Origin of the sequence: Paractinoplanes ferrugineus (assembly GCF_016862195.1) — a bacterium.
GTDB classification, from domain to species: Bacteria; Actinomycetota; Actinomycetes; order Mycobacteriales; family Micromonosporaceae; genus Actinoplanes; species Actinoplanes ferrugineus.
In genome coordinates, this window is record NZ_BOMM01000016.1 from 110,914 (window position 1) to 335,510 (window position 224,597).

Annotated in this window: 214 protein-coding genes, 1 pseudogene and 1 riboswitch (1 of these 216 running past the window's edge); of the genes and pseudogenes, 107 read left to right on the forward strand and 108 right to left on the reverse strand. The window is 72.4% G+C overall.

What is annotated here, in order from left to right; translation table 11 throughout:
- From Afe05nite_RS11295 to Afe05nite_RS11305, 3 genes are read right to left on the reverse strand one after another with little or no spacing between them, the layout of a single operon-like run.
- The gene (locus tag Afe05nite_RS11295; protein WP_203816969.1) at positions 1-675 is read right to left on the reverse strand and encodes an alpha/beta fold hydrolase; all 675 of its coding nucleotides are present in this window, start codon (positions 673-675) and stop codon (positions 1-3) included.
- Positions 672-878 (reverse strand): 2Fe-2S iron-sulfur cluster-binding protein, encoded by a 207-nt coding sequence (locus Afe05nite_RS11300; RefSeq protein WP_203816970.1) that lies wholly within the window; start codon positions 876-878, stop codon positions 672-674. Before Afe05nite_RS11300 ends, Afe05nite_RS11295 begins: the two co-directional genes overlap by 4 nt.
- 3 nt (positions 879-881) lie before the next feature.
- Positions 882-1,724, reverse strand: a complete 843-nt coding sequence (locus Afe05nite_RS11305; RefSeq protein ID WP_239117730.1) for an FAD binding domain-containing protein — start codon at positions 1,722-1,724, stop codon at positions 882-884.
- A gap of 386 nt (positions 1,725-2,110) precedes the next feature.
- Here Afe05nite_RS11305 and Afe05nite_RS11310 point away from each other — a divergent pair, with 386 nt between their 5' ends.
- The 3 genes from Afe05nite_RS11310 (at position 2,111) to katG (ending at position 5,658) form a co-directional block, all read left to right on the forward strand.
- Entirely contained in the window at positions 2,111-2,935 is an 825-nt protein-coding gene (locus Afe05nite_RS11310; protein ID WP_203816971.1) for an SDR family oxidoreductase, read from the forward strand.
- A 66-nt stretch (positions 2,936-3,001) separates the two neighbouring features.
- Positions 3,002-3,421: a Fur family transcriptional regulator gene (locus Afe05nite_RS11315; RefSeq protein ID WP_203816972.1), complete on the forward strand. Its 420-nt coding sequence runs from the start codon at positions 3,002-3,004 to the stop codon at positions 3,419-3,421.
- Entirely contained in the window at positions 3,421-5,658 is a 2,238-nt protein-coding gene (katG, locus tag Afe05nite_RS11320) for a catalase/peroxidase HPI (RefSeq protein WP_203816973.1), read from the forward strand. The genes Afe05nite_RS11315 and katG overlap by 1 nt, the downstream gene beginning before the upstream one ends.
- Here katG and Afe05nite_RS11325 read toward each other — a convergent pair.
- Positions 5,655-6,374 carry a hypothetical protein gene (locus Afe05nite_RS11325; protein WP_203816974.1) on the reverse strand — a complete coding sequence of 240 codons (720 nt, stop codon included), beginning with the start codon at positions 6,372-6,374 and terminating at the stop codon, positions 5,655-5,657. The genes katG and Afe05nite_RS11325 overlap by 4 nt on opposite strands.
- Positions 6,375-6,441: 67 nt before the next feature.
- Here Afe05nite_RS11325 and Afe05nite_RS11330 point away from each other — a divergent pair, with 67 nt between their 5' ends.
- A complete protein-coding gene (locus Afe05nite_RS11330; RefSeq protein ID WP_203816975.1) occupies positions 6,442-6,945 on the forward strand; it encodes a hypothetical protein in 504 nt (167 codons plus the stop codon).
- Between the two features lie 23 nt (positions 6,946-6,968).
- Here the strand turns inward: Afe05nite_RS11330 and Afe05nite_RS11335 are convergent, their stop codons facing one another.
- Positions 6,969-7,361, reverse strand: a complete 393-nt coding sequence (locus Afe05nite_RS11335) for a DUF6188 family protein (protein ID WP_203816976.1) — start codon at positions 7,359-7,361, stop codon at positions 6,969-6,971.
- A 156-nt stretch (positions 7,362-7,517) separates the two neighbouring features.
- On the opposite strand from Afe05nite_RS11335, the gene Afe05nite_RS11340 reads away from it, so the two are divergent.
- From Afe05nite_RS11340 to Afe05nite_RS11370, 7 genes are all read left to right on the forward strand, one after another.
- Positions 7,518-9,158, forward strand: a complete 1,641-nt coding sequence (locus Afe05nite_RS11340) for an alpha/beta hydrolase (protein WP_203816977.1) — start codon at positions 7,518-7,520, stop codon at positions 9,156-9,158.
- A gap of 45 nt (positions 9,159-9,203) precedes the next feature.
- Complete coding sequence (locus Afe05nite_RS11345) at positions 9,204-9,785, forward strand: hypothetical protein (protein WP_203816978.1); 582 nt, start codon at positions 9,204-9,206, stop codon at positions 9,783-9,785.
- Positions 9,786-9,832: 47 nt separating this feature from the next.
- On the forward strand, positions 9,833-11,236 hold the full coding sequence (locus tag Afe05nite_RS11350; RefSeq protein WP_203816979.1) for a glycoside hydrolase family 76 protein: 1,404 nt from the start codon (positions 9,833-9,835) through the stop codon (positions 11,234-11,236).
- A gap of 9 nt (positions 11,237-11,245) precedes the next feature.
- Positions 11,246-11,860, forward strand: a complete 615-nt coding sequence (locus tag Afe05nite_RS11355) for a DUF2461 domain-containing protein (protein ID WP_203816980.1) — start codon at positions 11,246-11,248, stop codon at positions 11,858-11,860.
- Between the two features lie 69 nt (positions 11,861-11,929).
- Positions 11,930-13,303, forward strand: a complete 1,374-nt coding sequence (locus Afe05nite_RS11360; protein ID WP_203816981.1) for a GGDEF domain-containing protein — start codon at positions 11,930-11,932, stop codon at positions 13,301-13,303.
- A gap of 46 nt (positions 13,304-13,349) precedes the next feature.
- A complete protein-coding gene (locus Afe05nite_RS11365; RefSeq protein ID WP_203816982.1) occupies positions 13,350-14,078 on the forward strand; it encodes a 2,3-bisphosphoglycerate-dependent phosphoglycerate mutase in 729 nt (242 codons plus the stop codon).
- 6 nt (positions 14,079-14,084) lie between these two features.
- A complete protein-coding gene (locus tag Afe05nite_RS11370) occupies positions 14,085-15,662 on the forward strand; it encodes a Na+/H+ antiporter (RefSeq protein WP_203816983.1) in 1,578 nt (525 codons plus the stop codon).
- 25 nt (positions 15,663-15,687) lie between these two features.
- On the opposite strand, the gene ctaD is transcribed toward Afe05nite_RS11370, so the two are convergent.
- Positions 15,688-17,445 (reverse strand): aa3-type cytochrome oxidase subunit I, encoded by a 1,758-nt coding sequence (gene ctaD, locus Afe05nite_RS11375; RefSeq protein ID WP_203816984.1) that lies wholly within the window; start codon positions 17,443-17,445, stop codon positions 15,688-15,690.
- Between the two features lie 721 nt (positions 17,446-18,166).
- Between ctaD and Afe05nite_RS11380 the strand changes: the two genes are divergently transcribed.
- The 3 genes from Afe05nite_RS11380 to Afe05nite_RS11390 all read left to right on the forward strand — a co-directional run bounded on the left by Afe05nite_RS11380 (position 18,167) and on the right by Afe05nite_RS11390 (position 21,447).
- Complete coding sequence (locus tag Afe05nite_RS11380; protein WP_203816985.1) at positions 18,167-19,066, forward strand: putative bifunctional diguanylate cyclase/phosphodiesterase; 900 nt, start codon at positions 18,167-18,169, stop codon at positions 19,064-19,066.
- A gap of 222 nt (positions 19,067-19,288) precedes the next feature.
- Positions 19,289-20,377, forward strand: a complete 1,089-nt coding sequence (locus tag Afe05nite_RS11385) for an SPFH domain-containing protein (protein ID WP_203816986.1) — start codon at positions 19,289-19,291, stop codon at positions 20,375-20,377.
- A complete protein-coding gene (locus Afe05nite_RS11390; protein ID WP_203816987.1) occupies positions 20,374-21,447 on the forward strand; it encodes a TFIIB-type zinc ribbon-containing protein in 1,074 nt (357 codons plus the stop codon). The genes Afe05nite_RS11385 and Afe05nite_RS11390 overlap by 4 nt, the downstream gene beginning before the upstream one ends.
- 110 nt (positions 21,448-21,557) lie before the next feature.
- On the opposite strand, the gene Afe05nite_RS11395 is transcribed toward Afe05nite_RS11390, so the two are convergent.
- The 3 genes from Afe05nite_RS11395 to Afe05nite_RS11405 all read right to left on the reverse strand — a co-directional run bounded on the left by Afe05nite_RS11395 (position 21,558) and on the right by Afe05nite_RS11405 (position 30,425).
- Entirely contained in the window at positions 21,558-22,238 is a 681-nt protein-coding gene (locus tag Afe05nite_RS11395) for an SDR family NAD(P)-dependent oxidoreductase (protein ID WP_203816988.1), read from the reverse strand.
- Between the two features lie 29 nt (positions 22,239-22,267).
- Entirely contained in the window at positions 22,268-24,538 is a 2,271-nt protein-coding gene (locus Afe05nite_RS11400) for a putative bifunctional diguanylate cyclase/phosphodiesterase (RefSeq protein WP_203816989.1), read from the reverse strand.
- Positions 24,539-25,166: 628 nt separating this feature from the next.
- Positions 25,167-30,425, reverse strand: coding sequence for a diguanylate cyclase (locus Afe05nite_RS11405; RefSeq protein ID WP_203816990.1), 5,259 nt, complete (start codon positions 30,423-30,425; stop codon positions 25,167-25,169).
- A 141-nt stretch (positions 30,426-30,566) separates the two neighbouring features.
- Between Afe05nite_RS11405 and nadE the strand changes: the two genes are divergently transcribed.
- Entirely contained in the window at positions 30,567-31,391 is an 825-nt protein-coding gene (nadE, locus tag Afe05nite_RS11410; protein ID WP_239117731.1) for an NAD(+) synthase, read from the forward strand.
- A gap of 73 nt (positions 31,392-31,464) precedes the next feature.
- Here nadE and Afe05nite_RS11415 read toward each other — a convergent pair whose 3' ends face one another.
- From Afe05nite_RS11415 to Afe05nite_RS11440, 6 genes are all read right to left on the reverse strand, one after another.
- Positions 31,465-33,204: a potassium channel family protein gene (locus Afe05nite_RS11415; RefSeq protein WP_203816992.1), complete on the reverse strand. Its 1,740-nt coding sequence runs from the start codon at positions 33,202-33,204 to the stop codon at positions 31,465-31,467.
- On the reverse strand, positions 33,201-33,587 hold the full coding sequence (locus Afe05nite_RS11420; protein WP_203816993.1) for a DUF6394 family protein: 387 nt from the start codon (positions 33,585-33,587) through the stop codon (positions 33,201-33,203). Before Afe05nite_RS11420 ends, Afe05nite_RS11415 begins: the two co-directional genes overlap by 4 nt.
- Before the next feature lie 299 nt (positions 33,588-33,886).
- Positions 33,887-34,195 carry a hypothetical protein gene (locus tag Afe05nite_RS11425; RefSeq protein WP_203816994.1) on the reverse strand — a complete coding sequence of 103 codons (309 nt, stop codon included), beginning with the start codon at positions 34,193-34,195 and terminating at the stop codon, positions 33,887-33,889.
- A gap of 53 nt (positions 34,196-34,248) precedes the next feature.
- Positions 34,249-35,667: a hypothetical protein gene (locus Afe05nite_RS11430; protein WP_203816995.1), complete on the reverse strand. Its 1,419-nt coding sequence runs from the start codon at positions 35,665-35,667 to the stop codon at positions 34,249-34,251.
- 20 nt (positions 35,668-35,687) lie between these two features.
- Entirely contained in the window at positions 35,688-36,155 is a 468-nt protein-coding gene (locus Afe05nite_RS11435) for a DUF4352 domain-containing protein (RefSeq protein ID WP_203816996.1), read from the reverse strand.
- A gap of 127 nt (positions 36,156-36,282) precedes the next feature.
- Positions 36,283-38,790, reverse strand: a complete 2,508-nt coding sequence (locus Afe05nite_RS11440) for an ATP-binding protein (protein WP_203816997.1) — start codon at positions 38,788-38,790, stop codon at positions 36,283-36,285.
- A 234-nt stretch (positions 38,791-39,024) separates the two neighbouring features.
- On the opposite strand from Afe05nite_RS11440, the gene Afe05nite_RS11445 reads away from it, so the two are divergent.
- A complete protein-coding gene (locus Afe05nite_RS11445; protein ID WP_203816998.1) occupies positions 39,025-39,942 on the forward strand; it encodes an NAD(+)/NADH kinase in 918 nt (305 codons plus the stop codon).
- Here Afe05nite_RS11445 and Afe05nite_RS11450 read toward each other — a convergent pair.
- The gene (locus tag Afe05nite_RS11450; RefSeq protein WP_203816999.1) at positions 39,929-42,973 is read right to left on the reverse strand and encodes a TIM-barrel domain-containing protein; all 3,045 of its coding nucleotides are present in this window, start codon (positions 42,971-42,973) and stop codon (positions 39,929-39,931) included. The two genes, Afe05nite_RS11445 and Afe05nite_RS11450, sit on opposite strands and share 14 nt — an antisense overlap.
- A gap of 225 nt (positions 42,974-43,198) precedes the next feature.
- Between Afe05nite_RS11450 and Afe05nite_RS11455 the strand changes: the two genes are divergently transcribed.
- The 4 genes from Afe05nite_RS11455 to Afe05nite_RS11470 all read left to right on the forward strand — a co-directional run bounded on the left by Afe05nite_RS11455 (position 43,199) and on the right by Afe05nite_RS11470 (position 47,394).
- Positions 43,199-43,630 (forward strand): YciI family protein, encoded by a 432-nt coding sequence (locus Afe05nite_RS11455; RefSeq protein ID WP_203817000.1) that lies wholly within the window; start codon positions 43,199-43,201, stop codon positions 43,628-43,630.
- A 45-nt stretch (positions 43,631-43,675) separates the two neighbouring features.
- Entirely contained in the window at positions 43,676-45,058 is a 1,383-nt protein-coding gene (locus tag Afe05nite_RS11460) for an RNA polymerase sigma factor (protein WP_203817001.1), read from the forward strand.
- 226 nt (positions 45,059-45,284) lie between these two features.
- On the forward strand, positions 45,285-45,887 hold the full coding sequence (locus Afe05nite_RS11465; protein ID WP_203817002.1) for a hypothetical protein: 603 nt from the start codon (positions 45,285-45,287) through the stop codon (positions 45,885-45,887).
- Between the two features lie 82 nt (positions 45,888-45,969).
- Positions 45,970-47,394 carry an AI-2E family transporter gene (locus tag Afe05nite_RS11470; protein ID WP_203817003.1) on the forward strand — a complete coding sequence of 475 codons (1,425 nt, stop codon included), beginning with the start codon at positions 45,970-45,972 and terminating at the stop codon, positions 47,392-47,394.
- Here Afe05nite_RS11470 and Afe05nite_RS11475 read toward each other — a convergent pair.
- From Afe05nite_RS11475 to Afe05nite_RS11490, 4 genes are all read right to left on the reverse strand, one after another.
- On the reverse strand, positions 47,370-47,735 hold the full coding sequence (locus Afe05nite_RS11475; protein ID WP_203817004.1) for an STAS domain-containing protein: 366 nt from the start codon (positions 47,733-47,735) through the stop codon (positions 47,370-47,372). The genes Afe05nite_RS11470 and Afe05nite_RS11475 overlap by 25 nt on opposite strands.
- Positions 47,732-48,946 carry a PP2C family protein-serine/threonine phosphatase gene (locus Afe05nite_RS11480; protein ID WP_203817005.1) on the reverse strand — a complete coding sequence of 405 codons (1,215 nt, stop codon included), beginning with the start codon at positions 48,944-48,946 and terminating at the stop codon, positions 47,732-47,734. The genes Afe05nite_RS11475 and Afe05nite_RS11480 overlap by 4 nt, the downstream gene beginning before the upstream one ends.
- 51 nt (positions 48,947-48,997) lie before the next feature.
- Entirely contained in the window at positions 48,998-49,132 is a 135-nt protein-coding gene (locus Afe05nite_RS44510) for a hypothetical protein (RefSeq protein ID WP_275407462.1), read from the reverse strand.
- A 153-nt stretch (positions 49,133-49,285) separates the two neighbouring features.
- Positions 49,286-49,747: a hypothetical protein gene (locus tag Afe05nite_RS11490; protein ID WP_203817006.1), complete on the reverse strand. Its 462-nt coding sequence runs from the start codon at positions 49,745-49,747 to the stop codon at positions 49,286-49,288.
- Positions 49,748-49,806: 59 nt separating this feature from the next.
- Here Afe05nite_RS11490 and Afe05nite_RS11495 point away from each other — a divergent pair, with 59 nt between their 5' ends.
- Complete coding sequence (locus Afe05nite_RS11495) at positions 49,807-50,268, forward strand: winged helix-turn-helix transcriptional regulator (RefSeq protein ID WP_203817007.1); 462 nt, start codon at positions 49,807-49,809, stop codon at positions 50,266-50,268.
- Here the strand turns inward: Afe05nite_RS11495 and gap are convergent.
- Positions 50,261-51,253: a type I glyceraldehyde-3-phosphate dehydrogenase gene (gene gap, locus Afe05nite_RS11500; RefSeq protein ID WP_203817008.1), complete on the reverse strand. Its 993-nt coding sequence runs from the start codon at positions 51,251-51,253 to the stop codon at positions 50,261-50,263. The genes Afe05nite_RS11495 and gap overlap by 8 nt on opposite strands.
- Before the next feature lie 102 nt (positions 51,254-51,355).
- The gene (locus Afe05nite_RS11505; RefSeq protein ID WP_239117732.1) at positions 51,356-52,306 is read right to left on the reverse strand and encodes a GlxA family transcriptional regulator; all 951 of its coding nucleotides are present in this window, start codon (positions 52,304-52,306) and stop codon (positions 51,356-51,358) included.
- A gap of 87 nt (positions 52,307-52,393) precedes the next feature.
- On the opposite strand from Afe05nite_RS11505, the gene Afe05nite_RS11510 reads away from it, so the two are divergent.
- The 3 genes from Afe05nite_RS11510 (at position 52,394) to Afe05nite_RS11520 (ending at position 55,633) form a co-directional block, all read left to right on the forward strand.
- Complete coding sequence (locus Afe05nite_RS11510) at positions 52,394-53,221, forward strand: sugar phosphate isomerase/epimerase family protein (protein ID WP_203817009.1); 828 nt, start codon at positions 52,394-52,396, stop codon at positions 53,219-53,221.
- The gene (locus Afe05nite_RS11515; protein ID WP_239117733.1) at positions 53,218-54,285 is read left to right on the forward strand and encodes a Gfo/Idh/MocA family protein; all 1,068 of its coding nucleotides are present in this window, start codon (positions 53,218-53,220) and stop codon (positions 54,283-54,285) included. Before Afe05nite_RS11510 ends, Afe05nite_RS11515 begins: the two co-directional genes overlap by 4 nt.
- 76 nt (positions 54,286-54,361) lie before the next feature.
- On the forward strand, positions 54,362-55,633 hold the full coding sequence (locus tag Afe05nite_RS11520; RefSeq protein WP_203817010.1) for a lactate racemase domain-containing protein: 1,272 nt from the start codon (positions 54,362-54,364) through the stop codon (positions 55,631-55,633).
- 330 nt (positions 55,634-55,963) lie between these two features.
- On the opposite strand, the gene Afe05nite_RS11525 is transcribed toward Afe05nite_RS11520, so the two are convergent.
- On the reverse strand, positions 55,964-56,482 hold the full coding sequence (locus Afe05nite_RS11525) for a hypothetical protein (RefSeq protein WP_203817011.1): 519 nt from the start codon (positions 56,480-56,482) through the stop codon (positions 55,964-55,966).
- A gap of 231 nt (positions 56,483-56,713) precedes the next feature.
- Between Afe05nite_RS11525 and Afe05nite_RS11530 the strand changes: the two genes are divergently transcribed.
- Complete coding sequence (locus tag Afe05nite_RS11530; RefSeq protein WP_203817012.1) at positions 56,714-58,003, forward strand: hemolysin family protein; 1,290 nt, start codon at positions 56,714-56,716, stop codon at positions 58,001-58,003.
- A 64-nt stretch (positions 58,004-58,067) separates the two neighbouring features.
- On the opposite strand, the gene Afe05nite_RS11535 is transcribed toward Afe05nite_RS11530, so the two are convergent.
- Positions 58,068-59,648 (reverse strand): methyl-accepting chemotaxis protein, encoded by a 1,581-nt coding sequence (locus tag Afe05nite_RS11535; RefSeq protein ID WP_203817013.1) that lies wholly within the window; start codon positions 59,646-59,648, stop codon positions 58,068-58,070.
- A 209-nt stretch (positions 59,649-59,857) separates the two neighbouring features.
- On the opposite strand from Afe05nite_RS11535, the gene Afe05nite_RS11540 reads away from it, so the two are divergent.
- On the forward strand, positions 59,858-60,076 hold the full coding sequence (locus tag Afe05nite_RS11540; RefSeq protein WP_203817014.1) for a hypothetical protein: 219 nt from the start codon (positions 59,858-59,860) through the stop codon (positions 60,074-60,076).
- On the opposite strand, the gene Afe05nite_RS11545 is transcribed toward Afe05nite_RS11540, so the two are convergent.
- Positions 60,073-60,516 (reverse strand): TIGR03618 family F420-dependent PPOX class oxidoreductase, encoded by a 444-nt coding sequence (locus tag Afe05nite_RS11545; protein WP_203817015.1) that lies wholly within the window; start codon positions 60,514-60,516, stop codon positions 60,073-60,075. The two genes, Afe05nite_RS11540 and Afe05nite_RS11545, sit on opposite strands and share 4 nt — an antisense overlap.
- Positions 60,517-60,550: 34 nt before the next feature.
- Positions 60,551-61,789, reverse strand: coding sequence for an MFS transporter (locus Afe05nite_RS11550; RefSeq protein WP_239117769.1), 1,239 nt, complete (start codon positions 61,787-61,789; stop codon positions 60,551-60,553).
- 300 nt (positions 61,790-62,089) lie between these two features.
- Between Afe05nite_RS11550 and Afe05nite_RS11555 the strand changes: the two genes are divergently transcribed.
- Entirely contained in the window at positions 62,090-62,851 is a 762-nt protein-coding gene (locus Afe05nite_RS11555) for a hypothetical protein (protein WP_203817016.1), read from the forward strand.
- Here Afe05nite_RS11555 and Afe05nite_RS11560 read toward each other — a convergent pair.
- Positions 62,838-63,092, reverse strand: a complete 255-nt coding sequence (locus tag Afe05nite_RS11560) for a hypothetical protein (RefSeq protein WP_203817017.1) — start codon at positions 63,090-63,092, stop codon at positions 62,838-62,840. The genes Afe05nite_RS11555 and Afe05nite_RS11560 overlap by 14 nt on opposite strands.
- 20 nt (positions 63,093-63,112) lie before the next feature.
- On the opposite strand from Afe05nite_RS11560, the gene Afe05nite_RS11565 reads away from it, so the two are divergent.
- Positions 63,113-63,325 carry a hypothetical protein gene (locus Afe05nite_RS11565; protein ID WP_203817018.1) on the forward strand — a complete coding sequence of 71 codons (213 nt, stop codon included), beginning with the start codon at positions 63,113-63,115 and terminating at the stop codon, positions 63,323-63,325.
- Here the strand turns inward: Afe05nite_RS11565 and Afe05nite_RS11570 are convergent.
- Positions 63,296-64,057, reverse strand: coding sequence for an SDR family NAD(P)-dependent oxidoreductase (locus tag Afe05nite_RS11570; protein ID WP_203817019.1), 762 nt, complete (start codon positions 64,055-64,057; stop codon positions 63,296-63,298). The genes Afe05nite_RS11565 and Afe05nite_RS11570 overlap by 30 nt on opposite strands.
- Before the next feature lie 85 nt (positions 64,058-64,142).
- Between Afe05nite_RS11570 and Afe05nite_RS11575 the strand changes: the two genes are divergently transcribed.
- Both Afe05nite_RS11575 and Afe05nite_RS11580 read left to right on the forward strand, forming a co-directional pair.
- On the forward strand, positions 64,143-65,042 hold the full coding sequence (locus Afe05nite_RS11575) for a helix-turn-helix transcriptional regulator (RefSeq protein WP_203817020.1): 900 nt from the start codon (positions 64,143-64,145) through the stop codon (positions 65,040-65,042).
- A 75-nt stretch (positions 65,043-65,117) separates the two neighbouring features.
- Positions 65,118-65,721: pseudogene (locus Afe05nite_RS11580) on the forward strand (DUF429 domain-containing protein).
- Positions 65,722-66,015: 294 nt separating this feature from the next.
- Here the strand turns inward: Afe05nite_RS11580 and Afe05nite_RS11585 are convergent.
- Positions 66,016-68,037 (reverse strand): S9 family peptidase, encoded by a 2,022-nt coding sequence (locus Afe05nite_RS11585; protein ID WP_203817021.1) that lies wholly within the window; start codon positions 68,035-68,037, stop codon positions 66,016-66,018.
- Between the two features lie 103 nt (positions 68,038-68,140).
- Here Afe05nite_RS11585 and Afe05nite_RS11590 point away from each other — a divergent pair, with 103 nt between their 5' ends.
- Together Afe05nite_RS11590 and Afe05nite_RS11595 are read left to right on the forward strand one after the other, a co-directional pair.
- Positions 68,141-68,356: a CDGSH iron-sulfur domain-containing protein gene (locus tag Afe05nite_RS11590; protein ID WP_203817022.1), complete on the forward strand. Its 216-nt coding sequence runs from the start codon at positions 68,141-68,143 to the stop codon at positions 68,354-68,356.
- Between the two features lie 42 nt (positions 68,357-68,398).
- Positions 68,399-69,358 carry an iron-containing redox enzyme family protein gene (locus Afe05nite_RS11595; protein WP_203817023.1) on the forward strand — a complete coding sequence of 320 codons (960 nt, stop codon included), beginning with the start codon at positions 68,399-68,401 and terminating at the stop codon, positions 69,356-69,358.
- A gap of 262 nt (positions 69,359-69,620) precedes the next feature.
- On the opposite strand, the gene Afe05nite_RS11600 is transcribed toward Afe05nite_RS11595, so the two are convergent.
- From Afe05nite_RS11600 to Afe05nite_RS11670, 15 genes are all read right to left on the reverse strand, one after another.
- Positions 69,621-69,785, reverse strand: coding sequence for a hypothetical protein (locus Afe05nite_RS11600; protein WP_203817024.1), 165 nt, complete (start codon positions 69,783-69,785; stop codon positions 69,621-69,623).
- Entirely contained in the window at positions 69,782-71,302 is a 1,521-nt protein-coding gene (locus tag Afe05nite_RS11605; protein ID WP_203817025.1) for an amidase family protein, read from the reverse strand. The genes Afe05nite_RS11600 and Afe05nite_RS11605 overlap by 4 nt, the downstream gene beginning before the upstream one ends.
- The gene (locus Afe05nite_RS11610; protein ID WP_239117734.1) at positions 71,299-72,675 is read right to left on the reverse strand and encodes an MFS transporter; all 1,377 of its coding nucleotides are present in this window, start codon (positions 72,673-72,675) and stop codon (positions 71,299-71,301) included. Before Afe05nite_RS11610 ends, Afe05nite_RS11605 begins: the two co-directional genes overlap by 4 nt.
- Positions 72,672-72,851 (reverse strand): hypothetical protein, encoded by a 180-nt coding sequence (locus Afe05nite_RS11615; protein WP_203817026.1) that lies wholly within the window; start codon positions 72,849-72,851, stop codon positions 72,672-72,674. The genes Afe05nite_RS11610 and Afe05nite_RS11615 overlap by 4 nt, the downstream gene beginning before the upstream one ends.
- On the reverse strand, positions 72,848-74,299 hold the full coding sequence (locus tag Afe05nite_RS11620; protein WP_203817027.1) for an amidase: 1,452 nt from the start codon (positions 74,297-74,299) through the stop codon (positions 72,848-72,850). Before Afe05nite_RS11620 ends, Afe05nite_RS11615 begins: the two co-directional genes overlap by 4 nt.
- A gap of 12 nt (positions 74,300-74,311) precedes the next feature.
- Entirely contained in the window at positions 74,312-75,712 is a 1,401-nt protein-coding gene (locus Afe05nite_RS11625) for an amidase (RefSeq protein ID WP_203817028.1), read from the reverse strand.
- Positions 75,709-75,909: a hypothetical protein gene (locus Afe05nite_RS11630; protein ID WP_203817029.1), complete on the reverse strand. Its 201-nt coding sequence runs from the start codon at positions 75,907-75,909 to the stop codon at positions 75,709-75,711. Before Afe05nite_RS11630 ends, Afe05nite_RS11625 begins: the two co-directional genes overlap by 4 nt.
- A gap of 10 nt (positions 75,910-75,919) precedes the next feature.
- Positions 75,920-77,512 (reverse strand): ABC transporter substrate-binding protein, encoded by a 1,593-nt coding sequence (locus Afe05nite_RS11635; RefSeq protein ID WP_203817030.1) that lies wholly within the window; start codon positions 77,510-77,512, stop codon positions 75,920-75,922.
- 88 nt (positions 77,513-77,600) lie between these two features.
- Positions 77,601-78,563 (reverse strand): ABC transporter ATP-binding protein, encoded by a 963-nt coding sequence (locus Afe05nite_RS11640; protein ID WP_203817031.1) that lies wholly within the window; start codon positions 78,561-78,563, stop codon positions 77,601-77,603.
- Positions 78,564-78,591: 28 nt separating this feature from the next.
- On the reverse strand, positions 78,592-79,608 hold the full coding sequence (locus Afe05nite_RS11645) for an ABC transporter ATP-binding protein (RefSeq protein ID WP_203817032.1): 1,017 nt from the start codon (positions 79,606-79,608) through the stop codon (positions 78,592-78,594).
- A complete protein-coding gene (locus tag Afe05nite_RS11650) occupies positions 79,605-80,468 on the reverse strand; it encodes an ABC transporter permease (RefSeq protein WP_203817033.1) in 864 nt (287 codons plus the stop codon). Before Afe05nite_RS11650 ends, Afe05nite_RS11645 begins: the two co-directional genes overlap by 4 nt.
- Before the next feature lie 16 nt (positions 80,469-80,484).
- Positions 80,485-81,429, reverse strand: coding sequence for an ABC transporter permease (locus tag Afe05nite_RS11655; RefSeq protein ID WP_203817034.1), 945 nt, complete (start codon positions 81,427-81,429; stop codon positions 80,485-80,487).
- Positions 81,426-82,190, reverse strand: coding sequence for a GntR family transcriptional regulator (locus Afe05nite_RS11660; RefSeq protein WP_203817035.1), 765 nt, complete (start codon positions 82,188-82,190; stop codon positions 81,426-81,428). Before Afe05nite_RS11660 ends, Afe05nite_RS11655 begins: the two co-directional genes overlap by 4 nt.
- Before the next feature lie 950 nt (positions 82,191-83,140).
- Complete coding sequence (locus tag Afe05nite_RS11665; RefSeq protein WP_203817036.1) at positions 83,141-83,530, reverse strand: hypothetical protein; 390 nt, start codon at positions 83,528-83,530, stop codon at positions 83,141-83,143.
- Positions 83,531-83,597: 67 nt separating this feature from the next.
- A complete protein-coding gene (locus tag Afe05nite_RS11670; RefSeq protein WP_203817037.1) occupies positions 83,598-84,119 on the reverse strand; it encodes a DUF1360 domain-containing protein in 522 nt (173 codons plus the stop codon).
- Between the two features lie 124 nt (positions 84,120-84,243).
- Between Afe05nite_RS11670 and Afe05nite_RS11675 the strand changes: the two genes are divergently transcribed.
- Positions 84,244-84,417 (forward strand): hypothetical protein, encoded by a 174-nt coding sequence (locus Afe05nite_RS11675; protein WP_203817038.1) that lies wholly within the window; start codon positions 84,244-84,246, stop codon positions 84,415-84,417.
- Between the two features lie 62 nt (positions 84,418-84,479).
- On the forward strand, positions 84,480-85,259 hold the full coding sequence (locus Afe05nite_RS11680; protein WP_203817039.1) for an SDR family NAD(P)-dependent oxidoreductase: 780 nt from the start codon (positions 84,480-84,482) through the stop codon (positions 85,257-85,259).
- An 85-nt stretch (positions 85,260-85,344) separates the two neighbouring features.
- Here Afe05nite_RS11680 and Afe05nite_RS11685 read toward each other — a convergent pair whose 3' ends face one another.
- Both Afe05nite_RS11685 and Afe05nite_RS11690 read right to left on the reverse strand, forming a co-directional pair.
- A complete protein-coding gene (locus tag Afe05nite_RS11685) occupies positions 85,345-85,911 on the reverse strand; it encodes a DNA polymerase ligase N-terminal domain-containing protein (protein ID WP_203817040.1) in 567 nt (188 codons plus the stop codon).
- A gap of 217 nt (positions 85,912-86,128) precedes the next feature.
- The gene (locus tag Afe05nite_RS11690; RefSeq protein ID WP_344224837.1) at positions 86,129-86,539 is read right to left on the reverse strand and encodes a winged helix-turn-helix transcriptional regulator; all 411 of its coding nucleotides are present in this window, start codon (positions 86,537-86,539) and stop codon (positions 86,129-86,131) included.
- An 80-nt stretch (positions 86,540-86,619) separates the two neighbouring features.
- Here Afe05nite_RS11690 and Afe05nite_RS11695 point away from each other — a divergent pair, with 80 nt between their 5' ends.
- Together Afe05nite_RS11695 and Afe05nite_RS11700 are read left to right on the forward strand one after the other, a co-directional pair.
- Positions 86,620-87,477 carry an aldo/keto reductase family oxidoreductase gene (locus Afe05nite_RS11695; RefSeq protein WP_203817042.1) on the forward strand — a complete coding sequence of 286 codons (858 nt, stop codon included), beginning with the start codon at positions 86,620-86,622 and terminating at the stop codon, positions 87,475-87,477.
- A gap of 89 nt (positions 87,478-87,566) precedes the next feature.
- The gene (locus Afe05nite_RS11700; RefSeq protein ID WP_203817043.1) at positions 87,567-90,611 is read left to right on the forward strand and encodes an ATP-binding protein; all 3,045 of its coding nucleotides are present in this window, start codon (positions 87,567-87,569) and stop codon (positions 90,609-90,611) included.
- Here the strand turns inward: Afe05nite_RS11700 and Afe05nite_RS11705 are convergent.
- Complete coding sequence (locus tag Afe05nite_RS11705) at positions 90,595-91,341, reverse strand: ABC transporter permease (protein WP_203817044.1); 747 nt, start codon at positions 91,339-91,341, stop codon at positions 90,595-90,597. The genes Afe05nite_RS11700 and Afe05nite_RS11705 overlap by 17 nt on opposite strands.
- Positions 91,338-92,270 (reverse strand): ATP-binding cassette domain-containing protein, encoded by a 933-nt coding sequence (locus Afe05nite_RS11710; protein ID WP_203817045.1) that lies wholly within the window; start codon positions 92,268-92,270, stop codon positions 91,338-91,340. Before Afe05nite_RS11710 ends, Afe05nite_RS11705 begins: the two co-directional genes overlap by 4 nt.
- A gap of 81 nt (positions 92,271-92,351) precedes the next feature.
- Between Afe05nite_RS11710 and Afe05nite_RS11715 the strand changes: the two genes are divergently transcribed.
- The 5 genes from Afe05nite_RS11715 (at position 92,352) to Afe05nite_RS11735 (ending at position 97,241) form a co-directional block, all read left to right on the forward strand.
- Entirely contained in the window at positions 92,352-93,854 is a 1,503-nt protein-coding gene (locus Afe05nite_RS11715; protein ID WP_239117735.1) for a dolichyl-phosphate-mannose--protein mannosyltransferase, read from the forward strand.
- 28 nt (positions 93,855-93,882) lie between these two features.
- The gene (locus Afe05nite_RS11720; RefSeq protein WP_203817046.1) at positions 93,883-94,722 is read left to right on the forward strand and encodes a TolB family protein; all 840 of its coding nucleotides are present in this window, start codon (positions 93,883-93,885) and stop codon (positions 94,720-94,722) included.
- 185 nt (positions 94,723-94,907) lie between these two features.
- Positions 94,908-95,528, forward strand: a complete 621-nt coding sequence (locus tag Afe05nite_RS11725; protein ID WP_203817047.1) for a copper resistance CopC family protein — start codon at positions 94,908-94,910, stop codon at positions 95,526-95,528.
- A 142-nt stretch (positions 95,529-95,670) separates the two neighbouring features.
- The gene (locus Afe05nite_RS11730; RefSeq protein ID WP_239117736.1) at positions 95,671-96,510 is read left to right on the forward strand and encodes an alpha/beta hydrolase; all 840 of its coding nucleotides are present in this window, start codon (positions 95,671-95,673) and stop codon (positions 96,508-96,510) included.
- A complete protein-coding gene (locus Afe05nite_RS11735; RefSeq protein WP_203817048.1) occupies positions 96,507-97,241 on the forward strand; it encodes an SGNH/GDSL hydrolase family protein in 735 nt (244 codons plus the stop codon). Before Afe05nite_RS11730 ends, Afe05nite_RS11735 begins: the two co-directional genes overlap by 4 nt.
- Here the strand turns inward: Afe05nite_RS11735 and Afe05nite_RS11740 are convergent.
- Positions 97,238-98,998: a hypothetical protein gene (locus tag Afe05nite_RS11740; protein WP_203817049.1), complete on the reverse strand. Its 1,761-nt coding sequence runs from the start codon at positions 98,996-98,998 to the stop codon at positions 97,238-97,240. The two genes, Afe05nite_RS11735 and Afe05nite_RS11740, sit on opposite strands and share 4 nt — an antisense overlap.
- A gap of 135 nt (positions 98,999-99,133) precedes the next feature.
- Between Afe05nite_RS11740 and Afe05nite_RS11745 the strand changes: the two genes are divergently transcribed.
- The 4 genes from Afe05nite_RS11745 to Afe05nite_RS11760 all read left to right on the forward strand — a co-directional run bounded on the left by Afe05nite_RS11745 (position 99,134) and on the right by Afe05nite_RS11760 (position 102,662).
- On the forward strand, positions 99,134-100,300 hold the full coding sequence (locus Afe05nite_RS11745) for a PP2C family protein-serine/threonine phosphatase (protein WP_203817050.1): 1,167 nt from the start codon (positions 99,134-99,136) through the stop codon (positions 100,298-100,300).
- 61 nt (positions 100,301-100,361) lie between these two features.
- Positions 100,362-100,844: a hypothetical protein gene (locus Afe05nite_RS11750; RefSeq protein WP_203817051.1), complete on the forward strand. Its 483-nt coding sequence runs from the start codon at positions 100,362-100,364 to the stop codon at positions 100,842-100,844.
- 4 nt (positions 100,845-100,848) lie between these two features.
- Positions 100,849-101,979, forward strand: a complete 1,131-nt coding sequence (locus Afe05nite_RS11755) for a sensor histidine kinase (RefSeq protein ID WP_203817052.1) — start codon at positions 100,849-100,851, stop codon at positions 101,977-101,979.
- Positions 101,976-102,662: a response regulator transcription factor gene (locus tag Afe05nite_RS11760; protein WP_203817053.1), complete on the forward strand. Its 687-nt coding sequence runs from the start codon at positions 101,976-101,978 to the stop codon at positions 102,660-102,662. The genes Afe05nite_RS11755 and Afe05nite_RS11760 overlap by 4 nt, the downstream gene beginning before the upstream one ends.
- Here Afe05nite_RS11760 and Afe05nite_RS11765 read toward each other — a convergent pair.
- Positions 102,641-103,261: a TetR/AcrR family transcriptional regulator gene (locus Afe05nite_RS11765; protein WP_203817054.1), complete on the reverse strand. Its 621-nt coding sequence runs from the start codon at positions 103,259-103,261 to the stop codon at positions 102,641-102,643. The genes Afe05nite_RS11760 and Afe05nite_RS11765 overlap by 22 nt on opposite strands.
- Positions 103,262-103,328: 67 nt before the next feature.
- Between Afe05nite_RS11765 and Afe05nite_RS11770 the strand changes: the two genes are divergently transcribed.
- From Afe05nite_RS11770 to Afe05nite_RS11785, 4 genes are all read left to right on the forward strand, one after another.
- Positions 103,329-104,495, forward strand: coding sequence for a pyridoxamine 5'-phosphate oxidase family protein (locus tag Afe05nite_RS11770; RefSeq protein ID WP_239117737.1), 1,167 nt, complete (start codon positions 103,329-103,331; stop codon positions 104,493-104,495).
- 109 nt (positions 104,496-104,604) lie between these two features.
- The gene (locus Afe05nite_RS11775) at positions 104,605-106,587 is read left to right on the forward strand and encodes an MMPL family transporter (RefSeq protein WP_203817055.1); all 1,983 of its coding nucleotides are present in this window, start codon (positions 104,605-104,607) and stop codon (positions 106,585-106,587) included.
- A 58-nt stretch (positions 106,588-106,645) separates the two neighbouring features.
- The gene (locus tag Afe05nite_RS11780) at positions 106,646-107,269 is read left to right on the forward strand and encodes a ClpP family protease (protein WP_203817056.1); all 624 of its coding nucleotides are present in this window, start codon (positions 106,646-106,648) and stop codon (positions 107,267-107,269) included.
- The gene (locus Afe05nite_RS11785; RefSeq protein ID WP_203817057.1) at positions 107,266-107,886 is read left to right on the forward strand and encodes a ClpP family protease; all 621 of its coding nucleotides are present in this window, start codon (positions 107,266-107,268) and stop codon (positions 107,884-107,886) included. The genes Afe05nite_RS11780 and Afe05nite_RS11785 overlap by 4 nt, the downstream gene beginning before the upstream one ends.
- A 72-nt stretch (positions 107,887-107,958) precedes the next feature.
- Here the strand turns inward: Afe05nite_RS11785 and Afe05nite_RS11790 are convergent, their stop codons facing one another.
- Both Afe05nite_RS11790 and Afe05nite_RS11795 read right to left on the reverse strand, forming a co-directional pair.
- Positions 107,959-108,324 carry a helix-turn-helix domain-containing protein gene (locus tag Afe05nite_RS11790; protein ID WP_203817058.1) on the reverse strand — a complete coding sequence of 122 codons (366 nt, stop codon included), beginning with the start codon at positions 108,322-108,324 and terminating at the stop codon, positions 107,959-107,961.
- Between the two features lie 51 nt (positions 108,325-108,375).
- Positions 108,376-109,194 carry a M23 family metallopeptidase gene (locus Afe05nite_RS11795; protein ID WP_239117738.1) on the reverse strand — a complete coding sequence of 273 codons (819 nt, stop codon included), beginning with the start codon at positions 109,192-109,194 and terminating at the stop codon, positions 108,376-108,378.
- A gap of 50 nt (positions 109,195-109,244) precedes the next feature.
- Between Afe05nite_RS11795 and Afe05nite_RS11800 the strand changes: the two genes are divergently transcribed.
- Together Afe05nite_RS11800 and Afe05nite_RS11805 are read left to right on the forward strand one after the other, a co-directional pair.
- Complete coding sequence (locus Afe05nite_RS11800) at positions 109,245-109,739, forward strand: ArsR/SmtB family transcription factor (protein ID WP_203817059.1); 495 nt, start codon at positions 109,245-109,247, stop codon at positions 109,737-109,739.
- 46 nt (positions 109,740-109,785) lie between these two features.
- The gene (locus Afe05nite_RS11805; RefSeq protein WP_203817060.1) at positions 109,786-110,151 is read left to right on the forward strand and encodes a PRC-barrel domain-containing protein; all 366 of its coding nucleotides are present in this window, start codon (positions 109,786-109,788) and stop codon (positions 110,149-110,151) included.
- Here Afe05nite_RS11805 and Afe05nite_RS11810 read toward each other — a convergent pair.
- On the reverse strand, positions 110,136-110,795 hold the full coding sequence (locus Afe05nite_RS11810; RefSeq protein ID WP_203817061.1) for a glycerophosphodiester phosphodiesterase: 660 nt from the start codon (positions 110,793-110,795) through the stop codon (positions 110,136-110,138). The genes Afe05nite_RS11805 and Afe05nite_RS11810 overlap by 16 nt on opposite strands.
- Positions 110,796-110,840: 45 nt before the next feature.
- Positions 110,841-111,998, reverse strand: a complete 1,158-nt coding sequence (locus Afe05nite_RS11815; RefSeq protein ID WP_203817062.1) for a saccharopine dehydrogenase NADP-binding domain-containing protein — start codon at positions 111,996-111,998, stop codon at positions 110,841-110,843.
- Positions 111,999-112,081: 83 nt separating this feature from the next.
- Between Afe05nite_RS11815 and Afe05nite_RS11820 the strand changes: the two genes are divergently transcribed.
- Positions 112,082-112,648 carry a TetR/AcrR family transcriptional regulator gene (locus tag Afe05nite_RS11820; protein WP_203817063.1) on the forward strand — a complete coding sequence of 189 codons (567 nt, stop codon included), beginning with the start codon at positions 112,082-112,084 and terminating at the stop codon, positions 112,646-112,648.
- Positions 112,649-112,797: 149 nt separating this feature from the next.
- Here Afe05nite_RS11820 and Afe05nite_RS11825 read toward each other — a convergent pair whose 3' ends face one another.
- Positions 112,798-113,667 carry a Sco1979 family transcriptional regulator gene (locus tag Afe05nite_RS11825; RefSeq protein ID WP_498371339.1) on the reverse strand — a complete coding sequence of 290 codons (870 nt, stop codon included), beginning with the start codon at positions 113,665-113,667 and terminating at the stop codon, positions 112,798-112,800.
- Positions 113,668-113,887: 220 nt separating this feature from the next.
- Here Afe05nite_RS11825 and Afe05nite_RS11830 point away from each other — a divergent pair, with 220 nt between their 5' ends.
- A complete protein-coding gene (locus Afe05nite_RS11830; RefSeq protein WP_203817065.1) occupies positions 113,888-114,697 on the forward strand; it encodes an SAM-dependent methyltransferase in 810 nt (269 codons plus the stop codon).
- On the opposite strand, the gene Afe05nite_RS11835 is transcribed toward Afe05nite_RS11830, so the two are convergent.
- Positions 114,698-116,335, reverse strand: coding sequence for an ABC transporter family substrate-binding protein (locus Afe05nite_RS11835; RefSeq protein WP_239117739.1), 1,638 nt, complete (start codon positions 116,333-116,335; stop codon positions 114,698-114,700).
- A 120-nt stretch (positions 116,336-116,455) separates the two neighbouring features.
- On the opposite strand from Afe05nite_RS11835, the gene Afe05nite_RS11840 reads away from it, so the two are divergent.
- Genes Afe05nite_RS11840 through Afe05nite_RS11850 form a run of 3 tightly spaced genes read left to right on the forward strand, consistent with a single transcriptional unit; the run spans position 116,456 to position 120,949 of the window.
- Positions 116,456-117,436: an ABC transporter permease gene (locus tag Afe05nite_RS11840; RefSeq protein WP_203817066.1), complete on the forward strand. Its 981-nt coding sequence runs from the start codon at positions 116,456-116,458 to the stop codon at positions 117,434-117,436.
- Between the two features lie 5 nt (positions 117,437-117,441).
- Positions 117,442-120,360 carry a dipeptide ABC transporter ATP-binding protein gene (locus Afe05nite_RS11845; RefSeq protein ID WP_203817234.1) on the forward strand — a complete coding sequence of 973 codons (2,919 nt, stop codon included), beginning with the start codon at positions 117,442-117,444 and terminating at the stop codon, positions 120,358-120,360.
- Positions 120,361-120,388: 28 nt separating this feature from the next.
- On the forward strand, positions 120,389-120,949 hold the full coding sequence (locus Afe05nite_RS11850; RefSeq protein ID WP_203817067.1) for a GNAT family N-acetyltransferase: 561 nt from the start codon (positions 120,389-120,391) through the stop codon (positions 120,947-120,949).
- On the opposite strand, the gene Afe05nite_RS11855 is transcribed toward Afe05nite_RS11850, so the two are convergent.
- The 4 genes from Afe05nite_RS11855 to Afe05nite_RS11870 form a co-directional block, all read right to left on the reverse strand.
- A complete protein-coding gene (locus Afe05nite_RS11855; RefSeq protein ID WP_203817068.1) occupies positions 120,891-121,634 on the reverse strand; it encodes an alpha/beta fold hydrolase in 744 nt (247 codons plus the stop codon). The genes Afe05nite_RS11850 and Afe05nite_RS11855 overlap by 59 nt on opposite strands.
- Positions 121,635-121,724: 90 nt before the next feature.
- Positions 121,725-122,402 (reverse strand): class I SAM-dependent DNA methyltransferase, encoded by a 678-nt coding sequence (locus Afe05nite_RS11860; protein WP_203817069.1) that lies wholly within the window; start codon positions 122,400-122,402, stop codon positions 121,725-121,727.
- Between the two features lie 17 nt (positions 122,403-122,419).
- On the reverse strand, positions 122,420-123,355 hold the full coding sequence (locus tag Afe05nite_RS11865; protein ID WP_239117740.1) for an SDR family NAD(P)-dependent oxidoreductase: 936 nt from the start codon (positions 123,353-123,355) through the stop codon (positions 122,420-122,422).
- 9 nt (positions 123,356-123,364) lie between these two features.
- A complete protein-coding gene (locus tag Afe05nite_RS11870; RefSeq protein ID WP_239117741.1) occupies positions 123,365-124,240 on the reverse strand; it encodes an alpha/beta hydrolase in 876 nt (291 codons plus the stop codon).
- 92 nt (positions 124,241-124,332) lie between these two features.
- On the opposite strand from Afe05nite_RS11870, the gene Afe05nite_RS11875 reads away from it, so the two are divergent.
- On the forward strand, positions 124,333-124,758 hold the full coding sequence (locus Afe05nite_RS11875) for a MarR family winged helix-turn-helix transcriptional regulator (protein WP_203817071.1): 426 nt from the start codon (positions 124,333-124,335) through the stop codon (positions 124,756-124,758).
- A 49-nt stretch (positions 124,759-124,807) separates the two neighbouring features.
- On the opposite strand, the gene Afe05nite_RS11880 is transcribed toward Afe05nite_RS11875, so the two are convergent.
- Positions 124,808-125,530: a CPBP family intramembrane glutamic endopeptidase gene (locus Afe05nite_RS11880; RefSeq protein WP_203817072.1), complete on the reverse strand. Its 723-nt coding sequence runs from the start codon at positions 125,528-125,530 to the stop codon at positions 124,808-124,810.
- Positions 125,531-125,656: 126 nt separating this feature from the next.
- Between Afe05nite_RS11880 and Afe05nite_RS11885 the strand changes: the two genes are divergently transcribed.
- A complete protein-coding gene (locus Afe05nite_RS11885) occupies positions 125,657-126,526 on the forward strand; it encodes a CAP domain-containing protein (protein ID WP_239117742.1) in 870 nt (289 codons plus the stop codon).
- Between the two features lie 22 nt (positions 126,527-126,548).
- Here the strand turns inward: Afe05nite_RS11885 and Afe05nite_RS11890 are convergent, their stop codons facing one another.
- The 4 genes from Afe05nite_RS11890 to Afe05nite_RS11905 form a co-directional block, all read right to left on the reverse strand.
- Positions 126,549-127,880 carry a PQQ-dependent sugar dehydrogenase gene (locus tag Afe05nite_RS11890; protein WP_203817073.1) on the reverse strand — a complete coding sequence of 444 codons (1,332 nt, stop codon included), beginning with the start codon at positions 127,878-127,880 and terminating at the stop codon, positions 126,549-126,551.
- Positions 127,881-127,960: 80 nt separating this feature from the next.
- Positions 127,961-130,369, reverse strand: a complete 2,409-nt coding sequence (locus tag Afe05nite_RS11895; RefSeq protein ID WP_203817074.1) for a transglycosylase domain-containing protein — start codon at positions 130,367-130,369, stop codon at positions 127,961-127,963.
- A 173-nt stretch (positions 130,370-130,542) separates the two neighbouring features.
- The gene (locus tag Afe05nite_RS11900; protein ID WP_203817075.1) at positions 130,543-130,743 is read right to left on the reverse strand and encodes a DUF3072 domain-containing protein; all 201 of its coding nucleotides are present in this window, start codon (positions 130,741-130,743) and stop codon (positions 130,543-130,545) included.
- 46 nt (positions 130,744-130,789) lie between these two features.
- A complete protein-coding gene (locus Afe05nite_RS11905; RefSeq protein WP_239117743.1) occupies positions 130,790-132,049 on the reverse strand; it encodes a sensor histidine kinase in 1,260 nt (419 codons plus the stop codon).
- Between the two features lie 25 nt (positions 132,050-132,074).
- On the opposite strand from Afe05nite_RS11905, the gene Afe05nite_RS11910 reads away from it, so the two are divergent.
- The 6 genes from Afe05nite_RS11910 to Afe05nite_RS11935 all read left to right on the forward strand — a co-directional run bounded on the left by Afe05nite_RS11910 (position 132,075) and on the right by Afe05nite_RS11935 (position 136,780).
- Complete coding sequence (locus tag Afe05nite_RS11910; protein ID WP_203817076.1) at positions 132,075-132,257, forward strand: antitoxin; 183 nt, start codon at positions 132,075-132,077, stop codon at positions 132,255-132,257.
- Positions 132,258-132,325: 68 nt separating this feature from the next.
- Positions 132,326-133,354 (forward strand): alpha/beta hydrolase, encoded by a 1,029-nt coding sequence (locus Afe05nite_RS11915; RefSeq protein WP_239117744.1) that lies wholly within the window; start codon positions 132,326-132,328, stop codon positions 133,352-133,354.
- Between the two features lie 57 nt (positions 133,355-133,411).
- A complete protein-coding gene (locus Afe05nite_RS11920; RefSeq protein ID WP_203817077.1) occupies positions 133,412-134,251 on the forward strand; it encodes an MBL fold metallo-hydrolase in 840 nt (279 codons plus the stop codon).
- 54 nt (positions 134,252-134,305) lie between these two features.
- Positions 134,306-134,626, forward strand: coding sequence for a hypothetical protein (locus tag Afe05nite_RS11925; protein ID WP_203817078.1), 321 nt, complete (start codon positions 134,306-134,308; stop codon positions 134,624-134,626).
- Positions 134,627-134,706: 80 nt separating this feature from the next.
- The gene (locus Afe05nite_RS11930) at positions 134,707-135,168 is read left to right on the forward strand and encodes a hypothetical protein (protein WP_203817079.1); all 462 of its coding nucleotides are present in this window, start codon (positions 134,707-134,709) and stop codon (positions 135,166-135,168) included.
- 106 nt (positions 135,169-135,274) lie between these two features.
- Positions 135,275-136,780 (forward strand): GGDEF domain-containing protein, encoded by a 1,506-nt coding sequence (locus Afe05nite_RS11935; RefSeq protein WP_203817080.1) that lies wholly within the window; start codon positions 135,275-135,277, stop codon positions 136,778-136,780.
- A gap of 71 nt (positions 136,781-136,851) precedes the next feature.
- On the opposite strand, the gene Afe05nite_RS44515 is transcribed toward Afe05nite_RS11935, so the two are convergent.
- The gene (locus Afe05nite_RS44515) at positions 136,852-137,973 is read right to left on the reverse strand and encodes a TetR/AcrR family transcriptional regulator (RefSeq protein ID WP_203817081.1); all 1,122 of its coding nucleotides are present in this window, start codon (positions 137,971-137,973) and stop codon (positions 136,852-136,854) included.
- A 170-nt stretch (positions 137,974-138,143) separates the two neighbouring features.
- Between Afe05nite_RS44515 and Afe05nite_RS11945 the strand changes: the two genes are divergently transcribed.
- The 8 genes from Afe05nite_RS11945 to Afe05nite_RS11980 all read left to right on the forward strand — a co-directional run bounded on the left by Afe05nite_RS11945 (position 138,144) and on the right by Afe05nite_RS11980 (position 146,805).
- Positions 138,144-138,944 carry a DUF4142 domain-containing protein gene (locus Afe05nite_RS11945; protein ID WP_239117745.1) on the forward strand — a complete coding sequence of 267 codons (801 nt, stop codon included), beginning with the start codon at positions 138,144-138,146 and terminating at the stop codon, positions 138,942-138,944.
- 37 nt (positions 138,945-138,981) lie between these two features.
- Complete coding sequence (locus Afe05nite_RS11950; RefSeq protein WP_203817082.1) at positions 138,982-140,658, forward strand: aminotransferase class V-fold PLP-dependent enzyme; 1,677 nt, start codon at positions 138,982-138,984, stop codon at positions 140,656-140,658.
- A gap of 64 nt (positions 140,659-140,722) precedes the next feature.
- Positions 140,723-141,799: a M15 family metallopeptidase gene (locus Afe05nite_RS11955; RefSeq protein ID WP_239117746.1), complete on the forward strand. Its 1,077-nt coding sequence runs from the start codon at positions 140,723-140,725 to the stop codon at positions 141,797-141,799.
- 460 nt (positions 141,800-142,259) lie between these two features.
- Positions 142,260-142,679 carry a hypothetical protein gene (locus tag Afe05nite_RS11960; protein ID WP_203817083.1) on the forward strand — a complete coding sequence of 140 codons (420 nt, stop codon included), beginning with the start codon at positions 142,260-142,262 and terminating at the stop codon, positions 142,677-142,679.
- A gap of 73 nt (positions 142,680-142,752) precedes the next feature.
- A complete protein-coding gene (locus Afe05nite_RS11965) occupies positions 142,753-143,649 on the forward strand; it encodes a hypothetical protein (RefSeq protein WP_203817084.1) in 897 nt (298 codons plus the stop codon).
- Positions 143,646-144,914, forward strand: a complete 1,269-nt coding sequence (locus Afe05nite_RS11970; protein WP_203817085.1) for a peptidoglycan-binding domain-containing protein — start codon at positions 143,646-143,648, stop codon at positions 144,912-144,914. Before Afe05nite_RS11965 ends, Afe05nite_RS11970 begins: the two co-directional genes overlap by 4 nt.
- Positions 144,911-145,585: an ABC transporter ATP-binding protein gene (locus Afe05nite_RS11975; protein WP_203817086.1), complete on the forward strand. Its 675-nt coding sequence runs from the start codon at positions 144,911-144,913 to the stop codon at positions 145,583-145,585. The genes Afe05nite_RS11970 and Afe05nite_RS11975 overlap by 4 nt, the downstream gene beginning before the upstream one ends.
- On the forward strand, positions 145,582-146,805 hold the full coding sequence (locus Afe05nite_RS11980) for an ABC transporter permease (protein WP_203817087.1): 1,224 nt from the start codon (positions 145,582-145,584) through the stop codon (positions 146,803-146,805). The genes Afe05nite_RS11975 and Afe05nite_RS11980 overlap by 4 nt, the downstream gene beginning before the upstream one ends.
- A gap of 20 nt (positions 146,806-146,825) precedes the next feature.
- Here Afe05nite_RS11980 and Afe05nite_RS11985 read toward each other — a convergent pair whose 3' ends face one another.
- Positions 146,826-147,521: a glycosyltransferase family 2 protein gene (locus Afe05nite_RS11985; protein ID WP_203817088.1), complete on the reverse strand. Its 696-nt coding sequence runs from the start codon at positions 147,519-147,521 to the stop codon at positions 146,826-146,828.
- Positions 147,522-147,531: 10 nt separating this feature from the next.
- Positions 147,532-148,128, reverse strand: a complete 597-nt coding sequence (locus Afe05nite_RS11990; protein ID WP_239117747.1) for an ElyC/SanA/YdcF family protein — start codon at positions 148,126-148,128, stop codon at positions 147,532-147,534.
- 73 nt (positions 148,129-148,201) lie between these two features.
- Between Afe05nite_RS11990 and Afe05nite_RS11995 the strand changes: the two genes are divergently transcribed.
- The 3 genes from Afe05nite_RS11995 to Afe05nite_RS12005 all read left to right on the forward strand — a co-directional run bounded on the left by Afe05nite_RS11995 (position 148,202) and on the right by Afe05nite_RS12005 (position 150,619).
- The gene (locus Afe05nite_RS11995; protein WP_203817090.1) at positions 148,202-148,747 is read left to right on the forward strand and encodes an alpha/beta fold hydrolase; all 546 of its coding nucleotides are present in this window, start codon (positions 148,202-148,204) and stop codon (positions 148,745-148,747) included.
- A 70-nt stretch (positions 148,748-148,817) separates the two neighbouring features.
- Positions 148,818-149,792 (forward strand): ATP-binding cassette domain-containing protein, encoded by a 975-nt coding sequence (locus tag Afe05nite_RS12000; RefSeq protein ID WP_203817091.1) that lies wholly within the window; start codon positions 148,818-148,820, stop codon positions 149,790-149,792.
- The gene (locus Afe05nite_RS12005) at positions 149,789-150,619 is read left to right on the forward strand and encodes an ABC transporter permease (RefSeq protein WP_203817092.1); all 831 of its coding nucleotides are present in this window, start codon (positions 149,789-149,791) and stop codon (positions 150,617-150,619) included. The genes Afe05nite_RS12000 and Afe05nite_RS12005 overlap by 4 nt, the downstream gene beginning before the upstream one ends.
- Here the strand turns inward: Afe05nite_RS12005 and Afe05nite_RS12010 are convergent.
- Complete coding sequence (locus Afe05nite_RS12010; protein WP_239117748.1) at positions 150,601-153,918, reverse strand: ATP-binding protein; 3,318 nt, start codon at positions 153,916-153,918, stop codon at positions 150,601-150,603. The genes Afe05nite_RS12005 and Afe05nite_RS12010 overlap by 19 nt on opposite strands.
- A 91-nt stretch (positions 153,919-154,009) precedes the next feature.
- Here Afe05nite_RS12010 and codA point away from each other — a divergent pair, with 91 nt between their 5' ends.
- On the forward strand, positions 154,010-155,248 hold the full coding sequence (codA, locus tag Afe05nite_RS12015) for a cytosine deaminase (protein WP_203817093.1): 1,239 nt from the start codon (positions 154,010-154,012) through the stop codon (positions 155,246-155,248).
- On the opposite strand, the gene Afe05nite_RS12020 is transcribed toward codA, so the two are convergent.
- Positions 155,220-156,641 carry a purine-cytosine permease family protein gene (locus Afe05nite_RS12020; RefSeq protein WP_239117749.1) on the reverse strand — a complete coding sequence of 474 codons (1,422 nt, stop codon included), beginning with the start codon at positions 156,639-156,641 and terminating at the stop codon, positions 155,220-155,222. The genes codA and Afe05nite_RS12020 overlap by 29 nt on opposite strands.
- Before the next feature lie 58 nt (positions 156,642-156,699).
- Entirely contained in the window at positions 156,700-158,058 is a 1,359-nt protein-coding gene (locus Afe05nite_RS12025) for an LLM class flavin-dependent oxidoreductase (protein ID WP_203817095.1), read from the reverse strand.
- 97 nt (positions 158,059-158,155) lie between these two features.
- Here Afe05nite_RS12025 and Afe05nite_RS12030 point away from each other — a divergent pair, with 97 nt between their 5' ends.
- The 3 genes from Afe05nite_RS12030 to Afe05nite_RS12040 are packed head-to-tail and all read left to right on the forward strand — an operon-like array spanning position 158,156 to position 160,481.
- Positions 158,156-159,148, forward strand: a complete 993-nt coding sequence (locus tag Afe05nite_RS12030) for a LysR family transcriptional regulator (protein ID WP_203817096.1) — start codon at positions 158,156-158,158, stop codon at positions 159,146-159,148.
- Positions 159,148-159,987: a Rieske (2Fe-2S) protein gene (locus Afe05nite_RS12035; RefSeq protein ID WP_307835630.1), complete on the forward strand. Its 840-nt coding sequence runs from the start codon at positions 159,148-159,150 to the stop codon at positions 159,985-159,987. Before Afe05nite_RS12030 ends, Afe05nite_RS12035 begins: the two co-directional genes overlap by 1 nt.
- Before the next feature lie 47 nt (positions 159,988-160,034).
- Positions 160,035-160,481 (forward strand): SRPBCC family protein, encoded by a 447-nt coding sequence (locus Afe05nite_RS12040; RefSeq protein ID WP_307835631.1) that lies wholly within the window; start codon positions 160,035-160,037, stop codon positions 160,479-160,481.
- Here the strand turns inward: Afe05nite_RS12040 and Afe05nite_RS12045 are convergent.
- The 5 genes from Afe05nite_RS12045 to Afe05nite_RS12065 all read right to left on the reverse strand — a co-directional run bounded on the left by Afe05nite_RS12045 (position 160,426) and on the right by Afe05nite_RS12065 (position 164,253).
- On the reverse strand, positions 160,426-160,983 hold the full coding sequence (locus Afe05nite_RS12045) for a DUF6328 family protein (protein ID WP_203817099.1): 558 nt from the start codon (positions 160,981-160,983) through the stop codon (positions 160,426-160,428). The genes Afe05nite_RS12040 and Afe05nite_RS12045 overlap by 56 nt on opposite strands.
- A 504-nt stretch (positions 160,984-161,487) precedes the next feature.
- On the reverse strand, positions 161,488-162,426 hold the full coding sequence (locus tag Afe05nite_RS12050) for a TIGR03557 family F420-dependent LLM class oxidoreductase (RefSeq protein WP_203817100.1): 939 nt from the start codon (positions 162,424-162,426) through the stop codon (positions 161,488-161,490).
- A gap of 192 nt (positions 162,427-162,618) precedes the next feature.
- On the reverse strand, positions 162,619-163,131 hold the full coding sequence (locus tag Afe05nite_RS12055) for a hypothetical protein (protein ID WP_203817101.1): 513 nt from the start codon (positions 163,129-163,131) through the stop codon (positions 162,619-162,621).
- Entirely contained in the window at positions 163,128-163,628 is a 501-nt protein-coding gene (locus tag Afe05nite_RS12060) for an RNA polymerase sigma factor (RefSeq protein WP_239117750.1), read from the reverse strand. Before Afe05nite_RS12060 ends, Afe05nite_RS12055 begins: the two co-directional genes overlap by 4 nt.
- Positions 163,629-163,803: 175 nt before the next feature.
- Positions 163,804-164,253 (reverse strand): hypothetical protein, encoded by a 450-nt coding sequence (locus Afe05nite_RS12065; protein ID WP_203817103.1) that lies wholly within the window; start codon positions 164,251-164,253, stop codon positions 163,804-163,806.
- A gap of 138 nt (positions 164,254-164,391) precedes the next feature.
- Here Afe05nite_RS12065 and Afe05nite_RS12070 point away from each other — a divergent pair, with 138 nt between their 5' ends.
- Together Afe05nite_RS12070 and Afe05nite_RS12075 are read left to right on the forward strand one after the other, a co-directional pair.
- Positions 164,392-164,859, forward strand: a complete 468-nt coding sequence (locus Afe05nite_RS12070) for an OsmC family protein (protein ID WP_203817104.1) — start codon at positions 164,392-164,394, stop codon at positions 164,857-164,859.
- Positions 164,860-164,906: 47 nt separating this feature from the next.
- Positions 164,907-165,128 (forward strand): hypothetical protein, encoded by a 222-nt coding sequence (locus tag Afe05nite_RS12075; RefSeq protein ID WP_203817105.1) that lies wholly within the window; start codon positions 164,907-164,909, stop codon positions 165,126-165,128.
- A gap of 38 nt (positions 165,129-165,166) precedes the next feature.
- On the opposite strand, the gene Afe05nite_RS12080 is transcribed toward Afe05nite_RS12075, so the two are convergent.
- A complete protein-coding gene (locus tag Afe05nite_RS12080) occupies positions 165,167-165,934 on the reverse strand; it encodes a maleylpyruvate isomerase family mycothiol-dependent enzyme (RefSeq protein WP_203817106.1) in 768 nt (255 codons plus the stop codon).
- A gap of 320 nt (positions 165,935-166,254) precedes the next feature.
- On the opposite strand from Afe05nite_RS12080, the gene Afe05nite_RS12085 reads away from it, so the two are divergent.
- The gene (locus Afe05nite_RS12085; RefSeq protein ID WP_239117751.1) at positions 166,255-167,373 is read left to right on the forward strand and encodes a SigB/SigF/SigG family RNA polymerase sigma factor; all 1,119 of its coding nucleotides are present in this window, start codon (positions 166,255-166,257) and stop codon (positions 167,371-167,373) included.
- A gap of 20 nt (positions 167,374-167,393) precedes the next feature.
- Here Afe05nite_RS12085 and Afe05nite_RS12090 read toward each other — a convergent pair whose 3' ends face one another.
- The 4 genes from Afe05nite_RS12090 to Afe05nite_RS12105 form a co-directional block, all read right to left on the reverse strand.
- Positions 167,394-168,125: an STAS domain-containing protein gene (locus Afe05nite_RS12090; protein WP_203817107.1), complete on the reverse strand. Its 732-nt coding sequence runs from the start codon at positions 168,123-168,125 to the stop codon at positions 167,394-167,396.
- 1 nt (position 168,126) lies between these two features.
- Positions 168,127-168,372 (reverse strand): hypothetical protein, encoded by a 246-nt coding sequence (locus Afe05nite_RS12095; RefSeq protein ID WP_203817108.1) that lies wholly within the window; start codon positions 168,370-168,372, stop codon positions 168,127-168,129.
- Positions 168,373-168,438: 66 nt separating this feature from the next.
- Positions 168,439-169,428 carry an SDR family oxidoreductase gene (locus tag Afe05nite_RS12100; protein WP_239117752.1) on the reverse strand — a complete coding sequence of 330 codons (990 nt, stop codon included), beginning with the start codon at positions 169,426-169,428 and terminating at the stop codon, positions 168,439-168,441.
- Positions 169,429-169,475: 47 nt separating this feature from the next.
- Complete coding sequence (locus tag Afe05nite_RS12105; protein WP_203817110.1) at positions 169,476-170,747, reverse strand: vWA domain-containing protein; 1,272 nt, start codon at positions 170,745-170,747, stop codon at positions 169,476-169,478.
- Positions 170,748-170,892: 145 nt separating this feature from the next.
- On the opposite strand from Afe05nite_RS12105, the gene wrbA reads away from it, so the two are divergent.
- Positions 170,893-171,498 (forward strand): NAD(P)H:quinone oxidoreductase, encoded by a 606-nt coding sequence (gene wrbA, locus Afe05nite_RS12110; RefSeq protein ID WP_203817111.1) that lies wholly within the window; start codon positions 170,893-170,895, stop codon positions 171,496-171,498.
- Here the strand turns inward: wrbA and Afe05nite_RS12115 are convergent.
- Positions 171,470-172,366: a LysR substrate-binding domain-containing protein gene (locus Afe05nite_RS12115; RefSeq protein ID WP_203817112.1), complete on the reverse strand. Its 897-nt coding sequence runs from the start codon at positions 172,364-172,366 to the stop codon at positions 171,470-171,472. The two genes, wrbA and Afe05nite_RS12115, sit on opposite strands and share 29 nt — an antisense overlap.
- 70 nt (positions 172,367-172,436) lie before the next feature.
- Between Afe05nite_RS12115 and Afe05nite_RS12120 the strand changes: the two genes are divergently transcribed.
- The 4 genes from Afe05nite_RS12120 (at position 172,437) to Afe05nite_RS12135 (ending at position 175,329) form a co-directional block, all read left to right on the forward strand.
- Positions 172,437-173,612, forward strand: coding sequence for a thiolase family protein (locus Afe05nite_RS12120; RefSeq protein WP_203817113.1), 1,176 nt, complete (start codon positions 172,437-172,439; stop codon positions 173,610-173,612).
- Positions 173,613-173,708: 96 nt separating this feature from the next.
- Positions 173,709-174,368 (forward strand): 3-oxoacid CoA-transferase subunit A, encoded by a 660-nt coding sequence (locus tag Afe05nite_RS12125; RefSeq protein ID WP_203817114.1) that lies wholly within the window; start codon positions 173,709-173,711, stop codon positions 174,366-174,368.
- Complete coding sequence (locus Afe05nite_RS12130; protein WP_203817115.1) at positions 174,365-174,997, forward strand: 3-oxoacid CoA-transferase subunit B; 633 nt, start codon at positions 174,365-174,367, stop codon at positions 174,995-174,997. Before Afe05nite_RS12125 ends, Afe05nite_RS12130 begins: the two co-directional genes overlap by 4 nt.
- Before the next feature lie 65 nt (positions 174,998-175,062).
- Positions 175,063-175,329: a GlsB/YeaQ/YmgE family stress response membrane protein gene (locus tag Afe05nite_RS12135; RefSeq protein WP_203817116.1), complete on the forward strand. Its 267-nt coding sequence runs from the start codon at positions 175,063-175,065 to the stop codon at positions 175,327-175,329.
- A 147-nt stretch (positions 175,330-175,476) separates the two neighbouring features.
- Here the strand turns inward: Afe05nite_RS12135 and Afe05nite_RS12140 are convergent, their stop codons facing one another.
- From Afe05nite_RS12140 to Afe05nite_RS12160, 5 genes are all read right to left on the reverse strand, one after another.
- On the reverse strand, positions 175,477-176,475 hold the full coding sequence (locus Afe05nite_RS12140) for a ribonucleotide-diphosphate reductase subunit beta (protein WP_203817117.1): 999 nt from the start codon (positions 176,473-176,475) through the stop codon (positions 175,477-175,479).
- Positions 176,472-178,817, reverse strand: a complete 2,346-nt coding sequence (locus Afe05nite_RS12145; RefSeq protein ID WP_203817118.1) for a ribonucleoside-diphosphate reductase subunit alpha — start codon at positions 178,815-178,817, stop codon at positions 176,472-176,474. The genes Afe05nite_RS12140 and Afe05nite_RS12145 overlap by 4 nt, the downstream gene beginning before the upstream one ends.
- Positions 178,818-178,921: 104 nt before the next feature.
- A riboswitch (cobalamin riboswitch) is annotated at positions 178,922-179,121 on the reverse strand.
- 91 nt (positions 179,122-179,212) lie between these two features.
- The gene (locus tag Afe05nite_RS12150; RefSeq protein WP_203817119.1) at positions 179,213-180,166 is read right to left on the reverse strand and encodes an alpha/beta fold hydrolase; all 954 of its coding nucleotides are present in this window, start codon (positions 180,164-180,166) and stop codon (positions 179,213-179,215) included.
- A complete protein-coding gene (locus Afe05nite_RS12155) occupies positions 180,109-180,678 on the reverse strand; it encodes a TetR/AcrR family transcriptional regulator (protein ID WP_203817120.1) in 570 nt (189 codons plus the stop codon). Before Afe05nite_RS12155 ends, Afe05nite_RS12150 begins: the two co-directional genes overlap by 58 nt.
- 84 nt (positions 180,679-180,762) lie before the next feature.
- Complete coding sequence (locus Afe05nite_RS12160) at positions 180,763-181,029, reverse strand: GlsB/YeaQ/YmgE family stress response membrane protein (RefSeq protein WP_203817121.1); 267 nt, start codon at positions 181,027-181,029, stop codon at positions 180,763-180,765.
- A 315-nt stretch (positions 181,030-181,344) separates the two neighbouring features.
- Between Afe05nite_RS12160 and Afe05nite_RS12165 the strand changes: the two genes are divergently transcribed.
- Positions 181,345-182,934 carry a serine/threonine protein kinase gene (locus tag Afe05nite_RS12165; protein WP_239117753.1) on the forward strand — a complete coding sequence of 530 codons (1,590 nt, stop codon included), beginning with the start codon at positions 181,345-181,347 and terminating at the stop codon, positions 182,932-182,934.
- A gap of 23 nt (positions 182,935-182,957) precedes the next feature.
- Here Afe05nite_RS12165 and Afe05nite_RS12170 read toward each other — a convergent pair whose 3' ends face one another.
- Entirely contained in the window at positions 182,958-183,527 is a 570-nt protein-coding gene (locus tag Afe05nite_RS12170; RefSeq protein WP_203817122.1) for a DM13 domain-containing protein, read from the reverse strand.
- A gap of 116 nt (positions 183,528-183,643) precedes the next feature.
- Here Afe05nite_RS12170 and Afe05nite_RS12175 point away from each other — a divergent pair, with 116 nt between their 5' ends.
- The 7 genes from Afe05nite_RS12175 to Afe05nite_RS12205 all read left to right on the forward strand — a co-directional run bounded on the left by Afe05nite_RS12175 (position 183,644) and on the right by Afe05nite_RS12205 (position 190,888).
- A complete protein-coding gene (locus Afe05nite_RS12175) occupies positions 183,644-184,039 on the forward strand; it encodes a fluoride efflux transporter FluC (RefSeq protein WP_203817123.1) in 396 nt (131 codons plus the stop codon).
- Positions 184,036-184,395, forward strand: coding sequence for a fluoride efflux transporter CrcB (gene crcB / locus Afe05nite_RS12180; protein WP_203817124.1), 360 nt, complete (start codon positions 184,036-184,038; stop codon positions 184,393-184,395). The genes Afe05nite_RS12175 and crcB overlap by 4 nt, the downstream gene beginning before the upstream one ends.
- Before the next feature lie 180 nt (positions 184,396-184,575).
- On the forward strand, positions 184,576-185,052 hold the full coding sequence (locus tag Afe05nite_RS12185) for a Crp/Fnr family transcriptional regulator (protein ID WP_203817125.1): 477 nt from the start codon (positions 184,576-184,578) through the stop codon (positions 185,050-185,052).
- 154 nt (positions 185,053-185,206) lie between these two features.
- Positions 185,207-186,667, forward strand: a complete 1,461-nt coding sequence (locus tag Afe05nite_RS12190) for an ATP-binding cassette domain-containing protein (protein ID WP_203817126.1) — start codon at positions 185,207-185,209, stop codon at positions 186,665-186,667.
- Between the two features lie 41 nt (positions 186,668-186,708).
- Positions 186,709-187,017, forward strand: a complete 309-nt coding sequence (locus Afe05nite_RS12195) for a helix-turn-helix domain-containing protein (RefSeq protein WP_203817127.1) — start codon at positions 186,709-186,711, stop codon at positions 187,015-187,017.
- A 377-nt stretch (positions 187,018-187,394) separates the two neighbouring features.
- Positions 187,395-189,125: an ABC transporter ATP-binding protein gene (locus tag Afe05nite_RS12200; RefSeq protein WP_203817128.1), complete on the forward strand. Its 1,731-nt coding sequence runs from the start codon at positions 187,395-187,397 to the stop codon at positions 189,123-189,125.
- Positions 189,122-190,888 carry an ABC transporter ATP-binding protein gene (locus Afe05nite_RS12205; RefSeq protein WP_203817129.1) on the forward strand — a complete coding sequence of 589 codons (1,767 nt, stop codon included), beginning with the start codon at positions 189,122-189,124 and terminating at the stop codon, positions 190,886-190,888. Before Afe05nite_RS12200 ends, Afe05nite_RS12205 begins: the two co-directional genes overlap by 4 nt.
- A gap of 70 nt (positions 190,889-190,958) precedes the next feature.
- Here the strand turns inward: Afe05nite_RS12205 and Afe05nite_RS12210 are convergent, their stop codons facing one another.
- Both Afe05nite_RS12210 and Afe05nite_RS12215 read right to left on the reverse strand, forming a co-directional pair.
- Positions 190,959-192,050 (reverse strand): acyltransferase family protein, encoded by a 1,092-nt coding sequence (locus Afe05nite_RS12210; protein WP_239117754.1) that lies wholly within the window; start codon positions 192,048-192,050, stop codon positions 190,959-190,961.
- Positions 192,051-192,496: 446 nt separating this feature from the next.
- The gene (locus tag Afe05nite_RS12215) at positions 192,497-196,060 is read right to left on the reverse strand and encodes a hypothetical protein (RefSeq protein ID WP_203817131.1); all 3,564 of its coding nucleotides are present in this window, start codon (positions 196,058-196,060) and stop codon (positions 192,497-192,499) included.
- 305 nt (positions 196,061-196,365) lie between these two features.
- Here Afe05nite_RS12215 and Afe05nite_RS12220 point away from each other — a divergent pair, with 305 nt between their 5' ends.
- On the forward strand, positions 196,366-197,730 hold the full coding sequence (locus Afe05nite_RS12220; protein WP_203817132.1) for a TrpB-like pyridoxal phosphate-dependent enzyme: 1,365 nt from the start codon (positions 196,366-196,368) through the stop codon (positions 197,728-197,730).
- Positions 197,731-197,796: 66 nt separating this feature from the next.
- Here Afe05nite_RS12220 and Afe05nite_RS12225 read toward each other — a convergent pair whose 3' ends face one another.
- Entirely contained in the window at positions 197,797-199,416 is a 1,620-nt protein-coding gene (locus Afe05nite_RS12225) for a fatty acyl-AMP ligase (protein ID WP_203817133.1), read from the reverse strand.
- A gap of 108 nt (positions 199,417-199,524) precedes the next feature.
- Here Afe05nite_RS12225 and Afe05nite_RS12230 point away from each other — a divergent pair, with 108 nt between their 5' ends.
- Positions 199,525-201,174: a DHA2 family efflux MFS transporter permease subunit gene (locus tag Afe05nite_RS12230; protein WP_203817134.1), complete on the forward strand. Its 1,650-nt coding sequence runs from the start codon at positions 199,525-199,527 to the stop codon at positions 201,172-201,174.
- A 50-nt stretch (positions 201,175-201,224) separates the two neighbouring features.
- On the opposite strand, the gene Afe05nite_RS12235 is transcribed toward Afe05nite_RS12230, so the two are convergent.
- Positions 201,225-201,953 (reverse strand): copper homeostasis protein CutC, encoded by a 729-nt coding sequence (locus Afe05nite_RS12235; protein WP_203817135.1) that lies wholly within the window; start codon positions 201,951-201,953, stop codon positions 201,225-201,227.
- 151 nt (positions 201,954-202,104) lie between these two features.
- On the opposite strand from Afe05nite_RS12235, the gene Afe05nite_RS12240 reads away from it, so the two are divergent.
- Positions 202,105-202,677, forward strand: a complete 573-nt coding sequence (locus tag Afe05nite_RS12240; protein ID WP_203817136.1) for a DUF4352 domain-containing protein — start codon at positions 202,105-202,107, stop codon at positions 202,675-202,677.
- Here the strand turns inward: Afe05nite_RS12240 and Afe05nite_RS12245 are convergent.
- Complete coding sequence (locus Afe05nite_RS12245; RefSeq protein WP_203817137.1) at positions 202,664-203,314, reverse strand: formylglycine-generating enzyme family protein; 651 nt, start codon at positions 203,312-203,314, stop codon at positions 202,664-202,666. The genes Afe05nite_RS12240 and Afe05nite_RS12245 overlap by 14 nt on opposite strands.
- A gap of 107 nt (positions 203,315-203,421) precedes the next feature.
- Between Afe05nite_RS12245 and Afe05nite_RS12250 the strand changes: the two genes are divergently transcribed.
- The 4 genes from Afe05nite_RS12250 to Afe05nite_RS12265 are packed head-to-tail and all read left to right on the forward strand — an operon-like array spanning position 203,422 to position 207,345.
- A complete protein-coding gene (locus tag Afe05nite_RS12250) occupies positions 203,422-204,141 on the forward strand; it encodes an ABC transporter ATP-binding protein (protein WP_203817138.1) in 720 nt (239 codons plus the stop codon).
- The gene (locus tag Afe05nite_RS12255; protein WP_203817139.1) at positions 204,138-205,466 is read left to right on the forward strand and encodes an FtsX-like permease family protein; all 1,329 of its coding nucleotides are present in this window, start codon (positions 204,138-204,140) and stop codon (positions 205,464-205,466) included. Before Afe05nite_RS12250 ends, Afe05nite_RS12255 begins: the two co-directional genes overlap by 4 nt.
- Complete coding sequence (locus Afe05nite_RS12260) at positions 205,463-206,695, forward strand: sensor histidine kinase (RefSeq protein ID WP_203817140.1); 1,233 nt, start codon at positions 205,463-205,465, stop codon at positions 206,693-206,695. The genes Afe05nite_RS12255 and Afe05nite_RS12260 overlap by 4 nt, the downstream gene beginning before the upstream one ends.
- Before the next feature lie 5 nt (positions 206,696-206,700).
- Positions 206,701-207,345, forward strand: coding sequence for a response regulator transcription factor (locus Afe05nite_RS12265; RefSeq protein WP_203817141.1), 645 nt, complete (start codon positions 206,701-206,703; stop codon positions 207,343-207,345).
- Positions 207,346-207,385: 40 nt separating this feature from the next.
- Here Afe05nite_RS12265 and Afe05nite_RS12270 read toward each other — a convergent pair whose 3' ends face one another.
- The gene (locus Afe05nite_RS12270) at positions 207,386-207,898 is read right to left on the reverse strand and encodes a GNAT family N-acetyltransferase (RefSeq protein WP_203817142.1); all 513 of its coding nucleotides are present in this window, start codon (positions 207,896-207,898) and stop codon (positions 207,386-207,388) included.
- A 16-nt stretch (positions 207,899-207,914) separates the two neighbouring features.
- Positions 207,915-208,766 (reverse strand): hypothetical protein, encoded by an 852-nt coding sequence (locus Afe05nite_RS12275; RefSeq protein ID WP_203817143.1) that lies wholly within the window; start codon positions 208,764-208,766, stop codon positions 207,915-207,917.
- A gap of 25 nt (positions 208,767-208,791) precedes the next feature.
- Here Afe05nite_RS12275 and Afe05nite_RS12280 point away from each other — a divergent pair, with 25 nt between their 5' ends.
- The 4 genes from Afe05nite_RS12280 (at position 208,792) to Afe05nite_RS12295 (ending at position 212,208) form a co-directional block, all read left to right on the forward strand.
- The gene (locus Afe05nite_RS12280) at positions 208,792-209,694 is read left to right on the forward strand and encodes an aldo/keto reductase (protein ID WP_203817144.1); all 903 of its coding nucleotides are present in this window, start codon (positions 208,792-208,794) and stop codon (positions 209,692-209,694) included.
- The gene (locus Afe05nite_RS12285; RefSeq protein WP_203817145.1) at positions 209,691-210,479 is read left to right on the forward strand and encodes an SDR family NAD(P)-dependent oxidoreductase; all 789 of its coding nucleotides are present in this window, start codon (positions 209,691-209,693) and stop codon (positions 210,477-210,479) included. Before Afe05nite_RS12280 ends, Afe05nite_RS12285 begins: the two co-directional genes overlap by 4 nt.
- A gap of 102 nt (positions 210,480-210,581) precedes the next feature.
- Positions 210,582-211,799: an acyltransferase family protein gene (locus tag Afe05nite_RS12290; RefSeq protein ID WP_203817146.1), complete on the forward strand. Its 1,218-nt coding sequence runs from the start codon at positions 210,582-210,584 to the stop codon at positions 211,797-211,799.
- A gap of 109 nt (positions 211,800-211,908) precedes the next feature.
- Positions 211,909-212,208, forward strand: a complete 300-nt coding sequence (locus Afe05nite_RS12295) for a helix-turn-helix domain-containing protein (protein WP_203817147.1) — start codon at positions 211,909-211,911, stop codon at positions 212,206-212,208.
- A gap of 459 nt (positions 212,209-212,667) precedes the next feature.
- On the opposite strand, the gene Afe05nite_RS12300 is transcribed toward Afe05nite_RS12295, so the two are convergent.
- The 13 genes from Afe05nite_RS12300 to Afe05nite_RS12360 form a co-directional block, all read right to left on the reverse strand.
- Positions 212,668-213,720, reverse strand: coding sequence for an MSMEG_0565 family glycosyltransferase (locus tag Afe05nite_RS12300; RefSeq protein ID WP_203817148.1), 1,053 nt, complete (start codon positions 213,718-213,720; stop codon positions 212,668-212,670).
- Positions 213,717-214,541, reverse strand: a complete 825-nt coding sequence (locus Afe05nite_RS12305) for a carbon-nitrogen hydrolase family protein (protein WP_239117756.1) — start codon at positions 214,539-214,541, stop codon at positions 213,717-213,719. The genes Afe05nite_RS12300 and Afe05nite_RS12305 overlap by 4 nt, the downstream gene beginning before the upstream one ends.
- A complete protein-coding gene (locus Afe05nite_RS12310; protein WP_203817149.1) occupies positions 214,538-215,362 on the reverse strand; it encodes a carbon-nitrogen hydrolase family protein in 825 nt (274 codons plus the stop codon). Before Afe05nite_RS12310 ends, Afe05nite_RS12305 begins: the two co-directional genes overlap by 4 nt.
- Positions 215,359-216,786, reverse strand: coding sequence for an MSMEG_0567/sll0787 family protein (locus Afe05nite_RS12315; protein ID WP_239117757.1), 1,428 nt, complete (start codon positions 216,784-216,786; stop codon positions 215,359-215,361). Before Afe05nite_RS12315 ends, Afe05nite_RS12310 begins: the two co-directional genes overlap by 4 nt.
- The gene (locus tag Afe05nite_RS12320) at positions 216,783-217,835 is read right to left on the reverse strand and encodes an MSMEG_0568 family radical SAM protein (protein WP_203817151.1); all 1,053 of its coding nucleotides are present in this window, start codon (positions 217,833-217,835) and stop codon (positions 216,783-216,785) included. The genes Afe05nite_RS12315 and Afe05nite_RS12320 overlap by 4 nt, the downstream gene beginning before the upstream one ends.
- The gene (locus Afe05nite_RS12325) at positions 217,835-218,347 is read right to left on the reverse strand and encodes an MSMEG_0572/Sll0783 family nitrogen starvation response protein (protein ID WP_203817152.1); all 513 of its coding nucleotides are present in this window, start codon (positions 218,345-218,347) and stop codon (positions 217,835-217,837) included. Before Afe05nite_RS12325 ends, Afe05nite_RS12320 begins: the two co-directional genes overlap by 1 nt.
- A complete protein-coding gene (locus tag Afe05nite_RS12330; RefSeq protein ID WP_239117758.1) occupies positions 218,344-219,156 on the reverse strand; it encodes an amidohydrolase family protein in 813 nt (270 codons plus the stop codon). The genes Afe05nite_RS12325 and Afe05nite_RS12330 overlap by 4 nt, the downstream gene beginning before the upstream one ends.
- Positions 219,153-220,463, reverse strand: coding sequence for an MSMEG_0569 family flavin-dependent oxidoreductase (locus tag Afe05nite_RS12335; protein WP_239117759.1), 1,311 nt, complete (start codon positions 220,461-220,463; stop codon positions 219,153-219,155). The genes Afe05nite_RS12330 and Afe05nite_RS12335 overlap by 4 nt, the downstream gene beginning before the upstream one ends.
- On the reverse strand, positions 220,460-220,735 hold the full coding sequence (locus Afe05nite_RS12340; RefSeq protein WP_203817153.1) for an MSMEG_0570 family nitrogen starvation response protein: 276 nt from the start codon (positions 220,733-220,735) through the stop codon (positions 220,460-220,462). Before Afe05nite_RS12340 ends, Afe05nite_RS12335 begins: the two co-directional genes overlap by 4 nt.
- Before the next feature lie 362 nt (positions 220,736-221,097).
- Positions 221,098-222,234 carry an alpha/beta hydrolase family protein gene (locus Afe05nite_RS12345; protein WP_203817154.1) on the reverse strand — a complete coding sequence of 379 codons (1,137 nt, stop codon included), beginning with the start codon at positions 222,232-222,234 and terminating at the stop codon, positions 221,098-221,100.
- Positions 222,231-222,608, reverse strand: coding sequence for a transcriptional regulator (locus Afe05nite_RS12350; RefSeq protein ID WP_203817155.1), 378 nt, complete (start codon positions 222,606-222,608; stop codon positions 222,231-222,233). The genes Afe05nite_RS12345 and Afe05nite_RS12350 overlap by 4 nt, the downstream gene beginning before the upstream one ends.
- On the reverse strand, positions 222,605-223,303 hold the full coding sequence (locus tag Afe05nite_RS12355; protein WP_203817156.1) for a hypothetical protein: 699 nt from the start codon (positions 223,301-223,303) through the stop codon (positions 222,605-222,607). Before Afe05nite_RS12355 ends, Afe05nite_RS12350 begins: the two co-directional genes overlap by 4 nt.
- 39 nt (positions 223,304-223,342) lie before the next feature.
- On the reverse strand, positions 223,343-224,167 hold the full coding sequence (locus Afe05nite_RS12360; protein WP_203817157.1) for a hypothetical protein: 825 nt from the start codon (positions 224,165-224,167) through the stop codon (positions 223,343-223,345).
- A gap of 289 nt (positions 224,168-224,456) precedes the next feature.
- Between Afe05nite_RS12360 and Afe05nite_RS12365 the strand changes: the two genes are divergently transcribed.
- Positions 224,457-224,597 carry the start of a M20 metallopeptidase family protein gene (locus Afe05nite_RS12365; protein ID WP_203817158.1) on the forward strand. It continues 996 nt past the right edge of the window, so the window shows 141 of its 1,137 coding nt (coding positions 1-141); its start codon is at positions 224,457-224,459; its stop codon lies off the right edge, out of view.

A 224,597-nucleotide genomic window follows, 5' to 3' on the forward strand; every position in this document is an offset into this window, starting at 1 on the left:
TCATCCCCGGGTGGCCGCGCGCACATGCGCGTCGATCAGGGCCGCGCACCGCTCGCCCGCCGTGGTGAGCACGTTGTGCGCGGCCTGCGGCACGGTGACCGACACGCCGCCGGTCGTCGCCGCCACGGCCGCCCGCCACCGGACCGGCGCGACCGGGTCCAGCGCCCCGCCGAGAACCAGCGGTGCCACCGGCCGGCGGCGCAGGTCACGCTCCACCTCCTTGCGTACGGAATGACCGACCGTCGCCCACACCCGCCAAGGTTTCGCGTCGGCCACGTCCCGGGCCAGCACGGTCGCCTGCCACGCCGGCTCGAACGGCAGGTCGGCCAGCCGGCGGCGGACCAGTCGCGCCCGGCCGCGGGCCCGCGGATCACAGGTCGGCCCGGCGAGCACGAGCGCCCCCGTGAGCTCCGGGCGCAGCACCGCCAGCCGGGCCACCACCCGCGCCCCGAACGAGTGCCCGACCAGGCAGACCCGCCGCAGCCCGCGGGCGTCCAGCCAGTCGGACAGGTACTGGGCGTGCTGGTGCACGCCGTACGCGATCGGTGGTTTTCGGCTGTGCCCGAAACCCGGCAGGTCCGGCACGAGGACCGGGAAGCGCGCGGCCGGCGGCCGGGCGGTCGGCAGCAGATAGCGGTGCGAGACGGCCAGGCCGTGCACCATCACCACGTTCATCCGGGAATGCCGATCGGCCGGTCGGCACCCTGCACGGCAAGCATCAGGCAGGCGTGCACCGGCTCCCCGGCGACCACCACGGTGCAGGCCCCGCAGCTGCCGTCGGCGCAGGCGGGGCCGAGGCCGAGCACGTCGGCCAGGGTGTGCGGCGGGTCGGCGTCGACGCGGCGGTGCTCGCCGTCGACGACCAGGGTGATCCACATCCGTCAGCACCCTTCCCGGGCCTGGGTGAGCGCCCGGCGGGTCAGCCGCCACGTGGCCCGTTCCCGCCGCCGCCGGTCGGCCGGGGCGATCCTGCCGAAGTCGGCGTCGATGCAGGCGGCCGCCTCGGCCGCGGCGTTGACCGCGGCGTCCGAGAAGGACGTGCCGAGCAGCGACCGTTCGGCCGCGCGGGCGCACACCGGGCGCGGCCCGGCGTTCACCAGCCCGATGGTGGCGGCGGTGATCAGGCCGTCGGTCATCGTCACGGCCACGATCGCGGCGGCCTCCGGGTAGATCCCCGGACCGGACCGGTCCTCGGCGTAGCCCACCCCGGTGCCCGGCGGCAGGGTCGGCAGCCGGGCCTCGGTCAGCAGTTCCTCCGGTCGGCGCACGGTCGCGAACGGTCCGGTGTAGAACCGGTCGGCCGGCACGGTCCGGCACCCGTCCGGACCGCTCAGCTCGAACCGGGCGCGCAGCGCCACGGCCAGCGCCGGCCACTCCGCCGCCGGATGGGCGTAGGCGAGGCTGCCGAGCATGGTGCCCCGCGCCCGGATCGGCGGATGCCCGATGTTGCGGACGACCAGGCGCATCAGCTCGCCGAGCGGGCCGCCCACCGTCACCGATTCGAACGTGCGGTGCCGCACCAGCGGCGCCACCCGCAGCACCCCGTCCCGCTCGGTCAGCAGATCGAACTCCGCCACCTGGTTGATGTCGACGACCCGCCGCACCTCGGCGTCGCCCTTGGACAGATCGAGGACGAGACTCTGTCCACCGGCGAGCACGCTGGTGTTGCCGTCGGCGAGAGCGGCCAGCGCGTCGTCGCGGCAGGTCGCACGGAGATATTCCAAGGCTGCCCCGTTCCTCAGGGTGCCCCTCGGGCACATAGTGCCGACGGGTGATTCCCGCATTTCGGCACCCGTAACGGATCGCCGGAATTTCACCCGGAAGTGGCCGGTCCGCGCCGATCCGCCTGTTGATCGGAGCTGGGCGGCAGACTGCGGCTGGGGCGCGAAGGTCGGCGACGCGAACGCCTACCGGAGCACCGACGCCGCCGGCACGCCGCACTTCCCGGGTTTCGGCGGGGACGCCCGCGAGTGGCTGCCGCGCCACCGCCCCATCCGCAGCGGCCCGGCGCGGGTGCTCGCCACCTGGTAGGCAGGCACTGACAGAACCCCCCACCCGGCCGTGCGGCGGGCAAGACTTGGCGGTGACAAACCGACGAAAGGACCTCACGATGGCCAGGACCTGGTTCATCACCGGCACCTCCCGCGGCTTCGGCCGCGAGTGGGCCGAGGCGGCACTCGAGCGCGGCGACCGGGTCGCCGCCACCGCCCGGGACGCGGCGACGCTCGACGACCTGGTCGCCGAGTACGGCGACAACGTGCTGGCGCTCACCCTCGACGTCACCGACCGGGACGCCGTCGACGCGTCGCTGCGGCAGGCGTTCGAGAAGTTCGGACGGCTCGACGTGGTCGTCAACAACGCCGGTTACGGGCAGTTCGGCATGATCGAGGAGATCAGCGAGGCGCAGGCCCGCGCGCAGCTCGAGACGAACGTGTTCGGGGCGCTGTGGGTCACCCAGGCGGCGCTGCCCTATCTGCGGGAGAGCGGCGGCGGCCACATCATCCAGGTGTCCTCGATCGGCGGCATCTCGGCGTTCCCCAACATCGGCATCTACAACGCCTCCAAGTGGGCGCTCGAGGGCTTCAGCCAGGCGCTCGCGCAGGAGGTGGCACTGTTCGGCATCAAGGTCACGCTGGTCGAGCCGGGTGGTTTCAGCACCGACTGGGGCGGCTCGTCGGCGCAGCACGCGACGCCGTTGCCGGTATATGACAAAGTGCGTGAGGTGGCCGCCGAGGGCCGCCGCAAGCGGGTCGCCGACCCGGGTGACCCGACCGCGACGCGCACCGCGATCCTGAAGATCGTCGACGCCGAGAACCCGCCGCTGCGCGTGTTCTTCGGCGAGGCCCCGCTCGGCATCGCCACCGCCGACTACGAGTCGCGGCTGGCCGAGTGGCGCGAATGGCAGCACGTCGCCGTCGAGGCCCAGCGCGGCTGAGGCCGCGCAACCGGAGCAGCGCCCTAAACTTGATTCATTCCAGAATAGTGGTCTAGGGTTCTGCTCGTGACACCCGACGGCGAGGCACAGCTCAGGGCGGCCTCGTTGCGCGTGACAAGGCCCCGCCTGGCGGTTCTCACCGCCCTGCGGGGCCATCCGCACGTCGACACCGACACGGTGATCTCGCTCGTCCGGGCGGATCATCCCACGGTCTCGCACCAGGCGGTGTATGACGTACTGCGTGCGCTTACGAACGCCGGGCTGGTCCGGCGCATCGAGCCCGCCGGTGCGACCGCCCGCTACGAGACGCGGACGTCGGACAACCATCACCATGTCGTCTGCCGCTCGTGCGGCGCGATCGCCGACGTCGACTGCGCCGTCGGCCATGCCCCCTGCCTCACCGCCTCCCACGGGCACGGCTTCGTGATCGACGAGGCGGAAGTCGTCTACTGGGGCACCTGCCCCGACTGTTCGGAAGGAAGCTGATGAGCGACACCCAGGACCCGAAAGCCGACGGCTGCCCGGTCGCGCACGACTCCGTGACCGCCCACGGCAGTGAGAGCGAGAACCCGGCGATCGACGCGCCGACCCCCAAGACCGGTGGCAAGCCGCACACCAACCGGGACTGGTGGCCCAACCAGCTCGACCTGTCGGTGCTGCACGCCCACTCGTCCAAGGGCAACCCGCTGGGCCCCGACTTCAGCTACGCGAACGAGTTCGCCAAGCTCGACGTCGAGGCGCTCAAGCAGGACATCACCACCGTGCTGACCACCTCGCAGGACTGGTGGCCGGCCGACTTCGGCCACTACGGCGGCCTGATGATCCGGATGAGCTGGCACGCCGCCGGCACCTACCGCATCGAGGACGGCCGGGGCGGCGCCGGCGACGGCGGTCAGCGGTTCGCCCCGCTCAACAGCTGGCCCGACAACGCCAACCTGGACAAGGCCCGCCGCCTGCTCTGGCCGGTCAAGGCCAAGTACGGCCAGAAGATCTCGTGGGCCGACCTGCTGGTGCTGGCCGGCAACGTGGCCCTGGAGTCGATGGGCTTCAAGACGTTCGGCTTCGGCTTCGGCCGGCAGGACGTCTGGGAGCCGGAGGAGATCTTCTGGGGTCCCGAGGACACCTGGCTGGCCGAGGGCCGCTACGTCTCGGAGAAGGAGGTGCTGCCGGGCGTCGGCGCGACCGAGATGGGCCTGATCTACGTCAACCCGGAGGGTCCGGGCGGCAACCCCGACCCGCTGGCGTCGGCCCACTTCATCCGCGAGACGTTCCGCCGGATGGCGATGAACGACGAGGAGACCGTCGCGCTGATCGCGGGCGGCCACACCTTCGGCAAGACCCACGGTGCCGGTGTCGCCGACAACCACGTCGGCCCGGAGCCCGAGGGCGCGCCGCTCGAGGCGCAGGGTCTCGGCTGGCTGAGCACGCACGGTTCGGGCAAGGCCGGCGACACGATCACCTCCGGCCTGGAGGTCACCTGGACCGACAAGCCGACGCAGTGGAGCAACCGCTTCTTCGAGATCCTGTTCGGCTACGAGTGGGAGCTGACCACCAGCCCGGGCGGCGCGAAGCAGTGGGTCGCCAAGACCACCGACGAGATCATCCCGGACGCGTTCGACGCGTCGGTCAAGCACCGCCCGACGATGCTCACGACCGACCTGGCGCTGCGCGTCGACCCGGCGTACGAGCAGATCTCGCGCCGCTTCCTGGCGAACCCCGACGAGTTCGCCCTGGCGTTCGCGAAGGCCTGGTACAAGCTGCTGCACCGCGACATGGGCCCGGTCGACCGCTTCCTCGGCCCGTGGGTGCCGGCGGCGCAGCTGTGGCAGGACCCGGTGCCGGCCCACCAGGGTGCGCTGGTCAGCGAGGCCGACATCGCCGAGCTCAAGACCAAGGTGCTCGACTCCGGCCTGAGCACCGCGCAGCTGGTCTCGACCGCGTGGTCGTCGGCGGCGACGTTCCGTTCCACCGACAAGCGCGGCGGCGCCAACGGTGCCCGCCTGCGCCTGGAGCCGCAGCGCGGCTGGGAGGTCAACGCCCCGGCCGCCGAGGTGATCGCCAAGCTGGAGGAGGTCCGGCAGGAGTTCAACGCGGCCGGCGGCGCCCAGGTCTCGATCGCCGACCTGATCGTGCTCGCCGGTTCGGCGGCCGTCGAGAAGGCCGCCGCGGAGGCCGGCGTCAAGGTGACGGTGCCGTTCCACCCCGGCCGCACCGACGCCACCCAGGAGCAGACCGACGTCGAGTCGTTCTCGGTGCTGGAGCCGCGCGCCGACGGTTTCCGCAACTACCTGCGGCCGGGTGAGAAGACCCAGCCGGAGATCCTGCTGATCGACCGCGCGTACAACCTGAACCTGACCGCGCCGGAGATGACCGTGCTGGTCGGCGGTCTGCGCGCGCTCGGCAACAACTTCGGTGGCAGCGCCCACGGCGTGCTCACCGACCGGCCGGGTGTGCTGACCAACGACTTCTTCGCCAACCTGCTGTCGCCGGGCACCCGGTGGACGGCGTCGAAGTCGGCGGAGCACGTCTACGAGATCCGCGACCTCGGCACCGACGAGGTGAAGTGGACCGCCACCGCGGTCGACCTCATCTTCGGTTCGAACTCGCAGCTGCGGGCGCTGGCCGAGGTCTACGCGAGCGCCGACGCCCGGGAGAAGTTCGTGGCCGACTTCGTCGCCGCGTGGACGAAGGTCATGGACGCCGACCGCTTCGACCTCGTCTAGCAGACACCCGCGACATCCCGCGGAGCGGCCAGTCCCGGCCGCTCCGCGGGATGTTCGGCGTAATGGCTGAGCGCCCGGAAGGCCGGGGCGGCGGCGGCACCCAGCCAGTAGGCCGAGACGACCATGTCCGGCAACCCGGTGAGCATCGTGCTCAGGCCGCCGAGCGGGCGCCGCACCCGGGCGCCGCCGGCCGGTGCGACCCGCACGGTGATGTTCGCGAAGCGGCCTGGCCGCGCCGGGTTGGCCCGCACCGCCGTGACCGCCGTCCAGGGCACGAAGTGTTCGTGCAGGATCGAGCGCTGGTGGATGCCCGCCGAGGTCAGCACGATCCGGCCGGGTGCGAGGAGCAACGCGGTGCCGGCGATCGCGGCGAAGACCGCGGCGAGCCCGCCGAAGAGGGCGGTGATGAGCCAGGCCGCGCCACCGGTGCGGGCGATGTCGACGGCGAAAACCGCCAGGAAGGCCGCGCCGAGCAGCGAGGCCGACACGGCCCAGTAGTACCGCCCCGGGGCGTAGCGGAAGGAATCGCCGCCGCCGGCCGGGGCCGGTTGCCCGGCCGAGCTGATCACCAGGCCGCCCACGTGGACCAGGAGCACCAGGCCGAGCAGGGACGTCGCACGGCGCAGCGGGTCGGGATCGTCGAGGCCGAGCAGCGCCGTCCACACCCCGACGGACAGCGGCACGACGGCCGCGATGTGGCCGGGGAAGGGCTTCATGGCGGGATCGTACGAGATCCGGTCGCGTTTTTGTGTTTTCCGCGGGCCCGCGTTCCGTCTCCCTGTCGTGGTCATCGAAGCCGGCCGGCACCGCCGTCCCGCCTCCCCGGTCCGGCGGGGCGGGCTGGTCGTGTTGTGCTGGCTCGCGGTGGTCACCGCCGCGCCCCGCCGGCATTCCTCCGAGCTGGTGCACGGCCTCGCCCTGTTCGGCCACCTGGTGTCGGTGGTCCTCGGTTTCGGCGCGGTGCTGCTCGTCGACTGGTTCGGGCTGTTGTGGCTGGCCGGCCGGCGCACGCTGGACGACGTCCGGCGGACCGCCGAGGGCGCGCACGTCCCGATCTGGCTGGGTTTCGCCGGCCTGCTCGGCACCGGGCTGTTCCTCGGCCCGCCGTCGCCGACGAAGGCGTTCGCGGTGCTGCTCGTCGGGGTCAACGGCGTCTACACCGCCCGGCTGATGCCCGCGATGGCACGCGGCTCCCGGCTGCTCACCCGGTCGCTGGTGGCGACCGGGATCTCGCAGCTGGGCTGGTGGACGGCGGTCGTGCTGGGCTTCCTCACCAGCCGGTCGTGAGGCTCACCGGCCGGTCGTGGAGCTCAGGCGTCTCCCCAGACCGCGAGCTCGCCGCCGGCCAGGCAGACGAGCAGCAGGCCGGCCGGGCCGACGAGGGCCCACGACTCGAAGTCGGGGTCGGGGGCGACGAGCAGCTGGCTGCCGCTACCGAAGGTGACTTCCAGCTCGCCGGTCTCGCGGGCCCGGGCGGTGCGCACCGTCTCGCCGAGCAGGGTGGCGAGAACGTCCGAACTGGTCACTCCGGGTTCGACGGCGAACGGGCCGTTCGGGCCGACCAGCAGCGCCGGGGCCTCGATCACCACCTGGTTGCGGTTGGACAGGCTCAGCACGATGGCGTGGTCGAGACGTACGTATTCCAGCCGGTGACCGATCAGCACGTCGAGTCGCCGCGCCTGCCGGGGACGTAAATCAGCCATGACTGTCACCATGTGTAACCTTCGATCGCTCGTGATGCGCTGTTCGCTGGACCGTATCGAGGTGTTCCATAACGGGGCCTTAAATAAGCGGTCCCCGTCAAGATCGATACATTCGACTACGTTGAGGGGATTGTCGGACTTCCGGGGGGAGTTCCCTTGCTACTTCGCCGCCTCTTGGCCGCTGCCGTCACCGCGACGATCGGCGCCGTCACCACGACCGCCGGCGCCGGCCTGCTGGCCCCCAGCCCGGCCGGCGCGAGCCCGCCCGTCCCGCCGGTCGCCTGGGCCGACTGCCGGGACGGCTTCGAGTGCACGACCGTCCCGGCGCCACTCGACTACGACCGTCCACACGGCACCCAGATCGCCCTCGCGCTGCTGCGGCTGCCCGCCACCGACCCGGCGCACCGGATCGGGTCGCTGCTGATCAACCCGGGCGGACCGGGCGGTTCCGGAGTGGACTTCGTCCGGGCGTACGCCACCTATCTGCCGGCCGACGTGCGGGCGCGCTTCGACATCGTCGGGTTCGATCCGCGCGGCATCCACGCCAGCACCCCGCTGCTCTGTTTCGACTCCTATGCCGACGCGGTGGCGTCGCTGCCGCCGATGCCGTTTCCGCAGACCACCGGCGAAGAGTGGCAGCAGCGCGCCGCCGACGACAAGCTCGCCGCCGCCTGCGCCCGGCACGGCGGGGCCATCCGCGACCACATGTCCAGCGCCGACGCGGCCCGGGACATGGACCTGCTGCGCCGGGTTCTCGGCGACAAGAAGCTGAGCTACCTGGGCTATTCCTACGGGTCACTGCTCGGCCAGAACTACGCCAACATGTTCCCCGGCAACTTCCGCGCGCTCGTCATCGACGGCGTCGTCGACCCGACCCGGTGGGTGGGCAGCGGGTCGGGCGACGTCCCGCTCGGCACCCGCATCGGCAGTGCCGACGGCGCGCGGGCCACGCTCGGCGAGTTCTTCCGGCTGTGCGACGCGGCCGGCCCGAACTGCGCGTTCTCCGGCGGGGCGGCCGACCGTTACGCGGCGCTGGCGGCGAAGCTGCGCGAACACCCGGTGCCGGTGATCGATCCCACCACCGGGGAGGCGAGCACGCTGACCTACAACGCTCTGATCGCCGGCACCCTAGGCTCGCTCTACACGGCCGTGAGCTGGCCCGACCTGGCCGCCGTGCTCGCCTCCGTGCAGGACCAGACCTCCCCGGCCGAGCTCGGCCGCCGGCTGGCCCGGCTGCGCTCGCAGCTCGGGGTGCCCGACTACCCGAACGACGTCGAGGGCTCCCCCGGGGTGGCCTGCTCGGACACGGTCAACCCGCGGTCGTTCGGGGTCTGGCAGCGGGCCGCCGACCGGGCCGAGCAGCAGTACGGCTATTTCGGCCGGGTCTGGAACTGGACGTGGAGCGCGTGCCGGGCATGGCCGGCGAGCGCGGGTCAGGACCGCTACCTCGGCCCGTGGACGACGCGTACGGCCGCCCCGGTCCTGGTCGTCGGCAACTACTTCGACCCGGCCACCCGCTACCAGGGCGCGGTGGCGGCAGCGCACCTGCTGCCGAACTCGCGTCTGCTGTCGTACGCCGGGTGGGGGCACGCGGCGTACTTCATCGCGTTCAACCCCTGCGTCAACGACCGGGTCGGCGAATACCTGATCACCGGCCGGCCGCCCGCGCCGGGCACGGTCTGCCAGCCGGTCGGCTCGCCGTTCGACGCACCGGCCCCGGCTGCCTCGGCCGCCCCGGCCGGCACCGCCGGTGTCTTCCTGCCCACCGCGGTGCGCGAGGCCCTGCGCGCCGACTGACGTATTCGCCCGTCGGGTGCCGGCCGGCCGTGAGAACGTCGAAGGATGATCGCGGTTCCGGCCGGCACCACTCTCACGCTCCGCTGCCAGGGCGAGCCCGATCTGCCGCTGATGTCGCTGGCGCAGGTACGGGCCGACTTCGTCACCGAGCTGCCGCCGATCATGGTGCTCAGCCTCGACGAGCCCGGCACCCGGCGCTACGGCATCCTCGAGCTGGTCACCAGCGCCGGCGTCACCTGGGTGGAGGCCGAGCTGCGCGACGGCCGGGTCACCGTGACCGGCGGTCTGGCCACCGACGTGGTGCAGCGGCGGGGCGCGCCGCGGCGGCCGGGGACCTATCCGGCGACCGGGACCGCCCAGGTGGACTCGGCCGCGGGGCGCAAGCTGGTGGCGGTGTCGGGGCACGTCGAGGACGTCTCCACCGGGGGCCTGCTGCTGCGCGCCTCGGGGCCGGACAGCCCGCATCTCCCCCGCGACATCGAGCGCGCCCTGCTGCACGTCGCCATGCCGTGGGGGGTGATGACCGCCGCCCTCAAGCCGGTCGAGCAGATCGCCGACCAGCTGCGCGGCACCTACGAGTGGCTCGACCCGGCGGATTCGGCGGCGCTGCGCGAGTTCTGCCCCTAAGGGCAGTATTTATTGACAGTCGCCGATCTAGCAGCTTTGTTAACTTTATGAACATCGTTGCCTTGGTCACGGCCGCGACCCTGCTCAGCCCCTCGCCGCCGGCGGCGCTCGCCGCCCCGATCTGCAACCGCTACTGCGACGGCCGCGAAGCCGCCCTCGCGTCCGCCGACCGGGTCCCGGTCAGCACGAGCATCTACGGCCGCGTCATCAAGACGCATGTCGACGACACCGACGCGATGGCCTGGGCGAGCCTGGAGAACGGCTCGGCCGGTGACGAGGTGTGGCTGGACCGCTCATTCGACGGCGGCCAGAGCTGGGCCGACGGCGCCAAGCTCGGCGACACCAGCGCCGCGACCCGCACCGGCCAGTTCAACGTCGACGACTGGGGCGGCAACGGCGTCGGGGCGCTGCGGGCCTGCGGCAAGGCCGGTGACCGGGCCGAGATCGCCTGCACCGCCTGGACCCGCAGCACCTGGAACGCGTGGGACCGGCGGACCGCCGCGGCGACCGCGCTGATGATGCGCTTCGACCGCAGCACCGGCCTCTTCGACCACGACGGCTGGTGGACCGGGGCCAACGCGCTCACCGCGATCATCGACAACGCCCGGCGCAGCGGCATGAACAGCTACCGGTACGCGGTGGCGAGCACCTACGACAAGCAGGTCACGGCGCGGCTCGGGCAGTTCCGCAACGAATACCTCGACGACACCGGCTGGTGGGGCCTCGCCTGGGTGGCGGCGTACGACCTGACCGGCGACAGCCGCTATCTGACCACCGCCCGCGCCGACGCCGAGTGGATGCACAGCTACTGGGACACGCGATGCGGCGGCGGGGTCTACTGGAGCACCGCCCGCACCGTCAAGAACGCCATCCCCAACAGCCTCTACATCCAGCTCAACGCCGCGCTCAGCAGCCGGATCAGCGGTGACACGGTCTACCGGCAGCGGGCGCAGGCGGGCTGGACGTGGTTCCGGGGCACCGGCATGCTCAACGGCTCCGACCTCGTCAACGACGGCGTCGACCTCGGCACCTGCAAGAACAACGGAGACGTGACCTGGACGTACAACCAGGGAGTGCTGATCAACGCGCTCGTCCAGCTCAACCGGCTGACCGGGGACTCCGGCCTGCTCAGTACGGCACGCCGGATCGGCGACGCGATGACGACGAGCGCCTACCTCTCCCCCGGCGGCATCCTGCGCGAGCCCAACGAACCGGACACCTGCACGGGCGACGGGGTGTCGTTCAAGGGCGCGGCGATCCGCGGGCTGGGCGTGCTCAACCGCGTCACCGGCGGCGCTTACGACGACTACCTGCGGCGCAACGCCGACAGCGCCGTCGGCAAGGACCGCAACAGCATCGACGCGTACGGCTCGCACTGGGCCGGCCCCTACCTCAGCACCGGCCATGGATGCCAGCACAGTGCCGTCGACCTGCTCAACGCCGCCCCGTAACGTTCGGGCGTGACTTTCTCCGGCTGGCCGGTCGAAGCGCTGGAGTTCTACGAGGGGCTCGGCGCCGACAACTCGAAGACCTACTGGACCGCGCACCTGCCGTTCTACGAGGAGCAGGTACGCGCGCCGATGGCGGAACTGCTGGCGGAACTGGAACCGGAGTTCGGGCCGGGGAAGATCTTCCGCCCGTACCGTGATGTGCGGTTCAGCAAGGACAAGACCCCCTACAAGGACCACCTCGGGGGTTGGCTGCATTTCGGGGGCTACCTCCAGCTCTCGGCGGACGGCCTCGCCGCCGGTTCCGGGATGTACCACATGGAACCCGACCAGCTCGACCGCTACCGGCGGGCGGTGGCCGACCCGCGCACCGGCGCCGAGCTGGCGGCGATCGTCGACAAGGTCGGCGGGGTGCGCGGTCACGACAGCCTCAAGACGGCGCCGCGCGGCTTCGCCAAGGACCACCCGCGCGTCGAACTGCTGCGACACAAAGGTCTGACCACCTGGAAACAGTGGCCGCCGGCGGCCTGGCTCGGCACCGCCGCCGCCAAGAAACGGATCGTCGACTTCTTCCGCGCCGGGCAGCCGCTGCGGCAGTGGCTGGACGAGCACGTCCGGGTCCCGTGACCGGCGATGAGACGCCGCTCCCACCCCCCGGCACTTGAGTGAGGCGCCGCGCTGCCGATGAGGCACGCGATGGAGCTGTCGGTAGTCGCCACGTGGGTCGCGGTCGCGATCATCCACGTCGGCCTGGTCTGGGTGGCCCGATCCACCGCCCGCATGCCGGGCCGGCGGTTCTTCTGGCGTGCGGTGGCCGCGGCCGGCGTGCTCTACCTGCTCGGGGACCTCGCCCAGATCGTCCTGGCGGTCCGGGACCCGCTCGCCCCGGCCGCCGCGACCGGCGGCCCGGTCCAGCTGATCGCCCTGTCCGGCGGCAGCGCCGTGATGATGGTCGCGCTGCTCGCCGTCCCGCTGGGGTTCGAGTCGCGCCGTGAGCGCGTCCGGTTCTGGCTGGACGTCGCCACCGTCATGGTGGCCGCGGTCGTGGTCGGCTGGCACCTGGTCGCCCCGGGGCTGCCCGGCGCCCTGGTCAAGGTCGTCGCCGGCCCGGTGATCCTGCTGCTGTGCGTGTTCGTGGTGGCGAAACTGGTCATCTCCGGCACCGCCCCGTTCACCCGCACCTGCGGCCTCATCGGGGCGGGCGCGGCCGCGATCAAGTCGGGCGCCGACTGGCTGATCCGCGACGGCATCGGCGGCCACTCGCTCCACCTCTACCTGGCCTGCACGATCGCGTCGCACGCCCTGCTGGTGCTCGCCCTGCGGGTCAACCAGATCCAGCTCAGCGGCCCGGCGGCGACGTCACGGCAGCGGCCCCGGAAGCCTTACAGCCTGCTTCCGTACGGGGCGATCGCCGTCACCTACCTGCTGCTCACCGTGGCCGTGGCGCAGAACGCCACGATGACGGTGCCGATCGCGCTGGCCGGTGCCGCGCTCAGCACGGCGCTGGTGGTGCTGCGCCAGTTCATCGCGTTCCGGGAGAACGCCCGGCTGCTCGCCCAGCGCGACGCGCTCGCCGACCGCCTGCACCACCAGGCCTACCACGACGGGCTGACCGGGCTGCCCAACCGGTCGCTGTTCGCCGAACGGCTGGAGGCGGCCGTCGCCGGTGGCGGCCCGGCCGCGGCCATGCTCGTCGACCTCGACGACTTCAAGGAGGTCAACGACCGGTGGGGACACGCGGCCGGCGACGCCCTGCTGCGCGAGGTGGCCGCCCGGCTGGCGGCCTGCGTACGCGGGACCGACACGGTGGCCCGGCTCGGCGGGGACGAGTTCGCCGTGCTCCTGCCCGATCTGCACGACACCGACCCGGCCGAGATCGCCACCCGGATGGTGGCCGCCGTCGAGGTCCCGGTGATGCTGGCCGGCTTCGGCGAGGCCCGGGTCGGCGTCAGCATCGGCGTGGCGGTCGCCGGGGCCCGCACCCGGGACGGCGACTCGCTGCTGCGCGAGGCCGATCACGCGATGTACGCGGTGAAACGCGACGGGAAAGGCTCGTACGCGCTGGCTTGACGCACACCCGGCGGCGGGCCGCGACCCGGTCCGTACACTCGTCGGCATGATCTTGTTGCTCTTGCGGCACGGTCAGAGCGAGAGCAACGCGGCCGACATCTTCACCGGCTGGTCCGACCCGCCGCTGAGCGCGCTCGGCCGCGCCCAGGCCCACGACGCCGGGGTGGCACTGCGTTCCCTCGGCACCGCCCCCACCTCGGTGCACACGTCGCTGCTCGACCGGTCGATCACCACCGCGCAGATCGTGCTCGGCCCGCTGGGCCGCGAGTGGCTGCCGGTGCACCGGTCGTGGCGCCTCAACGAACGCCACTACGGCGCCCTGACCGGCCGTGACAAACGCTCCGTCGCGGCCTCGGCCGGCCCCGACGTCTACCGCGCCTGGCACCGCTCCTACGCCACCGCGCCGCCCCCCATGAGCGAGGAACAGGCCGCCGAGATGTACGCCGACGAGCGGTACGCCCGGTCGGGACGGCCCCGCACGGAGAGCCTCGCCGACGTCTGGGCCCGGACCCGCCCGTACTGGACCGATGTTCTTCTGCCCCGGCTGCACGCCGGTGAGACGCCGCTGGTGGTGGGGCACGGCAACAGCTTGCGCGCCTTCGTGATGTTCCTCGAGGGGCTCGGCCCCGACGAGGTCGAGAAGCTCGACATCCCGACGGCGGTGCCGATGCGCTACCGCATCGGCGCGCGCGGCACCGCGATCCCCGATCCGGCCGGCCGTTACCTCGACCCGGCCGCGGCGAGCGAAAGAATCCGGATCGGTCTGACACCATGACGGACTGTGTCGAGTCTTGAGTTGACCGTCGCCGTCGGGATCGTCGTCCTCGGCTGCGCGAGCCTGGCCCGGCGACTCGGCATCGCGGCCCCGGTCCTGCTGCTGATCGCCGGGATCCTGCTGGGTTTCGTGCCCGCCCTGCGCACCGTGCACCTGCCGCCCGAGGCGGTGCTGCTGCTCTTCCTGCCGGTCCTGCTCTACTGGGAGAGCTTCACCTCGTCGGTCCGCGAGATCCGCAGCAACCTGCGGGTGATCGCGCTGATGAGCACGATCCTGGTGGCGCTGACCGCCGCCGGGGTGGCCGGCGCCGCGCACGCCCTCGGCCTGCCGTCGGGCCCGGCGTGGGTGCTGGGCGCGGCCGTGGCACCGACCGACGCCACCGCGGTGGCCGTGCTCGGCGCCATCCTGCCCCGCCGCATCGCCACCACCCTGAAAGCGGAGAGCCTCGTCAACGACGGCACCGCCCTGGTCATCTACACCCTCGCGGTCGGCGTCACGATCGGCGCCGAGCACCTGAGCGCGGCCCACCTCGGCGGCATGTTCGCGCTCTCCTACGCCGGCGGTGTCGCGATCGGCGCGGCCGTGACGTTCGTGAGCGTACGGGTGCGAAGCCGCCTCACCGACGCGTTCCAGCACAACCTGCTGGCGCTGCTCACCCCGCTGGCCGCCTACCTGATCGCCGAGGCCGTCGAGGTCTCCGGCGTCCTCGCGGTCGTCGTCAGCGGCCTGTGGGTGAGCCGGGTGTCACCGCGGCTGTTCCCCGCCTACGCCCGCCAGTACGTCCGCACCGTCATGGGCTTCCTCACCAGCCTCGCCAACGCCGCCCTGTTCGTGCTGGTCGGCGTCGAGGCCCAGTCCGCCGTCCGCGGCCTGAGCAGCGCCGGCCTGGCCCGCGGCCTGCTCCTGGTGCTGGCCGTGAGCGCGGTGATCGTGGCGGTCCGCTTCGGCTGGCTGTTCACGTCCCCGTACGCGATCCGCGTCCTCGACCGGCGCCCGCAACAACGCGCCCGCCGGCTGCCCGCCCGGCCCCGGGTCGTGATGTCCGCAGCCGGCTTCCGCGGCGCGGTGTCGCTGGCCGCCGCCCTCGCCGTGCCGCACACGCTGACCTCCGGCGCCGCCTTCCCGAACCGGGACCTGATCATCTTCGTCACCGCCGGCGTCATCGCCGTGACGTTGCTGGTGCAGGCCCCACTGCTGCCACGCATCGTCGGCTGGGCACACCTGCCCGAGGACAACCGCCCCACCGAGGAACGCCACCGGGCCCAGATCACCGCCGTCGAGGAAGCCCTGGCCGCTCTGCCCGGCCTGGCCACCGCGCACGACGCCGACCCGGAACTCACCGACCGGCTGCGGGCCGAGTACGAACGGCGGCTGCGGGTGCTGCGCTCCGACGACCCCGACACGAGCAACTGGGGCGCCGCCGACTGGGACGAGAACTACGCCCGGCTGCGGCGCGCCCTGATCGAGAACAAACACGCCACCGTGGTCCGCATGCGAGACGAGGGCGAGATCGACGACGAGGTCCTGCTGGACCTGCAGGAGGGCCTGGACGCCGAAGCCGTCCACCTCACCCGCCACACCTGACCGTTCCCGGGCCGGTGGCCGCGGGTCAGCGGTCCCGGTCGGAGGCGATGTCCTCCTGGTAGGTGGCGCCGCCGTCGGACTCGCTGGTCAGGACCCGGGCCCCACCCTCGGGCGGGCCGGCCAGGGACTGTTCGCCGGCGGCCAGGTGGGGGAACTTCTCGTCGAAGGCGGGCCGCTCCGAGCGGATCCGGGGCATCCGGTCGAAGTTGCGCAGCGGTGGCGGGGACGAGGTCGCCCACTCCAGCGAGTTGCCGTGGCCCCACGGGTCGTTGACGGTGACGACCTGGCCGGCCCGGTAGGAGTGCCACACGTTGTAGACGAACGGCAGAGTGGCCAGGCCGAGCACGAAGGAGCCGATCGTCGAGATGGTGTTGAGCGTGGTGAAGCCGTCGGACGGCAGGTAGTCGGCATAGCGGCGGGGCATGCCCTCGGTGCCCAGCCAGTGCTGCACCAGGAAGGTGGCGTGGAAGCCGAGGAACGTCAGCCAGAAGTGAATCTTGCCGAGCCGGTCGTCGAGCATCCGGCCGAACATCTTCGGGAACCAGAAATAGATGCCGGAGAAGACCGCGAAAACGATCGTGCCGAACAGTACGTAGTGGAAGTGGGCGATCACGAAGTACGAGTCGGACACGTGGAAGTCGATCGGCGGCGCCGCGAGCAGCACGCCGGACAGCCCGCCGAACAGGAACGTGACCATGAACCCGAGGGCGAACACCATCGGCGTCTCGAAGCTGAGCTGGCCGCGCCACATGGTGCCGATCCAGACGAAGAACTTCATCCCGGTCGGCACCGCGATCAGGAAGCTCAGGAAGCTGAAGAACGGCAGCAGCACCTGACCGGTGACGAACATGTGGTGCGCCCACACGCTGAACGACAGCGCGCCGATCAGCAGCGTCGCCGCGACCAAACCCTTGTAGCCGAACACCGGCTTGCGGCTGAACACCGGGATGACCTCGGTGACGATGCCGAAGAACGGGAGCGCCACGACGTACACCTCGGGGTGTCCGAAGAACCAGAACAGATGCTGCCAGAGCATGGGCCCGCCGGTCTCCGCGTCGAAGACGTGGGCGCCGAGCACCCGGTCGGCGGCGAGGGCGAACAGCGCGGCCGCCAGGAACGGGAAGATCATGATCACCAGCAGACTGGTGACCAGCATGTTCCAGGTGAAGATCGGCATCCGGAACATGGTCATGCCGGGAGCGCGCAGGGTCAGGATGGTGGTGATCAGGTTGACCGCGCCGAGGATGCTGCCCAGACCACCGACGGCCAGGCCGACCACCCACATGTTGCCGCCCATGCCGGGTGAGTGCAGCGAGTCACTGAGCGGGGCGTAGGCGAACCAGCCGAAGTCGGCGGCGCCGCCGGGGGTGATGAACCCGCTGGTGGCGAGGATCGCCCCGAACAGGTAGAGCCAGTAGGCGAACGCGTTGAGCCGCGGGAACGACACGTCGGGGGCGCCGATCTGCATCGGCACGATGTAGTTGGCGAACGCGAACACGATGGGTGTGGCGAAGAACAGCAGCATGGCGGTGCCGTGCATGGTGAACAGCTGGTTGTACTGCTCCGGCGACAGGAACTGCATGCCGGGGCGGGCCAGCTCGGTACGCATGAGCAGGGCCATCAGGCCACCGATCATGTAGAACACGATCGAGGTCACCATGTACATGAGCCCGATCTGCTTCGCGTCGGTGGTGCGCAGGATCCGGGTGAGCGCCGATCCTCTGACCTGGGGCCGGACCGGTTGCGGCCGAGCCTTGATCGGACGGGGGGCTACTGCGGTCATGCCGGCTCCTCGAAGGTTGCGCTCAGCGAACAGTTGCGCACCCTCTGTTATATTCTTTCAACCCCCCTAACCGCATGATTTCCGCGCAAACCGCCGTGCGTCGAGGCACCCGCAAGGAGCCGCGGAAGTCATGGCCCCTTCTTCAGCGACCGCCGGCCCCTGACCAAGGGCCGGCACAGCTCCGGGAGCGGGTCGTGCACTCCCCCGCCAACCGCCGCATGACCCCTTCTTCACTGAAAGGGGCCTCGGGCGCTGTCGAGACCCCTTTCCGTGAAGTTGTCGAGCCGTTTCCCATACAACGCCTAGCTGATGGACGTCGCATCCAGCATTCGGGAACACCCGCACTGCTGGTGGCCAGTCAGCTCGTGAGGCCACTCGCAGCCCGTTCAGCATCCTAGGAGGCTAGGCTCAATGGTGGGGCGGACGGCGCGGACGGCGCGGACGGCCGACCCCGCGAGCCGGGCCGGGCTGTACTAGCGGTCCGGGGGCGTCCAGAACGGGTCTCGGCCGATGAACCCCAACAACCGCGTCCGGGAGTCGGCGTCGGCGGGGACCGGGACGGGTGGGCCGTACTGGCCGGAGGCGCGCATCGGCTCCGCCATCGGGATCATGCCGTCGACCAGGAGGGCGCTGAAGGCCTCGTCCAGGCGGTCGTCCTGGCCGGTGGCGCGGGCCCGGTGCCACCGACCCCGGTGAGCTGCTGCGCCGGGCCGACATCGCGATGTACGCGGCCAAGGCCGGTGGCCGGCCGTGGCGGCGCTACACCCCCGACCTGGACGAGGGCTCCGACGAGAAGGCGCAACTCGGCGCCGACATCCGGCACGGCCTCGACACCGGCCAGTTCAAGCTGGTCTACCAGCCGATCGTCACGCTGCCCGAGGGCCGCACGGTGGCGGTCGAGACGCTGGTGCGCTGGGTGCACCCGACCCGCGGCATGGTCAGCCCGGTCGACTTCATCCCGGTGGCCGAGGAGAGCGGCCTGATCGTCGAGCTCGGCGAGTGGATCCTGCGGGCCGCCTGCCGGCAGGCGGCCTGGTGGAAGGACACGCTCGGCGACCAGGGCCCGCTCTACGTCGCGGTCAACGTCTCCGCCCGCCAGCTGGCCGAGCCGGACTTCGCCCGTACCGTCGCGGCGGTCCTCGCCTGGTCGGGCATGCCGGCCTCGATGCTGACCGTGGAGATCACCGAGACCGCGGTGTTCGCCGGCGGTCAGGCCGTCGAGACCGTCAAGGCGCTGCGCGAGCTGGGGGTCAAGATCGCCCTCGACGACTTCGGCACCGGTCACTCGTCGCTCGGCCTGTTGCGGACCCTGCCGATCGACTGCCTCAAGGTCGACAAGCAGTTCGTCGACACGGTCACCATGGCCGGCCCGTACTCGGTGATCGCCCAGGCGCTCATCCAGGTGGCCGAGGGCCTCGACCTGGCCGCCGTGGCCGAGGGGGTGGAGACCGCCGAGCAGGCCGCCGAACTCCACCGCATCGGTTACCGCTTCGCCCAGGGCTTCTACTTCGGCCGGCCGGTCGACGACCCGTTCCCGGCCGAGGTCGCGGCGGTGGCTCAGCCGCCCGCATCGATGCATGTGCAAAAGCATGTCTATTTGCACGGGACTCGGGGCAAGTAGAAAAGCGTCCCGCGGTCGGGCCGCCACCCGGCCGCGGGGCGCCTCCCCCCGCCACGCGCCGCCCCGCTGTCGTGATGCCGACCGCCCCGGACCGGCCGCAAGCGGGAGAATGCGGACCGACGCGGCGGTTGACCCGGGTCGACCGGGCCCGGGTTGGTAGCGTCGCAGCCGCGTGACGATCAGGTCAGCGGCGGAGCAGGCGAGGCAGCGCGAGGAGTCGGCATGGGTCTCTGGGACAAGCTCAAGGGTGAGCTGGTCGACATCATCGAGTGGACCGACGACAGCCGGGACACGATCGTGTGGCGGTTCCCCCGGTACGAGAACGAGATCAAGATGGGCGCCAAGCTCGTCGTCCGGGAGTCGCAGACCGCGGTCTTCGTCAACGAGGGGCAGGTCGCCGACGTCTTCACCCCCGGCACCTACACCCTCACCACGCAGAACATGCCGATCCTTTCGACGATCAAGGGCTGGAAGTACGGTTTCGAGTCGCCGTGGAAGGCCGAGGTGTACTTCGTCAACACCCGGCAGTTCACCGACCTGAAGTGGGGCACGCAGAACCCGGTGATCGTGCGCGATCCCGAGTTCGGCGCGGTGCGGCTGCGCGCGTTCGGTGCGTTCTCGATGCGGGTCGCCGACGCCAAGCGGCTGCTCACCGAGCTGGTCGGCACCGATCCGCAGTTCCGCACCGAGGAGGTGCGCGAATACCTGCGCCAGCTCGTGGTCAGTCACCTGGGCAGTGCCCTGGCGACGGCGGACGTGCCGATGCTCGACCTGGCCGCCAAACAGCAGGAGATCGGCAACACCCTGGCCGGGGTGCTCACCGACGAGCTGGCCCCGAGCGGCCTCGCGATTCCCAAGTTCATCATCGAGAACATCTCGGTGCCGCCCGAGGTGGAGGCCGCGCTCGACAAGCGCACCTCGATCGGCGTGGTCGGCAACCTGGACGACTACACCAGGTTCCAGGCCGCCAACGCGATGGAGGACGCCGCCAACAACTCGGGCGGGGCGGGCGAGGCGTTCGGCTTCGGCCTCGGCATGGCCGCGGCGCAGAAGATGACGCAACCGGCGCCGCCGCCGGCTCCGGGCCCGGCACCGGCGGGGCCGCCCCCGTTGCCGTCCGCCGAGTGGTTCGTCGGGCTCAACGGCCAGCAGCAGGGACCGTACGAGGTGAGCGCGCTCGCCGCCCGCGGCGTCACCCGGGACACGCTGGTGTGGAAGAACGGGATGGCCGGCTGGGTCGCCGCCGGTCAGGTGCCGGAACTGGCGAGCGTCTTCGCCACGGTTCCCCCGCCGCTGCCGCCGCAGGCATGACCCAGAGCCAGTACCCGTGCGCCAACTGCGGGGCGAACGTCGAGTTCGCCCCGGGCACGACCGTGCTCAAATGCCCCTACTGCGGGGCCGAGACACCGCTGGTGCCGACCGGGCGGCAGATCCGCGAGCACTCGTACACCGAGTTCGCCGGGCTGCCCCGCAAGCCGATCGCCGCCCTCGCCCCGTACACCTTCACCTGCAAGGGCTGCGGCGCGATCACCCAGAGCGACAAGATCTCGGAGCGCTGCCAGTTCTGCGGTGCTCCCCTGGTCGCCGACGTGTCGGACACCGACCAGGTCGTACCCGAAGCGGTGCTGCCGTTCGGGGTCGACCGCCCGGCCCTGCGCGAGGCCCTGAAGAAGTGGGTGGCGTCGCGGTGGTTCGCGCCGAACGGCCTCAAGAAGGTCACCGAGGCGGAATCGTCGCACAGCACCTACCTTCCGCATTGGACCTACGACGCGAGCACGGTGTCCCGCTACAGCGGCCAGCGCGGCGAGCACTACTGGGTGACCGAGACCTACACCGACAACGGCGAGACCAAGACCCGGCAGGTGCAGCGCACGAGGTGGTACCCGGCCGGCGGCACGGTCGCGCGCGACTTCGACGACGTGCTGATCACCGGCACCACCAGGGTGACCGCGAAATACCTGGACCAGCTGGAGCCGTGGCCGCTGCCGGCGGCCGAGCCGTACCGCCCGGAATACCTCGCCGGCCACGAGACCCTGCGTTACGACGTCGAGCCGGAGACCGGCCTGGGCGCCGCGAAGGCCCGGATGGCGCCGGTCATCGAGGGTGACTGCCGGGCCGACATCGGCGGCGACGAGCAGCGGGTCGACGAGGTGCGGACCCAGTACGACAACCTGACGTTCAAACTGATGCTGCTCCCCGTCTGGATCGCGTGCTACCTGCATGCCGGCCGGACCTACAACATCATGGTCAACGGACGTACGGGCGAGGTCGCCGGCGAACGCCCGTACAGCGCCGCCAAGATCGCCGCCGCGGTGACCGCCGCGGTCCTGCTGATCGCCGCGATCGTCGTCCTGATCGTCCTCGACAAGCGCTCCAGCTAGGCGCTCCCTGCCTTCCCGCCACCCCCGGGGCTCCCTTGTGCTCGGCCGGTCCGCCTGCGCTGCCGCCCGGCCGCCGTCGCCGCGGGCCGCCGGGGGCCGGGCTCCGGCGGCTACATCGACGTCACGCCGCGGACGCGGTGGCCGGTGGCGACGGACTCGCCCGAGATGGCGGCGGTGCGCGGCGAGAGCAGGAACGTGACCAGGTCGGCGATCTGTGCCGGGCTGGACTCCCCGCCCCGGGCCGGCTCCACCCCGGCGGCCGGGGTGTCGGTCACGACGCCGGGGCTCACCGTGTTGACGGTGACGCCGGAGCCCGCGACCGCGTCGGCCAGGTTCTTCGCGGCCAGGATCAGGGCGGCGTTGCGGACCGAGCCGGCCAGGTTGCCGGTCAGGAACGCGTTCTGCCCGCTGATCCCGACGATCCGACCGTAGCCCGCCCCCGTCATGATCGGCAGGGCCGCGTTGGCCAGGCGCAGGAACGACACCGCTTTGGCGTCGAACGCACTGAGCACCTGCTCCGGATCACTGTGGCGAGCCGGATCGAGCGTGCGCGCACTCGGCGCCGCCGCCACCACGAGCCCGTCGAGCCGCCCGTACCGCTCGAGAACCGTCTCGAAGGCCGCCGCCACCGACGCCTGATCCTGCGCGTCGACGACGATCCCCTCCGCGACATGGCGCGACCCGACGACCACCGTGGCACCCTCCTGCTCGAGCCGCGCGACCACAGCGCGCCCGATCAGCCCCGTCCCGCCCACGACCAGGACAACCCGCCCACCCAGTTCAAGATCCATCCCTGGACGCTACTCCCACCCGGGTACGACTAGGCCGTCTGGTTGGTCGTGGACGCCTCGTGCAGCAGGCGGGCGGCGTCGGACTCCGGGACCGGGCGGGAGAAGTAGAAGCCCTGGGCGCGTACGCAACCGAGCTCGCGCAGCAGATCCACCTGCGCCCTCGTCTCCACCCCCTCGGCGATCGTGCCAAGCCGCAGGCCGGCCGCCAGGTCGATGATCGCCTTGATCAGCACGCCGGCGGTGGGGTCCGGGGCGTCCTGGGCGGGCATGAAGGACCGGTCGATCTTGACATGGTCGATCGGCAGGTCGCGGAGGTAGGCCAGCGACGAGTAGCCGGTTCCGAAGTCGTCGATGGCGACCTTGACGCCGTGCGAGCGCAACATCGCCAGATGGCTGATCGCCTGTTCGGTGACCAGGCCCGAATTGACGAGTACGCCTTCGGTGATCTCCAGGATCAGGGCCTCGGGCGGCAGTCCCGAGGTGCGCAGCACGTCCAGCACGAGCAGGCCGAAGTCGGGTTCGCGCAGCTGGCGCGGGGAGACGTTGACCGAGATCACGGTCGCGTGCCGGCGGTGCCAGCCGGCCGCCACGCGGCACGACTCGCGCAGGATCCAGGCGCCGATCGGCACGATCAGGCCGCTGTCCTCGGCGAGGCCGATGAACCGGTCCGGCGGCACCATCGGCTCACCCGCCGGTTGCCAGCGGATGAGGGCCTCGAAGCCGGCGATCCGCTCGTCGTCGAGACGGATCAGCGGCTGGTAGTACACCACGAACTCGCCCCGGGTGAGCGCCCCGCGCAGGCGCTCCACGGTGCGGGCCACGGCCAGCTGCTTCTCCCGGAGCTCGTCGTCGAACAGCACCATCCGGTCGCGCCCGGCCTCCTTGGCCGAGTGCAGCGCCAGATAGCCGTCCCGCACGATCTCCGCCGCCGGCTGGTCCCCGTCGAGTTCCCGCAGGCCGATGCTGACCGGGGCGAACAGTTCGTGGCCCTGCACCGGCAACGGCCGGCGCATCGCCTTGAGCACCCGCTCGGTGGTCGCCCACGCCTCGGTCAGGGAGACGTCCTGGAGGAACACCGCGAACTCGTCGCTGTGCAGGCGCGCCACCAACCCCGTACCGATCAGATCCCGCAGTTGATTCGCCACCGCGACCAGAAGGTCGTCGCCGGCGGCGTGCCCGAACCGGTCGTTGACGTTCTTGAAGCCGTCGAGGTCCAGCAGCAGTACGGTGCCCTCGTGACCGCCGGCCAGCGCGGCGGTGATCCGGTCGTAGAGCAGGGATCGGCCCGGCAGCCCGGTGAGCATGTCGTGCTCGGACCGGAACCGCAGCTCCCGCTGGAGTTCGGCCTCGTGGTCCAGCGCGGTCTCGAGTTCGGTGGCGCGCTCGACGGAGGTCCGGTTGAGCCGATGCATGCGCTGCACGACCAGGGCCGCGGTCAGGGCGGTCGCGGTCATCGGCACGAGGACGTCAACGATGTTCAGGTCGTCGCTCAGGCCCTCGTTGAGCAGGAAGGCGCCGGTGAGCACCGGCGTACCCACGACGGTGCCGAGGTAGAGCCCGGCCATCCCGCGCCGGCCCAGCGGACCGCCGTCCCGCGGCAGCGGCACGACCCGGCCCATCGACGGGTGCAACGCCGCGATGGCGAGCAGGCCGTTGCAGAGCACCCAGCTGACGATGCTCATCTGGGTCGGGAAGCCGGTCCGGCTGCCGTCGGTGAGATAGGCGGTGTCGGCCACCAGCCGCGCCGCGCAGGACGCCGAAACCATCCAGTAGGAGACCGAGCGCGAGTCGCTGAGCAGCAGCAGGCGCACCCCGAGCCCGAAAAGCACAAGATCAAGAAGCGGTTCCACCAACAGGTACGAGTGGGTCTCCAGCCCGCCGGGGTCGACCAGCAGCGGGTCGACGAACAGCATCCACCAGACCACCGCCGCGCAGGCCGCGATGATCGCGCTCTCGGTCATGCCGGCCGGCCCGGCCCCCGGCCGCCGATGGTTGGGGACGAGCGCCACACCGGCACACAGAATCGGGTACGTGATGCCGTAGACGATGTTGATCGCCCACGCGCTGGTGCTGATCGTCGGCAGCACCGCCGACACGATGATGTTGCCGATCAGCGCCAGCCCGAGCGCCGCGAGAATCAGCCACCAGGCGCGCGGGGCCACCGGCCGGTGCAGCCGTACCCCCGCCGCGATCGCCGCCATCGCCAGGACGGCACTGCCGAACATGAGGGCGGCGAGCCCGCCCAGCGAGGACACCATGAGCCCGACCGGAACAAGCACCACCACGACGGCAACGCACACCCACATGAGAAAAGCCGCCCGGTCGACCGGGGGCTTCCTCGACTCAAGGCCCACCCGATAACGGTGCCATGCCGGATCCCCGCACCAGGCGACTTTCGCCGGGCTGGTCGGGCCCGCTCCCCCACCCCGCGTACGCCGGTGGTCCGCTGACCCGGTTCGGCCGGCCGGCGCCCTGTCCTGCCCCGTCCTGCCCTGCCCTGCCCTGCCCTGTCCTGTCCTGGACACGTTGCGCCGGCGCGGCCTACGACGTGCTGGACCAGTTGGAGTTGAGCAACGACGTCCCCCTCGGCGAGTCCTTGACGGCCTGGCTCCGAGCGCGCCCCCTCCGCCCGCACAACTTCCCTGGCAAAGGGGCCTCCCCAGCTGTCCGAGGCCCCTTCTTCACGGAAAAGGGCTCACGGAGCGGGCTACGAGCACCGGCGCCGCCGAGGACCTGCCGCGGGCCGCCGGGGGGGGGATGGGGTTCGGCCATCTGTCGGGAAGCGTTGGGGCGGCGCGCCGCGGCCGGCCGCGGCGGGGCGGAACGGGCGGAACGGGCGGAACGGGCGGAACGGGCGGAACGGGCGGGACGGGCGGGACGGGACGGGCCCGAGGAGGGGCTGAGGAGGGGTGGCCGGCACGGGGTCGGCTAGGCGACGCAGACGCGGTTGCGGCCGGTGTGTTTGGCCTGGTAGAGGGCGCTGTCGGCGCGGGCCAGCAGCTGGCGCAGGTCGGTGTCGGTGTCGTGCAGGTGGGCGAGGCCGACGCTGATGGTCACGGGCAGGTCGCCGGCTTCGGTGGGGATCGGGGGGCCGGAGACGGCCTGGTGGAGGCGGTCGGCCAGATCGAGGGCGAGGGCCGAGGGGGTGACCACGGCGAACTCCTCGCCACCGTAGCGGCCCACCACGTCGCCGTCGGCCAGGGCGTCGCGCAGGCGGCCGGCGACGGTGCGGATCACCTCGTCGCCGACGGGGTGGCCGTACGTGTCGTTGATGCGTTTGAAGTGGTCTATGTCGACCATGATGGCGGCGATCGGCTCGTGCCGGGGGCGGGCGGCCAGCAGCAGGCGGTCGGCCTCGGCGAAGAAGTGGTTGCGGTTGAACAGGCCGGTCAGGCCGTCGGTGGTGGCCATCTTGCGGACCTGGCTGAACAGGCGGGCGTTCTCGTAGGCGGTCATGCCCTGGTCGGCGATCGCGGCGGCCATCTGGACCTGGGCCTCGGTCATCACGCCCTCGTCGCTGGCGCCGACCAGCAGGATGCCGTACGGGGCGCCGCGCTGGTCGGCGCGGTGTGCCCACCAGCAGCGGGTGGCACCGAGGATGCCGTCGAACGGGGGGCGGTCGCCCGGGAAGACGCTGCGTACGCGGGGGCCGGCCAGGCCGCGCAGGTCGGCCGGCAGGGTGCGCAGCCGGGTGCCGAGGGGGGCGGCCGGGCCGTGCGTGGCGGCGACCAGCAGGTGGTCCTGGTCGAAGGTGAGCAGGGCGGCCCGGTCGCCGCCGAGGGTGCGGGCCAGGCTGGCCAGCAGGCGGTGCATCACGTCGTCGGGGTCGAGGGAGGAGTTCTGGTCGGCCATCGCGGCCCGCAGCGTCTCGGCGACGTCGCGCTGGCGGCGGGCGGTCTGGACGGCGACCTCCAGCTGGGCGGCGCGGGCGGTTTCCAGGGAGACGGCGATGTGGTTGGTGATGGCTTTGAGGATGTCGACGTCGTCGCCGGTGAACACGCCCTTGGCGACCCGGCTGTCGAGGTAGACGACCCCTCGGAGGCGGCCGTTGAGGTGCAGCGGGGCGATCAGGATGCTACGCAGGCCGTGCACCTCGACGCTGTGCGAGCCGAGCGCCACGCCCTCCTCGCTGCCGGTCATCACCAGGGCCTCGCCGGACCGGCGGACCCGTTCGACGAGGGTGGAGCTGTAACCGGTCAGCTCGACGATGTCGTTGCCGCGGGCGTCCCGGCCGACCAGCGGGGTCAGTTTGTCGAGCTCCCGGTCGAACAGGAAGAGGTAGGCGCGTTCGGCACCGAGGATGCGCAACGTCTCGTCGAGCGCGACCCGGGCCAGCCCACGGGGGTGCAGCACGGTCGCCGAGGCGAGGCTCACCTGCTGCAGCGCCTCGAGGCGGCGCTGGAAACGGTCGGCGTCCAGCGGCGGGGCGGCCGGGGGCGGCGGCGGCTCGTCGGTGCTGAGCGGCGAGCTGTGCTGGGTCGACGTGTGCTGGGAGATGCGGAACTCGTCGGTGATCCAATGGATGCGCTGCGGCCACTGCTGCTCGACGGCGATCATCTGGGCGAGCTTGGCCTGCTGGGTGGCCGGGCCGGGCTGGTCGAGGGTCTCGAAGGCGCGGGCGCGCACCCGGGCGGCCTCGTAGGCGACCAGCGGCGCTTCGAGCGGGACCAGGGCGGCGTCGATCCCGGAGAGGATGCGGACGGCCTCGGCGGGACGGGCGCGCAGCAGTTGCAGGTCGGCGCGGGCGACCAGGTGGAAGGCCCGCAGCGGCTTGGTGTCGGCCATCCTGCCGAGGGCGTCGACGACCCGCTCGGCGGCGACGATGTTGCCGCCTTCGCGGCACTGGGCGAGCCGGCCGAGGGCCTCGTAGACGTAGTAGACGCGCTGTTCGGGGACCATGGCCGCGGGTTTCAGGCCGAGTGTCGCGAACTCGGTGGTGAGCTGTTCGAACGGCTCGCCGAGCTCGCCCCGTTCGACCAGGGCGACCATCCGGGCCCCGTACAGATTGATCAGTTGCATCGGGTTGTCGGGGTTGGCCCGCAGGAACCGGCGCAGCGCCTCGATCTTCTCCTCGGCCTCGTCCCGGCGGCCGCGCTGGGCGGCGATGACCGCGCCGACCGCGCTGATCGCCGCGCCCTCGGCCTCGGCGCCGGGGCCGAGGTGGGCCCGGCCCCGCTTGTACCAGACCTCGGCCTCGGCGGTGCAGCCGCGTTTGAAGTACTTCATGGCCACGGTGGAGACGCCGGTCAGGTAGTCGCCGAGCTCGAACCAGCGTTCGTGCTCGATCAGCGCGCGGTTCCAGATGTTGGCCTCGTCGTCACGGCCGGCGAGGTGGCTGCCCGCTCCCCGTTTCCAGGCGACGTAGGCGACCAGTTGCGGGTCGCCGAGGTCGGCGGCGACCGCGGTGGCCCGGTCGAAGAGGAAGGCCGCCAGCCGGGGCCGCCGGGCGACGTCGGCGATGACGCCCAGACCGGCCATGTGCTGCGCGTACTCCCGGCCGGGGCCGAGCCGGTTGATCGGGTAGAGGGCGCGCAGGCTCAGGGTGGCGCGCATGGCGCGGCGCATCCGCATGGACAGCGCGAGGGTGGCGATGTCGAAGAGGACGGCCTGCTGGCGGTAGCGGTCGCGGTCGCGGCCGCGCGCGGTGCCGAAGCCCAGCTTGGTGCGGCCGACGAGCAGGCCGAGCAGCACCGACCAGAGGGTGGTCAGGATGAGGCCGGCCTTGCCGCGCGGCAGCGGCGCGCCCAGCTCGGCGAGGCCGCGGCGGACCGCGTCGAAGGCCCGGTCGGGGTTCCAGGAGCTGTTGTGGACCATGGCGATCTGGGCCCGGATCTCGGCGCGGCGCAGTTTGTCGGACTCGCCGCGCAGCGCGTCGTCGAGGTGCCGCAACGCCTCCACGAAGCGGCCGGAACGGGCGCACGCGACGCCGAGCGCGAGCTGGAAGGAGGCCTGCGGGGTGACCCCGGCGCCGGCCGCGGCGGCCGCGGCCACCTCCAGGAACTCGCGGGCCTGGGCCGGGGCGTGCTCGCTGAGGGCGAGCCGGCCGGCGGCGTAGCCGGAGAGGTAGACGCGTTTGGGGTGGCGGTCCTTCTCGCCGAGGGCGTAGTGCCGGGCGATCGCGTAGACGTACCGCGGGTCGTCGGGGGCGGCCGCCTCGAGGACCTCGGCGATGCGCTGGTGCAGCTGCCGCATGACGTCGGCGTCGAGGCCGACCAGCAGCGCCTCGCGGATGCGGTCGTGCAGGAAGCGGTAGCCGTTGCTGCCGGTGGCGGTGACCAGCCGGCGGGACTCGGCCTCGGCGAGCATCGAGCGGGCCCAGCGCGGGTCGATGTCGCAGACGGCGGCGACCAGGTCGGTCGGGAACGAGCGGCCCCCGGCGGCGGCCGCGACCAGCAGGCGGCGGCTGTCCGCGCCGAGGCCGTCGATGCGCTTGAGCACCAGGTCGATGGCGTCGCCGGTGACCTCCAGGCGGTCGAGGCCGGCCTGGTCGAGCTGCCAGCCGCCCCACGACGGGGTGAGCAGGCCGGCGTCGAAGACGGCACGCACGTACTCGCCGACGGTGAACGGGTTGCCGCCGGCCCGCACGGCCAGTTCCTCGATGTGCTCGCCGGGCAGCTGGGCGGCCCCGAGCAGTTCGGCGACCAGCTCCATCGTGGCTTGCCGGTCGAGCGGGCGCAGCTGGACGCGGGTGTCGAGGGTGGCGTCCATGTCGGAGCCGAAGCGGTCGAGCGCGGCCACGTTGTCGCCGTCGTCCCGGCTGGTCGCGATGACCAGCAGGGGGGTGCCGGTGAGCCGGCTGGTGACGCGCTGCAGCACCCGCCGGGTGGAGTCGTCGAGCCACTGGATGTCGTCGATGTGCAGGACGGTGCCCTGGAACTCGTCGGCGAGTCCGATCAGGAAGGACGCCACCGCGGTGACGAACTGCTCGTGGCGGTTGAGCTCGCCGATGTCGGGGGCCGGCACGAGATCGGCGAGCAGCGGGGACAGGGTGCGCAGCAGCGGGCCACCGCGGCCGGCGGCGCGCCGCAACCGCTCGGCGGCCCGCTCCCGCTCGGCCGGGGGCAGCTTGCCGACCGTCCGCAGGAATCGCTCGACCGCACCGCGCAGCGGGGCCAGCGGCACCGGATCGTCGGGGACGCACTTGCCGTAGAGGGTGAGATCGCCGTCGGAGTCGACCGCGTCGGTCAGCTCGCGCACGAGCCGGGTCTTGCCCGCCCCGGCCGGCCCCTCGACGATCACCGCCCCGCCGTTGCCGTCGCGGGCCCGCAGCCATCGGTGGGCGAGCGTGATCACCTCCTCGTCGCGCCCGATCAGCCGTTGCGTGCCCATCGGCTGTACGCCGCGCTGGTCGGTGGCCACGATCAGGGTGGCGGCCGGGTCGTCGGCGAGCCGGTCGAGGTCGCCGAGCAGGCTCTCGCCGCTCTGGTAGCGGTCGTCGGGGTCCTTGGCCATCAGCGTGGCGACGATCCCGGCGATGGTCGGCGAGAGCCGCGGGCTGAGCTCCCGCACGTCGGGGATCGGTGCGGTGGCGTGCAGCCGGATCAGCTCGCCGGCGTCCTTGGCGCGGTAGGGCAACCGGCCGGTGAGGCACTCGTAGAGCAGGACACCCAGGGCGTAGAGGTCGGAGCGGCCGTCGACCGGGCGTTTGAGCATGCCGGTCTGCTCGGGCGCGCAGTAGAGCAGCGTGCCGGCGACGCGCTCGTCGTGCACTCCCCCGCGCGCGGCCAGCCCGAAGTCGATGAGGCGGCCGGTGCCGGCCGGTTCGACGATCACGTTGTCCGGTTTGACGTCGCGGTGCACCAGGCCGGCGCGGTGGGCGGCGGCGAGCGGCCCGGCCACGTCCATGGCGAGGCGGACCGCGGACGTCTCGTCGAGCGGGCCGCGGCGCAGCAGCTCGGACAGCGGGAAGCCGTCGATGTACTCGAGGATCAGGTAGGGCCCGGCGGTGCTCAGGCCGACCTCGAAGATGCGCGGCAGCAGCGGGTGCCCGACGTGGCCGAGCAGGGCGGCCTCGCGGCGGACCGCCGGGTAGGCCTTGACCGCGTCCGGGGCGGTCAGGACCTTCAGGGTGTAGTCGCCCCCGTGCCGGCGGACGCGGTAGACCACCGTTTCCGCCCCGCGACCCAGCTCCGAGATCACCTCCAGGTCGGAGAGTGACCCCGGCGCGGTGCCGAAGATCGCGGTCAACGTGCCCTTCCCGGTAGACGGCTAATCGGAAGCTACGCCGTTGCCTTCGGGTGATGCCAGGGATGATGCGGGATGGGGGACGATCGATTCGAGTTTCGCCAGGCTCCGGCCGGAACTTGGCACGCCGGTACAGTGCGGATCGTGACTGATCTACGGGCCGACATTCTGGCCGAACTCCGGGTCCAGCCGATCATCGACCCGAAGGGTGAGATCCGCCGCCGGGTCGATTTCCTGGTCGACTACCTGCGCGCCAGTCCGGCGCGGGGCTTCGTGCTCGGGATCAGTGGCGGCCAGGACAGCACCCTGACCGGCCGGCTGTGCCAGCTGGCCGTCGAGCAGACCCGCGGCGAGGGCCGGGAGGCGACGTTCGTGGCGGTCCGGCTGCCCTACGGGGTGCAGGCCGACGAGCACGACGCGCGGATCGCGCTGGACTTCATCCGGCCCGACCGGTCGGTCGAGGCGAACGTCAAGGCGGGTGCGGACGCGACGGCGGCCGAGGTGGCGCGGGCTCTGGGAGATCAACTGCGGGATTTCGTACGGGGCAATCTCAAGGCCCGCGAGCGCATGATGATCCAGTACGCGATCGCCGGCCAGCTCAACCTGCTGGTGGTCGGCACGGATCACGCCGCCGAGGCGGTGACCGGATTCTTCACGAAATATGGTGATGGTGGGGTGGATGTCACGCCGCTCACCGGCCTCACCAAGCGGCAGGGCGGTGAGCTGCTGCGCGAGCTGGGCGCGCCGGCGAGCACCTGGCAGAAGGTGCCCACGGCGGACCTCGAGGACGATCGGCCGGCCCTGCCCGACGAGGTGGCCCTGGGCCTGACGTACGCGGAGATCGACGACTACCTGACCGGTGCCGACGTCGAGCCGGCGGTCGCGGCCCGGCTGGAGTCGGTGTTCCTGGCCACCCGGCACAAGCGCGCCCTCCCGGTCACCCCGTTCGACGACTGGTGGCGCTCCTGACGAGCCCGCCGGCCCCACCGCCGTCCGGCTCGAAGCTGGTGGCCGCCCCGGCCTCCGCGACCGTGCGGGCCGATCAGCCCGCGTGCGGCACGCGCCGGGTCAGTCGCTGCCAGAGCCAGCCGGCCGGCACGTTGCGGTCGAAGAGGACGTAGTCCCCCACCGCCCGGTTGGTCACGGTGTCCACCAGCGACCGCCGGGCCGCCGGATGCCCGACGAACAGCAGCTGGTCGTCCGGCCGCAGGGAGAAATCGTCCTCCGGGCCGAGCACGGTCTCGTCACCGCGCAGCGCCATCAGCGGCACGGCGGCGAGCGGGCGGTCGCGGTTCTGCGGGCTGCGGACCAGGTCACCGAGCCGGGCGTCGCCGCCGGCGAGCCACGGCCCGAGGGTGGGCGTCTCGGCGTCGGTGAGCGTGACCTTCCAGACGCTGCCCAGCCGGCTGCCGCAGTGCGCCTGGAGCCGGTCGAGGAGCTGTTGCGCCCAGTCGTCGCCCCGGGCCGGCATCTCCCGCAGGAACCGCCACAGCAACGGCGAGCTGAGCTGCGCGTAGATCTCGCGGGAGACGACCTCGGCGGCGACCATCACCCAGTCGGCGCCGATCGCCTCGAACAGCGGCGCGCTGGCCCGGTGGTTCTGCCGGGCGGCGATGAACAGGCCCGGATTGTGCCGGCGGGCGGCCGCGATCAGCGACAGGTTGGTGGTGTCGTTGTCGGTGCCGGCCACGAAGCCGGCCGCGCCGGCCGGATCGGTGCGCTCCAGCACGGCCGGGTCGGACGCGTCCCCGACGATGACGCCCGGCTCGGCGCAGGCCACGTCGACGATCGTGACCTCGAGGCCGTCGGCGCGCAGATCCTCGACGATCTTGTGGCCGAACCGGCCGAAGCCGCACACGATCCAGCGTCCGGAGGCGGGCGCGCGACCCGGTTCCGGTAGTTCCGCCCCCGGCCCGCGGACCAGCCAGGACATCATCTGGTACGAGGTGGGCGCGTGCAGCGCCAGCCGCACGTGGTCGCCGAACCGGTCGAACGGGTTGACCACCGTGGGCGAGCCGAACGCGCGCATCCGGTGCTCGACGGCCGGCGACAGGGCGCGGGCGACCACGGTCAGCTCCGGGCGGATCAGCGCGGCCGTCATCGCGATCGCCAGGTTGGTCTCGTCGTCGTCGGTGAGCGCCAGCACCCCCTCGCAGAACGGGTGCTCCAGACCGGCCAGGTCGAGGGTGCGCGGGTCGGCGGCGTCCCCGGTGAGGCCCGGCACGTCGGCGTAGTAGGCGTCGATGTCGAGCGAGTCGACCCGCTCGCTGGACCGGTCGAGCACCACCAGCCGGCGGCCCAGCGAGTCGAGCGCCCGGCCCAGCAGCTGCCCGGTCTGGCCGTAGCCGGCGATCAGCAGGAACGGCTCGCGCAGCCGGTTGACCGTGCGGGTGAACCGGCGCAACGCGATGGCCTGCCGGAACGTACGGTCCCCGAGGAGCGCCAGCAGCGAGCCGACGACGTACGTCCAGCCGATCACGGTCAGGTAGATGGTCGACATGACCCACAGCCGCTGTGCTCCCGAGAACGGCTGCGGCAGCTCGCCGTACCCGATCGTGGTGGCCGTGTAGCTCATGAAGTAGAACGCGTCGAAGAAGGTCATGCCGGGCGGCACCAGCGTCAGCCCGAGCACGCTCACCGAGAAGATCACGATCAGCACGATCAGCGGCGCCCGCATCCGCCGCAGCAGCAGGAAGATGGTCGGCGACGTCTCCGTGTAACGGGCCGACAGGCGCCGCCCGTGCCGGTGCCGGTGCCGCTGCCCGGGCCGCTGCGGGGTCATCGGCGGTGGAACGACACGGTCTCGATCACCAGCAGCGCGACCGAGACGAGGTTGGCCAGCAGCGCCCCGCCGGACAGCGACACGACCCCGGCCGTCGCCGCGGCGTCCAGTCCCTGCGACGAGACCTGCGTGGCGTACGCCCACATCAGAGCGGCCGCGATCAGCTGAAGGTCGGCGACCAGGCTGGTGGCCAGGTGGACCGCGCCGATCTGGGTGCGGTCGCCGAACTTCAGGACCGTGGCGATCAGGCTGACCACCACGGCCGCGAACAGCTCGTAGACGCTGTGCAGCGTCGGGTCGGAGATGTCCCCGATGAAGAACCCGAGGTTCAGGGTGGCCGCCAGCAGCACGAAGAAGCCGAAGACCACCTTTTCCAAACTCATGGGATCACGCTAGTGCCTCAGTTCCCCGGCGGCACTTCGGTCGGCCCACTGCCGGGGCGGCGCCGAGGGAGACGTCGTCTTCTGTGAAGAAGGGGTCTCCGGGACGGCGGAGCCACCTCTTCACTGAACGAGGGATGACCTTGCCGTTTCGGGCAGGCGATGCGCGCAACGTCGGAGGTGTGCCGAGGGGCGTCCCAGCAGATGAACGGGCCGGCCAAGCAGTGGGAAGGCGCAGGAATCGGCCGGCATGGGGCCGGCGGCGGCCCGGCGCCCGCGCGGAATCGGCGGGTCAGGGTGGGTCAGGGTGGGTCCGGGAAATCCGCCAATCCCTGCTCCCAGCGTTGCCGGCGCTGGTCGAGGGTCTGCTCCCACCACGGGGTGCCGCGTTCGCCGAGTGCCACTTTGGCGGCCTGCACCCGGACGCGGGCCGGGGCCGGGTCCTGGCCGGCGCGCTTGGCCGTGCCGACGTCGCGCCGGGCGGACATCAGGGCGCGGCGCAGGACGGCGGCCACGTCCTCGGGGATGGCGGGGTCGGTGGCCCGCCAGCGCCGGCCGGAGATGATGACGAAGTGGCCGTCCTCGGTGCGCGCCGGCGGTTCCTGACCCATCCGCGGGACGTTACCGCGGCTCAGGCGGCAACGCCGGAGCCGGCTGCGGCGGGTCAGGGGCCGACCAGCCGGCGGATCCTGGCGGTGCAGGTGCTGCTGACGTCGGGCCATGGTGTGCCGAGCACCTGCGGGGCGGTGTTGCTCAAGGAGGTGCCGTTCACCGCCACGGCGTGGAAGAACGTCATCGTCTTCTCCGCGCCGTACGTCTGGAACAGGCACTGGACGCCCAGGTAGGCGGCGCCGTAACGGGCCGACGCGTCGCGGGCCGAGGACTTCGCGGCCGGTCCGCCGACGTTCAGGTCACCCTTGACGGAGCGGACGAAGGTGGCGGTCTCGGCTCGCCGGGGGTACGCGGTGAACGGCTGGTCGCCGCTGGTCGCGTATTCGGCCAGGCCCTCGGTCAGCCACCAGCCGTCGGCCCCCGGCACCTCGACGGACCGGCCGGCCAGGCTGGCCACGTGGGTCAGTTCGTGGCGGAGCAGCGCGCCCAGGCCGATCGTGCCGAGCGCGGACAGTCTGACCACGGTCGACTCGGATTCCGGCTGGGCGTAGCCGGCCACCCACCGGCCCTCGTCGCCGTACGGCCACTTGCCCCATTCTTTGTCACCGGCCAGATAGATCACGTACTTCCCGGGTCTGACGTCGCCGCCGAACCGGTCGGCCACCCCGGCGGCGGCCTCGGCGTCGGCGAGGGTGGCCGACATCCGGCCGGCGTTGGCGGCGGTGGCCGCGACGACCACCCGGTTGCCGGCCAGCGCCTTGAGCACCGACTGGGTCCACGGCGGTGCGGTGCGGCCGGTGCGGCCGGGGTAGATCTCGGTCAGCCTGGGGCCGGCCGGGTCGCCCAGGTTCCACATCGTGTGCAACGGCTGATTCAGGCTGCGCGGGCACGGGTCGGCGAAGCAGTAGTCGACGTCCACGACGGCCGACCAGCGGGCGGTGCCGGTCTCGGTGATCGAGGAGACCGTGGGACTCCACCGGGTGATGCCGAGGGCGCGCAGCGAGGTGAACCGGTCGGTCAGCCAGGGCGCGACCAGTTCGGCCTCGGCGTCGGCGAGGCTGACGAACTTGCCCTTGTCCCCGGTCAGCAGCGCCACCGACTGCGTGGTCAGCGCCTCCCCGATGGCCGCGCGGACCCGTTCCTCGGCGGCGTCGCGTTCAGCGGCGGCACTGTTCGTTTCGACTGTCGCCGGATTGCCACCATTTGTGTACGCCGTGGTCGGGCTCGCCTGAGTCCCGCCGCCCGACGCGCCCCGCACCACCAGCACGACCCCGGCGAGGACCGCCACGAGCACCACCGCGAGCCCGATCAGCAGCGCGATCCTGCGCGGCGAGCGCACCCCCGGCCCCGGCGGCGGCCCGGCCGGCGACGCAGCTGACGGCACGGTTGACGGGGCCCCCGGCGGAGCAGCCGGTGGGGCGGCGGGCGGCTGCGAGTAGGCCTGCGGGCGGATTCGCGGGACTTCGGACATGACGCACGGTACCGTGCCGGCTACGTGTTCCGCCGCCCGGGCACATCGATGGTGATGCCCGGCGACGAGGGTTCCTCACGTAGCTCGAGCTTGCTGATCGTCGCGTCCGCGGGCACGTCGTAGTAGAGCCGATCGGCGACGGCGGCGCCCGCGGCCAGGTCGTCGAGCAGCCTCGTGTCGCCCCTGATCTGGGCGAGCGCGTCGGCGAGGTAGGCGGTTCCCCGGGCGTCGTACAGTTTGGCGAACGAGATCCCGGGCTTGCGCGGCGTACCGCTGAGGTTGTGCACCGTGAGGCCGACGGTGCAGAGCCGGGGCGCCGAGCCGGCGCAGTCGACCGAGCCGACCGTGTATTCGAAGATGCCCTCCCGGGTGACCGCGGCCCCCATCGTGCCGGTCTTGACGGTTCGGTCGGGCACCGGTGGGGCAGCGTCGGAACATCCCCCGAGCAGGACCGTAACCGCCGAGAGGGTGAGCCAGGCACGTCGCATGCCGCACCCTTTCGGCAGCCCGGCCCGCCACTGAAGCAGCCGCGCCCGACAACTCAAGCGGCCGCGCCCGGCGAGCGAAGCGGCCGCGCCCGACACCTGAAGCCGCCGCGCCCGGCGAGGGGGCGGGTCACAGGAGGGCGCGGAGGTCGTCGGCCTCCGGCATGCCGGCCGCGGCGTAGCTGGCGACGGCCTGTTCGTAGTGCTCACGGGCGCGGGCGGGATTGCCGAGACCGCGGTGCGCGTGCCCGAGACCGGCATGGGCCCGGGCCTGCTGGGTGCGGTCGTCGACCTCGGTCGCCACCGCGTCGGCGGCGCGATGGTGGCCGAGCGCGTCGGCGAACCGGCCGGCCCGGACGGCCACCTCGCCCAGCCCGTTGTGGGCCCACGCCACCCCGTCGCGGTCGCCGACCTCCTCGTAGATCCGCAGCGCCTGCCCGAGCGCGTCGGCGGCCCGGTCGAGCCGGCCCGTGGTGAGGTGCAGCAGCCCGAGGCTGTCGAGGATCTCGGCCTGGCGCACCCGCAGGCCGAACCGCCGGCTGAGGGCGAGTCCCTCGGCGAGGTGGCGGCGCGCCGAGTCGGGCCGGCCGAGGCGCATCTCGATGCCGCCGATGCCGTTGAGCAGGTTGGCCTCGCCGGACCGGCTGCCGGCCAGCCGCGCCAGTTCGAGCGCCGCCCGGTAGTGGGCGCCGGCCGCCTCGTACCGTCCGGCCCGTTCCTCGAGGATGCCGAGGCCGCACAGCGCCCGGCTCTCGCCGTTGCGGTCGGCGGCCGCGCGGCTCAGCGCGAGGGCGTGTCTCTGGTGGTCGACGGCGAGGTCGTGGTGGCCGGCCCGTTCCTCGACGTCGGCCAGGTTGTTGAGGATGCGGGCCTGCTCCTCGGGGTGGCCGGTGCCGTAGAGAGCGAGCGCCCGGTGCAACTGGTCGATGCCGGTGGCCATCTCGCCCCGGTGCAGGTACATGATCGCCTGGTCGGTCAGGGCACGGGCCTGCGCGGCCGGATCGCCCATCGTGCTCGCGGCCCGGTAGGCGTAGCCGTGCACCCGCAGGCCGGCGCTGTGGTGGCCGTCGGTCAGGTACATGTAGAGGGTGCGGGCCAGTCGCGTGGTATGCGTCGGCCAGCCGTGCGCCGCCGTGTAGCCGGCCACCGCGATGAGCGTCGGCCGCTCGGTGTTCAGCCAGGTCACCGCCGCGTCGGGGGTGCTGAGGTCGGGGGTGACCACCCCGCCGGGCGCCGCGTGCTTGTCGGCCGGGTTGACCGTGTCCATCGCGCCCGCCGCCGCGGTCAGGTAGTAGTCGAACAGGCGGGTCAGCGCCTCCCGCCGCTCGGCCGGCGGATCCTCGTCGTGGGCCCGGCCGGTGGCGTGGTCGCGGACCAGGTCGTGCAGGGCGTAGCGGCCGGGGGCGACGGCCTGCAGCAGGTGGTCGCCGCTGAGCCGGTCGAGCCGGGCCCGCGCGGTGCCGAGCTCCAGACCGGCGAGCGCGGCCGCGGCGTACGCGTCGATGTCCTGACCCGGATGCAGCGCCACCAGCCGGAGCAACCGCTGGTGGCCGTCCGGCAGACGTCGCAGGGACAGGTCGAAGGCCAGTTCGACGCCGGTGTCGAGACGCCGGTCGCGGTGCCGTTCGTCGAGCCGGTCGGCGTGGTCGGTGAGCGTCCAGTCGTCGGTGTCGCGGATGTGCCCGGCGATCAGGCTCAGCGCGAGCGGGAGGTGACCGCAGCGGCGGGCGATGCGGGCGGCCGCCTCCGGGTCGGTGCCGACCGGCACCCGGCCGACCGCCCCGGCCAGGAACGCGGCCGACTCGGCCGGGGTGAAGACGTCGACGCCGAGGTGGGTGGCGCCGTCGAGGCCGTCGAGGCGGCGCCGGCTGGTGATCAGCGCCCGGCCGCCGGGGGTCCGCGGCAGCAGCGGGCGGACCTGCTCGGCGTCGGCGGCGTTGTCGAGGACCACCAGGGTGCGGCGCCCGGCGAGCCGGTCGCGGTAGGCCGCGACCAGGGCCGCCTCACCGTTGGGGATCTGGTGGCTGGGCACGCCGAGGAGGCGGAGAAAGCCGTCGAGTACGGCGGTGGGGTCGGCCGGCGGCTGACCCGGGTCGGGGTGGAAGCCCCGCAGATCGACGAACAGGACCCGGTCGACCAGCTTGTCGCGGAGCAGCTGGTGCCCGGCCCGGACGGCCAGGTGGGTCTTGCCGACCCCGGCCATCCCGTCGATCACCGCGACCGGGCCGGTGGCCCGCAGCCGGTCGAGCTCGCCCGCCCGGCCGGTGAAGCCGGGCAGCTCACCGGGCAGCGTGTCCTGCACCCGCACCTGGGACACGGCCTCGATCTCGCCGCCGATGACGCGCAACGCCTGGCGCCACTGGGACACGTACGCGTCGTCGGGGTGCAGGGCCTGCACGACCGCCAGGACGAGATCGTTGTTGAGCCGGCGGCGTCCTGGCACGAAGCAGTTGGCCACCGTGGACCGCCTGGTCAGCTCCCCGGCCGGCCGCCCGGCCGCGGTCCAGGCCGCGTTGACCCGGTCCTTGATGGTCTCGTAGGACGGGTCGCCGGCCCAGATCTTCAGCAGCCGCAGCCGTTCGACCAGGTCGTCGACGGTCCCGGCGAGGGCCGGGTCGGGCTTGTCCAGCGGCGGCATCGCACCATCGTGCCGCGCCGGGGCCGGGCCCACCGACCCGCGTCCAAATTCGTCCAGACTTCGCGCGCGACCCCGGACGCACCCACGAGACTCGACGAGTCGTCGGCCAACGGGGGTCAGGGAGCCGATGCTCCCTGGCCGGCCGGCATTGGCGATCGGCCCCGCGCCGCCCCAGCGCGGGGCCGATCCTGGTCTTTGCTCCCTCGGCGCGCGGGCGGCGAATAGGGTGGCGGCATGGTGTCCGCGGTCGGCCTCGTCGTCCATCCGAGCAAGCCGGTGGCGAAGTCGGTCGAGGCCCTGCTCGCGTTCGTCGCCGGGCATCCGGTGCGGGTGCTGGCCCGCGAGAGCGACCGGGGACGGGTCCCCGCCGCCGTCGAGATGGTCACCGAGGAGCAGTTCGTCGCCCAGGTCGGGGCGGTCGTCTCGCTCGGCGGGGACGGCACGATGCTCGGCGCGATGCGGCTGATGATCCCCCGGCCGGTGCCGGTGCTCGGGGTCAACCACGGCAACCTGGGCTTCCTCGTCGAGGTGTCGCCGGCCGAACTGCCGGGTGCGCTCGCCCAGCTCGCCGCCGGTGACTTCACCATCGAGCCGCATCCGTGCCTGGAGGTCGGCACCGGGCCGGACGTCCGGTACGGCTTCAACGACGTGGTGCTGGGCCGCACCGGGCGAACCGGCTCGATCTCGGTCGACCTGACCGTGAACGACCTGCACTACGGCTACTACAAGGGCGACGCCGTCATCGTGTCCACCCCGACCGGGTCCACGGCGTACAACTACGCCGCCGGCGGTCCGGTGCTCTCGCCGTCCTCGCAGGCCATGGTGATCACCCCGGTGGCGCCGATGGCCGGGATCGGCCGCCCGGTGGTGCTGGGTGCGAGCGAGCGGCTGCGGCTCACCGTGGCCGAAGAGAGCGCGCCGATCGCCGTCGACGTGGACGGCACCGTGGCCGGGGAGCTGGGCCGCGGCGAACAGTTGACCGCGGTGATGCGGCCGGACGCCGCGCAGGTGATGCGGCTGTCGGCCAGCAAGCACGCCAGCCGCAGCCGCATCAAGCTCAGCCTGCTCGACCTGCCGCTGCGGCGGGACCAGCTGCTGGAGCTGATCCCGCCGGAGCTACGACGGCAGGGTCCGCAGATCAGTGAAACGTGACGACCACCGGCACCCGCGCTGACCGTTCCGGGACCTCGACCGTCAACGTCCGCGTCCCGGAGTCGTAGGTCCACGCCTTCGTGAGCCGGCCGTCGACCCGGACCCGGCCGGGCTCGGCGGCGTTCCGGACGGTGACCGTCCACGCCCGCTTCGCGGTCGCCTTCGACCCGCCGATCAGGACCAGGTCCTTGAGGTACGTCAGGCGGGTGTCGCCGCCGGCCTCGTGCAGGACCGTGGTCCCGGGTGCGCCCGCGGTGACGGTCACCCCCGCGCTCGTCGGCACGAGACCGCCGGAGCGGGTGAACACCGGCATCGTGTCCAGGCCGTTGGTGATCTGGGCGGTGGTCCCACCGGCGTACGTGCGGCCGGTGAAGTAGTCCGTCCAGGTGCTGCCGGGCGGGAACCAGACCTGGGTCGTGGTGCTGGTGCCGGCGCTGGTCACCGGGGCGACCAGCATGTCGGGGCCGTACAGGTACTCGGAGCCGGCCGTCGCGTACGCCTCCTGCTCGCCCGGGTAGGCCAGGTAGAGCGGCCGGACGATCGGCAGGCCGGTGCGGTTCGCCTCGGTGGCCGCGCTGTAGGTGTACGGCTGGAGCGTCTTGCGCAGGTTCAGGAACTTCTTCGCCGACGCGTTGGCGGCCGTCCCGTACTGCCAGGGCAGGCGGTCGCTGTGGTTGGAGTGCAGCCGGTCGATCGGCTGGAACGTGCCCAGCTGCACCCACCGGGCGTACAGGTCGTCGGGCAGTTTGGTGCTGCCCGGCTCACTGCCCGGCTCCTGCAGGCCGTTGGTGTGGCCGCCGATGTCGTGGCTGATCGACGCCAGACCGGTCGCCGCCGACTCGCCGCCGGTGTAGCCGACCTCCCACTGCAGCGTCTGCCAGTTGGAGATGGTGTCACCGGTGAAGTGCAGGGTGGTGCGCTTGTCCGCCCACGGTCCGGTCGGTACGGCGGTGGGACTGCTGTAACCGCCGGCCGACAGCGACCCGTACGCCCGGGAGAAGGCGAAACCGGTCTCGTCGGCGTACTTCTGGTTGATCCACGCGTCCGGGGTGACGCCCGGCAGGGTCGACTTGGAGCCGTCGCAGCACCAGTCGAGCCACCAGAAGTCGAGGCCCTTGGGCGCCATCTCGCGGTGCAGCTTCAGGTAGGCCGCGAGCTGGTCGGGGTCGCCCCAGTCGAAGACGTAGTTGCTGCCGTTCAGCTGGAGCTTGCCCTTGGCGGTGGCCTGCGCCGCCGCGAACTTCGGGTCGGCGCCGCCGATGCTCGGGTGGATGTTCAGGCCCGTTCGCACCCCCTGGGCGTGCAGCCAGTCCACGAAGCCCTGCGGGTCGGGGATCCGGGACGGGTCGATCGACCAGCCGTTCCACCGGTCCGGGGACTTGAAGTCGGTGTCGACGACCAGCACGTCCATCGGTACGCCCTCGGCCTTGGCCCGGGTGACGATCTGCTGGAACTGCGCGGCGGTGCGGTCGAAGTACTCCGAGTACCACACCCCGTACGCCCATTGCGGCAGCAGTTTGGTCGGACCGGTGAGCGTGGACAGATCCTGCAGGCCGCGCGCGTAGTTCTGGCCGTACCCGAAGACGTACCCGTCCTGCTCGGGGTCGGTCCGCGGGGCGGTCGTGCGCAGGGCCGAGGCGGAGTCGTCGAGCAGCGACCAGCCGTCCTGGAAGAGCAGGCCGGGCACGGTGAGCGCGCCGCCGTCGACCCCGTCGAGGCCCCGCCGGTAACCGCCGAGCGGCGCGTGCGGGGCGAGCAGCGGCGAGCTCGTGCTGGTGACCGCCACCGTGTCGACGTTGACGTTGCAGCTGGCGTCGGTCGGGCAGCCGAGCGTCACGGTGTTGGTGCCGGCGGCCAGGGTGACCGGCACGCTGACGGTGCGCCAGTAGTCCCAGCCGCTGGTCGGCGGGAGCGTCGCCGACACCCCGTTGACCGTGACCGGGCGCGACTGGATGGGCTGGCTGCCGGCCTTCGCGTTGGCGTAGCGCAGTTGCACCCGGTAGGTGCCGGCGCTCGGCACCCCGGTCACCGAGTAGGCGGCGCCGGCCCCGGTCCGCTCCAGCCCGGCGACGAAGCCGGTGCCGGCGAACCCGTTGTGGTCGGCCGCCGACTTGCCGCCGCCGGTCAGGGTGCCGGTCTCGGCCTCGCACACCGAGCCGTACGCGCACGGCTGCGCGGCCGCCGGGGTCGGTGCCGGGAACGGATCGCCCGGCCGCACCACGGCGACGCTGTCGACGTTGACGTTGCCGGAGTCGCCGGCCCCGCGCACCACGGTGATCTCGTGCCGCCCGGCGGACAGGCTCAGCGGCACGGTGGCCACCGCCCAGGTGTCCCAGTTGGCGGTCGGCGGGAGGCTGAGGGTACGGGCCGAGCCGCCGTCGACCGTCACGGTCAGCGTGCGGGTCACGTTCTGCCCGTCACCGCCGGTGCTGTTGGCGTAGCGGACGCTCAGTTGATAGGTCTCGGCCGAGGCCGGACCGGTGGCCAGCCCGAGCGAGTCGCCGGTGCTCTGGAACCCGGCCGCGAAGCCCGACCCGGTGAATCCGGCGTGGTCGGCGGCGATGCCGGGGCCACGCAGCAGCATCGACTCGGCCTCGCACAGCTTGCCGATCGCGCAGTCCGGCGTGCCGCGCCCGGCCCACGGGGCCGCCTGCACGGTCTGCGCCCCGGCCTTGAGCTGCACGGTCAGGTTGCCGGCGCCGAACGATCCGGAGCCGACCCGGTAGCGCAGGGTCAGCGCCGAGGTGTCGATGGTCAGCCAGCCGCCGGCGGTGCTGGTCCGGTACGGGGTGGCCGCGAACGAGTCCCGGCCGACCACGTTGAACGTGGCCGCGTCGGTGAACTTGCCGGTGTTCGAGTACTCGGTGCGGATCAGGGTGGGCGACAGCACCTCGAAGCGGGCGTTGCCGGACACGACGGCGGAGTCCTGAGCCGCTTTCGGCTTCTGCGCCTGGGCGGGGGCGGACGGGACGAGGATCAGTCCGGCGACCAGAAGTACGGCCGCGGACCGGGCGGGACCATGATCGAGCATGACGCACACCTTCGGTGGGGACGGGCACGACATTCGTCGATCGACACGATTGCTTTACAACGTAGTAAAAGTCAATAGATCGACGCCGGTCCCGGCCCGAAGACCCGCCGGGTCAGGCACTGCGGGGCAACCGGAGCGGCCGGGACAAAAAGTTCCGGCCGGATGTCGATCGGGCCGCACGCCGTTCGACGCGTCGGTGAGAGACACCTGACGGAGGAGACAGAGATGCGGTTCATGGTGATCACCAAGGCGACGGCGGCGAGCGAAGCCGGCCGGCCGCCCGCCACCGAGGAGTTCGAGGTCGTGGGTGCCTTCATCCAGGAGATGGTCGACGCCGGCGTGCTGCTGGCGGCCGACGGCCTGCACCCCAGCACCCAGGGCGCCCGGATCTACTTCGACGGCACGACCAAGACCGTGGTGGACGGGCCGTTCACCGAGACCAAGGAGCTGATCGCCGGCTTCTTCCTGGTCGAGATGAAATCGCTGGACGAGTGCGTCGAGTGGTTCAAGCGCTTCCCCGTCCTGCGCCCGGGTGACGGGGAGCGGAGCAACATCGAGATCCGCCGGGTCGTCCAGGCCGAGGACTTCGCCGAGGAGATGACCGCCGAGCAGCGCGAAGCCGTCGAACGGCGGGACGCGGGCGCCCGCTTCGACTGATCATCGCGGTTTGCCTCCGATCGCGCGGTGGAGTAGACGAGGTCGGTGACCACCGAAACCCACCGCGCGATCGAGACGGTCTGGCGGATCGAGGCGCCCCGGCTCGTCGCCGGGCTCGCCAGGCTCGTGCGTGACCTCGGCACGGCCGAGGAACTGGCGCAGGACGCCCTGGTCGCGGCGCTGGAGCAGTGGCCCGCCGAGGGCGTGCCCGACAATCCGGGCGCGTGGCTGATGACCACGGCCAAGCGGCGCGCCATCGACCAGATCCGGCGCGCCGAGACCTACCGGCGCAAGGTCGCCGAGGTCGGCCGGGAGCTCGAGGAGTCCGCCCCCGACATCGGCACGCTGGTGGCCGAGGACGACGGCATCGGCGACGACCTGCTGCGGCTGGTGTTCGTGGCCTGCCACCCGGTGCTGTCCACCGAGGCCCGCACGGCGCTGACCCTGCGGCTGCTCGGCGGCCTGACCACCGACGAGATCGCCCGAGCCTTCCTGGTGCCCGAACCCACGGTCGCCCAGCGGATCGTACGGGCGAAGAAGACGCTGGCCAAGGCGCGGGTGCCGTTCGAGGTGCCGCAGGGCGACGAGCTCGCGGCCCGGCTCGGGTCGGTGCTCGAGGTCGTCTACCTGATCTTCAACGAGGGCTACTCGGCCACCGCCGGCGACGACTGGATGCGGCCGGCGCTGTGCGCGGACGCCCTGCGGCTGGGCCGGGTGCTGGCCGGGCTGGCCCCGCGCGAGCCCGAGGTGCACGGCCTGGTGGCGCTCATGGAGATCCAGGCGTCCCGGGCGGCGGCGCGCACCGGGCCGGGCGGCGTACCGATCCTGCTCGCCGACCAGAACCGGGCCCGCTGGGACCAGCTGCTGATCCGCCGCGGGCTGGCGGCGCTGGAGCGGGCCGAGGCCCGGGCCGCCGGCCGGCCCGGCCCCTACCTGCTGCAGGCCGCCATCGCCGCCGTGCACGCCCGCGCCCGCCACTTCGCCGACACCGACTGGGAGCGCATCGCCGCGCTCTACGAGAAGCTGGCCGAGGCCGGCCCCTCCCCGGTGGTCGAGCTGAACCGGGCGGTCGCGCTCTGCATGGCGTACGGGCCGGCGGCCGGCCTGGAACTGCTGGACCAGCTGATGGACGTGCCGGAGTTGCGGAACTACCACCTGCTGCCCACCGTGCGCGGCGATTTCCTGAGCCGGCTCGGCCGCACCGACGAGGCCCGTGTCGAGTTCGAACGGGCCGCCGCCCTGACCCGCAACGAGCGCGAACGCACCTTGCTGCTGGACCGCGCCGCCCGCGCTCGAACTCCCCTGCCCACCCCACTCCCCCGCCCCGTTGACCCGCCCGGCCACCGCCACCGCGCCGGCACCCCGCTGCCGCCGGACAACGGGCCTCGGAAGCGCCGGGAGGGCCCATCTTCCCGGGAGAAGGGCTGACCCGACCTACCACGGCGGCGCCGCGACGGCCGGTTGACCGAAATCAGGGGGTTCTCGGACCCGGGTCCCACATGGCGGACCACGGGCCCGAGAGGTGGACGGCGGTCCCATATGTCGGCCGCCCCGGAGTGTGAAAAACAGGAGTCCACATGAGAGATCCCGGTGGTTTCGTGGCCGGCTCGAGGGGTACGCAGCGGCCCACTTGATCTAGGCCTGGGGGGACTGGATGACCGAGACGGCCGAGAGCGACGATCTTGGGCGGCGCCGGGTGCGGGTTCGGGAGCGGGAACTGCTTCTGGCGTTCGAGCAGTGGGGGCCGGCCTATCAGAACGTGGCGGGTGACGCGCTGCGTTACGTGTTCGAGATCGCTGAGGCGACCGAGGCCGAGCAGAGTTGGCTGCGGGAGCACGTCGCGCGCAACGGTGGGGTGCCGAAGACGGCCCGGACCGCTGAGGAGTTGCGTGCGCTGGGCGGTCAGGCCAATGCCGCGGCCGGCGCGGCCTTCCTTGCCGGGGAGTACGACCGGGCGCGCGACCTGATCGACGACGCGCGGGCCTACGGGACGCTGTTCGACGGCGAGTGGGTGCGGTTGCACCGGTTCATCGCTGCCCGCTCGGCCGGCCAGGAAGCCGTCCGTTCGGCGGCAGGCACGGGCACCAGCCGCCCGGACAGCAACGAGCCGGCCCGAGCGGACAGCGCGGAGCCGGCCCGAGCGGACAGCGCGGAGCCCGCCCGAGCGGACAGCAAGGAGACGGCCCGCTCGGGCAGCAAGGAGACCACCCCCGTAGTCACGCCGGCCGAGCCGCCTGCTCCGGCGAGCGCGACCTAGCCGCGGGCCTGCGCGGGAGGAGGTTACCGCGCAGCCCCGCGGGGTAGTCGCAGGTCGACTCTTCAGTCCGCGAAGGAGCGAGATGGCCTGGATCGACGAAATTCGGCAGCGTGCGCAGACACGGCTCCGTCAGGCGGCCGGTGGCGACCGCACCCCGCCGTTCGTCGCCGACTCGCCGGTGGTGATGGTGGACGCGTCGCCCAAGATCGAGGACGGCCTGCCCCGCGCGGTCCGGGTGGCCGGGGCGTGGTCCTGGCGGATCATCCTGTTCGTCGCCGCGGTCTACGTGCTGTTGCGGGTGGTCAGCCTGCTGCGGGTGGTGATCATCCCGGTGGCGGTGGCGGTCCTGCTCGCGGCCCTGTTCCAGCCGGTGACCGCCTGGCTGCGGGCCCGGGGCATGAACAAGTCGTTCGCCGCCGCGCTCGTCGAGGTCGGCTCGCTGGTGGTGGTGCTGGGCGGGCTGGGTCTGATCGTCAACACCTTCGTCAGTGAGTTCGGCACGCTCAGCACCCAGGTCGGCGACGGTCTGCAGGAGGTGCAGAACTGGCTCTCCCGGGGGCCGCTGCACGTCTCCCAGGACCAGGTCAGTGATCTGATCACCCAGCTGCGCGAGTCGATCACCTCCTCCTCCAACCGCGGGGCCCTCACCAGCGGCGCCCTGACCACCGCCACGACGGTCGGCGAGCTCGGGGCCGGCTTCTTCCTGACCCTGTTCACGCTGTTCTTCTTCCTGCGTGACGGCGGCGACATCTGGCGCTTCCTGTGCCGGCTGCTGCCCAGCGGGGCCCGCGTGCCGACCGCCCGCGCCGGCCACTACTCGTGGCACACGCTGGTCGCCTACGTGCACGCCACGGTGTTCGTCGCGTTCGTCGACGCGATCGGCATCGGCGCCGGGTTGTTCATCCTGCGCGTACCCCTCGCCCTGCCGCTCGCGGCGCTGGTGTTCCTCGGCGCGTTCATCCCGGTGGTCGGCGCGACCGTGACCGGCGCGGTCGCCGTGCTCGTCGCGCTGGTCACGGTCGGCCCGGTCAAGGCGCTGATCGTGCTCGGCATCGTGATCGCCGTGCAGCAACTCGAGGGCCACGTGCTCCAGCCGCTGATCATGGGCCGCGCGGTGGCGCTGCACCCGCTGGCGGTGATCCTCGCGATCGCCTCCGGGGTGGTGCTGGCGGGCATCGTCGGCGGTCTGGTGGCCGTCCCGATCCTGGCCGTGCTCAACACCGCGATCCGCTATCTGGTCAGTCATCCGGAGGGGCAGCCCACCGCCGACCGGGAACCGCCCGGCACCAGGCCGACGGACGACGACGAGGCCGAGCGCGAGGAGGCCGAGGACCGGCTCGAGGACGCGCGCGACCCGCACGACCCGCCGTCCGACGACACGTCGCTCGCCCCGGTGGGACCGGCCCGGGCCGGCTCGGCGGCTCAGCCCGGCGGGACGGCCACCGCGCCGGTTCAGCCCGGTGGGTCGGGCGCCGCGCCGGCTCAGCCTTCCGCGCGGGACGCCTGAACGGCCTCGGCGACCGTCTCGTGCAGGGACATCAGCCGGTCGAAGTTGACCACGTCGAGGATCGCCCGGACGGCGGGTCGGGCGGCGGCCAGCCGTAACGACCCGCCGCGGGCGGCCGCCTCCCGGTCGAGCCGGACGAACAGGCTGAGGCCGCCCGAGTCGCAGAAGGTGACCTCGGTCAGGTCGATGATCAGGCGGTCGGCGCCCCGGCCGAAGGCCGCCGTCGCGGCCTCGTGCAGGACCGTCTGGCTGTCCCGGTCGATCTCGCCGGCCGGGCACAGCAGGACGGTGGACGAGGAGAGGTCCTCCACGCCGACCGTGAGGATCCGCTCGTCCGTCATTCCCGTTCTCCGCTCGTCGGCACTGTTCTGGTCACGGCCGCCCCGGACCATTCCAGGAGCAGCAGTGTCGCATCATCGTCGGGCTCGCCGGCCGACTGGGCCATCACCTCGTGAGCGAGTCGGCGGAGCACCTCCGGGGCCGAAAGCTCGGCGCCGGCGTGCCGCTCGGTGACCTCGATCAGGCGGTCGCGGCCGAACCGCTCCCCCGTCCCGGTGCGGGCCTCGGTGACGCCGTCGCTGTAGCACAGCAGCCGGTCGCCGGGCCGCATCACGCTCTCGCCGATCTCGGCGCCGGTGCCGCCGAGTCCCAGCGGCAGCCGCCGGCCGCCGGACAGTTCCGCGATCAGCTTCCCGGCCCGCAGGACCAGCGGCGCCGGATGGCCGGCGTTCAGATAACGCACGCGGCCGTCGGTCAGATCCAACTCGACGAGTACGGCGGTGACGAACCGGGCGTCCGGGAACTGCTCGGCCAGCGCCTCGTCGGCCGCGCGGGCCTGTTCGAGCAGCCCGTACCCGGCGCGGCGGCGGGCCCGCACCGCGGCGAGCGCCACCGAGCAGGCCAGCCCGGCCGGCAGTCCCTTGCCCGCCGCGTCGAGGATCAGCAACTGCGCGGTCTCGTCGTCGATCGCGTAGTCGAAACCGTCCCCACCCACGTCGTAGCAGGGCTGCAGGACCGCGCTCACGACGGCGTGCTCGCAGCTCGCGGTCAGCGGCGGCAGCATCCGCCACAGCATCTCCGCCGCCGTCGACATCGGCGCGGTGCGGCGCACCCGGTCGATGCTGTCGCCCCGGGCGGACGTGGTGGTGATGAGATGCCCGATCAGCCCGGCCAGCGTCTCGCAGCGGGACCCGAACTCGGGGTCGGCAGCGCCGGGGCCGGCGACCTCCAGCACCCCCAGCCGGTCGGTGCCGTTCACCATCGGCACCCACCAGCGGTCCTCGCCGTCCGCCCGCCGGGTTCGCACGAGGGTGAAGGCGCGGCCCATGGCGGTGCCGTCGATCGGGACCGGCGGCGGCACCGGACGCCCCGGCACCGGCAGCGCCCGCAGGCTCACCTGCTCGTAGTCGACCACCCAGACGGTCGTGTGCAGGCCCAGCCGGGCGGCCGCCGACTCGACGTAGGTGGTCAGCTGGTCGGGGCGCCAGAGGTGGGACTGCCGGAGAATGTCGCCGACGGCGTCGAACCACCGCGCCGTGACCGCTTCGTCCATGGTCACCACTTTAGGTGGCGTTCCGCCGGCCGGCACCGACCGGCCGGCCGGTCACGCCTCGCCCATCACGAGGCCCTCGATGGTGTGCTTCTGGGTGATCGGGGTGAGCCGGTCGACGACCGGGCAGTGCAGGTGGGCGCGCACCTGCTGCGGCAGCGCTTCCCGGTAGCCGGGGGTGACCGCCATGTCGTGCTTGTCGCCGTTGCCGGCGCCGGGCCTGCAGGTGCGGCTCCGGCCAGAACATCGCCGGTTCGCGGTTCACCGGGGCGGTGTCGCGCATCGGTGAACCCCGCGGCCCGGCCGGGCCGCGACGCCGGCGATCTCCAGCCGGCCGGTGAGCTAGGCCGGCACCAGGGCGGTCAGCTGGGACGCGTGGCCGGGCAGCTCGACGGTGGCCAGTCCGGTGAGGATCTCGCGCAGGGTCAGCGGCTTGTCGTACATGACTTTGCCGTCGGCCACCAACAGGGTGGGCACGGGGGTGTCGCGCTCGGTGTCGCTCAGGGCCGCGGCCAGCGCGCACAGGGCCTCGCCCTGCCGGCGGACGCGCTCGCGCAGACCGGCCGGGTCGCCGGCGACGGCGACGACGTGGTCCAGCGTCCAGCTGTCGTGCGACAGGCGGCTGTCGTAGTGGGGGTGCGAACCCGCCATGAGCGCGGCGGCGGCCTCGACGGCGGCGCCGGTGATCAGCGAGACATGCGCCCACACGTGGTCGGCGTCCCACTCGCCGGGCGGCGGGGCGGCCACGCCGGCCGGGGTCTCCTGCAGTGCTCGGAACGCGTCGTGGAGCGGTGCGGTGTCCATAGTTGCATCACGCTAGTGATCCCACTTGCGTGATGCAAGTGACCCGGTAGGGTGGCGGCATGCTCGGGAAGCTCTACGAAACGCAGGTGTGCTCGGCGGCCCGCACGCTCGAGATCGTCGGTGAGCGGTGGAGCCTGCTGATCGTCCGCAACGCGATGTTCGCCGGGATGACCCGCTTCACCGAGTTCCAGCGCAGCCTCGGCATCGCGCCGAACATCCTGACCAAGCGCCTCACCGAGTTCGTCGAGGCGGGGCTCTTCGAGCAGCGCCCCGGGCCGGTCTACGCGCTCACCGCCAAGGGCCGGGAGCTGCAGCCGATCATCTTGGCCCTGACCGCGTGGGGTGACCGCTGGGCCGCCCCGGACGGGCCGCCGGTGACCTACGAGCACGCCGGCTGCGGTGGCGAGGTGGTGGTCGAGGCCGCCTGCGAGCGCTGCGGGGAGCGCCCGCCGCCGCCCGGGGTCACGGCTCAGGTGGCCGGCTGGGCCAGGCGGCGGCAGGACGCCCGGCCGGTCAGCTGATCAGTTCGAGGGTGTCGATCACCCGGTTGGAGAAGCCCCACTCGTTGTCGTACCAGGCGACGACCTTGATGTGCCGGCCGTCCACGCGGGTCAGGGCCGAGTCGAAGATCGACGATGCCGGGTTGCCGACGATGTCGGAGGAGACCAGCGCGTCCTCGGAGTATTCGAGGATGCCGGCGAGCGGGCCGTCGGCGGCCACCCGATAGGCGGTCAGCACCTCGTCGCGGGTGACGTCGCGGCTGACCACGGTGTTGAGCTCGACTATCGAGCCGACCGGGATCGGCACCCGGATCGAGTCGCCGGAGAGCTTGCCGTCGAGGCGGGGCAGGACCTTGCCGATCGCCTTGGCCGCGCCGGTCGTGGTGGGGACGATGTTCACCCCGGCGGCGCGGGCCCGGCGGGCGTCGCGGTGCGGGCCGTCCTGCAGGTTCTGCTCCTGGGTGTACGCGTGCACCGTGGTCATGAAGCCGTGTTCGATGCCGGCGAGCTCGTCGAGGACGGCCGCCAGCGGGGCCAGGGCGTTCGTCGTACACGAGGCATTTGAAATGATCTTGTGGTTCTGCGGGTCGTAGGCGGCGTTGTTGACGCCGGGCGCGAGCGTCACGTCCGCGCCGTCGGACGGGGCCCCGACCAGGACCTTCCGCGCGCCCGCGTCGAGGTGGGCGCGGGCCGCCTCGGCCGCGGTGAAGCGGCCGGTCACCTCCAGCACCACGTCGATCTCCAGCCGCGCCCACGGCAGGGCGGCCGGATCGCGCTCGGCGAGCACCTTGATGCGGCGGCCGTCGACCACCAGATCGGTCCCCTCGACGGTGACCGGGCGGCCGAGCCGGCCCGCTGTCGAGTCGAAGGCGAGCAGGCGCGCCAGGGCGGCGGGTTCGGTGAGATCGTTGACGGCTACGATCTCCAGCTTGCTGTCCCGTTCGAGCAGGGCGCGAAGCACGTTGCGCCCGATGCGGCCGAATCCGTTGATGGCGATGCGTGTCATGTGCCCAGCGTTGCCGGTGTGGTACGAACCGGACAGCGGCGCGCACGCCATGGTTCGCAAGGATCTCGCCAGGCCCTCATGCCCGGCCGGACGATCTGCGGATCAACGGTCCCGGGCGAAGGTACGGCGGTATTCACTCGGCGTGGTCCCGAGGACGCGCCGGAAGTGCAGCCGCAGGTTGGCACCCGTGCCCAGCCCGACGTCGGCGGCGATCCGCTCGACCCCCAGCCCGGAGAGTTCGAGCAGCTCGCGGGCCATGTCGATGCGGGCCCGCAGCACCCACTCCATCGGGGTGTAGCCGGTGTCCTCGGCGAAGCGGCGGGAGAACGTCCGCGGCGACACCCGCGCGTGCCGGGCCAGCGCGTCGAGCGTCAGCGGCTTGCCGAGGCGGTGCAGGGCCCAGTCGCGGGTGGCCGCGAAGCGTCGGCCGAGCGGCTCGGGCACGCTGCGCGGAACGTACTGGGCCTGGCCGCCGGCCCGGTAGGGGGCGGCGACCAGCCGGCGGGCGGCGTGGTTGGCGCCGCCCACGCCGATGTCGCCGCGCAGGATGTGCAGGCACAGGTCGATCCCGGAGGCTGCGCCGGCCGAGGTGAGCACGCGGCCCTCGTCGACGAACAGCACGTTCTCGTCGACCCTGATCCCCGGGTGTTTGGCCGCCAGCCGGCGGGTGTAATGCCAGTGCGTGGTGGCCCGCTTGCCGTCGAGCAGGCCGGTGGCGGCGAGGGCGAACGCGCCCGTGGAGATCGCGGCGAGGCGGGCACCCCGGTCGTGCGCGGCGATCAGCGCGGCGACGACCTCGCGGGGCGGGTCCTCCCGGTCGGGAAACCGGTAGCCGGGGATGAAGACGATGTCGGCCCAGGTGAGCGCGTCGAGGCCGTCGGCGACGTGATAGGACAGGCCGTCGCCGCCGGTGACGAGGCCGGGTGCCGGGCCGCACACCCGGACCTCGTACGGCATGCTCGCCCTGGTCGTGAACACCTGGGCCGGGATGCCGACGTCGAGGGGTTTCGCCCCCTCCAGCACCAGCACGGCGGCGCGGTTCAGTCGGTCCACGCGGCCCAGCGTAATCAGCGGACCGGTTGCGCCGTGGGCCGGATCGGGCCAACATCGATCAATAACTATCGATGGAGGCGACGCCCGATGTGGACACTCTCCGGCTTCGCCGACGAGATCTCGCCGGACCTCACCGAGCAGTGCGAGGTGGCCACCGGCCTCGGCCTCGGCTATCTCGAGATCCGCAGCGCCTGGGACGTCAACATCCTCGACCTCTCCCCCGGGCAACTCGCGACGATGCGAAAGACGCTTTCCGGGTACGGACTGAAGGTGTCCTCGATCGGGTCGCCGATCGGGAAGATCGCCATCGCCGCGGACTTCGCGCCCCACCTCGAGCGCATGCGGCACGCCGCCGAGGTGGCACACCTGCTCGACGCCCCGTACATCCGGATCTTCTCGTTCTTCCTGCCGCCCGGCGACGATCCGGCGGCCCACCGGGCCGAGGTCCTCGACCGGATGCGGGCGCTGGCGCGGGTGGCCGAGGAGGCCGGCCGGACCCTGCTGCACGAGAACGAGAAGGGGATCTACGGCGACATCCCGGCCCGATGCCTGGATCTGGTGCGCTCGGTCGGTTCGCCCGCCCTGCGACTGGCGTGGGACCCGGCGAACTTCGTGCAGGTCGGCGTGCGGCCGTTCACCGAGGGCTACGCCCAACTGCGCCCGCACATCGAGTACGTCCAGATCAAGGACGCGCATCTGGCCGACGGCACGGTGGTGCCGGCCGGGCAGGGCGACGGCGAGGTCGCCGAGACGATCCGGGCGCTGCGGCAGGACGGTTTCGACGGCTTCTTCTCGCTCGAGCCGCATCTCGCCTCGGGCCACCCCACCGGTGGTTTCTCCGGACCGGAACTGTTCCGCACCGCCTGGCAGGCCTTCACCGGCTTGCTCCGGACCGAGGGGATCGAGTACGCGTGAACGACCGCGACTTGCGGCCGACCTTCGCCGTCGTGGGCGCCGGGGTCATCGGCGAGCACCACGCCACGGTGCTGAGTCAGCTCACCGACCGGGCCGAGCTGGTCGCGGTCGTCGACGTGGACCTCGCCAGAGCCCGGGCCCTGGCCGCCGCCCGGGGCGGAACCGCGTACCGGTCGATGGCCGAGGCGTTCGCGGCGCGGCCGATCGACGTGGTGGCGATCTGCACGCCGACCGGGCGGCACGGGGCGCCGGCGATCGAGGCGCTGCGCGCCGGCAAGCACGTCGTTCTCGAGAAGCCGGCCGAGATCGACGTGGCCCGCACCGACGAGATCATCCGGGCGCGGCAGGCGGCCGGCAAGCTCGTCACGGTCATCTCGCAGCACCGCTTCGACCCGGCGACCGAGCGGGTCCTGGCCGCGATCGAGCGCGGCGAGTTCGGACGGCTCACCTCCGGCATCGCGTCGATCGACTGGTGGCGGGGGCAGAGCTACTACGACTCGGGCGACTGGCGCGGCACCTGGGCGCTCGACGGCGGCGGCGCGCTGATGAACCAGGGAGTGCACACCGTCGACCTGCTGATCGCCGCGCTCGGCCGGCCGGTGGAGGTGTTCGCCTACACCGGCACCCTCGCCCACGAGCGCATCGAGGTCGAGGACGTGGCGGTCGGCCTGGTGCGGTTCGCCTCCGGCGCGCTCGCCGTCCTGCACGCCACCACCGCGGCCTATCCGGGTCTGAGCGCGCGGCTGCAGGTGCACGGCGACCGCGGCTCGGCGGTCATCGACAACGACGAGCTGGCGTACTTCCACGCCACCCCGGCCGACCCCACTGCGGCCGCCCCCACTGCGGCCGACCCCACCCCGGCCGGCTCCGCGGCGGCCGGCACCGCGAGCCGCGACCCGGGGCGGCTCTCCGGCGCGCACCGCCGGCAGTACCTGAACTTCCTCGGCGCCCTGGCCGGCACCGAGGACCTCCGGGTGGGCCTGGAGACGAACCGGCCGGCGATCGCGGTCATCACCGGCGCCTACGAGTCGGCCCGCACCGGCCGGCCGGTGGTGCTGGACTGAACCGGACCCGCGGGCCCGCGCTCGCGGCCGAGGCGTTCGGGTGGGCACCGGCCGCCCCCGCTGGCAGGATCGACCCATGACCGCAGCCCGCGCCGGTGGCCCCGACCGGGTCCTCACCGAGGACGAGGTGACCGAGTTCGTCGTCACCCAGCTCAGCACCCTGGCGGCCGACGGCCGCAGCGTCTGCGTGCTCGTCCCCGACGGCACCCGCACCTGTCCGTTGCCGCTGCTGATCCGGGCGGTGCACCGGGCGCTGCACGGCCGGGTGTCACGGCTGACCATCCTGATCGCCCTCGGCACCCACGGCGCCATGTCCGACGAGGCCCTGATCCGCCACCTCGGTATCCCGCCCGGCGGCTATCCCGGGACCGAGGTGCTCAACCACGAGTGGTGGAAACCGGAGACGTTCGCCGACCTCGGCACCATCCCGGCCGCGCGGATCGAGGAACTCTCCGACGGGCGGATGAGCGGCGACGTCGAGGTGCTGCTCAACCGGGCGGTCGCCGAGCACGACATCGCGCTGGTGGTGGGCCCGGTGCTGCCGCACGAGGTGGTCGGCATGTCGGGCGGCAACAAGTACTTCTTCCCCGGCGTCGGCGGCCAGAAGATCATCGACGTGTCGCACTGGCTGGGCGCGTTGATCACCTCGGCGGAGATCATCGGCACCACCGGCCTCACCCCCGTGCGGGCGCTGATCAACGACGGGGCGGCGCTGATCCCGGCCGAGAAGTACGCGTTCTCGGTGGTCACCGCGGAGACCGAGGGGGCCGCCCCGGACAGCGACAAGAGCCCGGCCCTGCACTCCATCTCGTTCGGTGACTGCATCGAGTCGTGGGCGAGCGCCGCCGAGATCAGCGCGGCCACCCACGTCACCTACCTCGACCGGCCGGTCCGCCGGGTCCTGTCGCTGATCCCGGCGATGTACGACGAGATCTGGACCGGCGCGAAGGGCTTCTACAAGGTCGAGCCGGTCGTCGCCGACGGGGGCGAGGTGATCCTCTACGCCCCGCACATCACCGAGATAGCCACCAGCCACCCGCAGATCCACGAGATCGGCTACCACTGCCGCGACTACTTCGTGCAGCAGTGGGACCGGTTCGCCGGCATCCACTGGGGCGTCCTGGCGCACTCCACCCACCTGCGCGGGGCCGGCACGTACGACGCGGCCACCGGGGCCGAACGGCTGCGGGTCGACGTCACGCTCGCCACCGGCATCCCCGAGGACGTGTGCCGCGCGGTCAACCTGGGCTACCGGGATCCGGCCACTGTCGATCCGGCCGACTTCGCCGCCGACCCGGACACCCTGGTGGTGCCACGAGCCGGCGAGGTGCTCTTCCGGCTGCGCTGACCGACCGGTCACCACCAGTCGTACGGGCGGAACCGGCGGCCGCCCGTCGACGCGAACATCGGCGCACGGCCCAGGTCAGGAACCGACCCGTGACACAGAAGTTGAATTCGTCATCATCAATTCGGAGTTGACATTGCCGAGCGCCGGCCGCGCGCTTTGAAGTGACAACGAACCGACAACGGTTTCGACCCCCGAAGCTGGACACACCGGACCGAAGGACTTCTTCCGGCGCCTCCCGCACCGCCCAGCCGGTGCGATCGCAGACGGGGCTCGCAGGTGCTGGAAGGCATCGTCGCGGTCGACTGTCCCAGAGGGTGCTGATCGGCCGGTTCAGCGGTGCGGAGCGCGGGACCTTCCGCCGAGCAGGTCGCGGCGGGCGTCGCCGGAGGTGGCGGTCAGGGTCCAGCCCTTGACCGAGGAGACCAGCCGTACCTCATCGATCTTGATGGTCTGATCCGCCGGGCACGGCTGGCCCGGCGCCGGCGGCACCGACGTGCCGGAGATGCCGGCGTAGGCGCCGGTGATCCGGAAGCTGAGGCCGCCGTAACCGTCCCGGGCCACCCCGGCGGTCAGCTCGAACCGGCCGAAATCGTGGTGATGCACCACCCGGAGCCGGCGCTCGCCGCAGGCCACCGCATAGTTGTCGGCGGTCCAGAAGTCCTGACTGAAGGCCAGCCCGCCGGCCCGCTCGGCGAGGGTCGCGCTCGTCCAGCCGAACGCCTTGCGCACGTCGGCCCCGGCCACCGTGCCGGTCTGCGCGACGGGGTCGTACTTCACCGCCGCGGCGGCCGGGGCGGCGGTCAGCACCACTCCGGCGGCGACGAGCATGGCAAGGCAGCGCGAATACATCTTCCAGCCCCCGGGATAGTCGCTGTTCTGTTCCCCCCTGCCAAACGATCTTGACCCGGGTACGGTGCGCGCCCGCTCAGGCCGGGGCCGGCGACCCGGCGCGGTCCGGGCCGCCGCGAGTCCGCCCGGAAAGTCGGGCCGGGTCAGGCCGGTCAGTCGTTCCGCCGGCCGGCCGCGCACACCTTGCGCGCCGGAGAGTGGTTTTCCGCTTCGCTGGGTAGGTTCTGCGGGGTGAGTGGCTACGGGTGGCAGATCGTCCTGGTCGTGGTTCTGGTGCTCGCCAACGCGGCCTTCGCCGGCAGCGAGATGGCGCTCATCTCGCTGCGGGACAGCCAGTTGCAACGTCTCGAGCAACGCTCGCGCACCGGCCGCACCCTGGCCCGGCTGGCCCGCGACCCGAACCGGTTCCTCGCCACCATCCAGATCGGCATCACCATGGCCGGCTTCCTGGCGTCGGCGGCTGCCGCCGTGTCCCTGGCCCGGCCCCTGGTGAAACCGCTCGGCTTCCTCGGCACCGCCGCCGAGCCGGCCTCGATCGTGCTGGTCACCATCGTGCTGACGTTCTTCACCCTGGTGGTCGGCGAGCTCGCGCCGAAACGCATCGCGATGCAACGCGCCGAGGGCTGGGCGATGCTCGTGGCCCGGCCGCTGGACATGCTGGCGACTCTCTCCCGCCCGGTGGTCTGGCTTCTGGGCAAGGCAACAGATCTTGTCGTACGCCTTTTCGGCGGTGACCCGAACGCCGCCCGCGAGGAGGTGACGACCGAGGAGATCCGCGACCTGGTGACCCAGCAGCAGGAGTTCAGCCCCGAGCAGCGAACCATCATCAGCGGTGCGTTCGAGATCGCCGACCGGGTGCTCCGCGAGATCCTCGTCCCCCGCCGCGACGTGATCGTGGTCGGCGCCGACCTGCCCGCCCACGAGGCCCTGTCCATCCTGGTCGAAGGCAGCCACTCGCGGGCCCCGGTGGTCGGCCGGATGGGCCTGGACGACGTGCTGGGCATCGTGCACCTGCGCGACCTGATCGGCGCCGACGGCCCGACCCGCGGCCACATGCTGCCCCCGCTGTTCCTGCCCGACAGCCTGAAGGTCGCCGACGCGATGCGCCAGATGCGGACCCAGCGCCGCCAGCTGGCCCTGGTCGTCGACGAGCGGGGCGCCATCGCCGGCATCGTGACCATGGAGGACCTGGTCGAAGAGGTGGTCGGCGAGATCTACGACGAGACCGACCGCGACGTCCAGTCGGTGATCCACGAGCCCGACGGTGCCATGCTGCTGCCCGGCACCTTCCCGGTCCACGACCTGCCCGACATCGGCGTCGACAACGAGAGCCTGACCGGCGATTGGACCACCGTGGCCGGCCTGTTGCTGGCCCGCCTCGGCCACATCCCCACCGAACCCGGCGAGGTCGTCGCCGTCGACAGCCACAGCGCCGAAGTGACCGAAGTGACCGGCCGGGCCATCACCCAGATCCGCCTGCGTCCCACCACACCCCCCGACCCGGACGCCACCGACGGGTGACCCGCCCGGTCACGGAAAAGGCCCCACCCCCGAGCCGGCGCGTCGGGCCGGCGACAAAGGCGGTTCAGACCTGGTAGACGGCTACGGTGGCCTGCAGTTCGGCGGCGGTGCCGGCCAGTTCGGCGGCGGTCTGCTGGGTTTCGGTGGCGCCCTCGGTGACCTGGCGGGAGGCGTCGGCGACGCCGGCGATGGTGTCGGCGATGCTGGCCGAGCCGTCGGCGGCCAGCATGACGCTGCGGGAGATCTCGGCGGTGGTGGCGGTCTGCTCCTCGACGGCGGCGGCGATCGTGGTGGTGTAGTCGTTGATCGTGGCGATCACTTCGCTGATCTCGTGGATCGCGATCACCGCGGCGCTGCTCTCGCCCTGGATGGCGGACACCTGTTCGGTGATCTGCTGGGTGGCCCGCGCGGTCTCCTGGGCGAGGTCCTTGACCTCGGAGGCGACCACCGCGAAGCCCTTGCCGGCGTCACCGGCTCGGGCCGCCTCGATGGTGGCGTTCAGGGCCAGCAGGTTGGTCTGCTCGGCGATCGCGGTGATCAGGGCGACCACCGAGCCGATCTGGGCCGAGGCCTCGCCGAGCCGGCCGACGCTGGCGTTCGTCGTCTCGGCCGCCCGGGCGGCGCCGGCCGCGACGCCGGCCGCCTCGTTGGCGTTGTCGGAGATCTCCCGGATCGAGATGCCCATCTCGTCGGCGCCGGCCGCGACCGTGCCGACGCTGCGCGACACCTGACCGGCCGCTTCGGACACCGTGCTGACCTGGGCCGAGGTTTCCTCGGCGGAGGCCGAGAGTTCCAGTGACACGGCCGACAGCTCCTCGGACGCCGAGGCCAGCAGGGTCGAGCTGGTGTTGATCCGGCCGACCATGCCGGCCATCGCGGCGGCGGTCTCGTTGAGTGTCGCCGACATGACGCCGACCTCGTCGGCGCTGTCCACTTGCACCCGCGCGGTCAGGTCACCCTGGGCGATGCGGCCGAGCGCGGTGACGCACCGCGACAGCGGCCGGACGATCAGGCGGGCGGTGCCGGCCGCCAGTGCCAGGCCGAGCACGGCGCCGAGGACGAGCAGCGCGATGACCCACCACTTGGTGGATTGGTAACGGGATTCGGCGGTGGCCTTCTCGGCCGCACCGGCCTGCACGGTGAGGTCGGCGAGGCTGGTCAGGTCGGCCCGGAGCGCTTTCATGACGGTGGCCAGGTCGCCGTCGCGGAGCGTCGTCAGCTCGGCCCGCCGGCCCGCCGCCGCGATGGGGAGCAACTTGCTTGCCGTCAGGTCGGCGTACTGGGTCCAGCTTGTCCGGAACGAGGTGAGGGCCGCTTCGGCCTCGGTTCCGATCGGGAACTGCTGGTAGGCCGTTGCGTATCCGGCGACCTGGCCTTCGGCGGTGGTGATCGACGACTGGGCGGTGGTGCGGCCGGCCGCGTCGTCGGCGAGCAGGTAGGCGTCCATGGCGAGCCAGGTGCGGTTGACCGCGGCCCGCAGGTTGCCGACGGTGTTGAGCTCCTGGTTCATCTGGAAGCCGATGCCGACCTGCGCGTTGGTCGCGGACAGCCGGTTCAGCGCGTACAGCCCGTTGCCGATCCCGAACAGCGCCACGATCCCGACCGCAGCCATGATCTTGGTGCCGACCCGTCGGTCGGCGAGCATTCGCCGCCCTCGCTCACCCATCGGCCCAGCGTGCGGCCGATGGTGAGAAATCGGGACCTGTCTAGAACAGCATCGAATCAAGGCAGTTGCGCACCGCGTCGACCGAACGGCCGGAACAAATTGGACGCGAGTGCGGATGCACGTGCATATGCGCGTGTGCGAGCATGACGGAGGGATGCATCAGGCATCTCGACAAGGAGGATCCGGACGTGGACGAGCCACTGCGGAACGTGTGGGTCTTCGCCGAGTCCGACTACCAGTTCGGCGTCGGCCCGCTCCACATGATCGTCGATCAGGTCGACTGGTCCCGGCCGCGCACGCACGAGGGCCAGATCTGGATCGACGTGCACGGCACCGAGGTGAGCGAGGACGGCCGGGTCATCGGCCCGCGCCAGACCGCGGTGCGAGCCGGCCGGTTGCGCGGCTAGTTGCTGTAGATCCGGGTCGCGTCGAGCAGGACCACCGTGCGTCGCTGCTCGACCATGACCCGGTCGTACTCGTCCCAGTCGTCGTGGGACCCGCCGGCCGCGGTGAAGACCTCGCGCAGCAGCAGGCGCAGGCGCTCGGCGTCGAAGCCGTCGGCCGGATCGTCCGGCCCGATCAGCCGGGCGGTGCCCTCGATCGCCGCCCACTCCCAGCCGGAGCGCACCGCGACCGTCACCTGCGGACGCGCTCGCAGGTTGGCCAGCTTCACCCGGCCGTAGGTCACGAACCCCAGAAGACGATCGCTGGTGTACGGGTCGGCCAGCACCCCCGCGTTGACCAGGGATGCCTGGATCGTGTCGTCCGCGCGCAGGGTCGAGACGACGACCAGGCCCTGCTCCTTGGCCGCCAGTTCGGCGAACCGGTCGAGCGTCGCTGTACTCACCCCCGCAGCCTACCGGCGTGCCCGGCCGGCTCGGCTAGACCGAGGCCGTCTCCAGTGGCGCCGGGGCGGCCCGGGAGCGGTCGGGCGGGCGGTGCCACTGGACCCGCCAGCCGGGGCGCAGCACCGCCACCAGGTAGGCGAAGCTGCAGCACCACAGCGACGTGGTCAGGCCGGCCGCGGACAGCATCGCGGCCCCGGCCAGGCCCCCGAACGGGATGCCGGACCAGGCCCAGGCGGTGATCAGCGTGTTCACCCGGCCGTGCAGGGCGACCGGGACACGTTCGTACGTCAAGGCGCTGATGATGGGGTTGACCAGGCCGGAGCCGAGGCCGGCGACGGCGAAGACGGCGAGCACCACCGGCGCGGGCGCCCCGCAGGCCAGGACGACCAGGCGGGAGACGCCGCTGATGGTGAACCCGATGAGGTAGGTGTGCCGGCGCGGCAGCTTGTTGCCGATCCACGCCGCCAGCAGCGCGGTGCCGACCGACGCGGTGGCGAACGCGCTGATCGCCAGGCCGACCAGTTCCGCCCCGAGGCCGTGGTCGCGGGCCCACACCGGCAGCAGCACCGTCAGGAACGCCTGGTCGATGAAGTTGCTGGCGACGATCATCGCGACGATGGCTCGCAGCGAGGTGTCGGAATGCAGGAAGGCGGCGCCCTCGCGCAGCTGCTTGACATAGCCGCCGTCGGCGATCTGCCGGCGGCGGTGCGCGGTGATGCCGAGGCCGGTGAGCGACGCCAGCGCGAACAGGACGGCGGCCAGCCGCAGCGCGCCGTGCACGCCCTGGGTGGCGATGAGCAGGCCGCCGAGGGCCGGTCCGGCGGCGGTGGCGGCCCGCTCGACGGCGGTGGTGATGCCGGTGCCGCGTTCCAGCGGCTGGCCGGCGGCGCGGGTGGCGGCCGGGACGAGGACGGCCTTGGCCGCGTTGGCCGGGCCGTCGGCCGCCCCGACCACCATCGCGATCGCGGCCACCAGCCACAACGGCGGGGTGCCGGACATGGCGAGGGCGGCGACCGCGATCGCCGACACGAAGTCGCCGGCGGCGCTGACGTGGCGGGCGCTGACCCGGTCGAGCAGCGGCCCGCTCAGCGCCTGCACGATGACGAACGGTACGACCTGGCAGGTGGCGATAAGGCCGGTCTGGGTGGGGCTGCCGGTCGAGGTGAGGACCAGCCAGGGCAGGGTGACCAGCAGAATCCGGTTGGCGGTGAGGGCGCTTCCCTGGGCGAGTAGCAAACCGGTCAGCGGCCCGAACATCCGGGCAGGGGACATCACGGTCACCGAACCTCCTCGGGGGTGACGAATGTCTGTCGAGAATTCGGTGTAACGCCCCGTCACTCAACCGTGGTTAGACAGGTTGGCAGATTTCACTCGATCGGGTGGCTCCGTAAGCGTTTTAGCCGAGCCGGAGATCGACAAGCGGTTATAGATCCACTACTCAAAGTAATGTCCGCTCGGTTGCCCGGAAGGTGCCCCAGCGGTCGGCAAAAGTTGCACTCAGTCGATGCGCCGGCGGGCCGATTCAATCATCGTGGCCGAGGGGAAACGGCCCGCGACGATCGAGGGGGATGCGTGCGCACGGTTTCGTGGTGGAACGAGTTCGAGCAGAACTGCGAGCGGTTCGACGCCGCGTCGGTGGCCGAGGCCCTCGCCGACGTGATCATCCCGCGGATCCCGTCGCTGCTGCTGCGCCGCGAGGCCCAGACCGCCGCCGACACCCTGCTCCGGCACCTCAACCGGCCGGCGAGCCCGGCCGCGGCCGAGGCGGCCGCCCTGGCCACGGTGCGACTGGCGGCCACGGTCGCGCGGCTCGACGAACGCGCGCTGGGCAACGATGCCGGCACCACCGAGGTGTCCGCGCTGTGCCACGTCATGCAGGGCGAATATGCCCTCGCCGCGGTCACGATCGCGCCGATCACCGGCACCGCGCCGCTGCTCAAGGCGTTCGTGTCGGCGCTGCGCCTGGACTCCTTCGGGGCCGACCTGGCCCTGCGCCTGCTCACCGGTGGCAACCCGCCCGCCGTCGCGGTGCGGGCGGGCGAGAAGCTCGGCCGCTACAACTGGTGGCCGGCCTGGCTGCGGGAGATCGTCACCGAGCGGGTGCTGGCCGGCACCCTGTGCGGCGACACCATCGCCGCCCTCAAGCAGTGCGCCTTCGCCGGCCTGACCCCGACCCAGGCCCGGATGGCCAAGCGCCTGTTCGCCGCCGAGCCGACTCTGGTCGAGACGACCGCGTCGCGCCTCGAGTCGCTGGGCGAGCACCCGGCCGCCGCCCTGCTGCGCCGGGGCGACGTCCGCACGGTGGCCTTCGCCGCCCGCCTCATCCCGGTCTAGCCCCGGCCAGCGCCTTGATCAGGGGCAGGAAGACGTCGTCGAGGATCTCGGCGAACAGCTTCTCGGTGTCCACCTCGTCGATCGACGACCACGCCCGCGCGCTGCGCAGGGCCTCGTAGCGGAGCAGGTCCAGGGGCAGGTTGACGACCCGGTCGGGCAGATCGGCGTGGGTCAGCTCGCCCCTGGCCACGGCGTTGTGCAGGATCTCGGCCAGGAAGCCGGGCAGCGTCGAGAAGAGCACCGCGACCCCGATCGCAGCAGGTGGGCGGCTCGTTCGGCACCGCGATCCTGGCCGTGGTGCTCCAGCGCGGGCTGGTCACGCACGCCGCCGCCCCGGCGACGGCCTTCGACCACGCGTTCCGGTGGGCGGTGGTGCTGACGCTGCCGGCGCTGGTCGCGGCGTTCTTCGTGCCGGGCCGGCGACCCGCCGCCGTCGACGCCGGGTCAGGCTCGGGCACCCCCGTCCACGCGTAGGACGACCCCGTTGACGAACGACGCGCGCTCGCTCAGCAACCACAGGGCGGCCTCGGCGATCTCCGCCGGCTCGGCCTGCCGCCCGAGCGGCGTCGCCGCGATCAGGCGCTGCACCAGTCCGGGCGAGGCGGCGGCCCACTCCTCGATCATTTCGGTCCGGGTATTGCCCGGCGCGACGGCGTTGACCCGGATGTTCTCCGGCCCGTACGTGATGGCGGCCGACTCGGTGAGGCTGTTGACCGCCCGCTTCATCGCCCCGTAGGCCGGCAGCACCGGGTTGCCGGTCAGGCTCCCGACGCTGGAGTTGTTGACGATCGCCCCCGAGCCGGCGGTCGCCCGGATCGCCGCCACCTCGGCCGCCATCGCCGCCCACACCCCCCGCAGATTCACCTCGTAGAGCAGGTCGAAGTCGGCCCGGGTGACCTGGTCGACGGGGGCGGGCGGGGTGTTGGTGCCGCCGTTGTTGAACGCCACGTCGAGCCGCCCGAACCGCCGCACCGTCCGGTCGACGGCGGCCCGCACGCTGTCCGGATCACCGAGATCGCAGACCACGTAGCCGGCCTCGCCACCGGCCGCCCGGATCTGTTCGGTGACCGCCTCGAGCTGATCCTCGGTGCGCGCGGCCAGCATCACCCGAGCACCCTGGCGGGCGAACAGCCGAGCCGACGCGGCCCCGATCCCCCGGCCCGCCCCGCTGACGAAGGCGACCTTGTCCGCAAGCTGCAATGTCATAGGAAAATCCTGCTCAGGGCGGCGCCGGCCAACCAGGTACCGGCGGTCCCTGGCTGAGCGAGCACCGGGCGGGCAGACTCGACACGTGGACCGACGGGAACTGGCCGACTTCCTGCGCAGCCGGCGCGAGCGCAGCACACCCGCCGCGGCCGGCCTGCCGGCGGGACGCCGCCGCCGCACCCCGGGCCTGCGCCGCGAGGAGGTGGCGCAGCTGGCGTTCATCTCGACGGAGTACTACGCCCGGCTCGAGCAGGCCCGCGCCCCACGCCCGTCCCGCGAGGTCCTCGCCGGTCTGGCCCGCGCGCTGCGCCTGACCGACGCCGAACGCGATCACCTGCACCACCTGGCCGGCGAGCCACCGGCCCCGGCCGCCGGCCCGTCCCGCCTCGTCCGGCCGAGCATCCTCGACCTGATCACCCGGCTGCCCCAGGCCGCCGCCACGGTGATCTCGGCGAGCTTCGAGGTGATCGCCTGGAACGACCTGGCCGCCGCCCTGATGGAGGACTTCGCCGCCGTCCCCCGCCGGGAGCGCAACCTCGTCCGGCGCGCCTTCCTCGGCCCCGACCTCTACGGCGTGTCCGACGCCGACCACTTCGCCCGCACCGCCGCCCACCGCCTGCGGGCCACCGCCGCCCGCTACCCCGCCGACCCCGAGCTGGCCGACCTGATCGGCGAACTGCTCGCCGGCAGCGAACTCTTCCGCACCCTCTGGGCCTCGCACGACGTCACCGACTCGTTCGTCCTGACCAAGACCTTCCACCACCCGCTGGCCGGCCCCATCACGCTGAACTGCGACGTGCTCGACATCGCCGACCGCGACCAGCGCCTGGTCATCTACACGGCCACGCCCGGCTCCCCGTCCGCCGAGGCCCTGCACCTGCTGTCAGCGCTCGGCACCCAGCCTCCCCCGTCCCCCGCCCCGTCCCCGGCCGCTCCCCCGGCCCCGGCTCCCCCGGCCCCGGCCTTGGCGCGGATCGGCCGGTAGGGCGTGCGGGTGCTCGGGGTGGACGCGTGCAAAAGAGGCTGGGTCGGCGTGGTCCTCGACAACGGCGAGGTGACCGTGCGCATCGCCGGCTCGGTCGCGGCCCTGGTCGCCGACGCCGGCCCGCTCACGGTGCTCGGCATCGACATCCCGATCGGCCTGCCCGACACCGGACGCCGCACGGCCGACGTGCTGGCCCACCGGCAGGCCGGCCCGCGCCGCTCGTCGGTGTTCATGACCCCGGTGCGCGCGGCCCTGCACGCCGACACCCACGCCGCCGCCGTCGAGGTGAACCGGCGAGAGGCCGGCGAGGGGATCTCCGCCCAGGTGTACGGCCTGCGCACGAAGATCCTGGAAGTGGACCACTGGCTCCGGCAGACCCGACCACCGGGTGGTGGAAGTGCACCCGGAACTGTCCTTCGCCGCCCTCGCCGGCGCCCCCCTGCCCGACTCGAAGCGCACCTGGTCCGGCGTCCACCACCGCCGCCGCCTGCTCGCCGAGGCCGGCATCCACCTCCCCGACGACCTGGGCACCCCGGGCCGCCAAGCCGCCGTCGACGACATCCTCGACGCCGCCGCCGCGGCCTGGAGCGCGCTTCGCGTCGCCAACGGCACAGCCACCTCCCTTCCCTGCCCACCCGAAGCCCACGCCGACGGCTGGCCCGCCGCCATCTGGACCTGACCCGGGCCCGCGGCTCGTGAAGCTCCCGGCTGGTGGGAGCCGTGACCAGCATGCGGGAGCGGCGCCCGCCTGACTGGAGCACCCCCGAGGAGCGGCCTCAACCCCCGCGTCGCCGCCGAGTTCCTGGAAGGAGCCGTGGTGCAGGCAGGAGGTGGCGACGGCGCTCTGTCTGGACGCCTCCCGGACCTGGCGGGCGGCGGCCCTTCCCGGCCAGGCGCTGACGGCGCGGGCGGCAAGGGCGGCGACGTTGCTGTCGGTGTCGGCCCGCGACGCCGGGCGCCGGGTACGCGGAGATCAGGTCAGGTCGGGGCGCTGCCAGGGTTCGCCCAGGACGTGGTGGTTCAGGAAGGCGACCACGGTGGCGTACCAGACTCTGGCGTTTCCGGGTTTGAGGATCCAATGGTTCTCGTCGGGGAAGTAGAGGAACTTGTGCGGGCCGGAGCCGTCGTCGGCCTGCTGCCGGGAGGCCAGGTCCCACCAGAGGCGCAGGCCCTCGCCGATCGGGACGCGGTAGTCCTTGTCGCCGTGGATGACCAGCATCGGGGTGGTGATGTCGTCGGCGAAGCGGTGCGGGGAGTTGGCGTGGCGGCGGTCGGGGGTCAGTTCGCGCGCCCAGTAGAAGGCGGCGTCCGTGGTGGACCACATCTGGTCCATCGCCCAGATCGAGGCGTGGGTGACGATCGCCTTGAAGCGGTCGGTGTGCCCGGCCACCCAGTTCGCCATGTAGCCGCCGAACGAGCCGCCCATCGCGGCGGTGCGGTCGGCGTCGATGTCGGGGCGCTGCTCGGCGGCGTCGGTCAGGGCCATCAGGTCGGTGTAGGGGGCGTTGCCCCAGTCGCCCCAGCCGCGCTTGACGAAGTCGTAGCCGTAGCCGGTGGACAGCGCCGGGTCGGGCATCAGCACGGCGTAGCCGCGGGCGGTGAGGATCCACGGGTTCCAGCGCCAGTGCCACATGTTCCAGGAGCCGAGCGGTCCACCGTGGATGTAGACCACGAGGGGGGCGGGCTCGCCGCCGGGCGGCAACGCGAGCCAGGCGCGCAGCGGGCTGCCGTCGGCGGCGGTCGCGGTGACCTCGGTCAGAGTTCCGGGGATCTGTACGGCCGGGGCCGGGCCCGGAAGCGGCTCGAACCCGCCGCGGCCGGTGGCCGGGACGCGCACCGGGGCGGGCGGGCTGTCGATCGTGCTGCGCAGGGCGTAGACCCACTGCCCGTCGGGGGCGACCCGGATGTCGCTGTAGGCCCCGTCGTCGCCGGTCAGCCGGGTGACCTCGCCGCTCACCGCGTCGACCCGCCACAGCGGCGCCCGGCCCTGATGGTCGGCGGTGAAGACGAGGGCGGTGCCGTCGGGGGTCCACCGGGCGGCGGACGGCCACCGGTCGGCGCCCTCGGTCAGGGCGCGGGCCGGTCCGCCGGCGAGCGGGATCAGCGCCAGCCGGACGTCGCCGGGGTCGTCGAGCGAGGACCGCCGGCGCATGCTCACCGCGACCTGGCGGCCGTCCGGGGAGATCAGCGGTGAGCCGTAGTCGTGGTCGGCGTCGTCGGCGAGCACCCGCCGTTCCCCCGAGGCGACGTCGACGGCGACGAGGGTGGGCCGTTCCGACCCGCCGCGCTCGGCCACCGACCAGGTCGTGACCACGGTGCGGCCGTCGGGCGCGATGTCCCACTCGGGCTCGACGGTGAGGGCCCGCCCGACGTGGCCGGTGATGTCCCGCAGGACCAGGCCGGCCTCCTCGGCGGGGTCGGCGGCCGGGTCGAGGGTGCCGGCGAGCAGGCGGGTGTGGTCGGGCCCGAGGTCGTGGTCCCAGTAGCGGACCGGGTAGGAGTCGTGCAGGATCGCCGAGACGCCCGCCTCCTTGCGCTGTCCGCGGGCCGCGCGGTCGGCCTCCGGGTCGGCCGACCCGGCGAGCAGCGCCGACCCGGCGACGATCGTGCCGGTCGCACTGATCGCCACGCCGTGCACACCGCCGGGCAGCTTGGCCAGCACCCGGGCGTCGCCGCCGCCGGCCGGCAGCAGCCAGAGCGCCGGTGTCTCGTCGTCCTCGTCGTCGCCGGGCACCGGGCGGGCCGAGGTGAACAGCAGGTCGCCGGCCGGGGTGAAGGCGGCCGCCGCCTCGCCCCGGACGCCGCGGGTCAGCCGCCGCGCCGGGCGTGCACCGGCCGGATCGACCTCCCACAGGGCGGTCGCGTAGCGGGCGTTCTCCCGGTCGGGCGTGCCCACGCCGACGATCAGGCGCCGGCCGTCCGGTGACAGCCACAGCCCGGCCGGCCGGGGGAGGCGGACGAACGCGTCGAGATCGAGGAAGGGGTCGCCGCTCATCGGCCTTTTCTACCACCGGACGCGGCAGATTTTCGCCCCGCCCGGTGGCGGCCGGGGACCGTCGACGGCGTTTGAGTGACGCGCCGCGGGGGATCAGGACGGCATGACGTCGACGATCACCCCGTACGAGGACGGCCCGCTGATCATCCGCGGGGATTTCGAGCTGCGCGGACCGGACGGCGAGCTGATCGAGCCGGGCCGGGCCACGGTCGCGCTGTGCCGGTGCGGCCGGTCGGCGGTCAAACCGTTCTGCGACGGCACCCACAAGGTCGCCAAGTTCAAGGCGGGCACCGGCCGGGACACCCCGGCCCCGCGCTGATCAGGGCGTTTACCGAGCTCGTACGCGGGAAGCCGGTCGGACATGAAACTTCCCGCGCCCCGCGGCGCCGTCTCGGCCGCGGCGATCGATCTGCTGAGCGGGCGGGACGTGGCCGTCCCCGCCCCGGACAGCGACGAGGACCTCCAGCTGGCGCTGTTCATCTGCTACGAGATGGCCTACCGCGGCTGGGACGGGGTCGACGACGCCTACGAGTGGGATCCGGGCCTGCTGCGGCTGCGCGCCGGGCTGGAGACCCGCTTCGAGGCCGGCCTGCACGAGCTGGTCGGCCCGCCCGCGCCGGTGGAGCCGGCCGACGTGCCCCGGCTGCTGCTCGAGACGGTCGAGGCGGACGACGGGCCGGCGCTGTCGAAGTACCTGCGCGGCCGGGCCACCCACGGGCAGTTCCGGGAGTTCGTCGCCCACCGCTCCGTCTATCACCTGCGGGAGGCCGACCCGCACACCTGGGCGATCCCCCGGCTCAGCGGGCGGCCCAAGGCCGCGCTCATCGAGATCCAGCTGGACGAGTACGGCGGTGGCGTCACCGACCGGATGCACCAGGAGCTGTTCAAGAAGACGATGCGCTGGTTCGGCCTCGACCTGAGCTACGGCGCGTACGTGGACTCGGTCGGTGCGGCCACCCTGCGGGTCAACAACATCATGTCGTTCTTCGGCCTGCACCGGCGGCGCCGCGGCGCGATCCTCGGCCACCTGGCCGCCTACGAGATGACCTCGTCGCTGCCCAACCGGGCGTACGCCAGCGGGCTGCGCCGGCTCGGCGGTGACGCCGACGCGACCGCGTTCTACGACGAGCACGTCGAGGCCGACTCCGTGCACGAGCAGATCGCCGCGCACGACCTGTGCGGCTCGTTCGCGGCGGCCGAGCCGGAGCTCGCCGGCGACGTGCTGTGGGGCGCCCGGTGCGCCCTCGCCGTCGACAACCTGTGGGCCGGCGCCGTGCTGGCCGCCTGGGCCGACGGCCGGTCGTCGCTGCGCGACTGCTGACGCCCGCCGGGGCAGCTCGGCGCGAGCCGCCGGTCAGCCGTCGATGTCCACCGCGAGAACCTCGGCCCCGGGGACCCGCTCGGCCGGGACGGGCCGGCTCCAGCCGAACACCCCGCGCAGGTCGGTCGCGACCGCGTTGGCGGGCCGCCGGTCGACCTGCGCGTGGGTGGCCGCAGTGCCGGTCGTGAACCGGTGGCCGGTCCGCTCGAGCTCGTGCCCGACCCGGCGAAGGGCCTCGTCGACCCGGGTGCTCCGGCCGGCCTCAGCGGAGCTCCACCACCGACGGATCGTCGCTGGCCAGCTCGGCGTGCACGACGCCGAGCCGGTCCACGTCGAGGTGGATCTCGCAGTCCGCCGGATCGGTCTCCGGCAGCCCCAGCACCGAGACCGGGAGGACGGCCGGCCGGGCCGGTGGCTCCGGGGTCACCCGCGGGCCGCCTCGTAGGCGAACCCGACCCGGTAGAGCAGTTCCTCGGCGTACCGGGGCCCGACGATCTGCAGCCCGACCGGCATGTCGGCGGCGCCGGTGCCGCAGGGAACGGTGAGCGACGGGTGGCCGGTGAGGTCGGTGGGGCTGGTGTTGGCGGTGGACTTGTGGACCCGGCCGTCGATGAACTCGGCCGCCTCGTGCGGCGAGGTGAGCAGCGGGTGGGCCACCTCGGGGGTGGTCGGCATGATCAGCACGTCGACGTCGGCGAGGGCCGCGTTCACCTGCCGGCGCAGTTCGAGGCGCAGGTTGTGGGCCTTGACGTAGGGCAGCAGCCCGTAGTGCTTCCGCACGTGCTCCACGGTGAGCAGCATCGACTTGAACATGGGCGGCAGGTGGTCGCCGCCGAGCGCGGACTGGGCCACGTTCGTCGCGACCGCCTGCGGGTCGATCCGGCCGAGGTGGCCGAACGAGCCGGTGCCGAAGCTGGTGATCATCGCGTGCGCGCCGGCGGCCAGGCCGGCGCTGCCGATCGCCCAGCCGTTGACCCAGAGCGGCACCGAGACCGTCGACACGGTGGCGCCGAGCTGCTGGAGCACCTTGGCGGCGGCCTCGAACGCGGCGATCACGTCGGGCGACGCGCCGACCGGTTCGAGGCCCTCGGTCAGGATGCCGACCCTGAGTCCCGGTACGCCCTTGCCCTCGGCGCCCAGGTAGCCGAACGAGTCCGGCATGTCGGTGGTCCACTGCGGGTCGCGCCAGTCGGGCCCGGCGATCACCTCCAGCATCAGCGCGTTGTCCCGGACCGTCCTCGTCATCGGGCCGATGTGGTCGATGGTGTGGTTCATGTAGGACATGCCGTACGACGGGACCAGGCCGTGGGTGGCCTTCATGCCGACCAGGCCGCACCAGGCGGCCGGGATCCGCACGCTGCCGCCCTCGTCGGCACCGAGGGCCAGGTCGACCTCGCCGGCCGCGACGGCCGAACCGGAGCCGGAGGACGAGCCGCCGGTGGAGCGGGTCGGGTCCAGGGGGTTGCGGGCCGCCCCGAACGCGGACCCCTCCCCCAGGCCGGCCCCGAGATCCTCCAGGTTGGTCTTGCCGGTGATGATCGCGCCCGCGTCGAGCAGCCGTTCGACGACCACCGCGTCCTCGGTCGGCACCAGCACCGGGGTGCGGCGGCCGCCGTTGGTCATCGGTACGCCGGCCACCGCGATGCAGTCCTTGACACCCACGGTCCGGCCGGCGAGCGGGCCCTCGGCGGCTCCCTTGACCTCGCAGCGGCTGATCCAGGAGTTGTACGGGTCGTCGGTGGCGGGCACGACCCGGCGGGTGGGCCACTTCAGCTCGACCGCCGGGGTGGGCAGGTCCTCGACCTTGTCCAGGGCGTCCAGGGCGACGGCGATCTTGTCGGTGTAAGCGGCGAGCTCGGCACCCTTGAGGTCCCAGCCGAGGCTCGTGGCGTACGCCGCCACATCCTCGGCGGCGGGCTTGCGGAGGAATCCGAAGACTCTCATGACGACACCTTTCCGGTGAGCGGGACGGCCACCGGGCCGCCGCCGAAAACGGGTCCGCGGCGCATCAGCGCGGCCGCGGCGAGCATGAGCAGGGCGACGACCGCCAGCCCGGTGAACACCCGGTGCAGGCCGTCGCGGTCGAAGCCGCCGGCGGCCGCGCCGAGCGCGGCCACCCCGACGGCGCTGCCGAACGACCGGGAGAACATCACGCTCGCGGTGAGCGCCCCGCGGTGTTCGTGGCCGGCCGTGGTCTGCACGGCGAGCATCAGCGGCGTGGTGCTCAGGCCGAGGCCGAGGCCGATCACGAAGCAGGCCAGCCCGAGCAGGGCGAGCGGCGTGCCCGGCCGGACCAGGGCCAGCCCGAGCGCACCGAGCACCGCCACCACGACCCCGGCCAGCACCGCGGTGCGGAAACCGAAGCGGAGAAAGGCCTTGGCGGAGTACGCGGCGGCCAGCGGCCAGCCGATCATCAGGGGCGCGATCGCCAGTCCGGAGGCGAGCGCGCCCGCCCCGAGCACGGTCTGCGCGTACAGCGGGACGTACGAGTTGACGCCCATCATGATGGCGCCGAGTCCGATGTTGGCGAGGTTGGAGCCGAGCGCGGTCCGGTCGCGTACCAGCCGGCCGGGCAGCACCGGGTTGGCGGCCCGGCGCTCGACCAGGACGAACAAGCCGAGCACCGCCCCCGCGGCGAGCGCGGCCGGCCACGCCCGGCCCCCGGTGAGCAGGGTCAGGATCGCCAGCGAGCAGCCGGTCGTGAGCAGGGCCGCGCCGGCGTAGTCGACGTCGGTGGCCGGCCGGACCCGCGGCTCGCGCTGCCCGGCCGCGAACACCGTCGCCGCGACCACGCACAGCGGCAGGTTGATCAGGAACACCCAGCGCCAGCCGGCGGTGTCGGCGAGCGCCCCGCCGACGAGCGGCCCGAGCACCGACGAGACGCCCCAGACGCCGGACAGCCAGCCCTGGGCCCGGCCTCGTTCGTGCACGTCGAACCGGTCGCCGATGACGGTCAGCCCGGCCGCCTGCACGGCCCCGGCACCGAGGCCCTGGAGCACCCGCGCCCCGATCAGCGCGGGCATGTCCCAGGCCAGGCCGGCGGCGAGCGAGCCGGCCGCGAAGGCGGTGATGCCCGCCAGCATCACCGGCCGGCGCCCGAGCAGGTCGCACAGCTTGCCCATCAGCGGCGTCGCGGAGGCCTGCGCGAGCAGGTAGACCGAGAACACCCAGGGCAGCCGCTCGATGCCGCCGAGGTCCCCGACGACGGCCGGGGCCGCTGTGGCGACAACCGTGTTGTCCAGGGCGACCAGCCCGGTGGACAGCATCACGGCGAGGAGCATCCGGCCGCGGCCGCTCGGCGCGACCGCACCGTTCACAGGTACGGGGAGAAGACGAGCTGGGGCTCCTCCTCCTTGGTCATCGGGACCTCGTAGAGCGCGTCGAGGCCGGCCCGCAGCGCCGGGTAGACCTTGACGAAGTAGTCGAACTCGTCCGGCGGGACGGTGATGCCGGCCGCTTCGAACAGGACGGACACGGTGGTTTCGGCGTTCATGCGAGGGTCTCCTTCACGAACTCGGACTCGGTGAGGTGGTGGGTGGTGCGCAGCTGGAAGGCGTCCGCCGCGCGCAGCACGGTGGCCTCGTCGAACGGTCGGCCGGCGAGCTGCAGACCGGCCGGCAGGCCGATCGGCGAGCTGCCCATCGGGATCGAGATGGCGGGCAGGCCGAGGGCGTTCCAGTACGGCGTGCAGATCGCGCCGACCTCGTTCTCGAAGAAGTTCATGCCGTCCAGCCGCGGCGCGAAGACGAGCGTGGCCGGGTTGACGATCAGGTCGACCTCGGTCATCAGCTCGGCCATCGCCCGCACCCCGACCCGCCGGACCCGCTGGATCTGCGCGTAGTCGGCGCCGGTGACGAGGGCGCCCTGCCCGACCGCCTTGCGGGTCGGCTTGCCGTAGTCGGTCCACCGCTCGCGCATGTCGCCGCGGTGGTACATGAACGCCTCGGCCAGGAAGCCCGACATGGTGGCGGTGGTGAGCTCGGCGTAGTACGGCAGGGTGACCTCGACGAGGGTGGCGCCCGCGTCGGCCAGCACCCGGACGGCGGCCCGGGCGAGCGCGGCCAGGTCGGGATCGGTGACCGGCAGGTCCAGCATGGACAGGTCGACCCCGATCCGCAGCCCGGACAGGTCGCCGGTCAGCGCGCCCACGTAGTCGTCGACCGGCACGTCCACGCTCGTCGCGTCGCGGTCGTCGTGGCCGGCCAGGACGGCGAGCAGGTGGGCGCAGTCGCGGGCGGAGCGGGTCATCGGTCCGATGTGGTCGTAGGTGTAGCCGAGCGGCACGCAGCCGTACTTCGGGACCCGGCCGAACGTCTGCTTCAGCCCGGAGATGCCGCACCACGCGGCGGGCAGCCGCACGCTGCCGCCGGTGTCGGTGCCGAGGCCGCCGAGGAACAGCCCGGCGGCCACGCCGTTGCCGGTGCCGGAGCTGGACCCGCCGGTCCAGTAGGCCGGGTCGAACGGGTTGCGCGGGGTCGGGAAACCCTTCGACGGATCGGGCTCACCGATGGCGTACTCCATGGTGGTGGCCTTGCCGACGAGGACGCCGCCGGCCGAGCGCAGGCGCGCGACCACCGGTGCGTCGCCCATCTCGCCGAAGGCGGGATCCATGATCAGGCTCTGCGCGGTGGTGCCGGCGCCGTCGGTGGCGATGATGTCCTTGACGCCGAGCGGGATGCCGTGCAGGACCCCCTTGTCGGTGCCGGCGGCCAGTTCGGCGTCGGCCGTGGCGGCCGCCTCGAGGGCGGTCGCGTCCATCCGGGTGAGGTAGGTGCCGAGCTTGCCGTCGAGCTTGTCGGCCCGCGCCAGCACGGCCCGGGTCAGCTCGACCGAGGTGAGGGTGCCGGCGCGCAGGGCCGCCGCGGCGGCGGTGATGGTCAGCGGCAGCGCGTCCGGTGCGGTGGAGATCTCGGGTCGGCTGGTGGTCTCGGTGACGGTCACGGTGGGCCTCCTTCAGGCGCCGGCCGGCACGGCCGGGCGGGCGAGGTGGTGGTCGGTAACGGTCTGGTAGGCCTGCCCGAGGGCGAGGATGGTGCTCTCGTCGTGCGGCCGGCCGACGAACTGCAGGCTGGCCGGCATGCCGTCGGCGGCGAGGCCGGTCGGCACGCACAGGCCCGGGTTGCCGGTGTAGTTGAACGGGATCGAGGTGCGCGTCGCGGAGATCAGCCAGGAGGCACTGTCGCCGGTGGTGGCGATGTCGTCCAGCGCCGGCGCGGTCGACACCGCTCCCGGCGTGACCAGGGCGTCCACCCCGGCCATGGCGGCCTCGAGCTGCCCCTGGGCGATCCGCCGGTAACGCAGGCCGCGCAGGTAGTCGACGGTCTGCACGTACGGGCCGCCGGCCAGCAGACCGGCGCCCATCGCGTCCCGGTTCTCCACGTCGTACACGTGGTGCTGGTGGTAGGACAGGGCCTCGGCGTACATGACGGTCCAGGCGGCCACGTCCCACAGGTCGACGTCGGGCAGTTCCACGTCGACCACCCGCACCCCGGCGCCGGCCAGGTCGGCGAGGGCGGCCTCGTACGAGGTGAGCACCTCGGGCTGGAGCACCGCCTCGAACCAGCCCCGGGCCCGGCCCACCGTCATCCCGGCCACCGGCTGCGCGAGCGCGGCCACGTAGTCGGGCACCGCCCGCCGCGACGAGGTGGGGTCCCGGTCGTCGCGGCCGGCGATGACGCCGAGCATCCGGGCCGCGTCGGCCACCGACCGGGTCATCGGCCCGGCGTGGTCGAGCGTCCAGGACAGGCCCATCACGCCGTGCCGGGGCACCCGCCCGTAGGTCGCCTTGAGCCCGGTGATGCCGCAGTACGCGGCGGGCAGCCGGATCGAGCCGCCGGTGTCGGTGCCGATCGCCAGCGGCACCTCGCCGGCCGCGACCGCCGCCCCGGACCCGGAGGACGAGCCGCCGGTGGTCCGGTCGACGTCCCACGGGTTGTGGCAGCGGCCGAACGTACGGTTCTCGGCGCCGCCGCAGGCGAACTCGAAGGTGTGCAGCTTGGCGAGCAGGATGCCGCCGGCCCCGGTGAGCCGGCCGGTCAGCGCCGCGTCGGTTCCCGGTACGGCGTCCTTGAACAGCGCCGACCCGCCGGTGGTGGTGATCCCCGCGGTGGCGACGATGTCCTTGAGCCCGAACGGGACCCCCTCCAGGGGCCGGGCCGTACCGTCGGTCCAGCGCTTCTCGCTCTGCCGGGCGGCGGCCAGGGCCGGCTCGGCGAGCAGGACGAGCACGGCGTTGAGGTGGGTGTCGACCTCGGCGATCCGGTCGAGGCAGGCCTGGACCGCGTCGACCGGCGAGGCCGTCCGGGCGGCGAACGCGGCGAGCAGCTCGGCGGCGGTGGCGTCGGCGAGGCTCATGACCTGCCTCCGTTCTCGAGCCAGACCAGCGCGCTGTCCGGCTCGGTCGGGTCGAGGAAGGACAGCGGGACCTGGCGCAGCCGCAGCAGGGCGTCGCGCATCCCGGCGTGCAGGGTCAGGGCGGCGGCATAGCGTTCGAGGGTGAAGGTGAGGCCCTGCTCGGCGGCCATCCAGCGGAAGTTGTCGGGATCAGACATGCTCGGCTCCTCAGCTGACCGTGATGGTGGTCAGGTCGGCGAACCAGGACTGGGGCTGCACGAAGCCCTTGACGCTGGGCGCGAGCACGCGCGGGTTCTTGTCGCTGACGATGAACAGCCAGGCCGCGTCCTGCGTGATGACCTTGGACGCCTCGGCGTAGACCTTGGCCCGCGCGGCGTCGTCGAACGTCGCCTTCGCCTTGTCCAGCAGCCCGTCGACCTCTTTGCTCTGGTAGTAGCCGGCGTTGCTGAGGCTGTCCGAGCCGAACCACGAGTACCAGAAGCCCTCCTGCTGCATGGAGAGGCTGATGTTGATCATCTGGGCGCCGCCCGGGATCTTGCGGGCGAAGAAGTCGGTGAGCATCGACGCCCACTCGACCGGCTCGAGCTTGACCGTCACCCCGATCTGCGCCAGGTTCGCCTGCAGCGCCTCGTTCATCGGGGTCGGCAGCATGTTGCCGGAGCCCGAGGTCGGGTAGGACAGGCGCAGCTGGAAGCCGTTCGGGTAACCGGCCTCGGCGAGCAGCTGCTTGGCCTTCGCCGGGTCGTACGAGTAGCGGTCGTTGGCCTTGTCGTAACCGGCGTTACCGCGGGCGGCGGCCTGCAGCTCCGGCTCGGCGGTGCCCTGCAGCACGTTCTTGATCAGCGAGTCCCGGTCGATCGCGTAGTTCAGCGCCTGCCGGACGCGCACGTCCGACAACGGCTTCTGCCGGACGTCCAGGACCCAGGGCCAGACGTGGTCGTACGTGTTGGTCAGCACCTGGAAGCCCGACGAGGTCAGCTGGGGCACGTCGTCCGGGGTCGGCACCTCGATCCAGTTGACCTGGCCGGCGCGCAGCGCGGCGACCCGGGCGGTGGCGTCCGGGATGGGCCGCAGCACCACCTTGGACACCTTGGGCGCGCCGTCCCAGTAGTCCGGGTTCTTGTCCAGCACCAGTTGCTGGCCGCGGGCGAGGCTCTCGAACTTGAACGGCCCGGTGCCGACCGGCTTCTGCGCGAAGCCCTCATTGCCCTCGGCCTTGATCGCGGTCGGGCTGCCGAAGAAGATCGTGGTCAGGTTGGACGGCAGGTAGGCGAGCTTGCCGCCGGTCTCGATCTTGATCTGCATGTCGCCCGCCTTGCTCACCGCCTTGATGCCGGCCAGCGACAGGCCGGCCTGCGCGTTGAGGGCGGGGTAGAAGTCGGGTGAGTCCTTCTTCAGGTAGCGGTTGAAGTTGAAGACCGCGGCGTCGGCGTCCCACGGCGTACCGTCGTGGAACTTGACGCCGGGTCGCAGGTCGAAGGTCCAGGTGGTGCCGGCCGGGTCGACCGCCCACTTCACGGCCAGGCCGGGCAGCACCTTGGGGATCTCGGTGCCCTGCTTGAGGTCGAACTTGGTGAGGCCGTCGTAGAGCTGGTTGGCGACGAAGCGGATGCCCTCGTAACCCTGGCCCTGGGCGAGGCCGGTGTCGGCGTTCGGGATGTCGGAGGCGGTCATCGCGATGATCAGGGTGTCGGCGGAGCCGGAGCCACCGCCGCTCGAGCCACCGCCGCCGGGACTGCAGGCGGCGACGAGTCCGACGGTGGCGGCCAGGGCGACCGCCCGTTTCAGGCCACGGAACATATCGGGGGTTCCTTTCGAGGGCAGGGGGTATCGCCACGCGTCGTCGCGCGCGGATCGGAAGCGGGTGCGGATCAGAAAGCGGGTTCGGTCAGACGGTGGCGGCCATCGCCGCCGGCCGGTCGACGGAGACCAGGTGGCAGGCGCTGTTGTGGCGGTCGCCGACCGTGCGCAGCAACGGCACGGCGGTCCGGCACCGGTCCTCGGCGACCGGGCAGCGGGTGTGGAAGGCGCACCCGGGCGGCGGATCGGCCGGGTTCGGCGGGTCGCCCCGCAGGATGATCCGGGTCCGGCCCTGACCGGGCGAGGCGGAAAGAAGCGTTGTCGCGTACGGGTGGGACGGCGCCGACCACATCGCGTGCGACGGCCCCTCCTCGACCACCTTGCCGAGGTACATCACCACCACCCGGTCGCTGATGTGCTCGACCACCGACAGGTCGTGCGAGATGAACAGGTAGGCGACCCCGAGCTCGCGCTGCAGCTCCGCGAGGAGGTTGAGCACCTGGGCCTGGACCGACTTGTCGAGCGCCGACACCGCCTCGTCGCAGACCACCAGCGACGGTTCGGTGGCCAGCGCCCGGGCGATCGCCGCGCGCTGCAGCTGGCCGCCGCTCATCTCGTGCGGGAACGCCGCGCCGTGCCGCTGGGCCAGGCCGACCCGGTCGAGCAGGCCGTCCACCCGGGCCGCCCACTCCCGTTTCGGGTAGGCGTGCGCGCGCAGGTTGAACTCGATGGACTGCCGGACGGTCAGCCGGGGGTTGAGCGACGTCTGCGGGTTCTGCGGCACCACCTGGAGCTGCTTGCGCAGTTCGCGCAGCTTGCGGCCCCGGACCCGGTGCACGTCCGCGCCGGCGAAGGTGATCGACCCCTCGTCCGGGGTGAGCAGCCGCAGGAGCATCTTGGCGGTGGTCGACTTCCCGCAGCCGGACTCGCCGACCAGGCCCACCGTCTCACCGCGGTGCACCTGCAGGCTCACCCCGTCGACGGCCTTCACCCCGTTGCCGAACGTCTTGCGGATGTCCTGCGCGTCCAGCAGCACCTCGTGCTTGGTCACGACCCCTCCCTCGGGTTCTCATGCTTGGTCACGGGGCCTCCGTCGGGTTCAGCACCGGGCACGCCGCCCGGCGGCCGGGGGCGACCTCGACCAACCGGGGTTCCGCCGTGCGGCACGTGTCGAGGGCGTGCGTGCACCGGTCGGCGAACGCGCAACCGGGGAACTCCTGGCCGGCCACCGGTGGCGAGCCGGCGATGGCGTGCAGTTCGCCCCGCGCGGTCTGCGGGGTGGGCAACGCGTCGAGCAGCGCCTGCGTGTACGGGTGCCGGGGCGTCTTGAGCACGTCGGCGGCCGGGCCGGTCTCGACGATCCGGCCCGCGTACATCACCGCGACCAGGTCGGCGACGTCCGCCGCCACGTGCACGTCGTGGGTGACCATCAGCAGCGCGGTGTTCAACCGGCCCTGGAGCTCGGCGAACAGGTCGAGGATCTGGGCCTGCACGGTGACGTCGAGCGCGGTGGTCGGCTCGTCGGCGATGATCACGTCGGGGTCGCAGCTGATCCCCATCGCGATCACCACACGCTGCCGCATGCCGCCGGACATCTCGTGCGGGAACGAGCGGTAGGCGCGCTCCGGGTCGGGGATGCCGACCGCCCGCAGCAGTTCACGCGTCCGCGCCTGGGCCGCCTTCTTGTCCGGTGCCGCCCGGTGCAGCAGCAGCACCTCGGTGATCTGCGCACCGACCCGGCGCAACGGGTCGAGCGCGGCGGTCGGGTCCTGCGGCACGAGAGCGATCCGGGAGCCGCGCAGAGCCCGTACGTCCGGATCGCTGAGCGCGAGCACCTCCCGGCCGGACAGTTCGACGCGGCCGGTGACCTTCGCCCGCCGGCCGTGCAACCGCATGATCGCGCGGGCCGTCACCGACTTGCCGGAACCGCTCTCGCCCAGCAGCACCAGCGTCTGGCCGGCCCGCACGTGGAACGACACCGACCGGACGGCGTGGACCTGGCCGCCGTGCACCGCGAAGCTCACCGCGAGGTCGTCGACCCGCAACGCCTCGGCGCTCGCCACCCGCGCCGGAATCTCCTGGACCGTCTGGCTCACCGGACCTCCTGCCGAACGTTGAAGTAGGAACCCAGGCCGTCGCCGAGCACGTTGAAGGCGACCGAGGCGACGAGGATCGCGAGGGCGGGCATGAGCAGCAGTTCCGGCTTGGTGAACGTGTACTGCTGCAGGTCGCTGATCATCACGCCCCATTCCGGGGCCGGTGGCGCGATGCCGAGGCCCAGGTAGGACAGGCCGGCCGAGTAGACGATGCAGAGGCCGATCAGGGCGGTGCAGTAGACGACGATGGCCGGGGCGATGTTCGGCAGCACCTGCCGGATCGCGATCGACGAGGTACGGGCTCCGGAGGCGCGGGCGGCCTCCATGAAGTCGGCGCCCCGCAGCCGGGCCGTCTCGGTCTCGGCGATGCGGGCGATCGGCGGGATCAGGATCACCGACAGCGCGACGATCGCGTTGGAGGCGCCGGAGCCGAGCGCGGCGGCGATCGCGATGGCCAGCAGCACCGCCGGGAACGCGTAGAAGACGTCCAGGGTGCGCATCACCGCGCCGTTGGTGAACCGGTTGCCGAGCCCGGCGAGCAGCCCGAGCAGGGTGCCGATCACGGCCGCCACCAGCACCGGGATCAGGCCGGAGAGCAGCGACAGCCGGCCGCCGTAGAGCAGCCGGGACAGGATGTCGCGGCCCTGGCCGTCGGTGCCGAGCAGGTGCCCGGCGGTGCCGATGCCGGCCAGGCGTTCGCCGAGCTGCCCCTGGGTCGGGTTGTGCGGTGCGAGAACCGGTGCGAGCAGGACCGCCACCACGACGAGGCCGATGACCCCGGCGGCGATCCGGGCGGAGACCGGAAGGCGGCGGCTTCGGCGACGCTTCGTCCGGACCGCCGGCAGCGCGATTGCCGTCATGGTTGAACCTCCCGAGTCATGCCCGGACCCGCGGGTCGATGGCGGCTTGCAGGACGTCGACGACGACGTTGATGACGACGAAGGCGAGGGCCGAGACGATCACGCCGGCCTGGATCACCGGCAGGTCCCGCTGGGTGATCGACTGGTAGACCAGCAGACCCAGGCCCGGCCAGCTGAACACGGTCTCGACGAAGATGACACCGCCGAGGAGGTAACCGAGCTGCAGACCGGCGATGGTCATCAGCGTCGGCAGGGTGTTGTGGAACGCGTGCTTGAGGATGCGCAGCTCGGACAGGCCCCGTGAGCGCATGGCGTCGATGAAGTCCATGCTCATCACGTCGATGACACAGGACCGGAACATCCGGGCGATGATGCCGGCCGGGACCAGCGCCGCGGTCACCCCCGGCAGTACCAGGTGCAGGAACAGGTCGCCCCAGCCGCCGCCGTTTATCGGGTCGTACATGCCGGCGGTCGGGAACAGCCCGGCCCCGGTGGCCAGGTAGATGATCAGCAGCAGGCCGATCGAGTACTGCGGCACCGAGATCGAGAACAGCGAGATGGCGTTGCTGATCGCCGCCGAGACCCGGCCGCGGCGCAGCGCCGAGACACCGCCGAGCAGGATGCCCAGCACGAACGCCACGACCGCGGCGAAGGTGGCCAGCACCAGCGTGTTCCCGAACGCGTCGAGCACCAGCGACAGCACCGGTACGTGCTTGGCGATCGAGTCGCCGAGATCGCCCTGGAACAGGTGCGCGCCCCAGGACAGATACTGGATCGGCAGCGGCTGGTCGAGGCCGAGCCGCGCGGTCAGCTCGGCGCGGGCCTGCGGCGAACTGGTCGGCCCGAGCAGACTGGCCACCGGATCACCCGGGATGATCTTGATAGTGATGAACACGACGATCGACACGCCGATCAGGATCGGGATCGCCGAACCGAGTCTTTTCAGCAGGTAGAGAGTCACGACTGGCCCTCCCGCCGCGTACGCGGCAGCTTGATCCGGAGGTTGAACCGGTCGCCGCGACACCTGACGTAGGCGAGCTCCAGCGGCCGCCCGTCCGGGTCGTACAGCTTGCGGGTGAACTGCAGCACCGGCAGTCCGGCCGCGACCCCGAGCTGCTCGGCGGCGAGGGCGTCGGCGACCGTCGCCTCCACCACCAGCTCGGCACCGCGGATGACGTGCCCGGCCCGCTCGAGCAGGACATAGAAGTCGCCGTTGAAGGGGATCCCGGCGAGGCGGCCGGCGACCTCGGTGGTCACATAACTGGTCGTGACCGAGAACGTCTCGCCGCCGATCGTCGTGACGTGCTGGAGCACAGCGCACTCACTTCCGGCGGCCAGGCCGAAGAGCTCGGCCACCGGACGCGGCGCGGTGATCACGGTCCAGGCCAGGAAGGCGCCGCCCACCAGACGTGGCGTCTCCACCGAGTCGTTGATGGCGTGGACCCGGTCGAAGCGGTGTTCGGCCTTGGTGACCAGCACGAACGTGCCGGTCCCCTGAACCCGTTCAATCAGGCCCTCGGCGCGGAGCATGTCGAGGGCGTCGCGGATGACGTTGCGCCCGACCGCGAACTCGAGCATCAGCTCCGGCTCGCTGGGCAGAAGAGACAGTCCGTACTGACCGCTGGTGATCGCGGAGCGCAGCAGGTCCCGGACCCGGGAGGCGTCGTCGATGCGACGGCGCCGGCCGGTGAGTGGAGTGGGGCTCGCCTCTGGCCTGGACATGATCGGAACACTCGGCGACCGCAGTTTCCGGAGCGAGACTCAAGAATTTCTTGATCGTTACGCCAGGTCAGGGCCAAATCGCAGACCGCGTCGCCGGCCCCCGAACCGCCATGTTCAGCCCGTTCGATGGCCTGTTTTGCCCCATCCACAAGCCCTTTGTCGAGCGCCGCACCCCCCGGTCCGCCGGCCCCGGCCGCCCCGCTCGCCGACCCCGAAACGCCATCAACAATTCCGTCTCCCGCCTCCCTCCCTGCGCCTCCCTGGTCCTCGACGTGGCGGCACCGCGCCCGGCACCCCGTCGGACGTGGCGTGCCCACCCACCCGCTCGACGCCCGTGGCCGCCTACACCGCGGCACCCTCCGCCACCCGCCGGCACCTGCTGGGAGCAAGCCCCGCCGCGCGGGCCGGCCGGCGGCAACCCGGCTGTTGATCAACGTGGACGGCGGCGGCGGCCCGGGGTGACCGGCGGACCGAATCTCCCGCGGCACGGCAGCTCGACAGGATCAAGTGACGGCGCGGCTCATGATCGAGTCCGCCGAGTGGGAGCCGCGGCCAACATCCGGGACCGCCGTCCACATCGTGGCCCGGCCGTCCGCGTACTGGGAAGCAGCCAGCAAAATGCCCGAATTCGGCGCCCTCGGCTACCGGTGACGCCCCGGCTCGCCGGGCGCAGAGGCTCTGTCAGTCAGCGCCGCCCGCTCCGGCGGCAGGCTAGCGCCGGCGACAAAGTTGATCTTCGCCGGGCGGCGCAGCGGTGCGAGCATCGTGGCGACAGGGGCGCCGCACGCAACACGGGATGACGGACGTGACGCGGAGATGTGGCGGCAGGCCGACGGCGGGAGCAGGGCCGCGGGCCAGGCGGGAGCAGGACAGAAGGAAAGCAGTCAAGCGATGGCGGCAGGAAAAAGGCACCGTCACCGAGAGCGGTGACGGTGCCTTTCTCGGCTCGGTCAGGCCAGGGGGTCGGGCGTACCGCCCGGGGCCATGGCGTTCACCGGCTCGCTCTTCTGCGCGGGGGGCTTGCGGGACATGGCGGCCGGGCTGGCGGTCGCGGCAGCCGGGCCGGCGGTCGCGGCGGCCGGAGTGGCGGTCGCGGCGGCCGGAGTGGCCGGCGCGGCCGGCTCCGTGCGGGTGGAATGCGAGCTGGCAGGGGTGGAGGACGAGCCGGCACCGGTGTCGGCGCCGAGCTGGCTCATCACCTTCTGCCGAGTCTGCACCACTGTGGGGTTCTCGCTCACCTTGCGGGCGGTCGCGGCGATCTGCTCGTATTTCTCGCGTCCGGCCCGCGCGCCCAGCACGTAGCCCGCGGCGAACCCGGCGGCCAACTTCAGGATCTTCATCAGCTATCCACTCCGTGTTCTCGTATCGGCTGCTGACCAGGTTGCCCCGGGCCGGGCCGGTCAAAACTCACGCTTCGGTGCTCTTCTTGGCGGCGTCGTAGGCGAACTGCAGGAAGTCGGAGGCGGCGGTGGCGGTCAGCACGGTCGCGGCCAGGCGGGTCAGCCGGGGGGTCAGCACGAGTCCGCCGACGAGTCCGGTGGCCACCCAGACGGCGAGGCAGAACGGGCAGGTGACCAGTTCGCCGATGCCGTGCCGGACGCTGCTGCCCCGGTCGCGGACCTCCTCGTTGAGCTCGGCGGCCCCGGCCGGCCCGGCGTAGCTGGTGAACGGTGCCCGCAGCGGGCTCGTGACGGCGTCCTTGGCGAGCAGGCGGCTGAGCTTGTGGGTGGCGAGTGACAGCAGCACGACGTCACCGGCGGACGGGCGGTCGGGAACGGGACGCCCGGTGATCTTCGTGGCGGCGGCGAGGGTGGCGGCGAGTCCGCCGAACGCGGTCATCGCGGTCACGTAGCCGTCGAGCGGCCGATGTTCGTGCGGTGCGTAGCCGCGTACGGCCTGGTTCAGCTTGTCCCGGAGGGTGTCGAGCATGTGCTGCCGTCTACCCCGTTTGCCGCCGTAGTACCTCAGTTGCGCCCCGGCCCCGGGCGGCGGCCCTGCGCACCGCCCTGCACTGCTCGGCCCCGCCGGCCACGCGCGCGGGCACTCAGCCGTCATGTCCGCCCGGGTGCTCCGCTCCCTCGTCCTGGTCCCGTGGCTGGTGGCCTGCTCGTGCGGGGGCGAGCAGCACGCCGGAACCGCCGTGCCGGCCCGCGCGCTCGGGCGGCTGTGGATCTTCGCGCTGTTACCGGACCGGCATGGTCACCGCACGCACCGTGTCTCTTCCTGAAGGAACCCTGTGATCGTCCACGTCACAGTGTGGGACCGCTCCCACGGGGCAAGTTGATCTTCATGGCACGCGTACTCATCACCGGATCCGGTCAGGGTCTCGGCTTCCTGGCCGGTCAGCTGCTGGCTCAGCAGGGACACCGCGTGGTTCTGCACGCCCGCAACGAGCGGCGGGCGGCGCAGACCTGCGCGGCGCTGCCGACGGCGGAGGACGTCCTGGTCGGAGACCTGTCGTCGATCGCCGGGATGCGGTCGGTCGCCGAGCAGGCCAACGCGAGCGGCCGTTTCGACGCGGTCGTCCACAACGCCGGGGTCGGCTTCGCGGAACGCCGGATCACCACCGAGGACGGCCTCAGCCACGTGTTCGCGATCAACGTGCTCGCGCCCTACGTGCTGACCGCGCTGATCACGCCGCCGGACCGGCTCGTCTACCTCTCCTCGGGCATGCACGAGCGCGGCTCGGCCGACCTCAGCGACCCGCAGTGGCGGCGCCGGTGGTTCTGGCGCGGCCGCAAGGCGTACGCGGACAGCAAGCTCTTCGATGTCCTGCTGGCCTTCGGGGTGGCGCGGGCCTGGCCGCGGGTGCGGTCCAACGCCCTCGAACCGGGCTGGGTGCCGACCCGGATGGGCGGGCGGGGCGCCACCGACGACCTCCGCCAGGGATACCTGACCCAGGCGTGGCTGGCCGTGTCGGACGACCCCGCCACCGACGTCACCGGCGAATACTTCTTCCACCAGCGCCTGCGGGAGCCGGCCCCGGCGGCCCGGGACACCGAGGCGCAGGAGGCTCTGCTGGACTACTGCGCGCAGCTGTCCCGCACCCCGCTGCCGGCCATCGTCTGAGCGGCCTCCGGTGCGCGGCGGCAGTCTTGTGCCGTCGACCGGGGGCGGCCGCGCCGTCCGGGTAGCGGTGCGGGTCGGCCCCGTCCTACGGGCCGCCCGGGCCGAGGTCGGCGACCGGCGGGAAGCGGCCGGCCCGGACGTCGTCGTTGGTGCGGCCGCTCGTCACCGACCGCGGATGGTCCTCGGCGTTCCAGCCCGGCACCGCGAACTCGTCGTTCTTGTGCAGCAGCAACCAGTCGTCGCCACGGGTGCGCTTCAGCACGAAACGGCCGCGCAGCTTCACGCCGTACACGTCGAAGTGCAACTCACCGGCCGCGAGCGACGCCACCGGATCGTCGCCCGCCCGCGGTTTCCAGGTGCCGTTGTCCCAGACGATCACGTCGCCGGCGCCGTACCGCCCGGCCGGGAGGACCCCCTCGAAACCGGCGTAGCCGAGGTCGTGGTCGTCGACGTGATAGGCCCCGCGCCGCGCCTTCGCGTCGAGCGTCGGGCCTTTCGGCACCGCCCAGCTCACCAGCACCCCGCCGAGCTCGAGGCGGAAATCGTAGTGCAGGCGGCGGGCGCGGTGGCGCTGAACCACGAAGGCCGATTCACGCGTACGGGTGGGGTCGCGGCCCGGCCGGCCGGACGCGGGCTGCTCACCTGACGCCATGCTGATCCGAGTACCCCGTCGGAGGCGGTTGCGACCATACGTCGCGAGTGAAAGACGTCTTCGCCGCGCTGCCGATGATGGCGGTCGCGGTCGACGGCCCGCCGCTGCGGGTCACCGCGACGACCGCCGCCTGTCGCACGTTCGCCGGGCCCGCCGACCCGCTCGAGGCGTTCCCGGGTTTCCGTCGTGCCGTCGAGCGAGCCTGTCCGACCGGTGATCATGACCTTGGTGGATCTCCCGCACCTGACCTGACCGTGTCGTACGACGCCCGGTTGGTCAGCACGTCGTCCATGTGGGTCTCGGCCCAGGCCTTGAGACCCCGGACGGTGTCGTGCAGCGACAGGCCCAGAGCGGTCAGCTCGTAGGTCACGGTCACCGGCACGGTCGGCACCACGGTGCGGGTGACCAGCCCGTCGCGTTCCAGCGCCCGCAGGGTCTGGGTCAGCATCTTCTGGCTCACCCCGGCCAGCGTGCGGGCCAGTTCGGAGTAGCGCATCGGGCGCGGCTCGCCGGCACAGTCGCTGCGCAGCGCGGCCAGGGCCAGCGTGACCCACTTGTCGGCGATGCGGTCGAGCAGCTGACGACTCGGGCATCGGGCGAGGAAAGCGTCGTACTCGGCCTTGTTCACCATCGAAACCGTCCCCGGGTGCGTTACGAACTTTAAGGTGCCTACTTCCGGATAGGAAGTTACCCCCTGATAGTGGGGTCATGGAACAGAACCTTCCCGGCGGCACCTGGACCCTCGGCGACCTGGCGGTCACCCGCTTCGGCTACGGCGCCATGCAGCTCGCCGGCCCCTGGGTGATGGGACCGCCGGCCGACCCCGACGAGGCGCTCGCCGTCCTGCGCGCGGCGGTCGAACTCGGCATCACCCACATCGACACCTCCGACGCGTACGGGCCGCACGTCACCAACCAGCTCCTCCGCGCGGCGCTGCACCCCTACCCGGACGCGCTGCACATCGTGACCAAGGTCGGGGCGAACCGCGACGCGCAGGGCGGCTGGCCCCCGGCGCGCGACCCGGCCGCCCTGCGCGACGCCGTACACCGGAATCTGCGGAATCTCGGCCTGGACGTGCTGGACGTGGTCAACCTGCGGCTGGGCGACGCCGCCGGGCCGCGGCCCGGCTCGCTCGCCGAGGCCTTCGAGACGCTCGCCGAGCTGCGGCAGCAGGGCCTGATCCGGCACCTCGGGGTGAGCAACGCGACGGCCGAGCAGGTGGCCGAGGCACGGACGATCGCGCCGATCGTGGGCGTGCAGAACATGTACAACCTCGCGCACCGCCACGACGACCGGCTGATCGACCAGCTGGCCGCCGACGGCATCGCCTACGTGCCGTTCTTCCCGCTCGGCGGCTTCAGCCCGCTGCAGTCCGAGACGCTGTCGGCGGTCGCCGAGCGACTGTCCTCGACGCCGATGTCGGTCGCCCTGGCCTGGCTGCTGCGGCGCTCCCCGAACATCCTGCTGATCCCCGGCACCTCCTCGACCGCCCACCTGCGCGAGAACGTCGCCGGCGCCGCGGTCACGCTCTCCCCCGACGACCTGGCCGAGCTGGACACCATCTGACCACCCGGCCCGGCCGGTTCGCCGGCCCGGCCGGGCCGGGTGAACCGCGGGCCCGCGGCGCGGCCGGGGCGGGTGGCACAATCTGCCGCGTGCAGATCGGGATACTCGGGCCGTTCGAGGTTCGCATCGGCGACGGGGTGCTCGCCGACGTGCCGGGGGCCCGGCTGCGCGCGCTGCTGGTGGCCCTCGCCCTGCAGGCCGGGCATCCGGTCGGCAAGGCGACGCTGATCGACTGGATCTGGGGCCAGAACCCGCCCGCCGACGCCACCAACTCCCTGCACCGACTGGTGTCGCGGCTGCGCAAGGCGTTGCCGGACGGCGCGATCGAGGGGCAGACCGACGGTTACCGGCTCGCGGTCGGCCCGGACGCCGTCGACGCCGTACGGTTCGAGCGCCTGGCCCGTGATCCTCGGCGGGCCGGCGAGGCGCTGACCCTGTGGCGCGGGCCGGCCCTGCAGGACGTCGGCCCGCTGGACAGCGAGGCGTTCGACGCGGCCGTCACCCGCCTCGAGAACCTGCGGCTGAGCGCGCTGGAGGACCGGTTCGCGGCCGAGACCGGCGCCGTCGCCGAGCTGACCGCCCTGGTGGCGGCGCATCCGGTGCGCGAACGCCTGGTGGCCGCGCTGATCCGGGCCCTCGCCGCGGCCGGCAACGACAGCGAGGCGCTGCTCGTCTACCAGCGCACCCGCGAGGTCCTGGCGGACACGCTCGGCGTCGATCCGTCGCCGGAGCTGTCGGCGGTGCACGTGGCGCTGCTGCGCGGCGAGCTGAGCCGCCGGGCGACGCCCCGCGCGACGAACCTGCGCGCCGAGCTGACCAGCTACCTCGGCAAGGAGTCGGACGTGGCGGCGGTCCGCGCGCTGCTGACCGGGCACCGGCTCACCACCCTGATCGGACCGGGCGGCAGCGGCAAGACGCGGCTGGCCAACGAGACCGCCCGTACCCTGCTCGACGCCGTACCCGACGGGGTCTGGCTGGTCGAGCTGGCCGCCGTCACCGCCGGCGGCGACGTGGCGCAGACGACGCTGGCCGCGCTCGGGCAGCGGGACTCACTGCTCGGCGTGGCCCCCGACGCGGAGCCGGTGGACCGGGTGATCGCCGCCATCCGGGACCGGGCGGCGCTGCTGATCCTGGACAACTGCGAGCACCTGATCGAGTCGGCGGCGGCGTTCGCCCACCGGGTCCTCGGCGAGTGCCGCCGGCTGCGCATCCTCGCCACCAGCCGGGAGCCGCTCGGGATCACCGGTGAGGCACTGTGGACGGTCGAGCCGCTGGCCCTGCCCGGCGAGGACGACGATCCCGCCGGCTCGCCCGCCGTCCAGCTGCTGCGCGACCGGGCCGGTGCGGTCCGCCCCGACCTGGGTACCGACGTACGCACCATGGCGCGCGTCTGCCGGGCCCTCGACGGGATGCCGCTCGCGATCGAGCTCGCCGCCGCCCGGTTGCGCACGATGACGCTCGACCAGCTGGCCAACCGGCTCGACGACCGGTTCCGGCTGCTGACCGGCGGCAGCCGCACGGCGCTGCCGCGGCACCGCACCCTGCGCGCGGTGATCGACTGGAGCTGGGGGCTGCTCGACGACGCCGAGCGGACGGTGCTGCGCCGCCTGTCGGTGTTCGCCGGCGGGGCCGGCCTGGACGCCGCCGAGCGGGTGTGCGGCGGGCCCGACGTGCTGGAACTGCTCACCGCCCTGACCGAGAAGTCGCTGGTGGTCACGGCGGGCGACGGCACGCCGCGCTACCGGATGCTGGGCACGATCAAGGAGTACGCCGCGCAGCGCCTCGACGAGGCCGGGGAGGCCGAATCGGTGCGGCGGGCGCACCTCGCCTACTTCACCGAGCTGACCGAGACCGCCGAGCCCGGTCTGCGCCGCGCCGAGCAGCTCCGGTGGCTCGTCGTGCTGCGGGCCGAGCACGACAACATCGCGGCCGCGATGCGGGGCGCGTTCGCCGCCGGTGACGCCGACGGGGCGATCCGGCTGGCCGCCTCGGCCGGGTGGTACTGGTGGCTGGCCGGGCACAAGGCGGAGGGCAACGAACTGGTGGTGACGGCCGCGGCGCTGCCCGGCGGCACCCCCGGCGTGCACCGGGCCCTGGTCTACACGTTGATCGCGCAGTTCCTGTTCGCCGGTCAGTCCGATCAGTACAGCGCGACCGAGTGGATCCACCAGGCGTACGAGATGGCCCGTGACCACCTGGACGCCCACCCGGCGCTGCGCCTGCTCGCCGCGCTCGACCGCCTGCTGCGGGAACCGGCGGAGCCGGTGACCGTGTGGGAGCCGCTGCTGTCCGACGAGGACCCCTGGGTGCGCGGACTCGGCCGGCTGCAGCTCGGCAAGATGCGCATCATGCTCGGCGACGGCCGGCCGGAGGCCGACGCGCTGCTGGTGGCGGCGCTCGACGAGGTGCGCCGCGTCGGCGAACGGTGGACGATCGCATTCGCCCTGGTCGAGCTGGCCGGCCGGATAGCGATGCGGGGCGAGTTCGGCCCCGCCTGCGAGTACTACGAGGAGGCCATCGCGACCGTCGCCGAGCTCGGCGCCCTCGAGGACATCGTCGGCATGCGGGCCCGGCAGGCCCAGCTCTACCGGCTGCTGGGCGACGAACGGTCGAGCGCCGCCGCGATGGCCGAGGCGCAGCGGTGCGCGGAGCGGGTCGCCTGGCCGAACGCGCTCGCCGAGCTGGCCCTGGCGCGGGCGGAACTGGCGATCACCGGCGACGACCGGGCCCAGGCGCACGAGCACCTCGCCGTCGCCACCGCGATGATGGGCGCGGAGGCCGAGCAGCCCATGGTGCGCGCGTTGATCGAGACGCTGCGCGGCTGGGCCGCCGACGACCTCGACGAGGCCCGCGAGCACCGGGTCGCGGCCTACCGGTCGGCCGCCGAGGCGGCGCACCCGCTGCTGGTCGCCACCGTGCTCGTCGGGATCGCCGACCAGGCGCTGCGCGAGCAGCAGTACGAACGGGCCGCCGAACTGATCGCGGCCGGCATCGCCCTGCGCGGCCTGCCCGACCGTTCCCAGCCGGCCGAGGCCCGGATCGCCGAGACGGCCCGGCGCCACCTCGGTACGCGGATCACCGAGGTGGCGCCGGGGCGGTGGCGGGAGCTGGCCGAGCTCACGCTCGCTTGTTGAACGTGCGGATCGCCCACAGGTAGCCGACCAGGGCGATCCCGACGCACCACGCGATCGCGGTGACGGTGTCGCCGGTGTGCGGGGTGCCGGCGAACAGCCCGCGCATGGTCTCGATGATCGGGGTGAAGGGCTGATATTCGGCGAACTGCCGGACGCCGGGGCCCATCTTGTCGGCCGGGACGATCGCGCTGCTGAAGAACGGCAGCATGACCAGCGGTACGGCGGCCATGCCGGCCGACTCCGGTGACTTCGCGGCCAGGCCCAGGGCCACCGTGAGCCACGTCGCCGCGAAGCTGAGCAGCACGATCACGCCGAGCACCCCGAGCCACTGGGCGAAATCGGCGGCCGGGCGGAAACCCAGCGCGAACGCCGTGCCGATGATGGCCGCGACCGCGACCAGGTTGGTGAACATGCTCGCGGCGACGTGCCCGGTCAGCACCGCCCCGCGGGAGACGTCCATGACCTTGAACCGGTTGATGATGCCCTTGGTCATGTCGGCGTTGACCGCGGTCGCGGTGGAGCCCAGCCCGTAGCAGACGGCCAGCAGGATCAGGCCGGGCGTCGCGTAGTCGACGTAGTCGACGCCGACGCTGAACGCGTCCCCGAGCATGTACACGAACATCAGCATGATGATCACCGGGAGCAGGACCCCGTTGAACACCGAGACCGGGTTGCGGACCGTGTGCTTGTAGTTGCGGCGCAACATGATCGCCGAATCGCCGAGACTCATTTCGCCACTACCTCCGAGTTGGGCCGGCCGGTGAGGGCCAGGAAGACGTCGTCCAGGTCCGGGGTGCGCACCGAGAACTCGGCCGCCTCGACCCGGTGGTCGTGAAGCTGGTTGAGCAGGTCGCGCAGCGACTCGGTGCCGCCGTCGCCGGGCACCGCGAGGGACAGGTCGTCGTCGTCGCGGGTGGCGCCGGGCAGGATCCGCGCCGCGTCGTCGAGCTCGCGGACGCCGGCGAAGCGGAGCCGGACGTGCGCGCCGGGGATCCGGCGCTTGAGTTCGGCGGAGGTGCCCTCGGCCACCAGCCGGCCCTGGTCGAGCACGGCGATCCGGTCGGCGAGCTGGTCGGCCTCGTCCAGGTACTGGGTGGTGAGGAAGATCGTCACCCCGCCCGCCACCAGCTCGCGGATGATGTCCCACATCGTCCGGCGGCTGCGCGGGTCGAGCCCGGTGGTCGGCTCGTCCAGGAAGATGATCCGCGGGTCGCCGATCAGGGTCATCGCCAGGTCGAGTTTGCGGCGCATGCCACCGGAATAGGTGGCCACCGACGTGCGGGCGGCCTCGGTCAGGTCGAACCGCGCCAGGAGTCCGGCGACCACCCGGTGGTCGGCCCGGCGCAGGTCGGCCATCAGCTCCAGGTTCTCCTGCCCGGTCAGCAGCTCGTCGACGGCGGCGAACTGCCCGGTCACGCCGATCGCCGAGCGGGCCGCCCGGGGGTCGGTGCGCACGTCGTGCCCGGCGACCCGGACCGTGCCGCTGTCCGCCGTCAGCAGCGTGCTCAGCACGTTGACGGTGGTCGTCTTGCCCGCCCCGTTCGGGCCGAGCAGCGAGAAGATGGTGCCGGTCGCCACTTCGAGATCGATGCCATCGAGTACGGTCTTGTCCCCGAACGCCTTACGCAGCCCGGAAACCTCTATCGCGGTGCTCCTCATGCCGGAAACGATCGCGGTCCGCCCTGTCACCGGTCTGACACGCTCCTGACAGCGCCCCTGACCCGGGTTAGGCTCCCCGCCGTGACGACGATCGCCGTGGAGCCGAAGGTCAGCCGCACACCGGTCCCCGAGGTGGTGCGCCGCCGGTTGACCACGCTCGACGGACGGCTCGACCCGTACTCCTGGCTGGTCACGATCCTGATCGTCACGATCGCCGGGATCCTGCGGTTGAACGGCGTGGGCCGCCCGCAGAAATTGATCTTCGACGAGGTCTACTACCCGACCGACGCCTGGGACATGATCAAGCACGGCGTCGAGTGGAACGAGGAGAACGGCGGACCCGGCTACGTCGTGCATCCGCCGCTCGGCAAATGGCTGATCGCCCTGGGCGAGCTGGTCTTCGGCAACAACACGCTCGGCTGGCGGGTGCCGACCGCGATCGCCGGCACCCTGATGGTGCTGGTGCTGATCCGGGTCGCCTACCGGCTGTTCCACTCGACGGTGCTGGCCGGGACGGCCGGGCTGCTGCTGACGCTCGACGGCTTCCAGCTCGTCCTCTCCCGCACCTCGCTCCTGGACATCTTCCTCGGCCTGTTCGTGCTGATGGCGTTCGCCTGCCTCGTCCTGGACCGCGACCACTACCGCCGCCGGCTGCTGCGCGCGCTCGAACAGGGCAGGGACCCGGCCCGGACCCGCGTCGTGCCGTGGTGGCTGTTCGCCGCCGGCGTCTGCCTGGGCCTGGCCAGCGGGGTCAAGCTGAGCGCACCGTTCTTCCTGCCGGCGTTCGCCGCGCTGACCATCACGTGGCGGGTGCAGGCCCGCCGCTCGGCCGGGGTCCGTCATCCGTTCAGCACCGGCATCCTCGGCGACCTCGGCTGGGGACTGCTCAGCTTCCTGCTGACCGGCGTCGTCTACCTGACCACCTGGACCGGCTGGCTGGTCACCGACGCCGGCTTCTTCCGCCACTGGCGGGCCGACAACGGCCTGAGCGAGCCGCCGGTCCTGGGCGCGCTGCTCAACCTGTGGCACTACCACCAGAGTCTGTACAGCTTCCACACCGGACTGGCCCAGACCCACCGCTACCAGTCGTGGCCCTGGCAGTGGCTGCTGCTGGGCCGGCCGGTCGCGTTCGACTGGTCCACCCCGGCGGGCTGCGGGGCGCCGAGCTGCGCCGGCGAGATCCTCCTGCTCGGCACGCCGGTGCTGTGGTGGTCGTTCCTGCCGGCCCTGGCCGCGCTGGCCTGGATGGGTGTCGCCAGGCGCGACTGGCGGGCCTGGGCCATCCTGCTCCCGGTGGCGGCCGGGCTGCTGCCCTGGTTCTACTACGCCGTCCGCGACGGCCGCACGATGTTCTCGTTCTACGCGCTGCCCGCCGTACCGTTCCTGATCCTCGCCGTCGTCTACGTGCTCGGCGCGATCATGTCGCCGCGCCGCGGCCCGCAGACCCTGGGGATCGTGGTGGCGGGTCTCTACGTCACCGCCGTGGCCCTATGCTTCGCGTACTTCTTCCCGATCTTCGTCGGCCAGATGCTCCCGTACCAGGACTGGTACGACCGCATGTGGCTCGGCAACCGCTGGATCTGACAACTCGAAAAAGAAAAGGAGAGGACCCATGGCGTACGGGCAGGTGTGCCGGATCCTCACATACGACCTGACCACCGGCACCTCGACGCTCGTCTACAGCAGCGCGACGGTGCACTTCGAGGCCCCCAACTGGACCGCCGGCGGCGACCTGATCCTCAACGGCGACGGACTGCTGTGGCACCTCCCGGCCGACGGTTCGGCGCCGCCCCGGCCGATCCCGTTCGAGGGTCTGCCGGCGCTCAACAACGACCACGTCCTCGGCGCGGGCGGCGTGTTCATGTCCGCCGACGACGGGCACATCTACGCCGGTTCGCTGAGCGGCGGCCCGGTGCGCCGGGTGACGAGCGCCGACCGGACGCACTTCCTGCACGGGGTCAGCCCCGACTCGGCCACCCTCGCGTACGTAGGTGTCGAGAACCGGGACCGGGGCTCGGCGAGTCTGTGGACGATCGGCGCCGACGGCACCGGCGACGCCCGCCTGACCACCCCCGGCGGCGTCGACGACGGCCCGGAATACCATCCGGCCGGCGACTGGATCTACTTCAACACCGAGGCGTTCACGCCGAACTCGCAGATCGCCCGCATCCGGCCCGACGGCACCGGCCTCGAACAGCTGACCTTCGACGACCGGGTCAACTGGTTCCCGCACTTCGCCCCGGACGGCGAGCGCGCGGTCCACCTCAGCTATCCGCCCGGCACCAAGGGACATCCGGCCGACCTGCCGGTCGAGCTACGGCTGGTCGAGGCGGGTGACTGGCGGGCGCCGCGCACGCTCGTCGGGTTGCCCGGCGGCCAGGGCACCATCAACGTCAACAGCTGGTCACCCGATTCGCGGAGCTTCGCCTACGTGGACTATCCACGCGGCTGAACCGGCCACCGGCGGGGTATGGGGGCGCCATGCCCGCCCCGACGCCTCCTGGGGGCCTCCACAGCCCCCGAGTGACTCGGCACGCCGACCCCCTGTTACTGACGGGCGGCCGAGGCTGTCGCCGGGTATGGCTACCCTTGCCGCGGCTCATCTGCACCGACCAGTGGACAAGGACTCGCCTGACGATGGATCACCCCGATCGGTTCCGACGTGCTCTGCTTGCGGCCACGGCCATCCTCGTGGTGTGGCTGCCGGCGGCTCCGGCGTCGGCCCACACCGAGCTTGTGAGCACTACGCCGGCGAAGGGCGCGACAGTTGCGAAGGCGCCGGCGGGTGTCGAGCTGAAGTTCAGTCAGAGTCCGAACTCCGACTTCACCCAGATCGTGGTCAGTGACGCGGCCAGGAAGCCGGTGCCGGCGTCCCGGCCGGTGGTCGACAAGGGGACGGCGAGGATCAGTTTCCCGGGTCCGCTGGCCAACGGGGTGTTCACGGTGGCATACCGGGTGGTGTCGAACGACGGCCACACGGTGAAGGGGAATTACACGTTCACCGTGGCGGACCCGGCGGCCGAGTCGGCCCCGACGGCGGCCACCCCCGGGCCGATCGACACAGCGCCGACCGACACAGCGCCGACCGACAGCGCGGCGAGCGCCGGGGGGACGGGCGCGGCCGTACCAGCCGCTGACTCCGCCGACGACGCGGGCGGCATGCCGGCCGGCGTACTCATCGGTGTCGGGGGGTTGATCGCCGCCGCCGCGGCCGGCGGGGTTCTGTTGGCGCTGCGGCGCAGGCGTTCGGCCGCCTGACGCGCCGGCGGGCGACCGGGGCCGAGCCGGGACGTTCGCACAGGTAACCGGCAGCAAGTTGTCGTGGAATCCAAAGGTGACGCCCAGATGATGGCGTCATGATCCAGATCTGGTCGCCGTCGAGCCCGGGGACGAAGCAGTCGTGCGGCTCACCGGTCCGGCGCTGACCCTGCTCGGCGGGGCCGGGACCGTCGCGACCACCGCCCGGACCACCGCCCTTGCCCTGCGCACCCTGCCCGGCGAGCTGCGCCACGACCTGCGCGTGACCACCACCGGATGGGCCGTGCTCGGCGGCGGCGAGTTGGGTGACGCGCTGGTCGCGGCGGGTCTCCCGGTGACCGAGGCGCTGCACGGCTGTCCGGGTTCCCCGCAGACCTGGCTGCGGCGCCTCGCCGTCCAGTCCCACCTCGACCAGGAGATCGCCGCCGGCCGGCCGGCGCCGGCCGTGGTGTTGTTCTCCTGGCAGACCCCCCGGCGTCTGCTCGGCACCGAATGCACCGATCCGCGCAACGGACCGCAGACCGGGACGTTCGTGACCGTCGACGTGCCGGCCCACGCCCGCGCCCACTTGCGCGTCCGCGACTCCGGCCGGGGCCTGATCGGTTACCCGGCCGGTGCGTTCTGTGCGATCAACCTGGCACTACGACACCCCGCGCGCTACCCGGCGGCGGCCGTGGTGTCGGGATACGCTTCGCTGGGTATCACCATCGGCGACGGCTCGGAGAAGACCACGAACAACCCGGGTTGGCGACTGCGCCACCTCCCCCGACCGGCGATCGCGTTGTGGCCGGGCCGGGCCGGAGATGACCGGCAGTCCGCCCGAGACTCCCAACGGATGGCAACGATGCGAGAAGCACCCCTGTCCGTGACGACTGCCGTGGTCGCGCACGGCGGTCACAGCGACGCGGTCTGGATCCGGATGGAGCCCCCGGCCTTCGACCGGCTGTCCGCCCGCCTGCCCCGGCCGGCGCCGCTCTCATGACCGGTCTCCGCCTCCCGCTGCTGCCGGCGGTCCTGCTGCCGATCGCGCTGGCGGCCTGCGCCGCGCCCGCCCCCACGGCCGTCGCCCCACTGCCACCCACGCCACGCACGGTGGTCACGCTCGGCGATTCGGTCCCGGCCGGTTCGGCCTGCGACTGCGAGCCGTTCCCCCAGCTGTACGCCCGGGCCCAGCACGCCACCGACGTCAACCTGGCCGAACCCGGCTCGACGGCGACCGATCTGCGCACCGCCCTGCCCGCGGAACGCGAGGTGCTGTCCACGGCCGCCGAAGTGATCATCATGACCGGCGCCAACGACCTGGCCGCCGACTTCGACCCGGCCCAGGACCCCGATTACGCCGCGATCGCCTCCGGCGTGCAGGCCGACGTGGCCGCGTCGGTGGCCGCGATCGAACAGATCCACAAGGTTCCGGTGATCGTTCTCGGCTACTGGAACGTCGTCCTGGACGGCAGGGTCGGCGCCGACGAGTACGGCCCCTCCGGCGTCCGCGCGGCCGCCGACGCCACCGCCGCGATCAACAACGCGCTGAAGTCGGCCGCCGCCCAGACCGGGGCGTCCTACGTGTCGACCTTCAGCGCCTTCCACGGCCCCGCCGGCGACCAGGACCCGACCACCCTGCTGGCCTCCGACGGCGACCATCCCAACGCCGCGGGACACGAGGCGATCGCCGCTCTGCTCCCACCCCTGGTGGAGAGCCGGCCCCCGGCTTAGCCGGGGGGCTGCCGGTCCGTGCGCAACGGTCCGACGGGCGCCGGCATCCGCCACAGGGTCACTCCGCCGACCCGCAGCGGTGGGCCGAGCACCTGGGTGAGGACCCGGCGCAGACCGGCTCCGTTCGGGGCGCTCGGCAGCACCACCACGATCCCGGCCCGCCAGTAGCGCAGGTCGGCCAGCACGCTGCGGTGCTGCTCGGCGGTCAGCTCGGGGACGAGGCCGGTGCGGCGCACCTGTTCGAGCAGGTCGACGGTGAAACGCGTTTTCGGGAACCACGTGCCGGCGTTGTCGCCGGGCGGGTCGGCGGGGCCGAGGAAATAGCCGCGCGGGATCGGGAAGTCGAGGTGGCTCAGCGCCGCGATCCGCATGCCGTCACGGCCGCTGACCATGGCCGGCAGCGGCACGATGACGATGCTCCGGTCGTCCTGCGTGTAGGACCGCCAGATGCCCTGGGCGAAGAACGGCGGCACCGGCGGCGCGGCCGAGGTACGCAGCGGGAGCGGGAGGACCGGCACGAGTGCCGCCGCCAGGCCGGCCCAGAACGCGATCCGCGCGGCCGGGGCGGCCGGGACGGGCCCGCGGCGCCGGACGCGGTCGGCCGCGAGGGCCAGCAGGACACCGATGATCGTGGTGCTGGCCAGCGCGTAGCGCGGGGTCGTGACCAGGTCGAGCAGCGGGACGCGCAGGGTGAAGCCGAGCGGGGCCGGGCCGATCGAGGTCGTCCGGGTGAGCCGCAGTTGCGAGCCGAACGACATGACGAGCAGCACGAGACCGGTGAGCGCGAGCGCGCGGGCGGCGGCCGAGCGGCGCAGCAGCACCACCGCCACGACGACCATGAGGCAGATGCCCGGACCCCAGAAGGTGGCGTCCTCGAGCACGCTGCCACCGCTGAGCCGGCGGGCCACGGCGTCGCTGCCGGCCAGCGAGTTACGCGGGAAGGCGGCGATCGAGGCGACCGGGGTGGCGTACTGGTCGAGCCGGAACGGCACCCCGCGGTAGTGACCGGGGCCGAGGAACTGCACGTGGAGCGGGTAGGCCAGCAGCGCTCCGGCCACCAGCGCCGCCACCGCGAGGCCGGCCAGGAAGGCGCGCACCGGCGGCCGGGTGAACACCGCGTACAGGGCCGTGAACAGGCCGAGCGCGATCGCCAGGATCAGCAGGAATTCCTCGTTGACGAAGACCCCGACGGCGACGAGTACGCCGAGCAGCGCTCCGCCGCGCCAGATCCGGCCGGGTTCGCGCAGCCGGATCACCTGCCAGACGATGAACGGCGCGACATATCCGCTGGCCAGGTTGGGCTGCCCGTTCGCGTGCGCGACGAAGCCGGGGGCGAACCCGGCCCACAGTCCGCCGATCCCGGCCGCCACCCGGCTGACCACCAGGTGCCGGGAGAGCAGCCACCACCAGGCCGCCGCGGTGCCGGCGAGCGCCAGCGTGGTCACCACCGCGACGGTCACCGCCGGGCCGTACAGGTGGGTGACCGGGGCCAGCGGGATGCTGACCGCCAGCATGGAGGTGTTGGCCATCAGGTTCACGCCGACCGGCGCGTTCAGCCGCGTCGTGTGCAGCGGCGCGTCGCCGTGGAAGACGACGCGTTCGCCGTGCGCCATCATCGCCTGGAAGAAGCCCTGGTCGAGGGGGTTGTGCAGCCACCTTCCGGCGGGGTCGGCCCAGAGGTCGCGCAGGATCCAAAGGGCCAGCAGGAGGTAACCGAGGAGAACCACGGTGTCCGCCCACCCGATCCGGCGCGCCATGTCTGCATGGTGGACGGAATCCGGGCCCGCACGCTGCCCGTTGGCGGGACCGCCTCGAAAGGGGTCGACCGCCCGGCAGCCGGTCGGGCCGGGCCCGGATGATTCGCCGGCGGGCGGACGGGGAAGGCGATCCGGGTGGACGTCGACCGGATCGGGCTCCTGCTGACCGCCAGCACCGCGCTGGCCCGTACGAACACGCTCGCCGAGGTGGTGACCGCGGTGCGGCACCTGGTGGTGGGGGTGCCCGATCCGGCGTTCGTCGACATCACCCTGGTCGACGGGCGGCGCCGGCCGGCCGGCGAGCACCCGGCGGCGGCGGTGATCCGCTCCGGGCAGCCGCTGCTGCTGGCCGACCTGGACCAGGTCGCCCGGCACACCCCGGACGCGTTCGACAGGTTCACCGCGATGGGCTGGAAGTCGGCCGCCGCGATCCCGCTGCCCGGACCGGACGGGCCGGTCGGCGCGCTCGTCTTCGTGTGGGCGGAACCGACCGTGCTGGTCGACGCCGACCGGGCGGTGCTGGCCGCGCTCGCCGGTTATGTCGCTCTGGCCCTGCAACGCGCCCGGGTACTCGACGACCGGCGCAACGCCGCCGCCACCCTGCAGAAGGCGCTGCTCACCCGGCTGCCGGAGGACGCCGGGATCCGGCTGGCCGCCCGGTACGTCCCGGCGCACCACGAGGACCAGGTCGGCGGCGACTGGTACGACGCGGTCCGGCTCGGCCCGGACCGCCTGGCGCTGATCATCGGCGACGTCACCGGGCACGACCTGGACGCCGCCGCGACCATGAGCGAGTACCGCAGCATGCTCCGCGTGCTCGCCATCGACCGGGACGAACCGCCCTCGGAGGTGCTGCGGCGCCTCGAGACGGCCGCGCTGCGCCTGGGCACGCCCCGGTTCACCAGCGTGCTCCTCGCTCACCTCGACCGGGAACCGGCCGGCGGCCACACGCTCAGCTGGGCCAACGCCGGCCATCCGGCGCCGATGCTGCGGTTGCCCGACGGCGCGGTGGAGCATCTCGCCGACCGCCGGCAGGACCCGCTCATCGGGTACGGCACCCGGGCACCCCGCCTCGACCACCTCCGCCACCTGCCGCCCGGCAGCCTGCTCCTGATGCACACCGACGGGCTGGTCGAGGACCGCGCGGTGCCGATCGACGAGGGCCTGGCCCGGGTGCGCGACCAGCTCGCCGGTTGTGCCGGGCTCGACGTCCAGGAGGTGGCCGACCTGCTCATCGCCGGTTCGGCGGGCGCCACGGCGGGCCGGGAGGACGACGCCGCCCTGCTCGTCGTGCAGACGTGACCACCCGCGTCACCACCCGTGGGTGGTACCGGCCGGGGGCGGCGGGCCCGATTCTCGAGACATGCCAGTCACCGATCTGCTCATCGCCCTCGCCGTCGTCGCGTACATCTGCGCCAAGCAACTGACCTGGCGCCCGGCCGACCCCGGCCGGATGTGGAGGATGCCGCTGATCCTCGGCGCCGTCGGCGTGGTCTCGCTGACCGGCCGGCACGTGCCGCTCCGCCCGGTCGACGTCGTCGTCCTCGGCCTGTCCGCGGTGCTGGCCCTCGCCTCCGGCGCCCTGATGGGGCGGATCGCCCGATTCCGCCGGTCCCCGGTGAACCCGGCAGTGGTCGAGACCCGCACCGGCGGCGCCGGCGTCGCGATCTGGGCCGGCCTGATCGCGATCCGCGTGGTGATCGACGTGGCCGGTCACCGGATGGGCTCCGACCTGGCCGTCTCCACCGGCAGCATCCTGCTGGTGCTGGCCCTCAACCGGGCCGCCGGCGCCCTGGTCGTCTCGGCGCGCCGACCTCGCGGCGAGTACGCGCTGGCCGGAAGATAGGCGAGTGCTCCTCACGCCGATGCAGCGTCCCTGGGCCACGTTCCTCAACCTCGTCGGTCTCGTCCTGGTGGCCCTGGACCTGGCCCAGCGCTCGCTGCTGGGCGCGCCGGCCGGGGTGGCGGTGGCGGCCTGGCTGGCCTGGGCGCTGTGGCTGGCGAGCCTCGCCGTACCGGAGCACCGGGTCCGCGTCCGGGCCGCCGGCTACCTCGGCATGATCGCCGGCGGCTCGCTGGCCGCGATCACCACCGACGTGGTCGGCTTCATCCCCGCCGCGGTCGCCCTGATCGTCCTGGCCGGCACTCCCGCCTTCCCGCTGCGCCTGGTGGCCGGAGCGGCCACCGGAGCACTGGTCCTGGTCGCCGTCGACTCGTGGATCTCGGCCCCGCACCGGGGCAGCCTCACCGGCGTGCTGTCCCTGCTCGTCGTCACCGCGGTCGGCGGGCTGAGCCGCCGGCAGTACCGCCTCACCGAGGCGCAGTCCCTCGCCCTGCTCGAGGAGAAGGTCGCGGTCGAGCAGGAACGCGCCCAGGTGGCCGCCCTGACCGAGCGCTCCCGCATCGCCCGCGACCTGCACGACGTGCTCGCCCACTCGCTGGGCGGCCTGGTCGTCCAGCTCGAGGCGGTCGACGCCCTGCTCGAGTCGGGCCGGGCCGAGCAGGCCCGCGACCGGGTGCTGGCGGCCCGCAAGCTGGCCGTCTCCGGGCTCGACGAGGCCCGGCGCGCGGTCTCGGCGCTGCGCGAACCGGACGAGCCGCTCGCCGCGGTGGTCGCCGCCCTGGCCGCCACCCATCGGTCGCTCGGCGGGCAGGTGGCGGTGCGCGGCGACGCCGACCGGGGCACGCTGGGCCCGGCGGCCCGCATCGCGGCCCGCCGGGCGGTGCAGGAACTGCTCACCAACGCGCGCCGGCACGCCCCCGGCGCGCCCACGACGCTCGATCTGGACTGGGACGACGACATGCTGACGATCACCGCGGCGACCCTCGGCGCAGGCGCCGCGAACAAACCCTCGCCGGGCGGCGGGCACGGTCTGGCGGGCATGCGCGAGCGGGCGATCGAGGCGGGCGGTTCGATGACCGTACGCGAGGGGCCGCCCTTCGAAGTCGTTCTCCGCCTGCCCGGGGAGCGTGCCGCGTGATCCGGGTGCTCGTCGCCGACGACCAGGCCACGGTGCGGGACGGGCTCGTCACCCTGCTCGACCTGACCGACGGCGTCGAGGTGGTCGGGGCGGCCGCCGACGGGGTGGCGGCGGTGCGGCTGACCGCCGAGCTGCGACCCGACGTGGTGCTGATGGACCTGCGGATGCCCAACCTGGACGGCGCCGGGGCGACCGCCATGATCACGGCTTCGACGCCGGGCACCGCGGTGCTGGTGCTGACCACCTACGCCGACGACGAATCCCTGGCCGGGGCGCTGCGGGCGGGCGCGCGCGGCTATCTGACCAAGGACGCCGGGCGGGCCGAGCTGGCCGCCGCGGTCCGGTCGGTGGCGTCCGGCCAGGCCACCTTCGCCAAGGAGATCGCCGACCGGCTCGTCCAGGGTTTCACCGCCCCGGCCCCGGCGCCGCAGCCCGGCCTGCGCGAACGCTTCCCGGCCCTGACCGCCCGCGAGGCCGACGTCCTCGAGGCGATCACCCTCGGGCACAACAACGCCCGGATCGCGGCCGACCTGTTCCTCGGCGTGGCCACCGTGAAGAGCTACATCAACTCGATTTTCGCCAAGCTCGGCGCCCGCGACCGCGCCCACGCCGCGGCGATCGCCCTGGGCCGCTCCGAACAGCCCCGCGGGCCGGGCCCGGATCAGGGCCCACCGGTGAGGTAGCGGGTCACCATCATGGTCAGCTCGGCCGCGAACGTCTCCTCCGGGATGCTCCGCGGCGCCGCCATCAGCTTGTGGGTGTTCAACTCGACGGTGGTGACGATCAGCTCGGCCGCGGTGTCCAGGTCCCGCACCCGCACGTCGGGGTGGGCGGCGAGCAGCTCCCGCACCTGGCCCACCCGCTGCCGGCCGTGCCGGTCCATCGCCTCCAGCAGCTCCGGCGAGATCCGCGCCTCCTCGATCATCATGCGCAGCAGGGCCGGGTCGTCGCGGTGGTTGTCGATCGCGTCGAGCACCAGGGCCCGGACCGCCGCCGGCAGGCTGCCCGGCGACCGGTCCAGCTCGTCGGCCGCGCTCCAGCTGCCCCGGTCGATGTGCCGCACCAGCAGCGCGGCCAGGATCGCGTCCTTGTTCGGGAAGTACTGGTAGAGCGAGCCGATCGAGACGCGGGCCCGCTCGGCGATGCGGTTGGTGGTGCCGGCGGCGTAGCCGTGCTCGGCGAAAACGTGAGCAGCGGCGGCCAGGATGCGGTCGCGGGTGAGCTCGGCGCGCCCCTGCCGGGGCGTGCGACGTGCCTGAAGGCGGCGGTCGGCGGGCGGCATCAGCGGGTCCTTCCCGGGTCCGGAAAGCGAGTAGCCAGAGACCTGAGCTATTGCTCACAATAGTAGGGTGAGCTGGGAAAACAAGACCATGAACCGTCTGACGTCAGCGTCCGGGGTGCAGGCCGTGATCGGCCACCCGCTACCGATGATCAAGTTGAAGGAGATCGACGCCCTCGACGCCGGCTGCCGGGCCGTGCTGCGGCGGTCACCGATCGCGGCGTTCGGCTACCGGGACGCCGCCGGCACCGCCCGGAGCACCTTCGTCGGCGGCGAACCGGGCTTCGTGCGCGTCCACTCCCCCACCCGCATCTCGTTCCCCGGCATCTCGTTCTCCGGCGTCCCGTTGCCCGGCATCTCGGGCCCCCGGCTCCCACCCGGCCCGGTCTCGTTCTTCTTCCTGCTGCCGGGGGTCGGCGAGGTCCTGCGGGTCAACGGCTCGGCGACCGGCCGGCCGGACCACCGGATCGACATCCAGCAGGCGTACGTGCATTGCGCCCAGGCCGTCCTGCGGTCCCGCCTGTGGCAGCCACCCGCCTCCGGGCCTGCCTCCTCCGGGCCTGCCGTCTCCGGGTCGGTCGCCCCCGTCGGCGCGAGGGCGGGCGGCGGACCGCTCAGCCGGCCGGGGATCGCCGAGTTCCTGGCCGCGGCGCCGTTCCTGGCGCTGTCCAGCTGGGACGCGGCCGGGGGCGGCGACACCAGTCCGCGTGGCGATCGGCAGCCGGTGGCGCGGATTCTCGACGGGCGCACCCTGGTGCTGCCCGACCGCAAGGGCAACCGGCGCGCCGACACGCTGCACAACCTGCTGGCCGACGACCGGCTCGCGCTCGCCGCGCTGGTGCCCGGGCGCGACGAGGTGCTGCACGTGCGTGGCCACGGCCGGATCACCGACGATCCGGACCTGCTGGCGACGATGGCGCTGCGCGAGCGGCCCCCGCATCTGGCGTTGCTCATCGACGTCGAGGACGCCGAGATCACCGGCAGCGACGCGGTGGCGCGGGCGCGGATCTGGAGTCCGGCCTCGCACCTCGACCGGGCCACCGCCCCCGACCTGATGGCCGTCGCCGGTGAGCACCTGGCCGCCAACTCGACCGGCGCCGGCCGCCGGGCGCCCGCGCTGGCGCTGCGGGTCCTCGGGGCGATCCCGGGAACGACCCGGCTGCTGCGGCTGGGGATGAACCGCGCCTACCGCGCCGGGCTGCGCCGGGAGGGCTACGACGACGTCCGGCCCGGGTGAGCTTTTCCCACCCCGGTCACCACCCGGGGGTGGTGCTGCGTTCCCGGCCCCGCGCCGAGGATCGACGGCGAGGCCGCGGACCGCCGCGGCACCGGAAAAGGGAGTCGTCGTGGCTGCGTTACTCGCTCGGATCGGGGCCGTCAGCGCCCGGCGGCGCTGGTGGGTGCTCGGCGCCTGGACGCTGGTGCTGGTGGTCGCGGTCGGGCTGGCGGTCCACTTCGGCAAGCCGCTGGACAGCAAGCTGACCGTGACCGGCCTGCCCTCGACGCGGACCCTCGAGAAGGTCGACCGCGAGTTCGGCGGGGGCGGCGACGAGGGCAAGGTGGTCGTCGCCGCGCCGGCCGGAGCGGCCCTCGGCGGCTACCGCGCGGCGCTCACCGACCTCGGTGCGGCACTGGGTGCCGAGCCGGTGCTCTCCCCCGGCGGCCGGATCGCCTATCTCACCGTCGCCACGGCCACCGGCTCACCGGCTCGGGCGGCGGCCCTCGAACGGGCCCGCGGGGCCGGACTCCAGGTCGAGGAGTCGTCCGAGCCGGCGCCGCCGCCGGAGGGGGGCAGCTCGGCCGGGGTCGGGCTGGTGATCGCGCTCGTCGTCCTGCTGATCACCTTCGGCTCGCTCAGTGCGGCCGGGCTGCCGCTGCTCACCGCCGTACTCGGGCTGGGGGTGTCGCTCGCCGGGCTCTATGCCGTCACCGCGCTGGTGCCGGTCAACTCGGTCGCGCCCACCCTCGCGATCCTGCTCGGGCTCGCGGTCGGGATCGACTACGCGCTCTTCCTGATCGACCGGCACCGGCGGCAGCTGGCCGACGGCACGGACGTACGGGAGTCGATCGCCCTCGCCACCGGCACCGCCGGGTCGGCCGTCCTCTTCGCTGCCGTCACCGTGATCATCGCGCTCGCCGGACTCGCCGTCGCGCGGGTCGGCTTCCTCACCCAGATGGGGCTGGCCGCGGCCGGGGCCGTGTCCGTCGCCGTGCTGATGGCACTCACGCTCACGCCGGCCCTGCTGAGCCTGGCCGGCCGGCGGGTGCTCGGCCGGCGCCGGCTGCCCTCGTTCTCGGTCTCGCCCCACTGGGCCGCCGCCGTGACGCGGCACAGCGGCGCCGCCGTGGTGCTGTCCGTGCTGTTGCTCGGGGTGCTGTCGGTGCCGGTGCTCGGCATCCGGCTCGGGCTTCCCGACGACGGCGACGACCCGTCGACAGCCACCGACCGCAGGGCCTACGACCTGATCGCCGACGGGTTCGGGGCGGGCGCGAACGGGCCGCTGCTGGTGCTGGCCCGGGTCGACGCGACGGCCGGCCCCGCGGCGATCGAGGCGCGACTCGCCGCGACCCCCGGTGTCGCCCGGGTGCTCCCGGCGGGTGTCCGGGGCGGCGACGCGCTCCTGACCGTCGTACCGTCGAGCGGGCCGGCCGATGCGGCGACCGCGACCCTGGTCGCGAAGCTGCGGCGGCAACCCGGACTGCTCGTGACCGGGCCGACGGCGGTGGCCATCGACATCTCCGACCACCTCGCCCGGGCGCTGCCGCTCTACCTGGCGCTCGTCGCCGGGTTCGCCTTCGTGCTGCTCGTCCTGGTGTTCCGGTCGGTGCTGATCGCGGCCAAGGCGGTGCTCAGCTTCCTGCTCAGCCTGGGGGCGGCGCTCGGCTGCACGGTCGCGGTGTTCCAGTGGGGCTGGTTCGGGCTCGCCGACCCGGCCGGGCCGCTGCTCGGCTTCCTGCCGACGATCGTCATCGGGGTCCTGTTCGGGCTGTCCATGGACTACGAGATGTTCCTGGTCTCGGGCATGCACGAGGAGCACCGCCGGGGCGCCGCCCAGCCGGTGGTCAGCGGTTTCACCAGGGGCGCCAAGGTGGTGGTGGCGGCGGCCCTGATCATGATCGGGGTGTTCGGCGGCGGCGTGCTCGGCGGCAGCCCGGTGACCCGGCCGATCGCGTTCGCGCTCGCCGTCGGCGTGCTGGCCGACGCGTTCGTGGTGCGGCTGGTGCTGGTCCCGGCGGCGATCGCGCTGTTCGGCCGGGCCGCCTGGTGGCTGCCGCGGGGGCTGGACCGGCTCCTCCCGGCGGTCGAGTTTTCCGCTGCCGGCAGATGACGTCTGCTCAGGGCAGAGCGGGCTTGGCCGGCGCCGGGCGGCGCCCGATGGTGGAGCCATGCCAACCAACGCAGTGCACCCCTGGACCGCCGGGTCCATCGACGACCAGGTCGCCGCCCGGCTGCTGCACCAGCGCATCATCGTCCTCGGCAGCGAGGTCGACGACCCGATCGCCAACCGGCTCTGCGGGCAGCTCCTGCTGCTGTCGGCGGAGGACCCGCGCGGCGACATCAGCCTCTACATCAACTCACCCGGCGGGTCGGTCAGCGCGGGGCTGGCCATCTACGACACCATGCGGCTGATCCCCAACGACGTCAGCACGCTCGCCCTCGGGCTGGCCGGCAGCATGGGGCAGTTCCTGCTCACCGCGGGCACACCGGGCAAGCGGTTCAGCCTGCCGCACGCGCAGGTGCTGATGCACCAGGGCTCGGCCGGGTTCGGCGGGACGGCGGCCGACGTGGAGATCTACGCCGGGCAGCTCGAGAAGATCGGCGCCATGCTGCTGCGCCTCACCGCCGAGCACACCGGCCGGCCGGTCGAGACGGTGGAGCTGGACAGCCGGCGCGACCGGTGGTTCACCGCCCCGGAAGCTCAGGAGTACGGCCTCATCGACCACGTCCTGGACCGGGTGGACGACGTCCGGCCCACGATGACCCGCCAACCGATGGGACTGACGGCATGAGCCAGTACACGATTCCCACGGTCGTCGAGAAGACGCCGAACGGCGAGCGGGCCTTCGACATCTACTCGCGGCTGCTGTCCGACCGGATCATCTTCCTCGGCACCGAGATCGACGACGGGGTGGCCAATGTCGTCATCGCCCAGCTCATCCACCTCGAATCGGCGGGCGAGCAGGAGGTCGGCCTCTACCTCAACTCGCCGGGCGGGTCGTTCAGCGCGCTCACCGCCATCTACGACACGATGAACTTCATCCGCTGCGACATCGCGACGATCTGCGTGGGGCAGGCGTCGTCCGCGGCGGCGGCCCTGCTGGCGGCCGGCACCCCGGGCAAGCGGTCGGTGCTGCGGCACGCCAAGGTCACTCTGCATCAGCCGTCGTCGCAGGCCCGGGGCACGCTGCCGGACCTGGCGGTGGAGGCCAAGGAGGTGGCGAAGGTGCGCGCCGAGATGGACCAGATCCTCGCCGAGCACACCGGCCACCCGATCGCCAAGATCCGCGCCGACACCGACCGGAGCATGGCCCTGACCGCCGCCGAGGCGGTGACCTACGGCCTGGCCGACCGGGTGATCACCAAACGCGACCAGGTCCGGGCCTACCGCCTGGACAGCGCCGCCTGACCGCCACAAGTTCCGCGACCGATGCCGCGGCCGGGGCGTCAGGCGGCCCGGAGCGTCAGGCGGCCCGGAGCGTCAGGCGGCGAGGAGCATGACGGTGCCGGAGCCGTGCATGGACGGCCGGGTGGTCTGGGCCGAGCGCTGCATCTGGGCCGTGGCCAGCCGCAGAACGGGGGCCGGGGAGCGGTCGAGCAGCAGGTTGCGCCGCACCTCGGCGAGCAGGTCGGGCAGCTCGATGCGCAGCGAGTCGCAGACCGCGGCGAGGATCTCCGAGCTCGGCTCCTTGCGGCCGCGCTCGACCTCGGAGAGGTATTGCACCGAGACGTTGGCCTGGCGGGCCACCTCGGCGAGGGTGCGCCGCTGCTCCTGGCGGTGGCGGCGCAGCACCTCGCCGACCAGGGTGCGAAGCAGTGGCCGTGGGTGCCGCTCGGTGTCCGCCATGGGGTCACGGTAACCAGCGGGGGCCCGCCCTCGATACCCGGCGGGCCCCGGTTAAGCCAGCAGCGTAGAGGGGGCCGGCGGGGCGTCCGTCAACAGCTCGCCGGTGCGGGGTGTCCCGACGGCGGCGCCACCCGCGACGAACCGGAACGGCAGGCCGGCCGCGAACGTCGGCGACGGCCGGTCCATGATCTGGAAGTGCAGATGCGGCTCGCTGGAGTTCCCGGAGTTGCCGCATCGCGCGATCTCCTGCCCGGCCTCGACCACGTCGCCGGCGCGCACGCTCGCGGAGTGCCGCTTCAAGTGGGCGTAGAGCGCGTACCGCCCGGCCCCGAGGTCGACCACGATGTGGTTGCCGACCACCCGGCCCGCCCCGAGCAGCTCCCGGAACATGCCCTCGACCAGCAGATAGGCCAGCCCCGCGAGACCGGTGCGGGACCGGTGATCACGCTGCCCCTGGCGCACCCGCACGACCCGGCCCGGCGCCGCCGCGAGGATCGGCTGCCCGAAGCCGGGGAAGTCACTCGCGCGGCGCGCGAACCCCGAGCCGGGCGCCGGGGCACCGGCGGGCGAGGCGAAGACCAGATCGATCGCGTACGTCTGGCCGTAGGCGTGCAGGCCGTGACTCGGCACGCGGCTGGCCGGGCTGTTGACCGCCCGCCAGCTCCCCCGCACCGGCGGCTCGACCGGCAGCGGCTCGGCGCACACCCGCCCGACCCAGGCATAGAGCGCGAACGCCCCGAGCAGCGCGGGCCCGGCCACCCACCAGGGCACGTCGTAACCGAACGGGAGCTGGCCGACCAGAGTCAGCGTGACGAGGATCAGCAGGGGCACCCGGACACGGGCGGCGAGGCGGGCCATGGTCGACTCCATTCCGCTAGAATTTCGGAATTACGTACTTCCAAAGTAACGGAGTTCTGCCGGTGAACCAAGAGCTCGAGCAACGGCTGGCCCACATCGAGCGGCGCCTGGACGCGCTCGAGACGGGGACGCCGGAAGTCACCGCCGACACCGGCGATCCCTATTGGGCGCTGACCGCCCTGCGCGGCCTGACCACGTCGCCCGGTGCGGTGCTGTTCACCGGCCTGGTCGACCTGCCGACCGGCGAGCACTACGAGTGGCAGCAGGGGGTGCCGGCCGAGGGCGTCCTCGAATCGGACTGGGCCGCGCCGTCGGCGGCCCTGACCGCCCTCGCCCACCCGGCGCGGCTGCGCATCCTGCAGGAGGTGCTGCGCGGCAAGCACGCCACGGCCGACCTGCAGGCCCTCGAGGACATCGGCAGCACCGGCCAGCTCTATCACCACGTGCGGCAGCTGGTGGCCGCGGGCTGGCTGCGGACCGAGTCCCGCGCGCACTACTCGGTGCCGCCGCAACGCGTCGTCCCGCTGCTGGTGATCATCGCCGCGGCCGTTTCGTGAGGCCGAAGCATGGGTAGCCCTCGATGACACGCGGAGGGAGCACACCATGGGCAGCCGGCCGGTAACGATGATCAGACTGACCCAGTCCGCCCACCGTGACGCCCCGCCCGCGCGGCTGCTCGGCTGCCCGGTCACCGACCAGAACGGCAACACCCTCGGCACCATCGACGACCTGCTGGTCGACGCGGAGGCCAGGCGCTTCCGCCTGATCAGCGTGGAGCACGGCGGGGTGGTCGGCTTCGGCGCCGCCTCCTCGTTCATCCCGGTCGAGGCGGTCGACAGCGTGACCGGCGGGCACATCCGGATCGGCCGCAGCAACGCTCAGGTCGCCGACGCCCCGCCGTACGACGCGAACGGCATGGCCACCGGCGAGTTCTGCGAGAACCTCTACGGTTACTACGGTCTGGCCTGATCCTCCGCGCGCCGCCGGATCACCTCGCGCAGCAGCGGCAGGCTCTTGCTGATCACCCCGGTCACGCCGAGCCGGCGCGCGCCGGCCAGCTCCGCCCCGGAGTCGACCGACCAGGCCAGCACCAGGTCGGTCGAGCGCCGCAGCTCGTCCACCACGGCCGGGGTGAGCAGCCGCAACCGGATCGAGACGCCGTCCACCGGCGCCTCGCGCATCCGGGCCCGCAACCGCCCGAGCTGGGCGGCGGTCGCCGCCGAGAAGATCCGCCGGACGTGCGGTTCGGCGGCGAAGGCGTCGAGCATGGCCCACTGTTTGGTGCAGACCGCGACCGGTACGCCGGGGGCCCGCTCCCGCAGCGTCGCGGCCACCCGCTCGGCGACGCCGGACGAGCGGCCCTTGAGGTCGAGCAGCAGACGCCGGTCGCCGGCCGCGACGTCGAGGATGCGGACGAGCTCCGGCACCTCGCCCCGCCGGGTCAGCCCGCCATTGCGGTCCCAGAGCAGGCGCGGCCCGACGGTACGCGAATGCCGTACCTCCAGAGCCCCGCGATAGAGCTGCACGTCGGCCTCGACCAGATCCACCCCGGCGGCGAGCGCGGCGGTCAGGCCGGCCACCGAGTTCCCGCCCCGGTGCGCGACAGTGAGCATGCCCTGAACCTTCGCACAGCCCGCCGGCCCGGTCAGCACAGCGGCTCAGACCGCGTGCGCGTCGAGCAGGTAGGTGCCGCCGCAGGACTCGGCCAGGGACGGGCCGAACAGCGCGGCCGGGAAATGCGCGCCGGGGCGGCCCTCGCCGGCCAGCAGGCGGCGGGTCACCTCGGCCGGGACGGCACCGGTGAACGCCTGGGCCTCGCCGACGCGCAGCCAGCCCTCCCGGACCGTGCCGTCGGACCAGCGGATCCGGGCGTGGCCCCACGAGTGCTCGCGGGGGCGCGGCTTGGCCTTGAACTCGACCGCGGCCAGCCGGCGCCGGGCGAAGGCGCGCACCGCCGAGATCCGCAGCAGGCCGGTGACCAGCGGCAGCATCGCCCGGATCAGCGGGGCCGACGGCGCCTCGGCCGACGCGGCGAGCACCGCCGGGGCGCCGCTCGCCCGCTGCGCGGCCACCAGCTCGCCGAGCGGCATGCTCGCGGTCGTGACCCGGGTGCCGTCCGGAAGGGTGAGCTCGAGCGGTTCGCCGGCCAGCGGGGCCGGGGCGAGCCGGCCGGCGCGGTACCGCCGGCCCTGGAAGCGGCCGCCACCCTCGACCCCCGGCAGGCCCTCGACCAGGGTGCCGGCGAGCGCGTCGCCCAGCCGGCCGGCTTCGGTCGCCAGCGAAGGGATCATGTCGACGCGTACGTCGAGGGGCGCCGGCCGGTCCGCGCAGAGCTTGACCACGACGCTCTCGGTGGCGGTCACCCCGAAGCCGGCCCCGGTCACCAGCGTCCGCCCGGCGGCGACGGCCGCGTCAGCCCGCCCGAGCACCACGGCGACCGCCGCGACGTCGTTGGCCAGGTCGACATAGTGGCTGCCGGCGGCCAGGCAGGCCGCGATCAACGGCGCCGCGGTGTCCGCGAACGGCCCGATCGTGTTGATCACCACCGCGGGACGCCGCTCGCGGATCGCCGCCGCCGTCGCCGCCGGCGTCCCGGCCAGCACCGTGCGGCACCGCCCGGCCGGACCGCTGCCGGCCGGACCGCGGCCGGCCGGGTCAGGGCTCGCGCTCTCGGCCGCCAGGCGGTCGGCGGCCCAGGTCAGGCGGTCGGGGTCGCGGCCGACGAGCGTGGGCGTGATGCCCCGGGCGAGCAGTTCGACGGCTGTCGCGCGGGCGCTGCGGCCGGTGCCGCCCAGAATCCAGACCTCGGGGTCCATCAGATGCTCCACTCCTGTTATGACATGACGTGTCATCACCCTACCCCGTGATGACATGCCGTGTCATCACGTAAAGTGTGCCGGTGGGCAGATGGCCGGTGGATGCGCGGGAGCGGCTCGAGCGGGCCGCCGTCGAGCTGTTCGTGGCGAAGGGCTTCGCGGCGACCACGGTTCCCGAGATCACCGCGCGGGCCGGGCTCACCACCCGGACGTTTCATCGGCACTTCGCGGACAAGCGCGAGGTCCTCTTCGCCGGTGGCGAGTTCGCCGAGCTCGCCACCCGCATGATCGCCGACGCCCCGGCCGACTGGAAGCCGATGCGAGTCGTCGTCGAAGGGGTGGTCACGGTGGCCGCGACCCGGTTCGACGGGCGCCGCGAGGAGTTGCTCGTGCGCCGCGGGATCATTCGCTCGGATGCCGGGCTGGGCGAGCGTGAGCTGCAGAAATGGGCCGATCTGGGGCGGGCCGGGACAGCCGGTTTCCGGGCCCGCGGCATCGAGCCGATGCGAGCGGCGCTGCTCGCCGAGACGGCCATGACGCTGCTGCGGGTGGCCGCCGAGCAGTGGCTCGACCACGACACCGACCGGAGCCTGGCCGAGATGGTCCGGGAAGCCGCCGCCGCCCTGCGGGACGAGGTCTCGGCCCGCTGAGGGCGGGCGCCGGAAGATCGGGCGGTGCGGCTCCTTCTCGGTGCTTCGTTCCTGCTGAATCGTTCCCGTGGACAGGTGTCGCGCGTACCCCGACGAGGCGCCGCCATGCGGGACGCCGGCCAGGATCGGCGGCCGGGAGCGGTGGCGGGTCAGTCGTCGAGTTCGGCCAGGACCCGGGTGAGGATGGCCGGGGTCTCGCTCAGCGGGGCGGCCTCGATGAACAACCGGCCGATCGCCGCCGAGTAGCGGTCGACCTCCTCCCGCTTGTCGACGTAGAGGCCGCCGGTGAGGTGCTCGACGTACACGACGTCGGACAGTTCCTGGTAGGGGAAGCGCAGGATGCTGAAGGCGCCGCCGGCGGCGGCGTGACCGCCCGAGGAGAACGGCATCACCTGCAGTTGCACGCCCGGTGATTCGCTGAGTTCCAGCAGGGCGGCCACCTGTTCGCGCAGCACGGCGCGGCCGCCGATCGGCCGGTGCAGCACCGCCTCGTCGAGCACCACCCACAGCTTCGGGGCGTCCGGGCGGGCCAGCAACTGCTTGCGTTCCATCCGCAGGCTGGTGCGGCGGTCGACCTCGGCGGGGGCGGAGCGGTGCAACCCGAGGCTGATCACCGCGCGGGCGTACGCCTCGGTCTGCAACAGGCCGGGGACGAACTGGACCTCGTACGTCCGGATCAGCTCGGCTGCCTGCTCGAAGTCCAGGTAGGTCTGGAACCAGGTGTCCAGCACGTCGCCGTACGGCTGCCACCAGCTCGGCGCGTTCGCCTCGCGGGCGAAGTCGAGCAGTTCACGGCGTACCTCCTCGTCCTGGACGCCGTAGAGGGTGAGCAGGTCGGCGATGTCCCGTTCCTTGAAGCCGACGCGGCCCAGCTCCATCCGGCTGATCTTGGATTCGGAGCCGCGGAGCGGATGCGCGGCTTCCTCGCGGCTGATGCCGGCCGCCCGGCGCAGGGCACGCAGGCGCGCGCCGAGCTGCATTCGGCGCACGGTGGAACCGCCGCCCTGTCCCTGGCTCAAATCGCCTGCCCCGGCTGATGTGGCCCGTCCACAGTGGAAAATTAAGATCGTCGGGCGCTAGCATACCGGCGGACGGACCTTTGTGATCACTGAATCGCCCCGGATCTGATCTACTCCGGATCTGATCTGCCCGGGACCTGATCTACCCCGGATCTGATCTGCCCGGGATCTGATCTACCCGGTTCGCCGCAATGACCGGATCGCCCCTGGGAGCCCCATCATGACAGACAGCGACGCCACCGCGAAGCTCGACACGAGCATCCCGCACTCGGCGCGGGTGTGGAACTACTGGCTGGGCGGCAAGGACAACTTCGAGGTCGACCGGCAGGTGGGCGACCAGTTCGCCGGCCTCTACCCGGACATCGAGGTGGTCGCGCGGTCGTCGCGCGGGTTCCTGAAGCGGGCCGTCACCTTCCTGGCCCAGGAGGCCGGCCTCCGGCAGTTCCTCGACATCGGCACCGGCATGCCCACCGCGGAGAACACCCACCAGGTCGCGCAGGCCGCCGCGCCGGAGTCCCGGATCGTCTACGTCGACAACGACCCCCTGGTGCTGGTGCACGCGCGGGCGCTGCTGACCGGCTCGCCCGAGGGGGTCACCGAATACATCGACGCCGACCTCAACGACCCCGACGCGATCCTCGAGGCGGCCGGCCGCACCACGCTGGACCTGTCCAAGCCGACCGGCCTGATCCTGATGAACATCCTCGGCCACGTCCCCGACCTGGAGAAGGCGGTCTCGATCGTCCGGCACCTGATCGGCGCCCTGCCCTCGGGCAGTTACCTGGTCACCGCCGACGGCACCAACGTACTGGACGGCCCGGCGTTCGAGGAGGCGATCGGGGTGTGGAACGCGAACGCCCCGCTCTCCTACCACCTGCGCCGCCCCGAGGAACTGGGGCGTTTCCTGGAGGGCCTGGAGGTCGTCGAGCCCGGCCTGGTGCCGTGCGCCCGGTGGCGCCCGTCGCCGGACACCACCGAGGCGGATCTGCGCGAGGTCGACGAGTTCGGTGCCGTCGCCCGCAAGCCGTGACTATCTGACGAAGCCGACTTCGGTGTACTGCCGGTCGTCGCGCAGCCCGTAGGCACCGAAGTTGGCCAGGCCCGCGCGCACCGCCAGGATCTGCGGGGTCTGGAACAGCGGTACCGAGTGTCCCTCCTGCCAGAGCAGCACGTCGATCCGGTTGAGCAGGGCGGCCTGTCTGGTGTGGTCGGTCTCCGCGGCGGCCTGGCCGATCAGCCCGTCGATCTCCGGCGTGCCGATCCGGCCGTAGTTCTGCTCGCCGGTGCTGAGGTAGATCGGGTAGGACAGGGACGGGAATACCTGGTCGACGTTGCGGAACGACACCAGGTCGAACGAGCCGCGGTTGACGTACTTCTCGAAGAAGTCGTTGCCCGGCACCTTGCGCAGCTCGACGGTGATGCCGGCCTGGGCCAGCATGTTCTGGATCAGCTGCGGCACGGCCGAGGTGCTGCTCGCACTGACCACATAGGTGAGCTTGAGCGGCTGGGCGCCCTTGGCCCGGCTCCTGCCGTCGGCGGCGGCGGTCCAGCCGGCGCCGTCGAGCAGCGAGCCGGCCGCCGCGACGTCGAACTTGGCGGCGTTGTCCTGGTAACCGTCCTGGCTCGGCATGAGGAAGTGGTTGCCGACGGTGTGCACGGCGAACGGCAGGCCGGACGACTGCGCGCGGGCGATGGCGTCCCGGTCGATCGCGGCCGCGATCGCCTGGCGCACCCGCACGTCGGCGAGCGGTCCCCGGCTGCCCAGTTCGAGGACGGTCTGGTCCCAGCGGCCGCCGGTCCGGATCCTGGTGTCGGGGGCCGGTGACAGTCGCTTGTAGTCGTCGGGCTGACGGGCCGGGGCCTGGTCGATCTCGTTGTTGAGGTAGGCGTCGGTGATCGCGGCCGAGTCGAGGGCGCGGAAGACGATCGAGTCGAGCACCGGCTTGACGCCCCAGTACGCGGGGTTCGGCACGATCGTGATGGTCTGCGAGGTCTTGTCGGCGGTCCCGATCTTCCACGGGCCGCCCCAGACCGGGATCTTCTCGAGCCAGCCGGTGTTGAACTTCTCCGGCGTGTCCAGGGCACTGCCCGGCAGGAGCGGATCGAAGAGCGACTGCCAATCGGCGTACGGCTCCCGGAAGGTCACCTTGACCTCGCGCTCGTCCGCACCCTTCGCGACGTCGGTGATCACGTCGTAGCCCGTACTGCTGGACAGCTGGAACCGTTTGTCGGTGCCGTTGCGGGTCTTCCACTGGGTGGCGAAGTCCTGCCAGGTGATCGGCGTGGAGTCGGACCAGGTCGCCTTCGGGTTGAGCCGGTAGGTGACGACCGGTCCGGCGGCCCCGGCCGAGATCAGTACGTCGGGGTTGGCCACCGGTTTCGCGCTCTCGTCGGAATACCAGAGCCGGGGCTGGGTCATGGCCAGGATCGCCTGGCCGTCGCCCTGGGTGCCGTCGACCTGCCCGACGTTGTACTGGGTGATCCACTGCTGGATCGACAGGTGCAGGGTGCCGCCGGGCTTGAGCGCGTCGCGCGGCTGGGCGTTGATGTCGGTGCTCCCGGTTCGCGGCGCCGCCGACTGGTCGACGCGCGGGTCCGCGGTGCCGCTGCACGCCGCCAGCACCCCCACGACCCCCATGATCACCAATACCCGGATATGTCTGAGCACGATGCCGCCTCCCCGATTTGTCTTGTTCGACGGCCTCACCCTATTCCCCTCGGATCGATCGGTGACCATACTTAAGATCCTCGATACAAGCTGTTATCAGAATCCGGTTACGGTGATCACGTGCTCGGCTATCTCGCCAAGCGGCTGAGCTACTTCGCCGTTCTGATGCTGGTGGCGGCCTTCCTGGCGTACCTGCTGGCGGCCACGGCGCTGTCCCCCCGGGCCTATTTCCAGGCCCGGCAACCCCCGCCGCCGGCCGCCCAGGTCGACGCGCAACTCGCCTCGCTCGGGCTCGACCCGCGGCAGCCGGTGCTCGTCCGCTTCGCGCACTGGGCCGGCCACGCGGCCCGCGGCGACCTCGGGCTGAGCATCAAGGGCGGCTCGGTCAACGACGAGTTCGGCCGCCGGGTCGGGGTCAGCCTGCGGCTGCTCGTGCTCGGCACCCTGCTCGGCACCGTCCTCGGGGTGGCGGTCGGCGTGTGGGGCGCGGTCCGGCAGTACCGCCTGTCCGACCGCACCACCACCCTGCTCGCGTTCGTGCTGCTGTCCACCCCGACCTTCCTGCTCGCGCTGCTGCTGAAGATCGGCGCGCTGGCGCTCAACCAGGCCACCGGCCGGCAGCTGATCTCGTTCACCGGCGAGGCGACACCCGATCTGCGGGGCTCGTTCGCGACCGTGCTCGCCGACCGGGGCGTGCACCTGCTGCTGCCGACCCTGTCGATCGGACTGGCCACGCTCGCCTCGTACAGCCGGTACCAGCGCAGCGCGATGCTCGACGTGCTCGGCTCCGACTACCTGCGCACCGCCGAGGCGAAGGGTCTCTCCCGGCGCGAGGTCCTGGTCAAGCACGGGCTGCGGACGGCGCTGATTCCGATGTCGACGTTCTTCGCGTTCGGCTTCCTGGGCGTGCTGACCGGCGCCACGTTCACCGAGAAGATCTTCGGCTGGCACGGCATGGGTGAGTGGTTCATCGACTCGATAAACAACAACGACGTGAACGCGGTGGTCGCGGTCAACCTGTTCGCGGCCGGAACCGTACTGTGCGCCGGGCTTCTCGCCGATCTCACGCACGCCGCCCTCGACCCCCGGGTGCGGCATTGACCGGGATGCTGGCCGAGGTCGCCGACGTCGCCGAGCACGCACCGGTCCGCCGGGCGCGTATCACGCTCGCCCGCTTCCTGCGGCATCGCGGCGCCATGGCGGGCACGGTGGTCGTCGCGCTGCTCTTCCTGCTCGCCTTCGCCGGGCCGCACCTGACGCCCTGGTCCTACAGCGACATCGACTACGCCGCCCTGCGGCAACCCCCGTCGGCGGCGCACTGGTGGGGAACGAACGGCATCGGTCAGGACATCTTCTCCCAGACCGTACGCGGGTTGCAGAAGTCCCTGCTCATCGGTTTGGCCGTGGCCGTCTCCGCGACCACGCTGGCCGCCCTGGTCGGCGCGGTGGCCGGCTACTTCGGCGGCCGGTCCGAGCGGGTCCTGCTGTTCGTCGTCGACCTGCTGCTCATCTTCCCGTCGTTCCTGATCATCTCGATCATCTCGCCCCGGCTGCGCAGCGGGGGCTGGGTCGCGTTCGTCGGCCTGCTCGCCGTGTTCGGCTGGATGATCTCGGCCCGGGTGGTCCGCACCCTGACCATCTCGCTGAAGGAACGGCAGTTCGTGCGGGCCGCCCAGTTCATGGGGGTGCGGCCGCTGACCATCGTGTTCCGGCACATCCTGCCGAGCACCGCGTCCTTCCTGATCATCGACGCGACCATCGCGGTCGGCGGGGCGGTGATGACCGAGACCTCCCTGTCGTACTTCGGGTTCGGCGTCCAGCCGCCGGACGTGTCGCTGGGCACGCTCATCGCGGACGGTACGCCGAGCGCCGTCACCTACCCGTGGATCTTCTTCTTCCCGGCGGTGCTGCTGGTGGTCTTCGTGGTGGCGGTGAACCTGGTCGGGGACGGCCTGCGGGACGCCATCGATCCGACGTCCGGCGCGGCCGGCGGGCGGCCGCTGGTGCGGGCCACGCAGCCGCCCGGTGACGCCGTGCTCGACATCCGTGACCTGCGCGTCTCGTTCGGACCGGCGCCGATCCTGCGGGGCGTCGACCTCACCGTCCGCCGGGGCGAGGTGCTCGGCGTGGTCGGTGAGTCCGGGTCGGGCAAGTCGATGACCGCGCTCGCGGCGCTGGGCCTGCTGCCCGCCGGCGCGTCGGTCACCGGCTCCATCGGCGTGGTCGGTGAGCAGGTCGTCGGCGCGAACCGGCGGACGCTCGGGCGGCTGCGCGGCAACCGGGTGGCGATCATCTTCCAGGACTCGCTGTCCGCCCTCACCCCGGTCTACCGGATCGGCGACCAGATCGCCGAGGCCGTGCGCGCCCACCGCGACGTCGACCGGGCGACCGCCCGCCGCCGCGCGGTGGAACTGCTCGCCCTGGTCGGCATCCCCGACCCACAGGTGCGCGCGCAGGCGTTCCCCGAGGAGTTCTCCGGCGGCATGCGGCAACGCGTCATGATCGCGATGGCCATCGCCAACGACCCCGACCTGATCATCGCCGACGAGCCGACCACCGCCCTGGACGTCACGGTGCAGGCGCAGATCCTCGACGTGCTGCGCACCGCCCAGCGGGAGACCGGCGCCGCGCTGGTGCTGATCAGTCACGATCTGGGGGTGATCGCGCGGATGGCCGACCGGGTCGCGGTCATGTACGCGGGCCGGATCGTGGAGCACGCCACCACGGCGGAGCTGTTCGCCCGGCCGCTCATGCCGTACACCCTCGGTCTGATCGGTGCCGTGCCGCGTCCCGACGTGGGGCGGCGGCAGAACCTGGTGCCGATCCCCGGCCGCCCGCCCGGCCCGCGCGAGCACACCGGGTGCCCGTTCGCCGACCGCTGCCCGATGGTGGAGCCGGCCTGCCGCGAGGCCGAACCGGAACTGCTCGGACGGGACGGCCACGAGGTGGCCTGCCGCCGTGCCGGCGAGATCGCCGAGCGCGCCCTGACCCCCACCGAGGTGTACGGGATCCCGGCCACCCGGCCCCCGGTGCCCGCCCGCGGCGGCGAGCCGGTCCTCGACGTACGCGGCCTGGTCAAGACCTTCCCGCGCGACCGGGGGAAGGTGTTCAAGAAGCGGGTCGGGAGCGTCCACGCGGTCGACGGGGTCGATCTGCGGATCGGGCGCGGCGAGACGCTGGCGCTGGTCGGCGAGTCCGGCTGCGGCAAGTCGACGACGCTGTTCGAGATCCTCGGGCGGACGGCGCCGCGGACCGGCTCGATCGAGCTGCTCGGCCGGCCGGTCGACGGCACCTGGGACAAGGCCGGCGACGTCCAGCTGGTCTTCCAGGACCCGCACGCCAGCCTCGACCCGCGCCTGCCGGTGGGTGACATCGTCGCCGAGCCGATGCGCGCCCGCCGAGCCTCCGCCAAGGCGATCGCGGCCCGGGTCCCCGAGGTGCTCCGGCTGGTCGGTCTCGAACCGGGGCACGCGGGCCGGTTCCCGCACGAGTTCTCCGGCGGGCAGCGGCAGCGCATCGCCATCGCCCGCGCGCTCAGCGTCGAGCCGGCCCTGCTGGTGCTGGACGAACCGGTGTCCGCATTGGACGTCTCGGTGCAGGCGGGCGTGCTCAACCTGCTGCGCGACCTCAAGGAGCGGCTCGGCCTGGCCTACCTGTTCGTCACCCACGACCTCGCGGTCGTCGCCACCATCGCCGACCGGGTCAGCGTGATGTACCTCGGCCGCATCGTGGAGACGGGCGACGTCGACGCGGTGTTCGGGGCGCCCGGCCACCCGTACACGCGGGCGCTCCTGTCGGCCGTGCCGATCCCCGACCCGGCGGTGGAACGCGGCCGGGAGCGGATCCTGCTGACCGGTGAGCCACCGGGTGCCGGCACCCGCCCGACCGGGTGCCGCTTCCGGTCCCGCTGCCCCCGCTACGCCGAGCTGGGCCGGCCGGACGTCTGCGCCGCGCAGGACCCGGCCCTGACCGGCGACGCCCGCCGGCAGACCGCCTGCCACTTCGCCACGCCCGCGACAACGTGAGCCGGCGCCGAGCACCCCGGGCGGGCGGATGATCGAGACCGACCGGCTGCGGCTGCGCCGATGGCGTGACGACGACCTCGACGCGCTGGCGGCGATCAACGCCGACCCGGAGGTGATGCGCTACATCCTCGACGGGGCGGTCCGCGACCGGGCGCAGAGTGCCGACAGCCTGGCCAGGATGATGCGCGACTGGGACGAGCGGGGGTTCGGCCTGTTCGCGGTGGAGCGGCGGGACACCGGCGCGCTGCTCGGCTGGGCCGGCCTGGCGGTGCCCGAGTTCCTGCCCGAGGTGCTGCCGGCGGTGGAGATCGGCTGGCGGCTGGCCCGCCCGGCGTGGGGACGGGGTTACGCCACCGAGGCGGCCGCGGCGGCGCTCCGGTTCGCCTTCGAGGAGCACGGACTCGACCGCGTCATCAGCATCCGGCACGTCGACAACGAGCGCTCGCGGCGCGTCATGGAAAAGCTCGGGCTGACCCACGAGTTCGACACCGTCGTGCCGGGCCACGACCAGCCGGTCGCGGTGCACGCGCTCACGCGGCCTCGTAACTCCCGCACCGCATCACGTCCAGGAAAGCCAGGACCTCGGTAGCGAAACGGTCCGGGGCCAGGCTGTGCACCCGGTGCCCGACCGGGATGGTGGTCAGCCGGGCCGCCGGCAGCAGGGAGGCCACCTCGGCCAGGCGGCGCGGCGGGATGCAGCTGGCCGGGCCGCCGGAGAGGAGCAGGGCCGGGTGGCGCACGCCGGCCAGATCCTCCCACCACCGGGCGTCCGGCCGGGTCAGTTGCCGCAGCAGCGAGGCGAGCGCCCGCAGGTCGTAGTCGCGCCGGACGGTCAGGATGCCGGCCACGCCGGTCAGCACCTGGCGCGGGCTGACTCCCTTGGCCGAGCGGGTCCGCTCGCGCGGCGGCGCGGCCAGGTCCTCCAGGACCAGGCCGGCGATCCGCTCCGGGGTCCGGCGGGCGGCGTCCAGGGCGGCGTAGCCACCGACCGAATGACCGATCAGGACGGTGTCGCGCAGGTCCAGCGTCTCCAGTAGACCGACCACGTCGTCGCCGATGCTGCGCAGCGTGTAGTCGCGGCTGCGGTCACTGGTGGCGTGGCCGCGCAGGTCGACGGCGAGGGTGCGGTAGCCCGCCGCGGTCAGCCGGGGGGTGAACCGGTCCCAGGTGCGTGCGCTGCTCCCGCTGCCGTGCAGCAGCACCGCGGGAACGCCGGCCGGGTCGCCGGACTCCCGGTAACCGAGCCGGACCCCGTTGACCACGACAGACTTCATCCCTGCTGTTTACCAGAAGTTTCGCGGCGAACAGCCGGCGTCCATCCGGGCGTAAGCAGCGACACAGTGCTCGGACGCGGCGGGCCGAACTCAGGCGCGGCGGGCCAGCAGGATCCCGAACCGGCCCGGCACGCCGGTCACGGTGAACCCGGCCGCCTCGAGATCGTCGCGGACCGCGGTCAGCGGCGTGGTGCGGTAATACATCACGAAGGGCGGGCGCCACACCAGGTTGCGGACCCGCATCGCGACGTCGAAGCCGAGCAGGACCCAGTGCGCGAGCGAGGTCACCGGCGGCGGCGTGCCGATCGGCAGGGCGAAGACACCGCCGGGGCGCAGCGCGCGGTGGACCCCGGCGAACAGGGCGGGTCGTTCGGCGGGCAGGAAATGACCGAGCGCCCCGAAGCTGACCGCCAGGTCGAACCCGCCGGCGAACGGCAGGGCACGGGCGTCGGCCCGCACCCATGAGGCGTAGGGGTGGGCCTCGCGCGCCTTCTCGAGCATGCCGGTGCTGAAGTCGACGCCGGTGACCCGGCCCGCGCACAGGGGGCGCAGGGCGAGCAGCCCGGCCCCGGTCCCGCAGCACACGTCGAGACCGTCCTCGAACGGCCCGAGCTCGGCCAGCGCCGCCACCGTCGCGTCGAGAACGGTCTCCGGCGTACGGAACGGGGTGTGGTCGAACTTGGGCGCCAGCAGGTCGTAACCACGCTCGACCGACGACAGCGCCTGCACGGTCAACTCACTGACGGATGGACCTCCGGGCGAGAACACCCCGCCAGGTTAACGGCTCAGCGCCGGGCGGCGCGCAGACCGAGGGCGATCAGCGCCGAGGCGGCCAGCACCCCGGCCGCCTCGACCTGCCGGCGCGACACCCGGCCGGGACCACCCTCGACCCGCGCGGCCGGCCGGAAGACGTTGCCGGCACCGGGGCCGATCCGGGCCCGGCCGAGGCCGCCGGCCCGCATGAGCGGGGTGACCAGGGCGTCGTAGAACGGCGGGAACAGGTTGTAGCCCAGTTCGATGACCCGGTTGGCCAGTCCGACGGAGGCCTGCGGGCGCGGCCGGTCGGCCAGCCGCAGGACCCGGGCGGCGACGTACTCGGCCGAGTCGACCGGGGGCGGCGGGCGGCCCACGAACCCGGCGTAGTTGGCCGCGCTCGTGTAGATGGGCGTGTCGACGCTGCCCGGCGCCAGCGTGCAGACGTGGATGCGCGGGGCGTCGCGGGTCTCCTGGTGCAGCGTCCGGGCCAGGGCGCGGGCCCCCCACTTGGCCGTCGTGTAGGCCGACATGTACGGCACCGTCACCCGCGAGAGCAGCGAACTCACCAGGATCAGCGTGCCCTGGCCCTGGCCGCGGAAGTGCCGCAGGGCGGCGCGGGCCACGTTCGCCGGCCCCAGCAGGTCGGTGGTCACGGCCCGTTCGAAGACCTCCGCCGGCAGATCCTCGAACCGGCCGTACGCCATCACGGCGGCACTGTCGACCCACACGTCGATCCGGCCGTAGCGCTGGACCGCCGCGTCGGCCAGGGCCTCGACCTCGTCGCGCCGGGTGACGTCGGCGGTCACCACGAGCGGGTCGTTGCCGCATTCGGCGGCCACCACGGCCAGGTCGGCCGCGCCCCGGGCGGCCAGCACCAGCCGATCACCGCGGGCCGCGAAGGCCTTGGCCGCGGCCCGGCCGATTCCGCTGGACGCTCCGGTCAGCACCACCACACGTTCGTTCACGAACGCTGCTTACCCGCGAGATCGGGTCAGGAACATGCCGGCCCGGTCGAGTGCTTCGTCGGCCTCGTCCAGCACGCCGTAGTTGAGCTGGTAGACGTGCGGCAGACCGGCCCCCACCTCCAGGGTCACCTCGGCACCGGCCGCGGCGGCCCGGGCGGCCAGGCGGACGGCGTCGTCGAGCAGGATCTCGTCGTTACCCACCTGGACGAGCAGGGGCGCGATCCCGGACAGGTCGGCGAACAGCGGGCTCGCCGCGGCCGCCGTGTCGCCGGGGGCGTACTTCTCCGCGTACCGGACAAGGGATTGCCTGGTGAAAAGCGGGTCGACGCCGTCGCGGGTGCGGATGCTGTCGCCGGCGAACGTGAGGTCGACCCAGGGGGAGAAGACGGCGGCGGCCGCGGGTTGCGGCAGGCCGGCCGCCCGCACCGCGGCGAGCAGGGCCACGGTCAGGCCGCCACCGGCCGAGTCGCCGGCCACCACGAGGTCGCCGGGTGCGGTGGTCCCGAGCAGCTCGCGATAGGCGGCGAGGGCGTCCTGCTCCGCCGCCGGGCAGGGGTGTTCGGGCGCGAGCCGGTAGTCGAGCGAGTAGGCGGTGCCGCCGGTCCGCTCCACCAGCGCACCGGCGAGCGGGGCTCCGGTGCGGCCCGAGCCGACCACGAATCCGCCGCCGTGCAGGTAGAGCAGCCGGACCGGGCCGTCACCGGCCCGCAGCCGGACCGCCGGGCGGCCGCCGAGCTCCACCTCGTCGACCGCGAGTGCCGGGTCGACGGCGTGGGCCGCCCCGAACTGCTCGAACGACTCCCGTTCGGCGGCCAGGGTGCCGGGTTCTTGGGGCGAGGCGGCCAGTGCCGCTCGGACGGCGGCGCGCTGTTGTGCCCGGTCCATGTGATCCTCCATCGGTCGGAGTGGCAAGATGCATTCCTAGGAATACAAAGTAGATTCCTTGGAATCTAATTCCCAGGAATGGAAGCCGTTCAGTGACCGACCTCACCACGCTCTTCACCGACCTGGTACGCGCCGAGACCCGCCTCTACAACCGCCTCGACGCCCGCTTGCGGGCCGAGCACGACATGCCGCTCGGCACCCTGGAGTTCCTGAAGATCATCGACAGCCGGCCGGCGTGCCGGGTGCAGGACATAGCCGCCGAGGTGGACATCACGATCGGCGCCACCAGCAAGGCCGTCGACCGCATCGAGGCGCGCGGCTGGTGCCGCCGGGCCGCCAACCCGGCCGACCGCCGCTCGTCCCTGCTGACCCTGACCCCGGCCGGCCGGGCCGCGCTGGCCGGCGCGACCCCGGCCCTCGAGGCGGCGCTCGCCGACCACACCGCCGCCCTCCCCCCGGCCGTCGTCGACCAGCTGGCCGCCGGTCTGCGCCGGTGGCGGCAGGCCCTGGAGACCTGAAACAGCGCCGGAGACCGCGAACCGGAGCGGGCGTCAGGCGAAGCGGGCGTCAGGCGAAGCGGGTGGCGGCCAGGGCCGAGGCGGCCAGCAGGCCCAGGCCGTTGGTGGCCCAGTGCAGGGCGGCCGCGGCCAGCAGGCTGCCGCTCCGGCGGCGCAACTCGCACAGCAGCAGACCGGCCACGGCGGTGAACACGACCGCACCGGCAACGGCCAGCAACCGGCCGGCCGGGCCGGCGCCGACCGCCGAGCCGACGGCCTGGTTGGCGTGGTTGAGGCGCAACGACGGCAGGATGTGCCAGAAGCCGAAGAGGACCGACGACGTGATGCTGGCCCAGGCCGCGCCGCGGTGGCGGCCGATCAGTCCGAGCAGGACGCCCCGGAAGGCGACCTCCTCCAGCAGCACCGTGCCGAGCGGCACCACGATGAACGCGGTCAGCAGGGCGGCCCCCGGGTGCAGGTGGTAACGCACGTCCTGGAACGCCGGCCGGGTCAGCGGCAGGGCGATGCCGATCGTGTAGACCAGCGCGACGGCGAGCACGGCACCGATCGCATATCTCAGGCCGGGCAGCAGCGTGCGCCGCGACATGCCCAGATCACGCCAGCTCAGGCCGGCCCGGCGGGCCAGCACGACCAGGAGCAGGGCCACCACCGGGCCGGCGACCAGACCGGTGTGCCGCGGGCCGAACTTGTCCGCCACGTTGACCGCGGCGAGGACCAGCACGACGGCGGTGAGCAGGAGGACGAGGCGGCGACGATCGGTGACTTCAGGCATCGCGCACCAACACTACCCACGCCCGCCGCCCGAAAAGGCAGTGATGCTTAGGCGCGACTGTGCCGATCTTTAAGGACTCCTGAAGGATTCGGCGGGACGGATCGACGATCCGCATAGTGAACAGCCGTGCCCACTCGTCATCGCAAACCCACCCGTACCCGCTACGTCGTGCTGGTCGCCGCCACCCTCGGGCTCGTCGGCACCACGGTCGGGGTCGCGTCCGCCCGGACATTCCACCGCCCGCAGCCCGGCGCCGCGGCGCTCGGCCCGGCCACCACGGTCGCCGACAACTACCGGCACCGGCCGCGCCCGACCAGGTCGGCCACGCTCAGCCCGACCACGTCGCCGAGCTCGACCACACCGGCCACGGTGCCGCCGACGGCCGTGCCCACGACGGCGCCGACGACCGCACCGACCGGGCCGACCGGGGGGCCGACCGACGGACCGACCGGGGGGCCGACCGGGGGGCCGACCGACCCGGCCACGACGGCTCCCACCGCGCCGCCCGCCACGCTGCCGACCGGTCCGGCGACGACGGCCCCGGCCACCGCGCCGACGACGGCGCCGCCCACACCGGACACGGTGATCGCGGCCGCGCTGGAGCACCTCAACGCCGCCCGCGCGGCGAACGGGGTGGCCCCGCTGACCCTCAGCGCGCAGCTCAGCAAGGCCTCGCAAGCGCACAACGCGCTGATGAGCGGCGGCTGCGGCCTGTCGCACCAGTGCCCCGGCGAGGCCGGGCTCGGCGATCGCTTCTCGGCCGCGGGCGTCTCCTGGAACAGCGCCGGCGAGAACATCGGCCAGGGCAATGCCCAGAACAATCAGGCGTCGACCATCGCGGCGACCAACGGCCTGACCGACCTGATGATGGCCGAGGTCGCGCCGAACGACGGACACCGCCGGAACCTGCTCAACACCGGCTTCAAGCGCGTCGGCCTCGCGGTCACCCGCGATTCCGCCGGCAAGGTGTGGTTCACCCAGGACTTCGTCAACTGACCGGTACGCGGGAGCCGGCCGATCAGGAGGCGGTGACGCGGTAGATGGCGCCGGCCTGGTCGTCGCTGACGTACAGGGCGCCGTCCGGGCCCTGCACGGCGGCGACCGGCCGGCCCCAGCGGGAGCCGTCACCCGCCTGGAAACCGGTGAGCAGGGTCTGCTGCGGGCCGAGCGTCCCGTCGCGCCACGCGAAGAACGAGACCTCGGGGGCGCGGGGCGGCTTGCGGTTCCACGAGCCGTGGATGCCGACCAGCGCGCCCATGCCGTACCCGGCGGGAAGAGCGGACGAGGTGAAGCTCAGCCCCAGCGGCGCGCTGTGCGCGCCCATCCCCTGCTCGATCGGGGGCAGCGCGGCACAGTCGAGCTTCGCGCCGTCGGGGTTGGTCTGGAAGTCCCGGACCAGCGGCCGGCCGGTGTAGCTCAGCGGCGAGTCCTTCTCCCCCGGCGTCAGATCGGGGTCGGGGTTGCAGTACGGCCAGCCCAGGTCGCGCCCCTGGGTCAGCCGGGCGAGCGGTTCGATCGGGTGGTCGTTGACATAGGACTGGATGACCTCGCCCTGGTCGTCGCCGGCGTGCGGGTAGGCGATGTTGTCCCGGTTGTTGACCGCGGTCCAGACGCCGCCGTCGGGGTCGACCGCCAGGCCGGTGCCGTTGCGCACGCCGCGGGCGAACGTCGCCGGCGCTCCCCCGCCGGGCGGCACCCGCAGGATCGAGGCCCGCTCGGGACGGGCGTCGCGGTCCTCGGCCGAGATGTTGCCGGTGGAGCCGACCGAGATGTAGAGCGCGCCGTCCTTACCGACCGCCACACTCTTGAGCGCGTGCGCGTAGGCGCCGCCCAGCTCGGTGCTCTTGGCGTCGGGCAGGCCGGCGACCGCGACCTTCCGGCCGGCGACCGCACCGCCGGCCCAGGTGAACTCGTCGACCTGATCGCTCTCGGCGACATAGAGCGTGTTGCCGGCGAACGCCATGCCGTGCGGCTGAGTCAACCCACCGACGAGCGTCGACTGGGTGGGGGCGGCGGCGCCGGACGCGGCGGGAGTCAACTGGACGATGTCGCCGTATTTCGGCCTGGACACCAGCAGACCCTTGTCGGGCGTCCAGGCGAGCAGGCGGGCGCCGGGCACCCGGGCCCAGACGGTGACGCTCCAGCCCGGCGGCGCCTGCAGCTCGCGGGCCTTGTCGAACGGTGCGGCACCGGTGCCGGCGATGGTGCGCACGGTCGTCGCGGCCAGGGCGGGAGCGGCCCCGCCCGACGGGACCACGGTGGTCGCGGGCGCGGCCGCCGGACTCGAGGAACACGCGGCCAGGCCGAACGCCAGACTGCCGGCCAGCACCGCACGGGACACCGTTGTCATACCGCATCCCTACCCGCTGGGACGCGCCGCACGCAAATATCGATCAGGGGCCGTCCCGCCCGGCTCCGGGCGGGCGGTGCTCAGCGTCGCGGTGGGGGCAGCGCGGGGTCGGCGCCCGGTTTGGCGGCGCCCTTGCCGTTGCTCGGGTTGATCACCACCACACCGCCCTTGATGGTGCGGCCGTCCGGCTCGGTGCCGGCGGCGGTGCCTTCGGGGCACTTCGAGTCGACCGGCTGACCCACCCAGACCGAGAAGCCGGCGCCGTCGACGCGACTGCGGGCCCGGCTCATCGGCAGGCACTCGACGCCGGGGATGGAGCGCTGGTCACCGACCGCGATCTTGCGGCTGCTGGGGGTCTTGAACTGGATCTTCGGCTCGCCCTTCATGTAGTCGGCGAGGGTGTTCCAGACGGCCGGGTTGACCGTGGAGTGCTCCATGTGGTCGCGGTGCGCCTGCCAGTCGGGGTTGACCAGATAGCCCGCCACCACCAGCTGGGTGGTGCCGGCGATCAGCGCGGCCGTCTTGTCGGCGTCGGTGGTGCCGGTCTTGCCGAACACCGGGTGCCCGACCACGTCGCGGGTGGCCCGTGCGGTGGCGCCGTTGCAGCTGCCGAGCTGGGCCGAGTCACCGACCGGGCAGCGGGTCGCGTCGAGGGTGGCGCGGGCCACGTCGGGGCTGGTCGCCCGGGTGCACTGCGGTTTGCCGACGTCGAGCTTCTCGCCCGCCTGGGTGGTGATCTGCTCGATCGGGGTGGGCTCGCAGTACATGCCGTCGCCGGCCAGGGTCGCATAGGCGTTGGCCATGTCGAGCGGCGTCGTCGACGAGACGCCCAGGGTGAACGCGCCCCACTGGTGCGAGTTGCCCGGCTGGGCGAGCTCGGCGTCGCTGGGGGCACGGAACTTCACCCCGAAGCGCTTGGCCACGTCGACCACGTTCTCGGCGCCGACCCGTTCCTCCAGCGGCACGAAGTAGGTGTTGATCGACTTACCGAAGCCGGTCCACATGTTGTAGACGCCCTCGCCGCCGCCACCGGAGTTCTGCGGGCACCAGAAGTGGGTGCCCTCGCAGGCCGAGTCGTTGCTGGAGCTGATGATGTAGCCCGACCGGTACTGCTTCTCGGCCTTGATGGTGTAGGCCAGCGGATAGCCCTTCTCCAGGGCGGCCACCATCGTGAACATCTTCATCACCGAGCCGGCCTGATAGCCCGTGATGTCGCCGCCGCCGGTGAGAAGCGGGTTGGTCGTGTTCGGGTAGGTGCCCCGGAGGCCCTTCCTGGCCTTGGCCGGGTCGGACGAGATCTTGTTGGCCGGGTGAGCCCGGTCGTCGAGCTTGAACTTGCGGTTGGCGGCGAGCAGCCGCACCTTGCCGCTGCCGGGCTGCACCCCGGCCAGCAGCAGGGCGTTCTTGTTGCCGTCGGAGATCTCGTCGTTGACGTTCTTGCGGGCGTCGGCCTGACCCTTGATGTCGAGGGTGGTGGTGATGCGGTAACCGCCGGCCTTGAGGCGACGCTCCCGGTCGTACGCGGTCGGACCGAACTCCTCGCGCCCCATCCACCACCGGTAGAAGAAGTCGCAGAAGAAGCCCCACTCGTTCTTCGCCACCGCGACGCAGCCGTTGCTGATCTGGCGGACCTGCTTGGGGATCGGCTCCTTCATCGCCTTGTCGGCCTCGGCCTGGGTGATCGCGCCGGTCAGCACCATGCCGGGCAGCACGTAGTTGTTGCGCCGCTTCAGCAGTTCGTCGTAGCCCTCGGTGGTGGTCGGGTCGTAGTACGACGGGGCCCGCACGATGCCGGCGAGCATGGCGGCCTGCCCGATGGTCAGGTCCTTGGGCTTGCGGTTGAAGTAGACCTGGCTGGCCGCGAAGATCCCGTAGGTCTGCTTGCCGAACGGGGCGATGTTCAGGTAGCGCTCGACGATCTGTTCCTTGTCGAGCTGCTTCTCCAGCTGCATCGCGTACTTCATCTCGGTGACCTTGCGCTTCGGCGTGTCCTTCGTGGCGTCGACGACCTCCTGCGGGTTGGTCGCCGAATAGGCCAGTGACATGCGCACGAGCTGCATGGTGATCGTGGAGGCGCCCTGCTTGCCGGCCTTGCCCTGGTTGTTGCTGACCATGGCGCGGGCGACACCCTTGATGTCGACGCCGTTGTGCTCGTAGAACGTGCGGTCCTCGGCCGCGATCATCGCGGCGGACATGTATTTCGAGATGTCCCGCATCGGCACGTCGCTGCGGAACTCGTCGTAGAACTGGGCGATCTGGGTGCGGTTGTCGTTCGCGTAGATGCGGGTGATCTGCGGCGACTTGAACTCTTTGATCTCGCTGGGCAGGCTGGCGAAGGCCGTGTTGCCGGCCCGCGCCGCCAGCCCGGACATGGCCGCGACCGGGAAGGCCGCGGCGGCGACCACGACACCCGTCAGCAGGCCGCAGGTCAGGAACGCGAACCCGTTGAACAGAATGTTGTGATCGCGACGCCTGTACCAGGAACTCACCGCTGCACCACCCCGTGACTCGACCGCCGCGTGACCCGGCCGCCGCGTTACCCGGCCACCGCTTGACTCGACAACCGCATGACTTTGCGTTCGCCGGGCTCGCATGATAGCGAGTCGCGTCAATCACACCTCACGATGTCAAGTGAGGCAATCAGGGATTTGCAGCAGTGCGGTTACTGTCCGCGACCGGTCTTCTCCTGCAGCTCGTCGATCCGGCGGGACGCGTCCGCCTTCGACAGGTCCTCCGGAGCCTCCTCGCCCGCCTCGGTGGCCAGGGTGTGCAGGTAGGACTGCTGGGCCGCGGTGGCCGGCTCGTCGCCGGTGGTCCAGTCGGCGGGGTCCTTGACGGCGTTGCCGTCGGTGATGTCAGCCATGACAGCTCTCCCTCTAGCGCGAACAAGCCTTCGAACATCCGTGCCACTACCCGGGCGGTGCGACCGGAAACGTGATCACCATGGCGACACCCGGATCGCGTGACTCGGCCACGGCCTGGCCGCCGTGCGCGACGGCCAGTTGCCGGACGATCCACAGCCCGAGGCCGACGCCCTCCGGACCACCCACCGCGAACTGCCCGAACAACGATCCGCGCAGCGAGTCGGGGATGCCCGGCCCGTGATCGCGCACCTCGAGCCGGCCCGGTTCCAGCCGGACGACCACGGGCGGCCGGCCGTACCGCAGCGCGTTGCCGACCAGGTTGATCAGGATCTGCTCGAACCGCTGCCGGTCGACGTAGATCATCAGCTCGTCGTCGACCTCGACCACCAGCTCCTTGTCGGTGCGGATGTACTGCAGCGCGTCCTGCACCAGGGTCCGCGCCCGCAGCTGGTGCCGGTCCAGCCGGAGCCGGCCGGTGCTGTCGATGCGCTGCATGTCGAGCAGGCCGTCGGCCAGGCGGAAGACCCGCGCGGTCTGCCGCAGGGCGGCATCGACCATGCGCTCCGCCGGCCCGGTGGCGCCGTCCCGCAATTCCTCGAGAGTCATCTGTACGGTCGACAGCGGCGAGCGGACGTCGTGCGCGAGGGTGTTCACCATCGCCGACCGCCACTGCTCGATCCGGGCCAGCCGTTCCCGGTCGTCGCGCAGGTGCCGGGCCTGCGCCTCGATGAGCAGCGCGACCGCCACCGTCACCGGCATGAAGATGAGCGCGCTGCCCACCACCATCGGCGGCTGATCGGTCAGGATCAGCGGCACCAGGTAGGCGGCGGTGGCCGGGACGACGTAGGCGAGCAGGATCCACCGGGGGAAGTGCAGCGCCGCCCACGCGTAGAGCAGCACCAGGAACGGCCCGGTGCCGGCGGCGATCCCGCCGAACGACCAGGTCGACAGCCCGAGCACACCGAACCCGAGCAGGCCGAGCAGCGCCGGCGCCGTCGGCCGCAGCCGCCGCCAGGGCACCAGCAGGGCGCCGAGCGCCATGGTGAGGTCGCCGGCGGCGACGATCAGCAGGTCCCCGGTCCGGCCCGGATCGTTGGCGATCGCCCCGAGCCCGAGCAGACCGGCGAGGAGGAAGAGTGCGGCGGCCTGCCGGGCCGCGGTGCGCGGCCCGGTCCCCAGGAACCAAGAAACCCGATGAGATCCGACTTTTTCATTATATAGAGCTACGGCTTGCCGGGCCGAGCGGTCGTGGCCCGGGTGACCCCGCGTTTGACGGCGGGCGCCCAGGGCACCTCGGTAGGGCAACCGATCCCCCTGAAGGAGTCACGACATGAGCTTCCTCGACAAGGCCAAGGACTTCGCCGACAAGCACGACGAGCAGATCGACCAGGGTCTGGAGAAGGCGGGCGACCAGGTCGACCAGCGCACCGGCAACAAGTACTCGGCGCAGGTCGACCGCGGCGTCGACGAGGCCCAGAAGCGCACCGGCGCCGGCGACACCCAGCAGCAGTAAGCGGGCGACGACGCCGCCGCGGTGGTGGGCGGGCGCAACTCCGGGGTCCGGCGTGATTGACTCGTGGCGTGCTGCCATGGGACCAGGAAATCGCCGGCGAACTGCACCGGGACAAGATCGAGTCGGAGCTGCTGCGGGGTAACCCGCTCGGCGATCCGCACGTACGACCGCTGTGGGTCTACACGCCACCGGGCTACGCGGAGTCGGGAGACCAGCGTTACCCGGCGATCTACGTGATCCAGGGATACAGCGGTCACGTCGGGATGTGGGCCAACCGGGTGCCGTTCCGTCAACCGTTCATCGAGACCGCGGACGCGGTGTTCGCGAACGGGGAGGCGCCCGGTTGCATCCTGGTCTACGTCGACGCGTGGACGGCGTACGGCGGGTCGCAGTTCGTCGACTCGCCCGGGACCGGGGCCTACCACTCGTACCTCTGCGACGAGGTCGTGCCGTGGGTCGACGCCCACTTCCGCACGTTGGCCGCGCCCGCCTCCCGCGCCATCAGCGGCAAGTCGTCCGGCGGCTTCGGCGCGATGATCACCCCGATGCTGCGGCCGGACCTGTTCGGGGCGTTCGCCACCCACGCCGGCGACGCGCAGTACGAGTACAGCTATCTGAACGAGTTCGCCAAGGCCGTCCGGGCGCTGCGCGACTACGACCACGACATCCTCGAGTGGTGGGCGGACTTCCGCGGCCGGGTCTCGATGACCAAGGAGCACGACCAGCTCCTGGTGCTGCTGCTGGGCTGCACCGCGGCGTTCTCGGCGGCCGAGGACGGCACCCCGCAGCTGCCGTTCGACCCGCGGAGCGGCCGGCTCATCCCCGAACTGTGGGACCGGTGGCTGGCCTGGGACCCGGTCCGGATGATCGACAAGTACGCGGACGCGTTGCGCTCGCAGCGGGCGATCTGGATCGACGCCGGCACCCGTGACGAATGGTTCCTGGATCTCGGGGCCGAGGCGTTCCACGAGGGGCTGCTGCGCATCGGCGTCCCGGCCGAGCGCATCAACTTCGAACTGTTCCCGGCCGGTCACGGCGGCATCGACTACCGGTACCCGCAGGCCACCGCCTGGCTCGCGCAGCGCCTCGCCCGCTGAGTCCGCCCAGGCCGAGCCGGGCGGCATGTTCGATCCGCGGCGGGGTACCCGGCCCGGATGAACGCCGACCTCACGTTTATCGGCAATGCCACCGTCCTGCTGCGGATCGGCGACTTCACCCTGCTCACCGATCCCGCGTTCGGACCGGCCGGCAGCCGGGTCGGGCTGGGCTGGGGGATGTGGACCCGGCGCCTGCGTGCTCCGGCGCTGGACGCCCTGGCCGGGGCCGACCTCGATGCCGTGCTGCTGTCGCACCTGCACGGCGACCACTTCGACCGGGCCGCCCGGCAGACCCTCGACGCCGACCTGACGATCCTGACCACGCCGCAGGCGGAGCGCCGGCTGCGGCGGGGCCGGTTCTGGGCCGTGCGGGGCCTGCCCACCTGGGAGTCGTACGAGATGACCCGGGGCGACCAGCGGCTGCGGGTGACCGCGGTGCCCGGCCGGCACGGTCCCGGCATCGCCGACCGGCTGCTGCCCGACGTGATGGGCTCGGTGCTCGAGTTCACCGCCGGCGGGCAGACCCGGCTGACCCTCTACATCACCGGGGACACCCTTTTCCGGCCCGGACTGGCCGAGATCCCCGAGCGCTTCGGCGGGATCGACGCCATGCTGATCCACCTCGGCGGCACCCGGGTGCTCGGGCTGCTGGTCACCATGGACGACCGGCAGGGCGCCGAGCTCACCGGGCTGATCCGGCCGGGACGCACGGTCCCGATCCACAACGACGACTACCGGGTGCAGAAGTCACCGCTCGACCGTTTCCTGACCCGGGCCCGCGACCTGGGTCTGCCCGGGATCCAGCCGGTGGCCCGGGGCGAGATGATCCACCTGCCGCTCCATTCTCCGGCTGTCTCCCACGAAAGGGAGCAAAACCCGGGTTTGTCGGATGGATGAGACGCGGCCGTGGTGGCCTTGTCGGGTCATGTCATCACCAGGGGAGGACGCGACATGCACACCACGACAAAGCTGTCGATGCTGCTCGGCGCCGGTCTGCTGACCGCCGTCATCGGAGCGGGCCCGGCCCAGGCGAGTCCGGCTCCGCCGCCGCACGACGACAACGATGTGATCGGCTACTTCGACGACCGGTCCGACTGCGAGTGGGTCGCCCGGATCGGCGACATGCAGCACCGCTGGGACGACGCGGACTGCGACCCGGTCCGCTTCGGCCCGCACCGCGGCATGTGGGCGCTGAGCGCCGACGACAACGGCTGGCCCGGCCCGGGTGGCCAGGCTCAGGGTCAGGGATGGCCCGGCAAGCCGCACCACTGATTCTCCGAGTTCACCGAGGGCCGGGCGCGACAGCGTCCGGCCCTCGGCCGCGGTGGCGCGGTCTCGGTAGCCTCGGGAGCATGTTGACCGCCGAACGCACAGGTCTCCTGCGGGGGCGCTATCAGCTCTCCGCCGACGGGCAGCCGGTCGCCGTGTGGGATCCCTCCTGGTGGCGCACCGGCGGTGATTTCGACGTGCAGGGCCGGCGCTACCAGGTGCGGGCCAACGGCTGGGGCACGAAATACCGGATGCTCGACGAGACCGGCGGCGAGGTCGCGCTCGTCGAACGGGCCGGGCGGAAGCACTGGACCGTGCGGGCCGGCGGGCGCACCTTCGAGTTCCGCCGCGCGTCGATCTGGGGCAACCAGCAGGACCTGCTCGCCGACGGGGTGCGGGTCGGGTCGCTGCGGCGCACCAGCGCGTGGTCGGGCGCCATCGAGGCCGACCTGCCGGGCATGCCGCTGCCGGTGCAGATCTGCGTGGTCGGCGTGCAGATCGCGATCTGGCAGGCACAGCAGTCGGCCGCCGCCGCCGGCAGCTGACCCTCGGGCGGGCCACCCCCGGTGGCGACCTGGTTGCGAATCGCGCCGGCGCTGAAGGTCGCCGCGCGGCTGCCGATGAGGGTGCCGGCGACGCGAGCAGAAGGTGGTGGCCGAGGTGACGTTGTCGGTGCTGAGCCGCTCGGAACAGGAGCAGCCGATCGATGTGGTGGTGGTCCGCGAGCCGGACCCGGAGCCGAAGTCGGACGGCACCCGGCAGCGACACCTGACCCGGTTGTGGCAGGCGTGGCTCGCCGTGGGCGGGCTGTTCTCGGCCGGGCAGTGGCTGATCCCGGCGGACGGCCCGGTCGGCGGCCTGATGATTCTGGCCATGCCGCTGCTGTTCACCGTCGGCATCGTGCTCGGCGTGCTGGTCAACCGGCCCCGGCCCCGCTGGCCGTGGCTGCTGCTGGCCTCCGCCGGCCTGGTCACGATCGCCGGGTACGCGGTCTGGTGGGCCGGCTTGACCGAGCTGGCCTTCCCGCTGTTCCTGACCATCTACCCGCTCGAGGCCGCCGCCCTGCTGCTGCTGGTGCGAGGCACCTCCTGGCGGCAGGACCGCGCCGGGATGCTCGACACCGCGATGATCAGTGTCGGGCTGGCGCTCGCCTGCTGGCTGCTCGTCATCACGCCGCTCACGCGGTCGCACACGCCGCTCGGTCAGGGCCTGGCCTCGCTGTTCCCGTTCGGTGACGTGCTGCTGTGGAGCGTACTGATCCGGTTCTTCACCTCCCGCGGCCTGCGCAACGCGGCGTTCTGGCAGATCAGCGCCTCGCTGGTGCTGCAGACCGTGTCGCACATGGCCACCCTGCTGCCGGCCCTGCTCGCCGTCGGCACCCCGGACGTGCAGCCGCTCAGCTCGCTGTCCGGCTTCCTGATGGCCGGCGCCGCCCTGCACCCGTCGATGCGCATCCTCACCGGCCGGCCGTTGCGCCCGGTGGCGGAGATGACGCCCCGGCGCGTGCTGCTGGTGAACCTGGCCTGCATGGGCGCCCCGGCGCTGCTCATCGTGCAGGGCGTCGTCCAGCACGGGCGGGTCGACTGGATCGCCGCCGGGATCGGCTGCATCACCCTGTTCGCGCTCGTCGCGCTGCGCATGTTCGACCTGGTCGGGCAGGTGCAGGACAAGGCCCGCCAGCTCGACGCGGTCGCCCACATCGACGCGCTCACCACCCTGCCCAACCGCCGGGCCTGGGACCTGGAGCTGACCCGCCGCATCGCCACCGCCCGCCGCCACGGCAGTCCGGTGGTGGTGGCCATCATCGACCTGGACCACTTCAAGAGGTTCAACGACACCTACGGCCACCAGGGCGGCGACGAGCTGCTCAGCACCGCCGCCGCGGAGTGGCGCACCCAGCTGCGCCCGGCCGACCTGCTCGCCCGCTACGGCGGCGAGGAGTTCGGCGCGATCTTCGACCAGTCCAAGCTGGGCGACGCCGACCGGATCATCGAACGCCTGCAGGCGGTGACCCCGCTCGGCCAGACGTTCTCGGCCGGCGCGGCCCAGTGGAACGGCACCGAGTCGGCCGAGGAGCTGCTGGCCCGGGCGGACGCGGCCCTCTACGCGGCCAAGGAGGCCGGCCGCAACCGCGTCTTCGTCTCGACGATCCGCTGACCCGGCCGCCGCCGCACGACCCCGGCCGCCACCGCAGGACCCGGCCGCCACCGCGCGGTCCAGGCCGCCGGTCAGATCATGGCCCCGGTCACCAGGGCGGTGACCGCGTCCCGGTGGCCGGGGGTGTCCCGCCAGCGCAGGGCCCGCCCGGCCTCGACCACGACCCCGAAGCCGGCGTGCACCAGCAGCCGGGCCGACCGGGGGTCGAGCTCGGGCCGGACCGCCCGCAGCCGTTGCTCCCAGACCCCGATGTGGGCCCGCTGGGCGACGATCAGCGGCCGCCGCCGGTCGGCCGGCAGCCCGCGCAGCTCGGCCTCGGCGACGCTGGTGAGCGCGTTGTGCTCGAAGCTGTAGGCCACGTAGGCCGCGGCCAGCGCGAGCACCGCCGCCCGCGGGTCGCTCGCCCGGTGCAGGCTGCGGTCGACCGCCTGCGACAGCAGCCCCGCCGCCCGCAGGCAGGCCGCCACCAGGATCTCGACCTTGCTCGGGTAGTGCCGGTAGATCGCCGACGGGGCCAGCCCGACGACCTGCGCGATCTGCCCGTTCGTGACGTTGGCGAACCCGTCCCGGGCGAACAGCGGGACGGCCGCCGCCAGGATCTCGGCGCGCCGGGTACGCGGCACCGGCTGCGCGGGCAGTTCGACCCGCCCCGCGGTGCCGGCCGCCACGGCCGGATCGGTCGCGACCACCCCCGCCGCCGAGGCGACCAGCAGCTCCTCGATGCGGTGCTGGGCGATCGACGTACGGTGCATGGTGATCGACCCGATCGCGCCGAGCGCGGCGATGGCCCGCAGCCGCTCGCCGCCCGAGGTCTCGACGACCCGGCCGACGACGTGCCCGAACTTGACCCGCAGCCGCTGCCGAGCCGCTTCTTCGAGGTGCCGCGCCTCCCATCGGTAGAGCCCGGCCGACGCCCGCCGGGCGACCGTGACCCGGGTGAGGGCGGTGAGCACCTCGGTCAGATCGCCGGCGTCGGGCAGGGCCTCGACGAGCCGGTCGGCGAACACGTTCGCGCACTCGGCGAACAGCGCCTGCTTGTTGGGGAAGTGCCGGTAGAGGGCCGCCGCGCTGATCCCCTCGGCGGCGGCGATCTCCTCCATCGACGCCGCGTGGTAGCCCCGCTCGCTGAACACCTGGCCGGCCGCCTCGACGATGAGCTGCCTGCGGTTGCGAGGTCGGGTGGCCGTCACCATGGGGGTCAGTCAATCAGATCGGTCGCGAGCAGCGGGGGGATCACCGACCCGATCCGGTCCGGGACGGCTTCGGGACTTAGGGCCCTTGTTTTTTCTGCGATCAAGTGATCCCTGTGGCGTTCCTGTGCGTACTGCTAGCTACCTGCATGTTGATGCGCGAGGAGGATCCCGTGTTGTGGTGGCGGCGTGTGTGGGGTCCGTTGACCGTGGCGGCCGGTCTCGTACTGAGCCAGGCGGCCGCGGCGCAGGCCGCCGAGCCCGGCGTGCCGGTGCCCCCCGGCGAACTGATCACCGACACCGCCAGGGGTGAGGTCACCCCGGCGGACGTCGACCTGGTCGTCAAGGTGCGGCTGGCCGGGCTGTGGGAGATCCCGGCCGGCGAGATGGCGCAGAAGAAGTCGAAGAACCCGAAGATCCAGCAGATCGGCAAGGAGATCGCCGCCCAGCACGAGGTGCTGGACAAGCTCGACCGGGCGGCCGCCAAGAAACTCGCCATCAAGCTGCCCAACCAGCCGAACAAGGACCAGCAGGGCTGGCTGGCCGAGATGCGCGACGCCGAGGGCGAGGACTTCGACCAGATCTACATCGACCGGCTCCGCGCCGCCCACGGCAAGATCTTCCCGGCGATCGCGACGATCCGGGCCAGCACCCGCAACGACACCGTGCGGCGGCTGGCGCAGCAGGCCAACCAGTTCGTGGCCACCCACATGACGCTGCTGGAGTCGAGCGCCATCGTCGACTTCGCGGCCCTGCCGACCGCGCCGAACCCGTCGGCCGCCGCCACCCCCGCCGCCGGGGCGAAGACCGGCACCCAGGCGCTCAACCAGGTCGCCGACACCAGCGCGATCCAGACCAACCGCACCCTGATCATCGGCCTGATCGCCGTCATGCTGGCCGGTGGAGCGTTCCTGACCTGGCGAACCGTGGGCTCGTCACGGCGCCGGCCGGCCCGTCGCCGATACCACCACTGACTGGTTTTCCCGGCCGCGGTGCGGCACGCTCGGGATCATGGACACCCCCATTCTCGAGCGGATCCGCCGCGGCCTGATCGGTGCCGGCGCGGTCCTCGACGGCCCCTACGGTCCCCGCCGGATCACCCACGCCGACTACACGGCCTCCGGGCAGGCCCTCGATCTCGTCGAGGACTTCATCCGGGCCCGGGTGCTGCCGGGCTACGCCAACACGCACACCGAGGCGTCGGCGACCGGCGCGCAGACCGGGCTGCTGCGCGAACAGGCTCGGGACCTGGTGCACCGCAGCGTCGGCGGCGGCCCCGACGACGTGGTGCTGTTCTGCGGTTCGGGCGCGACCGCCGCGGTCAACAAGCTGGTCGCGATCCTCGGCCTGCGCCTGCCGGAGACGCTCGACGACCGGTACGACCTGTCCGCGCACATCCCCCGGTCGGCGCGCCCGGTCGTCTTCATCGGCCCCTACGAGCACCACTCCAACGAGCTCCCGTGGCGCGAGTCGATCGCCGAGGTCGTCCCGATCCGGGCCGACTCCACCGGGCACGTCGATCTCGGCGACCTGACGGACCGCCTGCTCGAGTACGCCCGGCGCCCGCTGCGCATCGGCGCGTTCTCGGCCGCCTCCAACGTGACCGGCATCCGCACCGACGTGGCGGCGGTGTCGGCCCTGCTGCACGAGCACGGCGCCCTCGCGGTGTGGGACTACGCCGCCGCCGGCCCGTACGTCCCGATCGGCATGCACGACAAGGACGCGGTGTTCCTGTCCCCGCACAAGTTCGCCGGCGGCCCGCAGACCCCCGGCGTGCTGGTGCTGCGCCGCCGGCTGATGACCAACCGGGTCCCGGTCGTGCCGGGCGGCGGCACCGTCGCGTTCGTCGACCCGATCGGCCACAAATACCTCGACGACCCGGTGGCCCGCGAGGAGGGCGGCACCCCCGCGATCGTCGAGTCGATCCGGGCCGGCCTCGTCTTCAAGGTCAAGGACGAGGTGGGTACGGACCTGATCGGCGCCCGCGACCACGAACTGTGGCAACGCCTGCTGACCCGCTGGCGTAGCGAGCCGCGGATCGAGATCCTCGGCGACCTGACCGCCGACCGCCTGCCGATCGTGTCGTTCCAGATCCGGGCGGGCGAGCGCTACCTGCACCACAATTTCGTGGTGGCCCTGCTGAACGACCTGTTCGGCATCCAGATGCGGGGCGGCTGCTCCTGCGCCGGCCCGTACGGTCACCGGCTCCTCGGCATCGACGACGCGCACTCCCGCGAGTTCCGCACCGAGATCGCGGCCGGCTGGGAGGGCATCAAGCCCGGCTGGTCCCGCCTCAACCTGGGCTACTTCATCTCCGACGAGGTCGCCGACTACCTGGCCGAGGCGGTCGCCCTGATCGCCGCCCACGGCGAGCGCATGCTCCCCGATTACCGCTTCGACCCGCACACAGCCCGCTGGACCCACCTCGCCCACCGCACCCCCGCCGTCTCCCTGGCCCACCTCTCCCTGGCCGACCTCGCCCCGGCCGCCGAGGTGCCGCCGACCCTCGGCGAGGACGTCCTGCCCGCCTACCTGTCCGAAGCCCGGCGCCTGATGGAGTCGCGCCCCGACCCCGTCGACGGCACCGCCCCCGGCCTGCCCGCCGGCTTCGAGAAGCTGCGCTGGTTCCTGCTCCCGGACATCTGCCTGACCCCCACGCCCCGCTCCCCCGAGGTGACCCAGGAATAAGGCCGCAACCGGGGCGCTCCGCCACGGGAGCCGGGGTGCAACCGGGAGGAAACACGCTCTCCGGGTGACCAAGCGACCCGAGCATCCGAAACGCGCCCGAGCCCGACGTCTCACCGCTGCCGTGATTGTCGCGGCGGTGGGCGGCACCCTGCCGATCGTCTCGCCGGCCGCGCCGGCCGCCGCGGCGGTACCGGCTGTGGCGAACAACTGGTCGACCCTGATGTACAAGAGTCTGACCGCCGACGCCCAGCTGGCCGCGCTGCGCAAGGCGCTCACCGGCCGCAAGGGTGCCTTCACGGCGGCGGTGGCGCAGGTGACGGCGGCCAAGGCGGCCGGGACCCGGGCGGCGGCCGAGGTGGTCGCGGCCGGCGACGGGGAGACGGCGGCGCGGGCGGGTCTCGCGGCCGCGGTGCGCTCGGCCACGGACGCCAAGAAGAACCTGGCCAAGGTGTCCAAGGCGAAGCCACGCAGGGCGGCGGCGGTCACCAAGGCGACCACCGCGGTGAACGCCGCCGTCAAGTCGGTCAACACGCGCAAGGCTCAGGTGACGGTGGCGGAAGGCGTACTCAAGCAGGCCAGGACCGAGGCGAGCAGCGCGGCCACCGCGGTCGAGTCGGCGCTCGGCGGCTGGAAGGCCGCGTCCGGCGCGGTCGCCGAGACCGAGCAGGCGATCAGGGCGCTCGGTTCGGCCGAGAGCCTCGCCGCCGGCGCGGCGGCGCTGAGCAAGGACCTGGTCGCGCAGGTGCGGCCCGCGTTCACCACGGCGGACACGGCCGAGGTGTACGGCGTGACCGTGCACAAGAGCGTGGCGTACGCGTTCCGGCGGATGATCGACGACGCCAAGGCCGACGGCATCGAGATCTCCGGTGGTGGTTTCCGGACCAAGCAGCGGCAGATCGAGTTGCGGACCATCAACGGCTGTCCCGACGTGTGGACCGCCCCGTCCTCGTCGTGCCGGGTGCCGACCGCGATCCCGGGGCGTTCGCTGCACGAGATCGGGCTGGCCGTGGACGTCTCCTCGGGGGGTCGCACGATCAACGCGAAGAGCCCGGCGTTCGCCTGGTTGAAGCTGCACGCGAAGGACTACGGGTTCGTCAACCTGCCGGCGGAGGCGTGGCACTGGTCGGTGACGGGTAACTGACTCGAACGAGGCAGGTATGTTCTTGCCATTCTTTCGGGTGGGTGGAAATGAGCGGCGAACCGCTCGGCGCGCGTTGCCGCCGGCCGGGTTCCGCCGATATCGAGGATCTTAAATAATAAGTGCGCCACCTCCGCAAACACTTCCGATGATCTGAATATACGAATGTGATTCACCTGCGTAACGGGCCACGATCTCAGATCGTGGCCCGTTCGGCTTTCAGATCAACCGGCCGATTCACCCGGCAATTCACTCACGAGTCACGCCGACGGGGTCATTGACGACTTCCGACCCCCGGGGTCAGACTGGGCGACATTACAGCTGTATTGCCGACGATCAATGACGTGTCCTGCGGAAGCCCAACGCGTGGGGCAAGGCGCACGGCTCGGAATACGTCGGCGGCAATAGCTAGGGGCCCATGGCGAATCCCTCTTTCGAGCACCACCGGAAACTGGAGCCTGAAATGATCCGTAAGACAAGCGTGGCATTGGCCGTTGCCGCCGGCCTCTTCGGTGTGGCCGCGGCCTCGGCGCCGGCGTTCGCCGGGGCGAACGACGGCAAAGTGGAGCTGGGCGAGTTCGTCCTCTGGGACAACTCCAGCTACTCCGGCCCGATCCGGGACCTGGCCGGCGGCCAGGGCACCGGCCTGGACAACTACGCCGGGAACGGCAACTTCATCAACACCTCGACCTCCATCGACGACCACGCCAACAGCATCGCCAACTACGTCCAGGGCTACGGCCTGAAGGCGTACACGGGTTCCAACCTCACCGGAACCGCGGTCACGGTGCTGGCCTTCGGCCTGTACAACACCAACACCAGCTACGCCTACGTCGACCTCGGCGCTCTCGACAACACGCTGAGCTCGCACAAGTACGACTGATAACCACGTAGCAAGCGGTCCGTCCGGCGCTTCGGCGCCGGACGGGCCGCACCTGGCAGAAGGGCGTCGCAGAATGCGGGTCAAAAAGCTGTTCGGGTACGCGATTATTGCCTTGGTCATTCCCACGGCCGGCGCCTGCACCAAATCCCCGGCGTCCAATGATTCGGCGGAGCCGGCCATCGGCACCATTCCGGTGGTGCGCACGGACGCCGACATAGTGTTGCCGCTCGACCCCTACATACAGACCACCGAGCAGCGGATCTCGATGACCGCGGCGGCCACCATCATCGGCCGGGACTGCATGAAACGGTTCGGCCTTTCGTGGCCCGCCGCGCCGACCGGCGGCTCGGACAACCGGCCGCTCAACGCGCGCCGTTATTGGATCATCGAGCCGGCCACCGCGAAGTCGCTGGGATATCACGCGCCCGTCTCGAAACCCACTGCCGGCGACGATCGGCCGGCCGATTTCAAAGCGGACAAGACCGCGATGAATGTGTGGGCCGGCCTCGGTGAGCGCACCTTCGGCGGCCAGCCGGTGCCGGAGGGCGGCTGCGCCGGGGAGGCGATGCGGCAGATCACCAAGGGCGCACCGAAAGCCGACCCGAAAATCGCCGAGACGCTGACGATGCAGACCTACAAACGGATGATGGCGGACAGCCGGGTGACGCGGGTCTTCGGCGAGTGGAGCAAATGCATGAAGGAACAGGGCTTCGACTATCCCGATCCGGGCGCCGCCAGCGAGGACCTGCGCTGGCAGAGTGGCGCCACCAGCGACCGGGAGATCGGCACGGCGGTCGCCGACGTCACCTGCAAGACCCGCACCAACACCGCCGGCACCATGCTGGCCGTGGAAGCCGCCTACCAGCGGCGCGCGCTCGACGAGCACGCCGACGAGCTCGACGCGATCAAGACCCTTCTGCAGACCGAATTCGTCAACGCCGGCAAGGTGATTGCCGGCAGCGGCCGATGAGCAAGGAATCGTCACCCCTGTCCCGGCGGCGATCGGTCCTGCTGTGGATCGCCGCCGGGACGACGGTGCTCTCGGCCACCGGACTCGTGCTGTCCTCGATGATCAAGTCGCCGGCCCAGCTGGCGGCGGAGACCCAGGCCCCGGCGCGCACCCGGCTCACCGCCGTGGTGCAGAGCCGGGTGCTGCGCGAGACCGTCGTCCTGCGCGGCACCGTGGCACAGGCCCGGACCCTCGACGCCACCCCCACCTCGGTCTTCGAGGCACAACGGCTGGTCGTCACGGGCATTCGGGCCAAGGCCGGCGACTGGGTCAAGGAGGGCCAGGTGGTCGGCGAGGTGTCCGGCCGGCCGGTGATCCTGCTGCGCGGCGACTTCCCGGCCTACCGCGACATCCGGCCGGGTTCGGCCGGCAAGGACGTCACCCAGTTGCAGAAGGCCCTGCGCAGCCTCGGCTACTCGGTGGACGACGAGTCCACGATGGGCTGGTCGACGAAGGCGGCGCTGCGCAAGCTCTACACCTCGCTCGGCTTCGCGGTGCCGGACACGGGCGAGACCGACAACGAGGCGGTCGCCGCCGCGCGGGCCCGGGCCAAGGAGGCGAACCGATTGCGCGATCAGGCCCCGCCGGCCGGGAAACCGGCCGCCGCCACCGTCGCCGACCAGGCCGACAGCGACCTGGAGCAGCTCGAGGCCAGGACCGGCACGATGATGCCGCTGGGCGAGGTCATCTTCGTGCCCGCCTTCCCGGCCCGGGTGGCGCAGCTCGGTCAGGCCGTCGGCCGCGAGGTGCAGGCACCGTTCCTGCGCCTGTCGGTCGGCCAGGTCATCGCGTCGGGGGACCTGACCGGCGCCGACCCGCGCGGGATCAAGACGGGCCAGCCCGCGCAGCTCGCCATCGGCTCGGAGACGTTCCCCGGCAAGGTCACCTCGATCGGGGCCACGCAGAAGAAGGACGGCGACGCGGGCGACGCCGGTCCACCGTCGTTCACCGTCGTGGTCACCCCGGACAAGCCGTTGAACACCAAGTTCATCTCCGCGGAGGCCCGGTTGACGGTGGTGGTCAAGAGTTCCCAGAAACCGGTGCTGGTGGTGCCGGTGGCGGCGGTCTCGGCCGGGGCCGACTCGCAGACCTACGTCACCGTCGCCGGCCCGGGCGACGGGGAGAAGGTGGTCGTGGTCACCGTCGACGACTCCGGCGACGGTTACCTCGCGATCCGGGGGCCCGGCCTGAAGGCCGGCGACGAGGTCCTGGTCGGTGCGCCGTGACCGCGGTCATCGAGTTCGACGCGGTCGGCCGCACCTATCCCGGTCCCCCGCCGGTCGCCGCCCTGCACCCGGCCGACCTGGTGGTGGAGTCCGGCCAGTACGTCGCGGTGGTCGGCCCGTCCGGGTCCGGCAAGAGCACGTTCCTCAACCTGGTCGGCCTGCTCGACGTGCCGAGCACCGGCCACTACCGCCTCGACGGCATCGACGCGGGCGAGCTGTCCGAGAACCACCGCGCCGCGCTGCGGGGTCGCCGGATCGGCTTCGTCTTCCAGGCGTTCCACCTGCTGCCGCACCGCACCGCACTGGAGAACGTCATGCTCGGCATGCTCTACCAGGGTGTCCCCCGCGCGGAACGGCAGGATCGGGCGCTGGCGGCCCTCACCGAGGTGCGGCTCGCGCACCGGTTGCTGGCCCTGCCGTCACAGATGTCCGGCGGCGAACGCCAGCGCGTCGCGGTGGCCCGTGCCCTGGTCAACGAGCCCAGCCTGCTGCTGTGCGACGAGCCGACCGGCAACCTCGACACGGTCACCGCCGAGGCCGTGCTGGAGCTGTTCCACGGGCTGCACGCCCGGGGCATGACGCTGGTGATGGTCACGCACAACGACGACGTCGCCGAGCGGGCCGACCGCATCGTCACCATCCGCGACGGCCGGCTGGAGGAGCGCCGATGAACAAAGGAGAAGGACTTGTCGATCCGTCCCGGTTCACCCCCCGCGACCTCGGCTCCGAGGCTCTCGCCGGGGTCCTGCAGCGTCCCGGCCGGGCCGCGCTCACCGCCCTGGGCACGGTCGTCGGGGTGGCCACCTTCGTGATCGTGCTCGGTCTGACCGCGACCGTGGGCGGGCAGATCAGCAGCCGCTTCACCGTTCTCGGGGCGACCGAGGTACAGATCGAGGACACCTCGGTGGACGCCGAGCTGGACGGTCCGGCCTTCCCGCCGGACGCGGCCACCCGGGTCCAGGCGATCAACGGCGTGGTGCGGGCCGGCGTCTACTGGTCGGCCGGTGAGCGTACGGTCAACAGCCGCCCGCTGGCCGACACCGCCGACACCGACGCCTTCCCGATCGTGGCCGCGAGCCCCGGCGCCGTGACCGCCATGCACCCGGTCGTCGCGCACGGCCGGCTCTTCGACGACTTCCACGACCGCTCGGCCGAACGGGTCGCCCTGCTCGGTGCGGCGATGGCGGCCCGGCTCGGCATCCAGCGGCTGGACACCCACCCGGCGGTCTTCGTCGGCGGGGTGCCGCTCACCGTGGTCGGCATCCTCGGGGACGCCGAACGGCACGCCGAGCTGCTGCTGTCGGTGGTGGTGCCGGAGCGTACGGTCGAGCGGCTGTGGGGGCCGCCGGGGTCCGGCCAGCCCACCAAGATGATCGTCGAGACCCGGCTGGGCGCGGCCGCGGTGGTGGCCTCGCAGCTGGCGGCGGCACTGCGACCGGACGCGCCGGACCGGCTCAAGGTGACCGCCCCGCCGGACCCGCGGTCACTGCGCGACAGCGTCGCCACCGACCTGAACTCGCTGTTCCTCGTGCTGGCGCTGGTCTGCCTGGGGGTCGGCATGGTCGGCATCGCCAACACCACCTTCGTGGCGGTCCTGGAGCGGACCGGCGAGATCGGGCTGCGCCGTTCGTTCGGCGCCCGGGGAAGCCACATCGCCGCCCAGTTCCTGCTGGAGAGCGCCATTCTCGGCACGATGGGCGGCCTGATCGGCACCTGTGTCGGCACGCTGTCGGTGGTGGCGATCGCCGCCGCCCGGCATTGGACCGCCGTCGTCGAGCCGTGGACGGTGCTGCCCGCGCCCCTGCTCGGCACCGTCACCGGCCTGATCGCCGGTCTCTACCCGGCGATGCGGGCGGCCCGGGTCCAGCCGGTCGAGGCGCTGCAACGCTGACCGGCCGGCTTCGTCGTGGACTAGAGGCTCATCCGGCTCGCCGGCTGCGGCGTGGCGAACGCGTGCCGCACCAGCGAGCCCACCACCCGGGTCGAGTCGGCCACGCCGGCGAAGTGTGAGCCGGAGTTGCCGTCCAGATAGGTCGCCGGGATCGGCACCTCCTCGATGCGATGGCCCGCCTCGGCCGCCGCGAGCAGCACGTTCATCTCGTACTCGAAGCGCTCGCCGGGCACCTCGCAGAACCATTTCAGGAGGCCCGCGGGGTAGGCGCGGAGCCCGGTCTGAGTGTCCGAGACCGACTGTCCGGTGGCCGCCCGGAACAGTTGCCGCACCACGGTGTTGCCGAACTTGCTGCGCAGCGGCATCCGGTCGAACCGCCGCACCCCGAGCACCAAGTTCCCGCGCCCGGCCCGGGCCGCGACCGACCGCACGTCCTCGCCCTGATGCTGGCCGTCCCCGTCGGCGGTCACCACGTCCTGGCCGGGGAAGGTGGACAGCACGTGCCGGAAACCGGTCTTCAGCGCCACCCCCTTGCCGTGGTTGGCGAAGCAGCGCAGCACCGCGCAGCCCAGTTCCTCGGCCGGGCCGAGCACGTGGTCGGCGTCGGGGCCGGTGCCGTCGTCGACGATCAGCACAGTCGTGTCGTCCGTGCGCAGGTCACGCACCAGGCGAAGCAGTTCCGGACCGGGCCGGTAGACGGGCAGCAGCACAAGCATGGCCGCCCTCTTACCCAGTCGTGACTCTCCTCAACAGACCGATCATCAGCCGTTCCCTGCGCAGGAGGACCCCGCCGCGGCGGGCGCCGAGGAAACCGACCCGGGCGGCCAGCAGCGCCCGCCGGTCGTCGTGCACCTCGCCGCCGGTGGCCGGGACGTCGAGCAGGGCCCGGTCGGGCAGTCCGAGCACCTTACGGGCGAGGAACCGGACCCGCGGGAGATGCCACTCGTGGGTGACGAGCCCGAGTGGCCGGGCGGGGCCGAACGCGTACCCGGCGAGCAGGTCGTCCTCGACGGTCAGCAGCAGGTTCTCCAGGGTGCTGCGCGAGCGGGTCTCGGCGAACAGCTCGGCGCGCTCGCCCAGGCCCGCGTCGCGGGCGGCCCGCAGCATCAGGTCGCCCTCGCGGGACCCGGCCGGCGGGGGCACGGCCCCGGTGCTCGCCTCCGGCCAGCCCCCGCTGAAGATGACCCGCGGGCGGTGCGGGCGGTGCGCGTGCACATAACGGGCGGCGGCCCGCACCCGGGCGGCACTGGCCGGCGTGAGCTCCCACCGGCCGGCTCGGAAGCGCACGCCGCGCCCGAATACGAGGAGGACGTCGGCTACCACCCGACAAGTGTGACTGTGCGCACCGCGGGGTATGCGGCGCTCACCGATCGAGCCCCCGGAAGGTTGAGGCAGCATGCACCCACAACCCCCGAGGCGGACCACGCACCTCTCCGGCGGACCGCGCAACACGCTCGTCTACGACCGGTGGGGGTGGTTCGGCCGGCCCGTCCTGCTGCTGCACGGCCTGCTCTTCGACCGCACCATGTGGTGGCCGCTCGCCGCCGAACTGACCCGGGGCTGCACGGTGCTCGCGCCGGACCTGCCCGGACACGGCGACAGCCCGGCCCGCGCCAACATCAGCGTCGCGAACCTGGTCGCCGACCTCGCCAACCTGATCAACCGGCTCGACCTGCACCGTGCGCCGATCGTGGTGGGGCACGCGACGGCCGCGCCGGTGGCCACCGCGTTCGCTGAGACGTACGCCACTCACCGGGTGCTGACGATCGAGGAGATGGCCGGCGAGGTGCCCGGCCACTTCCTGCCGTACACCGAGCCCCGGCACGACAAAGCACTGCTCACGGCGTACGCGGACTGGTCCTTCGAAGCGGAACCCGCGGCCTTCCCGCACCTCGCCGATCCGGCCGGGTTCGCCGGCGGCATCCAGGCGCTGTTGCCGTAACCGCTGCTCATCAGGCCCGTGTCAGCGGGATGTGCGGGCCGTGTCAGCGGCCTGGACAAGTCTTGCCGGCATGACAGACCTAGTGGTGCGGGCCGAAGGGCTCCGCAAACGGTTCGGCAAGACCCAGGCCCTGGACGGTGTCGACCTCGCCATGCGCCGCGGCACCGTGCTCGGCGTGCTCGGCCCGAACGGCGCCGGCAAGACCACCGCGGTACGCGTGCTGGCCACCCTGCTGCGGCCCGACGAGGGCTATGCCGAGGTGGCCGGCATCGACGTGCTCAAACAACCCCAGCGGGTGCGCCGGCGGATCGGCCTGACCGGCCAGTACGCGAGCGTCGACGAGGACCTGACCGGCACCCAGAACCTGGTGCTCATCGGCCAGCTGCTCGACCTGACCACCCGGGACGCCCGCAAGCGCGCGGCCGAACTGCTCGAGTGGTTCGACCTGAGCGAGGCCGCCGGCCGCCGCGCCAAGACCTACTCCGGTGGCATGCGCCGCCGTCTCGACCTGGCCGCGAGCCTCGTCGGCCGGCCCGAGGTGATCTTCCTCGACGAGCCGACCACCGGACTCGACCCGGCCAAGCGCGAGGACATGTGGGGCGTCGTGCGCACCCAGATCACCCAGGGTTCCAGCGTGCTGCTGACCACCCAGTACCTCGAGGAGGCCGACGCCCTCGCCGACGAGATCGTGGTCATCGACAAGGGTCGCGTGATCGCCCACGACACCCCGGACGGCCTCAAGCGCCGCGTCGGGGGCCTGACCCTGCGGGTGCGGCCGGCCGACCCGGCGCGGGTCCCGGACGTGCTGCGGGTGCTCGACCTGGTGGCCTCGCCCGGCACCCAGGCCAGCCCCGACAAGGGTGCCGGTTCCCGGCCGGGCGCGGTCAGCGTGCCGGTCACCGACGACCTGTCGCTCGACGTCGTGGTCCCGGCGCTGCGCCGGGCCGAGATCGAGGTCAACGACCTGGGCCTGCACCTGCCCAGCCTCGACGAGGTCTTCCACGCCCTGACTTCCGACTCCCCGAAAGAGGCTGAGCTCGTATGACCACCACACTCGTCGCCCCCGTCAACACCCCGACCACCGCGGCCGATGACGGTCCACGCGGTGGAGCGCTCGCCGCGCTGGTCCGGCATAGTGTCGCGCTCGCCCGGCGAAGTCTGATCAAGACGATCCGCACGCCCGAGGCGTTGATCGACGTGACCCTCCAGCCGGTGATCTTCCTGCTGCTGTTCACCTATCTGTTCGGCGGCGCCATCACCGGCGACCGGCACGCCTACCTGCAGTTCCTGCTTCCCGGCATGCTGGCGCAGTCGCTCGCGATGGGTGGCATCGCGCTCGGCCAGAACCTCAACGCCGACATCGAGAAGGGCGTCTTCGACAGGTTCCGGTCGCTGCCGGTGGCCCGCTCGGCCCCGCTCGTCGGCGCGGTCGCCGCCGACGTCGTCCGCTACCTGACCGTCTGCGTGGTCATGCTGGGCTTCGGCACGGTGATGGGCTTCCGGATCGAGACCGGTTTCCTGCCGGCCGTCGCCGCGGTCGCCCTGGCCGTCGGGTTCGGCCTGTGCTTCTGCTGGATCTCGGTCTGGGTCGGCATGCTGGTGCGCACCCCCGGCGCCGTGCAGGGCACGATGTTCCTGCTGGTCTTCCCGCTCTCCTTCGGCAGCAACGTCTTCGTGCAGACCAACACGCTGCCGGGCTGGCTGCAGGCGTTCGTGCACGTCAACCCGATCACCCCGCTGGTCGCCACGATCCGCGGCCTGCTCATCGGCGGGCCGGTCGCGCACAACCTGTGGATGACCCTGGCCTTCATGGCCGGACTGCTGGTGATCTTCGTGCCGCTGGCGCTGCGGGGTTACGCCCGGCGGGCCTGAGCGGTGGGGTTCTCGGTCCCGGCCGGCAGCGCCTCGCGGCGCAGCCGAGCCGGGTCGACCCGGATCGAGGCGGTCTTCCCGTCGAGGCTCCAGCCCGTCTCGTACGCCTCGGCGAAACCGTCGTCGCCCAGCTCGGCCCGCACCTCATGGGCCAGCCGCCGGGTCTGCGGGTCGGAACGGTCATGGGTGCCGCGCAGCCGGGACGAGGCGCCGAGAATGTACGCCGCGTCCCGGTAGCGGCCGTAGAACCCGGCCAGGCTCGCCGCGGTCACCGCCACCACCGCCAGGATCGGCATGTCCCGGCATCGGACACCGGCCGCGTACGCCCGGGCGAGCGCCACCTCCGCACCCGGCCCGTCGCCGAGCTCGATGCACAGTTCCGCCCGCACCGCGCTGATCAGCGCCTCGCCGTGGTCGCCCGCGAAGTGCGGCTCGGTGACCAGCCCGTGCTCGGCCCGCTCCAGCAGACCGCGGGCGCGGTCCAGCTCGCCCAGCCGCAACGCCAGGCCGGCCGCGAGCGCGTCGACCAGGATCACCATCTCGGCCGAACCCAGACGCCGCACCTGCTCGCGGACCTCGTCGATCATCGCCAGGGCCGCCTCGCTGTCGCCGCGCCGCACGTTGAGATCGATCCAGCGCAGCTCGATGAAGATCTCGTCGCTCAGGCTCAGCGAGCCGAACTCGCGGGCCAGCGACCGGGCCTCCCGCAGGTCGGCCTGGGCACCGTCGAGGTCGCCGTCATATTGCCGCAGCAACGCTCGCAGCGGCAACGCGGTGGCCTGGCCCCAGCGGTCCCCGGCGGCGCGGAAACACTCGATCGCCACCGGCACGTCCACCTGGACCTGGGCGAGGTCGCCGTCGTTCTCGGCGAACTGGGCGCGGAAGATCCGGGCCAGGCCGGTCAGCCACGGATCGGGCCCGTCGATGAGCCGCTCGATGATGTCCAGCGCCCGCTCGGTCTCCCGCAGGAACCCGAGCGCCACCGCGGCCAGCGCGCCGGCCACGCCGGGCAGCTCCGGGTAGGTGAGCAGCCGCTCGGCCAGCCGGCGCAGCTCGTCCTCGCTGGTGCGGGCCGACTCGGCGAGCAGCGCGGACCGGTCGTTGATGCGGCTCAGCAGCAGGACCGCCTCGGCGCAGTCCCGGTCCAGTCCCGGGGTCGCCCCCGGCACCGCCAGGGCCTCGCCGAGCCAGTAGGTGGCGTCCGCGTCCCGGCCGAGCATCTGCCAGTACCAGGCGAGACGCATGGCCAGCGAGATCGCGGCGTCCGCCGCGCCGGCGTCGCACAGGTGACGCAGGGCGGCGAGCGTGTTGTCGTACTCGGCGTGCATCGCCCACAACGCCACCAGCTGGCCGGGGCCGCGCAGTTGCGGCTCGTGGTGGGCCATCAGCACGGACAGATGGCGGGCGGCGTGGCCGCGCACCGCGGTCCGGACGCCCTGCTCGCTCAGCCGCTCGAGGCCGTACTCGCGCAGCGTCTCCAGCATCCGGTAGCGGCCGGGCTCCGGGGCCAACTGCAGGATCGACCGGTCGACGAGGGCGGCGAGCAGTTCCGGGATCTCCTCCGGCGGCACGGTGGTGTCCTCGCACACCGCCGCCGCCGACGCCGTGGTCACCCCGCCCGGCAGCACCGACACCCGCTCGGCCACGGTCCGTTCGTGCTCGCCGAGCAGGTCCCAGCTCCAGGCGATCACCGCGCGCAGGGTGCGATGCCGGGGCAGCGCCGTGCGGCTGCCGGTGGTGAGCAGCCGGAACCGGTCGGACAGCCCGGTGGCCAGCTCGGCCAGTGACAGGGTGCGCAGCCGGGCCGCGGCCAGCTCCAGCGCGAGCGGCATGCCGTCGAGTCCGCGCACCACCCGGCGCACGTCGGCGAGGTTGTCCGCGTCCACGTCGAAGCCGGGCCGGACGGCCGCCGCCCGCTCGGTGAACAGCCGCACCGACGCGGTCCGGCGGGCGCGCTCGACGCTGTCCGCCGGTTCGGGCAGGGTGAGCGGGCCGAGCGGCACCAGCGCCTCACCGTCGACCGCGAGCGGTTCCCGGCTGGTGGCCAGCACGCGCAACCCCGGGCAGCGCGGCAGCAGGGCCGCGATCAGATGCGCGACCGCGTCGACGAGGTGCTCGCAGTTGTCCACCAGGAGCAGGACCTGGCGCCCGCCGAGCTGGTCGGTGAGCGTCTCCAGCTCGTCGCCCTCGACCCGGACGGTGCCCGACCCCTCGAAGAACGCACCGCCGCGCAGCCCGATCGCGGCCAGGAAGGCGGCCCCGACCTTGGCCGGTTCGGTCACCCCGGACAGGTCGACGAGCCAGGTCCCGTCCCGGTGTTCGTGCCGGTGCCGGCGAGCCGCCTCGAGCGCGATCCGGGTCTTGCCCGCCCCACCCGGACCGAGCACGGTGACCAGCCGCCCGCCGGCGAACAGCACCCCGATGCGGGTCAGGTCGTCGTCCCGTCCGACGAAGCTGGTGAGCGCCGCCGGCAGATTGCTGGGCGGCGGCTCCGCCGCGCCCACCCGGTCCGGGCCGGCGGGCTTGGCGCCGGGCCGGCCGGGCGGATCGGCCGGGTGCAGCAGGCGGTGGTGGCGCTCGCGGAGGGCGGCGCCCGGGTCGGCCCCGAGGGCGTCGGCCAGCGACTCGCGCACCCGCTCGTAGACGGCAAGCGCCTCGGCCTGCCGGCCCTGGGCGGCGAGCGCGTCGATCAGCAGGGCGGCGACCCGTTCGTGCAGCGGGTTCTCGGCGAGCAGCGTGGTCAGCCGGGCCTCCGCGGTGGCCGCCGAACCCAGCTCGGTCTCGGCACCCGCCAGATCGGCGGTGGCCTCGACCAGCTCACGAGCGAGCCGGAGGGCCACCGTCGGCGCCACGGCGGCGACCGCGGCCGGGCCGTCCGGACCCGGGGTGCCGCCGTTCGGGCCGGACCACAGCGCCACCGCCTCGCCCAGCAGGCCGGCGGCGGCGCGGGCGGGGCCGGCGCGCAGGGCGGCCCGGCCGTCGGCGGCCAGCCGCTCGAAGCGCAGGGCGTCGACGTCGTCGTCGGTGACGTCGAGGCGATAGGTTCCCTCGATCCCGCCGCCCAGGAGTTTGCGCAGACGCGAGACCAGCGACTGGAGGGCGTTGACCGGGTCGGCGGGCTGCTCCTCCGGCCACAGGGCGCCGACCAGCGTGACCGGGTCGACCGGGCGGCCGCCGGCCAGGGCCAGGCGGGTCAGCAGGTAACGCAGGCGGGCCCCGGGCACCGGCACGACCGTGTCGCCCCGGCGCACCTCGAAGGTGCCGAGCAGCGTTATCCGCAGCCCCCCGCTCCCGCCCACACCCACGATCCTCTCGCGTTCGCGCCCCGGACCCCAAACCACCCTCTCAGCCTCTCCTCAGTTCGTAACGCGCGGCCTGTTTACTGGCCCGATGATCGATCTGCTGCTCACCAACACCTCCCGCGGGGACATCGGCGTGTCGGACGGCCGGATCGTGCCGCCGGGGCCCGCCGTCGTCACCCGCGACCTCGGCGGGCGGCTCGTCACGCCGCCGCTGGTCGAGCCGCACATCCACCTCGACGCGGTGCTGACCGTGGGGCAGCCGCGGCCGAACATGTCGGGGTCGCTGTTCGAGGGCATCGCGATCTGGGCCGATCGGGTGCGCGATCTGACCGTCGAGGACGTCAAGGAGCGGGTCCGCCGGGTGCTGCGCTGGCAGCTCGCGCACGGGGTCCAGCACGTGCGCAGCCACGTCGACGTCTGCGATCCCGCGCTCACGGCGCTGCGGGCGCTGGTGGAGCTCCGGGAGGAGGCGCGCGGCGTCGTCGATCTGCAGCTGGTCGCGTTCCCGCAGCAGGGCATCCAGTCGTTCGACGGTGGCCCCGAGCTCATGCGCAAGGCGGTCGAGCTGGGCGCCGACGTCATCGGCGCGATCCCGCACTACGAGCTGACCCGGGAGGACGGCGTGGCGTCGGTGCGGTTCGCGATGGCGCTCGCCCAGGAGCACGGCCTGCGGGTCGACGTGCACTGCGACGAGACCGACGACGAGCACTCGCGCTTCCTGGAGACGATGGTGGCCGAGACCATCCGGCGCGGGATGAGCGGCCGGGTCACCGCCAGCCACACCACCGCCATGCATTCCTACAACGCGGCGTACGCGTCCCGGCTGATCACCAACGTCGCGCGGGCGGGGCTGCACATGGTCACCAACCCGCTCGACAACGCGGTGCTCCAGGGACGCTTCGACACCGGGCCGATCCGGCGCGGGCACACCCGGGTCAAGGAACTGCTCGCGGCCGGGGTCAACGTGGCGATCGGGCACGACTCGGTGATGGACCCGTGGTACCCGCTCGGCTCCGGCGACCCGCTGCAGGCCGCGTTCGTGCTGGCCCACCTCGGGCAGATGAGCGGTGCCGACGAGTTGCGCACGCTTGTCGACATGATCACGGTGGCGCCGGCCGCCGCGCTGGGCGTCACCGATTACGGCCTCGAGGTGGGCGGACCGGCCGACCTGGTCGTCTTCGACGCGATCGGCGAGGCCGAGGCCCTGCGGTTGCAACGGCCGCGCTATCTGGTGATGCGGGCGGGCCGGGTGGTCGCCGAGACCGCACCCGCCCACACCACCGTCACGTGGGACGGCGTCACCGAGGAAGTGGACTTCCTCCGATGACGGCGGCCTCCTCGGTACGGCGGTCCCGCCGCAGACCGAACAGGAGCGCGTAGAGCAGGGCGGTGACGACGAACCCGACCTCGAAGGTGAAGTCGCCGAACGACGGGAAGTGCGCCGGCACCGGCCCGACGTACTCGCTCTGGTTGGAGAACAGCCAGATCGACAGGACCATGCCGACGGCCATCGCGATCGGGCCGGCCCAGGGATTGTGCGCCTTGTCGTAGAGCAGACCGTCGACCCGCCGGCCACGGCGCAGGTACCAGTCGGTCAGGTAGACCGCCAGCCACGGGCCGATCCAGTAGGCGATGATCAGCAGGAAGCTCTCGTACTTGTGGCCCGCGTCGCTCAGGCCCGACCAGGCGAGCAGGAAGCCGAGCACGCCGAAGACGCCGGACACGATGGCCCGCCGCAGGCCCAGCGGGACGGAGAAGCCGAGCGCCAGGAACGACATGGAGCCGGAGTAGATGTTTATCGCGTTGGCGCTGACCGCACCGAGCGCGATGGCGAGAAGGGTCAGGTCGGCGACCACCGACGGGAGGTGACTCGTGAACGCCTCGGTGGGGTTCGCGATGCCCGGGGCGGCGATCGTGGCCGACGCGGCGCCGACGATCTCGAGGAACGCGCACGACACGAAGACGCCCAGGCCGGCGAAGAGACCGGTGGAGACCCGGCTGGTCGACGGGGGGAGGTACCGGGTGTAGTCGGTGGCGTACGGGTTCCAGCCCGCCGCGTACCCGAAGGAGGCCCCGACCGTGAGCAGGAAGCCGCCGAGACCGCCGGGGCCGCCGGCGACCGCCGACGGCGACGCCTTGCTGAGCGTGATGATCGAGGTGATCAGGAAGATGACGGCGAGGATCGGGAACGCGTACCGCTCGAACGCCTGCACCAGGTTGTGCCCGAAGAACGCGATCACGACCTGCGCGACCACCACGATGACCAGGCACAACACGTTCGGCAGGTCGGTCAGCGTGGCCAGCGCGAGGGCGCCGCTCACGCTGTTGACGGCGAACCAGCCGATGCCCGCGACCACCGCGTTGAGCCCGGCCGGGAGGATGTTGCCGCGATAACCGAAACCGATCCGGGACAGGACCATCTGGGGTACGCCCATGGCCGGGCCCCGCGCCGACAGGAGCCCGTGGGTCGCCGCGCCGAGGGCCGTGCCCAGCACGATCGCCGCCACCGCCTGGCCGAACGTCTGCTGGAAGTAGAGCACCGAGATGACGCCCACGAAGACGGTCGCGAACTCGAGGTTGGGCGACATCCACGTCCAGAACAGATGGAGCGGCCGGCCGTGCCGCTCGGTGAGCGGGATGAAGCCGGCCCCGCCCGGCTCGACCGCCGTGACCCGGGCCCCGTAACTACCCTCGCGAACCTCGGCCTCTGTTGTCTCCACCGTCGCTGTCATGGCGCTGCCTCCGGCCTCGATCGATGACCTGGAGTAGACGCCCCGTTCATTTCGTGGCTGTTGCGGCCACCGGCACTTTCCGGGCGGCCGTGTGCACGTTCTCCGGGACCGGCAGGCCGAGGTTGCCGCGCAGGGTGGTCGAGTCGTACTCGGTGCGGGCGAGGCCGCGCTCCCGCAGGATCGGCAGCACCTCGTCGGTGAACCGGGCGAACTCGCTCGGCACCCCCACCCCCACGTTGATGCCGTCGAACGCGCCCGCCTCGAACCACCGCTGGATCTCGTCCGCCACGGTCCGCGCCGAGCCGACGAACGGCGAGCGGTGCGCGTCGATGCTGTGCTCGACGACCTGCCGCAGGGTGAGGTTCCGCGTCCGGGCCAGCCGTTTGATCGCCTCGGCCTGCGTCCTGAAGCTGCGGTCACCGGCCTCGCCGAGGTCCGGGAACGGCGCGTCCAGGTCGTACACCGAGAAGTCGTGCCATCCGAACGGCCGGCCGAGTTCCTTGAGCGCGCGCTCGAAGCTCTTGCCCCCGACCAGCTCGCGCTCCGTCGCCCGGGCCTGCTCATCGGTGTCCGCGACGATCGGGGTGAAACCGGGCACGACGAGGACGAGGTCCGGGTCCCGCCCCAGCGCGGCCGCCCGCGCCCGGATGTCGTCGCGGAACGCCACCGCCTGCTCGATCGTCTGCGCGTGCGTGAAGATCGCGTCGCCGACGGTGGCGCCGAGGTCGCGGCCCTCGGTCGAGTCGCCGGCCTGGAAGATGACCGGCTGCCCCTGCGGCGAGCGTTCGATGTTCAGCGGCCCCACCACCCGGAAGTGCTCGCCGACGTGGTTGAGCGGGTGCTGCTTGGTCCGGTCGAAGAAGACGCCGCGCTCCTTGTCGCGGGGGAACGCGTCGTCCTCGTACGAGTCCCACAGCCCCTGCACGACCCGGACGCTCTCCAGCGCCCGGCCGTACCGCGCCGCGTAGTCGTAGTGCTCCGCGCGTCCGTAGTTGCCCGCCGTCCCGCCGTCGCCGGTGGCGACCACGTTCCATCCCGCCCGGCCGCCGCTTATCAGGTCGAGCGAGGCGAGCCGCCGGGCCAGGTTGAACGGATCGTTGTACGAGGTGGTGAGCGTGCCGACGAGCCCGATGTGGGTGGTGTGCACGGCCACCGCCGACAGCAGGGTGAGCGGCTCGAGCCGGTTCAGGTAGTGGTTCGGCGAGTCCGGGGTGATGAACTGGCTGTCGACGATGAACAGGTGGTCGAACTTCGCGGCCTCGGCCTGCTGGGCGCGGGCGATGTACCAGCGGATGTCGACGCTCGCGTCCCCCGGGATCTCCGGGCTGAGCCAGGTGTGGTGCTGACCGGGACCGCCCACGCCGTAGAGGACGGCGCCGAGCACGAGTTCTCTGCGAGCTGCCATGCCTACGAGTCTCGGCTCGCTCCGGCCGCGATGTCCAAGGAGAGAACGTGATGACAGCCATTACGCAGGCTCATCAATTCCTAGTAGACTGATAGGCATGAGTCGGATTCTGGGCATCGCCACCCTGCGCAGCTTCGTCGCGGTCGCGGACTGCGGCGGCTTCCAGCGCGCGGCCACCGCTCTGCACCTCACCCAGGGCGCGGTGAGCCAGCACGTCCGCCGCCTCGAATCCACCCTCGGCCGGGCCCTGGTCGAACGCGACGGACGCGGATCCCGGTTCACCACCGCCGGCGAGACCCTGCTCACCCGGGCCCGCCGCATCCTCGCCGCGCACGACGAGACGCTGCTCGCCTTCGACGTCGAACCCGAGCGCCACCTGGTCGTCGGCACCACCGAACACGCCGCCTCCCGGCTGCTCCCGGCGCTGGCCGGGGCGTTCCCCGGCCGCCGCGTGCGCTTCCGCATCGACCGCGGCGCCCAGCTGCGCACCGCCCTGGCCGAGGGCCGCGTCGACCTGGCCCTGCTGATCAGCACCGAGAGCACCGGCCACCGCACCGCCGGCCCCGGCCGCGGGGGCGGTCTCGAGCCGGGCGACAAGGCCGGGGGCGGCGGGCTCGGGGGCAGCGGGCTCGGCGTCGGGGAGCTGCCACTGACCTGGTACTCGGCGCCGCACTGGCGCCGGCCCACCGGCGACGGCCCGGTGCCCCTGGTCGCCTTCGACGCCCCGTGCGCGCTGCGCAGCCGGGCCCTCGACACGCTCGCCGAACACGGACTGCCCGCCGAACTGGGCTGCGAGGCCGCCCACCTGGCCGGCGTGCAGGCGGCGGTGCGAGCCGGCCTCGGCGTGGCCCTGATGGCCGGACTCGAGGAGATCGACGGCCTGGTCGCGCGCGACGATCTGCCGCCGGCCCGCCCGCTGGCCCTGTCCGTCCAGCCGCGGGCCGGCCTCCCGGCCGAGCTCGCCGACAGCGCGGCCGAGGCCCTGCGCGCGCTGCTGACCACCGCCCCGCGTCCCGTCCCCGCCGGAGACCGCGCGCGGTCGGGACGTTTCGAGCCCGCAGGGCGGGGAACGCGGCGAGCATGCGTCTGATGCACCGGCTGGAAACGGCCCGTTCCCTCGACCCGGTCAGTGACAGGATCCAGGCGGTGGTCAACGGGTTGCCGGTCCCGCGCGGCCTGCGGGACCTGCTGCACGGCACCAAGATCGGGCACGCCCTGCACCCGGTGCTGGTCCAGGTGCCGGTCGGGTCGTTCGTGAGCTCCGCGATCCTCGATCTGATGCCCGGCACCCGGCGGGCGGCGACCACGCTCGTCGCGGTCGGGGTGGCCGGGGCGGTTCCGGCGGTGGCGGCCGGCTGGGTCGACTGGGCGCAGATGACCAAGGACCGGCGACGGGTGGGGATCGTGCACGCCGCGGCCAACGCGGTCGCCGTCGGTCTCTATGTGACGTCGCTGGTGGAGCGGCTGCGCGGCAACCAGGCCCGGGGCCGGACCCTCGGTTTCGCCGGGCTGTCGGTGGCGGGGCTGGGTGCCTATCTCGGCGGCCATCTCGCGTACGCGCAAAGCTCCGGAACCAATCAGGCGGCGCCGGAGATCGTCCGCATTCCGGAGGAATGGACCGTGGCCGGCTCGCTGGCCTCGTTGCCCGACCGGAAGCCCGCCGTGCGCACGGTCGGCGACGTGGCCGTGCTGTTCTACCGCGACGGCGACGAGGTGTCGGCGATGATCGAGCGCTGTGGCCACGAGACCGCACCGCTCGGCGACGGCGAGGTGATCGGCGAGGGGCGCGACGCCTGCATCGTCTGCCCCTGGCACGGCAGCACGTTCCGGCTGCGGGACGGCGTCGTGCGGCACGGTCCGGCGGCCGGCGACCAGCCCACGCTGCCGTGCCGGGTACGGGCCGGCAACGTCGAGGTCCGGCAGCCCTGAGTCCGCATGATCGGCGGCAGCCCGGGTACTCGCCCTGGGTGGCTACCGTGAACAGAACGATAAACGCGCCGGTGGAGCAGGTCTTCGCGGTGCTGTCGGACGCATGGACCTACAGCGACTGGGTGGTCGGCACGGCGCACATCCGTGACGTCGACCCGGGCTGGCCGGCCGTCGGGACCCGCCTGCATCACAAGGCCGGGCCCTGGCCGCTCTCGCTGAAGGACTCGTCGACGGTGCTGGAGATGACCCCGGACCGGCACCTCAAGCTCAAGGCCGGGCTGTGGCCGCTGGGTGAGGCGACCGTCGACATCCGGCTGGAGCCGGCCGGGCCGGGGGCGACCCGGGTGACGATGAGCGAGGAGTTCGACGCCGGCCCGTTGCAGGCCATGCGCAACAAGGTCAACGACCTGTTGCTGCACGGCCGCAACACCGAGGCGCTCAGTCGGCTCGCCGATCTCGCGGAGAACTCCCGCGTGCCGGCTCCCCGTCGCTGACCTGCTCGTCCTCCTCCACGGCGTCCTCGTCGATCCAGTTGTGCCGGTACCACGGGATCGCCGCCCAGAACGTCAGGAACACCACCCCGGTCACCGCTCCGAGGAGCAGCGCGATCCCGCGGCTCTGCATGAAGTCGATGACCAGGAAGACGCTCGACACCATGGCGACCAGCAGGAATGCGAGCCCACCGGTGGCCATCCGGTGGGCGTAGCGGACCAGTTCCGGTTTGCGGCCCTGCCGGAACAGCGCCCGGTGGAACGCGACCGGCGAGATGATCATCGCGGTGGACGCGGCCGCGGACAGCAGCGCCACGATGTACACGTCCTTCTGGAACTGCGTGGTCTGCGGGAAGCCGTTGCTGAACGGCAGGGTCAGCAGGAACGCGAAGAGGATCTGGATGCCGGTCTGCGCGACCCGCAGCTCCTGCAGCAGGTCGGCGAAATTGCGGTCCCAGCGTTTCTTCTCGTCCTCGTTCCCGAGGCGCCTCTTCTCAGCCGTCATGGCGCTCCATGCTTCCCGATTAGAAGATCATCAAACTACTTGCGGGGTACGGCCGGGGGCGCCGCGTCCGGTTACAGGAGTTCGCGTACCTCCGGTTCGGCCGGCGGCTCGGCGATCTCCCCGGCGGCGAACCGGTCCAGCACCCGGGGATCCACGTAGGACGACCGGGCCACCGGCCGCCCGAGCGCCCGCGCCGTCTCGACGGTGCCGTGCCGGGTGCGGAAGTCGACCCCCTGCCGGGTGCCGGTCCCGGTAGGCGAAGAGCCGGTCGGCGTCGCGCCGGCGCCGGCGCAACTCGGTCAGGACGGCACCCACCGCACCGTCCTCCACCGTGCCGCAGTGCTCGACCGCGGCCCCGTCGGGATAGGCGAAACCGCGGCCGCGGCGGCGCCGGGTCGGCCCCGGGCCGGTCAACTTGCTGCGACGTAGCCGAGTCGACGCGCCGCACCGGCGCTCAGGGAAGCCGCCGGATGCCCGGTATCCGAGGCGGCAAACCGGGCCCGCTCAGAGGAACTCGCGCCGGTAGAGGTCGATCAGCTCGCGGTAGTTCGGCCCGATGCCGGCCACGTAGACCTCGTCGAAACCGGCTTCCTCGTACGCCTTCAGCTGCTCCCGATGCCCCGCCGGATCCGGCCCGCACGGCATCGACTTCCTGATCATGTCCGGGGTGACCAGCTGCGACGCCTGCTCGAAGTGCTTCGGCGAGGGCAGCACCTGGGACAGTTCGCCCGGCACCCCGGCGTTCGCCCACAACCGGTGCGCGATCCGCACACCCTCGTCCTCGGACGAGGCGTAGCAGCCCTTGAAGCCACCCTGGGCCGGCTTGTCACCGCCGCCGAGGTCGCGCCACTTCCGGAGAAGTTCACCGTCCGGGGACGTCGAGATGTAGCCGTCGCCGATGCGGGCGGCCACCTCGATCGCCTTCGGGCCGAACGCGGAAACGTACACCTTGGGCGGGGTCGGCGGGAGAGTGTAGACCTGGGCCTGATCCACGGTGTAGTGCTTGCCGTGGTGGTTGACGAAGCCACCCTGCCACAGCTCGCGCATCACCTCGACGGACTCCTCGAGCATCTCCAGACGCTCGTCGGCGAACGGCCAGCGGTCGCCGAGGATGTGCTCGTTGAGGGCCTCACCGGTGCCGACCCCGAGCACGAACCGGCCGTCGTGCAGCACCGCGCTGCTCGCCGCCGCCTGCGCCACCACGGCCGGGTGGATCCGCATGATCGGGCAGGTGACGGCGGTGGTGACCGGGATGGTGACGACCTGGCTGAGCGCGCCGATCAGCGACCACACGAACGAGCTCTGCCCCTGCTCGTCGTTCCACGGGTGATAGTGGTCGGAGATCCAGAGACCCTTGAACCCGGCATCCTGCGCCAGTTTCGCCTGTTCCAGCAGCTCCGCGGGGGTGTACTCCTCGCTGGAGAGAAAATAGCCGATTCGCATGGGCGCCGAATACCCCACGCGGGCCGCGGTAGCCGTCTCGGCGGCCGGATTCTCGCCGGGCCCCCGTCCGGCGTGGTCGGGCTCCCCCGTCCGGGGCGGCCGGGTGACGCCGTCCGGCGCGGCCGGGTGACGCCGTCCGGCGCGGCCGGGTGACGCCGTCCGGCGCGGGCCGGTGACGCCGTGGTGCGCGGGTCAGGCCGGCCGCGAGGCGGTCGGGGTCGGCTCGGCGGTCGACGAGCGCGCCGGTGCGGGCGGGGAGACGGCCGGTGCGGTTCCGGTGAGCGAGGTCGAGGTGGGCTCGGCCGACTGCGGGGAACTCGTCAGCGGCGCGGCACCCGGCCGGGAGCTCGGCTGCCGCGCGGTCGAGGCCGCCGAGGGAGCCGCCGAGGACGAGGCAGACGGTGACGTGGCCGGCGAGGCGGTCGGGGCGGACGGGGCGGACGGGGCGGACGGGACCGGTGGGGCCGGTGGGGCCGAGGAGATCGGGGCGGCCGGCGGGACGGGCGCCGGGTCCGCCGGGCGGAGCAGGACGAACGCCGTGATCGACACCGCCGCGGCGGCGAGGCCGGCGGTCAGCGGCAGCCACCAGCGGGCCGGGTCGGGGCGCCGGGGCGCCGGCTCCGGCCGCAGGTCCTGGCGGGTGACGGTGGCGGCCTGGGCGGACAGGGCCCCGCGCAGGCGCCGTTCCAGATCGGTCTCGGTCATTTCTCCCCCAGCTGGGCGCGGAGCAGCGTCAGGGCGCGGTGCGCGGTCGACTTGACGGTCCCGGCGGTGATCCGCAGCGTGCCGGCGATCTCCCGCTCGGACAGACCGGACCAGTAGCGCAGGACGATCACCTGGCGTTGCCGGGAGGTGAGCCGGCCCAGCGCCCGGATCACCTCCCGGTCCGCCGTCCCGGGCAGTGCCTCGTCCTCGGCGGCCGGTGCCGGGTCCGCGCGCGGCGGCCGGTAGGCCCGCGCGATCCGGCGCCGGCGCAGCGCCGACCGGGCCGCGTTCAGCACGGCCGACACCAGGTAGGCGTCCGGGTCGGCGAGGGCGTCCAGGGCGTTGCCGTGCCGGCGGTAGAGCCGGGTGAAGACGTCCTGGACGAGATCCTCCGCGGTCGGCAGGTCGTCGACCATGAGCACGGCCAGCCGGACCAGCGGCAGGCGGCGCTCCCGGTAGAGCTCGTCGAGCGCGGGCGCCGCGGCCGTCGTCGTCACGACGGGCCCCGGGGCGGCCCCTCTCCCCCGGCGCAGCAACGACGTGGGCATCGGCAGCACGAAGATCACAAAGGGCCTCGCGGGGGTGGGTCGGGACGGGCCGTGCGCCGGCCGCCTGGGCGGCCGGGGCACGAGATCTCAGGAACCGGCTCTCGGCGCGGTGGGCGGGATCGGCTCAGCGGCCCGCCGTCGTGGCGGCGGACAGATGCGGTGCGGCGGTCCGCGGCCGGGTCGAGGCCGTCGGGGCCGGTGCGGGGGCCTGCGCCCGGGTCGAGGCGGTCGGCGCCGGGGCGGCGGTCAGCGCCGGCGCGGGAGCCGACGGAACCGTCGCGGACCGCGTCGGCGCGGGCCGCGCAGTCCGCGGGGTGGTGGACGCGGACGGAACCGGCGCGGCGGTCCGGGCCGGGACGGAGGATGTCGGGCCCGGGACGGTGGTGTGCCCCGGCAGCGAGGACGTCGGGGCGGCGGTCGCGGCCGGCTTCGAGGCGGACGAGGTCGGCGCGGGGGTCGAGGCCCGCGGGGGAGTCGCACCGTCGGCGAAGGCCGCGGCGGCGGACACCCCGCCGATGGCGACGACGGCGACCGCTCCGGCGGCGATCGCGAGGGCCGGGGTGGATCTGCGCATCTCAAGCTCCAGCACTGTCAGTCGGGTGCACTGTCGTCCGGAGGGACGCGCCGGCCCGGAAAAGGTTGGCGGCTCGACTGTGACGCGCGACACGCTCGCGATGGCCACGATCAGCTTAACCGGGCTAGGTTCGACGGTATGGCGGACGACGACACCCTGCGTTCGGTGACCTTGAAGCGCACCGGCCTCGGCCGCTACGAGGTGCGCAATGCCCGCGGCGGGACGATGAGCGTCGGGGTCGGGGACGGCGCCGACTTCACCCCGGTCGAGCTGCTGCTCGCGGCGCTCGGCGGCTGCACCGGCGCCGACGTCGACTACATCACCAGCAAGCGGGCGGAGCCGGAGAGCTTCGTCGTGCACGTCACCGGCCACAAGGTGCGGGACGCGGCCGGCGGCAACCGGCTGGCCGACCTGGCGATCGAGCTGAGCGTCACGTTCCCGGAGGGCGCGGCGGGCGACGCCGCCCGCAAGGTCCTGCCCCGCGCGGCCGAGATGTCGCACGACCGGCTCTGCACCGTCTCCCGCACGGTCGAGCTCGGCACCCCGGTCGACACCCGCCTCGGGCCGGGGCATCAACCGGCCGGGATCCAGCCGACCGGGGCTTAGCCGGGCGACGGACGCCCGGATGGCGCGACGGGCCTAACCTCGACGTCATGGCGCCGCCGGACGAGGGTTCACCGACCGCACGACTCACCGCGCTCGCCGTCCACCTGCGGGACGCCGCCACCGAGGCGGGCCGGCCAGACGTCGCCGAGAAGGCCGCGGAGGCGGTCGCGTTGCTCGCCGGGGCCGCCCCGGCCGGCGACGGCAGCCCGCAATCGCGGCGCGGCCCCGCCGACGCGATCCTGCGGACCCTCGACGGCCTCGGATTCTGAGCCGAAGCCGAAGCCGGAGCGGCCGGGCGTGGCTCGGGTCAGGCCGACGGGTCCCACTCGATGAGCTGGTCGAAGACGCGGCGGTCGCCCTCGACCTTGAGGGACTCCAGCGGGACGCGGCCGTAGAAGGCCAGGACCAGTTCGCTCGCGGTGCCCGAGGCGGAGGCGTCGACCTCGGCGGGGGCGGCGGCCGGGTCGAGCCGGGTGACCCGGGCGCCGTCGCCGCCGAGCCGCAGGCGCCAGGTCGGGCCGTCGACGACGTGGTAGTCCACCACGGCGGGGTCGTGCGGCCAGGCCGTCGTGGTCGCGCAACAGGTGAACTGGAACTCCTCGACACCGTCGAGGGCGACCACGGCCGGCAACGGCTGCGGCGCACCCAGGGCGAGCTGCGCGTCGTAGGTGTGCACCGCGACCTCCTGCACCTGGTGCCGGGCCACGCCGCCGGAGGTCGACGGCGACTGCGAGTCGCCCCACCACGTCCAGCAGGCGCGGTCGGGGCCGGCCTCGCGCAGCGTCCGGGCGAGCAGTTCGACGGACTCGTCGAGCCAGGCCAGCAGGGCCGCGCGGTCCTCGGGCGGTTCCGGGCCGAGGTCGGTCGGCGGCGCGTCGGCGGGACCGGCGGCGACGATGGCGGCGGCCTTGCGGCGGCCCCGGCCGAGGTGCCGCACCAGGTCGGCGAGCGTCCACCCGGGACAGCTGGGCACCGGCGCGTCGAAGCTGGGCGCGGCGGCGACCGTGGCGCGGAACGCGGCCGACCGGTCGTCGATCAACAGCAGCAGGCCGGGGAACTCGAGGGTATTCTGCACCCGCGCTTTCTATCACCTCGGGCCGCACCGAGGGCACCCGATTATGGCGTCCCTGGTCCGGCCGCGTCCGGTGGGGCAGATCGGGCCCGGTGAAGATCAACGCGGTCTTCGGCGGGGCCCCGGGCGGCGCCGCGCATCCGCGTCGCGGCAGCGGACAGGGCTTCGGGTACGGGCCGGTAGGGCACCCTCCGTAGCAGTGTCGTTACACGGCGAACCGCACCCATAAGTGCGAATGGTGGAGTTGTTTGTCGCCCCGCCTGCGGGGCAAGGGGTGCTTGCACGAGACTTCAGGTGAAGGCTCGGGACAAAGGGGCACGGCTATGACAGGCACCAGGGGAATCGAGCCGCTCGAAGATCTGGACCGCGTCGCGGGCGACTACGCGCGCGCCTGCACGGACGCCGACGATCCGACCCGCGAGCGGCTGCGCTCCGAGTTCGTCGGGGCGGCGCTGCCGTTCGCCCGGCGCCTGTCCCGCCGCTACCGGGGCCGCGGCGAATCGCCCGAGGACCTCGAGCAGGTGGCGCGGCTGGGCCTGGTCAAGTCGGTGAATCGCTTCGACCCGGAGCGGGGCTCGTTCACGGCGTACGCGATCGTGACCATCACCGGCGAGATCAAGAGGCACTTCCGCAACCACGGCTGGGGTGTGCACGTCCCCCGCCGGATGCAGAACCTGAGCCTCGAGGTGGGCCAGACGCGAGCCGTGCTCACCAACGAGCTGTCCCGCCGCCCGACCGACGAGGAGATCGCCGAGCGGCTCGGCATCGAGGTGGCCGAGGTGGCCGAGGCCCACCTGTCCGGCGCCGCCTACGCTCCCGGCTCGCTGAACGCCGAGGCCGACGGGTACGACGGCGTCGAGGTGGGTGACCTGCTCGGTGCCCCCGACCCCGACCTCGACCTGGTCGACGACCGGACGAGCGTGGAACGGCTGATCTGCCGCCTGCCCGAGCGCGAGCGCCGCATCCTGGGCCTGCGCTTCTACGGCAACCTCAGCCAGGTCGAGATCGCCCGGGAACTGGGCGTCTCGCAGATGCACGTGTCCCGGCTGATGGCGCGGGCGCTGAGCTGGCTGCGCCAGGCGATGCTCACCGACACGCCGCCGGCCTGGGCCGGGATCGACGAGACCGACCACCGGCTGACCCTGGCCACCACCTACCGGGGCGACCTGATCGGCTGCCGGGTGACCGGTGAGATCGACCGGGACAACGCCGGTCATCTCCGCGACGAGCTGATGGGCGCGCTGCGCGACGGCGGCCGGATGAGCCGGATGGTGCTGGACCTGGCGGCGGTGCCGCTGCTGGACGCGGCGGGCATCGGCGTGCTGGTCGCGCTGCGCGAGGCGGCCCGGGTCCGTGACATCGAGGTGCGGGTGGCCGGCCTGCAGCCGTACGCCGCGCAGATCGCCGTCGCGTCGGGCCTCAAGGACCTGATCGAGCAGTAGCCGGATCGGGCAGCAGCCGGTCAGGCCGCAAGCGTCGCCCAGACCACCTTGCCGTCCCGCGACGGCAGCCATCCCCAGTGCTGGGCGACGGTGTCGACCAGCACCAGCCCTCGGCCCCGCAGGTCCAGGCCGGGCGAGTCGCTCTTGACCGGCGGCCGGTCGGAGCCGTCCCGGACGGCGATGTGCAGGTGGCGCGCGCGCCGGGCGAAACTGACGGTGATCATGGTGCCGGCGTGCTCGGCCGCGTTGGACACCAGCTCGCTCACGACGAGGCTGGCCGGCCCGATCAGATGTGTCAGATCCCACGAGGCGCAGGCCTCGGTGGCCAGATCACGGGCGTGCCGTACCGCTCCGGAGATCGGCAGCAGCTCATCGCCCAGCGTGGCGACGACGACCCGGCCGTCGGCCACCGCCCGCCGGGCCTGGTCGACGCTCGCGTGCACCGGGATACGGCCGTAACGGCCGCGCTCCACCAGGGCGTTCACCTCCGGGGTGGGGCCACACAGCAGCAGCGGGGTGCCCGGCCACCGGGCCGCCTGCCGGGCCACCGCGGTGACCACCGAGAGGGCCATCGGGTCGACCAGCTCAAGCTCGGACAGGTCGATCAGCAGCGCGTCCGGCTGTTCGGCCAGGCACTTGAGCAGCACCGCGTGCATCAACGGCGTGCCCGCCACGTCGAGGCGGCCGTGCACCGCGACCAGGGCAGTCCCGGCAACAAGTTCCGTCGTCCAGCCCAGCGGTCTCGAACCCACGTCACACCTCCGTCGAGCCGGTCGGATTCCCCTTCCGGCCGGAGGCAAACTCACCCGCCTCCATCACGATGATGGCACCCGTCGGCTCGGGACTGCCGGCCAGCAGGCTGCCCGCGACCCGCCCGGCGATCTGCCGGCCCCGCCGGTCGACCGGCAGCCCGACGTCGAGGTCGAGCAGGTGCCGACCGACCGCCTCGGCCGACCGCGGGCCCCACAGGTTCTCCGCCTCGCGGTTCCAGACCCGCACCCCGCGATCAGCGGGGTCAGCACCTCGGGGCGCGGGTATTGCCACCCGGATGCCCCGGGCACCGGACTACACCCGTCGCCGGGTGATCAGGCCGGCCGCGACCGCCGCGGCCAGCCCGCCCGCCGCCGCCAGCACACCGTGGTGCTGCGACGCCCAGACCTGCAGGCTGCGGGACTTGGCCTGGTCGTCGAACTCGCCGTGGGCGCCGAAGTCGTGGCCCTGCTCGCCGTCGGCCGGCTTCCACAGGTTGCCCGGATCGGACGGATCGTGCGGCTGGGCCGTCTGCTGACCGTCCACACCGGTCCGGGCCAGGTAACGGTCGAGCAGGCCGGGGGCGATCGCGTTGGCCGCCAGGGTGCCGGCGGTCGAGCCGCCCACCCAGTACTCCCGGCGGCGCGGGTGGTCGGCGGCGTACACGATGGCCCGGGCGGCCACCTCGGGCTGGTAGATCGGGGCGACCGGCTGCGCGTGCCGGTTCAGCCGGGACCGCAGCCAGGAGAACTGCGGGGTGTTGACCGCGGGCAGCTGCACCATGGTGGTGCGTACCCCGCTCTTGTCGTGCAACAGCTCGCAGCGCAGGGCCTCGTTGAAGCCCTGGATGGCGTGCTTGGCCCCGCAGTAAGCGGTCTGCAGCGGGATGCCGCGGTAGGCCAGGGCGCTGCCGACCTGCACAATGGTGCCGCGGTCCCGGGACTTCATCCGGGTCAGGGCGGCCCTCGTGCCGTACACGTAACCGAGATAGCTCACCTCGGTGACCCGGCGGAACTCGTCCGGCGTGATCTCGCCGAACGGGGCGAACACCGAGGAGAACGCCGTGTTGACCCAGATGTCGATCGGGCCGAGCGCACCCTCCACCTTGGCCGCCGCGGCCTCCACCTCGTCGAAGTGGGCCACGTCGGTGGGGATCGGCAACGACCCCTCGATCTCCCCGGCCGCCGCGTCCAGGCCTTTCTCGCCGCGCGCCAGCAGCGCGACCCGGTCGCCGCGCGCACCGAAGCGGCGGGCGACCGCCCGGCCCACTCCACCGCTGGCTCCGGTGACCACCACGACTGCCATGTTTCCTCCCTCGACGGACATCTGAGGGCCGGAGTACCCGCCGGGTGTCAGACCGAACCCGCATGCGACAACGGCTGTTCCTTGTCGTCCTCCTGCCAGGTGAAGGAGGTGCCGGCCACGGTGACCAGGCGGCTGCGCCGGCGCTTGTCCGGCGGGTGGCGCCACCACCAGACGACCAGCTCGATCAGGACGGCGAGCAGCACGATCGCCGACAGCCACCACCAGTAGCTGCCCCGCTGGGCCGACAGGTCACGGTCGATCGGCTGGTAGGGCATGCTCGTCTGGAGGGTCACGCCGAGCTCCTCGTCGAGCACCCGCTCCCACGGCGAGCTGACCTTGGCGAACAGCTCGAGCGTGGTCAGGCCGTCGACGGTGTAGAACGGCCAGGCGCGCAGCGGCCCGGCGTTCCAGCGGGCGGTGACCGGCAGGTAGAGCTTCTCGCCCGGGGGCACCAGGTAGGGACCGGGCGGGACGCTCACCGTCACCGCCGGGTTGTCCGAGTCGATGACCACATCGTGGACGGTCAGCGGCACGAACTTCGACGTGGACCGGACCTCGACCTCGGTGACCGAGGTGCCGTTCGGGATGCCGCCGTAGAGCGGCCAGGTGACGACGAGCGGCTTCGCCACGTCACCGGCCAGCAGGTTGCGGGCCTTGATCTGGCGGGCCGCGGTGCGGGCCTGCTCCAGGGCGGCCGGCAGTTCGGCGGCCGAGGTGGCGGGCAGCACGGTGGCGCGCGGCCAGACCTTGCTCAGCTGCGGCGCCGCGATCGCTCCGTCGAGCATGACCTCGTACGCCGAGATGCCCTGCCGCAGGGTGCGGGCCCGACTGCGCAGCGCGCGCCAGTCGGCCGTGCCCGGCCCGGCGGTCAGCAGCAGCACGGTGGCCAGCCCGGGAGCGTTCGGCCGGCCCAGGGTCGTGAGGGCGCGGTCGAGGGCCACGCCGACGTCGGCCTTGCCCGGGCCGGGGGCCGCGGGCAACAGGTTCACGAACTGATCCGGCGTATTGCCGACACGCTGCGTGACCGCGGGGGCCGCGGTCGCGGCGAACGGGATGAGTGTGACCTGATCGACCGGGGCGAGTCCGGCGAAATAGCCGGTGAGGCTCCGCCGCACCTGGTCGTATTCGGCCCGGCCCATGTCCGCGGACGTGTCGACGAGCACCACCACGTCGGCGGTGGCCCGGTCGACCTCCGCGCCGACCTGGGCATACACCTCATCGATCGAGGGCGTGCCGGAACCGGCCGCGGCAGCGCCGCCGCCGGACAGGACTCCCGCGATGACCACCGCGACGGTGACCAACCGTCCGATGCGACGCACCAGTTGTCTCCCTCGCCGACGTCCGTCCCCCGACGGAACAGCGCCCTGAGCATAGCGACGTTCTGTTAACAGCGGGTTCCCCGTTTCCGCCCCGGAAGGGCCGGGTAGCCATTCAAGATTACGGAGGTACGAAAGGAGAAACTCGATGGCACAGGTCAAGCTCGCCGTCATCTATTACTCGTCCACCGGCACCCTGCACGCGATGGCCAACCGGGCCGCGGAGGCCGGCGAGAAGGCCGGAGCCGAGGTGCGGCTGCGCCAGGTGGCCGAACTGGCGCCGGCCGAGGCCATCGCGTCCAACGCGGCGTGGAGTCAGCACTTCGACGCCACCAAGAACGAGCCCAAGGCCGCCGCCGACGACGTGGTGTGGGCCGACGCGGTGCTGTTCGGCTCGCCCACCCGCTACGGCAACGTGGCCAGTCAGCTCAAGCAGTTCCTCGACACCCTCGGGCCGCAGTGGGCGCAGGGCCAACTCGCCGACAAGGTCTACGCCGGGTTCACCGCGTCGCAGACCGCGCACGGCGGCCAGGAGTCGACGCTGCTGGCGCTCTACAACACGATCCACCACTTCGGCGGCATCGTGGCGGCGCCGGGCTACACCGACCCGCTGAAGTTCGTCGACGGCAACCCCTACGGTGTCTCGCACGTCACCGGCGGGAGCAACGACGCGCCGCTCGGCGACGCCGAGTACGCGGCCCTGGACCATCTGACCCAGCGGGTGGTCAAGATCGCCGGGAAGCTGACCGCTTAGCGATCAGCCGGGCGACCCGGTGTACGGCGGGGGAAGTCTCGCCGGCCCGGGTCGCCAGCGTCAGCTCGACGGTGGCGCCGCCGGTCAGCGCCACGTAGGCCACGCCCGCCAGGGCCAGGCTGCGCACCGGCTCGGGCACCAGGGCGACGCCCAGACCGGCCGCCACGAACACCACGAGGGTGGCGGTCTCGCCGACCTCGACGATCTCCCGGGGCCGGAACCCGGCTTGCGCGCAGGCCGTCAGGACGTGCTCGTGCATCGACGAGCGGTGGCCGGAGAAATGCGTGACGAACGGTTCGGCGGCCAGCTCGGCCAGGTCGATCTCGGGCCGGGCGGCGAGCGGATGCCGGTCCGGCAGCACCGCGACCAGCCGCTCGTCGCGCAGGTGCTCCTGGCGCAGCCCGGGGTCGCTCAGGCCGTCCGGGCGCAGCACCACCAGGTCGTACGTGCCGTCGAGCAGGCCCCCGCGCAGGGCCGGGCTGAGCAGCTCACCGTGCAACTCCAGCCGGATGCCCGGGAACTCCTCGCGGATCTCCCGCGCGGCCAGCGGGAGCAGGTCGTACGTCGCGGTGCCGAGGAAACCCACCGACACCCGGCCCGCCTCGCCCGCGGCCACCTGGGCCATGTCGGCCACCGCCCGGTCGGCCGCACCGAGGACCGAGCACGCGTGCTCGGCGAAGCGCCGGCCCGCCTCGGTCAGGTCCACCCGCCGGGTCGTCCGGGTCACCAGGCCGACTCCGAGCTCCCGCTCCAACTGCTTGATCTGCTGCGACAGGGCCGGCTGGGCGATGTGCAGGCGGGCCGCCGCCCGGCCGAAGTGCTGCTCGGCGGCGAGGGTCGCGAAGGCGCGCAGGTGGCGCAGTTCCATAGGCGTACGTTATCAATCGCTTCGGATTTGCTATTGGTGGTAATGAGTGAGACGGGCCTAGGTTGGTGACATGAACTCCGCCTACCTGTACGCCGCGGTCCGCACCCCGTTCGGCCGTTTCGGCGGCGCCCTGGCGGCGGAGCGCCCGGACGACCTGGCCGCCACGGCCCTGACCGGCGTGCTGGCGAAGACACCCGCGCTCGACCCGGCCGCCATCGGCGACCTCGTGTGGGGATGCGCCAACCAGGCCGGCGAGGACAACCGCAACGTCGGCCGGATGGCCGTGCTGCTCGCCGGGCTGCCCGTCACGGTGCCGGCCACCACGGTCAACCGGCTGTGCGGCTCGTCGCTGGACGCCGCGATGATCGCCTCCCGCACCATCGAGTCCGGCGACGCCGACGTGGTGGTGGCGGGCGGAGTCGAGTCGATGACGCGGGCCCCCTGGGTGCTGCCCAAACCCTCGCGCGCCTACCCCGCCGGCGACATGACGGCGGTCTCCACCACCCTCGGCTGGCGCCTCGTCAACGACCACATGCCGGCCGAGTGGACGGTCTCGCTGGGCGAGGCCAACGAGATGCTCGGCGACAAATTCGGCATCTCCCGGGTACGGCAGGACGAGTTCGCCGCCCGCTCCCACAACCTGGCCGCCGCCGCCTGGGACGCCGGCTTCTACGACGACCTCGTCGTCCCGGCCGGCGACCTGACCCGCGACGAAGGCATCCGCCCCGGCTCGACGGCGGACCACCTGGCCGCCCTCAAACCCTCGTTCCGCCCCACCGGCACCATCACCGCCGGCAACGCCTCCCCCCTCAACGACGGCGCCTCGGCCCTCGTGCTGGCCTCCGCCGCCGCGGCCACCAGGATCGGCCGCGACCCCCTGGCCCGCATCGCCGGCCGCGGCGTCGCCGCCGTCGAACCCCCGATGTTCGGCTACGCCCCCGTCGAAGCCGCCGACCGCGCCCTCGTCCGAGCCGGCATCACCTGGGCCGACGTCGCCGCCGTCGAACTCAACGAGGCGTTCGCCGTGCAGTCCCTGGCCTGCGTGGACGCCTGGCACATCGACCCCGGCATCGTCAACGCCCGCGGCGGCGCCATCGCCATCGGCCACCCGCTGGGCGCCTCCGGCGGCCGGATCCTCGGCACCCTCGCCGCCCGCCTGATCGAGTCCCGCGCCCGCTGGGGCGTCGCCGCCATCTGCATCGGAGTGGGCCAGGCCCTGGCCGTAGTCCTGGAGAACGTGTCGTGAAACCGCCCCCTGTCCGGATGAGCCGCCTTGACCCCTTTTCCGTACGTGGGGGCGGACGTGCCGAGCATTGTTCAAGTTGGGGTGAGGAGGGGATAAGTGACGGCGCGGTTCTTTGAGACGGCCGGCGAAGCGGTGGCCGACATCCGGGACGGGTCCACGGTTCTGGTGGGTGGCTTCGGGATGGCGGGTATGCCGGTTCAGCTGATCGACGCGCTCATCGCGCAGGGCGCCGGCGACCTCACCATCGTTTCCAACAATGCGGGGAACGGGGACACCGGGCTTGCCGCATTGTTGGCGCAGGGACGCGTACGTAAAGTGGTCTGCTCTTTTCCGCGGCAGACCGACTCGTGGGTGTTCGACGGCCTCTACCGGGCCGGGAAGATCGAGTTGGAGGTTGTCCCGCAGGGCAATCTCGCCGAGCGGATGCGGGCCGCCGGGGCCGGGATCGGGGCTTTCTACTCGCCTACCGCGGTCGGCACGCCGCTGGCCGAGGGCAAGGAGACGCGGGAGATCGACGGGCGCACCTACCTGCTCGAATACCCTGTCCGCGGAGATGTGGCGCTGATCGGGGCGCACCGTTGCGACGGGCTGGGCAATCTGGTCTATCGCAAGACGGCGCGCAATTTCGGGCCGGTCATGGCGACGGCCGCCGCGCTCGTGGTCGTCCAGGTGGACGAGATCGTGGATACCGGTTCGCTGGATCCGGAAGCGGTCGTGACCCCGAGCATCTACGTCGACCGGGTGGTGCGGATATGAGCCTCGACAAGAATGCCATCGCCGAGCAGATCGCGGCGGACATCCCGCCCGGCTCGTACGTGAATCTGGGAATCGGTCAGCCGACCCTGGTCGCCGATCATCTGGCCGCCGGTTCCGGGGTGGTGCTGCACACCGAGAACGGCATGCTCAACATGGGGCCGGCGGCGGCCGGGGACGAGGTGGACCCGGATCTGATAAACGCCGGCAAGATACCGGTGACCGAGCTGCCGGGTTCGGCGTATTTCCACCACGCCGATTCGTTCGCCATGATGCGCGGCGGCCACCTCGACGTCTGCGTGCTGGGCGCCTTTCAGGTGTCGGCGGGTGGCGATCTGGCGAACTGGCACACCGGTGAACCGGATGCGATTCCGGCCGTCGGCGGGGCGATGGATCTGGCGATCGGGGCCCGCAGCGTCTACGTGATGATGACGCTGTTCACCAAGGACGGCTCGGCCAAGCTGGTGCCGTCGTGCACTTATCCGCTGACCGGTGTCGGCTGCGTCGACCGCGTCTACACCGACCTTGCCACGTTCCTGATCACCGGGGACGGCGTGGTCGTGCGGGACACGTTCGGCATCTCGTTCGACGAGTTGGCGTCCCGGTTGGACGTGCCGTTGCTGCGGCCGTGAGAACGCTTGACCGGAGCCGGAAGGGGGAAGAAGGTCAGTACCACCCGGCAATGGAGGAGCGTGACGTGGAAGTCACCGGAATCATCACCGCCGTCATCATCGGCCTCATCGTCGGCGCGCTCGGCCGCCTGGTCGTCCCCGGCAAGCAGAACATCCCCATCTGGCTGACCATTCTGATCGGCATCGTCGCCGCCATCATCGGCACGTTCATCGCCGCGGCGATCGGTGTCGACGACACCCGGGGCATCGACTGGATCGAGCTGATCCTTCAGGTGGCGCTGGCCGCCGGCGGTGTCGCCCTGGTCGCCGGCATGCGCGGCCGCCGGCCCTGACCGATCCGCCGGCGAATCCAGGATTCGCCGGCGCAACGCCTCGCCCGGAATTCACCGGGCGAGGCGGTTCACCCAGAGGCGGTTCGCCCAGAGGCGGTTCACCCAGAGGCGGTTCACCCAGAGGCGGTTCACCCAGAGGCGGTTCGGCTAGAAGTCGTCGTCGAAGCGGACGGTTCCGGTGACGCCCACCTGATAGGCGGAGACGCGGCGTTCGAAGAAGTTCGACAGTTCCTGGACGTCCTGCAACTCCATGAACGCGAACGGGTTCTTGCTGTCGTACATCGGCTCGAGGCCCAGCACCGCCAGGCGGCGGTCGGCCACGTGCTGCAGATATTCCCGCATGTCCGCCGGGGACATTCCGGAGACGCCCTGTTCCAGCAGGTCCTCGGCGAACTGGACCTCGCATTCGACCGCCTCGGCGAGCATGTCCCGCACCTGCTCGCGCATCTGCTCGTCGAACAGGTCCGGTTCCTCCCGGCGGACCGTGTCGACCACGTCGAACGCGAACGCCATGTGCATGCTCTCGTCGCGGAACACCCAGTTGGTGCCGCTCGCCAGGCCGTGCAGAAGACCTCGGGAACGAAGGAAATAGACGTACGCGAAAGCCCCGTAGAAGAACAGTCCCTCGATGCACGCCGCGAAACAGATCAGATTGAGCAGGAATTTCTTCCGGTCGGCGCGGGACTCCAGGGTCCGCATCTCGAAGATCGAGTCGATCCACTTGAAACAGAACTCGGCCTTGCGGGCGATCGACGGGATGTTGTCGACCGCCGCGAAGGCCGCCGCCCGCTGGTCGGCGTCCGGCACGTAGGTGTCCAGCAGGTTCAGGTAGAACTGGACGTGCACGGCCTCCTCGAACAACTGCCGGGAGAGGTAGAGGCGGCCCTCCGGCGAGTTGACGTGCTGATAGAGGTTGAGCACCAGGTTGTTGGCGACGATGGTGTCACCGGTGGCGAAGAACGCGACCAGCCGCGACACCAGGTGCTGTTCGGCGGCCGACAATTTGCCGAGGTCGGCCAGGTCGGTGTGCAGGTCCACCTCCTCGACGGTCCAGGTGTTCTTGATGGCGTCCTTGAACCGGTCGAAGAACTGCGGATATTTCATCGGCCGCAGGGTGAGGTCCATTCCGGGGTCGAGCAGGCTCATTGGCAGGCCTCACAGGATTCGGGGTTCTCCAGGGAACAGGCGACCGCCTCGACCGGCGCGATCGACACAGTCGCCTGCTGAATGCGCGTGGCGGGACGCGAACGCAGGTAATAGGTGGTTTTCAGGCCGGCTTTCCAGGCGTACAGGTACATCGAGGAGAGCTTGCCGATGGTCGGGGCGCTCAGGAACAGGTTCAGCGACTGGGACTGGTCGATGTAGGGCGCGCGGGCGGCGGCCAGGTCGACGAGTGCCTTCTGCGGCAGTTCCCAGGCGGTGCGGAACAGTTCGCGTACGTCATCGGGCAGTTCGGTGAGGTCCCGGACCGACCCCTCGGCCCGTTTGATCCGCTCGCGGATCGACGACGTCCACAACCCTCGCGCTTTCAGTTCCCGCACCAGATAGGTGTTTACCTGAAGGAACTCACCGGACATCGTCTCGCGCTTGAACAGGTTCGACACCTGCGGCTCGATGCACTCGTAGCAGCCGGCTATCGACGCGATGGTGGCGGTCGGCGCGATCGCGACGAGCAGCGAGTTGCGCAGACCGTGCTTTCCGATGTCCTTACGAAGCGCGGCCCAGCGATCCGGCTGAGCCGGTTCGGCACCCCACAGATCCGGGTGCAGGTCGCCCTCGGCGGCCCGCGTCCGGGCGAATGCCGGATGCGACCCGGATTCCGCCGCCAGCCCGGCCGACGTCTCCAGAGCGGTCAGGAAGATCTCTTCCTGTACGCGGGTGGAGAACTCCTTCGCCGCCGCGGAATCGAACGGCAGCCGGAGGGTGAAGAACGCGTCCTGCAGCCCCATCAGGCCCAGGCCGATCGGTCGCCAGCGCGGGTTGGACCTCGCGGCCTGCGGCGACGGATAGTAATTGATGTCGATGACCCGGTCGAGGAAGACGACAGCGGTGCGGACCGTTTCCCGCAGCTTCGCCCAGTCCACCCCGTCCGCCGTGACATGGGCGGCCAGGTTGATCGAGCCGAGATTGCAGACCGCGGTCTCGTCGTCGCTGTTCACCTCGAGGATCTCGGTGCACAGATTCGACAGGTGAATGGTGTTGCCGGGCGCGCCGGTCTGATTGGACAACCGGTTCGACGCGTCCTTGAACGTCATCCAGCCGTTGCCGGTCTGCGCCAGCGTGCGCATCATCCGCCCGTACAGGTCGCGGGCCTTGACGGTTTTGACGGCCTTCTTCTCCGCCTTGCGATAGGCGTCGTCGAACGCCTCGCCGAACAGGTCGGGCAGTTCCGGGGCGTCCGACGGATCGACGAGCGACCAGTCCTCGTCGGCTTCGACCCGGCGCATGAACTCGTCCGGGATCCAGTTCGCCAGGTTCAGGTTGTGGGTACGCCGGGACTCCTCGCCGGTGTTGTCGCGCAGTTCCAGGAATTCCTCGACGTCGGGGTGCCACGGCTCCAGATAGACGCACGCCGCGCCCTTTCGCCGGCCGCCCTGATTGACCGCCGCGACCCCCGCGTCGAGGGTCTTCAGGAACGGGACGATGCCGTTGGACCTGCCGTTGGTGCCGCGGATGAGCGCGCCCCGGCCCCGGACGCGGGACCACGAGATGCCGATGCCGCCGGAGAACTTCGACAGTTTCGCGACCTGGTGGTAACGCTCGTAGATGGAGTCGAGTTCGTCGCGCGGCGAGTCGACCAGGAAACACGACGACATCTGGGTGTGCCGGGTGCCGGAATTGAACAGGGTCGGCGAGCTCGGCAGGTAGGCCAGGGACGACATCAGCCGGTAGAAACCGATCGCCTCGGCCGGCTCGTGCGACAGTCCACAGGCGACACGCAACAGCCAGTACTGCGGGGTCTCCACCACCAGGCGGCTTTCCGGGTGCCGCAGCAGATAACGGTCGGCCACGGTGCGCAGGCCGAAGTATTCGAAACGCAGGTCGCCGGCCGGGTCCACCGCGTCGTCGAGTTCGCGCGCGTTACGCCGTACGAAAGCCGCTGTGGAATCGGCGATCAAGCCGTTCTCCTGGGCATGCCGAATGGACTGGCTGAAGGACGCGACCCCCTGAAGGCGAACCTCCTTGTCGACGTACGCGATGAGCAGCCGCGCCGCCAGGCGGGAGTACTGCGGCTCCTCGCCGATCAGCTCCGCCGCTGTCTGAATGGACAGTTTGTCCAGCTCGGCGGTGGTGGCGCCGGCGTAGAGCCCACTGATCGTCCGGGTCGCGACCCGCAGCGGATCGACCTCGTCGAGGTCGCCGACCCACCGCTCGACCGCCTTGACGATCTTGTTGACGTCGACGGTGTCGAGATCCCCGTTACGTTTGCGCACTCGCATGACGTGCCGTCGCTGCTCCGGCACGGTCGTGTCCCGCGTAACCGTCATGCCCGTCCCCCTCTTTCGAGCGCGCGGGGGAACGCCACCGGACGGCCCTCGGTCCGGTTGATGGCGTCAGCCGTCCCACGCGGCCTCGGACCGCCGCACACCGGTCGGCGTGCGGCGCGCTGGCAGGTCTTCGGACTCGTGGGCGTCGTGCCTCGTCCTACCGGCCGTCGCTTCCCAGGTCAGCCGACCCAGTGCTCGAATGACGGCTTTCGTTCCCACTCACCGCTGCGGGGCAGTCCCGGACTCGCACCGGGTTCCCTGTTGCCTCGACGATCTGGAGAAGACCGCCGAACCAGCTGCGAGAGCCACCATATATGGGTACGGGGGTGTCAGCGCAACACCACATGATGTGTCGGCGTGTCACCTGCAGTCACGCTCGGTGCCGGCCTTGGCCCCTACTCTCGCCGCTCGTCGAGCAATGCCCTCAGCGCGTGAGCGAACTGCGTCGGCCGCTCGACGGGACCGAGGTGGCCGCCCGGAAGCTCGGTCAGGGGCAGGCCGAGCCGGCCGGCGAGCGCCGCGGCGGCCCGGTACGGCAGTTGCCCGCGGGAGTCGATGCCCGCGGCGGGGACGAGGCGTGCCGAGGCTGCTTCGAGTGCGGTCAGATCGAGTTCGCCGGTGGTGAAGGGGATCAGGACGTGCTCGAGGAACACCGGCTGGAGGTCGGCGAGCCGGGTGAACAGCTCCAGCAGTTCCGGGTCCGGAGGTTCGGGGTGGGTGCCGGCGTAGCCGTCGAGCCAGTCGCCGGGGTGGTGCAGCTCGGCCGGGGTGGCGTCGGTGCCGGGGAGCGTCATGGCGGCGGTCATGAGCTTCGCCGCCGCGGCCGGGCCATCGGTGCGCGCGGCCGTCCGGACCGCTTCGAGAGCGCTGCGATGGCGTGCGCTGTCCGGCAGGAGGGCGGTCACCGGTGGTTCGTGGACGATCGCGAGCTTGACGTGCTCGGGGTGCCGCGCCAGCAGTTCGAGCGTGGTGATGGCCCCGGCGCTGAAGCCGAACACGGTCGGCGGCTCGTCGAAGAGCGTTGCGATCAGCGCGCCGGTGTCCTCGGCGTGGACCCTCGGGTGCTGGTCCTCGTCGACGGTGCCGGCTCGGGCGGCCGAGGCGACGCGGCTGGACATCGCGACGACGCGGTAGTGGCCGGCCAGGTGTGCGATGAGGCGGTCGAGGACGCCGGCGTGGCCGGAGCCGCCGGGCAGGAGCAGCAGTGGTGTGCCGTCGCTGCCGCGCCGGTCGTAGTCGATGGCGGTGCCGTTGAGGGTGAGCGTCGCGGTGGGGATGGGATTTCTCCTGTCTAGATCTTGGACCAGTCGGTCAGGATGTGGTGCAGGGTCTCGACCACTCGCCGCCACGAGGTGTCGAGGCTGCGGTCGGCGGTGAAGCCGCCGGTGGCTTCCAGATCGCTGAAGCCGTGCAGGGTGCTGCGCAGCAACCGGACGGCGTCGGTGGCGTCCGGTTCGGACAGGTCGTAGCCGCGCAGGAGTGCGTAGCAGACCTCGACGACGCGTGCGGCCTCGCCCGAGGCGGCCAGTCGCTCGGGCGGGACCGGGTGCCGGGTGGCGGCGTAGCGGCCGGGCCGGCCGGTGGCCAAGCTCCGGTAGGTGTCGGCGAAGGCGCTGAGGGCGGCGTGGCCGGATCGTCCCGCGATGGCCGCGCCGAGCGCGTCGGCCCACTCGCCGAGTGCGCGCAGCGCCACGCGTTCCTGCAGGTCGGCGAGGCCCCGGAGGTGGGTGTACAGGCTGGCGTCGCGCACGCCGAAGCGCTTGGCGAGCGCCGACAGCGTCAGGTGATCGAAACCGATCTCGTCGGCGAGGTCGGCGGCGGCGGACACCAAGGCGTCCGGGGTGAGCCTTGTACGCGGCACAGTTCTCCTAATGTCCCTAGGTTAAATCCTAATCTACCTAGGTCCACCGATTCCTGCGGTGCGGCGCCCGGCGCGGCGGAGGGCTCAGGTGTGGCGGCCCCGGATGTCGCCGACCAGGCTGACGCCGGCCGCCGCGAGCACCACCTGGATGATCAACTCGATCCAGTCGACGCCGGAGGTGTCGGCCACCCCGATGACCGCGGCGATGAACGTGCCGATCAGCGCGGCCGCGGCCCCGACGAGCGCGGTCAGCCAGATCGGGATGTGCTGCCGGCCCGGCACGACGAGCCGGCCGAGCGCGCCGACGATCAGACCGACGACGATGGCGGTGACTATCCCGGTGACGGGCACGACGAGCTCCTAGGTTGCCGGATGCTGCGACGTTAGCGCCACCGGATGGGCCTGGACCGGGATGGCGACTGTGCGTTCGCTGAGACCCGCGCCGGGCCGGGGCGGGCGGCGACGCCGAGCGCGCCCCACGGCTGGTCGGCGGTTCCACCACGAGGTCGTGGTGGTCGCCGATCGAGAGAATCACCGTCCCGTTCGCCACCGGCTCGTAGTCCCACAGCTTGCGGGCGGGGTCGCGACCCGGCCCGGGTTCGGCGAGCCGTCCTCCTGTTACATTGCGCCGGTCCCATGACGTAGTCCTGCTAAGCGAGGCCCGGCGTGCAGACCAAGCCCCTCCGCCCCGAGGATCCTCGGCTGCTGGGCGGCTACGAGCTGCTCGGGCTGCTGGGCGAGGGCGGCATGGGTGCGGTCTATCTGGCCCGGGCCGGCGACGGCCGGCGCGTCGCGGTCAAAATCATCAAGCCGGAGTACGCCGCCCAGGCCGAGTTCCGTGGCCGGTTCCGCAGTGAGGTCACCCGCGCCCGGCAGGTTCCGCCGTTCTGCACCGCCGCCGTGCTGGACGCCGATCCCGACCATGAGACCCCCTACCTGGTCGTCGAGTACGTGGACGGCCCGAACCTGGCCCAGGTCGTCACCGAGCGGGGCCCGCTGACCGGCGGCAACCTGCACAGCGTCGCGGTCGGCGTGGCCACCGCGCTGGTCGCCATCCACGGCGCGGGTGTCGTCCACCGCGACCTCAAACCGCCGAACGTCCTGTTCGCCCTGGGTTCCCCGAAGGTCATCGACTTCGGCATCGCGCGGGCGCTCGAGTCCACCACCGAGCACACCCGCCCGGATCAGATGGTGGGCACGCTGTCCTACATGGCGCCGGAGCGGCTGGACGGGGCCGCGGCGACACCGGCGGTGGACGTGTTCGCCTGGGGCGTGCTCGTGGCGTACGCGGCCACCGGCCGTACCCCGTTCGCCGCCGACTCCCCCACCGCGACCGCCGTCCGGATCCTCACCGCCGAGCCGAACCTCGACGGGCTCACCGGCACCCTGCGCGATCTGGTCGAACGTGCGCTGGCCAAACCGGCCGACGCCCGGCCGAGTGCCCAGGACCTGCTCGACATGCTGCTCGCCGCCGGCCCGGAGGCGGTGTCCCGGTCGCCCCGGCCGCGAACCGAGCCGGCCGTGCCACCCGTGGCGCGGCCGAGCCGCTGGCGCCGGCTCGGTGGGCCCCGGCCGGCGGCGATCGCCGCCGCCGTGCTCGCCGTGGCCGTCGCCGCGGCGCTGGGCATGCGGTCGGTCCGGCGGGACGACCCGGCGACCGGCGCCGTCCCCGCCGCGGTGTCCACGTCGCCGGCCGGGACCCCGGGTTCCGCGTCGCCGGCCGGGATATCGGTCGTCGACGCCCTCACCGCACCGGGGAGATGGCCGGCGAAGAGGACCGAGAAGTACAGCTGCGAATTCGACGAGGACGGTTTCGTGGTCACCTCCGACTCGACCGACGAGGTCGTCTGTCCCGGTCCGTCGGCGAGCCTCGCCGGCGACCAGTCGGTGAAGGTGAACTTCCAGGATCTGACGCCGGACGCCTGCGCGCTGGTCCGGTTCCGGACGGCCGGGAAGGCGGGGTACGGGCTGAGCGTCTGCCCGCAGACCGTGTCGTTCACCCTCTATCCACGCAGCGGGGAGGCCCGCACGCTCAGCTACGTGAACGCGACAGTGGACGTCGCGAGCCGCCACCAGATCAGGATCGACGTGGCCGACAACATCGCGAAGTGCCGCCTCGACGGCAGATCGGTGCTGACCGCCGTCGTCGACGATCCCGGGCTGAGCCAGGGCACCTTACGGCTCGGACTGGTCCAGTCCGAGGAGGGCTCGGCGGGTTCGGTGCACTTCGCCAACCTCGAGGCCCGGGCGCTCTGACCGGCCCGGACGGGGCGGCGGCGTCACGTGGTGGGTGCGAGCCGGGCGGCGCCGAACGAGACCGAGAAGCGCTTGCACCAGATGGCGACGCTGGCGAGCCGGTCGAGGTCGGTGCCGGCCGGGACGGCGTACCGCTGGTTGCCCCGGTTTCCCTTGAGCCGCCCCAGCTCGAGCCAGGTCCCGTCGTCGAAGACGCGCCACCCCGGTGCACCGGGGCGCACCGGCTGGTCGGAGAGCCAGAGTCGCAGGTCCGGGCCGTTCGACGTGGCGAGGCCGACCAGTTCGAGGACCTGCGAGCCGTTCCGGTCGCGGATCACCCGGGCGACGCCGCTGGTGTCGTGCTCGTGGCTGATGAACTCACCCTGCCGCACCACGACCGGGCCGGACGGCGGTGGCGATGCGGATGCCGATGCCGATGCGGATACCGAGGCGGCGGCGTTCGGCCGCGCCGGCACGGCGGTGAGTGTCTCGTCGACCGCCCGATCGGTGACGAGTTTCCACGGCTGGAACCAGTAGAGACCGGCCCCGGCCGTGAGGGCCAGCACCAGGGCCGCGAACCAGGCCAGCGGCCGGCGGATCAGACGCGTCATCACCCGCTCAGTACATCGCATCGGACCGGCGGAATTTCTTACCGAACGGTGACGGCGTGGGTAGCGTGTGATCCCGGCGGTGGGGCCCGCCGGCGAATTTTCTGGTCGGGAGTCATGTGATGGATCTGCGGTCGGCGCCGGTGCTCGGCGTGATCTCGGCGGGTGGGGTGCTCGGCGCGCTCGCCCGTTACGGCATCGCCGCGGCCTGGCCCCACGCGGCCGGTGCCTTCCCCTGGTCGACGCTCGTCATCAACGTGACCGGATGCTTCCTCATCGGAGCGCTGATGGTGATCGTCACGCGGGTGGCGCCCGACCAGAAGCTGCTGCGGCCGTTCGTCGGGGTCGGCATCCTCGGCGGTTACACGACGTTCTCCACCTCCATCGCCGACTTCTACCAGGCGGCCGGGGCCGGCTCACCCTGGGTGGCGCTCGCCTGTCTCGGCCTGACCCTGCTCGGGGCGCTGGCGGCGGTCTGGGCGGGCACCGAGCTGACCGGCCGGCTGGTCCGGGCATGACCCTGCTGCTCGTCGCGATCGGCGCCGCCGTCGGTGCGCCGCTGCGCTATCTCACCGACCGGGCCGTGCAGTCGAAGCACGACTCCGCCTTCCCCTGGGGCACGCTCACCGTCAACGTGGCCGGCTCCTTCCTGCTGGGCCTGCTCACCGCCCTGCCCGCCGACCCCGGGAGCAGAGCCCTGCTGGGTACGGGATTCTGCGGTGCCCTGACGACGTACTCGACGTTCAGTTACGAGACGCTGAAGCTGGTGCAGCACGGCAACCGCCGGACCGCCCTGGCCAACGTCGCCGGGTCGGTGCTCGCCGGGCTCGGCGCGGCGGCCCTCGGGATCGTCCTGGGCCAGGCCGTCGCCTGAGCGCCGCCGGCCACCGGGAACAGCCGGCGTCGCCCGGCCGGGGAGCCGAAAGACCCTACTGGCCGGCGGTCCGGCGGCCCGATCATCAAGAGGTGCCCGGCACCCGGGCCCGGGTGCCGGGGTGAACCTCGTGCCGCGCACGTTGCCGCTGATCGCGGCAATCCCGGAGAGGAGAGAGCCATGCCCTCGCTGAGCGTCTTCGACCTGCTGGCCGTGCACGACTTCGTCGCCGACCTGCCCGGGGACTGGATCACCCGGCTCGCCGGGACCGGCCATCCCGTCTATTACGGTACGGGGCACCGGCTGTTCCGCGAGGACGGTGCGGCGGACCGGTTCTGGCTGCTGCACAGCGGCGTGGTGGCGATCGACTTCTACGTGCCGGGGCGGGGCGACATCGTCATCGACCGGGTCGGGCCCCGTACGCTGATCGGCTGGTCCTGGTTGACGGTCCCGTACCGCTGGCAGTTCGGCGCGGTGGTCGCCGAGGACGTCCGGGCTGTCGAGTTCGACGCCGCGGCGGTGCGCAACCTGGTCGACGAGGACCCCGAGCTGGGCCGCGAACTGACCGCCCGGATCCTGCGGGTGACCGCCGACCGCCTGCAGAAGGCCCGGCACCGCCTGGTCGAGCTGTACGCGTACCCCGGGGTGACGAGTTAGTCTGGTCGGCATGCGCTACGCAGGTACCGCCGCGATGAGGTTGCGGGCTCGCCGCTGACGGCGGCCGGCTCACTCTGATCTGTTCCGCCGTCCCGGTGTCCCGCCGGGCGGTGCCTGACGCTGCCCGGCTCCCTGACGAGCCGAGAGCAGAACAATGCGAAACGCGCACATCCGCGCCGAGAACATCCATGTCGTCCTGGGCGGTCGCCCCGTCCTGTCCGACGTCAGCGTCACCGTCTCGACCGGTTCCCGGCTGGCCGTCGTCGGCGAGAACGGCCGCGGCAAGACGACCCTCCTGCACGTCCTGGCCGGTCTGCGCCGGCCCGATTCCGGCACGGTGCGGCGCGCCGGTTCGCTCGCCGTGGTGCGGCAGGAACTCGACGCGCACGGCGGCGGGACGGTGGGCACGCTGGTCGCCGACGCGATCCGGCCGGCGCTGCTCGCGCTGCGCGCGATCGACGACGCCACCGCCGCCCTGACCGCCGGGAGCGAGGCGGCCGCGGACGCGTACGCCAACGCCCTGGAGGCGGCGACCCGGCTCGACGCGTGGGACGCACCGCGCCGGGTCGACATCGCCCTCGCCGGCCTGGACGCCTGCACCGACCGGGACCGCCGGCTGGACACGCTGTCGGTGGGACAGCGCTATCGGGTCCGGCTGGCCTGCGTGCTCGGCGCCCGCGACGATCTGATGCTGCTCGACGAGCCGACCAACCACCTCGACGCCGGCGGCCTCGACTTCCTGACCGGCCGGCTGCGGCACCATCCCGGCGGGTTCGCGGTGGTCACCCACGATCGGGCGCTGCTGCGCGACGTGGCCGGTGAGTTCCTCGACCTGGACCCGACCGCCGACGGCCGGCCGCGGCTGTACGCCGGCGGCTGTCCGGGCTGGCGCGAGGGTCGCGCCCGGTTGTGGGCGAGCTGGCTCGCGGAGTACGCGGCCGAGCAGGCCGAGCACGAGCGGCTGAAGGTGGCGGTGTCCGAGGCGCGCGACCGGTTGAGCACGGGATGGCGCCCCGACAAGGGCACCGGGCGGCATCAGCGACAGAGCCGCGCCCCGGGCATGGTGCAGGCGTTGCGCCGCCGCCAGGACACTTTGGACGAACACCGGCTCACGGTTCCCGTACCCCCGCAGCCGTTGCTCTGCCCGGATCCGGCCGCCCGTCCGGGCGTACCGTTGCTCGATTGCCTGGGGGTGCGGGTGACCGGCCGGCTGAGCGTGCCCACCACCCTGGCCCTGAGCGGCGGTGACCGCCTGGTCGTGACCGGCCCGAACGGCGCCGGGAAGTCGACGCTCCTGGCCGTGCTGGCGGGCCGGCGGGAGCCGTCGGCGGGCGAGGTGCGGCACCGGCCCGGGGCGCGGGTGGCCTGGCTAAGTCAGGAGAGCGAACCGGACGGCCACCTGTCCCCCGGCGAGCGGCGGCGCCGGCAGCTGACCGAGCTGCTGGCCGCGCGGCCCAACCTGCTGATCCTCGACGAGCCGACGAACCACCTGTCCGCATCGCTCGTCGACGACCTGACGACCGCGTTGCGCACGACCACGGCGGCGGTCGTGGTCGCCACCCACGACCGTCAGATGCTCGCCGACCTGGCCGCCTGGCCCGTTCTGCGGCTCTGACCCACTTGCTGCGGAGGTCTTTCGAAAGCACTCTCTACCTTATGCGTGACGAGGTGAAGCTTGCTGACGCCCGCTCCCTGCGGGCCTATGCCCATCCGCTGCGCATGCGGCTGATCGGGCTGCTGCGCGGGGACGGGCCGATGACCGCCACCCGGGCCGCCTCCCGCGCCGACGAGCCGGTCGAGTGGCGGACCGCCGCCGGCTTCAGCGACGCGCTCCGCCACCTCACCGCGGGCGAGCTGCGCCAGCTCGGCGAGCAGATCGACGAGCTGCTCGCCCGCTACGCGGGGGCGAAGCGAGCCGGGACCCGGCCGGTGCGGCTGATCACCATGGCGCTGCCCGCTGACTGAGACGACGACGCCGATGCTGCTCGTGCCGCCCGCCCGGGAGCCGTTCGTGCTCGTCATGCTGTTCGCGGCGGAGTTCGTCGCGGCGCATCACCGCCGGCTCGGTGCAGACGGCGGCGAGCCGGCCGGCCGCCGTCGCCGGCGTCCAGCGCACGGTCGGCTACGGCATCCGGCGATCGGCGCGGTCCCGGGTGGGACCCTGGGCGCGGCCGTCGGCGTACGCCCGGCACTGTGGATCGCCACCGCGGGCGCCCTGCTCGGGGTCTTCCGGGTGCTGTTCTCGCCGGTCCGCACGAGGCGCACCCTCCCGGCCGGACAACCGGGCGCGACTTGTCGGCGCCGCCGGGTAACATCGGCGCCACTCGAACACGGGGGTGTCGATGGTCTCCGAGCGTGTGCGCCTGCTGCGCCTGCTGCCTCGCGGCGGGCGGGCCCTGCTGGCCGCGCTCGTGCTCCTGCAGCTGATCCGGGCGGCGCTGCCGGCGGCGCTGGCCGTCGCCGTCGGCCGGCTCACCGCCACCCTGTTCACCCCGGGTGGCGGGGCGGTGCCGGCGGCCGTCGCGGTGGCCGGGCTGTTCCTCGCCGACCAGGTCGCCTGGCTGCTGATCCAGCCGGTGCGCAACCTGCTGGTCCGGCGCGTCGACGGCGACCTGCGCGGGCGGCTGCGCGCGCTCGCCACCGGGCTGCCCGGCCTGGACGTGCTGGAGAGCCCGGAATTCCAGGACCGCGTCTCGCGGGCGATCGACAACGGCACCGGGCTGGCCCGCGACCGGTCGGCCGGCAACGCCGCGGCCGGTCAGCTCGAGCTGATGGTGCGCCTGCTCAGCGCCCTCGCCGCCGCCGCGGTGGTCGCCGCCTTCTCGATCCCGCTCGCGCTCGGCCTGCTGGCCACCGCCCTGCTGCTGCGGGCGGTGATGCGCCGGCAGTGGCTGGGCATCATCGACAAGCTCGACGCCGACACCGCCGGCCAGCGCTACGAATACTACGTGGGCAGCCAGTCGGTCATGGGTGCGGCCAAGGACGTGCGGCTCTACGGGCTCAGCGACTGGTTCGGCAACCGGTTCCGGGCCGTCAACACCCGCACCTACGGCCCGGTCTGGCGGGAGCTCGTCGGCGTCCTTCGTGGACAGTGGTGGGCCGCCGCCGTGCTGGCCGGCGCGGCCGGCGCCGCCCTGGGCCTGCCGGCCGCCGCCGTCCTCGGCGAGCGCCTGGCGGCGGGCCGGCTGATCACGGTCGTGCTGGCCGGGCTCGGCGTGCTCGCGATCAGCGCGATGGGCATGGAGGCCTTCGACATCGAGTACGGTCTGCGCGGGGTGGCGGCCGCCGACGAGCTGCTCGGGGCGCATGGCCGCACGGAGCGCCGAGACGCGCCGGCCACCGGCGGGCCGCCCGCGGTGTCCTTCGAGGACGTCGTCTTCGCCTACCCGGGCTCAGCGGAACCGGTGCTCGACGGGCTGAGCGTGACACTGCCGGCGGGTCAGATCGTCGCGATCGTCGGCGAGAACGGGGCCGGCAAGACCACCCTCGTGAAGCTGCTCGCCGGGCTCTACCGGCCGACCGGGGGCCGGGTCACGGTCGGCGGGGCCGACCCGCACGAGCAGCGGCCGGCCGTGACAGTGCTGTTCCAGGACTTCGTGCGCTACCCGGCGAGCCTGCGCGACAACGTGGCACCCGGCGGCGCGGCCGACGACGACGCGGTCCGCGAGGCGCTGCGCCGGGCCGGCGCCGACAGCCTGCCCGCCGACCTCGACACGCTGCTGTGGCGCGAGGGCGAGGGCGGCACCGACCTGTCCGGCGGTCAGTGGCAGCGGGTGGCGCTCGCTCGGGCGCTGCACGCGGTCGCGACCGGCCGGCGGCTGCTGATCCTCGACGAGCCGACGGCCAACCTCGACGTGCGCGCCGAGGCCGAGTTCCACGAGCGTGTCATCTCGCAGGTCGGTGACACCACGACCCTGCTCATCTCGCACCGGCTGTCGACCGTCCGGTCCGCCGACCGCATCCTGCTCCTGCACGACGGCCGGGTCGCCGAGGACGGCACCCACGACGAGCTGCTCGCGCTGGACGGGCGGTACGCCCGGTTCTTCCGCACCCAGGCGGAGGCGTTCCGATGAGGGACTGGTGGCGGCTGCTCGCCCACATCACCCGGCTGACCCTGCGCGAGGGGCGGCGCTCGGCGGTCGTTCTCGCGGTGCTCGTCGTCGGGCAGGCCGGCGTGATCGCGGCCATGGGCCTGAGCCAGCGCGAACTCGTCGACGACAGCGCCGCCGGGGCGGCCGGGGGCGTGGTGGTCGCGGTCGTGGGCGGCGCCTTGGCGTACGCGATGAGCAGCGTGACCGGCCGGGTCCGCGGCAACCTGCTGATCTACCTCGTGGGCCGCGTCCGGGGGCGGCTGAGCGAGCAGATCCAGCGGCTGGTGTCGTCCATCCCGACCATCACGCACCTCGAGCACGCCCCCCACATCGACCGGTGGAACCGCATCTTCAACAGCTCGCAGGCCCTGTCGGCGATGCCGTGGACGGCGCTCGACTCGGTGGTCGCGGTGCTCGGGCTCGTCGTGACGGTCGGGCTGCTCGCGTCGATCAGCCCGGTGCTGTGCCTGCTGGCCGCGCTCGGCGTGCCGCTGCTGCTGGCCAACCGGCGCGCCGACCGGCTGCTGCGCGACGCCCGCGACGCCGGCACCGAGCTGCAGCGGCACGAGGAACGCCTGCACGAGATGTGCGTCCAGCCCGAGATGGCCAAGGAGGTCATGCTCACCGACGGCGGCGCCGCCCTCAACCGGCGGGCCCTCGAGCTGTGGGAGACGGCGGCGGTCCGCGAGTCGGTGGCGCGGCTGCGGGGCGCGGCCTGGCAGACGGCGGCCTGGGTGGTGTACGCGTCCGGGTTCGCCCTCGCCATCATCGTGGTCGCGCGCCTGATCCGCGACGACCGCACCACCGTCGGCGCGGCGGTGCTCGTCGTGTCGCTGGCCACCCAGTTGCAGAGCCAGTTGCGTACGGTGCTCGACAGCCTGACCGTGGCCGCCGAGGCCGGGCAGGCCGTCTCGCACTACTGGTGGCTGCGGCGTTACCCGGCCGACACCGCCGGCGCCCCGCCGCCCCCGGTCCTGGCCGACGGGATCACCCTGCACGGCGTCGGTTTCCGCTATCCGGGCGCCGAGGCGAACACGCTGCACGACGTCGACCTGCATCTGCCGGCCGGGCGGACGGTGGCGATCGTCGGCGCCAACGGGGCCGGCAAGTCCACCCTGATCAAACTGCTGACCGGCCTGCACGTGCCGTCCGCCGGCCACCTCACCGTCGACGGGGTGCCGCTCACCGAGTTGTCACCGGTGCAGTGGAACGCCCGGCTCGCCGGCGTGCACCAGGATTTCGCCCGGCTGCGGCTGCGCCTGCGCGAGACGGTCGGCGTCGGCAACGTTCGCCACATCCGCACCGGCCCATTGATCGCCGACTCGATCGCGCGGGCCGGCGCCCCGTCGTTCGACGGCCTGGAAAGCCGGCTGGGCGCCCCGTTCGGCGGCATCGAACCCTCACTGGGCCAGTGGCAGCGCCTCGCCCTCGCCCGTTCCCTGCTGCGCGAGACCACCGCCGCCCGCCCCCCGCTCTGCGTCGTGCTCGACGAGCCGACCGCCGCCCTCGACCCCCTCGCCGAACACGAACTGTTCCAACTGTTCGTCGACCAGGCCCGCACCGCCCGCCTCGCCGGCGCCGTCACCGTCCTCGTCTCCCACCGCTTCACCACCGTCCGGATGGCCGACCACATAGTCGTGCTCGACCAGGGCCGCATCCTTGAACAGGGCACCCACGCCGACCTGATGACCGCCGCCGGCCCCTACGCCGAGCTCTACACCTTGCAGGAACGCGCCTACCGCTGACCACCACCCCGCCCGCCCCGGCCGCCCCGGCCGCGCGACCGCCGCAGTCCGGCGCCGGTCCGCGCTCGCGTCATTGCCGGCCGGCGCTGAGCGCGGGGGCCCGGGTGGCGGCGATGCCCCGGTTGAGGCTGCCCCGCAACAGCGGGGTCAGCGGCCGTTCGATGTAGCGGTGCACCAGCCACGCCAGGCCACCGACGACGAGCATGGCGCCGGTGATCAGCACCCACGGCGGGGCGTGGGTGAGGTTGTGGGCGGTGCGGATCAGGGTGTAGCCGATCCGCTGGTGCAGCAGATAGAAAGGGTAGGTCAGGGCGCCGGCCACGGTCAGCCCCCGCCACTGGATCAGGTCGGCGCGGTGATGGGCGATCGCCAGCATGACCACGAAGCACAGCGTCACCAGCAGGTAGCCGGGCCAGGACGGCACCTCGAAGCCGGGGTGCACGTCGGCGAGCCGCCGGCCGAGCCGGCTCATCGACACCAGCCAGGCCATGCCGACGACGCCGTACAGCAGCGGGGTCGGCCCGAACCGGTAGATCAGGTACATCGCCATGCCGGCGACGAAGTAGGACGCGTACTCGGGGACGGCGACGAGCTCGACGAACGGCAGTTTCCAGGCGGGCGCCAGCACCGCCACGGTCAGCCACACGGCACAGAACAGGACCACTCGGCGGTACGTCGTACCGGCCCACACCACGATCGCGAACAGCAGGTAGAACCGCAGTTCGACGAAGAGCGTCCAGTAGACCGTGTCGACCGAGGCCACCCCGAGCGGCTGCTGGAGCATCGTCAGGTTGACGGCGATGCCGGGCAGGTCGGGCAGTCCCTCGACCGGCACACCACCGCTGATCGGCAGGGCCACCAGCACGGTCACGGTGATCGCGATGCACACCCAGTAGGCCGGGTAGAGCCGACTGGCCCGCGACACGAAGTAGCCGCCGAGGGTGCGCCCCCACGCGCTCATGCAGATGACGAACCCGCTGATCAGGAAGAACAGCTCGACGCCGAGGAAGCCGTAGATCGCCCAGTGCGACGCGGTCGGCAGGAAGTAGGCGGGCGGGCGCACTCCGTCGATCCGCCAGCCGACGCCGAGGTGGAAGACGGCCACGGCCACGGCCGCGAGGAGCCGGAGCCCATCGAGGGCAGCCAATCGAGGAGTGGACACCCACGGCACGCTAGGCGGCGCGAGCAACCCTTGCCGCCCTGGTGGGGATGCTGGCACAAATATCCGAGCGATTTTCACGCTCCGTGTCGGCGGTGCTGCTTTGCGTCTACGCGCCGGCGGACCTGTCGGCGTCCCAAGCCGGCGGCTCGCCCAGCCCGGTACCCCTCGCACCGTGGCCACCAGCGCCGCCACATCGGCGCGCGCCGGCCCCCGCCCTGTCCCGCGCCGGATGGATCGACTCGACCGGCCGCCGGACCGAGACGCGCAAGAGCGCCGTCACCGCGTTGGCGCCGCGCGCGAACGCATCCTCGTCGACATCGTCGGTCCGGAGTCGGTCCGGCAACCCCGTACCCGGCCACCCGATCATGACACCCCCGGAGACCGGTCAGCCGAACGCGCGCGCGGCCCACGATCCGTCCGGACGGGCGGATCGTGGGCCGCGCGGATCAGCGGGTCCAGACCTGCTTGCCCGCCGCGTCGTACAGGCGCAGGGAACCGTCGGTCCCGAGGACCAGCCACCCGGCGCTCTTGCCGTTGGTGCCGGTCGCCCAGGTCGGGTTGCCGGAGCTGTCGAGCAGCACGAGGTTGCCGTCGGTCTGCAGCTTGAGTTGCGCCCCGGCCCGGCCGGGACCCCACACGCGCGTCCCGTTACGGGTCAGGACAAGCTCGGTGGCGGTCACCGTGAGCCGGTAGTCACCCGCCTTCAGATACCCCTTCGACTCGAGAGCGCTGTTCGGGCCGAGCCGGTCGGCGCCGCACACCGCCCACACATCGGTGAGATTCGGCAGCTTGTCCAGGACGTCGCTGCTGAGCGAGACCGGGTTGCCGGCGCCGGCGGACTGCAGGCACTGGAAGGTGGCCAGGTCCGGCACCCAGCGGCGGTTACCGTCGTTGCCGACCAGCCAGGAGGTCTTCTGCGCGGCGGTGTCCCCGTCGTACTGCACGATCATGCGCTTGTAGTCACGGGCGCCGGTGTCACTGACCCACACCTTCTTGTTCGCCTTGTCGCTCAGGATGAACGTTCCGTCGTCACGGATCGACAACCACGCCGCCCCGGAGCCCATCGTGCCGCTGGCCCACACCGCCCGGCTCCCCGCGTACAGCACGAGGTTTCCGTCCTCCTGCAGGATCAACCGGTCACCGGTCCCGCTCGGCGCCCACCGGGTCCGCCCGAGCGAGTCGACCGCCCGCAGGCCACTCGCGGTCAAGGTCAGACGCGCGTTACCACCGGACTTGATGTAGGTGCCCACCTCCAGCTCACTGGTGGCGCCCATCGTGTACGCACCGCAGACCGCCCACACATTTTCCAAGTTGATGTACTTGTCCAGCGCGCCGCCGGGCAGATCGTCCGGGCCCGCCATCCCGGCGTCGTACTTGAGGCAGTTGAACGTCGACCCGTCGCTGATCCACCGCCGGTAGCCGTCGGCCCCGACGAGCCAGGCGGTCTTCTGCGCGGCGTTCTCCCCGTTGAACTGCAGGATGTGCCGGCGCAGGTCCCGCTCGTCCGAGCCGGCCGACCCGCCGTTCGCCAGCTGCGTGTCGGAGACCAGGACCACCACCGTGGTGGTGTTGCCGTTACGGAAGGCGACGCTCGACACACCGTCGTCGTACCGGGAGCTACCCGAGTCGATCCGCTGTGAACCGGGCTTCACGAACGCGGAGAACTGCGCGTAGTAGTAGAAGTCCTGGCTCGGCTCGAGCTGCCCCGAGGAGTTCAGGGTCAGCATGCCCCGGCAGGTCCGGCACGCATCGCCGGTGTTCAGGTGGGGGCCGCCGTTCTGGTCCTGGGCGAGGCTCCAGTAGATCGAGCCCTTCGAGTTGTACCGCAGCGGCCCCATCAGCATGTTGGCGACCTCCCACCCGAGGTTCTGCGCCACGTTCCTCGACTGGTCGACGAATCCGGAGCACTCGGTCATGTAGGTCGCTACCGCCATGGTCTGGTTGCCGTAGTGCGTACCGTCGTAGCAGTGGTAGCCGACCGCGTCGAAGCGCCCGCTGGCGGTCAGCGCGTCCACGTAGTGCTTGTCGTTCCAGTTGTGGTCCCAGCCCAGCACCTTGACGTCGCCGGGCAGTTTGGCCTTGAGCTGACCGGCCAGCGCCACCGAGTCACCGGCCGACAACAGCGTGGTCGGCATGGCGGTCTTGCAGTTCTGCGGCTCGTTCTGCAACGACACCATCCACGGCTTGATGCCCTTCGCGCTGTACGCGTCGACGTACTTGCGGAAGTAGTCCCCGTACGCGCCCGCCTGCCGTACGTCGAGTTCGTCGGCCTCGATCCCGCAGCCCTTCGCCTTGAGCGCACCGCCGCGCTTGGCCCAGCCCGGGGCGCTCCACGGCGTACCGATCAGTTTGAAGTTGCCGCCGGCGATCGACTTGGCCTGTTGCAACGCGGCGATCTGCCGTTTGTCGCTGGCCGTGGCGTCGGCCGAGAAACTGCCCTTGACGTCCTCGTACGTGTGCAAGTCGTGGCCGTCGGCCATCAGGTCGCTCGACCCCATCGGCGAGCGCACCATCGTCAGCCCCGCCTGTCCCGTGCCGGTGCCGAACAACGTGGTCATCGCCTGGTTGCCGTTGGACGCTCCGAGCAGCAGCGACGCCGCGGAGTCGGTCATCGCGCCGCCGAAACCGTCGATCGTCTGGTAGGTGGCGCCCGGGTTCACCGTGACCGTGGTGGCCGGGTTGCCCCAGGTCGCGACCGGCACCGGCGTCATCGAGTACTCCAGCGCGGTGCCGGCGGCGTCGGCGGCGGTCAGCCACTCCCGCGGCTGCTCGCCGTCGGTCCAGGTGTAGGTGGCCACCGAGTTGTTCGGCTGGGTGGTGGTGAACTCCCGGCTGTTCTCCCGGATCGTGAAGGTCCTGGCGTCCGGCCGGTACGGGTTCGTCGGGGTGGTGGGCGTGGGTTCCGGCGCCGTCACCCCGAAGTAGAGGTTCTCCGTGTAGTCGACGTCCGGGGTGGCGGGTTTGCCGGGCCAGTCGAAGTACTGGTGGACGAGCTCGCCCGGGTTCGAGGCCAGGTATCCCTTGCCGGCGGTGTCGTCGGCGTCGTCCCACGCCCACGGTGCGCTGGCCGAGTCGACGCCGCAGCCTCCGGCCTTGCCCACACCGCAGGCGACACCGTGGGGGTTGCCGGTGTCGTCACCGGCGAAGTTGTCGGGTTTGGCGAACAACTGGGTGTTGAAGCGGTTGTCCCACATGCCGCTGTGGACGAAGACGTCGATCAGGTCGTACTGGACGTCACGGTCGTTGGCGCTGTCCGGCACCTCGGCGGCGGTGCCGGGGTAATACATGATGCCGTCGCCGTTGCGGAGCTGGTCACCGAGGTCCGGCGACGGCTTGCGGGTGGCCCCCATGGCCCACACGGCATGCGTGCTGGCCTGCGCGGCCGTCCACGGGCGCAGGTGGTTGTCGCCGTGCGTGCTGTTCATCATGCCGATCGCGCCGTCGACGTCCTCCTCGCCGCTGGTGAAGTCGCTGCCCGCGGGAATCCACGAGTAGAAGCTGCTGTGCGACACGGTGATGACGGCCTTGAGCACGCCGTGCTCGGAGCCGTCGTTCTTGACGATCACCAGGGCGCCCTCGGAGTCGTTCTCGTGCTCGCTCGCGTCCTCCAGGTAGTCGTCCAGGGCGCCGTCGGCCCAGTCCCGCGGGTGGAAGAACGTGTAGAGCAGGTAGGAGAAGCTCGGCGTCTGGACCACCGAGTAGTAGACGTGGGCGGCCAGCGGCTTCTCGCCGGTGTTCTCCCAGTTGTCACGGGCGTTGACGTCGCCGTCGAAGTCGTACGAGGTGATGTAGTCGGACTTGCCGTCCAGCGAGGTCGTGCCGGTGGTGTCGACGTCCTGGAAGTGCACGGGCGCCCACCATGCGGCGAGCGCCGCGCGCTGGGCCTTGGTGGAGGCGACGGCCGGGGTGGCCCGCATGGCGACGACGGCCACGAACGTGGCCAGCAGCGCGAGCGCGAACGCCGCGGCGCGGATCTTGGAGTCACGAAGCAGAAGGGCCGGCGTGGTCACGGACCCACCGCGAACGACGCGGGCCGGTGACCGATGACGGATGGGACGCAAGGAGTGGCTCCCGTCGCGAAGGGTGCGAAGGCGGTCCGGGACCGCGGTCCCAGGCTGCCGCACCACGAGGGCGTTGCCCTCCGTCCACGGGCCGGTACCGGATCGGCGCCGGTCGGAGACCCCGGTTCAGCACCTCCCCCGAAGGGTGGACCCGGCCCGGATCAGGCCGGGGCGGTTCACCGGTTGCGGCGGAACGAGCGAAATCCAGCACGGCGAGATAGGCAAGACCTACGGTGAGTAGTCATGATCAGCGCATGACGTCAGACACCAAGATTCTTCTGTCCGAATCGGAGCTGCCCCGCAACTGGTACAACCTCGTGCCGGACCTTCCTTCGCCACCCCCGCCCGTGCTGCACCCGGGCACGCTGCAGCCGGTCGGGCCGGACGACCTCGCCCCGCTGTTCCCGATGGCGCTCATCGAGCAGGAGGTGACGGCCGAGCGGTACGTCCCGATCCCGGCGGAGGTGCTCGAGGTCTACCGGCTCTGGCGGCCCTCCCCGCTCTTCCGGGCGCACCGGCTGGAGAAGGCGCTCGGCACCCCGGCGAAGATCTACTACAAGTACGAGGGGGTGTCGCCGGCCGGGTCGCACAAGCCGAACACCGCGGTTCCGCAGGCGTTCTACAACGCGCAGGCCGGCATCCGGCGGCTGACGACGGAGACCGGCGCGGGTCAGTGGGGCACGGCGTTGGCTTTCGCCGGCGCCCAGTACGGGCTGGACGTCGAGATCTGGCAGGTCCGGGCATCGTACGAGCAGAAGCCGTACCGGAAGATGATGATCGAGACCTTCGGCGGCACGATCCATCCGTCGCCGTCGGAGCTGACCGCCGCCGGCCGCAAGATCCTCGCCGAGCATCCGGACTCGCCGGGCTCGCTCGGCATCGCGATCAGCGAGGCCGTCGAGGTGGCCGCGCAGAACCCGGACACCAACTACGCGCTGGGCAGCGTGCTCAACCATGTTCTGCTGCACCAGACGATCATCGGTGAGGAGGCGCTGCTGCAGCTGGCCAAGGTGGGCGCGACGCCGGACGTCATCGTCGGGTGCACCGGCGGCGGCTCCAATTTCGGCGGGCTGGCCTTCCCGTTCCTGCGGGAGAAGCTGGCCGGCCGGATGGACCCGGTGATCCGCGCCGTCGAGCCGGCCTCCTGCCCGTCGCTGACCAGGGGGGTCTACGCGTACGACTTCGGGGACACCGCCGGGATGACGCCGCTGATGAAGATGCACACGCTGGGCCACGACTTCATCCCCGACCCGATCCACGCCGGTGGGCTGCGCTATCACGGCATGTCGCCGCTGATCTCGCACGTCTACGAGCTCGGGCTGATGGAGGCGGTCGCGAAGACGCAGAAGGAGTGCTTCGAGGCGGGCGTGACGTTCGCCCGTACCGAAGGCATCATCCCGGCGCCGGAGCCGACGCACGCCCTCGCCGCCTGCATCGAGGAGGCGTTGCGCTGCAAGGAGTCCGGCGAGGAGAAGGTCATCCTGACCGCCCTGTGCGGCCACGGCCACCTGGACCTGCCCGCCTACGGCCGGTTCCTGGCCGGCGAGATGGACGACCACGCCCTCTCGCAGGACGCGGTCGCCGCCGCCGTCGCCAACCTGCCGGCCGTCCCGGCCTGAGCGACCCGGGCTGAACGACCCGGCCTGAACGACCCGGGCTGAGCGACCCGAGCCCGGCCGCCCGCGTCAGAGCAGGTCGCGGGCGGCCGCCCGGCGCAGTTTGCCGGACGGCGTCTTGGGCAGGCTGCCCGGCGGCACCACCCGCACCCGCGCCGGCCGGGCGTCGATCTCGGCCACCACCCGGGCGGTGATCTCCTTGGTGATCGCCTTCTCGGCGGCCTCGTCGCCGGCCAGCTTCGACTCGGCGATCACCGCGAACGACTCCCGGCCGCGGTCCTCGCCGGCCATCAGCCGCACCGCGACCACGTTGCCCTCGCGGACCCCTTCGACGGTGCCGGCGGCCCGTTCGATGTCGGTCGGGTAGATGTTGCGGCCGCCCATGATGATCACGTCCTTGCGCCGGCCGCACACCACGAGTTGCCCGTCCTCGACGAGGTAGCCCTCGTCACCGATGTCGAGCCAGCCGGCGGCGTCCCGGGCGCTCTCGTAGCCGCCGGGGGTCACGTACCCCTCGGTGACCGACTCCCCGCGCAGCTGGACGCGGCCGACCCGGCGTTCGCCGAGCGGTGTGCCGTCGTCGTCGACGACGCGCACCTCGACGCTCGGGTAGGGGCGGCCGAGCTTGGGGATCTCCCGGTCCGTGCCGGGGACCGCCTGTCCTTTCTCGAGTGCGGCCGCGTCGACCCGGTCGAGCAGCATGGCGTCCGACATCGCCGACATGGAGATCACCAGGGTGCTCTCCGCGGCGCCGTAACAGCAGTTCACGGCTTCCGGGCGGAGGCCGAACCGCTCGCCGATCTCGACGAATCGCCGCATCGTCGACGGGTCGATCGGCTCGGCGCCGTTGCCGGCCACCGTCAGGCTCGACAGGTCGAGCGCGCCGTCCGGGACCCGGGCCAGCTGCCGGTTGAGGACCGCCCACGCGAAGTTGGGCGCCGTGGTGATCGTCCCGCGATGCTCGCTGATCAGCTCGGCCCACAGCAGCGGCCGGCTCAGGAAGTCGGCCGGCCGCATGCTGACCAGCTCCATCCCGGTCATCATCGGCAGCAACAGGCACCCCACCATGCCCATGTCGTGGAACATCGGCAGCCACGACACCATCACCCCGGACTCGTCACAGCCGAGGTGCGCCCGGGAGTCGGCGAGGTTGGCGTAGAGGTTGCGGTGGGTGATCCGCACGCCTTTCGGCTCCGCGGTGGATCCGCTGGTCAGCTGCAGCAGGGCGACGTCGTCCTCGGCCGCCTCGACCGGATCGTGGTCCGGCCCGGCGGTCAGCTCACTCGCGATCACATGTTCGATCCCGTACGCGGTGAGCACCGGCACCACCTGCTCGAACGGCGCGCCCACGACGACCAGGCGGGCGTCGATCATCTTCAGGACCCGCAGGGTGTCCTCCCGCCAGGCCGTCAGGTCGGTGCGCGGGGTGGGCTGGTGCAGCATCGTCATGCTGCCGCCGGCCAGCCAGATCCCCTGCGCCACCGGGGCGATCTCGGCGGGCAGACCGGCCAGCACCGCGACGGCGTGCCCGGACCGGATCCCCGCCGCGGCGAGCCCGCCCGCCGCCCGGCGAGCCGATCGGTGCAGCTCCGGCCAGGTGACTCGGGCCTTGGCCGCCGGCGCACCGGTGACCATGCCGGTGGTGGCGGTCTGGGCGGTCTTGATCACGTCGTCGATGAAACGGCTCATCTAACCCCCAACGCTCGACTATCGCCCACAGTACGACCGAAAAAGTGGTGAAGGGCACCTTGTCCGTGTCGGAAAAGGGCGTGCTGGCAGGTCGGACCCAGTGGCAGGATGAGTAACTTCGCTTTCTTGCCGACTCAAGGCTCTCCTGACTCATGGCCTTTCAGACCGACCCTGGAGTTACTCGTGACTGACACGGCAGCCGCGCAGCCTGCCAAGTTGGACGCCGCCGTCCTCAAGATCGCCGGCGTGGTGGTCCTGGGCGCGATCATGTCGATTCTCGACATCACGGTCGTGAGCGTCGCCCTGCCCACCTTCCAGACCGAGTTCAACGCGACGTACGCCCAGGTCGCGTGGACCCTGACCGGCTACACCCTGGCCCTGGCCACGGTGATTCCGCTCAGTGGCTGGGCCGCCGACCGGTTCGGCACCAAGCGGCTCTACATGCTCGCTCTGTTCCTGTTCACCGCCGGCTCGGTGCTCTGCGCCACGGCCGACTCGATCGAGCAGCTCGTCGCCTACCGGGTGATCCAGGGTCTGGGCGGCGGCATGCTCATGCCGCTCGGCATGACGATCATGACCCGCGCCGCCGGTCCCGAGCGGATCGGCCGGCTCATGGCGGTCCTCGGCATCCCGATGCTGCTCGGCCCGATCGGCGGCCCGATCCTCGGCGGCTGGCTGATCGAGGCGGCGAGCTGGCACTGGGTCTTCCTGATCAACCTGCCGATCGGCATCATCGGCCTGGTCTACGCGTTCTTCGCGCTGCCCAAGGACGACCCGAAGCCGTCCGAGTCGTTCGACTTCGTCGGCATGCTGATGCTCTCGCCCGGCCTCGCGCTGTTCCTGTTCGGCGTGTCCTCGCTGCCGGAGACCGGCACGATCACCGCCACCAAGGTGTGGGTGAGCATGCTGATCGGCGCGGCCCTGGTGATCGGCTTCGTGTTCTACTCGTTCAAGCCCAAGCACCCGCTGCTCGACCTGCGGCTGTTCCGCAACCGGCGGCTGGCCGTCTCGACGGTCTCGCTGTTCGTGTTCATCATCGCGTTCATGGGCGCCGGCCTGCTGTTCCCCAGCTACTTCCTGCAGGTGCGCGGCGAGTCCACGCTGCACGCCGGTCTGCTGATGGCACCGCAGGGCATCGGCGCGATGATCACCATGCCGATCGCCGGCACGCTCGCCGACCGGATCCCGGTGGGCCGCACGGTGCCGTTCGCGATGGCGCTGATCGCCCTCGGGTTCTTCACCTTCACCCAGGTCGGCACCGACACTTCTTACCTGCTGCTGTGCGGTTCGCTGTTCGTGATGGGTCTCGGCATGGGCGGCACGATGATGCCGATCATGACCTCGGCCCTGCGCACGCTGAGCAGCCAGGAGGTCGCCCGCGGCTCCACCCTGGTGAACATCCTGCAGCAGATCGGCGGCTCGATCGGCACCGCGATCATGTCGGTGATCCTGACCAGCCGGCTGAACGGCTCGGCCCCGATCCCCGGGGTGACCGACCCGGCCTCGGGCAAGCCGATCACCGAGGCGCAGGCCGCGATCGCCGCTCAGCACGGCGCCCGGATGCCGCTCCCGCCGGACGTCCTGCAGCGGGGCCTGGCGTTCGTGGCCGACTCGTTCGCCAGCACCTTCTGGGTGGGCTTCATCCTGGTCCTGGCGACCTTCATCCCGATCGCGTTCCTGCCCCGCAAGCGCATCGCGATGCCGGCCACGTCAGCGGAGGAGGGCGCCTCGGCGCCCGCCCCCGTGGTGATGCACTGACCTGAGCAGCACTGAAGACGACCGGTCCCGAGCGGGGCCGGTCGTCTTCTTTACGGCTGCGACCGCAGGGCGGCGAGGAGCTGTTCCACTTCCCGCTCGTCGGTCGTCTCCCGGCCGCTCTCCCCGCCCGGGGCCGCGCTGCCCAGGGTGACCTGCGTCTTCTCGGCGACGATCCCCTTGCCGGAGGCGTGCACCGCGGCCACCCCGGCGGCGAGGAGGTCACGTACCATCTCGGGCCGCACCCCGCCGCCCGCCATGACCTCGATCCGCCCGCCCGCCGTGTCGACGAGCCGCGCCAGTTCCGGCAGCGCGTCGCCGGCCGAGGCCGCGCCGCCCGAGGTGAGGATCCGCGTCACCGCCAGCTCCACCAGGGTGTCGATCGCCTCGGCCGGGTCGGCGAGGGTGTCGAAGGCCCGGTGGAAGGTGATCTCGGCGGTGCCGGCCGCCTGTTTCGCCCCCCCGATCAGCTCGACGTCCGCCCGGCCGGCGCGGACGCCGCCGATCACCACGCCGGACGCCCCGGCCGCCACCGCGTGCCGGACGTCCCGCACCATCAGCGAGACCTCCCCGGGCTCGTAGTCGAAGCCACCCGGCCGCGGCCGGATCAGAACGTGGACCGGCGGGATGCCGGGCGTCGCGACCGCCGCCTCGATGAAGGCCAGCGACGGCGTGAGGCCACCGAGCGGGAGCGCCGAGCACAGTTCGATGCGGTCGACCCCGAGGCGGGCCGCGATGGCCAGGCCGTGCGTGTCCTGGACCGCGAGTTCAAAGGCAACCATGGCCCGCCGAGTATCGCATGCAAGATCGTCGTTCCGATCCGGCCGGGCCCGCGCGGCGTGGTCGGTGCCGGGCCGGGGCCGCCCGTACCGCGAAGTGTCGGATCACCCGGAAACCGTGGCCCGGCCGCGGACTTTGACCCACAGTGAGGAGATGGCGCAAGACGTTCGCCCGTCCCGCGGTCCGGCTCCGCTCAAGCCCGTCCTGGCCGTCCTGTTCGCGTGTGTCGCGGTGGCCGCGCTCTTCGCGGCCGGGATGGCGGCGGACCGGTACGGCAGCCGCAAGCCCGCCGCCGCGGCCCCCGCGGTGCCGGCCCGGACCTCGCCGGGACCGGGCGTCGGCACCCCGGCCCGGGACGGGAAGTTCGAGTTCGTGGTCTCCGGCGTGGACTGCTCCCGGACGAGCCTCGGCGTCGAACACCTCAAGCGCACCGCGAAGGGCAAGTTCTGCGTGGTCAGCCTGTCGGTGCGCAACATCTCGGACGACGCCCGGTATTTTCTCGGCCGCGCTCAGAAGGCCTTCGACTCGGCCGGCACGGAATACCGCGTCGACGAGATCGCCGACCTCTACCTCAACCGGGACACCGACACGTTCCTGGACCGGCTGGGGCCGGGCGAGCGGGCCGCCGGCAAGCTGGTCTTCGACGTGCCGCGGACGGTCCGGCCGACCCGCCTGGAACTGCACGACTCGCCGCTGTCCGGCGGGGTGCGGGTCACCGTCCGGTAGCGACCCGGAATCCGACGTCCTCCAGGCGCAGGCTCGGGTGGCTGCGCCGGCGCACCGACGCGCGGCAGCTCCAGTGCTCGTCGAACCAGCCACCGCCGCGCAGCACCCGGTAGGAGCCGTAGACCTCGGCGTCGTAGACGTCCCAGCACCAGTCCCACACGTTGCCGAGCATGTCGTGCAGCCCCCACGCGTTCGGGCTGCGCCCGCCGACGTCGTGCACGCGCTCCCCCGAATTGCCGCGGTACCAGGCGATGTCGTCGAGCGGGCCGTACCGGGGCCCGGTCGTGCCGGCCCGGCAGGCGAACTCCCACTCGGCCTCGGACGGCAGCCGATAACCGCCGGCACCCGCGTCCCACCCGACGTCGTCGCCGTCGACGGCATAGGCGGGTGCGAGCCCTTCCCGGCGCGACAACTCGTTGCAGAACCGCACCGCGTCGAACCAGCTGACGTTCTCGACCGGCAGCTCGTCGCCCGTGCCGGCACTCGGCCGGTCGCCGGTGACCTCGGCGTACTGGGCCTGCGTCACCGGGAACACGCCGAGCCGGTAGGGCCGCAGATCGACCGTCCATTCGCGGCGCGTCCGGCGATCCGCCAGCGTCACCCGCCCGGCCGGCAGCTCGACCAGGTCGATCAGCATGCGCGCCACTCTAGCCGGGGGCTCACCCGGCGAGGTGCGGTTAACCGCACCTCGATCACCGAGCCTCCCCGGATGTCTCCGGGTCCTCCGCCGACCAGGGTTGAGCCATGGAATCCGTCCTCTCCCTGGTGTCCGTGTCCCGGCGTTACCGGCGCGGGGTGCTCGCGCTTCGTGACGTCTCCCTCGAGGTTCCCGCCGGGCAGTTCGTCGCCGTCATGGGCGCCACCGGCTCCGGCAAGAGCACGCTGCTGCACTGTGCTGCCGGGCTCGACCGGCCCACCGGTGGGCGGGTGCGGCTCGCCGGGCACGACCTCACCGGCATGCGGGAGTCCGCGCGCACCCGGCTGCGGCGCGATCACGCCGGGTTCGTCTTCCAGGCCTACAACCTGCTGTCCGAGTTGACGGTCCGGCAGAACGTCACTCTTCCGGTACGCCTCGGCGGTCCCCGCGGACGCACCGTCGACGAGGTGCTCGATCAGGTGGGCCTCGCCGGCTTCGCGAAGAGGCCGGTCGGGGAGCTGTCCGGCGGGCAACGCCAGCGGGTCGCCATCGCCCGCGCGCTGATCACCTCGCCCTCGGTGGTGTTCGCCGACGAGCCGACCGGGGCGCTCGACCCGACCACCGGCGGGCGCGTCCTCGCCCTGCTGCGGGCCGCGGCCGACCGCGACGGGGCGGCCGTGCTGATGGTGACGCACGACCCGGCCGCCGCCGCGTGGAGCGACCGGCTGGTGCTGCTGCGCGAGGGCGTGATCGCCTACGACGGGCCGGCGCCGCGGGCCGACGAGATCGCCGACCGGCTTCGCGGGGTCTCGGCGGTGGCGGCATGAACAGCGGGATGATCCGGCAGGCGGTACGGCGCAACCCGTGGGCGTTCCTCGGGCCGGCCACCACCCAGGCGCTCGCCGCCGCCCTGGTGACGGTCGGGCTCTGCGCGATGGCGTCGCTCGACGGGGCACCGCTGACGGTGGCGCAACGGGCCCGGATGGTCGAGGACGGCTCCACCGATGCCGGACTGCTCTTCCTGATCTCGTCGATCTATCTGTCCGTCCTGATCGTCGGGGTGACGATGGGGACCGCGATCGGCGACCAGGCCCGCGACCTCGCTCTGTTCCGGACGGTCGGCGCCACCCCGGCGCGCACGAGGCGGGCGATCGCGTTGCAGGCGGGGCTCGTCGCCGTGCCGGCCACGCTCGCCGGGGTGCCGCTCGGGCTGCTGGGCGGCGCCGCCTGGGTGCACGGCCTGGTCGGCCACGGCATCGTGCCGGCCGAGGTGACCTTCCGGGTGCACGGCGGGGTGCTGCCGATCGCGTTCGCGGTCACCGTCGGCACGTCGCTGCTCGGCGCGCTGATCGCGGCGATCCGCCCGTCCCGGTTGCGGCCCGCGATGGCGCTGGCCGAGGCGGCGGTGGCCCGGGGGCGGGGCCGGGTGCGTACCCCGCTGGGCCTGCTCCTGGTCGCCGGGGGCAGCACCCTCTCGGTGGTGCTCAGCGGGCTCGACGCCGAGACCGCCGACAACGGGGGCCTGCTGGTGATGCTGTCCATGTGTTTCGGCACCGGCCTGCTCGGGCCGGTCCTGCTGCGCGTCGCCGCGCCGGTGGCCCGGCTGATCGGGCCGGCCGGCCGGGTCGCGGCCGACAACGTGGTGGCCCGCAGCCGATCGCTGTCGGGAGCCCTCGTGCCGCTCACACTCGCGGTCGGGTTCGCGGCCTTCACGATCGTGATCGGCGCGACCACCGAGCACGTCACCGGGGTCGCCATGGGGGGCGCCGACAAGTGGCTCACCTATTCGGGCACCGGGGTCTACTCGGCGTTCGCGGCCGTCGCCGGCGTCAACACGCTGATCACCGTGATGCGGGCCCGGGGTCGCGACCTCGCCGTCATGCGGCTCGTCGGCGCTACTCAGGGGCACACGCTGACGGTGGTGATCTGCGAAGCTCTGGTCGTGACCGCCACCGCTCTGGTGGCCGGGGCCGCCGTGGCCGCGGCCACGCTGCTGCCGCTGCTGCACACCGCGCTGGGCACGTGGGTGCCGTGGGTGCCGCTGCCGTTCCTGATCGGCGTCGTCGTGGGCACCGCCGCGCTGGTGCTGGCCGGGCTCGCGCTGCCGGCCGCGGTGATGCTGCGCCGGCCACCCATCGAGGTGATCCGATGATCCTGCTCCGGGTCTGGGCCGGCGCCCGTTTCTGGCGTGAGCTGGCCTACCTGATCAGCGGGGTCCTGGTTCGCCTCCCGCCGTTCGTGGTCGCGGTGCTCGGCATCGCGGCCTGCGGGCTCTCCGTCGTCATCTTCGGGCTGGCACTGCTCGCCGGGGTGCTGGCGCTGGCCCGGCGGACACCGCGCTACCTGCGCGCCCCGGCCCGCAAGATCCTCGGCTGGGACTGGCCCGACGCCCGGCCGGTCAGCCGCAACCCGCTCACCGACAACACCGCGTGGCGCGCCATGCTCTACTGCTTCCTCGGGTTCTTGCTGTGCTACCTGGGCGCCTACCTCACCGTTATCGGGCTGGCCGGCGGGCTCGCCGCCGTGACCTACCCGGCCTGGTGGTTCCTCTCGCACAACCCGGGGCAGCTGTTCGACATCGCCCAGGCCGAGAGCTGGGCGTCGACCTGGGCCGAGGCCGTCAAGGGCCTGGTGCTGCTGCTGGTCGTGCCGTGGTTCGTGCGGGTGGTCGTTCTCACCGACGGCTGGCTGGTCCGCGCGCTGCTGCATCCGAGCAGCTCGGCCAAGCGCATCGCCGAGCTCGAGGCGGGACGCACGGCACTGCAGGCCGACGCGGCGGCCCTCCTGCGCCGCGTCGAGCGCGACCTGCACGACGGGACGCAGGCGCGGTTGGTCTCGCTGGGCGTCCAACTCGCGCGCATCGAGCACAAGACCGACCAGCCGGACGTACGAGCATTGGCCGCCGACTCCCGCCGGACCGTGACCGAGGCGCTCACCGAGTTGCGCGACATCGTCCGCGGCCTGCACCCGCCGGCCCTCGACGACGGCCTGGAGGTGGCCCTGTCCACCCTGGCCGGCCGCAGCGCCGTCCCCGCCGACGTGACCGTGCGCCTGACCGGCCGGCCGGCCGACGCGACCGCCTCGGCCATCTACTTCACGGTCGCCGAACTGCTCACCAACGTGGCCCGGCACGCCGCCGCCACCCGGGCCTCGATCGCCCTGACCGACGACCGGAAACAGCTGACCCTGACCGTCCGCGACAACGGCCGGGGCGGCGCCGGTGCGGGCACCGGCACCGGCGACGGCGCGGGCGACAACCGCCGGGGCACCGGGCTGGCCGGGCTGCGGCGGCGGGCCGAGGCGCTCGACGGGAAGCTGCTCGTCGAGTCGCCGGTGGGCGGGCCGACCGTGGTGACCATGACCTTGCCGAGGGAGTACTGATAGCCATGCGCGTGGTCATCGCCGAGGACAACGCGCTGCTGCGCGACGGCATCGTGCTGCTGCTGGGCGAGCACGACATCGAGGTGGTGGCGGCGGTCAGCGACGGGGTGGCCCTGGTGGCCGCGGTGGACCGGGAGCGGCCCGACGCCGTGGTCTGCGACGTACGGATGCCCCCCACGTACACCGATGAGGGTCTCCGGGCGTCGCTGGCGATCCGCGCGGCGCACCCGGAGATCGGGGTTCTGGTCTTCTCGCAGTGGGTGGAGACCAGCTACGCGCGGCGGCTGCTCTCGGAGAACGCCGGGAAGGTCGGTTACCTGCTGAAGGACCGGATCGTCAGCACCGACGAGTTCGTCGGCGCACTGCGGCGGGTCGCCGACGGCGGCACCGCCCTGGATCCGGAGGTGGTGCGGCACCTGCTGGCGGCGCCGCAGGTCGACGCGGGTCTGGCCCGGCTGTCGGCGCGGGAACGGGAGATCCTCGGGCTGCTCGCCGAGGGCCGTTCCAACGTGGCCATCGCCGAGTCGCTGCGCCTGGTCGAGCGCAGCGTCGAGAAGCACGTCACGGCCATCTTCACCAAACTCGACCTGCCGCACGCCCGCTCCGACCACCGCCGGGTGCTGGCCGTCCTGCGCTACCTCCGCGCGTGAACCAACCCCCGCCGGCCGGCGGCGCGCGGCGGCGGGACTGTCAGAGGGCGATCCAGTAGCGGCGGGCCGGGCCGAACGGGGTGTCGGCGATCCCGTCGAGGACCCCGCCGCCGCGTTCGATCGTGCGGGCGGAGGGCTCGTTGGCGGTCGTGCACATCAGCATGACCCGGGACAGGCCGGCCCGGCGGGCCTCGTCGAGCATGTGCCGCAGGGCCCAGCCGGCCACGCCGCGGCGGCGGGCGGAGGGGCGGACGCCGAAGCCGATGTGGCCCAGCGGCGGGGGTGTGCCGTCGAGCTCCCAGCGCAGCACGATGCCGCCGAGCACCCGGCCGTCCTCGACCATCCAGCGGTGGACGTGGCCGTTGTCGTGCTCCTGGGTGGTGTCCTCGTCGAACGTCAGCCGATCCACCCACGAGCGGAAACCGGCGGGCGTGTCCACGTCGTCGGACGGGCGCAGGCCGAAACCGTCCTCGTGGCGGCCCGGCCCCCACTCGGCGTGGGCCTCCCGCCAGGCCAGTTCCAGACGGAGGGTGGGGGCGACCAGATCGGGCATCCGGCGACCCTACCGGTCAGACCACCACCGGCTGATCCAGCCGGCCCGCCCGGGTCCAGCCGAGGTAGGTGCGCAGTTCCTCGGGGCCGGCCAGGACGTCGGCGCCGAGCTCGGCGACGGCGATCCGGCGCGCGGCCACCGGGTCGGGGTCGTGGCCGTACACCTCGGGCCACTGCCGGTGCAGGCGCGGCTCGCCGCCGAACGTCAGGTCGGCGTCCTCGAGGACCATCGGGTCGCCGTAGACCGCGCCCTGGCAGCCGGCGAGCAGGCCGTACCAGATGGCGCTGCACAGCCGGTTGGACACCACCCGCTTGTGCCGGCGCAGCTCGGCGAGCTGCCGCACCAGGAACTCGCGGTCGGTGTCGCGCCACCAGAAGCCGCGGTAGCCGTGGCAGATGACCCGGAAACCGGCGTCCTCGTAGACCCGGCGGATCCGCCGGTCCTGGTATTCGTTCCAGTACAGGCAGGTGGTGACCGGGCCGGTCTCGTGGGCCTTCAGTTCGTCGATGAGGCGCTGGTGGTCGCCCCTCACCTGCTGACCCTCCCAGCCGTGGAAGGGGTAGAAGATCGTGCCCGCGCGCTCGGCCGCCGGGACCCGGTCGTCGTCCATCGCGTCGAGGTAGGCGAACGGGGAACCCACCACCACGGCGTCCCGGCGGCCCTGCGACCACGCGCGGCGGCGGGTCTGCTCGGACCAGACGAGCAGCGGGCTGCCCTCGACGAAGGGCACGCCGGGCGCCATCCCGTCACCGATGTTCCAGCCGTGCTGGAGGTAGCCCCGGATGCGCGGCGGGTGCAGCGGCTCGTCGAGGCGGCACCACTTCGCCAGGATGTGGGCGTGGCCGTAGTAGTAATTCGCGTGGTGCATCGGTCGGAGCATAACATCGCGGACTATGCGCGCAGAGCTGCCGAAACACACGATCGCGGTCCGGGATCGGGGCGGTTACCGCCAGTCCGTGCTGATCCTCGGGACGGCCCAGCTGGGCATGGCGTACGGCATCGCCAACCGCACCGGCGCGCCCGACGACGACGCCACGACCCGCATGCTGGCCGCCGCCCGCGACCTCGGGATCACCCACCTCGACACGGCCCGCGCCTACGGGGACAGCGAGCAGCGCATCGGCGTGTCGGCGCCGCCCGAGCTGTCGATCATCACCAAGATCGCCCCCGGGGCCGAGGTCCGGAGCAGCATCGAGGCCAGCCGCGCGGCGTTGCGCCGCGGCGGGCCGCTCACCCTGCTCTTCCACCGGGCCGCCGACGCGCTCGGCGGCGGCTGGGACGAGCTGCGCGCCTGCCTGGCGACCGGATCGGCCGACCGGATCGGGGTCTCGGTGCAGAACCCGGATGAGCTGCGGGCGGTGCTGGACCTGCCCGACCTCGGTTACGTCCAGCTGCCGTGCAACATCCTGGACCGGCGCTGGCCCGATCCGGCCCTGCGCAGGGAAGACCTGGTGGTGACCGTGCGTAGCGCGTACCTCCAGGGTCTGCTTGTCGCCGGAAGTGCCGTGCCCTGGCCCCGTCTGCCCGACGCCGAGCGCGACGCCGTCGTCGCGATCCTCGACCGGCTCGTCGCCGACCTGGGCCGGGCCGGGCGCGCCGATCTCTGCATCGCCTACCTGCGGTCTCTGCCGTGGGTGACGTCCCTCGTCGTCGGGGCGGAAACGGAAGATCAACTACGGGACAACGCCGATCTCGTACGCCGGGAGCCGCTCACCGACAGTGAGCGGGACGCCGTGCTGGCCGCCCTCCCGCCGATGCCCGACGCCCTTCTCGACCCGAGCCGGTGGAACCGATGACGATGCTTGACGACCTCTTCGGCCTGCGCGGCCGCGTGGCCGTGGTGACCGGCGCGACCGGCCGGCTGGGCCGGGTGATGGCCGCCGCCCTGGCCGGCGCGGGCGCCACCGTCTGGCTGATCGGGCGGGACGAGGACCGCCTGCGGGCCCTGGCCGACGACCTGGGCCCGAACTGCCGCCCGGCCCGGTGCGACGTCACCTCCGGCGCCGATGTCGCCGAACTCGGCGCTCTCCTGCGAGCCGAAGCCGGACGGGTCGACGTGCTCGTGCACAACGCGCACGTGGGACGGGGGGGATCGCTGCGCACGTCCGCGCCGCAGGACTACCTCGACGCCGCCGACCTGGCCTTCGGCGCGTTCCAGCGGCTGCTCGGCGCCACCCGCGAGCTGCTGGTGGCGGCGGCGGCCGACAGCTCCCCCGCGGTGATCACGGTGGCTTCGATGTACGGCCTGGTCAGCCCGAGACCGCAGCTCTACGACGATCCGGACACCGGCGGCAACCCGCCCTACTACGGCGCCGTCAAGGCCGGACTCGTGCAGCTCACCCGCTATGCGGCGGTGGAGCTGGGACCGGCCGGGGTGCGGGTCAACTGTGTGACGCCGGGGCCGTTCCCGGGCGACGGCGTCGATCCGGCGCTGCTCGAGCGGCTGAGCGGCCAGTCGCCGCTCGGGCGGGTCGGCGACCCGGCCGAGATCGCCACGTCGGTGCTCTATCTGGCGTCGCCGCGCAGCAGCTATGTCACCGGAGCGAATCTGGTCGTTGACGGAGGGTGGACGGCCTGGTGAGGCCGGGGCGCCGGGTCGAGGGAAAGACGCTCTGCTGTGGTGTAATGCGAAGCCTTTGACACGAAACGCCTAGGCGTTTCACCCCTCGACCACAGGAGCACGGTGTCCGGAACGACTACTTTCGGGCCGCATGAGCGCAGGCCCGAGCTCAAGGCACTGACGGGCCTTCGCGCGGTGGCCGCGATCGCGGTCGTCGTCTCGCACGTGGGCGTTCCGAAGAGCCTGCCGCATCCGCTCGCCCAGATCGCGCACTGGGGCTACATCGGCGTCCCGCTGTTCTTCATGCTCTCCGGCGTGGTGCTCGGCTACAACTACCCGCAGCTGACGTACAAGCAGCACCGTCGGACGATCAAGTTCTACATCGCCCGCATCGCCCGGGTCATGCCGCTGTACTGGGTGATGGTGATCTACTCCGCCCTGCTCTACGTGTCGGTCGACCACCAGCAGTACCCGAAGGTGTTCCTGATGAACATCTTCGGCGTGCAGACGTGGAGCGGCGACCTGCTGGCCGCCCAGTCCCGCTACAACGGTCCGGGCTGGTCGATCGGCGCCGAGCTGTTCTTCTACTTCCTGTTCCCGTTCGTGGTGCCGCTGGTCGCCGGCGCCGCCAAGCGGTGGGGCGCGAAGGCCCTGCTGCTGATCGCCGGCGGGATGGCGCTGGTGTCGCTGATCCTGTTCGCCTACTTCGTCATCTCCGGCCGCGCCGACCTGCCGGCCGCCGACCCCGGTTCGGCGCACCGCTGGCTCTACCGCAACCCGCTCTGCCAGCTGCCGATCTTCCTCGTCGGCGTGGCGATCTCGTTCCTGCTGCCGTACGCCCGCCAGTGGAGTGACCTGACTCACCACGTGATCCAGACGCTCGTGCTGGCCTACGTACTGGTTCTCGCGATGGTCCGGGGTGAGGGCGGCTTCTGGGGCGCGGGCTCGTTCGGACCGTTCTTCGTGATCCCGTTCGCCGTCGCGCTGATGTCCTTGGCTTCGGACCGTGGTTGGTTCGCGCGCATTCTCCGTACACGGCCTATGGTCACGCTCGGTGTTGCCAGCTATGCCCTCTACATCACGCACCGCTGGTTCGTCTGGCAGCTGAGCACCTCCGACCCGGTCACCAAGGGACACGACATCGCCCCGTACGTCGGCTTCGTCGTGACGATCTGCGTACTGCTGCTCATCGGCGAGGGCGCACACCGTTACGTCGAGGAACCGGCACGTCGCTGGATCGTGAACATGACCAACCGATGGGCCCGCAAGTTCCCGGCCCGCCGCCGGATCCCGGCCCAGCCCGCCGCCCCCGTCCAGGAGCGCGACTCGGTGAGCGTCTGAGGCGAAACTGGTTCGCACCTGCGCTCTTGTTCCACGCCCCGGACCGAACAAAGGTCGACTGTGGCCGGTCGAGACCTCGACCGGCTCCAGTTCCCACGAGGCGAGGTTGATGAGCGCAGCAACCGTTTCGACGGTCCCCCCAGATCCCATCGGCGCCGCCACGCCGGTCGAGTTCGCGATGCGCTTGCGCGCACTGATGACGGCACGTCGCCGTTCCCTTGACAGCGTGGCCCGGCGCAGCCGTGACGCCGGCACTCCCATCTCCCGGGCCACGGTCCACAACCTGATCACCGCCGCCGGATCCCCACGGCGGGAGACCCTGGTCAGCTTCCTGCGCGGTTGTGGAGTGCCACCGCGCGAGCAGGTGCGCTGGCTGACCACCTACGACGTGGTCTACCGGCCCCGTTAGGGGTCTGTCCCGCCGGTCAGGCGCGGGGCGGCAGGCCCGGCAGGACAGATCGCTAGAGGTCACGGCGCTTCCAGCCGGCCCGAGCACGAGGGCGACCCCAGTCGTCCACAGGCTCGGGCCGGCGCCCCCCACCCGTCGGCGGCCCGCATGCGCGCCGCCGTGCTCGGACACGCGATCCTGCCCGGCTCCCAGCGGCAGACCCGGCCGCCGTCGGCACGGTTCCCCCCGTCGACCCCAGCGAGACGGCAATTCGTCCGAAATGCGGGGCCCGCGCGTGAAGAAGCCGGCCCCTCAAGTCACGTCTTCAGCGAAGTTGCCGCCTCCCCCACGGTCGGAGACCACGTTTTCAGGAAGATGCGGAGATCTCGTCCGGCACCGGCTCGGTGACCGGGGACAGCGGCGGGGGTCCCGAGATGCGGATCGGAAGTGGCCCCGGGGCAGGCCGGAAGGGCGGGAAGGTCACCGGGAACGGTAGAACTCCAGGTGTCGGCGGGCGGCTGCCGACCAGGTGTGCGAGGCGGCGAGAAGCCGGCCGCGCGTCGTGCGGGCGGGGTCGGGCTCCTTGATGACGGTCAGCAAGGCGTCGGCCAAGGACGCGGGGTCACGGCCGTAGCGGACGGCGGTGCCGAAGACCTCGCGCAGCACGGGGAGGTCGCGGGCCACGACGGGGACGCCGGCGGCGAGGGCCTCCATGGCGGCCAGGCCGAAGCCCTCCTTGGTGGAGGGGAAGGCGAACGCGGCGGCCCCGGCGACCAGGGCCGGCAGTTCGTCGTGCGGGACCGGGCCGAGCACCTCGGGCGTCACTCGCAGGGTGCGGGCGCGGGCTTCCCAGGCGGCGCGGTACTCACGGTAGTCGAACAGGGTCTCGCCGCCGGCGATCACCAGGCGCAGGCCGGGGATTCGGTCACGCACCTGGGCGTACGCGTCAAGCAGGTCGACCGATCCCTTGCGCGGCTCGATCCCACCGACCGCGAGCACGTACCGTCCGTGGGCCTTCGATGGTTCGGCCGCCGCGAAGCGGGCGGCGTCGACGCCGTTGGGGATGACCGAGGGGTGCAGGCCCCAGCCCGCCTCGACCTCCGCCGCGACGGCGGCGGAGACGCAGATGTGCGCGTACGGCCGGACGATCGCCCGTTCGTGGCAGGCGGCGAGTTCGGGGGTGGTGAACTGGTCGAGGTGGTGGACGGTACGCACGCAGCGGTCCACGGCGTTGGCGCTGATGCAGTCCTGGGCGTGCACCACGTCGTACGCGTCCGGGGTGAAAGCCTGTCGCAGCACCGCGATGGACCGCACGATGCGGGCCCCGACCGACTCGCCCGCCCGCTCGGGGAAGTCGACGACGCGCAGGCGCACCCGCTCGTCCACCGGGCGGAAGAAGCCGGTGTCGCCGCCGCGGCCCAGCGTCCAGACCGTGACGTCGGCGCCGAGCTCGGCAAGCGCCTCGGCGAGCGCGAGCGTGTGCACGACCCCGCCGCGCGGCCGGGTCGAGTAGCTGAGCAGCGCGATCCTCACGGCGCGCTCCGGTAGGTGGCGGGCCGCAGCTCACCGAGGTGGTTGAGCACCCGGCGGGCGGCGGCGATCTCGGCGGCGACGTCCAGCTCGGCCACCGCGAGACCGGCTTTGGCCCAGGTCCGGGCGAGGATGTTGCCGGCCGGGCCGACCACCTTGGCCTGGCCGAGGAAGCGCATCCCGCCGACCGCGCCGGTCTGGTTGGAGCTGACCACGACGATCTGGTTCTCGGCGGCGCGGGCGCAGTCGTAGAGGTCGAACAGTTTCGACTGCCGGTCCTGGGCGAGTTTGGGCGCCTGGTTGGTGATGCTGGCGGGCCAGGCCGACAGGCAGGCGACGATCTGCGCCCCGTCGACGGCGAGGGTGCGTGCCGACTCGGGGAAGGTCTTGTCGTAGTCGATGAGCATGCCGATCCGGCCGGCCGGGGTGTCGAACGCGGCGAACGAGTCGCCGGGCGCGTAGACGGTGCTCTCGGCGGCGGGCAGGTGCACCTTGCGGTGCCGGCCGAGGACGCCGTCGCCGGTCAGCGCGACCGCCGCGTTGTACCGCCGGTCGCCGTCGGCCTCGCAGTAGCCGACGCAGACCACCATCTCCCGGGCCAGCGCGGCGACCTGGCCGAGGATCGGGTCGTCCGGTTTGAACGCGGGTGGCAGCGCGTCCGGGTCGGGATGCCGCAGGTCGGCGAGGTAGCCGCCGAGCGCCGCGTCGGGCAGCACGAGCAGGGCGGCCCCGGCGGCGCGGGCGTCGCCGACGAGTTTGCCGATCCGCCCGAGGTCGTGATCGAGGTCCCGGCCGAAGTGGGCGGCGGCCGCGGCGATCCTCACGCCGCGACGTACGCCGACGGGCGCCGGTCGCGCAGGTGGCCCATGCCTCTGCGGGCCGCGGTCAGCATCGCCGGTACGTCCACCTCGGCCACCGCCATGCCGGGGGCGGTGCCGGTGGTGGCGAGCACGTCCCCGCCGGCGTCGACGATCTTGGCGCTGCACACGAAGCGCATCGAGCCGAACGTGCCGGACTGGTTCGCCGACACCCACACCACCTGGTTCTCCAGCGCGCGGGCCCGGTCGAACAGATCGAACCGCCTCGTCCAGCGGTCGTCGGCGAGGTCGGCCGGCGCGTCGGTGCGGCTGCCCGGCCACGCCGACACCACCACGATGATCTCCGCGCCGTCCAGGGCGAGGGCGCGCGCGGCCTCCGGGAACGCCTTGTCGTAGCAGATCAGCAGCCCGATCCGGCCGACCGGGGTGTCGAACGCGGCGAACGAGTCCCCCGAGTCGTAGCTGGCGTTCTCCCGCAACGGCTGGTGGACCTTGCGGTGGTTGCCGAGCACCCGCCCGTCGTGCACGCAGACCACGCTGTTGTAGCGCCGCGCCCCGTCGGCCTCGCAATAGCCGGCGCAGACCACCATGTCGCCGGCGAGCGCGGCGAGGCGGGCGATCTCCGGGCCGTCCGCGCGCAGGGCGGGCGGCTCGTCGGCCCCGCCGTCGAGGTGGGCGAGATATCCGCCGAGTGCGGCTTCGGGCAGGGCAAGCAGGTGTACGCCCTGGGCCCGCGCCGTGGCGATGAGTTCCGCGACCCGCCGGAAGTCGCCTTCCAGGTCCCGGTCGAACGGTGCGGCCACGGCCGCGACCCTGGTGACGCTCATGATGCCAACCCCTCCGAGCTTGCTCTCCCCAACCGGGTGACCGCGGCGTCCAGCGCATCGGTGATCTCCCCGTCCGGCCAGCGCAGGCGGACGCCCCCACCGGCGACGAGTTCGCCGCAGTCGGCGGTGACCGCCGGCCCGGCGTCCGTCCCGGCTTCGGCGCCGGCCCACGGTCCGGCCGTCAGCATCGCGAAGCCGGGGAAGCAGGTGACCCAGTCGCCGACGCCGGCGGCCGGCGGCCGGGGCACCCGCGCGACGTCGAGCAGGGCGCCGCAGCCGCTGGCCTCGGCCAGCATGCCGAGCGTGCCGGCGATGCCGGCCATCGAGACGTCCTTGGCCGCGGCGGGCCGCACCCGCGCCACGAACGACTGCATCCGGCGCAGCTCGCCGGCGGTGCGCTCGCTCGTCGAGTCCCACTGCCGCCCGCGATAGCCCGGCCGCCAGCGTCCGCCCAGGTCGGCGGTGAGCCGCAGGCGCTGACCGGGTCGTCCCCCGCCGCCGGGCACCGGGTGCGCCGTGCGGCCCAGGGCGGTGGCCGACAGGGCAGCCGGCACACCGAGCTGGGTGTGGCCGCCGAGCACCGGGATGCCGTACGCCTCGGCGGCCCGCCGCAGGCCGCCCAGGATCCGGGCGGCGTGGGCGGTGTCGCGGGCACCCACCGCGTTGAGCAGCCCCACCGGCGCCGCCCCCATGGCCGCGAGGTCGTTGACGTTGACGAGGACCGCGCACCAGCCGGCCCACTCCGGGTCACGCTCCACCATGGACGGTAGGATGGCGTCGCAGGCGGCGATCAGATCGGACCCCGGTACCGGCGCCCCGTCGTCGCCGACGAACCCGTCCCCACCGGGGGCGAGCCCGTCGAGGATCTCGCCGAGCGGGGTCTTGGTCGACGCGGCGAGCGCCGCGAGCCGCCGGATCGGCCAGCGCATCAGCGTGTGCGGCTGCCCCGCCAGCCGGACGTGCCGGACCGGTTGCCACCCGAGCCGGCGGAACATCGTCTCGGTACGCCGCTGGACGGTGGCGTCGAACCGGAGCGCACCCGCGCTCTCGGCATAGGCGCAGGCGGCCCGCACCAGCGCGGCCCCGATGCCGTGGGTGCCGCGCGCGTCCGGGTCGACGACCAGCCGCCCACCCTGCCACCAGCCGATGTCCGGCCCGTCCGAGGCGGGCCCGAGGCGTACGCCGCCGAGCAGCTCGCCCCGGGCCGACCGGGCGATGAGCACCACGGTGCGCGGATCGTCGTCGCGCTCGTCGCGATCGGAGCCCGCGAAGAGCCCCTGCTCGTCGACGAACACCCGGCGCCGCAGCGCGTGATAGCCCGCGAGCTCGTCGGCCCGCTCGACCAGGAAGTGCGGGCCGACCAGGGCCGGCACCAGGTCGGCCGGGCGGTGCCGGCGGTTGGTGACCGGCCAGTCCCCGGTCATCCGCCGGCCGCCTGGAGAACGCCGCACGCCCCGCACGCGGCACAGCCCGCCTTCTGGCCGGTGCCGAGCATGCCGGCCGCGCGCAGCATGGTGGCCACCCGGGCGCTGATCTCGCGGACCAGGGCGGGCGGGGGCGCGGTGACACCGTCGCGGCGGGCGAGGGTGCCGGCCATCGGGCGGAACGGGACCACGAACGGGTAGACGCCCCGGGCGATCAGCCCGGCCGCGCCCGCCACCAGCTCCTCCGGGTCCTCGCCCAGGCCGACGAGCAGATAGGTGGAGACCTGGTTGCGGCCGAAGACCTCGACCGCCCGGTCCCAGGCCGCCTCGTACTCGGCCATCGGCACCGCGCCCTTGCCGGGCATCCACCGGCGGCGCACCTCGTCGTCGAGGGACTCGACGTGGATGCCGATCGACACGGCGCCGGCCGCGCGCAGCTCGTCGAGGACGGACAGGTCGCCGGGCGGTTCGATCTGCACCTGGATCGGCAGGCCGGGCACCGCCGCCAGCACCGCGCGCACGCAGCGGACCAGGTTACGGGCGCCGCGGTCGGGGCCGGTGGTGGTGCCGGTGGTCAGCACCATCTGCTTGACGCCGTCGAGCCGTACCGCCGCCTCGGCCACCTCGGCCAGCTGCGCCGGGGTCTTGGCGGCCACCGTGGCGCCGGCCCGCAACGACTCCTCGATGGTGCAGAAGCGGCAGCGCTGGTCCTCGGGGTAGCGGATGCAGGTCTGCACGACCGTCGTGGCGAGCACGTCCCGGCCGTGCAGCCGGGCGATCTGCTCGTAGCGCACGCCGTCGGCCGTGGACAGGTCGTAGAACGCCGGCCGGCGGACGACCTCGAGCGACAGGCCGGTGTCGACCTCGCCCAGCCAGACCCGGCCGTCCCGCACGTCGTAGGGGCTGTCCGGGTTCATCGGGAACGCCGCGTTGCGGCCGTCGACCACGACGTGGCCGTCGTCGCTGGGACCGGCCCCCGCCGGCCGGCGTACGGGCGCGGACACCCGTACGCCGCGCACGGCGAGGTCGGCGTGGACGTCGAGGGACATCAGAACATGTAGGTCGAGTTGATGATCGCGCCCTTGCGGGCGTAGTGGATCAGCGCGTCCTGCACGTCGAGCGGGTGCGTCGGGATGACGCCCTCGATCAGGTCCTCCTCACGGGCGCCGTGCAGCGACAGGCCGAACCGGCAGCAGTAGACCTTGCCGCCCTCGGCGATGAACGTCTTCAGCGAGTTGTTGATGTTCTGCTCGCCGGGGAACGCGGACGCGCCGGTGGTCGGGAAGCCGCGGGTGGCGAGCGCGTTGAGCGAGCCCGGCCCGTAGAAGTAGATCGCCGACTCGAAGCCCTTGCGCAGCGCCCGGGTGGCCTGCAGGACCGCGACGAAGCTGACCGACGACTCGTGTGCGATGCCGTGCACGAGGGTGAAGTAGCTCTGCCCCTCCTCGGCCTTGTAGTCGGGGAAGACCTTGGTGCCGCCGTAGATGGTCGAGCCCTCCGGCAGCGACGGGTGCGGGATCTCGGTGAGGCTCTGCTGCTCGAGTTCGTTGAGGTCGGTCATCGTGTTCCTCCGTAGAGCGTGTCGAAATTCGTCTCGAAAACGGCCTTGGTGAGTTCGGCGTCGTCGGCCGCCGCGCGCAGCCGGGCCAGCTCACCCGCGTGGTCGCCCCACGGTTCGTCGCTGGCGAACAGCACCCGGTCGTGGCCGAGGCCACGCCGGTCGATCTCGGTGACGAGCCAGCGGGGCGCGAACCCGATGGCCCAGGACAGATCGGTGTAGACCTGTTTGCCGGCCGCGATCCAGTCGAAGAACCGCGAGCCGATCAGCTTGATGTGGCCGCTCATCCCGCCGCCGAAGTGCACGAGGTGGATGCGCACGTCGTCGCCGAACCTCTCGACGAGCTTGCCGACCTGGTCGATGTCGCTGCCGGCGCCGGGCGAGGTGTGGACGTGCACGGTGAGGTCGTGCGCCCGGGCGGCGGCGAAAACCGTCTCCAGTCCCGGATCCTCGACCCCGCCGCCGAGCAGGAAGCTGAGCTTGAGCGCCCGCACCCCCGGCTCGCCGGCCAGTTCCAGCGCGCGGGCCGTCCGTTCGGTGTCACGTTCCCGTGCCGACACCCACAGGCCGGCCCGGATCCGGTCGTCGCGCTGCGCCGCCTCCACCACCAGGTCGTTGAACCCGAACGCGACGTCCGGATCGGGCACGCCGTAGTTGGGCAGGACCAGCGCGCGGTCGGTGCCCTCCCGGTCGAGGTCCGCGAGCAGCTCGGCGATGGTCGCCCGGGCGGTCACGGCCGGCTTGACCGGCGGACCACCGTAGAACGGATAGGCCGGCAGCACGCCCAGGTGCCGGTGCGCGTCGTAGATCATGCCGCCGCCCACCACTCCGCCTGCGGATAGGTCTCGGTGGGGGTGCCCGCCAGCCAGCCGACCTCGTCGGCGAACCGCTGCCGCCGGGTCGCCGAGATGCGGGAACACAGGAATTCCGCGTCCCGCGCCACCCCGGCGAACCGGCCCGACCCCCACGTCCACTGCCACGGCAGGCCGAGGAAGTAGAGGCCGGGACAGCCGGTGACGCCCCGCTCGTGGGTCGGGTAGCCGCGCCCGTCGAAGACCGGCACCTCGATCCACCGGTGATCACGGTGGAATCCGGTCGCCCACACGACCGCGGACACTCCGGCGGCGGCCACGTCGAGCACGCCCGCCGAGTCGTCCGGTCGCCAGACGGGAACGTAGCGGGCCTCTGCCGGCGCTTCGATTCCCGCGCTGTCGATGTACCGATCGATGGCGTCCTTGATGCCCTCGGCCACGGCGTCCGCGGCGTCGAGACTGCCCGCCAGGTCGGGCGCGAAGGTCAGCGTGGGACCGGCGACGTCGCGCAGATGCCCGTACAGCCGCATGCCGTCCCGGGCGAAAGCCCGCAGATCGATGTCGCGGCCGCCGTCGCGCCCGGTCATGTAATGGTTGGCCCGCAGCCGGACCTCGTCGGCATCGGCGAACTCGTCGATCCCCCGGGCGTAGTGGCCCATCTCGTCGAGCCACGCCAGGGTGTCACGCCCCCGGTAACGGCGGGCGGCCCGCGGCGCGCTCCCCACCGCGAGGTGCACCGGCCGGCCCGCGAGGTGCAGATCCTCGGCGATCTGACAGCCCGACTGCCCGCTGCCGACCACCAGCACCGCACCGTCCGGCAGCTGCGCCGGGTTGCGGTACTGCGAGGAATGCACCTGGGTCAGGCCGGCCGGCATCCGCTCGGCGATCCGGGGCACGGCCGGCGCGTGGTAGGGCCCGGTGGCGATCACCACCTGGTCCGCGGTGAACTTCCCGGCCGAGGTCATCAATTCGAAGACCCCTGATCGGGTACGGCGTAGCCGGGTCACGTCCACGCCCGCGAGCAGCGGCGGATCAAAGCTGGCGGCGTACTTCTCCAGGAAGTCGACGACGTCCGCCCCGAGCATGAACCCGTCCGGATCGTCGCCGTGATAGGCGTAACCCGGAAGCTGGCACTGCCAGTTCGGGGTGACCAGGCAGAACGAGTCCCAGCGGCGGGTGCGCCACTCGTGGCCGACACTCTCCCGCTCGAACACGACATGGTCGACGCCGCGCCGGCGCAGGAACCAGCTCATCGAGAGCCCGGCCTGCCCACCGCCGACCACGGCGACGCTGTAATGGCTGCTCACGCCGAGATCCCCTCGATCCGCACGTCGCCGGTCAGCTCCGTCGCCCGCCGGTCGACGGCCGCGATCGAGGCCGCGGCCCGGCCGCACGGAAACCCGTAGGCGGCCCGGACCCGGTCACTCGCCTCGGTGAGCGCCGCCCGGCTGCGGACCACGAAATCGGCCACCGCGAGCACCTGCCCGGCGTGGAAGTAGTCCTCGACGACCGTCGAGGGCGAATAGATCCGCTGTGTCTGGCCATCCGGCCAACGCACCGTCACGTACCGTTCCGGCATGGCTCTCACCTGGCCGTTCTCGTCGCTGGTGAGAGCCAGTCAAGGGAGATCCGGTTTCCCCGTTGTTTCATCCGGAACAAGCGCCCGTTAGATGCTCCTCACTTCCACCCCGGTGTTTCGATCCCGTTCGCGCCGACACATTCCGGCAACAGCCGCTACGACGGCCACGTTCCGGCAAGGGCCCGCACCGATCGAGTGGATCCACCCGGCACCACCGTTGCTGACTGATCGGCGGATGCCGACGTGGAGTGGCCGGGGCACGGGGGCCCTCATCGACTGAAGTTGGCCGGCGCCCGCCCCGACCCGGCATGGGCGGCCGAGCCGGGCACCGAATGGAAGTCGATCAACGCCGGCTCGATCTCCTACAGCTGGGCCACAAACTCCACCTCGGGGAAGGCCGGGCTGGGGCCTTCGAGCAGGCGTTGCCGCCGGTCGCGCAAGTGCAGATCGAAAAAGGCGAGAGGGTACGCCTGCTGAACGCGCACCGCGCGACGCGGATCGAGGTCGTCGATCCAGTCGTGCAGCTCCTCGTCGCTCCTGCCGAGGATCGTCGTCAGTTGCGGGATCAACCACTGGTGGTCGCAGTAACCGCCGTGCGGGGCGCCCTCGGTGTGCACCTGCAGCCGCCAGCCGCGCAGCAGCGGCCAGAACTCGCCGACGCCGCTTTCCTCGGCGCCCGGGGTGTAGACCGCGGTCATCAGCATGAACGGCCGATCGAGGGCGGCCGGGGGCGGCTGGGACAGCATCAGGCCGTCGAGGCTGAGCCCGGCTCGAACCCGGTGGTCGGTGTTCATCACCAGGGCGGTCGCCGTGCCGCCCTTGGACCAGCCGAACATGCCGACCCGGCCGAGGTCGAGCGCGGCGCCCAGGCCGGCCGGCAGCGGGCGGCGCCCGGCGTCGGGGTTGTGTCCCGCGGCCAGCTCCTCGAGACGGTCGAGGACATATCGGATGTCACGGGCGTGGTCCCACGGCGTGATCGACGCGTTGTCGTCGGGGAGGATGAGCCGCCCGCCGGGAAGCTCGCTGTACGAGTCGTCCGAATGGTCCACGGTGACCACGATGTAGCCCTGGCTGACCAGCTCCTGCACCACGATGGTGGCCTCGGAACGGTGCCCGGCGGCGCCGTGCGAGAACAGCACCACCGGGTGCCGGCCGGGCCGCACCGGGGCACCCTCGTGGCCGGCCGTGCGCGGCGGCGCGGCGGCGACGTCGAGGTCGGCCGAGGCGAGCAGCGCGTGCATCGCAGCGGCGTCCATCCACGGCGCCACCGGGAAGCGCGTGGCGGCCGGCGTCGGCGGATACCAGATGCTCGCCATCAGGTCGCGGCGCCCGCCGGCCAGATGCAGCGCCACGGTGCCGATGGGCAGCGGCCCGGTCGGCGCGGGCAAGCGGAGACGGGCCGCGCCGGCCGAGGCCGGCGCGGGACCACCGAGGGCGACGGCCGCCCCGGTGGCGAGGGCGGCGGTGAGCAGGCTCCGACGGGTCGGTGCGGTGGTCATCGATCCTCCGTGGGGTGCGGCGACGCATCGGGGTGACTGACGGTTTCGACTCGGCTGATCAGTTGCTTGAGGCGGTCGATCTCGGCGGCGAGTGCGGTCCGGCCGGCCCCGGTGAGGGTGATCCAGGTGCGGCCGCGTTTGCCCTCGTAGCCCTTCTCGACGTCGATCAGGGCGGCTTCCTCGAGCACGCTCAGGTGCTTGGAAAGGTTGCCGGCGGTGAGTTCCAGCTGGGTGCGCAGGTAGCCGAACTCGACCCGGCGAGCCTCGTGCGCGATGGTGAGGATGCCCAGCCGCACCCGCTGGTGGACGACGTCGTCGAGACCGTTGGCCGGGTGCGCGGCGTCCGGGTCCGGAGCGTCGGTCACCGCGGTCACGGTTGCCGCCGGCGGCGGGCCGCGGCCCGGAACCCGGCCGCGCCCAGCAGCAGCACGGCCGCGACGGCGAGTTGCGGCAGCGCGTAGTTCCACCGCAGTCCCCACTGCGGCGGCCCGTAGCCGGTGTTCAACGGCAGCACGAGCACGACCAGGGCCAGGTAGACGACGGTGAACAGGAGCAACGCGACGTTGCGTTCGAGCCACGCCAGCACGAGCAGCGCGATCCCGATCATGCTCCACGGCATGACCAGCCGGTCGAGGGCGAACCACCAGTACGGCAGGGGGCCTTCCGGCACGGCGTGGTGGGCGAGGTAGAGCCGCAGGCCCACCCAGGCGGCGGGGAGCACGACAGTGGTGACCGCCCCGGTGATCGCGTACGGCCGGATGTGGGTGCCCAGCCCCCGCGCCCGGGCCGCCCGCAGGTAGCTGACCGCGATCACCGCGTAGGCGATCGGCAGCGCCGGGATCCAGTAGAACAACATGCCGTTGCGGGCGAACTCGCAGCTTCCGTCGGGGTGGCACCGGACCCACATGCCGACGACGTCGAACGGGATCGCCACCAGCGTCGTCACGGCCAGCACCAGCAACGCGACCCAGGTGAGCCGCTGGTCGAGACGTACGCGACGGGCCAGGGCGCGCGCGTCGGACAGCAGCCGGCGCGGATCCCCGCCGATCGGGACCGAGTCAGTAGTCATGCCAATAGGTTTCCATTACAAACCTGTCGGCGCAAGTGACTAGTTGAACGGCGGCCGGCTCACCCCGAAGTAGGCGTGGATCTCGGCGGCCCGCATCTCGGTGCGGTAGACGATCATGGCGACGGTGCCGAGCACGACCGCGGCGGCGAGCGTCCCCCACAGCGTCTCGTGCCACGGGTCGCCGGCCGCGAGCAGACCGCAGACCAGCACGGCCAGCCCGCCGCCGCCGGTGGTCAGCCGCAGCTCCCGGGTGTATTTCTGGAACGCCTGCCAGGCCTGCCGCGCCTCGCCGAAGTGCGACGGCGGCGACCACTTCCCGGTGATCCACAGCCCGGCCATGGTGAACAGCCAGAACGCGGCCAGCCACATGCACCAGGAACTCACGTCGCCGAGGAAGAAGGCGGGCGGGATCTCCAGACCGGCGATCGCGAACGGCAGGAAGCAGTCGAGGAAACTCGGCGCCCACCGCAGCAGCACACTCATCGTGAGGTAGTAGTAGAAGACCGACACGAACACCAGCAGCAGCGTGATGCTCTGCACGCAGATCAGCAGCGTCGGCCGGGGGAACGTGTTCTGCGCGAGCAGCGCCAGCGCCACCCCCTGGATGATGCTGATGATTGTGATGAAGCCGTTCGGCGAGACCTCCAGCGAACGCCGGATCAGCACGTCGCGGGTCAGCGCCTGGATGGCCTCACCACGGCCGGGCTCGACCGGCTCGCGGGGCTCGTGACGAACGCTGTTGAGGTACGGGTCGGACGACTCGGAGTAGCCACGCCGACTCCGGTCGACATGGTTGAGGTAATTCCTGGATTCGGACGGTCGTCGGTGCCGGGCGCGCGCGAAGTCGTGTGATTCTGCTGCCACGCCACACATGATGGCCGATGCGTCAATACCCGTACGTTAATAAGATCGAATTCGGATTTGACGTTTTAGCAGCTCAGAGCGTTGTCAAGTGCGCGGACGCGCTGATTTCCGAACACCCCGCCGGAAATCGGGGAAACGGCAGGTCACCGGCCCTTTTACTGATTACCCTCCGCTGTCGCCATTCTCGACCCGTTCTTCGACGATTACCCAGCGCAATGTGCGGCAAAAGCAAAAAGGACCACTTCCGGCGTACGTCGGAAGCCCCGGCGACGCGCACTATCCTGCACCGATGACCTCGCTCACCGAGCTCCGGCACCGCCTGCACCAGCACGCCGAGGTGGGCCTGCACCTGCCGCGCACGCAGGAGATCCTGCTGGACGCCCTGGCCGGGCTGGGCCTCGAGATCGAGGTGGGCCGCGGGCTCAGCTCG

Bases quoted from the DNA above. Each gene is read 5' to 3' on its own strand.
- Afe05nite_RS11750 (WP_203817051.1), top strand. From the start codon at position 100,362: ATGCCAGTCACCGATCTGCTCATCGCCCTCGCCGTCGTCGCGTACATC.
- Afe05nite_RS11490 (WP_203817006.1), bottom strand. From the start codon at position 49,747: ATGGACACCGCACCGCTCCACGACGCGTTCCGAGCACTGCAGGAGACC.
- Afe05nite_RS12120 (WP_203817113.1), top strand. From the start codon at position 172,437: ATGAACTCCGCCTACCTGTACGCCGCGGTCCGCACCCCGTTCGGCCGT.
- Afe05nite_RS11430 (WP_203816995.1), bottom strand. From the start codon at position 35,667: ATGTCCGAAGTCCCGCGAATCCGCCCGCAGGCCTACTCGCAGCCGCCC.
- Afe05nite_RS11695 (WP_203817042.1), top strand. From the start codon at position 86,620: ATGGAACAGAACCTTCCCGGCGGCACCTGGACCCTCGGCGACCTGGCG.
- Afe05nite_RS11630 (WP_203817029.1), bottom strand. From the start codon at position 75,909: ATGTCTGATCCCGACAACTTCCGCTGGATGGCCGCCGAGCAGGGCCTC.
- Afe05nite_RS12000 (WP_203817091.1), top strand. From the start codon at position 148,818: ATGACAGACCTAGTGGTGCGGGCCGAAGGGCTCCGCAAACGGTTCGGC.
- Afe05nite_RS12085 (WP_239117751.1), top strand. From the start codon at position 166,255: ATGACAGGCACCAGGGGAATCGAGCCGCTCGAAGATCTGGACCGCGTC.
- Afe05nite_RS11765 (WP_203817054.1), bottom strand. From the start codon at position 103,261: ATGCCGCCCGCCGACCGCCGCCTTCAGGCACGTCGCACGCCCCGGCAG.
- Afe05nite_RS12035 (WP_307835630.1), top strand. From the start codon at position 159,148: ATGCACCGGCTGGAAACGGCCCGTTCCCTCGACCCGGTCAGTGACAGG.
- Afe05nite_RS11440 (WP_203816997.1), bottom strand. From the start codon at position 38,790: ATGCCGCCGCTGGACAAGCCCGACCCGGCCCTCGCCGGGACCGTCGAC.
- Afe05nite_RS12190 (WP_203817126.1), top strand. From the start codon at position 185,207: ATGCGAAACGCGCACATCCGCGCCGAGAACATCCATGTCGTCCTGGGC.
- Afe05nite_RS12265 (WP_203817141.1), top strand. From the start codon at position 206,701: ATGCGCGTGGTCATCGCCGAGGACAACGCGCTGCTGCGCGACGGCATC.
- Afe05nite_RS11470 (WP_203817003.1), top strand. From the start codon at position 45,970: ATGGCCTGGATCGACGAAATTCGGCAGCGTGCGCAGACACGGCTCCGT.
- Afe05nite_RS12310 (WP_203817149.1), bottom strand. From the start codon at position 215,362: ATGAGCGTCACCAGGGTCGCGGCCGTGGCCGCACCGTTCGACCGGGAC.
- Afe05nite_RS11465 (WP_203817002.1), top strand. From the start codon at position 45,285: ATGACCGAGACGGCCGAGAGCGACGATCTTGGGCGGCGCCGGGTGCGG.
- Afe05nite_RS11680 (WP_203817039.1), top strand. From the start codon at position 84,480: ATGGCACGCGTACTCATCACCGGATCCGGTCAGGGTCTCGGCTTCCTG.
- Afe05nite_RS11415 (WP_203816992.1), bottom strand. From the start codon at position 33,204: ATGACCCCGCAGCGGCCCGGGCAGCGGCACCGGCACCGGCACGGGCGG.
- Afe05nite_RS11650 (WP_203817033.1), bottom strand. From the start codon at position 80,468: ATGACGGCAATCGCGCTGCCGGCGGTCCGGACGAAGCGTCGCCGAAGC.
- Afe05nite_RS11795 (WP_239117738.1), bottom strand. From the start codon at position 109,194: ATGGAGTCGACCATGGCCCGCCTCGCCGCCCGTGTCCGGGTGCCCCTG.
- Afe05nite_RS12280 (WP_203817144.1), top strand. From the start codon at position 208,792: ATGCGCGCAGAGCTGCCGAAACACACGATCGCGGTCCGGGATCGGGGC.
- Afe05nite_RS12315 (WP_239117757.1), bottom strand. From the start codon at position 216,786: ATGACCGGGGACTGGCCGGTCACCAACCGCCGGCACCGCCCGGCCGAC.
- Afe05nite_RS12260 (WP_203817140.1), top strand. From the start codon at position 205,463: ATGATCCTGCTCCGGGTCTGGGCCGGCGCCCGTTTCTGGCGTGAGCTG.
- Afe05nite_RS11325 (WP_203816974.1), bottom strand. From the start codon at position 6,374: ATGAAGCCCTTCCCCGGCCACATCGCGGCCGTCGTGCCGCTGTCCGTC.
- Afe05nite_RS11570 (WP_203817019.1), bottom strand. From the start codon at position 64,057: ATGACATTGCAGCTTGCGGACAAGGTCGCCTTCGTCAGCGGGGCGGGC.
- Afe05nite_RS12295 (WP_203817147.1), top strand. From the start codon at position 211,909: ATGAGCGCAGCAACCGTTTCGACGGTCCCCCCAGATCCCATCGGCGCC.
- Afe05nite_RS12070 (WP_203817104.1), top strand. From the start codon at position 164,392: ATGGCGGACGACGACACCCTGCGTTCGGTGACCTTGAAGCGCACCGGC.
- Afe05nite_RS11900 (WP_203817075.1), bottom strand. From the start codon at position 130,743: ATGGCTGACATCACCGACGGCAACGCCGTCAAGGACCCCGCCGACTGG.
- Afe05nite_RS12065 (WP_203817103.1), bottom strand. From the start codon at position 164,253: ATGCGCAGATCCACCCCGGCCCTCGCGATCGCCGCCGGAGCGGTCGCC.
- Afe05nite_RS11850 (WP_203817067.1), top strand. From the start codon at position 120,389: ATGATCGAGACCGACCGGCTGCGGCTGCGCCGATGGCGTGACGACGAC.
- Afe05nite_RS12130 (WP_203817115.1), top strand. From the start codon at position 174,365: ATGAGCCTCGACAAGAATGCCATCGCCGAGCAGATCGCGGCGGACATC.
- Afe05nite_RS11380 (WP_203816985.1), top strand. From the start codon at position 18,167: ATGTACGCGGCCAAGGCCGGTGGCCGGCCGTGGCGGCGCTACACCCCC.
- Afe05nite_RS11845 (WP_203817234.1), top strand. From the start codon at position 117,442: ATGCTGGCCGAGGTCGCCGACGTCGCCGAGCACGCACCGGTCCGCCGG.
- Afe05nite_RS12250 (WP_203817138.1), top strand. From the start codon at position 203,422: ATGGAATCCGTCCTCTCCCTGGTGTCCGTGTCCCGGCGTTACCGGCGC.
- Afe05nite_RS11960 (WP_203817083.1), top strand. From the start codon at position 142,260: ATGATCCGTAAGACAAGCGTGGCATTGGCCGTTGCCGCCGGCCTCTTC.
- Afe05nite_RS11830 (WP_203817065.1), top strand. From the start codon at position 113,888: ATGACAGACAGCGACGCCACCGCGAAGCTCGACACGAGCATCCCGCAC.
- Afe05nite_RS11985 (WP_203817088.1), bottom strand. From the start codon at position 147,521: ATGCTTGTGCTGCTGCCCGTCTACCGGCCCGGTCCGGAACTGCTTCGC.
- Afe05nite_RS12325 (WP_203817152.1), bottom strand. From the start codon at position 218,347: ATGACCGACCTCAACGAACTCGAGCAGCAGAGCCTCACCGAGATCCCG.
- Afe05nite_RS11810 (WP_203817061.1), bottom strand. From the start codon at position 110,795: ATGCTCACTGTCGCGCACCGGGGCGGGAACTCGGTGGCCGGCCTGACC.
- Afe05nite_RS12025 (WP_203817095.1), bottom strand. From the start codon at position 158,058: ATGGCAGCTCGCAGAGAACTCGTGCTCGGCGCCGTCCTCTACGGCGTG.
- Afe05nite_RS12225 (WP_203817133.1), bottom strand. From the start codon at position 199,416: ATGAGCCGTTTCATCGACGACGTGATCAAGACCGCCCAGACCGCCACC.
- Afe05nite_RS12145 (WP_203817118.1), bottom strand. From the start codon at position 178,817: ATGACGGTTACGCGGGACACGACCGTGCCGGAGCAGCGACGGCACGTC.
- Afe05nite_RS11880 (WP_203817072.1), bottom strand. From the start codon at position 125,530: ATGCCTGAAGTCACCGATCGTCGCCGCCTCGTCCTCCTGCTCACCGCC.
- Afe05nite_RS11510 (WP_203817009.1), top strand. From the start codon at position 52,394: ATGTGGACACTCTCCGGCTTCGCCGACGAGATCTCGCCGGACCTCACC.
- Afe05nite_RS11790 (WP_203817058.1), bottom strand. From the start codon at position 108,324: ATGGCGGACACCGAGCGGCACCCACGGCCACTGCTTCGCACCCTGGTC.
- Afe05nite_RS11980 (WP_203817087.1), top strand. From the start codon at position 145,582: ATGAACAAAGGAGAAGGACTTGTCGATCCGTCCCGGTTCACCCCCCGC.
- Afe05nite_RS12045 (WP_203817099.1), bottom strand. From the start codon at position 160,983: ATGACGGCTGAGAAGAGGCGCCTCGGGAACGAGGACGAGAAGAAACGC.
- Afe05nite_RS12230 (WP_203817134.1), top strand. From the start codon at position 199,525: ATGAGTAACTTCGCTTTCTTGCCGACTCAAGGCTCTCCTGACTCATGG.
- Afe05nite_RS11300 (WP_203816970.1), bottom strand. From the start codon at position 878: ATGTGGATCACCCTGGTCGTCGACGGCGAGCACCGCCGCGTCGACGCC.
- Afe05nite_RS11685 (WP_203817040.1), bottom strand. From the start codon at position 85,911: ATGGCGTCAGGTGAGCAGCCCGCGTCCGGCCGGCCGGGCCGCGACCCC.
- katG (WP_203816973.1), top strand. From the start codon at position 3,421: ATGAGCGACACCCAGGACCCGAAAGCCGACGGCTGCCCGGTCGCGCAC.
- Afe05nite_RS12050 (WP_203817100.1), bottom strand. From the start codon at position 162,426: ATGCGAATCGGCTATTTTCTCTCCAGCGAGGAGTACACCCCCGCGGAG.
- ctaD (WP_203816984.1), bottom strand. From the start codon at position 17,445: ATGACCGCAGTAGCCCCCCGTCCGATCAAGGCTCGGCCGCAACCGGTC.
- Afe05nite_RS11965 (WP_203817084.1), top strand. From the start codon at position 142,753: ATGCGGGTCAAAAAGCTGTTCGGGTACGCGATTATTGCCTTGGTCATT.
- Afe05nite_RS12030 (WP_203817096.1), top strand. From the start codon at position 158,156: ATGAGTCGGATTCTGGGCATCGCCACCCTGCGCAGCTTCGTCGCGGTC.
- Afe05nite_RS11675 (WP_203817038.1), top strand. From the start codon at position 84,244: ATGTCCGCCCGGGTGCTCCGCTCCCTCGTCCTGGTCCCGTGGCTGGTG.
- Afe05nite_RS11925 (WP_203817078.1), top strand. From the start codon at position 134,306: ATGCACACCACGACAAAGCTGTCGATGCTGCTCGGCGCCGGTCTGCTG.
- Afe05nite_RS11870 (WP_239117741.1), bottom strand. From the start codon at position 124,240: ATGGACCGGGCACAACAGCGCGCCGCCGTCCGAGCGGCACTGGCCGCC.
- Afe05nite_RS12320 (WP_203817151.1), bottom strand. From the start codon at position 217,835: ATGTCCCTCGACGTCCACGCCGACCTCGCCGTGCGCGGCGTACGGGTG.
- Afe05nite_RS12075 (WP_203817105.1), top strand. From the start codon at position 164,907: ATGGCGCCGCCGGACGAGGGTTCACCGACCGCACGACTCACCGCGCTC.
- Afe05nite_RS12285 (WP_203817145.1), top strand. From the start codon at position 209,691: ATGACGATGCTTGACGACCTCTTCGGCCTGCGCGGCCGCGTGGCCGTG.
- Afe05nite_RS11420 (WP_203816993.1), bottom strand. From the start codon at position 33,587: ATGAGTTTGGAAAAGGTGGTCTTCGGCTTCTTCGTGCTGCTGGCGGCC.
- Afe05nite_RS11855 (WP_203817068.1), bottom strand. From the start codon at position 121,634: ATGAAGTCTGTCGTGGTCAACGGGGTCCGGCTCGGTTACCGGGAGTCC.
- Afe05nite_RS11780 (WP_203817056.1), top strand. From the start codon at position 106,646: ATGCCAACCAACGCAGTGCACCCCTGGACCGCCGGGTCCATCGACGAC.
- Afe05nite_RS11660 (WP_203817035.1), bottom strand. From the start codon at position 82,190: ATGTCCAGGCCAGAGGCGAGCCCCACTCCACTCACCGGCCGGCGCCGT.
- Afe05nite_RS12235 (WP_203817135.1), bottom strand. From the start codon at position 201,953: ATGGTTGCCTTTGAACTCGCGGTCCAGGACACGCACGGCCTGGCCATC.
- Afe05nite_RS11425 (WP_203816994.1), bottom strand. From the start codon at position 34,195: ATGGGTCAGGAACCGCCGGCGCGCACCGAGGACGGCCACTTCGTCATC.
- Afe05nite_RS11360 (WP_203816981.1), top strand. From the start codon at position 11,930: ATGGAGCTGTCGGTAGTCGCCACGTGGGTCGCGGTCGCGATCATCCAC.
- Afe05nite_RS11890 (WP_203817073.1), bottom strand. From the start codon at position 127,880: ATGACAACGGTGTCCCGTGCGGTGCTGGCCGGCAGTCTGGCGTTCGGC.
- Afe05nite_RS11365 (WP_203816982.1), top strand. From the start codon at position 13,350: ATGATCTTGTTGCTCTTGCGGCACGGTCAGAGCGAGAGCAACGCGGCC.
- Afe05nite_RS11635 (WP_203817030.1), bottom strand. From the start codon at position 77,512: ATGTTCCGTGGCCTGAAACGGGCGGTCGCCCTGGCCGCCACCGTCGGA.
- Afe05nite_RS11670 (WP_203817037.1), bottom strand. From the start codon at position 84,119: ATGCTCGACACCCTCCGGGACAAGCTGAACCAGGCCGTACGCGGCTAC.
- Afe05nite_RS12345 (WP_203817154.1), bottom strand. From the start codon at position 222,234: ATGACCACCGCACCGACCCGTCGGAGCCTGCTCACCGCCGCCCTCGCC.
- Afe05nite_RS44515 (WP_203817081.1), bottom strand. From the start codon at position 137,973: ATGGTGACGGCCACCCGACCTCGCAACCGCAGGCAGCTCATCGTCGAG.
- Afe05nite_RS11950 (WP_203817082.1), top strand. From the start codon at position 138,982: ATGGACACCCCCATTCTCGAGCGGATCCGCCGCGGCCTGATCGGTGCC.
- Afe05nite_RS11445 (WP_203816998.1), top strand. From the start codon at position 39,025: ATGGTGTCCGCGGTCGGCCTCGTCGTCCATCCGAGCAAGCCGGTGGCG.
- codA (WP_203817093.1), top strand. From the start codon at position 154,010: ATGATCGATCTGCTGCTCACCAACACCTCCCGCGGGGACATCGGCGTG.
- Afe05nite_RS11520 (WP_203817010.1), top strand. From the start codon at position 54,362: ATGACCGCAGCCCGCGCCGGTGGCCCCGACCGGGTCCTCACCGAGGAC.
- Afe05nite_RS11455 (WP_203817000.1), top strand. From the start codon at position 43,199: ATGCGGTTCATGGTGATCACCAAGGCGACGGCGGCGAGCGAAGCCGGC.
- Afe05nite_RS11725 (WP_203817047.1), top strand. From the start codon at position 94,908: ATGGATCACCCCGATCGGTTCCGACGTGCTCTGCTTGCGGCCACGGCC.
- Afe05nite_RS11435 (WP_203816996.1), bottom strand. From the start codon at position 36,155: ATGCGACGTGCCTGGCTCACCCTCTCGGCGGTTACGGTCCTGCTCGGG.
- Afe05nite_RS11970 (WP_203817085.1), top strand. From the start codon at position 143,646: ATGAGCAAGGAATCGTCACCCCTGTCCCGGCGGCGATCGGTCCTGCTG.
- Afe05nite_RS11590 (WP_203817022.1), top strand. From the start codon at position 68,141: ATGACGTCGACGATCACCCCGTACGAGGACGGCCCGCTGATCATCCGC.
- Afe05nite_RS12140 (WP_203817117.1), bottom strand. From the start codon at position 176,475: ATGAGCCTGCTCGACCCCGGAATGGACCTCACCCTGCGGCCGATGAAA.
- Afe05nite_RS11665 (WP_203817036.1), bottom strand. From the start codon at position 83,530: ATGAAGATCCTGAAGTTGGCCGCCGGGTTCGCCGCGGGCTACGTGCTG.
- Afe05nite_RS11930 (WP_203817079.1), top strand. From the start codon at position 134,707: ATGTTGACCGCCGAACGCACAGGTCTCCTGCGGGGGCGCTATCAGCTC.
- Afe05nite_RS12355 (WP_203817156.1), bottom strand. From the start codon at position 223,303: ATGACTACTGACTCGGTCCCGATCGGCGGGGATCCGCGCCGGCTGCTG.
- Afe05nite_RS11395 (WP_203816988.1), bottom strand. From the start codon at position 22,238: ATGGATCTTGAACTGGGTGGGCGGGTTGTCCTGGTCGTGGGCGGGACG.
- Afe05nite_RS11705 (WP_203817044.1), bottom strand. From the start codon at position 91,341: ATGAGTCTCGGCGATTCGGCGATCATGTTGCGCCGCAACTACAAGCAC.
- Afe05nite_RS11740 (WP_203817049.1), bottom strand. From the start codon at position 98,998: ATGGCGCGCCGGATCGGGTGGGCGGACACCGTGGTTCTCCTCGGTTAC.
- Afe05nite_RS11785 (WP_203817057.1), top strand. From the start codon at position 107,266: ATGAGCCAGTACACGATTCCCACGGTCGTCGAGAAGACGCCGAACGGC.
- Afe05nite_RS12240 (WP_203817136.1), top strand. From the start codon at position 202,105: ATGGCGCAAGACGTTCGCCCGTCCCGCGGTCCGGCTCCGCTCAAGCCC.
- crcB (WP_203817124.1), top strand. From the start codon at position 184,036: ATGACCCTGCTGCTCGTCGCGATCGGCGCCGCCGTCGGTGCGCCGCTG.
- Afe05nite_RS11480 (WP_203817005.1), bottom strand. From the start codon at position 48,946: ATGGACGAAGCGGTCACGGCGCGGTGGTTCGACGCCGTCGGCGACATT.
- Afe05nite_RS11345 (WP_203816978.1), top strand. From the start codon at position 9,204: ATGATCGCGGTTCCGGCCGGCACCACTCTCACGCTCCGCTGCCAGGGC.
- Afe05nite_RS11450 (WP_203816999.1), bottom strand. From the start codon at position 42,973: ATGCTCGATCATGGTCCCGCCCGGTCCGCGGCCGTACTTCTGGTCGCC.
- Afe05nite_RS12100 (WP_239117752.1), bottom strand. From the start codon at position 169,428: ATGGCAGTCGTGGTGGTCACCGGAGCCAGCGGTGGAGTGGGCCGGGCG.
- Afe05nite_RS11495 (WP_203817007.1), top strand. From the start codon at position 49,807: ATGCTCGGGAAGCTCTACGAAACGCAGGTGTGCTCGGCGGCCCGCACG.
- Afe05nite_RS12005 (WP_203817092.1), top strand. From the start codon at position 149,789: ATGACCACCACACTCGTCGCCCCCGTCAACACCCCGACCACCGCGGCC.
- Afe05nite_RS11390 (WP_203816987.1), top strand. From the start codon at position 20,374: ATGACCCAGAGCCAGTACCCGTGCGCCAACTGCGGGGCGAACGTCGAG.
- Afe05nite_RS11350 (WP_203816979.1), top strand. From the start codon at position 9,833: ATGAACATCGTTGCCTTGGTCACGGCCGCGACCCTGCTCAGCCCCTCG.
- Afe05nite_RS12255 (WP_203817139.1), top strand. From the start codon at position 204,138: ATGAACAGCGGGATGATCCGGCAGGCGGTACGGCGCAACCCGTGGGCG.
- Afe05nite_RS11625 (WP_203817028.1), bottom strand. From the start codon at position 75,712: ATGAGCCTCGCCGACGCCACCGCCGCCGAGCTGCTCGCCGCGTTCGCC.
- Afe05nite_RS11805 (WP_203817060.1), top strand. From the start codon at position 109,786: ATGGGCAGCCGGCCGGTAACGATGATCAGACTGACCCAGTCCGCCCAC.
- Afe05nite_RS11920 (WP_203817077.1), top strand. From the start codon at position 133,412: ATGAACGCCGACCTCACGTTTATCGGCAATGCCACCGTCCTGCTGCGG.
- Afe05nite_RS11995 (WP_203817090.1), top strand. From the start codon at position 148,202: ATGCACCCACAACCCCCGAGGCGGACCACGCACCTCTCCGGCGGACCG.
- Afe05nite_RS11605 (WP_203817025.1), bottom strand. From the start codon at position 71,302: ATGAGAGTCTTCGGATTCCTCCGCAAGCCCGCCGCCGAGGATGTGGCG.
- Afe05nite_RS11550 (WP_239117769.1), bottom strand. From the start codon at position 61,789: ATGTCCCCTGCCCGGATGTTCGGGCCGCTGACCGGTTTGCTACTCGCC.
- wrbA (WP_203817111.1), top strand. From the start codon at position 170,893: ATGGCACAGGTCAAGCTCGCCGTCATCTATTACTCGTCCACCGGCACC.
- gap (WP_203817008.1), bottom strand. From the start codon at position 51,253: ATGACACGCATCGCCATCAACGGATTCGGCCGCATCGGGCGCAACGTG.
- Afe05nite_RS11710 (WP_203817045.1), bottom strand. From the start codon at position 92,270: ATGAGGAGCACCGCGATAGAGGTTTCCGGGCTGCGTAAGGCGTTCGGG.
- Afe05nite_RS11535 (WP_203817013.1), bottom strand. From the start codon at position 59,648: ATGCTCGCCGACCGACGGGTCGGCACCAAGATCATGGCTGCGGTCGGG.
- Afe05nite_RS12195 (WP_203817127.1), top strand. From the start codon at position 186,709: ATGCGTGACGAGGTGAAGCTTGCTGACGCCCGCTCCCTGCGGGCCTAT.
- Afe05nite_RS12330 (WP_239117758.1), bottom strand. From the start codon at position 219,156: ATGATCTACGACGCGCACCGGCACCTGGGCGTGCTGCCGGCCTATCCG.
- Afe05nite_RS11475 (WP_203817004.1), bottom strand. From the start codon at position 47,735: ATGACGGACGAGCGGATCCTCACGGTCGGCGTGGAGGACCTCTCCTCG.
- Afe05nite_RS12115 (WP_203817112.1), bottom strand. From the start codon at position 172,366: ATGGAACTGCGCCACCTGCGCGCCTTCGCGACCCTCGCCGCCGAGCAG.
- Afe05nite_RS11585 (WP_203817021.1), bottom strand. From the start codon at position 68,037: ATGAGCGGCGACCCCTTCCTCGATCTCGACGCGTTCGTCCGCCTCCCC.
- Afe05nite_RS12220 (WP_203817132.1), top strand. From the start codon at position 196,366: ATGACGTCAGACACCAAGATTCTTCTGTCCGAATCGGAGCTGCCCCGC.
- Afe05nite_RS12245 (WP_203817137.1), bottom strand. From the start codon at position 203,314: ATGCTGATCGACCTGGTCGAGCTGCCGGCCGGGCGGGTGACGCTGGCG.
- Afe05nite_RS12055 (WP_203817101.1), bottom strand. From the start codon at position 163,131: ATGACCGAGACCGATCTGGAACGGCGCCTGCGCGGGGCCCTGTCCGCC.
- Afe05nite_RS11615 (WP_203817026.1), bottom strand. From the start codon at position 72,851: ATGAACGCCGAAACCACCGTGTCCGTCCTGTTCGAAGCGGCCGGCATC.
- Afe05nite_RS11385 (WP_203816986.1), top strand. From the start codon at position 19,289: ATGGGTCTCTGGGACAAGCTCAAGGGTGAGCTGGTCGACATCATCGAG.
- Afe05nite_RS11335 (WP_203816976.1), bottom strand. From the start codon at position 7,361: ATGGCTGATTTACGTCCCCGGCAGGCGCGGCGACTCGACGTGCTGATC.
- Afe05nite_RS12175 (WP_203817123.1), top strand. From the start codon at position 183,644: ATGGATCTGCGGTCGGCGCCGGTGCTCGGCGTGATCTCGGCGGGTGGG.
- Afe05nite_RS12275 (WP_203817143.1), bottom strand. From the start codon at position 208,766: ATGCACCACGCGAATTACTACTACGGCCACGCCCACATCCTGGCGAAG.
- Afe05nite_RS11815 (WP_203817062.1), bottom strand. From the start codon at position 111,998: ATGGACCCCGAGGTCTGGATTCTGGGCGGCACCGGCCGCAGCGCCCGC.
- Afe05nite_RS12185 (WP_203817125.1), top strand. From the start codon at position 184,576: ATGCCCTCGCTGAGCGTCTTCGACCTGCTGGCCGTGCACGACTTCGTC.
- Afe05nite_RS11310 (WP_203816971.1), top strand. From the start codon at position 2,111: ATGGCCAGGACCTGGTTCATCACCGGCACCTCCCGCGGCTTCGGCCGC.
- Afe05nite_RS11910 (WP_203817076.1), top strand. From the start codon at position 132,075: ATGAGCTTCCTCGACAAGGCCAAGGACTTCGCCGACAAGCACGACGAG.
- Afe05nite_RS11525 (WP_203817011.1), bottom strand. From the start codon at position 56,482: ATGTATTCGCGCTGCCTTGCCATGCTCGTCGCCGCCGGAGTGGTGCTG.
- Afe05nite_RS44510 (WP_275407462.1), bottom strand. From the start codon at position 49,132: ATGGCGGTCACCCCCGGCTACCGGGAAGCGCTGCCGCAGCAGGTGCGC.
- Afe05nite_RS11735 (WP_203817048.1), top strand. From the start codon at position 96,507: ATGACCGGTCTCCGCCTCCCGCTGCTGCCGGCGGTCCTGCTGCCGATC.
- Afe05nite_RS12340 (WP_203817153.1), bottom strand. From the start codon at position 220,735: ATGCCGGAACGGTACGTGACGGTGCGTTGGCCGGATGGCCAGACACAG.
- Afe05nite_RS12200 (WP_203817128.1), top strand. From the start codon at position 187,395: ATGGTCTCCGAGCGTGTGCGCCTGCTGCGCCTGCTGCCTCGCGGCGGG.
- Afe05nite_RS11595 (WP_203817023.1), top strand. From the start codon at position 68,399: ATGAAACTTCCCGCGCCCCGCGGCGCCGTCTCGGCCGCGGCGATCGAT.
- Afe05nite_RS12205 (WP_203817129.1), top strand. From the start codon at position 189,122: ATGAGGGACTGGTGGCGGCTGCTCGCCCACATCACCCGGCTGACCCTG.
- Afe05nite_RS11295 (WP_203816969.1), bottom strand. From the start codon at position 675: ATGAACGTGGTGATGGTGCACGGCCTGGCCGTCTCGCACCGCTATCTG.
- Afe05nite_RS12270 (WP_203817142.1), bottom strand. From the start codon at position 207,898: ATGCCCGATCTGGTCGCCCCCACCCTCCGTCTGGAACTGGCCTGGCGG.
- Afe05nite_RS11720 (WP_203817046.1), top strand. From the start codon at position 93,883: ATGGCGTACGGGCAGGTGTGCCGGATCCTCACATACGACCTGACCACC.